The organism is Pirellula sp. SH-Sr6A (genome assembly GCF_001610875.1).
GTDB lineage: Bacteria > Planctomycetota > Planctomycetia > Pirellulales > Pirellulaceae > JBKCUI01.
The window spans coordinates 688,588-919,273 of record NZ_CP011272.1 but is presented as its reverse complement, the minus strand read 5'-3'; the positions used below and the strand labels follow the sequence as shown (position 1 = coordinate 919,273).

Below are 230,686 nucleotides of genomic sequence, written 5' to 3'. Positions count from 1 at the left end.
ACACGTTTGCGGCCCGTTTTGATGACTTCAGCGGCGACCGTCCTCGGTCACTTGCCACTCGTATTCGTCACGGGGCCGGGCGCTGAGGCTCGCAATAGCATCGGTATTGTCCTCGTTGTCGGCATGGCAATCGGGTCCCTTTTTACGTTGTTTGTCGTGCCTGCACTTTACGTGATCATTGCTGCCGCCCACCGTAAAACGGAACCTGCGGGTGAGATTGTCAGGAGAACCTTGGATTCGACGCCTCTCGTAGATTCGGAATCAGTCCCCGCCATGTCAGTGACGTAATTCCATCAACGAAGGTCCTCGCCATGCCACCGTCGCCGCTATCGACTGTCTCGAAAATCTGCTTGCAGGAGGCTGGGGCGACAGCGATGATTTGTGCCATTGGACTGATGGGAATGCTTACGAGTCGATGGCACCCATGGCTCGACTTGTTCACACACACGACATGGCATTTGTTCTGGGGGGCATGGGTGGCTATCCCCCTCATCTTGTGGTGCATGCGGAAGGCGGATAGGGAAACCCGGAGAGCATTTGCTGTTCGATTGATTCCAGTGGTTGGGTGCAGCGTAATGTTTTTCGTCTTCGCAAAGCCCTGGGAGGCAATTCCATTCGCGGAGAACGATTCTCGCTTGTCAGGTACACGCATTGCGTCTTGGAATGTCCTGATGGAGAACTCCGATTTGACTGAATTCGAAGAGTCGCTTCGAGCATTCCATCCGGATGTGATTGTTTTGATCGAGCTTAGCTCGCTCCACGAATCGTACGCCCAGAAATTGGCGGTTGAATACCCGTATTGCGAGTGGAAATTGCTCGGTGCGAAAGGCATGGGAGTTTTCAGCAAAGTTCCAGGTACAACCATCGCAATGCTGGACCTTGCCGGACTTTCCGTTCCGGCCATGGAGGTCACGATCCCACAACCCCAGGGGGTGCTCCCCCTTTCACTGCTGGCGGTTCATACTTTCTCCCCGACGCTAGATCCATCCCGTACCTGGGATCGCAACACCCAATTGTCCGCCATCGGCGATTGGGTACGCAGCAAGAACGGTCGCGCTATTGTCTTGGGGGACCTCAACATAACACCGTGGTCTTACCCCTTCCAACGGCTCTTGCAGAACGCGGACTTGGTAGATAGCCGAGTGGGGCGAGGGTTATACGCCAGTTGGCCGTCTGTACTTGGTCCGATGGGAATACCGATCGACCACGCCTTGGTGAGCAAGGATCTGCAGGTGAAGTATCGAGGGCTCTTGCATCGACCGAAAAATTCAGATCACCGGGGGATTTCTCTGGTCGTCGAATAGGATTCTTCGAATTCGGCCGTTGGAAACTCGATCGACCGCTTTGACGCGAAGTCCTGTTATTCGATACAATGCCCCGCGCCTCTGGAGAAAATGCTGTGGTTGTAATGTTGACAAATGATTTGATGTTTCAGTCCCGTGTCAGTGGGGCAGTTAAAGCGGCTAGCAGGAGTCTCGTCGCGGACCGTTCGGTAGAGAAGCTCGTAGAACGATGTGCTGACAGCGTATCGGTTAAGCTCGCTTTCGTGGACTTGTCCCTCCTATCGATCGAATTGGAGACCGCCATTCCGCTTTTGAAAAATCGCTTTCCGAACGCCAAAGTCATTGCATTTGGGCCCCACGTGGATATTCAGCGATTGCACGACGCGGAAGCCAGTGGAGCGGACGAAGTGATGACGCGTGGGCAATTCGACCGCGACTTGAATTCCATCGTTTCGGCGTAGGCGATCACAATGCCAAGCTCTTGTGGGATCGCCTCGAGTGCCTCGATTCTCGTTTCGCTTCGCACGGCGTTTGAACGAGCATCGGAGGGGATGCGCGATCCAATCGATTTTGCATTCGTCTTTTTAAGTGGCGACTCGATTGCAGACAAAGGAGACGACATCCTCTCGCTTTGGTTCGATTTAGCACCGGGGGTTCCGGTGTTCGGCGGATCTGCCGAAAGTTTGGTGGGCAAGCGATGCGAACTCGAGGGCCAATCCGCCGCGACCGTGCTCCTGATCTCGGGATGGCACGAGCGTCCCAACATCTATGAGTTGGAGTGCTTGAGGACCCCCGACGGACCTTCTGTGATGGGAGTCACGGAGGAGCTGATTGCAAATAGCCATCGTGGTCTCCTTACCATCGCGTGCCCTGTTTCGTTTTCGGTTGAACTGTTAGCAGACGTGCTGGAGTACGAGCGATTCCACCCGAGCGACGCCGTTGTTCCCATTCTCGGCGGTTACTGCAGCAGTTCGAATTGGCAAGCTCCGAATTTGCTGCTGGCCGGTGATAAGGTGACAGTTCGAGGTGCCGTGGCAATGACGTTGCCTCCAGGGTGGCATTGGCACAGTGTCATCAGCCAAGGATGTCGACCGGTTGGCGATCCCTTTATCATCACAGCAATGGAAGGACAAACGGTAGTCGAACTGGGGGGAAAGCCTGCGATGCTCCAACTGCGCGACATGTATGCCCAGCTTCCGCAAAGGGAGCAACAGATGATGTCCAACAGTCTGATGATGGGTCGGGCCATCAGCGAGTATCGCACCACATTTTCCCATGGCGAGTTTCTGATCCGCGCTGTCCAAGGAGTGGATTCGAGCAATCAGGGACTAGTCGTCACCGATCGATTTCAAGTGGGACAAACGGTCCGGTTTCATGTTCGCGATTCCGAGGCAGCTGATGCCGATCTCCAGCATTTGCTCTCCAAGTCCGCGATAGGGCATCTCGCCCCGGAAGCCGCATTGCTCTTTACCTGCAACGGGCGGGGCACTCGGATGTTTTCGGCCGCGAATCATGACGCTTTGTCTGTCGATAGGCAATTTCCAGATCTTCCAATTGCCGGGATGTTCGCGGCTGGCGAATTTGGTCCGATGGCTAACCAAAACTTGGTCCACGGATTTACCGCGATCGTCAATCTTCTCGTCAAGTCGTAAGACGCAATCTGCTCGATTTGTCGAATCTCCGCAGACGTGAAGGGGATTACCGCTTAAAATAAGGGACCCACTATCAGGTATCCTCCCCCACCCTCCCGCCTGGTCCCATGAATCGATCTCTCCCTCCGCACGAATGTTGGACACGATGGGCTGCTTGCGCTCTCGCCATATTCTGTTGTTTTTCTCCAGGGGCAGGGGGAGCGCAAGACGCCAAGCAAAGCGAAGAATCCAATCCCGTCGTTCGCCTTGATTTCGAATCGGAAACAACGATTTCTTGGACCGAAAAAGGGAGCTTGATCCGCGATCAAGAGGGACCTCGCCCCCCCGAGTTTCCCGATTTCTCGCCCAACAATCATGCCATTCGCTTCCAACCGGGCGGGGCGCATCTGATCATCGCTGATACAGGGAAAGCGAGCCGCTTGGATTTTGGAAATGATGATCGCCTGTCCATCGAAGCTTGGGTGCAACCGGATCCCAACAGCAAAACGTCCCCAATGATGGTGGTAGGGAAGGGGCGTACCGGGAATCCAAAATTTGCGAAAGACAATCAAAATTGGGCGCTGCGACTGGTGGCCGAACAAGGCGAATACCGTTTGAGTTTCCTCTTCTCGACAGGACAAAGCGCAAACAGTTCCCACTGGCATCGGTGGACTTCTAATCTCGCGTTCGAACCCAACACGGGCTGGCACCATATCGCCGTTACCTATCGGTTCGGTGAGCCTGATAGCGTGCGAGGTTGGATCGATGGCCAACCCACCGATGGCAAGTGGGATATGGGAGGGAAAACGAAATTGCCACCGATTGAGGATGATGACGATGTATGGGTCGGCACCGCCTCCGTCGGAAATCAGTACGTCGGACTTCTCGATGGAATCGCGTTGTACCGGAGCGCATTCACCGATGCACAAGTCGCCGGGAAATTTCAACGACTAGGTGGCCCCAGGAAATCGACCCTCGCTCCGGAAGTAGTCGCGGAAGTCGGCGAACTTCCCGCCGGCAAAGTCCAATTCTCCTTGCATCAAACCCTTCCGAAAGCAAACCGGTGGCTCAACGAAGGGGAAACCTTTCCAAGTGCATCGACGACTTGGACCAGTGACACGTTCTTTCTCAAGCAAATCCCGCAATACTACGACGATTGGGGGATACGAGACGATTGGAAATCTCCATTGCTGCTTCGGGCTGCGGGCGACGTACGCCTTCCACCAGGCGATTACCGTGTGTGGATCCGCGCCCGCGGATTATCCCGGCTATGGATACAGGATGAAATCGTAGCGAGAACCGGTCCGGTCGATCGAAAATCGGTCGATGGCGAACAAGCCATTACCCCGGTCGCGACTGGTCCCTACGAGGGAGTTCTCCCGCCAGGTTATCATCAGCAAGAAGCGTTCGGGAAATTTCAAGTAGAGGCTACCGATGCGTCGGCGATCGCGTCACCCTTTCGCGTTATCTTCGAAACAATTGTCGGTGGCCCAGGGCAACGTACCGAAACGGGGGAGATCCTGGTTGCAATCGAACCAATCGGCGGCGAGATGCTTTATCTCCTCACTCCGAACAATAGCCTCCAGGTTCCATTGACAGAACAATCTGTTGCACCGATTCGCCAGCAACAGGCGCAAGAGATTCGGCATATCGATCAGCTGAATCGACGAGAGCGCGCGAAATCGCAAGATGCGTATTGGAGCCATCGCCATGGAGAGTCCAAAAAGATTGCCAGCGCGCTCTTTTCTTCGACAGCGAACTTGCCTTCCTTCGAACGACGATTGACGCCCGAAGCGAGCCATCCGATCGATCGGTATCTCCATGCGAAAATCGAATCTGTTTGGAAGGAGTCGCAGACGACCGACAAAGAGCTTTCGAGCGAGTTTCACAACAAAGTCCTTCCAATTCTTCGAGATCATTGCTTTCGATGCCATGGGGACAAAGACAAAGGAGGCTTGCGACTGCACGCACGCGAGGATGCATTGAAGGCGGGAGAGTCCGAAAATGCAGCGGTCAAACCCGGCAATGCCGATGAAAGTGAACTGATCCTTCAAATCGAATCCGGTTCCATGCCGCCAACAGAATCGAAGTTGTCGGAAGAGCAGATTCAAGTGCTCCGTGGTTGGATAAACAATGGGGCCCACTGGCCTCCGATGGTTCGAAATGAAACGGAGTTGACTCCGTCGGAAAAGATATCCGATCTCGTGTTTCTACGGCGTGCTTCCTTCGATACGATCGGCTTGCCCCCAAGTCCGTCGGAGATCCAACAGTTTTTGGCCGATTCCAACCCTAACAAGAGAAAAGCAGCGGTCGAACGCTACATGAGGGATCCTCGCTTTGCCGATCATTGGATGAGTTTTTGGCAAGATCTCTTGGCGGAGAACCCAACCCTCCTGAATCAATCGATGGGAAGCACCGGCCCATTTCGTTGGTTCCTTTACGAGGCCCTTGTGGATCAAAAGCCTCTGGATCGCATGGTCACGGAATTGATCTTGATGCGAGGTAGCAGTCAAACCGGAGGGAGTGCCGCGTTCGCTCTGGCTGGTGAATCAGATTCCCCCATGGCTGCCAAAGCAGGGATCATCTCGTCGGCATTCCTTGGAATCGATCTGCAATGCGCTCGATGTCACGATTCACCCTATCACAGCACGAAACAACGCGACCTCTACGCATTGGCCGCCATGCTAGATCGGAAAGCGACAACGGTACCAAAGACAAGTCGGGTTCCCGATGCTTTCTTTGAAAAGAAGGGGCGAGAGTCTTTGATCAAAGTGACGCTCCGGCCTGATGAATCGATCGCACGTGATTGGCCCTTCGGTCCTGATCAGGGGTTACCGCAAGCGTCGGATTGCCGCGGTTGGCAATTCGATTCGGACGACTCCCGAGACCTCTTGGCAGCGATCGTGACCGCACCTCAAAACAAACGTTTCCCCCGGGTCTTCGTGAATCGCATTTGGATGCGATTGATGGGCGCCGGGTTGGTCGAACCCGCTGACGATTGGGAAGGCAAGGAACCCAGCCACCCCGAACTACTCGACTGGCTCGCGAACCGATTGGTGCAATCCGAATACGATTGGCGGGAAGTCGTGAAAGAGATCATGCTTTCAGATGCCTACCAGCGACAAGCGGTTAGCAGCAACCATGAAGCCGCGCCGGCGGAACGATTCTTTCTTGCTCCGGATCAACGGCGACTGTCTGCAGAACAAATCGTGGACGCCTTGCACCACTCTTTTGAGCTCCCGATCGACAGCGAAGAATTGACCTTCGTTCATGACGGACAACGGACACTTGGACAGCGTCAGACTCTCGGTGTTCCCACGAGAGCGTGGATGTTCACAAGCTTGAACAATGAGCGCGATCGACCGAGTTTGTCTTTGCCACGAGCTGCAGCGATCGTCGATGTGCTGGAGGCGTTTGGTTGGACGGGCTCGCGGCAAAAACCTATTAGCCAACGGGATCACGATGCGAATCTACTTCAGCCTGGCATGATCGCCAACGGCGTCATGGTGAAGAATCTAACACGATCTGCATGGAACAGTCCCGTATCGCGAATCGCGATCGAAGCTAGGTCACCCGAAGAACTCGTCGATACCTGGTACCTTCGTATCCTCAATCGATTACCCACTCCCGAGGAACGTACCGCTCTAGCCGGTGAGCTCGCCCAGGGATTTGATGGACGCGTGATTTCCCTTGATTCCCCAAGGCCTGAAGCGCCGAAACCACTCCCTCTCGTCACTTGGTTTAACCACCTCGTCCCTGAAACATCGTCCATCCAACTAGAGCATGAACGCAGAGTCGTGGAGGGCCCGTCGGTCGATCCGCGACTCAGCACTTCGTGGCGAGAGGTCTACGAAGATTTTCTCTGGACTTTGGTCAATCAGCCCGAATTGGTTTGGTATCCGTAATCAACCTTAAGGTGAAACATGCAGTTTCCTTCCCCATTCATGCACCGTCGCTCTGCCATGGCCACGATTGGTACCGCCGCGACCTGCGCGATGCAAGCGTTTGGTCCTACTCGAGTCGCCCGTGCATTGTCTCAGGGCGGTTCCGCGATGCCGTTTGGCAAGACAGAACATGTCATTTCCATCTGGCTCGGTGGAGGAATGGGCCAAATCGACACGTTCGATCCGAAGGCCAAGGGAGATCCCAAGGGAAAGAAACCTGGTTCCTATTACGACGCCATTGAGACGGCTGTTCCTAATGTAAAGGTCTGCGAGCATTTGGCCGACATTGCACCTTGGATGGATCGCATCACGGCGGTCCGAACGGTTCATCACGAGGTCATCGACGAGCACGCCGCGGCGACGAATCGCATGCACACGGGGCGGCCCGTTACCAACACGGTTATCTATCCTTCGATCGGCTCGATCATCGCACACGAGCGCGGGGCTGCGAGCGATCTTGCCCCTCCGTACGTCTTGATCGGTTATCCCAACCCGACGCGAGGACCCGGATTCCTAGGTGCATCCAGTGGTTACTTGTACTTGACCGACACGAGCAAAGGACCATCGGGTCTATCCCGTCCTCCCGAGGTGACGACCGATCGAGAAGCACGGCGATCGCGCATGCAGAATCTTGTCCGTTCCGCTTCGAACCACCTATCAGACAGCGTTGAAACTGCCAGTAAAGTGCGGCAATATGAAGCCGCCATGATGCAGAGTCGCAAACTGAGCAGTCCGGATTTCATGTCGACCTTCGATCTGGCGAAAGAACCTGATGCCCTGCGAAATAGGTATGGGAGCGAATTTGGACAGCGTTGCTTACTCGGTCGTCGTCTGATCGAGCGCGGGGTACGATTTGTCGAAGTCTCCCACAACTTGAATTTTCTAAACGGCGCAGGTTGGGATGTGCATAACGAAGGAATTCTGCAACAGCACGCTTTGATACGTGAATTGGGGCAATCGATGGGGGCGCTCCTTCACGACTTGAACGAGAAACGACTCCTCGATAAAACGCTGGTTGTTATCACGACCGAATTCGGGAGGCCGCCAGAGTTCGATAGCGGCGGCGGACGTGGACATCAAGGGAAGGCGTTCACGTGCGTACTAGCTGGGGGAGGCCTCCAACATTGCGGCGCATACGGAGAAACGGATGAGTTCTCCAAGAAGATCGTTTCCAGTCCTGTAAGCGTCCCCAACTTTTTTGCGACTATCTGCGCAGCCTTGCAAATCGATCCGTCGAAGAACTTATTCGATGGCGATCGACCCGTTCCTATCACCGACGGGGGAATCCCCATCGCTAAGCTATTCGCTTAAGGCCCAAAGCGAAGGGATCCCCAGTCACTTCCTAACGAAGCTGCACCTGCGGTGCGACTTGCACGCCCGCGCTCAGAGGCTCGTTAGCGGATCTGTTATCGGGACGGTACAAGGTATCAGAAGGAGCCACACTGGCCGATACGGGCAAGATTTCACCGCCTCCCCAAGGCTTGGCGGTTTGGGTTTCTTGCTCGAGGATAACTTCCGGAGTCGCTCGAGGAAATCCGTACATTTCCGATGTGATCGGGCCTGGATCAACCCAGATATTCTCACCATCCACTCGGATGGTTCCTAAGTCCTGATCCAAGTTCCGACGCTGAGCCTCGTAAAAGACCCATACACCTAGGAATGTGTTTTGAGCATTGAGCAAGTCTTGGAGGGCTGAAACACTGTCCCGGGCTGCAGTTGGACCGGAAGCGAGACTTAAATTTTCCCGAATCAGTCGAAGGTCTTCGTTGATGATGATCTGTTGGGCGGCGATCCGAACGGCGTAGCGTTGCAATTCAAAATTGTACTGGTTGTAACGCAGGTTTCGGATCTCGCTTCGCAGCTGCTGCCAGACGGCGTCTTCGTATCGGTAGTAATTGCGTTTTGCCTGTTGGTATTCGATCAATACTTGACGGTATTGATTTCGTTCCTGCATTCGAGTGAGAGGCGAGTCCCATTGCAATCCGGCTCGAAGCCGCCCGGTTTTGCCACGCAGAGATAACGGATTATCGTTCGCGTTTTGAATGTCGCCACTAAATACAACATCGAGCGTGCTCTCCAAATTGTCCGCTACAATCTCGATGGCCCGCCACGAGTCTACCAGCGAAGCACGACTGTTCATCCAGTCCAGTCGATTCACCCGAGCGATTTCGACAGCTTCTTCGGGAGCGATATCCACCTCAGGAAGAATAACGCTTTCGACTCTTGCTCGCGCCTGAAGCACCTGCAACGACAAGGCATCTTCCGCAAACTCGGCTAGCAACGATTGGCTCGGCAGAATCGCTTGATCACGAAGCGTTTCGTACTGCTTGCGTTTGTCCTGTTGCTGTCCCGAAGCCAGAACGCTTTGCATGTCGGAGTCGATCTTCTTGAGAATCTCTTCCCGCTGCAGGAAGCGATTTTCGATTTTGTCCAACTCAGCTTGCAACGAATCCGGAAGACTTGGGAGATCCGTGGATTCGAGCAATGCCATGTCGAGTGAATCGGTGGGTAACAATGCACAAACGGTGTTTCGCTCTTGCTCGTACATCTCACGAAGCCTGGCGAGCGAACGTTCCCGCTCCGGTAGAACCTCCCTCAATCGAGCAAGATCGGTGCGAATCTCTTGGATGTCTTGTTGCAAGATGATCATGCGGAGATTTTGAAGCCGCTCAATTCGATTGCGAATTTCGCTGATCGCCTGCGCTGTCGTATCGGACCAAACAAGCGTCCGGAACTTATCGCCAGTGGACTTGTCTGTTTCGATAACACTTTCTTCCAGAATAATTGTATTCGCGTCCCCGATGTCTTCACGTAAATCCCCTATCTGGGCCCGTCGATCACGCAGATTGACGCTGATCAAGTTGAATTGGTCCAAGATCGGGTCTTTGATCTCGATGCAAACATAAGGGGGCAGCCCGAGTGTTCCCTTAAAGTTGTCGAGTGAGTTCTCATAGCTGAATCGTGACTGCAACAGCGTCGCTTGCGCAGAGATCAATGCTTGCCGTGCTTGCGCGACTTGCAACTGTTGACTCGGGATCGCGTCTTGGGAAGCCGGGATAATCGTCAGCTGCTCTCGGAGTGTGTCTTCGAATCTCGCAAGGTTGTCGCGAAGACGGGCTACGTTTTCCTCTGCGTTCCGAATTTGGAGCTGGTTTTGCACCAACCCGAGGAAGCCACCGACCTGAGGAACCGCTCCACCACCACCAAATCCAGCCCCTGCGTTGTTCTGCACGTTTCCGACCGTACCGAATCCGCCACCCAACCCCGTGAAGCCTTGCAAACCAGCACCGCCGAACAAACCACCGCGTCGAGTCGGACCAGCATCATTATTACGCCCGACTGTCACGTTTAGATAGAATCCTGTGCGGTATCGTTCAAAAGCCCGCACATTGTACAACAGGGTTCGTTCGGCGAGGGTCAGCCGTTCCATCACAACATCTCGACCACCGCCTCGCAAGAGTGGTTGGATAAAGCTGAAGTCAATCACTGTGGTGGCGGTTTGCGTATCGGGACCTGCAAGCTGCCAAGTGAGCGAGTTCGCCAAACCAACAATCATTTCGGCGCCGTTTGTGAACTGACGTTGGAGAGCAATCCCTCGCGCTCCTCGTGAAAACACGCCATTGCTAAGGGTCGAACTGCTATTGCCACCCCCGCCTCGGCGCAGCTTTCCGTCTGCGGTGTATGCCGCACTATAACCTGCGAAAAGCTGATTCCCAAGAAAGAATCTTTCGGTGCTTACGTCGAGCGCTGATAGATAGAGCGTCTCGATTTCCTGCTGATAAGTGGTGTTGTGCAAGGTTGCCAATCGGACGGCTGCATTGGCATCAAGAACGAGAACACCGCGTTCATCCAGTGGAAGATACTGCCACCAAACAGGATTCTCTGCCGTGTTCGTCTTTCCATTCACATCCCAAAGCGGATAGTGCTTTTTTCCGTTGAGCACCTTCATGTACTGATGCGCTACATCGTCGTCCTCGGGCATGGGAGGCCGATCTGGATTGAACGGATCGAACATTCGCGACTCCCGCCGCATCTGCACGCTTGGGATGGCAGGCGCGGAAGCATCCACCACTTTTTCGTTCACCAACTCACAAACTTCTTGATCAGCTCGCTGGCGATAATGGGCGCGGTTGCAACCTGCCGGAATGGATAGGATCGGTAGGGTGGCGACGATCAAGGTCCCTCGAATCCACCGAGCAAGCCGTTGTCGCTTTTCCGCTTTCGTAATCATCAACCAGCGCCTCAAGGAAAGGAACAATTAGGGTTTGAAGGGATCTTCTGTCTCTTTCGGCTTTTGCGGATCTTGTGCTTGATGCCGGGAATACCAACTCATCACGATTTGCGGAAATTGCCAAACTTGCCGATTTTGACAGCGGAGCCATGAAGTTCGTCCCCCCTGTTCGCAGTCCAATTCCCGGCGATCGCGGCGAAATAGCAAGGAAAATCCAAGGATTCTGCATCCGACCGCTCCGCTGCTCCGACTGCTCCCCAACTGGATGTCGGGGAGCGTTCCAGCCCGTGAGCACGGTGGCTCACGGACGTTTTGAAATCTTCACCCCTTAAAGAGCCAATGACCTTCGCCGGGAAGCGAGGGCAAAATGCCACTCCCGATCTGGTTGGCGTCGAACTCGACAGGGAAATACACTGTTAGGAATTGCGAGCCGGCCTTTTCATGCCTTCTCCCCACTTATCTCATTGCGAAGCTCAAATCTGTGACCCCCGTTGCCAACCCCTTGCAGACTTTTCTTTACGCGTTGGTTCTTCCAGCAGCCATTGTTGCCATCGGCATTGGCGCTTTGGTCTCCATGGGAACTCAGGAACCGCGCGAGGCGCGACGGGATGGAATGGACCCAGCGTCCAAATTGGGAAGGCTACAAATTGTTTCGGTGGCCCCTATTGAAGCCTACTCGGGTAACAAATCGCTCGACATCAGCCTCAACGGTACGGTCGTTCCGTTTCGACGCATAACGCTCGCCGCCGAAGTCGGTTCGAAAATAAAAACCAAGAGCGCCAATTGCAGGCTCGGTCGATTTGTGAAGAAGGGCGAGGTACTTTTTCAGCTCGATGCCACCGACTTTGAATTGGAAGTCCAGAGACTCCAGGCGCTTCGCGATAGCGAATATTCGCAGCAGAGAGAGCTAGACCAAGAAGTTTCCAATGCAAAGCGGTCGTTGGAACTCGCCGACGAAGAAGTTGCATTGCAGGAGAAAGAAATCAAGCGATTGGAATCGCTTCCAGCGGGACTCGTTAGCGAAAGCGAGTTGGATCAAGCTCGCCGCACACGCCTCTCCAGCGCCAATCAACGCCTTACCATACAAAACCAAATGCAGGTTCTCGAGACTCGCCGGACTCGAATTCAATTGGCCGAGAAGTTAGCGGCCGCCCAACTCGCTCAAGCTGTCGTCAACTTGGAGCGCACCAGCATCCGGTCTCCTATCGATGGAGTGATTGTGAGCGAATCGGTCGAAGAGGATTCCTATGTTGCAAAAGGTGCAACGCTTTGCCAGATTGAAGATACCCAACGCGTCGAAGTCTCTTGCAATCTGCGGACCGACCAGCTTCTCCTCGTCCTAGACCAAAACCAGGGCACGGGGAAAGCAGGTTCAAGTGTCATTCAAGCTTCTAGCTACGAACTTCCTCGAACCCCTGTCAGCGTCAGCTACCGCGTCCCTGGACGCGAGGATATCGAATACGCGTGGGAGGGACATCTCAGTCGTTACGAAGGAATTGGACTCGATTCGAAGAGTCGTACGGTTCCCGTGCGCGTCACGGTCGAGAATCCTCGAGAAGTCTATCGCAACAAGGAAAAGATTGATGAAGATTCGAACGGCGGACTGCCAGCCTTGGTAAATGGTATGTTCGTGGATCTCGCAATCCATACGAAACCAAGCCGTGAATTCGTTCTGCTCCCCAAGCTCGCATTGCTTCCTGGAAACCAAGTCCTCACGTTCCAACCCGCACCGGAATTGATCCGAGACGAATCCGAACGGTCGCCCCGAGAAGAGAAACAAAATACTGCACCTAAGGCTTTCGATAAGGATGTTGCATTGCCAGGGCGTCTTCCAGCCAAGTCGGAGGGCGTCGAGATCAATGTTTCGGAGTGGGAACCAGGGAAAATCCAGGTTGTGAATGGTGTAAAGGTAATTCGGACCATTCGACCACTTGGCCCTGAGGGGGAAGAATATTGGGTCGCGGAGTCGATCCCGGCGCTGGCTCCCGGAGTGCTCACCGTGGTCTCACCGATGGCGACACTCGTTGGGGATGGATCCGATACCGCGCGATTCCAAAAAACGAATCGTTCGTCTACGAACGCAGCGAGCGAGAATCTCCAGAATGGAGGAGCGCAGTAATGCAAAACGCGATTCGATGGGCGGTGAATAATCTCGCTGGTGTCAATGTTCTCAAATTGATCATATTGGTTGCCGGACTCTTTTGCTTTTTTTCGATGCGACGGGAAACGTTTCCCGAGTTTCAGCTCGAAGTGATTTCCATTGCCGTTCCTTACCCTGGAGCGACTCCGGACGAAGTGGAAAGCGGCATTTCGCAGAAGGTCGAAGAGGCAGTCCAATCTATCTCGGGGATCAACAAACTAACCAGTATTTGCCGGGAGGGAGCTGGTTATACATTGGTGCAATTGGATCCCAATGTGAAAGATGTGCAAAGGATCCTGTCTGAAATTCGCTCGGCCGTCGACCGTGTCTCCGTTTTCTTTCCTGAACGAAGTGAAAAAGCTACTGTCGAACAGATTACATTCCGATTGCCCGCGATTCGCGTTGCGGTGATTGGACCCGACGATCGTTCCGGTGCCGCCGAAACAAGATTGAGGAACTATGCAGAAATCGTGCGGGAACGATTGCTTGAATTGCCGTCTGTATCACAAGCAAACTTGCAGAACATCAAACCATATCAAATCGATGTTGAGATAGAGGAAGAGACACTGCGCAGTTATGGGCTAACACTCGACCGTATCGCCGAAATCTTAAGAAGAGAAAATATCGAACTTCCGAGTGGCCAAATCAAAAGCGATGGCCAAGAGATATTGCTTCGAGGGAAAAACAAACGTGACATCGGCCAGGAGATTGCAAAACTCCCAGTGATCACTCAATCCAACGGCGTCGTTCTTACGGTAGGGGATATTGGAAAGGTTCGTGACGAATTCGATGATGTCACCGCGATCAGCGAGATCAATGGTAGGCCCGCAATCACGATCGAGATTTCCCGCACCAGCGACGAAGATCTGCTAAACATTTCCGACGAAGTCACAGCTTTTGTTGCCAAAAGCGAGGCGCCTCATGGGTATGCACTGAAGGCGTGGGGGGACGAAAGTGTCGATGTCCGCGATCGCATTCGCATGCTTCGTGAGAACGGATTGCAGGGCGGACTTATTGTGTTTCTTCTCCTGGCGGTCTTCCTCGATTTGCGTCTTGCCTTTTGGGTCGCAATGGGAATCCCATTAAGCCTTATGGGAGCAGGGATCGTCCTGTACTCCACCGGCGCAACCCTGAACATGCTGTCCATGTTTGCCTTCCTGATGGCAGTGGGAATTGTCGTGGACGACGGAATCGTCATTAGTGAAAACATCTTCGCGCACCGAATGATGGGCAAATCGAACCTTCAGGCGGCAATCGACGGGGCCATCGAAGTTCTTCCCAGCGTCTTTTCGAGCGTGGCGACCACAATCATCGCGTTCATGCCGCTCTTCTATGTATCGGGTGTGATGGGGAAATTCATCGCAGTCATGCCAGCCGCCATCATCGCTATGCTTTTGTTTTCGCTTGCCGAAGCTTCCTTCGCATTACCAGGTCACTTGTCTCACGAACACCGTGAACCAAAGACGACCGTCCAACGCATTTTGCACGTTTGGTCTCGCGTGGTGGATCAGTTCGAAAAAGTATTCTGCTGGTTCGGCCGACCTGCAAATCGATTTTTAGATTGGTTTGGAGAGAGATTCTATGGGCCTCTTTTGCGCATCTGTTTGTCTTACCCGTCACTCCCTATCGCCATGGGTTTCACTTCAGTGTTGCTTGCGGTCGGGCTGGTCCGATCCGGTGCGGTGCCATTCGAGTTTTTTCCAGCGCTCGATGGAAAGACAATTATCGGTCAAGTCATCTATCCAGATGGCACTCCGGTAACGGTGACTCGAGAGGCCGCTCGCCAAATGGAGACCGCCATTCGCGATGTAAGCGAGACGATTGCGAAGCGAGAGGATGCAGCGGGCACCAACAAAACCCCACCACCTTCCGATCCCACTGCACCGCGAGGTCCAGTGAAACTGACCTACTTGCAAGTCGGATCGGCAGCCAGTGGAGATCCAGGTGGGGGCGATCGTGTCTCCGGTTCGCATGTGGCGCAGGTCCAAGTGGAAATACACGATGCAACGGATCGAAACGTCACGAGTGATGAACTTATCCAGCGTTGGCGCGAGAAAGCAGGAATCTTTCCGGGCGCTGAGAGAGTGACCTTCCAGTCCGCCAACATCGGTCCAGGTGGAAAACCCCTTGAATTCAAGATTCTCGCGCCGCGCAAAGATGTGGTGGCCTTGGAAGCGGCCGTCGAGACAGCGAAAGAGGCCCTCGGGAATTTTGCTGGCGTCTACGACATTCGTGACGATTCATCGCCTGGAAAGATTGAGTTCCAGTTTTCTGTCCTCGATCGCGCACAGTCGCTGGGAATTAGCGTCGCAGATCTTTCAGAAACCGTTCGCAGCGCGTATTACGGGGCAGAGGTCATGCGTCTGCAGCGTGAGAGACACGAAGTCAAATTGATGGTGAGATATCCACCAGAGCAACGCCGCTCGCTCGCAGATTTGCAGGAACTCCGCATTCGAGGTGCCGATGGAATCGAAAGGCCGATCACCGAAGTAGCCAAGATCGCGAAAACGAGAGGCTACTCGGAGATTAATCGATTGGATCAAATGCGATCCATTACTGTAAGCGCCGAAGTGGATACCGCAGTGGCCAATGCAGCGGTTGTTGCAAAATCGCTTCAAGACAACTTGATGCCGAAACTTTTGCAGCAATACCCATCGCTGCGATTTCGTTGGGAAGGTCAACAGCAGGAGACGGCCGAGTCCTTCGGTAGTCTTGCGGTTGGTTTTGTCTTAGCGATGGCCTGCATGTTTTTACTGTTGGTCTTCGAATTCAATTCCTACCTTCAACCTCTCATCATCCTCGCCATTGTTCCATTTGGAATGGTGGGGGCCATTTATGGTCACGCGCTTATGGGATTATCGCTTACTCTTTTCAGTATGTTTGGAATGGTGACGCTGGCGGGAGTGGTAGTGAACGATTCGATCGTCCTCGTCGACTTCATCAATCAGAGCGTGCGCGGGGGCATGCCTGTTCGTGAAGCAATCATAACGGCCGGATCGCGCCGACTGCGCGCAGTCTTTCTAACAAGTGTTACGACGGTTGCCGGATTGCTTCCGATGTTGCTGGAAAAATCCTTTCAAGCACAGGTTCTTATCCCGATGGCCACCAGTCTTGCCTTTGGATTGTTAGGATCCACCGCCCTTGTCTTGCTCATGGTCCCGTTTCTCTACCAGTTTTATGCCAAGCTCGCCTTCACGAAGGAGCAAATGCAAGGCATCTGGGAGACCGATTTGGAGCCCCGCGAACAGGACCCCACAAACCGTCCTTTACTTGATCCGGCAAACGGTTCGATACAAACCGCTCATTGACAACAACCGATGAGCAAAACAAGGTATCGCTCGTTCTACAGTTTTCCGTCGAGAGCGAGTTGATGGAAGAAGTGAGGGACGGACTCCTGATTCTTGAGGAGCCAATCGATAGACGGCTCATTGTTCATGGCTTTCGCAATCGCTTTGGCGGTGGCTTCGCGATTCGTCTGGAACAAGAGCTTTGGATCGTAATCAACATCGACGATCGATGGATCTAGCCAAACCGATACGATGATCCCAAGATCGTTCGCTTTGTTTTTAGGAATCGAACCCGCTCGGACCGCGTCGAGAACGCCGTGCGCAATCGCTGCTTGCACCGTTCCCATGAGAATGTTGGTGTACTTCTCATTGTTGACTGTTACCTTGCTAACCATGATCGTCGCAGGCTTCACCTGCACGTCGCTATTGAGAATGGCGAAAACTTTCGTATGACCTTTAACCTGGTTTCCGATCAAGTTGGCGAAAGCGTATCCAACGGGACCGTCAAATTCTCCAATAATGACTTCCGGTTCGGCTGCGGACCAAGCTGGCTCGGCTTCGACGAGCGCCTCCCCGGTTCGAAGAATGATCCGACCGGTTCCCTTGCTCTTTGTTTTGGCTGGTTTCGCGGTAGTTTTTTTCTTGGCCATGTCGATGTTTACTTCGGAAAGATTTAGGTAAGAAGCGAATGAACAACGGCGAGCATTTTAAACGGCGGCCAGGCGAAAGCCACGTCAAAATGGCCTCTGTTGCACAGCTCGGGAGTAGGAAAGCCCTGGTGGTTGGGTTTTCGTGCCGCGCGCTGGCTCAGTCCGTTCGACGTTCAGGCATGGACCCCTGGGTGATCGACTGTTGCGGCGATCTGGATACCTTGCACATCGCGACTCGCTATTCTTCAATCGACTCCCTCGATAACTGCCCGCTGCTCACCGAAACCATTGCTTCTTGGCGGTCGGAAGGCGAGTTCGGGGGTGTGTTCTTCGCCGGTGGGATCGAGCGACTTCCCTCGATTTATCTCGCACCAAATGTCAGTAGAGGTTCCATTTCATTTTCGCGCATGAGATCTTGGGAAACGTGGATGCGATGGGCCCTGCAATCCGGGATGGAATTCCCCGAAACCCACTCGATCGCCGGGCTGAAGTCGAGCGGGCAAATGCTGCCGTGGACCGAGGGGGAAACCGATGATACATGGCTAATCAAAGACCACTGGCAGGCGGGGGGGCTCGGAGTCTCTCGATTCAATCCAGTTGTGGGGACGCGAAGTTTCGAACGCGGAAGGGACGCGGGGGAGTCGAGCGATCGTCTTCTCTTGCAGCGACGAATCGAAGGGGAGGGAGTCGGTGTTTCATTTCTGAGCGGGAAAAGGGGCGCTATCGCAATTGGGGGTGTCAACGCGTTGCCTCTTCATCCACATCCTTGGAGTGACTTTATCTATCGAGGTTCGTCTGGGCCGATGGCATTGGAGCCCCAGGAATGGGAACGATTAGACAATTTCGCGGAAAGGGTTACACAGGAATCGGGCTGGCTGGGCGTCTGGAACGCCGATTTCCTTCGAACCGCCGACGATCGCTGGGTTCTTCTTGAAATCAACCCACGGTGGAGCGCAGGGATGGAATTACTCGATCGGAACTGGAAACACTCCATCGCATGGCATCATCACAACGTTTGTGGCAACGTACTCGAGCCCCTTTCCTGGGATGAACAGAAACGATTGATCTTCCGAGAACGTTTGCAAATCGATGCACCGGTGCGCAAAGAGATCCTATATCTTGCAAAACATTGGAGAGCAACGGAGCGAGCCATTACGGGTATGTGGGAAAGGCGCTGGCAGATACCGTTCACTTCGTCCGAGCCTTGTTGGGTCGCGGACATACCAAAAGCTGACACAGAATTAGCGGCTAGTTATCCGCTTTGCAGCCTATTCACCCGGATGGACGATGGGAATGAATCAGACGACGTTGTGAAGAACGCCAAGTATTGGCTTGAAAACGAACTCGAAATCCCCATTGGTCCCTAGCAAGAGAAACGCATCGGAGAATCGTCAACCGCGCGGAGATACGCGATCGATTGTGGAGAACAAGCTAGATCGGAGAAAGGCGTGGTTCTGTAAAGCGATTGGGAGGGGCGGGACGGCCAAAATAGTAACCTTGCGCCAACTGAAAGCCAAGCTCTTTGCAGACGAGAGCCTCAGCCTCTGTTTCGATCCCTTCGGCCAATGCCGTGACGCCGAGATCCCGAACGACGTGCACCAGCGATTTCAGCACTTTGATCCGGTCCACGGGCCCTTTATCGATATCTCGAATCAGCCCCATATCAAACTTCATCACGTCCGGGGCAGCATTCCCCAATTCCGACAAGCGGGTTTGGCCAGCACCAAAATCATCGTAGGCTAACTGGATTTGCAGGTCTCGTAACGCGCTGCGTAGTTCGAACATTTGCGACGGATTGGTGATCGCTGCTTCGTGCACTTCCAAGGTGATGGGGGTATCTGGAGTCATGTTGCGAACGTTGGTCATGGACTCGAGAAGATCAGGGCGTCCAAGCTCTAGGGGATGGGTGTTCACGAAGATTTGACTCCCCTTGGGAAGGGATAGTCCCTCGCGAATGCCCTCCCACCGGAGCATCTGACTCAGTTCCACTTCCATGTTGAGTTTGGCAGCTGCGCCGAACATCGCGGCACTTGTCTCAAGACCAAACATTCGGCTACGTGCGAGCACTTCGTAACCGATGGTGGCCGAGCCATCGACATGCACGATCGGCTGGAAGAACGGCGTCACGAGCCTCTTTTCCATCATGCGATCGAATTGCACTAGCGCGAGCGCTTGGTCGCAAACATCTTCCGCCACTGTGTTGGACGAGGTTGCGTGGTCATTGCATCGGATCCGAAATGCGACGTCCGCGAATTGAAGAATATCGTCCGTCTTCAACGCGATCATTCCAGTAACACGGTTTCCGTTTACATAAGTGCCGTTGGTGCTCTGGCGATCTACGACATAGAGGATTGAGTCCCGAATGGTCAAATCGGCGTGATGACTAGAAACCGTTTTGGATTGTAGCTGGAGACTACATCCTGCTTTCCGTCCGATCGAGAAGGGGATCGGGTAAATCACAGTGAGCGTGTCGCTCAAATTCTTTCCGACTGCTTCAAGCAACCAAACCGACGAGCCGTCCGCGCGAAGATTGCGGATCGAATTATTCGGCATCGATCTGGCTAGGAGTGAGGAATCGGTGCTCATGGCGTCATGGGAATTATTAGTTGCATCATCCCGACCAGGGGGCTGACAGGTCGCATCGAGGAACTCTAAACCACAAAATGGCGCAGCAACGGAAATATTGGATCTTTCGGCAAACTTTTCTATCAACCGATTCGCTTTTTGGGGAAGCCTACAAAGTTGCGCGGCGCGTTGGCCGATGGAGCGAGCATTCGAAAGCGAAGAGCTTACCACCTAGGTGGTTTAGACCGGTTATTACGCGAGAATGGGTTTCCTCGGCATGCTCACCAAACTGACCCCTGACACTGCTTCCTTGGCCCAAAATGCCTTGCCTGCTGTTCTCAACGAAGATGCATTCTGGCCCTATGAGCCGAAGTCGATGGAAGAGTGCGGGATTTCGGAGATGGTGCTCGAATCCATTATTCTCCAAGTCTTCCTTGGAGTCGGCACGCTAACTGGGAGAGGTATTACCGACCGCGTGCGTCTGTCGTTTCGAATAATCGAGCAAGTACTCGCGCAACTCCGCGTTCGGCAGTTGATTGCACATGCGCGACCTGCTCCTCTCAACGATTTCTACTATAGCCTTACGGAAGCAGGCCAAAAGCGAGCGTTGCAGTATCAAGCGGTATGCTCGTATACAGGGCCTGCCCCTGTCCCGCTCCTCGACTATGTACTTAGCGTCGAAGCGCAGGCAAGCACGTTCGAGCCTATCACTAAGAAGCAGCTCATCGCGTCTTTTGGTCATGTAACCTACGTACCATCTTGGCTCGACTTCATCGGACCGGCCATCAATAGCAATGCGGGCATCTTTCTTTACGGACCTCCGGGGAATGGTAAAACAACACTGGCAAAGTGCTTAGCAGCATGCCGTGGCGAAGAAGTCTGGGTGCCTCACGCGGTCATCGATGATGGTGTCATCATCAAATTCTTTGACGCGGCCTATCATCAGCCAGTGAAACAACTTGCCGGGAGTTCTGGGATCATGACCGACCAAGAGCATGACCGGCGTTGGGTGCGAGTGCGACGTCCAACGGTCGTCGTCGGCGGAGAGCTGACTATGGATAATCTGGAGATCCGACATGACCCACGAAGTAATACGTGCGAAGCACCTATTCAGATGAAAAGCAACTGTGGGTGCCTGCTGATTGATGACTTTGGTCGTCAACGCATGGAGCCTGCTGAATTATTGAATCGCTGGATCATTCCTCTTGAGAATCGCCATGACTATTTGAACTTACCGACCGGAAAGAAGATCTGTGTTCCATTTGAGCAAATCATTCTTTTTTCAACCAATCTCCAGCCGGAGTCATTGGTCGACGAGGCATTTCTGAGGCGAGTTCCGTTCAAGATCCACATCGGAGACCCTTCCCCCGAAGAGTTCACCGAACTCTTTCGTCGCGCATGCGAATCTTTCGAAATCGCTTGGAGACCGCAGGCAGTTGAAGAGTTGATCATGAAAGTTTATCGTCGGCAGAACAGGCCGCTGCGCCGATGTCATCCACGCGATCTCTTGTATCAAATAAAATGCCTGTGCGCATATCGAGAGGAACGAATCGAATTGCGAAGCGATTTTCTTGAGATCGCCTGTAAGAATTACTTTGGGAATCAACCAGTTGCCATCCGGCGTTCGCAGCCAGCGCCGCAAGGCTTGGGGGCGGGGCAAGTTTCCATACCAGCGCAGCAACGGCCTCCGTTGGTGCAACCAATGACACAGAATGGTCCCGCAACTTCCTCTCTTCAGACGCCTGTTCCTCAACCATCCTTGACTCAACGAACCATGGGTGCGTTACCCATGCAGTCACCGATGTCTTCAATCATCAATCCATCCTGACCGATACAATCGTTGAGAAGTGCCAAACATGAGTACGGTGGGTACACGAATTCAAGCCGGATTCGAACCGATTCCAGGCTATGTATTGACCAAGAAAATTGGATCTGGGGGATATGGCGATGTCTGGGCTGCCGATGCACCTGGTGGATTGAAGAAGGCCATCAAGTTCGTGCATGGTGCGGTCCATGAGGATCGTGCCGTTGCAGAACTCAAATCCCTCCAACGCATTCGGCAAGTCAATCATCCGTTCATCCTTTCACTCGAACGGATTGAGATCATTGAGGGGCAGCTCATCATCGTTACGGAGTTGGCCCAAGGATCGTTATTTGATCGCTATGTGGAGTATCGAGAGAGAGGCTTTGCAGGAATTGCGCGAGACCGTCTTTTGAGTTACCTGAGGGATGCGGCCGATGGACTTGATTTCCTCTGCCAAAAGCACGAGCTACAACATCTCGATGTCAAACCGGGCAACTTGCTTTTGGTCTCAGATAGAATTAAGGTCGCCGATTTTGGGTTGGTGAAAGACCTTCACTCGATGACCCAGTCGATGATGGGCGGGTTGACGCCGACTTACGCGGCTCCGGAAATGTTTGATGGCCGTCCTGGTCGGTTCAGCGATCAATATTCGCTCGCCATTGTTTACTTTGAGATGTTGACCGGTACACTCCCGTTTCGTGGTCGAACAACCGCTCAACTCGCAAACGAACACTTGCACAAAGCGCCGATTCTCGAGCCTCTTCCGCCTGCCGAGAGACCCGTGATTGCGAAGGCTCTTTCAAAGCGTCCGCATCAACGCTTTTCAGATTGCAGGGAATTAATTCACGCGATCGAATCGGCAGTTCAATCGAATGTTGAAGCCGCCAGCAAAGAAAGGAGTACACGTGTTCGAGGCTGGAATCCGCGAGTTAATTCCAACAAAATTACTACGCGATCTCCATCGTCCTCTGCTGTCGATCATTCGGCACCCACTCGCCACCGCATTCGGCTCTCAACCCAACCCGCGTCGGGTGCCGGATCGCAACCGGTCGCAGCCGTTCGGCCAAAGACGGTGGTGATTGGCGTTGGCGGCATCGGCGCCGGAGTGGTCGCCGCTCTTAACCAACGCAATTCGGATATTACGAGCGATTTGGAAGACCAGTCCCTTCTTTTCGTGCTCGACACGGATGCGAATACGCTCCTTCCTTTAGTAGACCGATCCAACCTCAAACCGTTGACAAGCCGACAGGTCTTTCACACGCCACTAAAGAGCCCACATTACTATCGTGAGGGAACTCATGCATTTCCTCAACTTAGCCGCAGATGGTTGTACAACATCCCTCGATCGCAATTGACAGAGGGAGTAAGGCCCTTGGGTATGCTCGCCTTGATCGATCATGCCCCGCAAGTATTCGAGCATCTCATGGTCTTGCTAGAAGGTCTGTCTGCGGATTCACAACCGGACGTTCCCGTTCAAGTGAAACTGGTAGCCTCGACAATGGGGGGAACCGGTAGTTCGATTGTAAGCGAACTTGGATTTATGATTCAGCAAGTTGCGGAGTCCATGCAACTTCCAATTCGATGCGAGTTGCTTCTTACATGCGCATCGCCCAGTCCAACGGCTCTTGGCGATCTCGCAACCGCATGCTCCATCGCTTGCTTGCTCGAGGTCAATCACTACTTTCGAACCGGTGGCCTTCACCCGGAGCTTCCGGGGATTCCTGCCGCCCCAAGTAGTAAACCACCCTTTGATCGCGTGCGATTGTTCTATGGAGGGAAGATGGGGGATCCCTCGGATAACACAGAGGTCATGGAGCAAGTTGTCCGCTATATCGAAATTGCAGATCCGATCGACGATGCCTCGCGATGCGAGGATTTTGAATCGGGCAGTCAGAGTGCACTCGATGCTCCGCCATGGCTGAGTACGATCAAGGTAACACCATTACCACTTGAGTTGAGCATTCAGCCAGCAAAAGCCAGCGCAACCACTGTGCTCCACGGGTTGATGTCCTGGATTTCGGCGTTGGATAAAGGTGTCTCAGCGGCTGAGTCTCCTCAATGCCTGCTGCTGTCCCCAAAAATGCTTGAGAAGATTGAGTATTTTATCACTGACGCATTTCGCGTCTGCAATTTCAATGCGCAAGCGTGGGTGCGCGACGTGATGCGTTCCGTTTTTCCTTCCGAGATCGGAAACCAAGTTCAAGACTTCCGATCCAATTACCGCCCCAGTGCGTGCATGCTCGATGATGCAGTTCATCTCAAGCGATTGGTTGAACCGTTGGGGATGGATCTTTCGGAAGCCGCAATTGCGACGCAACAACTGTTTGAATGTCGATGGGAAAGGCTCCTCGAATGGATCACTAGCCGATGGATCGCCGTCCCCTTGAATTGGTCGATATTCCCTAAGCTCATGGAGCTCCTGGAAGAGCGTTTCCAAGTCAATGCGCATTCGCTTTTTTCCGTCGCAAAGAAGCTTGAGGCGAAACTGGTTGAGTTAAGTGAGAGCGAATCGCAAGTCGTACGCAGCCAAAGTGTCATGAATCTGGAAGGAAAGGTTCGAATGGAAGCGATCTTCCATCAACTCAGTGGTTCGATGCTTTTAAGGTTCATCGATCGACTACGAGGAATTCAGCAGGTCTGGGCAAGGTGCAGCAGGGACCTGCAGGGCGAGTTCTTTCACTTTTCCAAAGACTTCTGTTTGCGTCGTTTTGGATACTCCATCGAGAGCTTTCTGTCGCAGAACCAACAAGACAAATCGGATGCCATCCACCGGCTCAGCCGCGAATCGATCGCCGATCTTGTCATTCGCATTTGGGTCAAAGAGTGTGGGTGCCAAGCTATCGAAGCGGCAATGGTGGGTATCCCGGCGAATCATTCGGTCAATGGCGAGACTGCGTCGATCGCCGACATGCTAGAGGCTTTAACGATCGAAATCCAAAAGGAGATTATTCAACAAAGCAGGACTCATGAACCTATCCCTCGCTCGAAAGCAACGGCGTTAGCACAACCAGCAGCGACCAACACCTTGACTCAAATGCGTGGAGGTGCCTCGCCCAGTGAGTCGGACTTTGATTTGTCCGAAGGCAATTCCATGACGCTCTTGGGGGAAATTTCTACTGGGCCGATCGCCTTGGACTCGGCCCGGGTTGCAACAGCCATTCAAGGTGATGCAGACCTCGATGCGAAAATCGATACTTGTATCCCCTTCCTGGCTGACTACGGAGAATCGGTCCACCTTCATCTCTTCGTTTCTGAAATGATTTGGTACCAGTTGCCCGAGGAGCTCAAAGGAAAGTTGGCGAAAATCAGTCGCATTCATTTAACTGATCGCAGGATAGCTAGCTATGTCGTGGCGGTAGGGGATCAGATCGACGTTGAAGAATTGATCGACAAACTTTGGATGCCGACCAGCGAAACTTGGCAGCTTGTTCCTCGGATATTGTCGCGTGTCGATATCGAGTGGATTCCGTTCGCGCATCCCGCGTCGGAATCTTGATCACCCAAAGCCCCCGTGCGATAATGCGCCGCGGAGGGCGATCGCATGGATGTTGTTTGGATAGACTGTTTCGAGGATTTTGGAGAGGATCCGTTCCTGCCTTTCGAGCGCCCGCATCTTAGTTGGATTCAGCTTCCGCCGGAAATAGCTCCCGATCGCATTCCCCACGAGGATAGGCTTGCGCACATGAAGCGAGCCATTGCCAGCGGGGTCCCGCGTTCGCCTGGCGTTTATGGAATGTTGGATGCGACGGGGCGTCTAATCTATGTTGGTAAATCAAAAGCGTTGCGCAATCGGTTGATGAGCTACTACTTGCCCAATAACGATGAGGACAAGTCGGGGCGGATCGCACAAGCAGCGTACAAGATTGTCTGGGAGCCCCAACCTAGCGAATTCGCTGCGTTGCTAAGAGAGCAGTGTTTGATTCGGCGGTGGCAACCTCGCTTCAATGTAGTTGGAATGCCAAATCGACAACGGCAGGCTTATCTCTGTCTTGGCAAAGGGCCAGCCGAAGCGTTTTATCTTTCTCGATATCATGACCCGACCGCCAAGTGCTCACTTGGTCCGTTGAGCGGTGTAACCCATTTGTCGCGTGCAATCGAGATCTTAACCCGCACATTTCGATTGCGAGACTGTAGCCATAAAACGCCCATGCACTTTTCGAACCAGCTTTCCTTATTTGATTTAGAGCACCGTGCAGGCTGTGTACGCCATGAACTTGGAAACTGTTTAGCTCCTTGTTTGCCGGTCTGCAGCAAATCCGGATATGACGAAGGTGTTGCGGCGGCCGTGCGGTTCCTTCGAACGGGGGAATCGGACCTGGAATCGAAGCTTCAAAATGCAATGGAAAAAGCCGCCGCGGGACTTCATTTCGAATATGCAGCGAGATTGCGCGAAGACCTAAGCATCATACGTTGGATCACCAAGCGTTTGAAACAGTTTCAGAGGGCGCGAGAATCCAATCCAACCATCTACGCGATCTACCCGAAGCAGGCTCGAGCCGTCTGGTATGTGATTCGAGAAGGAGGTGTAATTGCATCGCTGGCGCCTCCGAACACAAGCAAGGAGTGGAATGCAACATTGCGAAAGCTTGATATTTGTAACCAGCCGCAACCAGAGTTAGGAACCTATGTACAAAACCCCGATGACACTCTAGGTCTAGTCACCTCCTGGTTTCAGAAAGAGAAGCAGCACAAGAAATCCAGTATGGAACTTCCCCTAGCCGAGTACATCTCCCAAACCTTCGCAATCGATAGCCTCCCTCGAACGTGGCAAGAAGCCAAAAAAAGGCTTCATCCTCCCCTGTCCCAACCCGCTGCCTAGCAACCGGTTGTAGAAATCGCAACTAAAGCAGTCCCCACGAGTGTCCCCAGTCCTCGTGAGTGTCCCCAGTCCTCGTGAGTGTCCCCAGTCCTCGTGAGTGTCCCCAGTCCTCGTGAGTGTCCCCAGTCCTCGTGAGTGTCCCCAGTCCTCGTGAGTGTCCCCAGTCCTCGTGAGTGTCCCCAGTCCTCGTGAGTGTCCCCCGTCCTCGTGAGTGTCCCCAGTCCTCGTGAGTGTCCCCAGTCCTCGTGAGTGTCCCCAGTCCTCGTGAGTGTCCCCAGTCCTCGTGAGTGTCCCCAGTCCTCGTGAGTGTCCCCAGTCCTCGTGAGTGTCCCCAGTACGCGTGAGTGTCCCCAGTACGCGTGAGTGTCCCCAGTACGCGTGAGTGTCCCCAGTACGCGTGAGTGTCCCTAGTGCGCGTGAATGTCCCCATTTCCGGTGTCCTGAAAAATCTTTTTGGCGCCCCCTTCCCCACTCTTGTATCTGGGGTCTCGAGACGCTCCAATCACTTCTATGCACAGGATCGTGCCCGGCAACCCGAACGAATCGTCCCTTGTTTTGCCGATGTTTTCCCTTTCGCCCAAGGAATTCAGATCATGCGCAGCGCCCGCGCCGATATCTACCGTCCCGACGAAGTCGCTACGGTCCACACCATCGCCACCATTGTTCGCAAGTACTTCTTGCTCGGCGATGATGCTCTCACCCGCAAAGATCACAGCCATCGCGGTCTCTGGATCACCAAGCAGATCGAGGAGCAAGCCCAGTACTTTGGCATCGACGTCCTAGGTCATGCCATCATGAGCAACCACTTCCACTCGGTCTTGCGGTCTCGCCCCGACATTGTCCAAGAGTGGGACGATACCGAAGTGGCCAGGCGCTGGATGTTGATGTGTCCCAAGAGGAAGAACAAAGACAAGACTCCAGCGGAGCCCAACGAAAAGGAGCTCGATGCGATCCGCACCAAGCCCGAGAAGTTGAAAGAGATCCGATTGCGGCTCAGCGATATCTCGTGGTGGATGCGCATCCTTTGCCAGCGAGTCGCCAAGCGCGCCAACCTGGAGCTCCAAGAGACGGGCCGTCTCTTCAATGGCCGGTTCAAGGCGGTGCGGTTGCTCGATGACGAAGCCATCTTGGCCTGCGTGAGCTATGTGGATTTGAATCCCATCCGCGCCCAGGTAGCCCAGACGCTCGAGGCATCCCAGTACACGTCGGTAGCCCAGCGAATCGCAGCCCTGAAGCAGGAGCTTGCCAAGCCGGAACCGCCCCCGGAGGGAACTCAAACGGAATCGCCGCAGTTCCCAGCGCCCAGCGAAGATCCTGCCTTGCCACAGCGTCTGTTACCAGACGCGTATTTAGCCCCGATAGAGCTGATCGATGAGAGAGGAAGCCAGGGGAGCAAACCGAGCAAGACGAAGAAGCGTTGCAGTGACAAGGGCGTGGTACCGTTGTCATCGATGAACTATATCCAGCTATTGGATGCGACGGCGAGGATTATCCGGGAAGGCAAGAAAGGGTTTACACCCGAGGAGGTGCCTCCGGTGTTGGAGCGGTTGGGATTGGATCCCGAGCGTTGGATCGACTACACGACCCATTTCAGTCGAATGTTCTCATTGGCGGCTGGAAGTGTGCGCAGTATGAAGGAGGCTCGAACGCTGGTCACCCAGCGGCAGATCTACTGTCCGCGATTCCAGCGACCTTCTTAAGAGCTTGTAGCCGTACAGGCCGCGAGCATCTTCTTCTTTGAGAGTGACCCTTGGAGCGGCACTGGGTTCGCCGCTGCGCGCCTCGAGAGTCAAACGGTCCAAAAACCCGTCTTTGACCGCCCCTCGGCCCCCATTCCCCTCGAACCACCCCCTCTCGCCCCCACCTTCGGGGGGCCACTCCCCACCCCTGGTGAGTGTCCCCAGTTTGGCACCCCTGGTGAGTGTCCCCAGTTTGGGGTGAGTGTCCCCAGTGTTGGTGAGTGTCCCCGGTTGGGGGGCGGATGAGTTGGGCGATGCAGGAGCGTACCGATTACGGTAGATAATCATGAAGGGATTTGCCTAGCAATAGGTTATTCGAGCACCTCACTTAGCAACCCGAAGACCGATGGACTTGTTTGGTAACGAGTAGATCAATGACCTTACCTGATAACTGGTTGATCGTTGACTTTGGTCGGCAACGAGTTCTACGACGCAGGCTAGGCTCTGTTTGAAAACTGTTAACTACACATCATTCGGAGGAATCGTTCGATCATCGCCATTTTAATCATCCCAGCGTAGTTAATGGCGGTCTTCTCGAATCGCGAAAAGACGCGTCGACACTCTTTGAGCCAACCTATGGAGCGTTCGACAATATTCCGGCGTCGATAACAATCCCCGTCGAATTGTGCCGTTCGTGCGTCGCGATCTTCATTCGACTTCGACGGGATGATCGGATTGATTCCAAGATCGATGAGCGTCTCGTCGATCCATTCGGCTCGATAACCTTTATCTCCTGCAAGATTCACTGGCCAAGCAACCGGGCGACCTTCGCTGTCATGAAGATCGTTGTCGGCCTTCTCGAGGACCTCGAGCAGTGCTGTGGTCTCATGAGCTTGCCCTCCCGTAATGGTGAATGCCAGAGGATTGCCCATGCCATCCACGAGAAGATGGATTTTGGTTGAATATCCGCCTCGCGAACGGCCTAGTGCATGATCAGCTGGCTCGTCTGGCGCCCCCTTTTTCCACCGCCAGAAGCACATCGATGGGCACGGATGACGCTCCCATCGACACACCATAGATCACTATCGATTGCACCATCATCAATGCGAGCTGAACGAAGCTTATTCAGAACAGCGTCAAGGGTTCCATCACCGTTCCATTTATCGTAGAGGCCGTAGATAGTTCTCCACTTCCCAAATTCTTCAGGGAGATCGCGCCAAGGCGATCCGGTGCGCAGAATCCAAAGAATGGCATCAAACGCTAAGCGGTAGTTCGTAGGAGGCCGCCCCGTTGTCTTCGGAGACGGAAACAGTTCCTCGATGCATTCCCATTGCAAATCGGTTAATCTGTGACGTGCCATCGTATCCTCCTTGATTGGCGATCCGTCGATTATCGCAAATTCGCAAAGTTACGAAAACACCAGTTTTCAAACAGAGCCTAGTAGTCCAGGGTTGGAGTGTCGTCGGTGGTGACTTTCGAACCACCCGTTCCGCCAGATGGAGAAGTTGTTTCTTTGGGAAGAGGCTCGTCCACATTCGTGTCTTGTTCTTCGTCCGGTACGGGGGCTTCGAATAACGATTGCTCAGCCGTGCGTGGCGATAGCCAGATGGGCATGCGACTCTCTTCTGATTCTCCAATAAAATCCGAGACAATAACGGTGACGTTGTCTGTCCCACCCTCCTCGATCGCGCGATGGACTAGCACATTGGTTGCATCCTCTACCGACGTCTGTTGCATGAGAATCTCTCTGATCTCGTCCTCCTTCAAATGTTTGTTCAACCCATCACTGCACATCATCAGCCGATCTCCGATTTCCAAGTCGACCTTGTAGATGTCCGCCGTGACATCTGATGCCCCGGCTCCCAAAGCATTCACGAGAACGTTTGCCCAGGGCGATCGATCTTCTGCTTCGGGAGAAAGCTGTCCTGAACGAATCAATTGATTTGCAACGGTGTGATCGCGGGTAATCAATCGCAACTCACCTTTCCGCATTACATAACAGCGTGTATCTCCTGCGTGGACCACGATCATGCGTGGCCATGAAACATAACTCATGGTGAGCGTTGTCCCCATTCCCTTGAGTTCCTGCTCTTGAGCTGAATAAGTTTGCAGTGTCTTGTGCGCGTTGGAAAGCAAACGTTGTAGATCGTCGAGAAACCGATCTTCCGCTCCGGCATCAATCCTCACGATCCATCGCATGCTATTGAGGATGGAGGTGATAAAGTACTGAATCGCTAATTGGCTTGCCTCCCTCCCCCCTCGATGCCCCCCCATACCATCGGCGACAAGGAACAAATGTCCTAATGCCCCACCGTGCAATCGCGAATATCGATCCATATCCAGCGAATTGGTTTGCACTCGCATGGATCGTGAGAGATCGGCAATAAAGAATTGGTCCTGATTCTCCGTCCGTACTTTGCCCTTATCGGTGCGTCCGAACGAAAGGGCATTGATCTTGGTCATTTCGCGTAGACTCCGGTAGTGCTTATCGATCCAGTTCATCAAGCCAATCGGCTGATGTGCTGCTATCTCCCCCCCACTCCACACCTTGTTCGGCGAGGAAGTTCATGAGGGAATCGACAAATGGCTGGGAAGGGGGCGGGATTGGAATTTCGGGAGCAGGGAAGTTGGAGTTGAGGAATTTGTCGTTCTGAAACCACACCAGCTTCGAACCCGACGGATGCTCCCATGCGTGGTGAGTACCAAGCGTCTCATTGAGGCTTGGTATCGAGATTTGTCGCCACTCCGACCATGGTAGTGCAACGACTTGTTCCGGACTAGAAGGCGTATTGCTGAGAATCACCACCGTTCGCTCAGGCTGCTGCATGTAATCGAGGATCTCCCGAGTGTCTTTGTGAGTCCGAAAGACATGTTCGTCCGGCAAAATCAAGACCTTCGATTCTCTCAAGGAGCGTTGTGTCCCTCGGGCATCCGCGATCTTGTTTATCCACGCAAAAAAGTGATAGAGTCCATTCTTTCCTCCATCCGCAAAACGAAGTGGTGAGTCCGAACCGGGTTCTCGACACCAAACCAGTGCCAGGCCTGGTAATGCTTCCTGACGGTGGCTGTCGGAGGAGCTCCCTACTTCTTGTTTGGCCAACCAGTGCATGGCGGAAAACCAAAGTTGACGATTGTCCAAGTAATTGAACGCGAATGCTCCGAACGCATTTTGATCCCCTACGAGGAAGACCCGACCCTTGCCCCATTCTTTCGCACCAATTGCCGCGTGTGGGCCAGTTACCTCTGCGGGCTGCTTCTGAAAATCACCGTAAAAACCGGGACCGTTCGACTCACCGTATGGAGGAATCACCGCAGCGTCCCCCCACGAATCGGAACTTGAGTAAACCACCCCCATTCGTTGATCAACTATCCCTCCTGTCATCATGACAAATTGTTGCACCGAATGCGTAGCTGGATGGGGGCGAATATCAGAAAGGACAATCCAAGCATTTCCGTCCCCCACGGTGTGAGGAGGTCGATCACAAAGCGTCTCTTGATGCAGTTTCAGGTCGAATCGATCGGCCAAATTCCCGAGGACATGATTATGAAAGTAGCAGTTGCTGTGATCGATGATCAGGAACAATCCGCCACCCTGTGAAACAAAACGCTCAAGCGCGTCGATTTCGTCCGGATGAAAGGGGGGCAGATCTGCGGAAACTAAATTGATGTAAACAACATCGGTATTACGGAGCGCGTCGTCGGTCCAAGGACCCAGCTGGGATTTGCATTCCCACCCCTGCTGCCTCAAAGCAGAGAATGCTCGAGCAGGGCCATGAAGCAAATGGTAATTGTTCATGCCTGGTGCGGGGAGTGTCTCGATCCACGTGTGGGAGTGGTAAGCATCCGCCAATACTCGAGGTGGTGCGTGACGCTGACTGTCCTGTGAAGATTTGTCATCAGGATCGCCGCCGAACGCGAGAGACGCTCCCACGCAGAACAGAAGTAGGCGTACTCCATTGAACCAACAATCGGACGCTGATTGAGTCGATTTTATTCGTAGGGCCATTGATTTCGAGTCCATAAGCCGCCGTCGACGTAAAGGATTTGGCCGGTGACGAACGGGGATGCATCGGTGGCAAAATACAATACAGCCTCCGCCACGTCGTCTTGCACGCCACAACGTCGAAGTGGAGTGATGCTTCCCCACGTTTTTGCGTATTCGGGATTCTCTGCCTTCGTTCGCTCGTTCTCAATCGCACCTGGCGCGACGCAGTTAACGCGGATGCCCATGGGCCCCAATTCGGTGGCAGCGCATTTGGTCAACATTTCGATCCCCCCCTTGCTCGCGCAGTAGTCCGATAGATTGGGAAAGGGAATGCGATTTGCGCCAGAGCCAATATTGATGATGGCTCCCGCTCCTCCGTCTCGCATCCTACGTCCGGCTTGCTGCATGCAAAGAAACGTACCCTTTAAATTGGTGCGTATCGTCCGGTCGAAGTCGGATTCTTGAAGATCGAGCAGGCCTGCCCATGTCTGAACCCCTGCATTGTTGACCAGCACCCGAAGGGCCCCGCCAATTTCGTCGAATTGCTCGAACATCTGTGCCACTTCGGCTCCCGATCCGACATCGGCATCGATCGCCACTCCGTCGGAACCTGCTTCCTTGACCCATTCCAGCGTGCGGGTTGCACCGGTAATATCGCGAAAATGGTTCACGACGATCCGGAAGCCTGCGCGCGCGAGTCGGATCGCAATCGTCTGACCGATTCCAGAACTCGCGCCGGTGATAAGTGCCCAGGAGGTAGAAGTCATCGTGGTCCTGTTTTGCAAGGTTTTAAGGCTGAACTTGACGAAACATGTTTGTGATCGTTCCAACTGGTGCGATATACTTGAATTTCACGCGTAATGCAAATCAACCTCCCTTTGCGTCCTCTTTTCCTCATCCCAGCGGCCCCAAGCAAAGAGACACCATGGATCAACCGATGCGAGACTTTACCGATCTGCTCCTCACTCGAGGGGTGATTTCGCTCGAGCAACTCAATGAAGCGAAAGCGCTCGCCAAAAAGGACGATATCCAGATCGCCAAGGCTCTCATCAACTTGGGATACGCCTCCAGCGAAGAGGTTACGCAGGCGCTGGCGGAGTTTCACAAGTTCGAATATATCGATTTGCAAAGCATCCGGATCCCCGACCATGTCATCCAGCTGGTGCCGGAATCGGTCGCTCGGGAAAACAAAATTATCCCCGTCTCCGAAGAAGACGACACGATCAAAGTTCTTGTAACCGACCCATTCGATATTGAAACCATCGAAAAACTTCGGTTTATCCTCAACCGAAAGGTCGAAACAGCGCTCTCCCCGCAAGAACAAATCATCGAAGCGATCAACCGGTATTACGGGCAGGTGGAAGGGGAGTCGGCCGACTCGATGTTGCAAGAGTTTACCGACACCCAAATCGACTTCACCGAAACCGAAGAAGACAAAATCGCGGCCGAGGAAGGGGACGGAGACGAGACCGCTCCGGTCGTCCGGCTGGTTCATTACATGATTTCCGAAGCGGTCCAGCTTCGTGCATCCGATATCCACGTCGAGCCTTTTGAAGATCGCGTCCGCATCCGCTATCGGATCGACGGCGTGCTCGTCGAACGGGACAGTCCTCCGCGAAGATTGCTGGGGGCTCTCCTCTCCCGCATTAAGATCCTCGCGAAAATGGACATCGCCGAACGCCGGCGTCCTCAGGACGGCCGGATCAAAATCACGGTCGGCGAAAAGGAACTTGATCTGCGGGTAAGTATTATTCCGACGAATCATGGCCAGTCAGCAGTTATGCGGCTACTGGACAAGGACAATATCAAGGTCGGGATCAAGCAACTTGGGCTCGCAGATCGCGATTTCAAAATCTTCACCGGTCTCATCAAACGTCCTAATGGTATCTTTCTGGTCACCGGTCCTACCGGGTCCGGAAAGACAACCTCGCTCTACGCGGCCCTCAATGCTCTCAATCGACCGGACCGGAAAATCATCACGGCCGAAGACCCCGTCGAATACTACTTGCCCGGTATCAATCAAGTGGAAGTTCGGCACAACATTGGACTCGACTTCGCCCGCATCATTCGAGCCATGCTCCGACAAGCTCCCAATATTATTCTCGTCGGGGAAATGCGAGATACCGAGACCGCACAGATGGGAATCCAAGCTAGTCTTACTGGACACTTGGTATTCAGTACTCTGCACACGAACGATGCGCCCAGTGCTGTGACGCGTATGACCGACATGGGGGTGCCGGGTTACATGGTGGCCAGTTCGGTGATTGCGGTGATGGCGCAGCGGCTGGTGCGGAAAATCTGCACGCGATGTCGGTACCAGTCCGGTTTGTCCGATGCCGTGTTGGCCGAGGCTGGATTGCCCAAGGAGATCGTGGAGGTTGCGAAATTCTCGAAGGGGAAGGGGTGCCCTTACTGCCAGAAGAAGGGGTATCGGGGGCGTATTGGGATTTACGAAATGATGGTCGTCAACGGTCGTATCCGGGAGTTCATGTTTGCTGCCAAGTCGTCGGCGGAGCTTCGAACGGAAGCGATCCTGCAGGGGATGACCACCCTCTACTGCGACGGATTAAGAAAAGTGATAAATGGCATTTCGACGCTCGACGAGGTTTATCGCTGTGCGAAGAAGACGGAGCAGGAGCACATCGCTATTGACCGGGTGATCAAGGAGTTCATGACCTAGCAGCGCTCTTTCTGGGCGATGCAGGGGGAGGTTGCGGTACTGTTCACGCAATAGGTCGGTTTGGGGGTTCCAGGCGACTTTTCTTTTGTCACGCACCCGCGCGCTGCTGTGAGGGGAAGTCGTTCCCTGCCTGGGTAACGCACGACCGTTCCATTTTCCCTACTGTCCCTCTCTTTTCCCTGGGAAAACTTCGCTTTTTGCCAGCAAACAAGTAGGATAGATCTGCCCACCCAACACTGGTTGATGGGTTCCTTTTCACAAATCTTGCTTTTCCAGCTCCTCCGATCTCCGGGTCCGGTCTTCCGTGGATTCTCAGTCCTGACGTAGGAGATGTGGATCGCATCCGTTTTCCTGCGGCAGGCAGGGCTTCATTACGCTGTCTTATCGGAACATGTATGGCAACAGTTCTCATCGATAAACTCCTTCAAGCTGCTGTGAAGCAGGGGGCGAGCGACATTCACATTGTCGTTGGCCAGCCGCCGGTTTTTCGTCTGCACGGCAGAATGCGAAAATTGGAGACGAAGGTTCTTGAGGCGGACGATACGGTTCAGTTGATGAAAAGTATTGCACCGGAGCGATGCCAGCGTGAATTGCAGGAATCGGGAAGTGCCGACTTCGGGTTCGCGTTCGGAACGCTCGCTCGGTTCCGGGTTTCGATCTTCAAGCAGCGTGGGAACATCTCGATGGTTCTGCGTCAGATTCCCAACGACAAGCTGACTCCCGAGCAGCTTGGGTTGCCCGAGGCGGTGATCAAGATGGTGCTGAGACCTCGGGGGTTGGTTTTGGTAACCGGCCCGACCGGTTCTGGGAAGAGTACGACACTCGCGAGTTTGATCAATTACATCAACGAGACCCACGACCACCACATCATCACGATTGAGGATCCGATCGAGTTCTATCACGACCACAAAAAGTCGACGATCAATCAGCGCGAAGTGGGGGTGGATGTGCCGAGCTTCTCCGAAGCGATTCGCCGGGCGTTGCGGCAGGATCCCGATTGTATTCTGGTTGGGGAAATGCGTGACTTGGAGACTATTTCTGCTGCGATCTCGGCAGCGGAAACGGGGCACATCGTGTTCGGCACGTTGCACACCAATAGTGCGCAGGGAACGGTGAACCGTCTCATCGATGCTTTCCCAGGGAACTTGCAGGACCAGATCCGAACGCAGTTGTCTTCCAGTTTGCTGGGGGTGGTCGCGCAGACCTTGATTCCCAGGATTGGGGGCGGGAGATGTGCTGCGTATGAGGTTCTCGTCGTCACCAACGGTATTGCCAACTTGATCCGGGAAAACAAGACCTTCCGAATCACATCCGCCATCCAAACGGGAGCGAAGTTCGGCATGCAATTGATGGACGATGCGTTGTTCAACTTGTGGAAAGACAACAAGGTGATCATCGAGGATATCTTGGCCAAGGCACACCGGCCGGACGATTTGGCCAAGCGGATCGTCAATGCCCGGAAGGGGATTGCAGACGAACCGGCCGACGAAGATTTCGATCACGGGGGCGGGGGCGGGGGCGGCGGCCACTAGTTGCCTTCGATCGTTGCAAAAACGGTCGAGCGATCTAGTTGGCTGAGGGACAGAAGCCAATCCGAGGCTGATCGGCGATTCGCTGGACCGCGAAGCCCGTAGACCGCGAAGGCAGTAGATCGGAAGGACAGTCGATGGATCGACCTGAGATAGAGCGTTGCGGCTTTTAGGGCCGCAGCTGGTAGAACAGATTCAACCATTTCCAACGCAGTTAGGAACGAACATCATGGTAGCTCGTCGTATCGGACAAATTTTTGTCGATATGGGCTTCATCACCGACGAACAGTTGCAGTTGTTGCTGGAAGAGCAGCAGCAGCAGCCTGGTGCATTGCTTGGAAAAATCGCCGAAGACATGGCCTTGATCACCGATGATCAGTTGGCGCAAGCGCTTGGCGAACAGATGAACATGAAGGTGATTTCGTTAAGCGAGCAGCCGGTTCCGAAGGAGTTGTTGGAGCGGATGTCGGAAACGATGGCCCAGCTTTACCGCGTCATTCCTGTTCGGTTCGACGGTCATACTCTTTCCGTCGCGACGTGCGATCCGCAAAACTTGAGCATTCAAGACGAGTTGCGAACGTTCTTGGGGTACGACATCGAAATGATGGTTTGTACCGAGCGCGAGATCAAAGCGGCCTTGGAGCGGTTTTACTCTTCGGAATCTCTTAGCGTTGAGAAGATCGTTGCGGAGTTAGCGAACGACGAAGAGTTGTTTCAGCAAGCGAGCATGCTGCAGGGAGAGAAGTTTGACTTGGACGGTGCTGAAGCTTTGGCTGACAGTGTTCCGGTTCGCAAGCTGCTCAACTTGGTTTTGCTTTTGGCGATCAAGGACCACGCGAGCGATATTCACTTCGAGCCATTTGAAGACGAGTTCCGGATACGGATCAAGGCGGAGGGGGTGCTTTATGAGATGGTGCCACCGCCGAGGCACTTGGCCTTTGCCATCACGACTCGTATCAAGGTCATGGCGAATTTGGACATTGCCGAGCGTCGTCTTCCGCAGGACGGACGGATCGAATTGATGGTCGGTGGTCACCCGGTTGACTTGCGCGTTTCGGTATTGCCGACGATGTTTGGTGAAAGCGTCGTTATGCGGATCTTGGACCGGACGGTGGTGAATTTGTCCTTGACCAAGGTCGGGATGGACGAGCACACCATGAACAGTTTTCGAACGGTGATGCGCCGTCCCAATGGAATCGTTTTGGTGACTGGTCCGACCGGATCGGGGAAGACAACGACCCTCTATTCGGCGTTGTCGGAGATGAACGAGATCACCGAGAAGTTGGTTACCACGGAGGATCCGGTGGAGTATGACATCGACGGCATCGTACAGATTCCGATCGACCACGACATTGGAGTTACGTTTGCGTCCTGTTTGAGAGCGATTTTGCGTCAGGATCCCGACATCATCTTGGTCGGGGAGATACGGGATTTGGAGACGGCGGAGATCGCGGTCCAAGCCTCTCTTACCGGTCACTTGGTCTTTAGCACGTTGCACACCAACGATGCTCCGAGCACGATCACTCGGATGAAGGACATGGGGATTCCTACGTTCTTGATCACAGCGACGGTGGAAGCGATTCTTGCTCAGCGGCTTGTTCGGCGCATTTGCACCAAATGCCGCGAGGAAACCGAGCCACCGGTCGAGATGTTGACGGAATTGGGGGTGAGCGACGAGGAGTTGCGCAAGCACAAGTTTTATCGCGGGCGCGGCTGCGATAATTGCAACAACACCGGGTACAAAGGCCGGATCGGATTGTTTGAATTGATGATCATGAACGACACGCTTCGCGACATGATTATGGAAAACGCCACCACCGACGATTTACGTCGCAAGGCTCAATCGTTCGGCATGATCACTTTGAGCGATTACGGACGGCAGTTCGTCTTCCAAGGTTTGACGACGGCCGAAGAGATTGTGCGGGAAACCGTGCACGACGGCTAAGATCGATTTTTTTCTCCTTACACTTTTTTCTATTCAAAAAATTGCCTTGGTCGCCGCCGGACCGAGAATTCGAGTGGACAAGCAGCGGGCCCACCATCAAAGGACACCGAAAACATGCCAATGTATCAATTCGAAGCCATGGATCGGACCGGACAAGAAATCCGAGACGTGATCGAGGCACCGAGCGAAGAAGAAGCACAGAATACCATTCGGCAGATGGGGTACTTTGTCACGAAGCTATCCCTCAAGAAGGGGACGGCAGCGGCGGCGGGCACCAAGGCAAAGAAGAAGCGTGGCTTCTCCATTGGTGGTGCGAAGACCAAGCATATCTGTACGTTCACCCGGCAGTTGTCGATTCTGCAGGATGCAGGTTTGCCGATCCTGCGTTCGCTCAAGATTCTCGAGAACAATCAAAAGCCAGGCAAACTGAAGTACACGTTGCAGGATGTCTGCGAAGAGATTGAAACGGGCTTGACTCTTTCCGAGGCGATGGCGAAGGCCCCCAAGGTATTCAGTCGCTTGTATGTCAACATGATCAAGGCGGGTGAGGCCGGGGGTGCGTTGGAAACGATCCTTCAGCGTTTGGCAGAGTTCTTGGAAAGCGCCGAATCGCTTAAGCGAAAGGTGAAGGGGGCTCTGATTTACCCGATTGCGGTTGTGTTGGTGGCGATCGCCATTCTCGCGGGGATCATGTTCTTTATCGTCCCGACGTTCAAGAAGATGTTCGATGAGTTCGAATTGAAGCTACCCCCTCCCACGTTGTTGCTCATGGCGATGAGCGACTACGTCGTGAACTATTTCTGGTTGATGTTCTTGTTGCCGATTTGTTGTTGGTTGATTGGAAAGATCATCCGAAAGTTCAAGCATGGGCGTATGGGGTTTGATCAGTTCATCATCAAGGTTCCGGTTTTCGGAAGTTTGATTGAGCGAAATATTCTGGCGAGAACGACTCGAACGCTCGGTACGTTGATTACTTCAGGCGTTCCTATTCTGGAAGCCCTCAACATCACGCGGGAGACAGCAGGGAACGCAATGTTCGAACGCATCTTCAATAAAGTGATCGACGCGATTCGAGAGGGGGATGTGATCGCCAAGCCGATGAAGGAGCATTCATCGCCTGGGTTCCATCCTATGGCCTTGTTTTATTGGTGTTGGATGGGTGCCTTTCCAGGGATCATGATGATGTCGGTCGCCTTGACGGCCGGTAAGGGGGTCAAGCAAGGAGGGAAGGCGGGCTCGAAAGCGGCTGCAGCCAGCGCCGGCGATCAGCTCGTGGTCATCAGCGGCATCACGATCGGTGCTGGGGTGGTTGGCATGGCCCTTTGGTATCTCCTGCGTATGAAGACCCGAGTCATCGATGACTTGGTTGTTAACATGATCGATGTCGGTGAAGAGACTGGGGAGCTCGATACGATGCTTTACAAGATCGCTGACAACTACGACGAGGAAGTGCGCGTGATGACAGAAGGTTTGACCAAGTTGATCGAACCGATGTTGATCGTATTCCTAGGGGTGGCGGTCGGGTTCATCGTGATCTCGTTGTTCATGCCGTTGATCTCCTTGATCACCAGCTTGAGCTAACCGCATGGCATCCGCGCATGGACGCGAGCGCTTGTTAGCCGTCTCCAGCAGATATTGACGCACGCTCTGCTGGGTCGTTGGTAACAAGAGGCGGCGCCATGGCGGCTGAGAATTCAATGGGTGGGTCGACGATTACTTTTCAGATTTCATGGAATAATAGCAAACGTGGAACTCCTTTTGCATCGCTAGTCGAGTGTTAAAGAAAAGCTTCCGGATCGTTTGATTTTGTTTCAGATTGCGACAAATCAACTTGAATTGAGACTTGCGATAAATGGTTTATCGCGAGGGAGTTAGATAGGGACAGGAAGAGGCGGAAAAAGCGAGCGGCAGGGGGATGATCACCCTGTTGTGGGAAGCGAAAGGAAAGTAGCCATGAAGAAGCACCGAAACAAGGGATTGCAGAGCTTGGGCGCAGGAGGCTTATTCGCCCGCGGCGGGATGGCGAACCGATCCGGTTTCACCTTGGTGGAGCTGTTGGTGGTGATATCCATCATCGGGGTTCTGGTTGGTCTTTTAGTCCCAGCCGTGTTCGCGGTTCGAAGGACCATGAATAACGGTATGGTCAAGTTCGAGGTTCAGTCGTTGGCCGACGCCGTGGAGAAGTATCGCACCAAATACGGCGATTACCCGCCAGATGGAAGCGATTGGCGGATCATGGAGACGCATCTTCGCAAGGCGTTCCCGAGCATCTTGCAGAGCGAGCTCAATTTGCTCAATCCAAGTTTGCCTGGGAGTTCGGCGGTTCGCAATGACTACGACAGTCGAGTGATGGACCCAGCGGAGGCGTTGGTGTTTTTCTTGGGGGGCTTCAGCACCGATGGTCAAAAGCCATTCACTGGCAAGGGTGGTCCCTTTGTCAACACGGGTACGCCAGCTTCTCCTGTCTATCAATACAACCCGCAGAGAGAGAATTCCTTTTACGAATTCAACAACGGTCGGTTGAACTTCTTCGATGATTCGTTTGCAGGGCATGGATCCGATGATTTGCTGCCGGTGTACGGGTCGTACGCTTCATCAACGCCCTACGTCTATTTTGATCATCGCACGTATCAATTTGTAAGAGGCGGCACGGTCTTCTTCAACTATCACAAGGCCACTCCCTCCTCCGATCCTAACGATGCTTTGTATGGTGCCGCCCGTCCGCTTTTGGCCGCGACATTGGCTACGATGCCGACGGCTGGCTACGAATCGGCGAAGACGTTCCAAGTGATAAGTCCTGGAATCGATGGTTTCTACGGATGGATGCGTCCAGGTGGGTCGCCTTTTATTTTGTTTAGTTCGACGGGACAAGGGTACGAGCCTTCCCCGACGGGATGGTCGCCCGTGAGTGGTGCTTCGAAATATAGGTTGCCGGAGCACAACAACAAGCAACCCATGTGGGATAACGTCGCGAGCTGCATTGAGCCGCCGACATTCCGCGATACCACGGTGAATCAGTAACGTCAGCACCTCAGTTGGCCCGCGGGAATCGAGAAGCAAGCCATGTTGAAAATGCAAACCCAACGAATGCGAACAAGAAACTGCACCCAAGGTTTTACCTTGGTCGAGCTTCTCGTTGTCATCTCGATTATCGGGACGTTGGCGGGGATGCTAACGATCGCTTATCGCGGAGCGCAGCAAGAGTCGTTCACGCAGAAAACGCGAACGACGATTCAGAAGATCAGCAATGTGCTGATCGACTGTGTAGAAGAGTATTCGCAAGAGCCTCTGGGATGGAACATGTACCGAGGCTACCCGATTCCCCCGCCAGGTCCGGGTGCGTCGTCTCCCAATCGGGTCGGCAGCGGGATACCTCCGACAGCAGGGCTAGATGGATTTCCGACCAATGTTTCGACTCGCGGTGACCGCGTCGAGCAGTCATTGCTTTTAGCGATTCGCGATCGGCTTCGCTTTGAGATGCCGGACCACAAGGACGACATCAAGTGGTATGACGGCCGTGCGAATGTTTCTGGAGGAACGGGGCCGGATCCAGATTTTTATATTCGCAGGCATCTGGAAACCTACGCCTCTCCGATCGTGACGGGATTAGCCGTTCCTGCTGGACCATTGGTTGCGAGGAATCAACCTTCCTCGCGAGCGATCCGATTGTTGCGGAAGCTTAGTGTTCTTCAGGGTGGCTACTTCATTCCGGCATCTGGTTGGGAAATCAGTAACGCTAACGCCGAGCTCCTTTATTTGATTGTTGAGGACGCGAACTACGACGGCTCGAGCGCCATGGAGGTCTTCGGTGCGTCGGAGATTGGGGACACCGATTCCGACGGCTTGAAGGAGTTCGTGGATGCTTGGGGGCGACCGATTGCTTGGCTCCGTTGGCCTGCCGGGTTTCCTGGGGCTGTTCAAGCCCATCCCGATCCATTGGATCCATTGCTAGTGCGCGGTAGTGGGGCTACGGCTCGATTGTCGATTGGCGACGAGCCTTATGATCGCATGGGGCGAGATCCGGGGCGGAACACCGCCTTCGAGTCGGGGCCTTTGGGTGTGCCGTTGGTGGTGAGTGCAGGGATCGATGGTCAGTTTGGCATCCGTTTGGAGTTGGACACGCTCCCTGCGGGGGATCAGCGATTCTCCTCTGCGATTGACACACGGTCGTCCGCCGATTGCTCCTGGAATTACGGTGCGAATGCAAACATCAGCGTGCTCGGCGGCAAGAGTGCCATGCCCGATCCTTGGTACCCCCGCAACAATACCGGGTTTCAGCTCGGTTCGTATATCTTCCCGAGGCAAGCTTCGGACAACATTACCAATCTTGAAGGGAATGCGTCGTCGCTATGATAACGAATCATCGCCGAGGATTTACCCTTGTTGAATTGCTTGTGACCCTGGCGGTCGTCTCTGCACTCGCAGTGATCGTCTTGCCGAGCGTAAAGACCATGTTGTCGGATCGCAGGGGTTCGCAATCCGCAATCATCGTGAAGAACTATTTGGAGGCTGCTCGGTCGCGAGCCATTGCATCGGGCAAGCCGGTTGCGGTGGTGTTGGAGCGATTGTCTTCGCGACCATTCGACGCCGACGAAAACGGTCGCATCGAGGGTGTAGAAGTAGGGGTGTCGGGGACAGCTTCCCCGGTCACTTCGGATGTGGATCCCTTCATCAACTACATTCCCTACAACGCGTGTATCCGATTGAGCATGGCGGAGTCGCCCATGCCTGTATCCAGCGACAGCATGGGTTTGCCATCGACTGTTATCACGAGCGTTTCCGGAATGCCGGCCGTGGAAACTCGCGAGGCAACCATTCAGGAATTAACACCGATTGCACCGTTCTACCGCGTCGGAATTTATCTTCAGACGAGAACCTCCTCAAATGCCATTCAAGATCATGCTACGCGATCCTTCATTGTGAATAACTTGGTCGCAGGCAATGAAATCAGTTTCGGTTTGTCGCAGGCAAAGTTTGTGATAGCCGAGACTGGCGTTACGACGCAAAACGGGTTGCAGATGTTGGTACTCTACTTCCTTTCGGGGAACGTGACGTTAAACCCGACTGAAATTGCAATTAACAATTTGACGCCGATGAGCGCGGAAAGTTTCACACTGTATCCGAAACCAAGACCGATCGCGGTGCAGAACGTCACGCTGCCCCGGGGGATCTGTATCGACTTATCGGTGAGTGGTTTTTCTGAACCTAGAAAGCTTTATCACTTTGATTCGAGCGCGGGGATTACCCCGGACCCTCTGGCATCAGCGCGCGACTATCGATTGCGTTTTTCTAGCGCATGGGTGAGTCCCATATCCATGGCACCATCGCCTACGGCTTTGGCACCTGTACCTCAGCCGGGAGAGCTACGCCCTATTTACATTGTCTTCAATCCTGACGGTTCGTTTGGGCGTGTTTATGCGAACAACCAATGTCTTCCTTCCAATCGCCCACCAGCAACCTTGAAGATGATCGATGCCGCGGAAGACTTGTATTTGCATATTGGGCGCATTGATCAAGTCAACGTGTCGACGACGGTTCCATATGCAGGATCTTTGGCCGATCCGTCAAATTATGTCGTGCGCGTTAGTCCTCGGTCGGGCGCCGTGGCCGCCTCCCCCATAGGGGCCATACGTCCGGAAGATCTTGTGGCGGGCGGATTGCTTGGTGGCTCTCCGAGTTTGGGTGATTGCGTTTCCCTTTCGCGCAAGCGTGCCTTTGCACAGTTTGCGACCGGGCAGTAAGAGGAGTACATAACATGACGATGCACCCAACGGGATCTAAAAACACTCGAAGCGGCCTGACTGTCGTTGAAGTTCTTTTTGCACTGTCCATTATTCTGGTCGGTCTGATTGGAATTGCCGCGATGGTCCCATTTGCTGCACGGCAGGCCAACGAGAGCTATGCAACCGTTCAATCGGTCGTCGCTGGAGATAGCGCCGTCGCGATGGCGGAATCGCAAGCCATTTTCAAACCGACATTCGAGAAACCTTGGCAAGTCATCGACGATGAGTTGTCGACCATTGGGGATTCGAACAAGACATTCTTCTATTCCTTTACAGACCTCTACAACAATAATGGCCGTAAAGGGGACCCTTCTCCGGCCAATCCCAAGTATCAGTACGATCTGCTTTCGAAGAATCTTGATTTGCTCGGCTTTGATAGCATGGGGAGCACGCAAGGGATGGAGGATGCCGCATGGCTTGCTGTGAACCAAACATTGGGGACCAGTTTTTATATGGACCCGAGTTTTTGGGGCACGCAGGATTCGGGTGGCAAGGTGATGCAGAACGATGCCAATTGGCTACCGTTTCGCAGAACGCGATTTCCATACTATGCCGATGGCTTTGGCCCCAACACGCCCCGTGCGCTGCGTGTGACGCTTCATGATGCGAACCACGTAGGATTGAATGGCGGGTGGATGAAGCAGCCGATTTCTCGGTCGACGGTAACGCCGGGTGGGGACGTCGTGTCGATCAAACCGGATAATTCGCAGGGTTTTGCGATGCGAAGGCAAATGTTGCTTACGCCAGATCCCGCTGATCCCAGCAATCCAAACTCCATGTTGCCGATTCAAGGGACACTGGTTCCGACGGCTCCGATGTGGTCTGCGTTGATTAGTCCAGCCGAGTCGACACCGATCTTAGAAAAAACCAAGCTGCCGTCCCGCGCGATTTATTCGACCCCCGCAGCTTTTCGAGCGGCGATGCGAAACTATGTCATCCCCATGGCTGTAGAAGCCTATGATTTAGCGATTGTGGTTCAAAAGAGGCGGTTGCTTCGAGAGATCTATCTGCCGCTGGCTCAAACACCTGCGACGGTCGAAGGGGAACGCATCTTTGGGGTTACGTGGGACATCACGACCGACGAACCAAGTCAATCGGGAACCTTTGAAATTACGTTGACCCAGCCACCTGCGATTACGGATGCCTTGGAGGCGAAGTTGAAGGCGGGGGATTGGTTGATGTTGTCCCGGCACGTCGTTCATTTTTATCGCGACGCAGCCAACTTGCCTGCAGCGGCTGTTATGCGACAGAAACACAAATGGTATCGCGTGGTATCGGCTCCGAACTCCGACGTGTTTCCACTTTCGGTGCGCGTGAGCGGCGGCGCGTGGACTTGGACGACCGATGAGATTCAAAGTGCTGCGAGGGTAGGTCTGTCGTTGAACTCCGTGGGAGATTCATCGACGGCCTATTACCAGCAGACATCGGCGACGTTGATCCCCAACGTTGTTCACGTCTTCGAACGCACCATGACGGTATCCTACTAAAGTCAACGAGCATCTCTCACACACACCACAATTGAGAGAAAGTGTCCTTATGAAACGTAAACAAATGCAATCTCGTCAGAGAGCCAACGGATTGATCCTCTTGATCGCGTTGGGCATGCTGGCCATGTTCAGTTTGCTGGCGGTGACTTATGTCGTCGCTGCCAGTGCCTCCCGCACCGGGAGTCGAGGGATGTTGCAAAACGCTCGTCGCTCGAACTTCGATGTGGAAGGCTCCGCGTTGAAAGTCGTATTAGGGGCGGTTCGGGGTACGAATGACACCCAGTCGCCGTTTTATAAGAACGACATGTTGGGGGACATCTACGATAGTCGGCCCATCGAGACGACCTTCAGTGCATTCACCACAACATCAAGTGCTCAACTTTTTACGGTGAATCCAATCACGGCTGCAACTCGGAATTTACCTGATGTTGCGTTGGTGAAGGTCACGCTCAGTCCTCAATTGGGTACTGTCAATGCGCTGTCGGATTTCGAGAACGACTATAACTCGCGGATTCTGACCGTTCGCGAAGGTCCTTTAGCGGGACAGTCGTTTCGTATCTTGAAGTATGTTGGTCAAGTAGGCGGGACCAATGTAAAGCCGGATCCCAATGTGGATAACACACCATGGTCGAGCAAGGTTTATGCCGACGCTCAGGCTTCGCAGACCGCCTACTCCATTCTGATCGACTTGAACGACATTCGGGGAGAACAGTTTCAAGGGCAAATTTACTCGGGTGGCCGATTGCGATCGGTCACGATGACCTTGCCTAATTGGATTGCTACGAACGGGATTGAATCTCTGTTTTATCAGCCCCGTCCAACGGCGGGTTCGCCATTTGAAGGTTACAGCGTCCTGATCAATGGTGCTCCGTTCAATAGCTTTGGTATCGGTATTGAAGAGGTCGCTTATCTCCCGAGCGGTTCCGGGCCGATGGTACCAAGTCCCAGCTACGGAAATATCGATAGTCGTCGACTTTTTTCGATTCCATCGACGGGTACGAAATTCTCGCCGATGCTTCTCACGGATTATGATTATCTACAAAACTCTTCGGTTATGGCCACCAATCTCTCCGATGGAAAGGTGGGAGTGGATGGCATTGGGATCCCGAGAAATAACCTTCTTGAGTTCCGTTTGAATGGCAATAGCAACGAAGGGTACGACGTACCTGACTTCCGCGACGCTTGGCTTGCCCACAAGAGCTACTTCACCGTACCTCCCACGCCCACCACTCCCCCCTCGGTCATTCCCTCTTACCATCGGCCGGCTGTTATTCAGCATATAGCACACAAGATGGGATCTGCTTCGGGTCTCACAGCCGCTCAAGCGCAACAGTTGTTGCAGTTGATCGACATGTCATCAGCGCGGGTGATGAGTTACGGGGCGGTCAATCCTGGGTTTATGCAGAACGACCCGAATTACCCCCGACTATCGGCTACGCCAACTACCGCAGATTTGGTCGCCTATGTTCGTCGTCAGATCGAAGGTCCTTGGGATGTCGACAACGACGGGGATGGGGCTCCCGACAGTGTTTGGATCGATCCCAATTTGCCTGTCGTTTACTCACCGGAGGGACGTCGACTGAAGCCGTTGGCTGCGATTATGATTCAAGATCTCGATGGTCGTGTGAATCTCAACACGGCGGGGGATCGAACGCAAGCGACGTCCGACGCGTTCATCCCTATTGCGGGTGCTTTCAAACGAAGCGGTATGTCGTTGACGAATGGGTTCGGGTATGGACCTGCGGAAATCTCGTTGGCGAGTTTCTTTGGGCCGGGTGGGGTACCCCCAGCCAATGCTGGGGCAATTTCCCCAGTCTTGGTTTCAAGTCCAACTCATTTCTCGTTCTTCGATGAGCGTTACGGCGCTCGACGGTTCCCTTTCTACCGTCTTCGTCCGATCGATTACTCGAACATTTTGCTCGATCGATTCCCTGGGGTCCGGAATGCGAATGACCCGCTTAGCCAGATCGCTGAGCGCGAGTTTCACGCACCCCATCAGCATAATCGGCTGCCGGGTTTGCCATTGGAGCGACGGGGATCGACTGGAATTAGTTTTGATCTGCATGGAAATCCAGCTCTCGCACCGACGGGGAACCCAGTTGCAGATGAACTCGCAGATGACCCGTATGAGTCTTCTGTTGCGTCCCGTCCCAATTCGGATGATCCCATCGCGCTCACCGATTTGGAGGCAATTCTTCGTCGATACAGTCAGGACACGAATTCATTACCGGACCGATTGAAGCAAGTCTTTTTAAGAGCGGGCTTTACGAATGACAATGTTTCTATAAATGTCAATGACTTTATCTTCGACGAGATCACGACGCGCAGTGGCGAGTTGCGGTACCCAAACATTGCAGCAGCGATGCGAGTGGGAACCAGTTCCAACGCCGTATCGATCGAGCACCAGCCACCGAGCTATTTGCGTTATCTGCAGTGGTTGCACACCCAGCGGCATCGGACAGTTGCTACGGATCCTGAAATCAGTTATGCAGCTCTCGCGGAGTTGTTCCCTGTCGATTTTGCCTCGGGGCTTCGCATGGATTTGAATCGCCCCTTCGGCGATGGTTTTGATAATGACGGGGATGGTCAAGTCGACGAGCCGCAAGAGATACTCTTGGGTAACGACCGAGAACTTTTTCCGGGAAGTGCGCCGACGGCGGGTGCCTATACAAGGGAGAATCAGGTGGATGGAGTGAAGCCGAGTGAAACACGTCGCCGACTCGGATCGCGTCAAATTCTGGCTCGCAACTTGTACTGTTTGGCTCAATTGATCGTCCCGCGAGATTATAAGTTTCCGGGGATGCAAGGAATCGCCATCACCCCGGCGACCTATTGGGAACGGTCACAAATTCGCGCACGTGCCTTGGCGCAATGGGCCGTGAATGTGGTCGACTTCCGAGACGCCGATGGTGCGATGACTCGATTCGAATACGACATTGTTCCATTCGGTGTCGGACCAACGAACGCCCAATCTCCCATCGGAGCCCGGCCAGCCTATTGGGCACCGGACAGGATATCCAATTCCGTCAATGGGATCCCAAACCGCGTCTATACGGGTGTTGTTTGGGGGATGGAGATGCCAGAAGCGTTGCTTTCCGAAACGTTGGCCATCCATGACAAACGTGTACGCGATACGAATCGAGATTTTACAGGCAAGCTAACGACCGATACCGATCCCGATGATGACTTCGATCAGTACCGATTTCCAGAGGCGTCGTTGTTTATCGAAGTTACCAACCCTCGAACGACTACTTCTCCTAACAACACGGTGGGCGCTGGTTCGATGGGGTTGCCAGGTGTACCTAGCAGTTTGTACACCGAAAACGACAATGTCACGCCAACATTGACCAACGGGCTTCTCGCGTTGAATTTAGCGAAGATGGCTCCGGCAACACCCGGTTGGGGATCTCAGCCCGTTTGGCGCATCGCTATTTCTCAAGACTACAGTGTTGCTCAAGTAACAGCGGATCGCCATCCAAATCGGATCTTGGAAAACACCAATCCATTGCCGTCCCCCATCACTTCCTATCCGGAAATCGGGCTCACGACGCATCAACAATCGTTCGAGCAAATCAATTCGCAACCTGCTAGGTTGGGAAATCCAAACATCAACGACACCAATGTGACGAACCTGGAACAGCACATTGGCAATGGCTTGCAGTACGCTGTCAACGATCCCTCGATCCTATCTCCGGACACAGGTAAGCTCGATGGTTTTGAACGATTCATCTGGTTCACCAGCACTCGACCTACAGCGGCGCAAAATATTCCGGACATCATGTCCTCGCTCCGCAGCAACAGTCTGCAGCAGCAAAGTGTTTACTGTGCAACGACTGGTAATGCCTTGTTACCTGGGGGAGGTTATTTGGTTATTGGACCACGTAATCAGACAAGTTTCGGATCATTGAAACACAATCAATTCACGAACAATGCTTATCCCTCTGTTTTTGATGTGACGCAGATGGGACAGGCAGCAAATCGGCCAATCTTGTCTCCAAGCTACCAACGCATTGAACTTTCGAGCGGTACCGTCAATACCTATCTATTGAACAACCGCCTTGCCAACGAAGCGTGGGTCAGTGGCAACAGCAATATAAAGGCTCCTCAGAGCTTGATTTGCACAACATTGGCACCTGATGACCCCATGTTGGCCGCCGAGTTGGATTGGGCGGAACCCTTCCCGGATGGAATTGGGATTAACGTCAGTTTGCCGGTACCTTACCGAGCAGCAAACGGTGGAGTGACTCACCCAATTCATACACGGACCAACGACAAAAATGTGTGGGCCGACGCGAATCGACCTTTGTACCGATTGAATGGAATGGATTTGAATTCGAATCGTACGGATGGCACGCCAGGATTTGGAAATACGCAAATCCCTCCCGACAGTTACCTTGATACATCGGCTACGCCAATTGTCGGGAATTTTCCTGATGAGCCGATCGACAAAGGAAACCCTTACCTGGGATCGGTGGGACGGTACCGAACAGGAACGTACGAGAATGTTCGCATGGCTTATCTCCAGCGTCTGGCTGATCCAGAGTTCGGTTACGATCCAGTGACAAACCCATACATCACGGTTGACTGGATGTCGATTGATCTGACGGTGTTCAATGGTGAGGCGAACATCGGAAGCGAATCGAACGACGATTCATCTACTCCTTCGCAGCTTGAGATTGCATTTCATTCGCGTTACAAGGACGGTCGCCTTTCGCCATTGTCTCCCAACCTCGGTGCACCTCAGTACGGTGTGAGCCTATATTCCCCGAGAACACATGAGCTGATACGAGACATCAATGCGTTTAAGCCGCAAACGAATCCCCCAACCGGGCAAAACGGATTGAACTATGAGTCTTATTTCCCCTACCAGCTAGGATTCAATCTAGACATATCTTGGCCGCCAAATGGAACACCGTTGACGCAGGTGAGCGCCACGACGTTTGGATACGCCAACGTAGGATTTCATCGCCTGGCGCGTGGTAATCCGACGGCAACACCTCCTATATCGCCGCAACAGGCAACTACGTCGACGATCTCTACCGACTTTGCTGGATTTGGGAGGCCGTTTTCCAATGCGGCACCAGCGTACCAAGGGCATACCGCACATCGTCAAGGCTTACTTTGGCTCAATCGACCTTTCGCTAGTCCCTATGAGCTATCTCTGGTTCCATCGACCGATGCAGGGAGTTTTGGAGTGTTCCATTCGGGGCTAGGCACGCAACAGTTCAATCCATTTCTGTTTGTGCCAAGCTTCCAAGCTGTCAATGCGTGGAGTACGTTCCACACCTCGCTCCAGGTAGCGGAACACGACAAGTCCTTTTGGGCGGTGCCACCACTAGATCCGAATAATGTACTGGCTGCCGATTGGCCGCTGCTGCTGGAATTCGTCGAAACCCAACCACCGTTTCTGGATGCCAACAAATATTTGCCTCCCGATCAGGTGTTGGCTTTATCCGCGAGTTCTCCCATTGCGGCTCGGTACATCAATTCCTTCCTTCCGCAGAATTACTATTCAGGAGGTGCTCCCCCCTCCGCCAATCCTGCGACAACACGCGGGCCAACTTTGCTCGCGCCGTTCAATCGAATCCCGAGCTATGTTGCTTCCGGAAAGATTAATTTGAATACGATCGCATTCAACGAGCAGGGGCGCAGCAGGGCACTTGAATCGATTGACTTCGCATTCTCGCGAGGGGCGAATGTGGCAGGCGCTTTTAATCAAGCCCGTCATGGTTACGATTTGAGCAACATCCCGAACAACAATTTCTTCGGAGCACCGATTGGTACATTCCACCCAGAATTTCCGACCGAGTTCGTTGGGGCGTTTCGGCCTGCCATGTCCGCCAACTTGGCACCAGTCCTCGGTGATCCCGAAAACAACACAATCGATGCCTTAGCAACAAATCGAATGCGGAGTCGTTATGGTGTCGAGACGACGTTGCTTCGTTCTGCAGATATTGCGGCGAACGATGTGGTAACACAGTCGAACAGTCCCCTCCTATTCAACAACAACACCTCGGATGAAGTCAGTGTCACTCAACCTTTTGACCGAATGCAGCGTGCGATGCGGTTACCAAATATGGTAACGAATCAATCGAACGTATTCGCCGTGTGGGTTACCGTTTCCCTTTTTGAGTATGACCCTATCAATGAATTTGGTAACGAGTACTTGGGGGCGGATGGGCGTCCTGTTCGCGATCGCAAGTTCTTTATTATCGATCGGTCAGTTCCTGTTGGCTACAAGCCCGGGGAAACGCTCAATGCAGATCGAACCATTATGCTTCAGTCGCAATTGTAGAACGGGATCGATCGAGAGATGAACAGGATTACTAAAGCGATGACGAATGCATTCAATGACTCAAGATGGCGCAGGGTGGTGTCGCGTCGCGCATTGACACTGATCGAAGTATTGATTGCGACCACGCTCACGCTCTTGATGATGCTCGCGCTCGCTCAAGGCTTTAAGACTTTGAGTGACGGGGTGAGCGAGGGGCGATCAAAAATCAATCTGAGCGATCAACTGCGTGGGATTGTCACGTTGCTCAAGGCGGATTTGAGCCAACGAACGGCGGACGGCACGACGCCACAACAACAGGTTGCGCCGAGAGGTTACTTCAAATATCTCGATGGCAGCTTGACCGACTTCACCGCAACGAATTTCAATCGACCCGCCGGTTTTGATGCGACATCGATGAGCAATGAGATGCTGTTGCTGGCGAGCAAATGGGGGGATGTCGATGATATGTTGATGTTCACGGCGCGCGCCAAGCCGGGTGAAGTCTTTCGAGGGAAGATCCCAAGAGCGTTGCTTCGGTATCACGAAATGAACAAGTACTTTGAGCAAAATAATCAATATCCAACGATGAATGTGAACTGGGTAGAAGAATGGGCGACAGACGTCGTGATCACGTCGGAGTTAGCCGAAATCGTTTGGTTTATGGTCCCGCTCAGTAATTTACCGGATGGCAATGGCCTGGATTCTGGAGTTGTGGCACCGTCCGATATATGGCCAGACGTGATTCCTGTTGTCGATCGAGATGGAGACGGAATTCCGGATGCAGACGGAATGCCAGACAAGATGGCCCTCTGCCGAAGGGTATTATTAATTCGCGACGATTTGGACATTACGCCACCTGACACAAGTGGTTTGCGCGTCGCGCTGGGGACTGCAGAAGATCGGTTGTTTCGAATGCAGCCAGATCCTCCCGCTACCGGTAATCCAGCGTCTTTTCGAGGTGTCGGTGCCAATGCTTACCGTCGGTGCGATTTGAGCTTGAGGACGGATTTGATTTCATCGTCATCGGGAAATTTGTTGGTTTATCAAACCAATAGCCTCACTTCCCTACAAGATCCTGTCAATCGGTTTGCGCACGGGGTCTACCCGGTCACAGATGGCAACAATTTTGTAGGTTCCACATTTCCCTTGGTCTTTCGTTCGAATGGATTGGGAATGTCTTTGGGGGGGTACAACGCGGGAATTGGATTAGCGGGGGCTTCTCCCGAATCCGTAGAACCCGATGGCGGCTTCTTGCCCTCTAGTTTTATGCGAATTCGCTATTTGAAGACCACAGACGGAAGTTTGATCACGCCTCCTACGTTGGACTTTACGCTCGAGGAGATCATCGCAACGAACGTTGTTTCGTTTGATTTGAGGGCTTTTGATGCGACTGCGGTACAACTGTATCATCCCGGTCGAGACGGAGGATGGGGAACAGCAGGCTTTGATGACGATGTCGATAGCACGACGGATAACGTCACCGAAGCCGGATGGCCCGCGTCGGATGACATTGCGCTGACACCAAGCGACCCTGGATTTTGGGAAGTAGCGAATAATTTCGCGAGAAACAATGTGGCACTCGTGGAAGCGAGCCGAGGTGCTTATGTCGACATGGGATGGGGTATCAAGGGGATCGGCCATCCAAAACTTTCCGGTGCAACATTAACGGCACTGGCGCCGTTCATTGTGAGCGATTACAGCGGGATTGAGGCGACCAATCAGTTGTCGTATTACTTGCTCCGCTCTGGTTCCGTTTCCGTTTCGCCCGGTGTTCGCGTTTGCCAAACGGCGTTCGACACATTCACCGACAATTTCGATTCCGATGGAGAAATTGCCGGGGTCATTGCTAATACCCGTTACTATCCCAATGGTCTTCGTCGATATGGTATGACCGTTCCCGTGCTTGGGACTGATCCTACGATCGAAGATGTTCCCCCTCCTTTCCCCGCCGACCTCAAGTCGATTCAAGCCAATATTCGGGTGGAAGACATCACCGCTGGCGTGATCCAGCAAGTCTCCTTGATCGAGAGTTTGAAAGATTAGGCGAGAAGGGAGTAGCGAGTAGCGAGAAGCGAGAAGCGAGAAGCGAGAAGCGAGAAGCGAGAAGCGAGAAGAGAGAAGAGAGAAGAGAGAAGAGAGAAGAGAGAAGCAAGTAGCAAGTAGCAAGTAGCAAGTAGCAAGTAGCAAGTAGCAAGTAGCAAGTAGCAAGTAGCAAGTGGTGTAGAGCGGGGGACGAGTGGTATTAGTCCCGGTAGGGACGGCATAGAATAGCCCAGCCTTTCAAGGCTGGGTGGGGTACCACCCGTGTCCGAAGTCCCGGTAGGGACGAAAGAACGTTTGAGCGTGATCGGTTCGCATCACGGGGATAAGTAGAATGGTCGATCGATGGTCAAGCGTCTTCTCGATGTACCGGCCGAATTGAAGATTGCTTTCGGACGAGAAGTTTACGCGGGCTTGGAAAACCATCTTTCGTCCCTACCGGGACTGGCGTATCGGGCGCATTGTCCCAGCCCTAAAGGGCTGGGCTATTTTATGCCGTCCCTAGCGGGACTAAAGCCAAGCGTCCCTGCCGGGACTAGACCAAGCGTCCCTATTGGGACTAGAACAAGCCGTCCCTGCCGGGATTAGGCCAAGCGTCTCTATCGGGACTAGACCAAGCGTCTCTGCCGGGACTAGACCAAGCGCTTCTGCTGGGACTTATGCCAAGCCATCCCTGCCGAGACTAAGGCTCTGATGGCTCCTACCGGGATTACCGCAATATCGCTACTTGCGTAACAAGGCTTTGGCGTCACCACCGGGTTAAGAGCGGCGCGGTTCCAGTTCGGGATTTCCAACCGGCGGAGTAATATCCTTAGAATGACGGAGAACGTGCCCCGATTGACGATCTTTCTACTTTCGTAACGGAAGGATCGGCTGCAATTTCACCCCGAATTCCGGCTTGAACGCTGGAAGAACGAGAACGCCCATTCATGCACTCTTACATCAGTTGTCTTCTACATGTTGTGTTTGCCACGAAGGATCGAACTCCCTGGCTTTCTGCGGATATTGCCAACCAGCTTTGGCCGTACTTGGGTGGCGTCGCGCGCGAATCCAAAATGAAAGCGATTCAAGTGGGAGGAGTCGAAGACCATGTTCATATTCTCCTCTCACTTCCATCGACCGTTCCAATCGCCAAGGCATTACAGATCCTGAAAGGCAATTCCTCCAAATGGTTGCACGAATCGTTTCCTCATCTCCAGGGATTTGCGTGGCAAGAAGGCTACGGCGCTTTTAGCATTGGAATCTCGGGTGTCGATGACACCATTGCGTATATCAAAAATCAAGCCAGTCATCACAAACGAGTTTCTTTCAGGCAAGAATTTGAAGCCATTCTCAAGAAGCACGGAATGGATTTTGAAGAATGGATGCTTGAGTAGCGAGTGGCGAGTGGCGAGTGGCGAGAAGTGAGAAGTGAGAAGTGAGAAGTGAGAAGTGAGTGGAGAGTGGAGAGTGGAGAGTGGAGAGTAGTGAGTGGGGAGTGGAGAGTAGTGAGTGGGGAGTAGCAGGTGGTGTAGGGCGGGGGACGAGTGGTTTTAGTCCCGGTAGGGACGGCATAGAATAGCCCAGCCTTTCAAGGCTGGGTTGGGGTACCACCCATGTTCGAAGTCCCGGTAGGGACGAAAGAACGTTTGAGCGTGATCGGTTCGCATCACGGGGATAAGTAGAATGGTCGATCGATGGTTAAGCGTCTTCTCGACGTACCGGCCGAATTGAAGATTGCCTTCGGACGAGAAGTTTACGCGGGCTTGGAAAACCATCTTTCGTCCCTACCGGGACTGGCGTATCGGGCGCATCGTCCCAGCCCTAAAGGGCTGTGCTATTTTATGCCGTCCCTAGCGGGACTAAACCAGGCGTCCCTGCCGGGACTAGACCAAGTCGTCACTATCGGGACCAGAGCTATGGTGGCTCTTGTCGGAATGAAGGTGGAAGCAAATCTGCCCTGCGGGGGAGTTGGGCCCATTCGCGGGGTAAGATCATGTGGTCTCAAGTGCGATTGGCGCCATGCTGCGCGGGCTTCGAACCATAATTTCTGCGACTATGCGCCTATCCGAAAACCATGAACCGCTCTGGGAATAGACGCGGTTTCCGAAGGTTTTCGGATAGTCTCTAATTGAGACCCATGCTGGGCTGGCAGTGGGCGAGCATGCGGGGCGCAGGGGGTAGTGGATACGGAATTGGTGACGAAGACGGGGCCTATCTGGCAAGCAATTGTCGAAGGGCATCTTCGACTTCGTCGGGGGCTTCTTCCATAACGTAATGCCCCACATCGCTTAATTCGGTTCGGGTCGCTAGGGGAAATGCTCGCAGCAATCGCGTCATGCACCCAGGAACGAAACACCAATCTTTCATTCCCCAGACGAAATGAATTGGTTTGTCGGCCAATACCTGCAGTTCTTGTTCCAGCTTTTTCAATACCGCATACGTCGGATGGCTTGGGTGCATCGGTATGTCATGAACAAACCGATCGATCGCCACGCGATTCTTATAAGAATCGTACGGTGCTAAAAGGCCAGCACGGGTGGCAGGAGCAAGCCGCGGCAATCGATCGATTGCCATCCAAGTGGCCGCTCGTGCGAATAGATTTCCGTATCGCATCGCGGCAGTTCCAATCCAAGGCCATCTGCATGCGGCGATACGGAAAGGTATGTAAGGGGGAGGGAATGCTGCCGTGTTCAGGATCAAGATCTTGGCGAACCGATCTGGCCGCTGCACGGCGGCACCAAGGCCAATCGCTCCACCCCAATCGTGAACGACTAAGACCAAATCCTGCAGATCCAGTCTGTCGAGGAACTGCACGAGATTGGATGTGTGTTGGGATAAGGTGTACGGGTAATCCTGCGGTTTATCGCTCCATCCACAACCGATATGATCGATTGCCAGGACTCGGTTGCTCTCGCGAAATCGCGATGCGATGGAGCGGTAATAGAACGACCAAGTCGGATTGCCGTGGACTGCAAGGATGGTAGACCCGTTCTCGGCCGCATGCCTCTTCGTATCCGGGCCTTCGTCCAGATAGTGCATACGCATCCCATCCGGTAGCGTCAGCCAGTGGGATACGAACGGGTACTCCGATCGCCAATCAGGATGCGACATGCTTGAATGGATTCTTCGTTACGTGGGTGTCGCGTGTTTGACTCGCGTCGACCGGATATCTTCGTACGTTCGGAGCGAGTAAGGAACTTGCACGTAGTCCAAGACCTTGCAAAACGCGCGGAGTGCGATGCCGAATCCGTCTGGGCCGCTGAAGCCGCCGAACTGACCGCCACCTTTGACGTGGGGCTCCAAGTCGAAGAACAAGCCGGGAATCCCGCGTTGTGCCAAACGGGCTTCGATTTCGGTGTGTGACCGCTTGATGTCTCGCAGGATCGCTTCGTGCCCCGAGTCCCCTTCATCGGCTGGAACAAATGCAGCGAGGGACTCTTCGTCGACGTGATCCGTCTTTTCTGCGGGGCGGCAGTAGTCTTTGATGTGGACCCACCCGAGCCCATCTTTCATGGCCAAGTATTCTTCGAAGACTTGATCGGTCGACATTCCTTGGCAAACCAAATTGGCGCCATCGAAAATGAGAACCATGGCAGGGTGGTGAACCCCTTCGTAGATCTTTTGCAGTAGTCGGCCCGACTGGCCGATCAAGTTCGCTTCGACTTCGAGGCCGAAGGTGAGACCGTGCTTGTCACATTGCGAGGCGATCGCCCCAAGTTGGTCGATGGCCTGCGTGAGATGGCGTTCTGGATCTGTGCCACGAGGATGGTAGAACGAGAAACCACGAATCAGTTTGGTACCGAATTGGTTCGCCAAATCGCAAGCGCGTTGGACATCTTTCTCCAAGTACTCGGCGAAGGGAACGAATCGGTTGCTGGTTCCATCGTCGACATCGAGCAATTTCACTTTGCCGATCGGGGAGCCGATCGAGGAGACCTGAAGCCCGTACTCCTGCTGCTTTGCAATAACCTTTTCGATCGATGCCGGGGATAGCATCATGACGTTTTGGATGCCTTCACCGGCGTCGATGAAACGGAGCGTGAAGTACTTGAGGCCCATGGCGGCGAAGGCGCAGAACTGTTGTTCGACGGTCTTGTCGTTGGCGGCTTCGTCGGCAAATCCGCTGAGGAGGATCGGTTTCATCGCTGAGTACTTTGAGCAAGGGAGGATGGAGGCGGAACCAGGGAGGAGGGAAACCTAGCGTTAGGCTTTTTGATTGTGTGTGACGGTGATGATCGAGCTGATGCCACCTCGCGGACCCCACTTGCTTTCGAGGGTGACGGTTCGCGGTTGGACGACGTTGACAAAGTCATCGAGGATGCGATTGGTGATGTTCTCGTAGAAGATACCTTCGTTGCGGAACTTTTGCAGGTAGAGCTTCAAACTCTTGAGTTCGACGCACTTTTGATCAGGGACATAGCGGAAGGTCAAAACGCCGAAATCGGGTTGTCCCGTTTTGGGGCACATCGACGTAAACTCTGGGCAAACGATCTCGATAAGGTAATCGCGATCCGGAAAAGAATTGTCAAAGCACTCAAGTTCGTCTTGAAAAGGGGTTCCTGGCACTGTCTCAACTCCTGGTGGTGAATGGATGCAGATATTCTGCTAAATTGGAGGGGACTTAACAGGGCTAATTCCCTTTCCCGTCGGAAATATCTATCCCCGCTAGTTGCTTGATAGGCTTGGGCATCTTCCGGCGTTCCCCTCTCGATCAGGTCGTATTGAAGTGGTCAGGATTTCGGAGATTTTTCATAGCATCCAGGGCGAGGGAAAGCTCTCGGGAACCCCGAGCGTCTTTGTCCGGACGAGCGGCTGCAATCTGCGATGTTGGTTCTGCGACACACGCTACGCATCGTGGGAGCCCGAGGGGGACACCCTTTCGGTTTCCAGCATCCTCGATCGGGTCGATGCGTTTCCCTGTGATCATGTCGTCATCACCGGAGGCGAGCCGGCGATCTTCGACGAAATTGGAGAAGTGGTGCAGAGTTGCAAGGCGAGACGAAAGCACGTAACGATTGAGACAGCTGGAACTGTCGATCGCGACTGGGATTGCGATCTCTGGTCTATCAGCCCCAAACTGAGCAACTCCACGCCGATCGGCATGGCGAGCGATGAATGGGTTCGCAACCACGACCTGAGACGGCATGCCCCGCAGGTTGTCGAAAGCCTAATGGAATCCAGTCTGAATCGACAAGCTGACTACCAACTCAAGTTTGTGGTGGGATCCATCTTGGATGCCGAAGAAGTGCTTGAGTATTTAGGTGAACTGCACGCATGGGATCGGGACCGCGTGATGATGATGCCGCGGGGGACCACTGCAGAAGAACTGCAACTTCATAGCACTTGGTTGCCTAGCTGGTGCCGAACGCATGGGGTTCGTTATTGCGACAGACAGCATATCTATTGGTTCGGCAATACACGAGGGACGTGAGACGAGGAGTTGCCTCAGGGGTAGTTGCGTTGTTTGATCACACCGCCGATGACTTCGTGGACCGGCTCGATCACGATGAAGGCTTGGGAGTCGACTTCCTTCACGATGTTCCGTAATCGGGTGAGTTCTAATCGTGTCACCACGCAGTAGAGGATGTTTTGTTCGGTCGCTGTGTAGCCTCCGATCCCCTTCAAAATGGTGACACCACGTCCCAACTGGGACAGGATCATGGCTCTCACCTTTTCACTTTGGCTCGATACAATCATGACGCCGTTGTACGACTCAATACCGTGCAGCAGGAAGTCGATCGTTTTTGACGCCGCAAAATAAGTTAACACCGAGTAAAGTGCGGGTTCCGTTCCTACAAAAAGAGCCGCCGCCAGAAAAATCGCGACGTTCAAAATCAAAATCACTTCGCCGACCGTGGCCGCCATCCGTTTGCTGAGAATGAGTGCCAAGATTTCCGTTCCGTCGGTAACTCCGCCTCCTCGCATAGCTAAACCAACTCCTGCACCGACGAAGATACCTCCAAAGACCGAGGCCAATAGCAGATCGTTGGTCAATACGGGAAAGGGGATGATGAGGAGCCATAATGCTGCCGCGACGATCGCCACTGCGGTCTTGATGGTGAACTCTCGGCTGATGTGACGGTAGCCGATGATGACGAAGGGCAGATTTACAATCACCAGCCAGAACGCCAATGGCAAACCCACGAAGTTGGCGAGGAGCATGGAAATACCTGTGACTCCGCCATCGATGAACTGATTGGGCAACAAGAAGCTTGCGATTCCCCAGTCTGAAATCAAAGTGCCTAAGAGGAGAAGGAGCAGGTTTTTTGCAAGCTTCATAGTGATGATGGATGAAATAAGAGTTCAGAATCGAGCCATGATACCGACAAAAAAGCATCGATGGACAGTTGAGTTCGTTGGCAACGGTATGGAATTGCTAGGGACGTGCCGTCGAGGCCGTCAAAGGCTTCGAAACGACGCGACAGTTCCGGCAATGACCGAAATGACTCTTCCGCTGGGCTCTGCAATCTTCAACGCACCCGAGCCGTCGATACCGAGACACAGCCCCTCGATATGGGTGTGATTCGAGAGGGTGACAGCGTTTTCCACCGTCACCCACATGCGATCCAGCAGGCTCCATTCGGGCCATAGATCTAATAAGAGCGTTTGGTTCTCGGCTCGGTTCATCTCCCATTCGCTCCACGCCGATAAAAATTGGGTTAGGATCGATTCGGGGGATGTGTCGGAGGCGAGGCGATTCGGTCGGCATTGGTGGAGACTGATCGCAGTCTGCCGAATCGGCTCAGGAGCCGATTCGAACGAAACCGAGCAATTGATCCCGACGCCGACGATTGCCACCGACGAACTCTGAATGACATCGATCAAAACGCCACAAAGCTTGCGGCCGTCGATGTAGACATCGTTCGGCCACTTGACCTGCGGCCTTGAAAAACATCCAGGTGCAATGGTCCGAGCGATCACCATTCCCACCTCGAGCGGAAGAAGGGAAGATGCTTTCGGATCGAATGGAATTGCCATGGAGAACATCAAGCAACCGTCGGGAGAAAACCATCGATTGCCTCCTCGCCCTACGCCCCCCGTCTGCCGGTCCGCGACCAGAATGGCAGGTGGCATAATGGACGCGTTTCGCAGTTCCTCCGCCAACTGTTTATTGGTCGATTCGGTTTCCGCGAGCCATCGAATACTGGTAAACCAGTTCATCGCTTCGATATCCGCCAGAGCGCTGGCTCGGCGGACGGAGGAAATCGCGTCCATGAAATCCCTAGTCAAGTAAGAATGAAAAGCGAATTATGGCTGTTTGTCAGGAGCAACGACTTGAACGGGCTCTCGGATTCGTAGCCAATCTTTCCAATGGGATTCCTGCTCATCGGTTGGCTTCGCGACGCGCTGCAGCGTCCAGCTTTGCGCCGGTTGAACGCCGAGCTTGAGCTTGATCGGCAGCAGTTTTCCGCGTCGGGCCATTGTGCATTCTACAATGGTTCCGGCTTCGTAGAGCGACACTCGCTCGGTCAGGTTTTCCGCACCGACGCGATAGCCATCGATAGCCAGGAGTTCATCTCCTACATTGATGCCCGCTTGCGCGGCGGGGCTATCTTTTGCCACTTTGTCAACGATTGCTTTTCCCTGTTGATTGCTCACATCCATACCATGGAAAGGAGGTAGCGGTTTGTCTTTCGCTTCTGCTGATTCCTTGGCTTTCCATTCTAGGCCATACCAGCTCAAGAAGGTCGTAAAGTCTGGTTCCTCCGTGGTTTCAATCGATCGGTGAAACCACTCCGAGAGATCCTTCCCGCTGGTAGCATTTGCCGCTCGCAAAACGTCCGCGGTCGTGTAGCCAGACTGCAGGTGTTCTTTCCAGAGCATTCGCATCACGTCGTCGAGCGACTTTTGATTTTGGGTCGCCGATCGAATCTCGGCATCGAGGAGCATGGCGACGATACTTCCTTTGGTGTAGTAGCTGACGCGGCTGTTAATGGCATTTTCGTCAGGACGGTAGAACTTGATCCAAGTGTCAAAGCTGCTTTCGCTGAGCGGCTGGATCAATCGGCCTGGCGCCGATTGAACGCCCGATATCCCTTTGCTAATGCGTTCCAAGTAATCTTTCGGGCTGCAAAGTCCGCTTCTTGCTAGAAGCAAGTCATCGTAATAGCTGGTCACCCCTTCGGCGACCCACAGCTCGCGTGTGTATTGTTCACCTTCGAAGTCATATTTCATAAGGACTTTTGGGCGAAGTCGGCGGACATTCCAGGTATGGAAGAATTCGTGGGAGACGAGCCCTAGCCAATCGGTGTACTTTGCTTTTTGCTTCATGGCCCAGCGGCTGGTCATGAGGACGGTGCTGTTGTCATGTTCCAATCCTCCCCCTGACTCGGTGGCCAAGTTGAGAAACCAATACTCGCGATAGGGGACGACTCCCCAAAAGGCTTGTTCGGTTTCAACGATCTTCTTGACGTCTTCCGCTGCCTTCGCGGTGTTCCAAAGGCCGTCGGTACCGATTGTGGCCAGATGGTGCTTTGCCCCTCCCGCTTCAAACGATTGGATGTCGATATCCCCGATGAGGATGGGGCTATCGACGAGTTCATCAAAACTCTCTGCCACGCGAGTCCAAACGTCTTCATCCACTTTGGCAAGGCTGGTTGCGACGTTCGGCCAATGAGGGAGCGATTCGATTCGAACCAAGTGTTTTCGATCCAAACGATCGACGGGGGTGAGAAACGTAGCCGCACCGGTAAGGAATGCGAAGTCGCGTTCAATCCAATTCGTCCGGACCCCGAGTTCTCGGCAGTAGAGCGAATAACGCACCGCAACTTCGGAAACCCCTTTGGTGGTGACAACCCAACGGTTCTTCGTCGATTTCTCCATTACCAAGGGATGGTTTGTCACGCCATCGCGAGCTTGGATCGTCTCGATTTGGCGTGCGTACTCGCGAACCAAATAGCTACCGGGCGTCCAAACCGGCATCATCAGTTCGATGGAGTCCGCCCCCTCCGCCGGCACGGTGACTTCGACGTCGCAGCGATGATTCTCAGCTTGTCGAAAGGAGACGCGATATTGGACGGGGGCCAAGTTTTTTTCTGGCATAGTTTCAGCAACGCTTGAGTGCGTGAGCAGGAACAGAAGTGTAAGAGGCAAAAAGTTGGCAATTCGTGGACCGAGCATCTCAGAGTCGTTTCGTTGATTGGGAGCTAACGAGAGGCACGCTCAGTATAATTGCCATCGGTATAAATGCAGCCGGTATCCATGCCCTCGGTGAATAGGGTGAGGCGTTTGAGAGAGCAATGGCAATTACGATTCCACAATCATGGATTCGAGTGGAACGGCGGACTTTCCCACGGTTAAGAGCGAACGGTAGATATCTTCTTGCTCCAGCGTCCCGCTGAGCGGGATGGCCGTGCAGAGGGAACGGTTGCCCACCGCGAGGGTCCCGAAATCGGCGAGACCTAGAAGATCAGCCGGTTCCCTGGTTGCCATCGCGATGATTTCTTCGCCTGAAATTCCTGGGTAATTCAGCATCGTCTGCATTTCACTCCAAACGGAGAGGTCGGGGTTGGATGCACGCGAGTCGGTTCCCACAAGATGTCTTACACCCCTTCGCAATCGTTCCGCCAACGGGTAATTCTGAGTAGACCGGTCCGGATGGAAGTGCCGGTAGGTGCGAGGGCAATGAGCGATCGCGACATGGTTTCTATGGGCAGAGAGGTTCGTGAGGAGTGACTCGTCGAGGTAATTACCATGCGCGATGATTCCGAGCCAAGCCTCGAGCATCGCGTCCACATAGTCCTGCATCGTCGAGGATTGACGCGCGAAAGCTTGATCACGAAAGCGCCCAAGCGCTGATTCGATCGGTTCGGCGCGTTCGGCAAGCCATTCCATTTCTTCCCGCGACTCCGCAAGGTGCATGGAAACGAGGCCATGATTGGATTGCGACCATGCGGTCCAATTTCGGACCAAGTTCCGCGATGCCGTGTAGGGGGCGTGCGGAGAGATCGCCAATCGAGGCATAATGGATGACGAGGAAGTTGGACTCGATTGCCGATTTTTAGGCTCACCCATTTGTTCATGAACGCGTCGTGCAAACGCAATCGTTTCATCTCCCCTTGATTGATGGATATCGAGGGTTTCCGGAATGGGGACGACATAGAACCTCGAGAGGCCGGTCAAGGCATGGCGGAGAATCCCCACCTCGGGAGAGCTGGCTAATTCTTGTGGTATCGAAGGCGATTGAATCCAGTCGGGCGACCAAGGAGCCGTGATCGTATCGAACAGGATGCGCGTTCCGGACCGATAGCTTTCCTCGATTCCGCGGGCTACCGCCATTCGTCGACGTTCGATGGATTCTTCCCCGTTCGCTTGTGCCCGGTGTCTTACGACCGACTGAATCCATGCGATGAAGGAACCGTGGAATTCGATCGGATTTGCCATGTCGCTGAATTCAAGATGGCAGTGCGCGTTGATGAGTCCTGGAAGGAGTGCCGTGTTAGGGAGTTTCCGGATAGGGACCGATTGAAAGCGGGGTGGGAGTTCCCGGCCGAGAAACTCAATGACTCCTTCGTGAGCGACGAGCCATCCATTGGGTATTGGAGTCGAGGTCAACGAGAAGATCCAGTCCGCATGAATCGCGATGGTGGACATTCGCTTATTCGCTTTCGTCAATAACATGGAGGGTGTCGAATCGCAGTCGGCTGTTCATAATGGATCCATACGAGATCCGCAATGCGGCGCTACGAAGTGACCACAGACGCAAATGATGGCACGGGCAGAATTGAGGGAACGGAAAGATGCGCGAATTGCTCATTGTCGAAGGCGAATCGGCGGCCAATGCAATCCGACGCTGCCCACTTCCCCAGGGGACGTCGATATTGTGTTTGCAGGGCAAGCCACCGAATGTGAAAGGTCTTTCAACTTTGGCAGTTCAGTCGAATCCGTTTTTGCAAGGAATTGTCTTGGAGATCAGCGAGGGGTGGGAAGAAGTCAATCGAGCGATTGGGAAACGCTATGATCAAATCGGCATGGTGATGGATCCCGACGCGGATGGGATGCATTGCAGTTTGTTACTCCTTTGGTTTTTTCACCAGTTCATGCCAGATTGGTTGCGAGGGGGGCATATCTTCCAACTGATGTTGCCTCGTTTCGAAATAAGAGTCCATGGCGATACGCTTTGTCATTACGCGTTCACCGAGGCGGGGGCGGAGCGGATGGCCAATCAGCTGCGAACGACGCGGCTTCCGGGCCAAGTCCGCATTGCCAAGGTCCGCGGAACGGCGGCCCTTCCAGCCGACTTGCTGGAAAACTATTGCTTGCATTCGTCACGTCGAAAGAAAGTGGTGTTAACACCGGAGGACGCAACGCTCGGATGGAATCGATCTTGACAAATTGCTGTCGTTTTGAGATTCGAATCGATGGGACTGTCCATCTTCCTTTCCGGTCGCGCGATATGCTGCGTCCTTATTCCCTTCGAGTGATTGCGTATGCCGCTGTCTCGAAATCATCGCCAGGATCGTCGACGACGAGTGATGCTCGATTCGCTGGCTCAAGATACGGAGCTTGCAGTTGAGAACGTCCGAGCGCGTCGGCGGGCGAAGTCGCGTTCAGCGGACGACAACGAGGACGAGAATTACGATCGCACCTATCGCGATCCCGGGTATAGCCAAGCGGTCCGATCCGCGTGTCAGCAGCGGCTGGTGCAGTTCATTCCCGTTCGCAGAGGAACCGTAGCGATTCTCTTGACCGGGCTGTGGCTCGTGTATGGACTGTTGCTTTTCACGCACTATTGGATCCACACGTCGATTTCGGCACCTGCAACGGCCGCATTGACGAATCTCCCGATCGGGTATTTGTTTCATCTCCGTTCCCCGCATGGAATTGCGCATTGGCTCACCAGCCAGCTTTGGCTTTTGACTTCGCTGGCGAGCTGGATGATTTTCAATCTCCGCCGTCACAAGCTAGATGACTATCGGGCGAAGTATCGCATTTGGGTGTTCATAGCGTTGGCGGCGTTGTTCTCCAGCTTCGATGCTTCGACATCGGTCCTTCAACTGATCGGTATGAGCATGGATGGATGGGCGCGCAAGGAGATTGGGTATGGTGGGTGGCCGTTGGTTCTCGCGTCCTTTGCATCGTTGATCGGTGTTCTCGGCATTCGATTGAGCAGCGAGTTGCGAAGTGTGCCGAGCAGTGTGACGAGTTGGATATTTGGCTTGATTGCTTGGGCGGTTTCTGCGTTGTTAGGGACAGGGCTTTTGAAAGTCGCTATGCCGCCTCAGCAGCTCGATTTGCTGGTGGGTGGCCTCTGGTTAGGGGGCATCCTGGCTGTGTTTCAATCGGCAGCCATGTATTTGCGCACGACCTACATTCAAGCGCAAAAGCGATTTCTCCAACGCCAAGGCTGCGAGCTTGGTCCAATACGATGGAAGGTACCGGCGCTCAAGCTACCCCGTCGCCAAAGAGATGAGACAGTCGAAGCGGGCGAATCCGAAGTCGTATCCACCAAGCGAAGGAAGAAACCGCAAGCCGAGTTACCCGATCCAGACGTCGAGCAAGACGTGCCATCTCGCCGCAGTTGGAAATTCTGGCGTCGTCGACGTGATGATGGACAAGAAGATCTGGCCGAAGATGAAGGTCAGGAACGATCCGCCTCGAGCGAAATGGAAAGTGCTCCGCAAGGGCGCAGATTGTTTGGTTGGATCCCCAATCGCCAGGTTCGAAACGAAGAGCTTGAATACGAACCGATTGCCGAAGATGACGGGGGAGAGGTCGACACCGGAATTACGAAAACATCTGGCTGGTTCGGGATCGGTGGCAACAAACGGGCGGACCGAGAAGCGAGGCGTTCCGGGAAAGAAGCCAAGCGCGCGAACAGGGCTGAACGCGACAATGCCAGTCGAGATAATGGCCATCGAGACGATCCGAATGCTGAGCCTCTTTCGAAGAAGAGGGGATCATGGTGGGGCCGAAAGGGACCGACGTCTCATCCCGAGGATCGAGGTCATGGGGGAGGCGACGGCGAAACATCCGGTGCACCTGCCAAGCGAAAGTGGCTGCCAACTCTACCATCGATCCCCAAGGTTTCGCTTCGCAAATCGGGAGCCAAAGAATCGGGAGAAAGCCAAGACCATAACCAGCCAGCTCGCGGCGGTCTGTTTCGGCGGAACCGAAGTGAGGATCCAGGATCCGTGGAAGCTGATGCACCGAACAAGTCACTGCGCCGGAAAGAGAAGGCAGAGGGCCGCGCTGAGCCCAAAGAAAAGAAATCGTGGCTCGGTATGTTCGATGGCCTGGCGTTGAAACCGCCGAAGGCTAGGAATGACGACGAGTCCGTTCGCGACTTGCCTCCGTCCACTTCTCCAAAACCAAACTCGGGACCGACACCGGTCAAAACGGGGGCTGCTGTACCAAGCACACGTGACTACGACGACGAGGACGACTCCGGTGCGAGACCGATGAGCAAAGCCGAACGCAAGCGATTGCGGCGTCAACAAGATGACAGGCGAGCCGCTTAAAGGCCGAGCCTCTGCGGGAGAGTGGCTAGGGGTTCGCCGATTCGCTGCTCCCAAGTTGCAAAGCACGTCGTAGAGAGCCATCTGCCTGGCGAAGAAGTTCCCGGGCTCTGTCGGGTGGAGCATTGCATTGGCTGGCAACGATCGCCACTTTCACTTCACCGTTGCACCGATCGAGCAGAATGGAAGCTGCATGGGAATCAAGCTGTGTTAGGGCTGAAACGATCCGAATGCTCCGCGCCTTGAGTTTGATATTGGTCGCTCTGAGGTCGACCATCCAGTTCCCATACGTTTTGCCGAGGCGGATCATGGTGCCGGTTGTGAGCATGTTGAGAACCATTTTCGTAGCCGTGCCCGATTTCAATCGTGTCGATCCGCTGATGACTTCGGGACCGACGACTGGGGCGATGACGAAATCGCAATGTCGCTCCAACGCCGATTCGGGATTGCAAGTGAATCCGATGCATATCGCCCCGAGCGATCGAGCGTACTGCAGACCACCCACGACATAGGGTGTGCGGCCGCTCGTTGCGATCCCAACCAGAACATCCCCGGAATCGAAGTGATGTTTCTGTAGATCCGCGGCAGCCGCGTTTTCATCGTCCTCCGCGCCTTCGACTGCGGTTGTCAATGCCGTGGAGCCCCCGGCGATAATCCCGACGACTTGCTCAGGGCGTGTATTGAATGTCGGAGGACATTCGGAAGCATCGAGCACACCGAGCCTGCCCGACGTTCCAGCCCCGATATAGAACAGCCTACCACCTCGCTTCATTCGATCGGCGATCAAGTCAACCGCCTTGGCGATCGCGGCAGATTCTTTCTCGACGGCCTCGGCGCAACGGCGATCTTCCTGATTCATCAGTTGGACAATTTCCAAACTGGAGAGGGTGTCGATGGCGATCGAAGCGGGATTGGTTTGTTCCGTGGTAAGGTGGCCGATTTCCATTGTAGAATCCCATTAAAAACCAAATTGGTCTATCATAGATGCCGCGACGCACATGGTATCGCAATGATCGTTCCGCTGCAGGATGGGGCCAGACTATCAGAAGCCATTCAACCTGGGAATCGTCGATTCCGCAACTCAGACCTTTCACTCATTCAATTCCAATGCAAACCAGACATAAACGGATTCAACTCCCCCTTTTCTGTTGGGTTGCGATCACGCTCGCCAGCGTGACCGGATGGACGCTCCCTGCCCGTGCCGTCTTCGCAACCGAAACGCGTCAGTTATCCGAGTCCGCTACAAAACGCGTGGAAGAACTCGTGGCTATCGCTATCGCAGACAAGAAAATGCCTGGCTGCGTGATCGGCGTCGGAGACTCGAAAGGGTTGTTTTTCCTTCACGCTTACGGTAACAAGCGGACGGAACCTACTCCCGAGCCGATGACCGTGGATACGGTGTTCGATATGGCGTCGATTACCAAACCTGTTGCAACCGGCTCGAGCATAATGAAGTTGATCGAACAGGGGAAACTGAGACCTCAAGACAAAGTGGTGGACTTCTTTCCCGATTTTGGAGTGAAGGACAAAGACGAGATTACCATTCTGGACCTTTTGGTGCACCGAAGTGGTCTGATCCCAGACAATGCGCTCGCCGATTATAAAAGTGGCCCGGAGGTGGCTTGGCAGAAGATTTGCGATCTGCCTCTGACCGCACCCGTTGGGACGGCCTTCAAATACTCCGATGTGAACTTCATTGTTCTCGGGAAGGTTGTCGAGAAGCTAAGTGGTAAAGATTTGAATCAATTCGTCCGATCCGAAGTCTTCGAACCGTGCGGGATGCAAGAATCCGGGTTCCTTCCCCCGGAGCCGCTTAAACAGAGAGCTGCACCGACGGAAAAGCGAAACGAAGTTTGGATCCAAGGTGAGGTGCATGATCCTCGCGCGTACGAGTTGGGGGGCATCGCCGGCCATGCGGGCCTTTTTTCAACTGCCGAGGATATCAGTCAATACGCACAGATGGTTCTCAATAGCGGGCGAGCGACGCGAAGGGATGGAAGCGTCCAGCAAGTCTTCGCGCCTGGCACGCTTCGGTTGATGGGACGTGGTGTTCCTGTGCCAGGCGGCATACGAGGTCTGTCGTGGGATAAGCAGACGGGATTCTCGACGAACAAGGGGAATCTGCTGAGTTCGGATGCGATTGGTCATGGTGGTTTCACGGGTACAGTACTTTGGATTGATCCAGCCCAAGACCTGTTCTTTGTTTTCTTAAGCAATCGCGTTCATCCGGATGGGAAGGGGCTGGTTAATCCGCTTTCAGGAAAACTGCTCAATGTGGTTGCATCGGACTTGGCTCGCGCGACTAGGATCTCGAAGGACCAGCATGTCTTGAGCGGCCTCGATTGCTTGGAGCGGGATGGGTTTCGCGCCTTAGATGGGCGAAAAGTGGGATTGATTACGAACCACACCGCGAGGACGCGGAGCAAAGTGGGCATTGTCAAACTTTTTGCGGAGGCGAAGAATTTTCAATTGGCCTCCTTGTTTTCGCCTGAGCATGGATTCGAGGGAAAACTCGACATCTCTAAAGTGGGTGACAGTCAGGACGCATCGACGGGATTGAAGATTTATAGTCTGTATGGTGAGACGAGGCGTCCCACTCCTGCGATGCTCGAGTCAGTCGATACTCTTGTGTTCGACATTCAAGACATCGGCGCAAGGTTTTATACTTACATCTCCACCATGGGGGAGGCGATGCGGGCAGCTTCGGAAAACAAGAAGCGATTTGTCGTACTGGATCGCCCCAATCCGATCAACGGTGTCGATGTCGCTGGGCCGATGTTGGACGACAAGCTGGAATCGTTTGTCGCGTACCACAAGCTCCCTGTTCGGCATGGCATGTCCGTGGGCGAAATCGCAAAGATGTTGAAAGCGGAATTGAATTTAGAATTGGATCTGGTGGTGGTGCCTTGCGAGGGATGGGAACGGTCCATGTATTACGAATCCACTGGGATTCCTTGGATCAACCCTTCTCCCAATATGCGTTCCTTGAACCAAGCGTTGTTGTATCCCGGAATTGGATTGTTGGAGACGACCAATATCTCTGTCGGTAGAGGGACCGATACACCGTTCGAATGGATCGGTGCACCTTGGATGCGAGCATCTGAATTAGCCGCGGAACTCAATCGCGTCGGTTTGCCTGGCGTCGTTTTTTTGCCAGTTGAGTTTACCCCGGACAGCAGCAAATTTGCGAAAGAGCTCTGCCAAGGCATTCAGATCGATGTTATCGATCGAAGTGCGTTTCAGCCGGTCCAAACGGGCTTGATGATCGCCGTTCAGCTCCGAAAACTGCACCCGAAAGACTGGGAAACAAAGAGTCTGAATCGGCTTCTCGGTAACAAAGCGATGGAGCAAGCGATTCTGGATGGAAAGGATTGGGAAGAGATGGAAAAGATTTACCTGGATGGAATGTCCGAGTTCTTGAAGCGTCGCGAAGCCTTTTTGTTGTATCGATAGTGCCCGTATGACAGTTTCATCGCAACGCGTCAGACCTTCTCGAATCGCAATAGGTATCGTGGGTTTATTTTGCACGCTCGGATGTGACAATCATATGCCCAATCCGGTCCCGTCGCCCGAGGTACCCGCCCGTCCTCTCCTCGCTGTAGGGGGCCGTGCACCTCGATTGCAAGTGGAGCACTGGCTAACCGACGGAATGGGGCGACTGCCGGTGGATACCGTTTTCGAACCGGGAAGGGTGTATGTAGTAGAGTTTTGGTCCACGACCTGCGGGCCTTGCTTTCAGACGATTCCCCATCTGGCGGATTTGCAGACGAAGTATCAGTCATCGGGGGTTCGCGTGATAGGCATCACGACCGAACCACCTGAGCTCGTTAAGCCCTTCTTAGAGCGGGAGATTCAACGTTCGGATGGACGTACCTTCCGGCTTGGCGACGTGGCGAAGGCATACAATCTCGGATCGGATACCGATGGCTCCGTCGATACGGACTATATGATGGCTTCAGGGCAAATTGCCATTCCGGTTGCATTTGTTGTTGGGAAGCAAGGCTTGATCGAATGGATCGGACCTCCCTTGGATTTGGACGGTCCCCTTGCCGCAGCCGTTGCGGAACAGTGAGATCGCCATCACTTCACTTATTCGTAAGTTTTCCTGCAGTTTGAATCCAAACACTTATCACTTCCACTCAAAGTCCTAATGACCTCTCTACCGATTGCTGTCCTCATTTCTGGCGGGGGAACCACCCTTAAAAACTTGATCGATCTGCAACAACAGAATCGATTGCCCGTCGAGTTTCGACTGGTTATCAGTTCGCGTGCGGATGCTGGGGGATTGAAGTTTGCTAGCGACGCAGGGATACCTGCTCGAGTCGTATCCAAACGGAAGGGCCAGTCACCAGAAAAGCATTCCGAACAAGTATTTGCACCGATTCGAGAAAGCGGTTCCCAGTTGGTGGTGATGGGGGGGTATTTGCAGCATGTGTTGATACCGTCCGACTTCGAGAATCGTGTGATCAATATCCATCCATCTTTGATTCCTTCGTTTTGCGGGCAAGGTATGTATGGGCTGAAGGTTCATCAGGCAGCGATCGATTTTGGAGTTCGGATCACAGGATGTACCGTGCATTTTGTCGATAATGAATATGATCACGGGCCGATTTTGCTCCAGAGGGCATGCGAAGTCCTCGAGGACGACACCGCCGAGTCGTTGCAGAAGCGAGTCTTTGGGGTAGAACGCGAGGCCTTGCCGGAGGCGATACGGATCTTGGCAACAAAGTGGGGCTATAGCGGATGAGTTCGTGTGCGCGCCCTCACCTCCGTTTTTTGAACGGCATCCCATTTTGCCGCGTGTTGTTCTTTTGGGGTTGGGTCGCTGTGACTGGCGTCGCGTTGGGGCAATCGCCGATCGATCGTTCCAAGTGGCTTTCCATGGCGCCGGGAGAGTATGTTCGACTGATCCAGGCGGGCAATGTTTCCATACAAGCGAGCGATGCGCTTTTGCTGCAGAAGGATAAAGTTGGGGCGACGGAATTCAAGCTTCAAATCGGCTATCGGTATACCTATACGATCGTAGAAGTGGAAGAGCAGGAAGGGACTCAGCTGGCACGCATACGCGTGATGTACCAACGACCCAAATTTCGGATTACTCACGTTATTCATGTTGAGTCCGACTTCTCTCCACCGGATCCTTGGTCAAGTCGCTTGATAAAGCACGAAATGGATCACTTGGCAGTCAGTACTGATCCTCGCGTGCGAGCTATTGTCGACGGTGTATTGGGTGCGACAACGTCGTACGAATTCCGTTGGGAACAATCCGCTGCACCGACCGATAAACAGATCCGCGAGGAGATCAATCGATCCAGCGTCGAGCGCATCGCTGACATCGAGAAGATAATTCAGCTTGCATACGATCAATTGGATGATCGAAGCGTGCAGGGCAATAGAAATATCGATTCCCGAGGAGAGTTTTTTCAGAATTTGTATACGGGACGATGGCTTCAGGAAGCGAACCTCAAAACGTTTCGCACGTACGCGGCTGGAGAGTTGGAGACGTGGGGGAATAGCATCCCGGTATCCAAACTGGAAATGCATTACCGAGAATCATGGCAGGAGCGTTGATAGGACCCAGCGTCCAAAAGATAGGGAGTTCAACGGCGGACCATGCCAGGGCGACAGTCGAACGTCAGTCGTCTTGGAATCGATAGCCGACACCGCGTACTGTCTCGATAGCGTTGGCTTTTTCGCCTACTTTCTTGCGAATGGCTCTTATGTGGACATCGATGGTCCGTTCCAAAACGAGAGTGTCTTCGCCGAGTGCGGAGTCGATAAGTTCGCAGCGTTCGAAGGCGCGGCCTGGCTGCCTCATCAACGTGTCGAGCAGTCGAAATTCGCTTTTCGTTAATTCGACAGGCTGCTCATCCACAGTAGCTCGGTATTTGCGGCGATCGAGCGTGATGCCTCGACGCGTGACGATGTCGTTGTCATCCAGGAGGGCGAGGGATTTGCGACGCAGCAGCGATTTGATCCGTTCGAGAAGGACACGCACGCTGAAAGGTTTGGTCACATAGTCATCCGCGCCTACGGAGAAGCCGATGAGTTGATCGCTTTCCTCGGATTTGGCCGTTAGCAGGATGACATTGAGTTTGGCCGTTTCGGGATTGGCGCGAAGTCTGCGGCAGACTTCGACTCCATCGATCACCGGTAGCATCACGTCCAACAGGATAACGTCTGGGAGTCTGAGTTGGGCTTGATTCAATCCATCTCGACCGTCGAACGCTTTGAAGACTTCGTAGCCAGCTTTGTCGAGGTTGTAGAGAAGAACTTCGGAGAGAGCTCGATCGTCTTCAACAACCAGTACTTTCGTTCTTGGCATAAGTCTTCCAAAAGAGTGGGGGAGCTACGACCCGCTTCCGGAGTTCGGGGAGATTCCAGAATGGATGGAAAATTGACGGTGACGGACGATGACGCCGTTGACCATGTAAATAATGTCTTCGGCGATACTGACCGCATGGTCTGCGATCTGTTCCAGGTGACGTGAAGCCGAGAAGCAGTGCATCGCTGCCGCGATCAATCCCCTGTCGGATGACATCAAGGTGTTGAGAACATCGATCACTTCGACATTCTTTGCGTCGACTTTTTCATCCTCCAGGATGACTCGATAGGCCGCATCGATATCGCGATTGACGAATGCGTCGAGACTACGACGCACCATGGAGTTCGTCATCGAGGCCATTTGTTCGATCCCAGCAGGAATCGGGAATTCGGGAAATGCGCAGAGGCTGTCTGCGCGCTGCGCGATATTGCATGCCAAGTCGGCAATCCGCTCCAGATCGTTGTTGATCTTCATCATGGTCGTGATGCGGCGAAGATCGGCCGCAACCGGTTGGTGTAGTGCGAGCATCTTGAGGCACTCCTCCTCGATGCGTACTTCCACGCGATCGATCTCGTTATCGTGCTCGATGACTTCGGCGGCCAGCGAACCGCGGCGTTCGACGAGCGATTGGACCGACTTGCCAATCATCTCTTCTACGCTGCCGGAGAGTCGAAGGAGCGAGTTGTGGGCTTCGTTGAGGTCTTGGCTGAGGTGGAGTGACATATGCGATTGCTTTCAATGGGCGAGATCGTAGCGACTCAAGATGAAGAAATGATGAAGATAAGATGAAGAGCGTATTCTATTCTGCTTCGTCGCGGACGCGGATTTCTAATTTCCAGGCGTCTGGATTTCGAGTGCTTTTGCACGCGAGTTCCAATGTTCCGAGTTCGGTTACTTTGGCGTGAAATCGGACAGGCACGAGGCCTTGGGTTTCGGATGCCGGCAATTCGGTTTCCATGGGCGATGTTTCGAGCAACTCCTCGTCATCCCAATGTCGAAGAAGTGTTCCGGGGCGGTCCTCGGAGCGTGATGTGCTGGAGAAAAATCGGAAACGCGCTTTGCGTCCCGTGCGGAGCCCGACCTCTTTGCTTTGGATATCGCATTCGGTCCCCTCTTCCATTCCTTGCGGAACGACGCACAGGGCATGAAGAGGTCGAGGCATTCCGGGGATAGCGGGGCCGGACGATTCGATCCCGATGTAATAGCTCCTAGCGGTTCCTCCGCGGATTCGAATCCCGCCGTGTGATTTGGCCCATCCATAGTATGCTGCCCCGCAAGCGACGGCTTGGTCCAGTTCCTCGATTCCACCGAGAACCTGCGGACCTTGGAGCGAGTCCGTACCCGACGAGTCGTTGGAATCGGATTGCCAGCTACGGATGGTTTCAATCAATCGTTGGCGGAATGCCTCGGAGTTGAAAACGCCCCCGTTGAACAGAAGGTGAGAGACCGATTGTTGATCGGAATTTCGAAGGTGGTCGTCGAGAAAGCTTGCGATGTGGCGTGTGATGGCGGAGTCCGGTTCGAAAGGGAGGCCAATTTCCTGAAAACCCGTATCGGTGTCTTGGAGGGCGCGTTCTCCTTTGCCGACTTTTGGAAAGAAGCCGTCGACGAGTGTGGCCTCGACGATCGAGCGCTCCAGATCGATCGAAACGGTTCCCCCGATCAGTTTGCTGCCACGACCAAGAACATTGAGTGGGAAACTGGCTGGTGCATTCGGTTTGAGGAGCGCCTCTTTCGCTAGTCGGCACGAATGCCATAGCGAAATGGATTGCCATGCGTTTAGTTTCGTACCTTTAGCTGCGAACAGTTGCGAGGCCACATGAGCAAGCGTTAGGTCCATGTTGTCCCCGCCTACGAGCAAGTGATTGCCGACTGCCACTCGCTTCAATTGAAGTTCTCCTGCCTCCTCGACGACTTCGACCAATGTCAAGTCGGTTGTTCCGCCTCCCACGTCGCAAACGAGAAGTGTGTCATGCTTCCTTAGTTGTTTTCTCCACTGGTTTCCATGGGCAAGAATCCAATTGTAAAGGGCCGCTTGAGGCTCTTCGAGGAATACAAACGCTTCAGGGAATCCGGCTGCGAGGGCCGCCATTTTGGTCAGTTCGCGAGCGTCGAGGTCAAAGGAAGCGGGGACTGTCAGAACGATGTGTTGGTCTTGGAAAGGAGCGTCGGGGAATTGGAGATGCCACGCATCGATCAAATGGGTGAGATACGCCGTCGTCGCATCGACGGGCGAGATTTTGGAATCGGGATCCTCCGATCCCCAAGGTAGTAGGGGTGCGTTGCGATCGACGTCTCGGTGACAGAGCCAACTTTTTGCCGCAGCAACGCAATGGTCTGGTTGTTCGCTCGCAATGCGGCGAGCGTATTCGCCCACCACACCAAACGGGGATCGAAAGCCCGATATTTGGAGCGACTCGTCAATCGGTCCGCGTGTGCGTAGAAGAAACGACGGGAGTGAGAGTCGACGTTCCACCGTTCCTGGTGCGACGACTTGCGGGATGGGGAGGACTGCCACCATCGCATCGGGTTCATCCAGGGGGGCGAACGCAACGACAGAGTTGGTCGTTCCAAGATCGATTCCAATGCAAAACTGTGCTGCCATGCCGTAGGACCTTATGGGGTGGTATAGTCAAATTGCCCGGTAGTCAAATTGCCCGGTGGCCATTATGTCGACATCGCCTCTTGCAGCAACTCCAACGCCTCATGCTCTTCCTCCCCGGCTGTCTTATCGATGAAGACGCGATGACGGTCGCATTCCGATTGCCATTCGTTCGGGGGCAACCACTGTCGGCGACTGACCAGGATCGCCAGTTCGAGGATGCTATGCTTCGCCCGATTCCATCCCCAAAAAGGGCGCAGTTCCCAGGAATGCACCACGGAACAATCGGCATGGGCGCGGGGAGCCGACACATCCCATCGTTCCGCTCGAAGTGCGAAGGCACGGCACGCTTGCTCGAGCACCCAGCCTTTCTCGTGCACCCATTTTGATGCGCGACGCTGTTGGATCCGATCCGACCAATGCTGTTGCCGTGTAGGTGGCAATACTTCTGGGCTGGGAGTATTGCCGATCCCTAAGACCGACGCAGCCATGAGCAATGCATCATCCGTCACATGGAATATCGCGCGGTTGGTGCGAATCAAGTTCTGGAAGGTTGTTGACGTTTGAAACGGTTTGACACTCCAAGACTGAAGCTCGCGATCGACGTGTGGTCCGATGGGAGCAACGTGCATCGAACCGTCCGCGTTTTCTGTCGTTATAATGCCTTCGATAATCATCGCTCCAGTTTAGCTTTGGACCGGACGGGTCAAAGCCCACACTTTCCAACTTTCGGATGACAACACGACTTCCTGCGGACCCTTTTCGCCGTTCCATTCAATCCGTTTCTCGCGAGGAACTGCAGCAATACCAGCTGGAACGACTCAATCAGTTGCTTGCGAAAACCTTGCCTTTTAATCGTCACTACCAGGAGCGGTTTGGCATTTCGCATTTGCAGTTGGAGTCGTTGGAGCAATGGAGCCAATTCCCTACGTCGACCAAATCCGAGTGGCAATCGGACGGGATCGATGGGATCGCGCGACATCATTCGCACTCACCCAACCGGTACCGGCGTTATCACCGAACCAGTGGGACCCGCGGTCGTCCAATGGTGATTCTCGACACAGCGGAGGATTGGGATTGGTGGACATCCACGTGGCAATACGTCTTGGATGCTTGTTCGATTAATTCCGACGATCGCATCTTGATGGCTTTTTCGTTCGGTCCGTTCATTGGATTTTGGTCCGCCCATGATGCTTGTTTGCAGAGAGAATGTTTGGTCATACCGTCGGGTGGTTTATCCACATTGGCCCGCATCGACTTGATTCGAACCGCATCACCCACGGTTTTATTCGGAACGCCTAGCTACGCATTGCACTTAGCGCAGGAAGCGGCGCAGCGAGGGATTTCGTTGCGAGAGAGTTCCATTCGAACGGTCTTTGTTGCCGGAGAGCCTGGGGGCTCGATTCCTTCGGTGCGAGCCCAGCTAGAAGAGCTTTACGGAGCTCAAGTGATGGACCATGCGGGGGCGACGGAGATTGGACCTTGGGGATTTGGTACAGCGGACGGCAAGGGACTGCATGTCATCGAATCCGAGTTCATTGCCGAGTTTTTGCCTTTGGACTCATCGATAACCAACGCCGATCCCAGGTGGCGTGAACTGGTGATCACCTCGTTGGGTAGGGCTGGCGCACCGGTCCTCCGCTACCGCACGCAGGACATTGTTCAGCCGGTCTGGGATCGAGACGTGTCGGGGACCGAATTCGTCCGACTGGAGGGTGGAATCTTAGGTCGAGCCGATGACATGTTCGTGGTTCGCGGTGTGAACGTTTTTCCGACCGCCATCGAATCGATCATCCGTCAGTTTCCCGGCATTGAAGAATTTCGTATTCGTGCTCAGAAACGGGGGGAGCTCGATGAAGTCGCCATCGACATCGAGAGTTCCGAGCCATTGCAAACGTTGCTGGAGGAAGCGTTGCAGGTTCAGTTAGGATTGCGTATTCCGGTGGTCCCACTTCCGATCGGAAGTCTGCCGAAAAGCGAGGGGAAATCGAGACGTATCGTCCGCAGCTGAGTTGTCGGAGATAATTCCACCTCGAGAGCTACCCGAACGGTGGCTTGTTTGGTACCATTGGTCAACTCGAAACAGCTACTGCCCGTCAGTGGCTCTCGCGAGGGGGAAGCGCGAACCTGGTCAGGACTTAAGTGGAGCAGCCATAAGCGTCGTACTCTTGTGCGAGGGCCTCTAACGGGCAGTTTTTTTATGCCCTGAGGTGGGGGGAAACGCCCAACCCTGTTACCTATTCTGTTTAAGCCACCGATCCCGGTGCTCTAGTAAGACAGGCGAACCCAATCTTTGGAAAAATGGGGTTTGGGGGGCGCGACCTTGGCCGCAGCCAGGTGGGGTAAGCAAAAGGTTTTATCGACCAGCTCGAGAAACATTTCTGGTTCGAAAGGCTTTGGTAAGCAGTAGACGCCGCCGGCGAGGTTGAGTGGTTCGATCCATTTGGGGTCGTAGGCGTCGGCCAAAAACAGAACGGGGCAATCGAGCATTTGTTCTGTGGTGCGCAACTTCGAAACGGCTTGGGCGGCCCCGATTGGGTCGGTCGCAAAGGAATAGACGATCAGATCAAAAGCGATCGACTGCGTGGCTTGTTCTGCGATTTCGACTGTCCGAGCCAAAAAACATCGGTAGCCCTTTTTATCGAGAATCGCTGCCAATCCCGTCAACATGAGTGGGTCCGATTCGACAATCAGGACCATCGGCGGTTTGACAGCTTGGTTTTCCATTCGATTTCCCTACAATTTGCGACTTTTCCAGACTGCCTCCGACAGCTGCAAGCTTCGGACACGCATCGCTGGACCGTTCGACGGCGCCGATGGGGCGTTGTGCGACTCGGTTTGACGCTGTCCTAACCCACTACGGAAACATGGCTGATTCTCGCGAACAAGACAACACCGGTTTAGGCGTTCATCAGGCGGCGAGGCTCGAAAAACTCCACAAAATAGAAGCTCTGGGGCTCGATCCCTGGGGGCAGCGTTTTGACGAGAGGAGCTTCATCCGCAGTGTTCGCGAGCTTGCAGATCAAGTCAAGTACCGGAAGGAGGATGGAACCCTCGTCGAACTTCCCGACTTGGAGCAGCTAGCAGCGGCAGGCACCCCAGTCGACTACAAGGCTTGGAAGGGGGAGCAGGGCCCAGGTGAAGAAATTGGTCCTACGGTGCGCGTTGCAGGCCGAATCTTGCTGTTGCGTTCCGCTGGCAAGCTTTCGTTTTTGAATATCCGGGACTGGACAGGTGATATTCAGATTTTGCTGGCAAAGGGACAGGTCAGCGATGAGGACTTGGATGTGATCAAGCTCCTCGATTTCGGTGATTTGGTAGGTATCGATGGGCGGCTGGGGCGGACCAACACCGGTGAGTTGACGGTGTTCGCGACCAAGCTTCACTTTATGACCAAAACACTCGAGCCGCCTCCCGAGAAGCATGCGGGATTGCAAGATCCAGAGCTTCGACAACGCATGCGATATGTGGATCTCACCTACAATCCTGAGTCGCTCGATCGGTTTACCAAGCGGACGAAGATCATCCATTCCATCCGTTCCACGCTCGCCAAGCACCAGTTTGTCGAGGTCGAAGGACCGACGTTGCATACGATTGCTGGAGGGGCTGCGGCCAAACCGTTCGTAACGCATCACAACGCGCTCGATATGCAGTTGTTCCTACGCATCGCCCTGGAGCTTCATCTGAAGCGTCTCCTGGTCGGGGGCATCGAACGGGTTTATGAAATGGGCCGGGTCTACCGCAACGAAGGGATCAGCCCAAAGCATAACCCTGAGTTCACCATGATTGAGCTCTATTGGGCTTATGCCAATTACGAGACCATGATGGATTTGACCCAGCAGATTATCTGCGAGGCAATCCAAGCGACCGGTCAAGGCTATCAGCTCAAGTGGGGGGATCTCGATATCGATTTCACTCCTCCCTTCCAACGCCGAACGTATAGCGATCTGTTCGAAGAACACACCGGTTTATCTTTCCATGACGATGCGGGAATCGCGAAGCTGGCCAAGAAGATTGGACTCCAGCCCGATGGAAAGCATCCGGATGTCGTGAAGAGCGAAGTCTTTGAAGAGAAGGTCGAAGACGCGCTGATCGGACCGATTTTCGTTATCGATTACCCGGCCAGCATCTGCCCGTTGACCAAGCGAAAGACGGGCAAGCCGGAGATTGCCGAACGCTTTGAACTATTCATTCATGGTATGGAGTTGGCGAACGCCTACACCGAACTCAATGACCCCATCCTCCAGGAGGACTTGTTCCGAACGCAATTGGATGGAATGGCGGAAGAGGACTCCATGGCGAAGATGGACCATGACTTCGTACGCGCACTGCGACACGGCATGCCTCCTGCAGGAGGTCTCGGCATCGGCATCGACCGATTGATCATGTTGCTTACGAATGCCAAGAGCATCCGGGACGTGATTCTCTTTCCGCTCCTTCGACACGAGTCGTAGCAAAGATAGTTTTCTCGCATACGGCGAGACCGTTGGGTCTTGCCTTTTTTCCTTTTGCAATCCATCCAAACTTATTCGGTCGAGTCGTTATGGAAGCTGGTATTGTCGGACTGCCCAACGTGGGTAAGAGTACGTTGTTCAATGCATTGACGGGAGCGGGGAATGCGCAAGCTGCCAACTATCCGTTCTGCACCATCGAACCGAACGAAGGAATTGTAAGCGTTCCCGATGATCGGCTGACACGCATCACCAAGTACATCGTTCCGCAAAAAGTTATTCCTGCGATTTTGAAGCTAGTCGATATTGCGGGGATCGTGAAAGGGGCGAGCGAAGGCCAGGGGTTGGGGAACAAATTCCTCAGTCACATTCGCGAGGTGGATGCCATCCTTCAAGTCGTGCGATGTTTTACCGATCCCGATGTGATTCACGTGGGAGGCAAGGTCGATCCTCTTTCGGACATCGAAACGATTGAGACCGAATTGATGTTCGCGGACATCGAGACGCTCGAAGCCGCGTTGCCCAAAGCGGAACGGGCTGCTCGAACGGGGGACAAGGAAGCGAAGCTGCGAACGACGGCCATTCAGCACTGCTTGGAGTTCCTTCACAAAGAGGAACCGCTTCGCAAATTGAAGCTGGAGGAAGCGGAAGCGAAAGCCATTTCCAGTTTCGGATTAATGACGGCAAAACCGATTCTCTATATCGCCAACGTGGACGAGAACGATTTGGAGGGGAAGAGTGAACCGGTTCAAAAGGTACGCGAGTTCGCGGAAAAGATCGGGGCTCAGGTTGTACCCGTGTGCGCGAAACTCGAGGCCGAGATCGCAGAGTTGGACGAGCCGGACCGAAGCGAAATGTTAGCGGCGGTGGGATTGGCGCAGCCGGCGTTGCATGTGGTAGCACAAAGAGCTTATCAAACACTCGGTTTGCAAAGTTACTTCACCGCAGGCGAAAAGGAAGTGAGGGCTTGGACGATCCCCATCGGAGCTACAGCCCCCCAAGCGGCGGGAGTGATCCACAGCGACTTCGAGCGTGGATTCATTCGAGCCGAAGTTTACCGTCTCGAGGACTTGGAAACCTTTGGGAACGAGAAAGATATCCGGCAAGCTGGTAAACTGAGGACGGAGGGCAAGTCGTATGTGATGCAGGACGGCGACATTTGCCACTTCTTGTTCAACGTGTAAGAGTCCTCTCGTTCTGCATTTCTCTCGGAAAGTCCACCAGTGCTATCGCGAAGGCTTTTTTCTGCAGCGGTTCTGATCAGCCTTTCGCTCGGGCTGATTTGGCTGGACTTGAATCATCAAGTCAGGGGGCAAGCGGGGCTTTGGACGATCCCGATGTTAGCGTTTTTCGCATTGGGGACTGTCTGGGAGTTTGCCACCTTGCTGGGCCGCCGTTGGGCTGTTTCGGCGCCAATGGTCACATGGCACGCATCGATTGCTTTGTTGATTGGCTTGTTCCCTATCGGGTATAGCGTGGTCATGCAAAAGAGCTATCCCACCGATTGTCCCGTCGGTCGATTAGGCTGGATCTTGATCGGCTCCATGGTGGGGGTCGGATTGAATGGTGTTCATGCGTTGACCCTTTTTCGTCCACCTGCCGAACTGAGCGCGAGCGAGGAAGAAAAGAATGCTTGGCACCAGCGAACCTTGCTCGGCTGGTTGCTCTCTTCGGTCATCATCTGCTACGTCATCTCGGGCTTATCCCTGTGGCATGTGATTCGCATGCGAGGCGAGTCAAGCGGGCTTTATGAGCTCATCGCCTTGTTGGCGATCGTAAAACTGGCAGACGCCGGGGCTTACTTTTCCGGTAAACTGTTCGGTAAAACCAAACTAATCCCTTCGGTATCTCCCGGGAAAACGATGGAAGGACTCCTCGGCGGCTATCTTTTCTCGATTGCGGCGGCATATTTGGCGCTACGATGGGCGTTACCTTTGATGGGAGTTTCGCCCGGCCTCACCGGTTGGGGCCCCGCATTGTTGGCAATTCTGTTGACAACAGCGGGTTTGGTAGGGGATTTGCTGGAATCGATGGTCAAGCGGAGCGTGGGTGCCAAAGACAGCGGCAATTTGCTTCCGGGTTTGGGAGGGGTTTGGGATGTGACCGATTCGGTCCTCCCGGCTTCTTACATCGGTTACCTAGGATTGATCGCCCAGCTTTAAGGCAAAGCACTTTGACTGGGTTGGGACCGAACGCATACCATACTAGGAGACGGTCTCAACCGGAAAGCATATGTCAGAATCAACGATCACTCTATCCGACCCCCACATCACGCTTCAATTGTTCGGCCCCAACGATAACAATCTGCGGTTGGTCCGAAATCAGTTGGGAGTCGCGATCACGCATCGCAACGGACAGATTCGCATCTCGGGTCCAAGCGAGTCGGTACGCATTGCCACCGAGGTTTTGGAGCGATTGAAGGACCGTGTCTTTCGGACCGGCGCATTGGGGCCCGACGATGTTGCTGACGCACTGGGCGGATCGACGGACAAACGAACTGCGCCAGGATTTGACAAGAACGAAGTTGCCATTGGAAATGCCGGCAGGCGGATCAAACCTCGAACGGAGGGGCAGGCCGCCTACCTGGAGGCGATACGGCAGCACGATATGACCTTTTGCATCGGTCCCGCCGGTTGTGGAAAAACCTATCTCGCGGTCGCCATGGCTGTTGAAGCATTGAAGGCTAAGTCCATCCGGAAAATTGTTTTGGTCAGGCCGGCGGTCGAAGCGGGGGAAAGTTTGGGGTACCTACCGGGAGATCTCCAGGAGAAGCTCAATCCCTATTTGCGACCGCTGCTGGATGCCATCAACGAGATGATCGATTTCGATCAAGTCAAATACTTGATGGAGCAGAACGTCATCGAGGTCATTCCGTTGGCCTACATGCGAGGCCGAACCTTGAATCAAGCATTTGTTATATTGGACGAGGCGCAAAACGCCACTGTCGCGCAAATGAAGATGTTTTTGACACGGATGGGCGAAGGCTCCAAGATCGTGGTTTCCGGGGATGTGTCGCAAGTCGACTTGCCACCTGGTACCACGAGCGGTCTTCGAGACGCCGTCCAGAGACTGAGTGGAATTCCCGGACTTAGCTTTGTCCGGCTATCGGAGGGAGATATCGTTCGTCATCCGCTCGTCCGAAAAATCGTCGCCGCGTATGACAGCCCCCAATCGCCTGGCTCGCGCCCATTGAGGCCAAGCCCGCCGGTCGACCGTTAAACCTTTAGACTGACTGCTGTGTCCAACACGAATGCTAGAACCCGCAGCGAACGCGCTGCGAATTTGCGAATCGATCGCTACCCCTGGAGGGCTTGGTTAGCCAAAGCGGCAACTTGGGAGTCGCTCGGAAAGCTCGGTATCGCCGTCGCCGTTGCGGTCTTCATCGTCGTCTTCGTACGAGCTTGGGAGCCCCCGTTCGCTTATCGCCAAGGCTTCGTGCCGCAGCGATCGATCTTGGCTCGAGTTCCCTTTCAAGTTGTCGACGAAGTCAAAACGGAGGTTCTGAAATCTCAAGCGGCTCGCGAGGTCTATTGTGTGTACGAGAATCGCAATGAAGCGATTGTGCAACTGGCCGGGGCGCTGCGAGATACGCTTCAGGCCCTTCACGAAGTTCCCGATGTGACCTCCCTGACCAAGCCCCAGATCGCGTTGCTCGATGTGCTCGGGGTGTCGGATGGCGAGCCTTTGCCCCAAAAGATCCCGCACGAAGCGGCATTGGAAGCAATCCACAAAACGCTCGCTAGCTCGTCCGATTGGTCCAAGTACACTTCGGCTATGCGCGAGGTTCTCGATCCTATTTTGGAGACCGGGACGCTTAAGACATTGGCTCATGATTTGGAGTTGGGGAATCAACGCTACATCCGCGTCATCAAGCCCGGCAGTGAAAACCAACACATCGACGTAGAAGTTCAACGTGTGAGGCTTGCAGAGTTGAACAACTCATTGCGAACCTCGTTGATACGAGAGATTCGCAATCTCTTTCCGAATGAGGAATCGAGGACCTTGGCCCAATTGGTCTTCAATTACCTTTCGCTCAATTTGCCAGAAACACTGACGCTCAATACGGACCGAAGTAACAAAGCCAGGCAGGAAGCGATTGCAGCGGTCAAGCCCGCGATGGTCTCCTACGATCCGAACTTCGGATCGATCGTCCCGATCGGTAAGATGCTTGGCGAAAAGGAAATAGCACTGCTCCGGGCAGAGCATGCTGCTTACACCTCGAAGCTGACGTGGAAACTACGCCTTCAAAGACTCGCTGCATTTTGTGGTCTGATTACCGCGTTGTACGTGTTGGTCGGTTTTTTCATATATCAATCGTTGGATCGAACCCTTATCACCGACACGGTCAAACTCACACAAGTCCTCGGCGTGTGTTTGGGGTGTGTGATTCTGTCGGTGCTCGCAGCGAGCGATCCATTGCGGGCGGAAGTTGCTCCGGTCACACTCACCGCCATAGTAGCCACGATTGCATTCGGTCGCCCCACGTCTTTGATGTTGATGGCGGCGCTCTCTTTGTTGATATCGTTTTGTTCTCGGGTCGATCTGTCCGAGTTTATCGTGCTTTCCAGCGCGGCAGCGGCGGCCACTTTGTTGTGTGGACGAATTCGGAACCGGACTCGGCTCATTTATGTAGGGCTCGGCGTCGCAACGGTTGTCTTTTTTACCGTGCTCGGACTGGGAGTCATGACTGGGCAGTCGGGGGGAGTGATCACCGATGGTCCCGCGATGAGCGGCATCCAAACCTTTACCAACAGTCTATTTCCTGTTCGTTTGATCAACGAAGCTGCATGGCAGGCAGTAATCGTGTTCGCTTGCGGACCTCTCATGGCCGGTTTGCTTCCGGTTTTCGAACGTCTCCTCGATGTTCAGACGGATTTAAGCCTCTTGGAACTCAGCGATATGAGTCATCCGCTTCTTCGGCAATTGGCTCAGCGAGCGCCCGGAACCTACAACCACAGCATCTCTGTAGCGGCGTTGGCCGAGTCGGCAGCAGAAGCGATTGGGGCAAACGGATTGCTCGTCCGTGTCGGAGCCTGTTTTCATGACATCGGAAAGATGTTCAAGCCGAATTACTTCGTTGAGAACCAAACCCCTGGTGCAAACCGCCACGATACCTTGCAGCCCGCGATGAGCACGCTCATCATCATCGCCCACGTCAAAGACGGTGCCGACTTGGGACGGAAGCATAAGCTCCCAAAGCGGATCATCGATTTCATTGAACAGCATCACGGCACGACTTTGGTCGAGTACTTCTTCCGGATGGCGACGAAGAAAAGCGAACAGGATCCGCACGCCGATGAAGTCACCGAGAACACCTACCGCTATCCCGGCCCCAAGCCTCAGACGCGTGAAGCTGCGGTTCTGATGTTGGCGGACGCGGTGGAAAGTGCGTCGCGCGCGTTGGTAGAGCCAACGCCATCGCGCCTTCAGAACCTCGTTGAGCAGATCGCGATGAAAAAGTTGCTCGACGGTCAATTTGAGGAGTGCGCGTTGACGCTGAAAGAGCTGGAACTGATCAAAACGTCGCTTACTAAGAGCCTGACTGCCATTTATCACGGCCGCATCAAATACCCGGAGAAGCAGTCTGCCAGTTAATTCACCCTGCAGCCTACCTCTCTGCTATAATTTGGCGAGCAACACAGCTTCCCGAGAGCCCTCTATTTTGTTCCACCATGGGAGCAATGAATTATGTCGAAAATCAAAGCCCTTCTCCTCCTGGTTCCCACCGCGCTCGTATTGGGTTGTGCGTCGACAACGACGGTCGACGTAGTGGATCTGAATAAAGTACTTCAGGCCCTCGCGACAGTGCTCGATGAATCGGCAGCCTCGTCCGCCGCGACGGCAAATGCGGGAAACAGCCAACCTACTGGATCGGATGCGGTGAACAGCGGGGGAGCCATCGATGTCGCGGTCTCGGCTGAGAATGCGAGTGATACAGACGCGGCGAGTGCAACGCCTGCAGACAATGCTGTCCATGGAACTGTCGCTGCTCCCATCCAGCAGGACCCCGCAAAGGAAGCAGAGTTCTTGAAGCGTTACGCAGCGGAGCTGAATAAACTGCAGGTCATGGCATCTCCGGTCGGGGTCACTATGGCTGCAGGGGGCGAGATCATCGGATTCAAGGATCTCAATCTTAACAACATCCAAGACGCGGGGGAGACGAAGGAATTCACCGTCACGATCGATCCAGAGAACCAGCGATTGGTCGCTTCGGACAATAACGGACATCACCGTCCCTACGGTTACCGTCCTGGAGGATTCCTAACGGGTTATCTGATTGCGTCCATGCTCAATCGTCAATCGAGTTACTACAGCGGTCCCAACGCGGGTGCTCGCCCAGACTTCCGTGGAACGACCATGAGTCCAAACGATTATCACAAATCGGCGGTTTCCAGTGCGAGAGCTCGCGCTAGCGCATCGTCGTCGAGCAGTTCCGCACGGATGAGAACCGGCTCAAAGGGTTTTAGCTTCGGAAAATAGAGAGATCCCCGAGGCGGTGGCTGGATGGCCTGAGCGGTCGCCCGAGCATTTGTGATGGGTATCAGGGGGAGAGAGTGATCTTTCTCCCATAGAACGCCTCTGCAAAGCCACTTGAGGAACGACATTCTATGGCGCGCAGCGACATGAGAGCTCGAAAGGTTTCGGTGCTATACCATGGCTTTTCGTGCTGTGACGGATAGAGCCGCATAAGCCCCTGCAATTTGCGATTGGCATTGGGCTCGGAGATGGGGACATAGACGTTGGGCTTTCCAAGGTCTCCTTCGTATTTTGCGATCTCGTACTCCAGAATCGAGTGGTCGCGAAATGTATTCCATGTGAGCTCCGCCACCAATCGATGATCTTGGTGCGCGTCTTCGATTCGGTGTGTGAAGATAAGGTCGGGCGAAACCCCCATTGAAATCGTTTGAAAACGCTCCTTGAGCTCGCGTCGTTGCACCGGGAAAAGAGTGTCCTCGAATGAGTAAATGCGCAGCTCGCCTCGGTTCCGTTCTCCGACCCACTCGGTGAAGCTGGATTGGGCCTCGGCGGCTCGAACTGGATTGCTGGAGAACACAACCCAGTCGATTTTGACATCGGGTTGGGACTGTTGGAGTTCGAGCAACGTCGCGCCGCAACCTATCTCGATGTCGTCCGCGTGTGCTCCCAAACATAGAACAGAGCGTAAGGGATTCCACTTCATTGCATTCTCGTCGTGTTTTCCAGAGCGGGACGGCTGCGATCGGGCCGGGGATCGTTCGCAGGAAGAAAATCTATTGTCGCCAGACTTCCCAAGGAGTTTCGCCGCGGGCGTGCAAGTCATCGAACATCTGTTTCTCTTTGAAGGTATCCATGCAAGCAAAAAAGCCTGGATAGTGCATGGAGTAGAGCTTTCGTTGCGAAATCAAGCGTTGGAACGGGGTGGGAATGATCTCCTCTCCATCTTGGATCACATCGAAAATCTCTTTCTCCAGGACAAAGAAGCCTGCGTTCGCCAAGAGGTTCGATTCGCTGACGGCAATGATATCCGACACAGCGCCCGAAGCATCTGCCTCGACACAATGAAACGTTTGAACGGGTCGAACGGCCATGAACGTTGCCGTTGCATGATTGGCTCGATGGCAATCGATCAATTGCGGGAGCGGGACATCGCTGAGCCCATCGGTGTAGTTGGCGAGAAACGTTTGTTCTCCCTCTAGATGGCTTTGCACTGCTTTCAATCGTTGTCCGATGTTCGACGTGATTCCCGTATCGACAAAGGTAATTCGCCACTCATTGATGTCGCGAGATAGCAATTCAATGGAGTGAGTGCCACCGCTGATGATGAAGTCATTGGAAAAGCACTCGTTGTATTTCAGGAAATACTCTTTGATCAATTCCCCCTTCCATCCCAGACAGAGGATGAAGTCCTTATGGCCGTAGTGGGCATAGTACTTCATAATGTGCCAAAGGATTGGGCGATTACCGACATGCACCAAGGGTTTGGGGATCGCTTCCGAATACTCGCGTAAACGCATCCCGAGTCCACCACAAAATAAAACAACCTTCATCGACTTCACACTCCAAAGGCAAACCTACGTTTGCAATACATTTCTAATACAAGGTAATTCGCTTCGGCATCGTGAAGGACGAGATTGAATTTAGTTGCATTACTTGGCGTTCATTTTTTCGACGCGGCCAAAAAGATGGCCCCCGTGATTATCGTGCTTCCATGTCCCTGAGTACTTCTTGTCGTGAAAGAGAACGCGAGCGGAGAATGTACCGAGTCCTGGGATGGCCATCGAGTCCATCACCATGACTGGCGTCCGGCCGATCCATTCGACGTTGATCTCGACGGGTACCTCGATATCCTTGTCGCCATATTTGATTCTCGCAACGATTTCCCAAAGTGAATCGTAACCCTCGAGCTTCTTCGCAGACTTGATCTCGTAGGTTTCAGTTTCCAGTTTTTCCAAGGGTTTCCCATCGATTGTAAAGACACCCGTTAGTTTTGAATTGCTGAGGTATTCTTCGAATTCAGCGACGGGGGGCTTCGATTGTGCTGCGCGCTCTTGCGCGGCCGAGGGATCGCGGGGAATGATCAGAAACGATGAAACGGACAACGTTGCCAACAACAAACCAGACCAAAACGTGGATTTCATCGAATAGTTCCTTAAACGGTCTGAATAGAGGGGAGCGTCCATAGGTTGCGAGTTCGTCGGGGTCTGAACGCAGTGTTCACCAGTTACATATTCTTTAGAAACTCAACGGAGGTCGCAATCTCTTCGATTGGGTTCCGCGGGTTATCCCGCTCTACAATGTAATACCCATTGAAGTGTTGCTCCTCGAGTGTTCCTGCTATTTCAGGAAATTCTGCCATCCCCCTCCCCAACTCAACTTCGGAACCGCGTCCGCGCGAACGGTCTCGGACCCCGTCCTTTGCATGGACCAGCATCACGTGTTTCGCCACTTGCGGCAACGGCTGCAGATCAAAGCCATTGACGAGAAGATTACCAGGGGTCAAGGTAATACCCACCGAGCCTTCTGGGAGGGAATCGATCAAGGTACCGAGGCGATCGAGGGGTTCAGATCCTGTTTCACAGGCCAGAAATGCACCTACGCGCTGACTGTAATTCCCGAGGTCCGTGAGGACACTTCGCAGCACCGTATAGGACAGTTCGTCGGGCGACTCCGGAATGTTGCCACAGTGGTTCACCACGACGTTTGCACCGAGATCGTACGCCATGCGCATGGCTTCCTTCGTCCCCGCGATTCGGCGCTCCAATTCCTCTTCGCAATCGTACCCGCGCCGCGTGGCGTACCTAACCGATGCGACTCGCAAATTTAGATCTTCAAGCAATTTCCGAATTTGCCGCAGCGCCGTGCCGACAATTTCGGAAGGTCGCAGTCCGTATCGCGCGTCGATTTCAATTCCATCGACTCCCATTCGTGCGGCAGCGTGCAATGCTTGCTTGAAGGGTAGTTTCAATCCGGAGAGTTGAATTCCAACACGTAGTCCTGGCAAAATGATTCCTCGTGTCCTGCGAAATAGGAAAGACGCACCTCGGCTGCAATCGCAGTCGAAGCTTCGCTCAAGTATCGTCTCTGCTTGGCAGAGTGCCAAGATGCGATTGAGATGGATCGCGACTGCTTTCGTCCTTTCCGGATGCGTCGGGACTTCGGTCGATCTCCGTGCCGCAGAGAGCAAACTGGACGTGGTGCACCGTTGGGACTTTGGAGCCAACGAAGACGCCAAGGCGGATCGCTGGCCGGATGATTGGACCAGACGTACGGGGGTGCAATACCCCAAGTACCTATCGATTGGGATCACGAGACGTGCCACGTCCAAAGAAGACCTCGCGGAGATCGAGCAATTTCGACGGACATTTTCGCAGTGGTCGTTGGCGTGGAAACTGAAGAAATTTCCTTGGCAAATCACACCGGAATCAACGCCCAAAGAGTTTGATCAGTGGTTGGAACGGTCGGTGCTGAATCCCTATCTGGAGTTCCAAATGGATGGGGGGGCTGCCGAAATCGTTTCCCCGCTTCTCCCTGTGGAGCGAGATTCGGTCTATGGCATCCATTGTCAGGGGATGGCGAACGATCCAGATCTCGGCTACGAGCTTTCCGCAACATTGACATTGCTAGATCGCGATCGCAAGGTCGTACTCGAGCGTTCCACCCGCTCGCTTCGAGGGGTTGAGAACTGGCAATCCCTCACGACGAACGATCAATATCCGTTTGATCCGAGAGTGGCTTTTGCACAGATTCGGCTTCGTGTCGCACCCTTGAACTCGAAAGCGTTTCGAGGGCGATTTGGAATCGATGCAATCGAGTTAATACGATCGCCTCGCCTCGCATTGCAGGTTAACAAGCCCTCTGGCATTTTTCGAGTCGGAGAGAAGGTCATCGTGCAATGCACCGCGACCGGAATGACCGAGTTGCAATCGTCGCTCGACTTGCAACTGAAAGACCATACCGGTCGGATCGCTCGACGTGCCACGAAGGAGTTGGAACCTCTCACTGGCTCCAACGCAATGGCTTCTCACTTGGTCGCTCTAGATAACTCCCCGGCTCATTCATCGCCCTCACGAGGGATAGGTAAAGCGGATCGCTGGCAAGGTGAATGCAGGTGGGAGTTGGAAGGTCTAGAACCAGGATACTACGAAGTTCGGACGCAGTTGGAACGAAGCCGGGCGGATCGCTTTGAATTGATCGATCGCTTCGTTGTGTTGACGGATACGAATACAGGGTTGATCAATAACCAAATCGGATTGTCCATTCCTGAGGATCGGGTTCCCTTTGATCGATCGCTGGACAAAACGCGCTGGCTGGAATTGTTGCGTGAAATGCACGTCGGAAGGATCAAACTGCCCATATGGTTCGACCCTCGCGACGTGGACGCAGGGGCTGAGCTGGCCTCGCGCATCGATCAGTTTCAAAGTTCAGGCATTCGCTGCGTCGGCGTGATCGCAACCCCACCACCTTCGTTGATCCCGTTCTTTCCCAAACTAAAAACGGCCGACACGGCGAGCTCCTTAGAGGATCCTCATCTAACTCAATCCTATCTGGACCCCGTTATCCAATCGATGTGCTCGCGATTGGTTCATTTTCAATTGGGATGGGACGATGAAACAGACTTTGCAAACAGCCCGGGATTCAAACCTTCCCTGGAGGCGATCGAAAAGACAGTAAAGCGCTTTGGGCAAGATGTTCAGTTGATTGCCGCACACAATCCGGTTGTCGAGGTGGACGACGCACCGAGCATCGATACCTGGCAGCTTCATAGTCCGGTCGCGATGTCAAGTTCCGAAACGAAACGACTGCTAACCAATCGTCAGGGCGATTCCTCGCGGCCATCTCTCCCTTGGCTGTCCGTCACACCTATTTCACAGAAGCAGTACGGTCTCGAAACGCGTGTCCGCGACTTAACGGAACGGATGGTGATGCTGACCGAGTCCCCTTGGAATGGACAAGTGATCGCCTGGGCGTTCGATCCCGCGTCCGAGAACAACGCCATCCTTTCCTCTGCGGGTGGTCCGGCGGAAATGTTCATACCGTTTCGCAATCTTGCTTCGACACTCGCGAGTGTCCAAAACCTGGGAAGCCTTCCGACCGCCAGGCTGGGAAGAAACGCTGTATTGGTGCGAGACGACCAAGCCAGTCTATTGATCTGGGGGCCACAAAATGTTCAGGCTAATCTGTACTTGGGGCGAAATATTCGAGCTCGCGATCTGTGGGGACGAACGGTTCCAGTCGACAATAAACGATCGTCGTTAGGTCCAATCCAGTCGATTGAGATTCGGGATTGGCCGGTCGTCATCGAGGGGATTGACCTCTATGCCGCCCGTTGGCGAATGGGGATGTCTATCGTGACTCAAAAACTAGATGTCGTGGTGGGCCGGGAGGAATTCATCGAAGTCAGTTTTGAGAATCCTTTCCCTTTTCCCGTTTCTGGAACACTTTTGCCTGTCTGCAGCGCACTGAACGACGACCAATCCGTTGAACGATTTCAAGTCGAAGCCAACGGCATGGAGAAGGTGGCAATCCCAGTTCGACTCAGTCCCTATGCCAATACAGGCCCAGCGCCGATCGAAATCGTCGCGTCGATTGAAGGACCTGATGGTCCGGTTACCATCACGGCCGAAGACGAATTGCAAATCGGGAGCGATGAATTTGAGTTCGAAGTCAGTTACAACGTGGGGCCCGATGGAGAACTCATCGTAGAAGTCGAAGCCATCAATCGAGGGGGCAAACCGGGAAGCTTCGATTGCTACGTCAAGATTCCTGGTCGGACAAGGCAACGGACGCAGATCGCCAACCTAACGGATAGGTCGCGCCGAACATTTGTCTTTGAAGATGCCAGCGAGCTGTTGGGAAGTACTATCTGGCTTCAATGCGAGCAAATTGGGGATGGTAGAGTGATGAACAAGCGTGTTCAGGTTACCAACTAGCGGTCGAATCGGTTACCATAATCGATATGTCTACCGCACCTAAAGTTCTCCGTCCATCGTACGATTCCGACCTCGCTTCGTTACCGGTTCCGATCCGCGAAACCTTGCAAGCGGTCCGTGGCCTACTTGGGCGATTCGTGTTTTCGCAAGCCGTGGTCCAGTGGCTGATCTGGGGTTTCACCGCGTTCTGGATTTTTGGATTCGTCGACTATTTGCCAGCCATGCTGGGAGCCGCGGAGTCTCCGCGATGGGTACGCGTTGGAATGTTGGTCCTCTTGGTATTGGGATCGATCTATATCGCATACCAGCAAATTTGGCGGCGCTGGCTGGTGAGGTGGTCCGACGATGCGATCGCACTGTTGATCGAGAGACGTTACCCCGATTTCCAAAGCGCCTTGATCACAACCGTCCAAGCAACCAGACCCGCCCGCGGCGAGTTGGCATCGATCCGAACCGACGATCGAGAGGAGCACCCCCATCGGATCGGATTTTTAGCTTTAGCGCGACAACGCGCCTTGGAGCAAATTTCCACGGTCGAAATCGCAAACTTGGTCCGCACACGACCGCTTCAATGGCAGATGATCGCTCTCGGATCGGTCCTTGCTGTCTCATTGACCCTGGGTTTGCTCTACCCCCAATGGACAGCCCATTGGAGCAAGCGGTGGTTCGCCCTCTCGAACGCTCCTTGGCCGCGAAGCGTCGTTTTGGGAGTGACAGGAATCGAGTTCGAGGTCCCCAGCTTTACCGGCGGCGGAGCGCGGGGGCGCTATATGCTCCCTTTCGTCGACAACAGCGTCGCGATCCCCAAAGGCCAATCGGGTGTCCTGAAGAGCTTCGCATCGCTCGACGCGAAGCGAGTCCCCGAGCTTTGCACCGTTTATTATCGAGACGAAGAAGGAAATCGCGGCCGAGCCAACATGCGGCGCCTCGCGACGGGAAACTCACAACAAGACTTCCTCCTCGACGGTCCGCCCCTCGAATCGATCAATCAATCCCTGACGTTGAGTATCGTCGGCGGCGATGCACGTCTAGCGGACTTGCGGCTTCAAGCGGTCGACGGGCCATTGATTACCAAGGCAGAGGTTCGCGTAAAATACCCTCCCTACCTTCAGCGATCGACCCAGACCCGATGGGGCGAAGAAACTTTACCCTACCAAACCGGCTTGCGGCTCCCTCAAGGCTCCGTGTTGGAATTGATTTTGACGTCCAACAAGCCGATCGAGCGATGTGATTATGTCTTCGTCAAATCCACCGAACCCACTAACGGCAACTTGCAAGAGCAAACCTTTGAGAACGAGGCTCCTTCGGAAAGTTGGGCCATTCCCCTTGGCCCGCTCGACAGCAGTATCCTCGCTGAATTTCGCGTCTGGGACAAAGATGGCATCTGCTCCAGTCGGGTGCAACAATTTGTAATTTCATCCATTATCGATCAGCCTCCGCAAGTCGATATGGTGCTCGATGGTATCGGAACGGCGATCACAGAAGTGGCGACCATACCTGTTCAAGGCAAAGTGAAGGACGAATACGACGTTCGAGAGGTTTGGATCGAGGCATTGTATGGGGAAGGCGTCCCGCTTCGTGAGGATATTGCAAACGTCGTGGATGGAAGTCTCGCCAAAGTGATCGATATCAAAGAACTCAAAGATGCAGGGAAACTTCCAATCCAAGCCGGCGGATCGTTGGCGCTTACCCTCGTCGCGTCGGACTATTACGATTTGGTGAGCGAACCCCATCTTGGGAAAGCGAATACGGTGCAACTTTCTGTTGTGACATCGGATCAATTGCTACTCTTGCTCGATCGCCGTGAAGCGGCGATGCGTAAGCGGATTGAGCAGATTATCGGTGAACTCACGCAATTGCGAGACCTGCTGGTGAATATCCAAAAGCGAAGCGAGCCCGCATCCAGCTCCGATGCGGAGGGTACTGAGGAGGAAATGGATGCAACCCGAATCTTGAGAATTCAGTTGCTGCGATCTCAACAGGCGATGTCCCAGATTTCCAAGTCGGAGGGAGAATTGAACGGCGTCGAAAAGGAGATTGGACAAATCAGTAAAGAGCTGGTCAATAACCGAATCGATAGCGTCGACCGGCGAACGCGCTGGCAAGAAAAGATCCAAGCTCCCTTGAGACAAATGCTCGATGGCGTCTGGAAAGAATTCTCGAGCGATGTCGCCGAGCTGGAAAAGACATTCTCGAAGGCGACCGAACCTCCGACTCCTCCACCCTCGCAAGTGGTCGATGCTTTGAAAAAGAACGATGAGATCCTGTCACGTCTTCAAGCTGTCTTGGCAGATATGCTGGAGATCCAAGACCAAACGGCCATCATCGATATGCTGCGAGACATCATTCAGAGCAGCGATCAATTGATGAATGAGACCAAAACCCACAAAAAGAACCAAGACCGCAAGGCGTTGGAGTTGTTGAAATGATCCCAGACGACTTTTCCAAATTGCCATACCAACCCCGATCGCGTCGTACACGCTTTGTCGCCTCGATCGCACTGGTCCTGGTTTGGGTCGCGATGTTAGGTTTGCTCCCTGGGGCTGGCTCTGTGCAGGCACAAGCTCCTGGCCAAGAGAGGACCGAGGCGGAGGGGCTCGAGACTAAACAAAAGCAACTGGTTCAACGATTTCAGAAGCTGGAAGAGCTGTTCTTGCGCATGAGTGAGTTGGAAGCGGTTTCGAACCCAACCCATGCAGGCCTATTGATGCAAGCTGCACAGCTTAGCAAACAGCTTGGAACCCGCCAAAGACTCTACTCTGCTGCAGAATTAATCGCAAAAGGGCAGTTGTCGAAAGCGATCCAAGAACAGGAGTCCGCTCACGACACCCTTAAGAAATTGCTGGAACTGCTGCAGAGCGAGAACCGGGCTTCGCGCATACGAGATGAAAGAGCCAAGCTCGAAGAAATTCTCAACGACTTGCGACGCATTGAAAGCATCCAACGCGCATTGCGAGGGCGTACCGAGGCCGGGCAAGACCTGAAGCAGGCAAGCAACGATCAAAAGGACCTCAACCAACAAGTTGAGGCGATCGAATCCAGTCTGCAAGATCCCAAATCAGAAAACAAAGAAAACCAAGCGGTACCGAAGGACTCCACGCCATCGAATGAGCCCAAGGACTCTGGGAAGTCCCCCGATTCCGGCCAAGCAGCAGAGTCCCCAAAGAACACCGACCCCCAGAAGCCGTCGGATACACAGAAGCCGTCGGATACACAGAAGCCGTCGGATACACAGAAGCCGTCGGATACACAGAAGCCGTCGGATACACAGAAACCATCGGACACCCAGAAACCATCGGACACGCAGAAGCCATCGGACACGCAGAAGCCATCGGACACGTCTGAGCCGAAAGACCCATCCGATCCATCCTCCTCGGATTCCTCTTCTTCGCCCGAGAATAGCGAATCGAGCAAACCAGAGTCCAAAGAGGAAAGGGCCAGAAATCGGGTCCAACGAGCTAGGGAGAAGATGCAGCAAGCTCAGCAAAAGCTCGATGAGAACAATCGAAAGGATGCGGTCGAAGAGCAACAAGCAGCCGAGAAGGAATTGCGTGATGCGGTGGAGGAGCTCGAGAAAATTCTGCGGCAATTGCGCGAAGAAGAGATCGAACGTTCTTTGGTCGATCTGGAAACGCGTCTTCGCAAGATGAATGAGATGCAAAAAGTCGTTCGCAGTGAGACCCAAAAGCTATTCGAACTGACCGGGGATGCGAAGGATCGGAGTTTGGAAATCCAGTCCAACAAACTTTCGATTGAGCAAGGAAAAATAGTGATGGAGGGGCAGCGAGCACTGCTCCTATTGCAAGACGAAGGTTCGAGCACTGCATTCCCAGAAGCTATGGAACAGATCGTCAAGGACTGCCAGCAGGTCTCCAAACGATTGGTCAGCGGGAATGTCTCCGAATCCACTCAAACTCTCGAGGACGAGGTGATTGCCGGGCTCGAGGAGCTTCTCGAGTCGCTCAAACAGGTTCAAAAGAACCGAGAGGAAAATGAGAAGAAGATGCAGGGGATGCAACAGGGACAGCAACAAGATCCCAAGGAGCAACCTTTGGTCGATAGCTTGGCGGAACTGCGGCTTCTGAAGACGCTGCAGCTTCGAATCAACCGGCGTACCCAATCGGTCGCTAAGCAGTTGGACCAAGCGGAGGACGCCATTGGCCAAGTGCAAAGTCCTGACCTAAAATCAGAACTAGAGGATCTGGCTGGACGTCAGCAAAAAGTCTACGAAGTGACTCGAGATATCCTCATCAAAGCCAGTCAAAACTAAGATTTGGAACCGCGATGCCGATTTACGTATACGAGATTGTTCGAGAAGGAGTCGACCCTCCAGAGACGTTCGAAGTGATTCAACGTATGAGTGACGAACCGCTCCAAGTACACCCAGACTCAGGCGAACCGGTACGACGAGTACTGAGCGCTCCGTCCATAGGTGGGATGTGGTCGGATTCGGCGATGGGTAAATCGACCAACGACGACAATCTAAAGCGCTTGGGATTCACGAAGTACGTGAAAACCGGAGATGGGTCGTACGAAAAGACGGTCGGAAAAGGCCCTTCGACCCTTTCGGCCGATTGAAAAAGGGGAGAGGGTTTAACCTCGTGTATACCCAAGACCTTTTAGGACGGAAAGTAATTCATCCGTGGTAACATATCGCCGACGATGCTGTATTTTGTAGCGATCGATCGCTTCTGCCAGTTCGCGTCCGTCCATGGAGAGATGATTGTACGTGTTGCCAAACTGCCTTCTCTCAACACCGGGAGGACCTGATGTGGCATCGGTGGAGGCTCGTTTTCTCCGGTCCGGGAAAGGCAGTGTTGGAAGCGATTCGTCGCTGGAGGGTGATGAAGAGGCGAGTGGTGTGCTGATGATCGGAGTCCTGGACATGAAGTTCGACACCTTCGACGGGACCAAATGGTAAGACCAAGAAATCACTGTAAGCCTAGAACGCAATCCCGTAGTTGGCCGAGTGGCAATTTCAGAATCCGGCCATCGATGCCCCGCCGGATTCGATAAACTCGATTTTAGTATTCGCAAGGATTGAGACGGTTATAACGCATGCAAACGATAGGTCCATTTGGTTCCTGGTGGGTATCCTTGCTTTGGCTTGGTGGCCTGGCCGCCACTCTGCTTTGGATGACGAGAAGAAAGCTCGTTTCTCCAGGGCCATACAACCCTTGGGAAAGGTGCCTCTACGCGCCCGCCTACACGCTGGCGAGACTGCTTTGGAGAGTGGAGATTCGCTGGGATCCACGTTGGAAAGATATTTCCTCCCATCCGACGAACGCATCATTCCGAGACGTATTGCGAGAGCGAGTCCGCGGAGGCGCAGTACTCATCGCGAATCATCGTTCGTCTGTGGATCCTTTTTTCATCCAGTTGGCGGCTGGTGCACGAGTCCACTGGATGGTGGCAGCAGAATATTTCCCGCACCCGCTCTTTGGACCGTTGTTGAAATCGTATCAAGCGATCCCGACGCGGCGAGGCGGCGCCGACAACGGTGCCACGAAGCTGGCCATCCGCTATGCGTCGCAAGGGGGATTTGTCGGAATGTTCCCTGAGGGACGTATCAATCGAACTGCTTCTCCTTTGCTTACGATCCGACCCGGTGCAGCCTTGGTCGCTGCCAAAAGCGACGTTCCCTTGATCCCCATTTGGATCGAAGGTGCACCGATTGGTCCCGAAGTCTACAGCGCCCTGTTTCTTCCCGCGAAAGTCTGCGTCACCGTCGGTTTTCCTGTACATCGACCAAACGGTAATTTGCCCGCCCCCGAACCGATGCTTGCACTCGACGCTCCGTTGGAAGACCCCAACGCTGAGTCAGGCCTAACAAAACTCACCCGTGCGAAACATCTCCATTGGATCGAGGAGGCGATGAACGCATCGCTGCACCTGGGTAATCGCTCGGAGGAAAAAGTGAGCTTTGCAGGTAAAGGGTGGGTTGAAGACTGACGGACGATTTTATTGATCAAGCTGAATAGATTCTCCGCCAGCTCGCGTGCCGAGCGCTCGCCAAACCAAGCGTTCCGTGCTGCTACTGAAGGACTGCACCGAACCGTCTAGACGCGCTGCTTGCACCAACCCAGTGTGAAAACTGCGAGACGTGAGAATCGCATAGGAGGGCAAAGTCGTGCTATTGCCTTCCTGACGCGAGTTGTAATCGATATTGTAAAGGACGCCGTTGTATGTGTAGGGGACGCGTGTGTTGGGCCCGAACGTAACCGTGAAGCCTGAATGGTGGGCATGGCCGTTCGTCCATTCGCATCGCCCCGTTCCAGTTCGATCTGGAAAGATGCGATCTTTCAACCCCGTGTCAGCGATGATCGCAGCCTCTTCCACCGTTTGCGGCATGAGCGTGGATGGAGGACCTCCGTTGCGCGTATAGGCTTGCCACGCATGCACCTCCGCAGCCCAGAGCGTATTGCTCATCCCGTCCGAGATAGCAGATACTCGAAAATTGGCGTTGGGATGGGTCGCACCATCCCCCCCTCGATTGGTTACCGGATCGTAGACGAACCATGTCCCTAGGTTAAAAGCGTAGTTGGTGGGGTAGAGCAGGAACGAAACAGAACTGCCTGTCGCTGCAGTGTCTCGAGGCGTATTCGATTTGGGGTCGGACGGACAAACGTAAGAGGGGACACGATAACCACTCAAAATGGGGAACTGGTTCCACGAAGTACTCAAATCGATTTGGTTTGCCAGATTGTTTTGTTCCAAATACGGGAACAAGCGGCCATGGATACTCCACGAGGCGTTCGTGGTTACCTTAGGGTTCACGCACGCACTGGGGGGGATCCGTTGCGTTGTGGACTCGTAGTTCAAGGTGGCCAATGCAATTTGCTTTAGATTGTTGCTGCATTGCATTCGCCGTGCTGCCTCGCGAGCCGCTTGAACTGCCGGGAGGAGCAATCCCACCAAGATTCCAATAATGGCAATGACCACCAAAAGCTCGACAAGCGTAAACCCTCGGCTCCGATTCTCCCGTTGTGACATATCTTTCTCCCGAACGAATTTCCGACCTCTTCCATTCCTGTTCCGCCCCAACACCTCAGCAGAATAATGACTGCGTCTGACCCGGCCAAATGCTGAACAATCTTTGGCCAGAATAGTACTGACCTTGGCCACAAGAGTACCGAGGGCAGCCGCTCCCGAGGTGTCGAGCCGTTCTTAACGACTTTTCGGCTTATAACGATCGTGGAACGTTTTTCGCTGTATTTCATGCGGTTTCCCGCCCTCTATCAGTCGCCGACAACTGAAGTTGACCTAGGTTTCAGTGGAGTCCCTCAATTGGTCCCATTCGGAAACACGGTTATGGCATCGTTTTTTGCAAAATCATCGCTGAGTCTCACTCTTGTCCATCTCAGTGCGTCCCTTTGCTTGGGAGGGACCCCTGCTTCCCCGCAGGCGACACCGGTGCCGCTCAACCTAACCCTTGCGGGGCAAGTCCAAGTTACAGGCTCCGATGCGCGCTCCGCGGATTTCAATAAGAACTACTTGCCCGTATTCAATAAGATCATCAACGACAATCTCTCGGAGAGCGTCGTCTTTACAAATGCCTCGGGATTCAAACTCGACTCTTCGAAACTCTTCCTGCGAATGCAGGCCAAGGAAACCATTCGCGTATATTTCTTGGCCGAAGGAGCTGGGTACATGAATACGGTTGGCTTTGCGTTCACTCCAGCTGGAAGCCCGACGCCCGGTTCGCCTCGTGTCATGTATCCCAACGCTTCGGTGGGTACAGGGAAGAGGACCGTTAGCGCCCCCATTCGCGCGGGAGACTTTGTCGAGATTGGCAAAGGAGGCAACGGTTGGCAATTAGATTTCTTCTTGATCGGAGATGCATTTAACCTTTGGGCCAATGAGAAAAAGAGGAAAGCCAACGACTTCATTTGGTACTGGAATGACGTTGAGAAAAATAGCGACGGGACTCAGCACGTCGTTGCCTTTGCACTCCCCAATAGTCCCTACATCCTCATTGGCTTCGAAGACTTGTTCGGAGGTGGAGACCGTGACTACAACGATGCTTTATTCGTCGTTGACATCGGGATCGAAAATGTTGTGTCCCTCACCGATGACCCATCCACGTTGCCCAATTAGGTTCCGAGTTCGAGGCCAACTAGCCTCCCTGTATCCAATCGACCGTTCCTTATGCATCCCCTTCGTACGAAACGCCAAACATTCCAGCGATATCGCCGAAGCGGCGTTGCGACGCTGGAGCTCGCGCTCGTGCTTCCGGTCATGCTGATTTTCGTTTTAGGAACGATCGAAATATGCCAACGCATTTTTCTACGCCAATCCGCTTTGCTGGTCGCCTACGAAGGTGTGCGACTGGGGGTTCGAAGCACCACTAGCTCCGAAGAGGTGCTTGCTCGCTGCAATGCCATGTTGGCGCAACGGAGGATTCGTGGAGGCTCGATCGAGATTCAACCTGCGAACCTCTTGGAATTGAACGCGGGTGCCCCCATTCGAATTCGTGTGAACATTCCTTGGGCGGACAATACCCCCACACGATTCGTCTTGAAAGATCAAGGAATTCTCACCGTGGACGTGCATATGCTCCGCGAATAGCCAAGCTCTGTCCCAGGAAGCCAATTTCTCATGCACAACACAAACTCTCTCAAAATCAGTCCCTATCCGTTTTCTCTCCGTCGCGTTGCCGCAATCTACAACCTGAACAAGGATGGAGACACGGATTCGCGAAAAGGGTCCATTGTTCTGTTTGCCTCCTTCGTGTTCCTGGCATTAGCAGCACTATCTGGGTTAGCGATCAACATCGCCTACATGGAACTCCTTCGTACCGAACAGCGCGTGGTAACCGATGCGGCGGCCAAGTCGGCACTGGTCGTACTGGGGCAATCGCAATCGCGTCAACAAGCCATTGAGGCAGCCAAGTCGATCGCTGCTTTGCATCGCGTCGCGGGTCGCCCGGTGAAGTTACAAGATTCCGATGTCAAGATCGGAGCCTCGGTGATGATGCAGAATGGAACCTTTCAATTCACCGAAGTCCCCGGCGATTCGGCCTCGGTCACCAATTCGGTGCGCGTTGCCTGCAGTCTCAATCGTGTTGTCGAAGGTGGCGTTCCGTTGATCATGATGCCCCAAATGATGGGCAATTCAAAGTACCAACTTGAACAATTCGCTTCGGCAACCCGAATTGAGATGGATGTTTGCGTGGTGGTAGATCGGTCGGGATCCATGGCTTGGTCGCTCGGAGACAAGGCGTTTGAGTATCCGGGGAACCTCGCCGGAAAATCACCCTTGCAGAACTACTTTCAACTACCTCACCCCACCCTAAGTCGCTGGTCAGCGCTGAGGGATGCGATCGATGGCTTCGTTGAGGTCCTGGAAGAATCACCCATCCGCAGTCGCGTGGCACTCGCTTCCTACTCAAGCAATTTCACCTTTGGAATCTGGTCTTCGGTTGTGGCCAGTATCGATGAACCCCTCACGACCACCTACTTGAGTCTTCCGGCTCGTCTCGATACCATCGCGCAGCAGCCACTGATCGGAAACACCAATATCGCGGCGGGATTGCGAGAAGGGATCAATGCCCTGACCGATCCATCCAAGAGCCGGATCACGTCGTCGAAGACGATCATCCTTCTCACCGATGGAATTAAAACACAAGGTGATGATCCGGTCGAGTTGGCCAATCTAGCCCGTCAAATGAACATCCGAATCCATACCATCGCATTCAGTGATCAAGCCGATGTGCCATTGATGACGCGAGTTTCCCAAGCGGGTGGAGGCCAATGCTATGTCGCGCCCGACGCAGAATCGTTGACCACTACGTTTCGGACCATTGCTGCGACCCTACCAAACATGTTGACAGAGTGAAGAGGAACGCCAACGTGATAACCATTTCGAAACGTCGATCGCGTCCTGCCTCCTACCTCCGGATCGGGACCAGAAACCGGCAAGGTGCGTTTACCGTCGAATTCGCGATCTGCGCGGGGATCTTTTTCATGGTCCTGATGGCAGGTATCGAATTCTCTCGTTTTATGTTTGCGCGTCACTCAGTCGATCAAGCAGCGTACGAAGGAGCTAGGGCTGGAATCATACCCGGTGCGACTTCCGACAATGTCCGTCAAGTCGCCAATCGCATCCTCAATGCAACCGGGATTCGTAAAGCTACAATTCGGGTAACGCCGGAAACGATCAACGATAAGACGGCCGAAGTAGAGGTTCACATCCGATGCAATTATTCCGATAGCTCGTGGATCGGACCTCTTTTTCTCGGCGCAACGGTAATCGAATCGAAATTGACGCTCGATCACGAAAACAAGGCTTACCTCGTGAACGAACGGGACCCTGGCATCGGGGATAATGACCACGAGCCGATCGACATTTAGCGAGCGGTCTGCCGATAGTAGTCGATGGTCCTTTTCAGGCCTTCCTCGAGTCCGATTTGCGGCTCATAACCCAGCAATCTTCTCGCAAGTGTGATGTCGGCCAGACTTTCGCGAACGTCACCCATACGCGGCGGTAGGAACTCGATTTTCGGACGACAGCGGAGCATCTCCCCTAAGAATTCCAGCAATTGAAGGAGCGTGGTCTGACGTCCGTCGGCGACATTGATTATTCGACCTCCGATATTGGGCCTCTCTGCAGCCAGCAGATTGCCGTGCACCACATTGGCTACGTAAGTGAAGTCGCGAGACTGCAATCCGTCACCATAAATAAGGGCAGGCTGTCCCTGCAAGATACGGCTAACAAACAACGGAATGACTGCCGAATAGGGACTGTTGGGATCCTGTCTTGGACCGTAGACGTTGAAGTAGCGAATGCCTACCGTTTCCAACCCAAAACTGTGGTAATAAGCTTGGCAGTAATATTCGCCCGTCAGTTTTGCAACTGCATACGGTGAGAGTGGCATCGGAAGATCCGTCTCCCTTTTGGATGACGTTGGTTGGTCTCCATACGCACTGCTACTCGCTGCATAAACAAAGCGTTTCACCTTCGCTTTGACACTCCAGTGCAACATGTTTAGCGTTCCAGTCGCACACGCATCGTGAGTTTCGAGCGGTTTCTCCAAAGACAACGGGACCGATGCCAAAGCGGCTTGGTGAAATACCCGCTCCACCCCAGACAATGCCTCTTGTACTGCAATCGGATCGGTGACGCTCCCCTTCACGAACTCGATGCGATCAGAGACCGCTTCCAAATTCTTAAGAGATCCTGTTCCAAGATTGTCCAGAACTCGCACCGAGTGCCCGGCATCCACCAGCCCGTAAACAATGTGGGAACCGATAAAGCCCGCCCCGCCGGTCACCAAGCACTTCGCCATCGAAATCTTCCCTTCTCTATGATGTGGGGATCGAACGCTCTACTGGATCGCCAAAGGACTGTTGTTCAGAACATGGGTCCAGTATCCCAGTATTTCTACCCCATGGCCTCGAAGTTGCCGAACACGTCTTTGGGGCTCGCGATCGGCATCTGTCACGAGGATCACGACCCCATCGCACTGTCGTCCGAGGTTTAGAAGGGTTTGTGCCGCCGGAGTGCCAAAATCAAGAACAGTCAAGCGATGCCGCCGCCACTTCGAAACTTTCGAGACCCCAGCGAATCGTTGGTTTCTGGAGGCGACTTCTTCCTCACCGGGCAAATCTTCCGTTCGGACTCGCAAGGGATTCGTCGACAATTTCACGCTGAGAGCATGGGCCAATTCGTCGACCATGTCGGACCAAAACGATTCGATCCCCTGTCCCGCTGACGAGAGAGAAGCGATGCCAAGAACGAATGGATCCTTTTTCTTGATCGTGTTTTCGATGGTTGAAATAGGAATGGAGATCTGCTGAACGTTCATCAGTTGTTTCTCAGATTGCTGAACAACTTCGCATAGGGATGAAGTACGGGACGATTGGATCCGGCTTTAGGGGCTGGTACCGAGGCCTTGATCGTCTCAATGTCTTCCTCAATGACCAACATGTCCCGATCATCGCTCGCGACCGTTTTGCTAATCTCGGAATCACCGATCCCACCGGTGAGGTTCCATTCATCCCTCATTTCCGCAAAGGTACCAGCCGTGTGGAACGCAGCATCCGCCATCAAGGCCTCCTCATCGGTTGCAGTGGGAGGTGCATTTTCGATGGGATAGCTCGGTTCCAACTCAACAATGATCTGAGTGGGGTCGAACGCCATGGCGCTGAGATTAAGTTCGGAAACCAAATCACGCATTTCCTCTTCGACTTGCTTTTCGAGGCTCGCAGCTTGAGAGGGAGTCATGTTCGAGTAGACGGTTTCGCCCGGTTCATCCCAACGCTGCAACGGGAATGCAGGGGGTGTGAATAGGGGCTCCGATTCCATGAATGAGTCTGCTTCAGGAAATTCGACCTTGCTTGGAGTCGTAAATGGCTCGAGATGCTCCAGGTCATGATTCAAACTACCAAAGGCAACCCCCGAATAGGCCTGATATCCGGCCGACGACTGCACGGGTAGATTGAACTCTTCGTCGAAATCGCTCCCGAACGGATCGTGCGAGACAACCGACTCTGGTCGTGAACCTGCTGGTTCGGTCAGCGGTTGCAGTGTGTAATCTTCGGTTGTTTCTGACGGGCTGTGGATTGCTTCTAACGGACCGTGAATCAACACCTCTTCTTCTTGGGCATCGAGCTCTTCCAATTCATCGAGCGGTCCGAACTCAACGATGGATGGAGTCGAATTCTTCGCAACCGTTTTGAGGCACTCTAGAACGGAACTTGAGACATGCTGCGACGATTCCGAGCTTGATAGTTCAACAGCGTGCCTTTCTGCAGGAATGGCATGCTGGGCCACAATCTCTTCCGACTTTGCTTTCGTCTTCATCGACTCCGGCTCGCTCCACGGATTGGGAAGCTGCTGGAGCATACCCCAAGCCTTTCCGATCACGTCCGCAGTGACTGGACAAATCCTCTCTTGCGCCGCGATCCACATCGCTTGGTCCGCCAGTTGATCGATCAACCGAGGAATCCCGTCCGAACCCCGATGCAGCGCATCCAACGCATCGCGAGTGATCACGCGAGCGTGATTGACTCCGCACAATTCAATTTTGTGAATCGCGTAGGCTGCGGTCTCTTGGATCGAAAGTGGCATGAGATAACAACGCGCAGCCAATCGCTGAGTGAGAGACTCCAGATTGGGATTGCACAATGCCTCATCGAGCTTCATGTTCCCGCAGAGCACCAGTCGAACTCGTGGCACTCCATTTCGATGAATGTTGGTCAACAAGCGAATCTCGTCGAGCAGCTTCAGAGAAAGAGTCTGCGCTTCATCCACAATCAATAATACGCCATCGCTCCCCGTGTCTTGGGGCGACTGCAGGCGATTCATCAACGTGAGGCGAAGTTCTCCCTCGTTGAGATCGCGATAAGGCATTTGAAGTTCGAACAGGAGGCTTTGAAGCAAGGCGCGCCGAGTGACCAGCGGTGAACTCGCCAGCATCACCACTTCAAAGGAACGTCGAAAATGTTCAGCCAATCGCAGGCAACAAAGTGTTTTCCCAAGCCCAGTACCACCAAAAACTGCGACTGGTCCTTCCGCACGAGAAATGGCGCGGGCGGCTGTTTGAACTGTTTGCTCCATGGAATTGGAGGGAAAGTAACGATCTAACGAAGGCGCAGCCAAGAATGGTCGGTTCACAAATCCAAAAAACGACTCGTACATTCTTTCAATCCCCGCTTGAGGCAATTTCTCCGGCCATCCCTGCCGTGTGAAATCAAGGCATTCCACGACCTGTCGCCGCGTGTCGGTGAAATCGGACGTCCAAGCCCGTAATCATGAGTACGATCGTTAAAATCGTTAGATTTTAAACGCCCCCTCGGTTCACTGGCCCAACGATGCGAAGATAGGAGATCTAGTGAGTTTGACGGCCTCTCGCCGGAAGTTCTGAAAAATCAATCCAGGCTACGGTAGCAAGCGACGCAACTTCGCCAGGATGGAACTATGGTTCCTCTAGGCCCGCATTTTTCCATCGATGGGTGTAACATGAAACCTGCAAAATTACGGTGGCATCGCTTTTCACGAGAGGAAGAGGGTGCGACAGCAATCGAATACGCCATTCTCCTTTCGCTCATCGTTGTCGCAGTCCTGGCAAGTGTTGGCCAGATGGCGACCGCGACGAAGAATTCCTTCGACAAATCGGGCGAAGTGGTGAATGCGGCGCTCGGCTCCTAGACTCTCACACCCCTTCGGTCAGCGATTCACACGCGACCACCTTCCCTAGCCAGCCGATTCGCTTGGAAATTTCCTCTCTTCGCAACCGCGAGCAAGCAAACCGCGGCGCCGATTGCTATCGCGCCCAGAACGAGCCACAGTGCAGGGAGATGTTCGGAGTTTCCTAGCCAAGGGGTGAGCTGCTCCTTCTCCAATCTGGAGAATAGCAAGACGATACTGTTGTGGATCATGTGGATCCAAACCCCAGGCAGAATACTTCCCGATGTCCAAGCGGTGTAGCCCAGAGCGATCCCGAGCAAAAGGGTCGGAATAAACTTCTCCAGAGACAACACGTTCCCAGAGATGATGTGGAACAGGGCGAACAGAAGGCTACTGCCCAAAATTGCGAGTGAAGGTCGCAGACGGGATTGCATCGAATTCAATGCAAATCCTCGGAAGAATACCTCTTCGGAGACGGCAGGTACGACCGCTTGCGTGATCAAAATCCATGCTAAGGGTATGGCCATCCACTCGGATTTCCATTTCTCCAATTCGGGGACAAAAGAAGCCAGACTCCACGACTTGAACAATAACACACCCTCGAGCGCGAACATCCACAACGTCGAGGCGAGCAAGACCACGGAAAGTGTGATCATCAAGAAACGCCCCCAACCGCTCGCGGGATTGGATGATGCTTCAGATTGGAGCGACAAACCAAACGATTGGCGTAGGGAAATGCGTTGGTAGATGAGCCATAGGGCGGGAAACGCTACGAATAAGATAGCGAGTGCGAACCCGTTGAGTCCCATAAGCAATGCTGTCTGTCCTGCGAGAAAACGTCCCATGCTGGAGATGACAAACAGCGCTGGAAAGAGGAATGCCAAGTAAACGGCAAAGTCCCCCAGCTCGGGAAAGCGTCTTGCTTTCCGAGGTCGTCGAATCAGATCGCCCCAGGTCGCTTGGCTTAACGATGTGCTGTTCGCAGCACCGAACAAGTTCGCGGCTACCACCAAGGCTGCTCCTCCGTACCCAATGGTAGTGATGATCGCAATCAATGAAGGGATCAGTGAGGGACCACCCGCCATGATATCGCGCGAAAGGAGCAACACATTTAATAGGGGCACCACCGCGAGGAGACTTGTGAATTCCACATTCGGCATCAAGGTTACCAAGCCAGGGGCGAGGGATAGCAACATCACCGGAATCAAATAAGCCTGAGCCTCTTTGAAGCTCTTTGCGAAAGAGCAAAGGGCGAGCAAGATCGAACTGAAAAATCCGGCGAATATTGCCAGGATTGGAAGGATTTGAAGAAGTGTCCAAATGCCAAATCCTCCCTCCCCAAACAAGGCTTCTCCCAGGCCCCCAAATGCGAGCGTAACCCAGGTCGCGAACAAGTTTGCAAGTGCAGTGAGGATGGCGACGGTTACCACTGCGACATACTTGCTGAGGAGCAAAGCGAATCGTGGCGCCGGTGTGGCAATCATGGCCTCCATGGTCCCTCGTTCTCGCTCTCCTGCTGTTAGGTCAATCGCAGGATAGACCGCCCCCGTGATCGTCATCAGAATCAAAACCAAAGGAATCACCGAAGCGACCGAGGCAAAGGGGTCCTGTTTGCTCCCAATACCAATCGACCGAAGTTGAACAACGGGTCCTAACTGATTTCCTATGGATTGGCTCAATACTCGAAACTGTTGATCATTAATCAATTGGCAGAGGCGTCTCAAAAGAGTCGCAGCGTCTTGGCTATGTCCGTCCCCTTGACGGAATTCTACTTCCGCTTGGAGTGTCCACATTTCCCCATCGCGTGTCTTGCGTTCGGTTCGATCCAGTTGGACAATCGCGACATCGATCACCCCTGCTTTTAACGAGTCGCGCAGAGTACCCTGGTCCACCTGCACCAATCGGAACCGTTCGATTTCTCGCAGGACCTTCTCCACTCGCTGGGTAGCGGCGTTTGTCTCGTTCCCTTGTACCTCCTCAGTAGCATCGTTCGAGGCAAACTCGGGGGGTGGGATGGGTGAGGGCAAGTCCTGTTCGACCAATGCCGAACCCTCGTTAAGGATCTCCTCGATCATTCTTCCCTGTTCTGGATCCAAGACCCCTAGGACATAGGGAGTCGTTGGAGAACTGCCGGCCGCTCCGATCAAGAGGCGTTGCAATGCCATGCTCAGAAGTGGATAGACCAGAATCGGCATCAGGACCAAAGTCATCACGGTTCGTCGATCGCGAAGACTCTCTCGCAGTTCCTTCAAACAAAGTCGCTGAAGCCGCCCGCCGCTGAGGTAAGTGCTAACATCCATCGGGCTGGCCGTTCGCTTCTTGTATAAGTTCGATAAACATATCGGTTAGGTGTTGGTGCCCTGTTGCTTGCTGTAGGTCGGCGAGCGTACCCTCGTGTTGCATCTTCCCTCGATGCAACAGTCCAAATCGATCGCAAACACGTTCTGCTTCATCCAGCCTATGGGTCGAGAGCAAGACCGCTTTACCCCGATTTCGGATCAATTCGATGAATCGAAAAATCGTTTGACTTCCCACGACGTCCAAACCCCGCGTCGGTTCATCCAGCAACATGACGGGGGGATCATGCATCAATCCCCTCGCCAGAATCACGCGTTGCTTTTGCCCGGTACTCAAAGTGCTGCAGCGTTGATCCAAAATCGAATCGATCCCGAGTTGGCTCGTCAGCTCCTTCATCCGCTCCTTGGCGACAATTAGATCGACCGCATAGAGATCTGCGAAGTAAAGGAGCATCTCTTTGACCGACAGCCAGGGATAGACGCCGTCATTCGTCGATATCAGACCGAGCATGTTGCGATGGGAAATGGGATCGAGTGCCGTATCCTGCTCTCCGATACGAACTTCCCCTCGATCAGGTTCCAAGAGCCCCATCACCATACGCAGGGTTGTCGTCTTTCCCGCTCCATTGGGACCAAGCAGACCGTAGACCTCCCCGGCGGCGACATGAAAACTCACATCATGAACGGCAACCAATGGCTGCCCGCGAACGAGAAACTGTTTATGAAGATGATTCGCTTGAATCATTCGTGAGGGGCTCGCAATGGGGGAACGAAGGAAGTGCCGCTATTCTAGCCAGCCCATCGGGAGCCGGTGAGCAACCTACCCTGCATTCTGCAATGATGCCCCTGTATTCGGCGACGAAGCCTCCGGGTTTGGCAATGACGTCGGAGCATTTTCGACGTCCAAAGACTTGCCTTTGCGAAACCACTTACGAAACGGTCCATCTAAATCGTCCAAATAACTGTAGAGAACGGGTACTGCCAACAGGGTAAGTAGCAGGGAAAGGGTCTGCCCACCAGTTGCCAATACAGCAATCGATCGACGTTCTTCCGCCCCAGGCCCTGTCGCTATTAACAATGGTAGCAGTCCGGCAACAAATGAAATGGTCGTCATGAGAATCGGACGCAAACGATCGCGGTTGGCGATGAGAATGGCCGACTCACGATCCATCCCTTTATGTCTCAATGCGTTCGTGCAGTCGATCTGCAGAATCGCCGCTTTCTTAACCACCCCAAAGAGAACAAGTACTCCCAACGCCGAGTACACATTGAGCGTCTCGTTGCCCCAGTACAAACTGATCAGTCCGAAAGGAACAGATAGCGGTAGAGTGAAGAGAATGGTCAATGGATGGGCTAGATGCTCAAACTGGGCTGCAAGCACGATGTACATGAAGACGAAACTGAGCAAAAACGTCCAACGGAATTCTCCCAGCGTCCGATCGAGTTCCCTCCCTCGCCCCATCACGCGCGTCTCGAACCCAGGCGGAACTCCAATCGCATCGGCCTCTCGCTTGATGGCATTGATTCGATCAGCCAACGCGTATCCTTGGGACAGGTTAGCGCGAATGGCTACCATGCGCTGCCGATCCAACCGGTCGATCCGAGCTTGCGAATCCGCGAACTGAAAATTCACCAAGTTCTCGATGCGGGTCAGAGGTACCCGCGTGGAACCTTCTGTCGAAGGAGCGTTGGGCTCTCGGCTGATCATGGACACGGCCGCTGGATTCGTTCGAACGTACAACTGTGATATCGAATCGGTGTCTTGCCGATCGACCCCCACCAATCGGAGCTCGACGTCGTAGGCATCATCTACCGAGGCATCCCGGTATCGGGAGACCCGGTCGTCTCCGCCGACTGCCACTCGGAGCGTATCCGCAATCTCTTGAACGGAGACTCCCATCGCGGCCGCGCGTTCCCGGTCGATATCCACAAGCATTTCTGGTTTGTCCAACCGCAACGTGGTATCCACATCGACGACGCCGTCCACATTGCTCATAACCGCCGCACGGACCTTCTCGCTAAATGTTGCCAATCCCTTCGCGTCGGGACCCGTGATGGTGAAATCGATGTCCACATTTGGACCTTGCCTTAAGGAGGTTAGGTTTCGAAGCGACAAACGGACGTCGGGGAAGGATTTGAGCAAGCCACGGATTTCGGCCATCTTTTCCTGCTGCGAATAGTTCCCTTCGAAAGCCGATTTCGGTTGCCCACGGAGCAGCTCCTTCCAAAGTCGATGCAGCGAGAAGCTTCTCTTTTCAGCGTCGACTAGCCTCACGTAAATGTTCGCGCTATTGACGCCCCCAAATCCTCGCGATCCCACCGAGGTTAATGTTAGTTCCACTCCAGGGATCGATTGCAGCATCTTCTCAATCCGCTCCACCGCGGAATTCATCGCCACAATCGTGGTTCCTTCCTTGGCATTGATGCTGACTTCAAACTCAGACTCATCGACGTTGGTGGGGATATAGTCCTGTCGAACCCACCCATAAAGCGGGATGTTGGCGAGGATTGTGAGAACGCAAAGGATCAGCGTCGCGAAACGGTACCGCATCGCCAACTTGAGGGTCGCCATGTAACCGACTTCTATCCAGTGGTAAAACCCTCCTCGAGTCCCTTGGGCATGGGATTTCAATTTGGCCCGTTCTTCTTTCGTCGGGCTCTTGAGCAACAAGCTGCACATCATAGGAGTGAGCGTAAAGCTGATAAACATCGAGACGAGAATGGCGACCGTGGCTGTCACTCCGAACTCAAAGAGCATGCGGCCGGTTACGCTCGACAGAAATGAAACCGGCAAGAAGACGATCACGAGAGATACGGTTGTCGCCAAGACTGCTAATCCGATCTCCTTGGTCCCCTCAATCGCCGCTTGCTTGGCATCCATTCCCAACTCTTCGATGCAACGAAATACGTTTTCGAGCACGACGATCGCATCGTCGATCACAACCCCCACCATGAGGACCAAGGCGAGCATGGTGACGTTGTTCAATGTGAAGCCGAAGGCTTTCATGAACGCAAAGGTGGCGATGATGGAAGCAGGGATCGCGACCGACGCAATCAACGTCGATCGCCATGAACGCATGAACAGGAGGACGGTCAAACAAGCCAGGATCGAGCCCGAAATCAAGTGGTTCTCAATCTCGTGGAGCGCTGCGAGGATGTAACGCGATTGATCTTGAATCACTGTTACGTTGACGTCCGACGGTAACAGTCCCCGCGATCGCTCGAGACGCTCTTTCACCCCTGCGATGACGTTGACCGTGTTTTCTCCGGACTGACGCTGGACGCTCAATGTGACCGTGGGAACCCCGTCCAGCCTGGCAATGGTTCGAACCTCCTTGGTCGAATCCTCTACTGTCCCTAAGTCCTTGAGGCGAATGGGGACGCCATCAATCGTATCCACGACCAATTCAGGGAAATCTTTCGCGGCCTCCACCCGCCCGAGCGTCCGAAGCGATCGCTCGCGAAGTCCCTCGTCAACACGGCCTCCCGGTACTTCCGTATTCTGCCGAACCAAAGCCTCTCGCACTTGCAATATCGACATTTCATATGCTGCGAGCCGCTTCGCATCGACATTCACCTTGATCGCACGTTCGGCCGCACCGGATATGGATACCTGCCCGACTCCCTTGCTCGATTCAATGACGCTTTTGACATATCGGTCCGCCAAAAAATACAGCTCGGTCGGAGTCCTTTCCCCCGACACTGCAATGGTCATGATCGGGCTGGAATCGATATCGGATTTCTGAACGACGGGTGGATCCACGGTGTCAGGCAATCGATTGGAAACGGCCGAAACCGCATCTCGAACATCCTGCAACGCTGCATCGATATCGCGAGACAATGCGAAGGTAATGATGCAAATCGAACTGCCATCGTTGGAAATACTTCGCAACTCCTCGATCCCCGCAACCGTCGACACAGCATCTTCGACAATTTGAGAAACCTCGGACTCGACCTCTTGGGACGCAGCCCCTGGGTAATTCGTGCGGATGAAAACCGTCGGCAAGTCCGTGCTTGGATATCGGTCGATGCCCAGGCTTGGAAAAGCAACAATCCCCGCAACGACGAGGGCCATGACGAGCATCAAAGCGAACACGGGTCGCTTTACACAGATTTCGGCTAGCCAATACAAGGTGGAGACCTATGGTGGGTTCGAGCGGCAAGAAGGTGGGAAAAGCAAGGGAGGGAGAGTCCGTTCGTCCAATCCCATTGTAGTTGGAATGGCACCAAGTCTCCACCTGCATGTATGATCGGAGTTACTTTCAAGGACCCATGCATGATCGCTAAACGACAAGCCCCCAACCAGCTTTCCAAATTCAACCCACGGAACTCCAAACGAGCCCTCGGTCCGGTTTGGCTGATCGGAATGGTCCTTCTCCTAGCGCTCTACAGCCTGGCCCAACCGTGGCTCAACCGACAATTTGGTTGGGAATTACCTGCGATCTTGGTCGCGGAATCGGACTCAGACTCGGAAGGAGGCGACGGTCCCACTCTACCGCCACGCACCGACAAAATGTCGGGACCGCAAGATGCCACCACAAAAGCGACCGAACCTTCCCCTGATTCATCGGCCTCCTCGCCGGACGGGTTTCTCGAGAAGATTGCAGACCAAACCTTTCGCTCTCCCGCGGGGTTGCTCTACAAACGAGGATCGGCCGAAGGCCATCGATTAAAACACCTTGAACGGCATCTTCGCGATATCCCCGATCGACCGGGCCCACACGGGGTCTTTCGAGGCTCGATGTCCGAATTCCTGCAAACCATCGACAGCGCCTACGTGCGAGCGCAGAAAAAAGAGCCGGGGACTTCGAAATCAAAGGACACTGGAAGGACCATTCTCGAGGTCCCATTCCCTCGCGATATCGGTTTCCTAGGAGGACAAGAAGGGAAAAGGAAATCCAATCCACCTTTGAGAAAGCTCAAAATCGTCTTGGAGGACGATTCCGTCATCTCCGCCTACCCGTTCTAAAGAACCATGACGACCTCGAAATTGCTCTACATTTGCCCGTGCCCGATCTGCGAACAAGGTCTATTGCGACCGAGGATTTGCACGTCCGATTCGAATCCGCCTGAATCGGTCGCGGCTGTCCTGTGCGACGAGTGCGACGCGGTTTGGTCAACTCCGTCTCTCCACGAGCGTATTCTCACCAAAAACGAGGGGGAACCGGCCTGCCCTCGATGCAAAAAATCTCTTTGGGGCCCCCAAACCCACTGGGCCACTTTGGAAGAAATCTACCTGCTCGGCTGGTATAACCACATTCAAGTGGCAGTGATGGAGACGAGCGATGGAGACTGAGGCCGAGTTGGAAGCCCACGAATCGTTTCGAAGCTTTATCCCGGTTGGAAATAATCCCTCGTAGGAATTCTACCCCCCTACTTTGATATCCCCTTTCGTACGGTGACATTCCATTCTGTAAAGCCCAGTCCCCTCCGGCCCGATCCAATCTAAACTGCACGCTCCGGGGCGTCAGAGGCTTTTTCGCCCTTCTTCTCCCCATCGATCACCGACCGAATCTCGTCGAGGCTGTACAGACGGCCTCGATTGCAGCCTGGGCAATTTCTAGAGATTTCTTTCCAGTCTTTGGGAGTGGCAACGTTCGAATCCCAGAATGGCCAAGTCCGGCATTGCACCGGTCTCGAATCGTACACGGAGCAACGCCGCGTCTCAGGCTCTAGAAAGATACAGTCGCCGTCGGAATACTCGACCAAACTTACGCGAGCTCCAATACGCCGCGTGAATTTCCGCTCAAATCCATCGAGGTCCTCGTCCATGCCCACGGCTTTTGCGATTGCCGCAACCTCGCTCTCGGTGACCCACACATAGCCCGTTCCCGGACCGCTGCAGCAATTGCCACATTGCGTGCACTCGAAAGCAAGACCATTTTGGTACCAATAGGAATCCGACGTGTCCATTGCGACTGGGGGTCCGAAGGAGCGGGGAGAACAAATGCTTGAATTGACGCAAGTCTACCGAATCGATACGCTCCCCGCGACCAAACTCGGAAAATCCGTAGAATAGGTCCATGGACGTCGCCTGCGCCAATCCGGCAACCGGCGATTCACGGGGCTAAGTACGACTCCTCCTGCGGTTTCCGCCGCACTTTGTTTCTCTAAGATCTGTCCGCAAAATGCAACTGCTCGAAAAAATCTGGGAAGGGACTTCCAATGCCGTCAACGGAGTATTGGGAGGACTGGATCGAGGCCTGACGGTTTTCTTTGGATCCGCTAACTCCAGACAGATCAAGCGATTCAATGAGCTCGCCAAACTCATTGGCGAACTTGAGCCAAAAATGAGCGCCCTCAGCGATGAGGAACTCCGAGAGCAGACGGTTAAATTTCGCAAGCGTCTAGCCGACGGGGAGACCTTGGAAGACATCCTCGTGGAAGCGTTTGCAACATGCCGTGAAGCGGGCCGACGATTCCTCAAAATGCGTCATTACGACGTGCAGCTCATCGGAGGAATGGTTCTTCATGGTGGGAATATCGCCGAAATGATCACCGGGGAAGGAAAGACGCTCGTTGCGACACTTCCTGCCTACCTCAACGCATTGGAAGGAAAGGGCGTCCATGTCGTTACCGTCAACGACTACTTGGCACGACGGGATATGGAGTGGATGGCCCCTCTTTATATGGGGCTTGGACTCACCGTCGGTAGCATCCAGAGCGGAATGTCCAATTCGCAACGGCAGCAGTCCTATGCAGCGGACATTACCTACGCTACCAACAACGAATTGGGATTCGATTATTTGCGCGACAACATGCGCATGGCCTCGCGCGGCGATCATCGGTTCCCACCCGAACAGCAACAGGTCCAAGGTCCCTTGAACTACGCGGTCATCGACGAAGTTGACAACATCCTAATCGATGAAGCTCGAACGCCGCTCATCATCTCCGGTAGCGCGGCACGAGATATGGGGAAATATGCGGACGCCGATAAAGTCGCTCGCGCGCTAAAGAGAGAGGATCATTTCGTTGTCAACGAAAAAGATCACACGGTGAATTTGACCGATGCAGGGATTCGAGAAGCCGAGAATTTGGCCGGCGTCGAAAGCTTCTACACGGTCGGAAACATGGAGTGGCCCCACTTGTTGGATAACGCCCTCAAAGCCCACCACCTGTACAAGAAGGACGTCAACTACGTCGTCAAAGATGGCGCGATTATCATCGTTGACGAATTCACCGGCCGACTGATGGAAGGACGCCAGTGGAGCGATGGTTTGCACCAGGCGGTCGAAGCCAAAGAAGGGGTGCAAATCAAGGAGGAAACCCAAACTCTCGCAACCATCACCCTCCAGAACTTCTTCAAGCTCTATCGCAAGATCGCCGGAATGACCGGAACGGCCATGACCGAAGCGAACGAGTTCAACAAAATCTATAAGCTGGGAGTGATCGCCATCCCGTCCAACCGGGGACTGCAACGCATCGAATTCCCGGATGCCATTTATCTTTCCGAACAAGAAAAATTCAATGCCGTCGCGGACGAAGTCGAACGGGTTCATAAGTTCGATACGATCCGATATCTCGACCGGAGCAAGGGAGCTCTGGTAGGAACGATTCAATCGGAAAGCGATGCTGAAGTCGCTATCAAAAAATCGGACTCCAAGGAGTTGGTTACGGTTCCGCGTACGGAGATCAGCGAGATCGAATACTCCGGTCGCCCGATCCTCGTCGGTACCGTCTCGATTGAAAAGAGTGAAAAGCTCGCGAAATTGCTTGATCAACGAGGCGTAAAGGCGGAAGTCCTCAACGCGAAGCAACACAAACGTGAAGCGGAGATCGTTGCCCAGGCCGGACGCATGGGGGCGGTTACAATCGCGACCAACATGGCTGGACGCGGTACCGACATTATTCTCGGTGGAAATCCCGAAACCATGGCTTGGGCGCAGCTTCAAGACCGTTACCCAACCCGATTGGAAGTCCCCAAGGAGGAATGGGAATCGCTGGTCCACGAAATCGAACAGCGCGAACATATGAAAGCCCAAGGGGAACAAGTTCGCAAAAAGGGTGGTCTCTACGTCGTCGGAACCGAACGTCACGAATCCCGACGCATCGATCTGCAGCTTCGAGGTCGTTGCGGCCGCCAGGGTGACCCGGGTTCCAGCCGCTTCTATTTGTCGCTCGAAGACGATTTGATGCGTATCTTCGCCGGCGAATGGGTTCGCGAATGGATGAAACGAATGGGCATGGGTGATGGAGAGGCCATCGAAAGCCCATATGTTTCGAAACGAATCTCGGGAGCCCAGAAGAAGGTCGAAGAGCGAAACTTCGAAGCTCGAAAGAGCTTGCTCGAATACGACGAAGTCATGGATTACCAACGCAAAAGGGTATATGGCTATCGGCAGGAGATCTTGGACGGAACCAGTTGCCGCGATTTGGTGATGAACCAGCTCCGCGAGCAGATTCACAGCAATGTCGAACAATACTGCGATCCTCTCTTCGGTGCGGAGTCCTATGCCAAATGGGCCGGCGCACGACTCGGCGTTCAGCTCGATCCCAAAGACTTCCGAGGAGTTGAACCGAACACCGCCGTGCTGTACGCGAAGGATCAGACGGAACGAGCCGCCGAGACGCAAATTCTTGATGCCATTGATGAAAACCTTCCTCTCGAAACGGAACAGTCCGAGTGGAATTGGGAAGCGATGACCAAATGGGTCAATGCGAGGTTCAACACGACCTACACTGTGAGCTCGCTGAAGAAAATCGATCGCGATCGCATGGACGAAGAGTTGATTGAGAGCGCGACCAAATACATCGAATCGATCGATCTCTCGGAAGGCGAAGTATTTCTCACCGATGATTTCGGATTGAAATCCCTCGCGGGATGGATGGCTAATAAGTTTGGTATTCCAGTCAACGTCGATGAACTCAAAGGTCAAGAGCCTGAGCAGATCGCCAAAAAGCTGCTCAAACTCGCAGAAGACACCTATAGCGAACGAGAAAGCCAGTTCCCGGTTCTGATGGCCTTCCGTCGCTTCAGCAGCATGACGGCCCCCGATTCGTATTCGATCGATGGTGCCGCCGTGGCAAACTGGGCTATGGCTCGTTTCGAAGATCCCAACGCAGGCGAAACACTCACCGAGGATCCCAATCAATCCTTTGAAGCCTTGGTGGCCATTTCGAAGAAGTCGGTCGAAAAAGGACTTGCGCTTCGCCAAGTCGTCGCCGAAAAAGCGAATGCGTTGTTCGGCCGAGATGAATCCAAGAGTTTGAAGTCTCTGTTCCAACGCAACCAAGCCGAAATCGACAAAGTTGCGGATTGGGCTCGCCAAGCCCTGCGTTGGTCCGGGGAGTCGGAATCGATGCGCGATTGGACACGCAAAGAGTTCATCAACCGCATGACACAGACCATCGACGATCGATACTTCCCAGAAATCCGACGCGTCGAACGAACCGTTCTCCTAACCCAACTCGATTCCGCTTGGAAGGACCACTTGCTCGCGATGGACCATGTCCGCGCGGGCGTGAACTTCCGTAGCATGGGTCAGATGGACCCCAAAGTCGAATACAAACGGGAAGGGATGCGGCTCTTCGATCAAATGTGGCTTTCGATCGGCGAGAGAATGACCGACGTCATCTTCCGAATGGAAGCGATCGATTCCGATATCGTTGCCGATGCTTGGGTGGAAACCAGCGCCCGACACGACGAGTTCGATATTCGACAAGCCCTCGCGGCTGAACAATCCGATCTGATGGCCGAAAAGGAACGGGACCTAGAACAGGCCGAACGTGCAGGTACCGAGGAGACTGCAATTCCGACCATCCGCCATCGAGGGGACCGAATCGGCCGAAACGATAACTGCCCCTGCGGTTCTGGAAAGAAGTACAAGAACTGTTGTATGCGGAAACAGGTCTAGTCCCGAGTCGGCGACGGGGCGACTCGCGGACTGCGAGTCGTCCATTTGTGATAAACCCTCGTTAACTCTCGCCACCACCGCTCACGTCCCTTCGGGGACGCCTGCGGTTGCATCCAGTCTGGGGTGTCAAGATTTGGAACTCCCGCAGATTCCCCAAGCGTAATGATCGCATCTCGCAAGACTGCGAAAAACGAGTGGTCGTGCAAAACGCGCTCTCGGGCCTCGCGAAGTGCATGAATGTGCCTGGGGTACGGATCGCTATCGAGCCATTCCGCTATTCGTTCAGCAATATTCTCTAACGCAATCGATAGCTTGGGTTCAGCCAGCCTCTCGTCCAACTCGATGCGATACATCGATTCCGGAGCAAACCACCGCTCGATGTTGGTGCACCCCAAATAGATAGGAAATGCCCCTCCCAAATAAGCGTCCGAAAGCTTCTCACTCCAGTAATTCGGCTCGGTGCTGTTTTCAAGCGAGAGATGATATTGATAAGGAGCGATTGCGTCCCGTTTGTCTGCAACCTCTCGAATGCCCTTTCCAAAAACTTGCAATCGCTCACCTAGTCGCTGCTGAAGGATCCTCACCAGCTGCAGTCGAATCCGATGTCCCCGGTGAAACGACTTGTTGGAGACGACGACCGATATATCCGGTCTCTTTTGTATCGACTCCATCTTTTGAAGCTGAGCAAAATCTAGCCATCGATTTTCCGATCGGTTCCAGCCGAAAAACCAAGGCAATCCTGGTTGCGAAACGATCGTTGTCCCTTGAAACCCCGGTACATGGAAAGGAGACACCAGAATGCCGAATTGGTTGAGAAATCGCAAATCGATTCGAGCCAGCGAGGAGGGTTCCCCCATCAGCATGATTCGACGATGCTTAGGAATGAGAGTTGATTCTCGCTCGCGAAATGGCTCGTGGCACACTAACCAATCGCTCACGTTCGGGCGGATGGTTTGGCGAAACGTTTCGAGATGATGATCGCGGATCACGTTCGGACTTGGACATGTCCTCGTGTAGAGCGTCATCGGTGACCTGGATTGGGCTACCCAAATACGAAATGAAGGTTCGGACTCGCTGCTATTCAATCCAATCGGACCCAAGTCGGAGGAACAATACTGTCGTCGACGCGCGGGCGGCCATGATACCATACTCTGGGTGCGACTACGAGTTGATGTGGATGGAACGCTAACCATGCCCCCCACCAACTGAAGGTACTGTTGGCCAGAACATGATGTTGGCAACAAGACATAAGTCGCAGGTCCTCGACCGGGGAATCCGTGTTGTGCCGAATCACCGTTTTGGGGATCGGAATATCAAGATTGTTCTGGACCCAGTCAGGGTCGTCTGAGAACACAAAGGCCTGAACATGCTCCTGTCCCAATTGTTCGACGAGGTAAGCGATCGCGCGTCGATAGTAGTCTAATGAGCAAGTCGCGTAGATTGCACGATTCTTCGGATTGGTGACGTAGTCTCCACGGCGAACATGAATGGCAATCGACTTGCTTGATCGAATACGCTCGCGAGCAGGCTCGTTCTCCATCGAGGGCTTCTCGCGGAAGCTAAAGAGCCTTCGAATCTCGTCCCCACACCACGCGAAGTACTGCTGGGACTGCCAGAATCCATGAAGATAAATGGATCTAGGTTCCGAGGATGACAAACGATTCAGAACGTCGTGGTAGGCGAGTTCCTTTTCCCGCACATAAAGGACACGCGACCGATTGCGAATTGTCCAAAGCAGGAAGGAGAGGCTGCCGCGTTTCAGAGGTGGTAAAGCGGTAGCGGTATGACTGGGGGTCAGTTCCGCCGAATGGGGGAGGATCGGTGCATCGAATTGAAATGAATTCAGCCCTAGGTTTCGGGAAGCATCTAGCTGGAGGGGCCGAGCATCGCACAGGAGAGGTTGGTTCAAACGACGAGCCAGGGCGACGCCCGCCGCTGCTTGAAACATCTGATTCCCCAGTCCGCCGCTTAATCGAGAGATAATCATGCTGCGCGAGAGCAAGGTGCAATAGTTCTCTCGCCTTCCCGCTTCGCCATACCACGAGATTTCGCGCGAATGCGTTGGCGATACCAGGGTCTTAGGAATTCGCGTCGCAATCGATTCCAATGAATACCGTGTGACGTGTGTCCGATGGTGTTCGTACCAAGTTGTTCGGAAACCTCGCAGACGAAGGAGGGTTCAACGATCCGCATTCGGACTCCTGTTTCCCATACCATCTGTAAAAATGTATCGACAGGGCGATCGAATACGCGCGTGGCGTCCAACAAATGGAATGCGGCGTCGCGGGTGACCAATTGAGCGGTCGTTCGAAGTGGCACGACTGTTGGCTGCACCAACTGGCGTCGATACCCATCCTTGCCAATTCGCTCGATGCAAACTGGATGAGGGCCCGTCTCACGAACCTGCAATTGAATATAGTCCCCTTGCTCCGCATGCACTCTGGCGAACTCAAGCGTACCGTCAAACTGTGGCTGTTCCAATTCGATATCGTCTTCCAAGATCAATGCTGCGTCTAAACCATCACGCAATATTCGCAACCAAGCTTTGCGGTGACTTAGAAAGCACCCTATTTCCCCTCTTCGTAACGAGAAGGGATACATAGGTCGGAAACGCCTGGGTTGATAAACCGCCTCGACTTCCTCCTTCGAAAGCGCAGCACCGTCCACGGCTTCGAGGATTTCGATCGGCCAAGTGGAGGATTTAACAATTCGATTGACTTGAGGGAGGCGATGGACAGCTCTCGGTAATGAGATGACAAAGGCCTTTGTCTTTTCGATCATGGGAATACCTCACCTTTCCAAAGTCGTTCGTAGACGTCCGCATATCCTAAGACTTCTGTGTCGATCGATAAGCGAGAGGTTGCCACGTCGCGCGCGTAGATGCCCATTCGGTGCATCTGATCTGTATCGCGGGTAACTTGGAGGATCGCGTTGGTCAACCCGTCGATATCGTCGATCGAGACGACGTAGCCATTCTTACCGTCGTCGATGATTTGACGGTAAACACCGGTGTCGGTAGCTACGACCGGCACTCCGCTTGCCATCGCTTCCAATGGTGTCATTCCGTAACCCTCGTAGCGAGGCGACGCGACGAGCAGCGACAGGGATCGCATGATTTCAGGGAGTCGATCCCGCGGTTGTTCACCCAAAAACAGAACGCGATTCTTCAATTCGGCCATCTCCAACCGTCGCTTAAGTTGCTGCTCAAAGGACGCATCCGATGGCATCGCTCGCCCCACGATCACCCCCGTAAAATCAGGGCGCTGGGTCAGTACACGGCACATAGCCTCCACAAAGCAGTCGGTCCCTTTTTCATGCCGAATGCGTCCGACTATCCCTATGCCAGACGAGCCGGGCAGTCCTAGATTCTTCCAAGCGATGGACCGATCGGGTGCAGGATAAAAACGCGTGGTGTCGACTCCATGCGGAACCACACTTGCCAAGTGCGGGACATACGACGCCGCTTGGGCTGTGGTCGCGACGACTGCATCCATCCTGGAAATCAACTCGCGAGGCACTCGTGAATGGCGACGTTGGGCGGCAGATGTAAACACGATGCGGATCGGGAGCCTCAAATGATCTCTCGCAAAGATCACGATCGCCATCTCTAGATTCCGGCGCACATGCCATATCGAGAAGGGCCGATTGGGAGGCGGACGCCGAGAAAGCAACAATGCCGAATGCAAGCTCAACACCTGCGGCGCCGATGGAAGAGGCCTCCCCACGAGACGCGTCGAAAAGTAGCGATGCATACCGCACAGCACCGCGTCTGCGGTTGCGGATACTCCTGTAAATCTTCGGTGAAAGTTCGTGACGAGAACTTCCGGAGCTGCGTTTGGCATCGGGATGGTCAGAGGCTTCGGCGGTAAAAGGGCAGTCTAGCCCCTTCATTCGCCCCGGAACAATACCAACCCCCCGTAGGCTTACTTGTGATTGTCAACCTTGGAATTGCTAGCGTTGTTGCCTTTGGCCGCTCGCATCGCACTTTCCGAATAATGAAGCAGACTTTCCAACAAATAACCTCCATCCCGATCTTCGCGTTCTGCGAAGTGTTCTATCCATAGTCTCTGATCCTCTGGCCTCCATTCAGACCAAGAAACAAAGGGAGCATCGGGAATCAAACCGAGCGCCTCGATCGGGGTTAGCGACGCGCGATAGACCTGAAGCGATTCGACTGCGCTCCCGCTGATGGAAAGCTTCCAATCGACCTGACTTTCCCAAGACCCCTGCGCTCCGTCGGTGAACTCCCAGGGGGCAGGGCTTTCCAGCACCGATACTGCGGCACGGGCTCCATCGAGGTACACATCTAAATCCAATAGATTGGCCGTTCCGCGGTAGGTCATCACCACGTCACGGGGTTCGCGGTTCGGATGGGTGGTCGGGGAAAACGAAACGATTGCCTCCCTCACCTCTGTCTTACCGGCCGCCCCAGAGGGGAGCTTCCAGCGAATGACGCCGAAACTCCCCTGACCTAGCCATTCCATCACCCAGCTACCTGCGGATCGGTCTTCCCGCGTGAGCTCGATCTTCCACGCTCGCTGGGTCGTTCCTTCCTCGGCGAACCTTGCGTGCAGGCTGAATGGCAATCCTATCCACCCCTCCTTTGGCAAGCGGAGAGATGATGAGGACGAATGCGATGGGCCTGGCGAGTCGAGCACAAGCCATTTAGGATTAAATTCAGGAAACTGCCCCAGTTGGTCGTACCAATTTACGGTTCGTTCCTGTAGTTTGGAGTCGTCTAGGTATTGGCGAAACTCCCTACGCATCTGGTTGGCTGCCAACCGGAAGGTCTTTGAGGTCATGGGTTCTTCAGGCAACGAAAAATCCTGATCGGTTTCCGAGTCGACCGGAAGAGTGCCGAACGCAGAAGGACACCACGGGCTTCCCTCCTGATCGGTCAAGTACTGCCATGAACTCCAGACGGGCCGATTCTGTACGACCGTTCGCCGCAACAAAGCAACGCGAATCGAATCCGTGCACCCCACGGACTTACCATAAACGGGATTCAAAACATGCAGCGGAACCTGAACGTGTAGCACTTGCATGGCGGGATCCTGGCCTTCTCTCCGGACCGCCACACCTTCGATTCTCCACCTCTCCTTGACTCTCCCGTCCCTGCGTCGGATTTGGGCGTCCCATCGAGCTTGGGAGTTCCCCTCCAATCCGCTGAATTCCAAGCAATATAGAGGAGATTTTGCATCTTTGGAGAAGGCCATCACAACCCCCGACGAGGGAGGTTTTTCCTGCTCGGAGGGGCCGCCGGCAGAGGTTTTGGTCCCGCCCGATTCGTGTCCTTCGACGGTTTTCAGGGCGAATCGGATGTTCCAAATACCTTCTTCGCAGTCGCATTCGATTCGCGTCGAGCTTTGGCTATCCCGCCAGGGATCGCAGAAGCGGGTTATGATCGTTTTCGCGAAAGCCAGTTCGCTCCCGGCCAACCAAGCGAGGAACGCTATAACGGGAAGGGACCCTCTCCAACTCGCTCTGTCCCTCGCTCTCGGTCCTCTCGTCGGTGAAACGTGCATTTTCGCCAGCTCCCGGTTTGGGCCCATGTAGGCAGATAGGACCATGAATGCCATCATTATATCCCCGCGTCGCCCGTTTGGGACCTTCAAGGAACCCAAGACTCGGGTTACACTACCATCTCTCAACAATCCCTGTTTCCTAATTTCCCTACTCGGGAGGTCGTTCGTGGCTTCGGGCAAGTATATTTTTACAAGTGAATCTGTATCGATGGGTCACCCTGACAAGTTGGCGGATCGAATTTCCGACAGCGTGTTGGACGCACTGCTCGCCCAGGACCCGATGAGCCGTGTTGCTTGCGAGACCGTCGTCACCACCGGTCTGGCTTTGATCGTCGGCGAAATTACGACCAAAGCGATTGTCGATTATGCGGACGTCGTTCGCAAAGCGATTCTCGATGTCGGTTACGACGATGACGAGTCCGGCATTTCGGGTCGGACCTGCAACGTGATGGTTGCGCTCGACAAACAAAGTCCCGACATCGCTATGGGTGTCGACTCTTCCGACGCAAAGGATATCGGCGCAGGCGACCAAGGTCTCATGTTCGGATATGCGTGCAATGACACCCCCGAAATGATGCCCCTTCCGATCGCGTTGGCCCACCGCATTACAAACCGGCTCACCGAAGCTCGATTCAACAACGAAGTCGACTGGCTTCGGCCTGATTCGAAGAGCCAAGTCTCGGTGGTATACGATGGCTTCAAGCCAATCGGTATCAACAATGTCGTCGTTTCGACCCAACACGCTCCGCATGTCTCTCAAGAAGAGATTAAGAACTTCGTCATTGAAAAGGTGATCAAGCCCTGCTTGCCAAAGGAATTGGTCTCGGACAGCATTGTTTACCACATCAATCCAACTGGCAAGTTTGTTGTGGGTGGGCCTCATGGTGACAGCGGTCTGACCGGTCGTAAGATCATCGTCGATACGTACGGAGGATGGGGACGCCACGGTGGTGGAGCGTTCAGCGGAAAGGATCCGACCAAGGTGGATCGTAGCGCTGCGTACATGGCTCGGCATGTTGCGAAGAACATCGTCGCATCAGGCGTTGCCGATCGCTGCGAAGTGCAAGTCGCGTATGCAATCGGCGTTAGCAAGCCGGTCAGCGTCCGTGTGGATACCCAAGGCTCGGGCAAGGTCTCGGACGAAAAGATTTGTGAAGTCGTTCAATCCTTCTTTGATCTGACCCCTCGCGGCATCATCGAGTACTTGGACCTTCGTCGCCCAATCTATTCGAAGACTTCTTCGGGTGGACACTTCGGTCGCAATGAGCCCGAGTTCACTTGGGAAAAGACCGACAATGCGGCGAAACTGGGTGCTGCGATCCTCGGTAAATAGTTGGCGATCGTTTGTCGCCCTTAGGTTGGCCGAGCTAGCGAGTCCGTTGACTCGCTAGCTTGATTCCCTAACCCCAGTGTCTGTGAGGGATCTCCGAGCGGCGATTTGGCCAGCGCTGCGAATCCGCCTCACCATTCTCCGTCACCATCCCTGCGACATATCTATGAGCAGCGCCCCTCCACGGGAACCGTTCGCAACGAAGCACGCGGTAGGGCGCAAATGGTTTTGGCCCTCCTTGAAGATTGCGATTTTGGGGCTTTCGGTCCTTTGGATCGTTCTTCAGTCTCGGAAAGATTGGCACGGATTTATCGAGCAGGAAAAGAACTGGTCGTATCTGGGGCTCGCTTTTTTCTTTGTTCTAACCGCTCACTTGATCAGTTATTGGCGTTGGCAGTTGCTCGTCAACGGGCTTGGGGTTCCCATCTCCACCGTCAGTGCAGTTCGGCTTGGATTCCTCGGCACGCTCCTTAATCAAGTGAGTATTGGCTCCGTAGGTGGAGATCTATTCAAAGCGATCGAGGCAGCCCAGCGCGCGAAGGATAAGAAGACCGAAGTTGTCGCCTCGGTTTTGGTCGATCGCGCGGTCGGCCTGTTGGGGCTGTTGATGGTGGCAAGCGGAGGAATGGTCATCGCCCCCTCGCTCTCTCCGCGGCTATCTGCAATCCAGTGGATCGCCTTGGTTCTAAGCGGGTTGGGATTGGGAATCTTGACCCTGGTAGGCATTTTCGGGGCACGCATTCCACTTCACTGGCTCCGCCGAATCCCTGGGGCCGGGCATACTATCTACCGACTAGCGAAGGCTTGCATGATGTTTCATGGCAGACCGCGGTTGATCGTCGAGGTCATTGGCTCCAGCCTTCTCGTTCATATTTGTTTTACGCTCGCGTGTTTCCTTATATCGAACGCATTGTTTTCGAAAGCGCCAACGGCGGCGGAACACTTCGCAGCGATTCCACCTGCCATGGCAGCCGCCACCCTCCCGATCACTCCGGGGGGCGTAGGCGTGTTGGAGATTGCGATTGCAGGGTTGTTTCGAGAACTCCCGTCGCTTCCCGATGGTTATTCTCCTTGGATCATGGCGACGACGCTCCGGCTGCTACTTATTTGTGTGTCGTTGATCGGGGCCGTTTACTATTTCTCCGGTTTTGGCAATCGCAGTGCGCCGATGTAGTATGGAGCGGTAGCCAATTTCATAAGAGTGTGGGTTTGGGAGCAAGACAGATAGGCTAAACTACACGACCTGGCCTTTACCAATTGATTTAGGGGTAGCCCCGGCACCCCAACGAAACGCATCAACTGAGACTCGAGGTGGGCATGACGAAATTGACGCTCCGGATTGTTCAAGGAGCCGATCGTGGGAAAGTCTATTCCGACCTCAAAACCCCCATCACGATCGGCCGTGAGGAGGGAAACTCGATTCAGCTCAATGACGAGCGAATCAGTCGCTTTCACTGCAAGATTCAGGAAGACAACGACCACCTCGTCCTGACAGACTTGGAAAGCACGAATGGGACTCGCGTGAACGGACAGGACTGCCAACTTCGTATCCTGCGATTTGGGGACCTGATCCATGTCGGTCGAAGCATGCTGTTGTTTGGCACCCACGAGCAGATCGCGTCGCGCGTTCAGGAAAACCAGACTTCGATTGAAGAGGCACAAAGCAAAAAGGGAGCTGCCAGCGAAGATCTCGGGGATTTCGATCTGGCTCCAGGGCTCGCAGAGTCCGTGCGAATGCTCCGAGATTTAAACCAACCCCCACAACTACCGGATCGATTAAGCCCCAGTCAAGCGGCGCAACTCGCCGAGTTGTTCGAGTACTTTCATGCCCGGCTGGGCGAAGTGATCGAAACGGTGCATATCCACGACAAGAAGCCCAAGATCGAGATCGATCTGGGGACTTGGCAACTCATGTTGCAAATGTATAGTCGTCTCGCAGAATTGATCCGGGGAATCGCGGATCCCGAATTTCGTTTACCTGGATAAGGATGATGTCGAAAACAATCGAATTTACAAAGATGCACGGTGCCGGCAACGACTACGTGTACATCAACGGATTTGACACACAGCTTCCCGATGATCTGGAGAAGCTCGCGATCGATATCTCTCATCGCCGATTCGGCGTGGGTGGCGATGGCATGATTCTGATCTTGCCTAGCGACAAGGCAGACGCGCGGATGCGCATGTTCAATGCCGATGGCAGTGAGTCGGAGATGTGCGGGAATGGTATTCGCTGTGTCGCCAAATTCGTACACGACCACGGTATCGCAAAGAAGGAACGGCTCGCCATTGAGACGGGCGCCGGAGTTCTTCAGCTTGAGCTCGACATCCAGGACGGATTAGCGGAACGCATTACCGTCGATATGGGGGAACCCCGACTCGAAGGTGCCAAGATCCCGACAACTTTGGTGCAACCCACCGAATCAGCGATCAATATTCCCCTCGAGTATCGAGGGCATAAGCTCTACGCGACCTGTGTCTCCATGGGGAACCCGCATTGCGTAATTTTCGTCCCGGAAGCGACCGATGAATTGGTCTTGGGTATCGGTCCCTTGATCGAACGAGATGATCGATTTCCCAAACGGACCAACGTCGAATTCGTCGAGGTCCTGGCACGCGGTGAAGTGCGCCAGCGAACTTGGGAGCGAGGCTCCGGCGAGACTTGGGCATGCGGGACTGGGGCGAGCGCTGTATGCGTAGCGGGTGTTTTAACTGGCCATACCGACCGCACAATTCTTAACAATCTACTTGGTGGGCAATTGATGCTCCGCTGGGATGAGGCCTCCAACCACGTCTTCATGACCGGGCCAGCGACGGAGGTATTCACCGGAAGATGGCAGGTACGCCCATAGTGAATCGATTGCGTTCCGCGATGCGAGCAATGGCGATCCGCGTTGCGGGGAATTCGATCGCGTCAGTCTTAGTCGGCTGGTCTCAAACATTGGATGCAAAGATCTTGCGCGACGATCCGTCTCTCGATCCTATTTCGGATCGCTTTACGGGCCCGGCAATCTACGTGTTTTGGCACGAATACATGTTGGTTCCTTGCTGCATGCGTCGCGACACGGGATTGGTCCTTCTGGCCAGTCGCCATCGAGACGCCGACTGGTTAATCGGACTTGCAAAAGGATTCGGATACGACGCAGTGCGCGGTTCGACGGCCAATGGGGGCGCCCAGGCGGTATTAAAGATCGTCAAGCAGCTTCGCGGTAAGAGTTTGGTGATTACGCCCGATGGACCGCTTGGCCCTCGACGCGTCGCATCCAGCGGATGTATCTACTTAGCCAGTTTGCTTGGAATTCCAATTGTCCCCCTCGGTTGCGGGTACGAGGCCCCATGGCGTTTCCAACGAGCATGGGACTGTTTTGCAATCCCGAAACCCGGCTCGAGAGTTCGATCGATCATGGGTGAGGCGATCCGAGTCCCAAAGAAGATCTCGCGCGATGAAGTCGAAGCGATGCGGGAGAAGGTGGAGTCCAGTCTCGAGGCGGCCACGCTGCAAGCGGAATCATGGGCTCAAACCGGTGAATCCATCGACGGAGAAGCCCCGTTCTTCGCCGCCTCAGCAGGAACTATTCACCTATGAGCGGATTTCTTTGGAGCGAAGACGAAGACAGCTTCTTTGGTAATGAAGAGGTCGGTGCATCCAGTCGTTCAGCCAAAGGAGCCAAAAAAGCAAAGGCGGCTCCGGGGGCTAGCTCCGACGCTCCCCTTTCCGTGACGCAGCTCAACGAGTGGGTCAAGAAGTTGGTGACCCAATCGATCCCGACCGTTTGGGTATCGGGAGAAATCGGGAACCTAGTGCAATCGTCTGCTGGGCATGTCTACTTCACATTGAAAGACGCATCGGGACAGCTAGCTGCAGTTCTCTGGCGATCGACTTGGGAAAAACTCGGCGTCGAACTTCGCGAAGGAATGGCTGTCATCGTCCAAGGTCGAATCGATGTCTACGCCCCCCGCGGAACCTACCAGATCGTCGTGCAGAAGATCGAGGAGCAAGGCATCGGAGCTTTGCAGGCTGCGTTCCGTCGTCTGTTCGCGAAGCTTCAGAAAGAGGGGCTCTTCGAAGCGGAAAACAAAAAGCCGTTGCCTCGCTTTCCTCAGCGAATCGGATTCGTAACAAGTCCATCGGGGGCGGCCATTCACGACTTTGCCCAAGTTCTTCGGCGACGATGGCCATTGGCAACGGTGATAATCATCCCAGCCAAAGTGCAAGGTGAAGGAGCGGCCGAGGAAATTGCCAAGGGAATCAAAGTGGCGGCCATGCTCAATCCCCCGTTGGATGTCCTCGTAGTTGGTCGGGGGGGAGGTTCGCTCGAAGATCTATGGGCTTTCAATGAAGAAGAAGTCGTCCGAGCCGTAGCCGCTTGCCCACTCCCAACCATATCCGCAGTGGGGCACGAGATTGATGTTACGTTGTGCGATCTCGCGGCCGATGTCCGAGCCCTTACGCCATCGGAAGCCGCCGAACGCGTCGCTCCTAGCAAGGAAGAGTTTCTGGATTATCTCGACATCACGCGAGAGAGACTTGGGTTGGCAATTCAAGCCCAATGGGAGCGATCTACCGCGAAGCTGGACGCGATGACCTCTCGCCCCGTGGTCGACGAACCACTTCGATTGCTCGAAGTACCCACGCAGCGCCTGGACGAAGTCATGCGCGATCTCGACGACACTCTCGACCGCCGAGTGGACCAAACGCAACAACAATTGGAACGCTTTGCACAAGTCCTCGAGGCGCTCAGCCCTCTAAAAACACTCGCGCGAGGCTATTCGCTCACATTGGATGCCGAATCAGGATCGGTTCAATTCGATGCGGAGAGCGTCCCAATTGGTGCTCGCATCGTCTCGGTGCTCTCCAACGGAAAACTAATGAGCACGGTGACCGAAAGAATTTCGGAAAAATGACAAGGTTTCGTTTCGATCCGTGTAGTAGCTCTTCTTCCTATCGGATGTAATAACGGAGTCGCCCGAATTCGCAGGCAATCAGTAACCTCACTTTCTCACCAATCGCGAGGCTTCTCGTGACCGAAACCCTCTACGGTCAATCCACCGTATATGTAGTCGACGACGACGAAGGTGTTCGTGCAAGCCTATGCTATCTCTTAAGCAAAGCAGGATGGCAGGTTCAAACGTTTGCCAATATAGAGTCGTTTCAGAAGTCGTTTGACCCCGATCGCATCGGCTGTTGCATCTTCGACCTTCGAATCGGCGAAGAGAATGGTATCGATCTCGCTCACTACTTGAATTCGTTGAATTCTATACAGCCTTTTATCTTTCTAACCGGCTTTGGAACAATCTCAGTTGCTGTCGAGTCCATGAAACTCGGCGCCTCGCATTTTTTGGAAAAGCCGGTGGATTCGACCACGCTCTTAACGCTGGTTCAAGAGGCTGTCTTCAACAGCTCGCAATCTGCCAACCAACGTGTTCTACGTTTCGATTTGATTGAACGTCGAAACTCTCTTTCTGTGCGCGAACGTGAAGTCATGAACCTGCTCATCGAGGGAATGCTTTCCAAGCAGATCGCAGCCAAGCTAGGAATCAGCTGCAAGACAGTTGAAGTCCACAAAACCAACCTCAAGCGGAAGCTGGGGGTGCGGTCGACAGTCGAGCTCTTGAAATACCGCGACTGATCACGAAAGCAATCGCTCCCATGGAACCCAATGTACTTTTAGTGGAGGACGACCATCACCTCCGATCCCTTCTACAGGTCGCACTTCACAAATCTGGATTTCAAGTCTCCGTGTGCGAAACGTCGATCGATGCGATGAGTCTGGTTGAAAGCAATCGCATTGCCGTCGCCATTATCGACGTTGGGTTGTCGGACGATAACGGACTGGATGTCGCTCAAACCATCGCAGCACAATCCCCGGATGTAAAGATCCTGATCTTCACCTCTGACACTCGATACGAAAGTGTTGTGAGGGCGCTCGCAATCCAAGTTTTTTCCTATATCGAAAAACCCAAAGGGGTTCACGAGCTTATTGCCCAAGTGAACAAGGCATGGAGCGCGTGCTTGAGAAATGCTTTGTCTCTCAAGCAACGAGAATGTCTACTGCAATTGAACCTCCTCGACGCACTGGATGATTTCGCATTAGCACTAGACCACCGCCAACATATCATCTTTGTCAATAATCCCTTGCTGCGATTGTTCGCCGCAACTTGGGACGAAGTGGTTGGGACCCCGATCACTCAGTGGATGCTGATAGAACCCATTGTGGAACACAGTAGCCGCAATCTCCTCATGTCCATCTTTAATCACCTCAATAGCCAGATGACGTGGAACGGTACCGTTCGCTTGTCTCTACACAGCCCTGCACCGGAAGTCGAAGAATCGCGTTTGATCGATCTCAAATTCATTTCGTTGAGAGGACCAGGTACTGAGAAAATTGGGTACGCCGCCATTTTCAAAGACATTGAGCGTAGCTTTCAGAATCAAAGAAGGATCGCACTCCGTCGCGAGGAGCTATTTCGAGCCCAGAATAATTCGATTGCGACCCTTGTCGCTGATTCCCTTTCGCATGAGATCAATCAACCGCTCGCGACCATCGCGAACTACCTGGGTGGAATACGGATCGGCCTACAGCAGCAGAATCTTACCAACGAAGAACTGGACCACACGATTGACATTCTTGAAAAACAAACACAGAGAGCATCCGGCGTTCTCGCACGACTTCGACAATTTCTTCGGAGAGAGATCGCCCCATTCGGCAGTGTTGACATTGCTTCGTTGATCAACGACACGCTGGCGCTATTTGAGAAGGAGTTTGAGCGAGTAGGCGTTGTAACCAAGACGAGAATTCCCCATGACGCGGGGGTTTTCATGGGCGATTACGTCCAGTTGCAACAGGTTCTTGCTAACATCATCAGCAATTCCATCGACGCCATGGATAGCGGACGTCCCAAACGACCCGTTTTTTTAGTCAGTGTTCGGACGAATGAGGAATGGGTCCAGTTGCAGACGCTCGACAACGGGGTTGGAGTGTCCGACGAAATCCTTGAGAAGATGTTTGATCCCTATGTCACGACCAAGCCAAGTGGGACGGGGCTCGGGTTAAGCGTATCGGCAGAGATTGTGCGTGCTCATCGCGGATCGATGCACGCATCGAGACGTCGTGCGCGGGGGCTTGGGATGAAAATCACCCTACCCAAGAGTCTGAACACTTTGGATGGAAACCAACGATCGGTCTAAAGGGGGAACCGCGAACGATTCACAACTGGAAATCAACGATTCGCGATCGATCGGTTTCGGTAGGTAACAACTACAACCGTTTGCTAAACAGAAATCGCTGTCTCCCTTCATGGCATTTGCCGTTAACGCGATAATGGGAATGTCGATGTCGAGAGATCGAACTCTTTTCGTCAGCTCAATACCATCCATATTTGGCATCTGGATATCGGTGATAATCACATCAAATGCTATGCTCAATGGATCGGTTGCTATCGAAGTCGTGATCTTTTCGAAGGCTTCCAAACCATCATTGGCCAAAGTCACCACCGCGCCATCGCGTTGTAGGAAATAGGTGATCAGCCTTTGGTTATCCGGACCATCCTCGACCAATAGTATTCGCAATCCGTCTAGCCGCTTTCTCCGTTGGTCGGTGGGGTTTGCAACCACGCTGTGCACGGAGTTGAGAGGTTTTTCTTGCTCAACAGGTAAGGTAGAACCTACGGAGCCAACCGACTTGAAAGTCGCGTTGCACTGCACTTCCAACGTAAAGACACTCCCTTCCCCTAACACGCTTTCAACACGGATGTCACCTTTGAGCATGGATGCCAGCCGTTTGCTAATACTGAGTCCTAATCCTGTGCCACCAAATTTGCGGCTCGTCGTTGAGTCGGCTTGCTGAAACGGTTGGAACAAGCGTTGCATTTGCGACTCCGACATACCGATCCCCGTGTCGCGAATCCTAACACTTAGCGTACTCCGAGAGAGTTCATATTCGCACCGTACTTGAACGATACCTTCATGCGTGAATTTGATCGCATTTCCTATCAAATTGATGAGGATCTGCCGCAACCGAGTCGGGTCGGTTACCACGGTGAGTGGGAAGGGTTCAGGCGTGTCTAAAACCAAACGTATTCCTTTTTCCATGGCTTTGCTTTGCATCGAGCCGATGACATCTGCGAGTAGAATCCTTAAGCTGAAGGCAGCAATCTCAATATCGAGTTTTCCGGCCTCAATTTTTGACAGGTCGAGGATGTCGTTGATCAGCGATAGCAGATGTTTGCTGTTCCTCTGAATGGTGTCGATATAGTCTTCGAATTCGCGAGGGAGATCGTGCGGAGCTAGACTATCCTTCATCAAACTTGAGTATCCAATGATGGCGGTCATGGGAGTGCGAATCTCGTGACTCATGTTGGCGAGAAACTCACTTTTGCTTCGGTTGGCTTGTTCGGCTAACTCGCGCGCGATTTTGAGCTGTTCCGCGGACACTTTAAAATCTGAAATGTCATGGTAAATATAGGACGCTGCAATCACGCGACCGTGAGGATCGAAAATGGGAGACGCAACGATAGAAACGGCACGTTCCGATCGATCTTCGGCAACGAGGGAGGCATCCAAAACCCGGAATACTTCCCCCTTCCAGACCGAGTCGTGGGATTTCTGATAGACACCTTCATCCTGCTCGCGATAGAGCATCTTCAATGGATTGCCGATGGCTCTGTTGGCTGGATAACCGAATAGCAATTCGGCACCATGGTTCCAAGTCTCGATGATTCCATCCAGAGATTCTCGTATGATCGCGTCCCCAGAACAGTTCACAATCGACGCGAGCTGCTGGGTCCGTACCTCAATCTCCTTCCTCGTGCTGATGTCGGTGTGGGTTCCGATCATTCGCAGCGCTTCTCCATATTCGTTGCGACTCACCACCATCCCTCTGGCTAATATCCACTTCCATGTCCCGTCTTTGCACCGAAGACGAAATTGAGTCTCATAGTGCTCGGTCTCAGATCGCAAGTGCTTGTTCAGCTTCTCAAAGGTCGAGGGAACATCATCCTGATGAATGAGCGATAACCACTGAGAAAAGTCATTTTCAATTTCATGGGGAGTGTATCCGATCATTTCCTTCCATAGATTGGAGAAAATGACCGAGCCGCTCACGATATCCCAGTCCCAAAGGCCGTCACCGTTCCCTTCCACTGCTGACTTCCATCGGTGTTCGCTTTGTGCGAGAAGCTCCTCAGTGATGCGTTGTCCATGGACGTCTTGAATCGATCCGGCGATATAGGAAATCTGGTTCTTCTTGTCGCGGTGATACGCCAAGCGAATCTTTCGCCATACGCTGATTCCAGTCGAAATGGCGATCCGAAACGAGAATTCCTTTTGATAGCCGTCTGCTAAAAGGTCGGCAAAAAGCGCTTTTAACTTGGGCTTGTCCTCGTCGATCGCTAGCTCCACAAAGAACTCGGTCAAATGGGAAAGCTCTCGTGGAGGTCGCACAGCGAGGAGGGTCGAAAACCTTGGATTGAACCAGAGTTCATGCGAGCGGGCATCCCAGTACCACAATCCCTCGCTCACTTCGTGAGCCGCTATATCCAACCGTCGTTGGATGTTATACATCCTGGATGTGCATGCACCGATCGTTCTTGTGATCATCGAAGTGAGTAGCAATCCAGCCACCAAGACGCATGCTGCGAGAATGCCAGGCCGGAATGCGGCAAACCCAACATTGTTTTCTGGTACTCCTCCCTTCACCGTCCACTCCATATTGCCAATCCAGACACTGGATGCCAGGATGTGGGCCGTCGATGGCGATTCGGAATTGCCAAGAGTCGGATTGAAGACGAATTTGTTCGGTATGTTTCCGTCTCGAACCAGCTTCGCGGAGATCTGGACTCGATGATCGGATTGTTCAGGGATCGAATTGGTCTTGAGAAAATTCGAGGCCTTCGTGATGAGCGCAAGGGTATACGGATCCGTCGTTAGGTTGCTTTTGATACGATTGCAGGAGGCGACCCAAAAATCATTCTTGTTTGGCCCTCCCACCAACTCTTGAGGAAGTCCCAAGATGGCTTCGGGTACGGGGTTGAACCGTTGAGAATCCTCCTTCTTCATAGCGAAATGGATCTCATGGGCCAAACCCTTTAGCTCGAGCTCTTGCAGACCCAAATCTAGTCGATTGACAATCCGCCCTTCGAAGTCGATCACCAACAGACAAGTTTCCTGCGGAAGCAGGTTCTCCTCCTGAAATGTTTCAACAGCCTCCAAAAAATACTGCTTGTTCGTGAAATCGATGAGGCTGGAACAATAGGCAAGTCCGATGGAGAGTCGTTCCATCTGCAAGCTCTGATTCTCGAGAGCATGAGCGACGCGTGAAATGGAATCCGCCACATCACTATGGGTCTCCTGTTCCTCCAGCACCGAGAAGTAGTGGTAGGAGTAGAGAGTCGCAATGAGCGTCAAACTCAGGAGGCTGAGTGGAATGTAAGGAATCGAGGGATGAAACAGAAATCGTTCTGCCCATCGTGCTCGCTGCAGTACACCCCTGATGATGGTCGCCCCCATTTTCGGTTCCATGATTCTATCTTGTGAATTTGTCAATCATCACGTTGCGGACCTCCACATTTCGTAAACGCCTGCTCCGCTGGATGTCACCTTCCCAGGTGATTACCTATAACATCCCATACCCGAGCCTCAGATCACTCGTATGCAGTTTGGGCAACAACCGAACGAGAAATCGGTTTACGCAGAATAGTTTGCAGATCATTGCAGGGTGGATAGCAAGCATCAGGGTAACTTTCGATACCCGATCCCGATTCTCGAACACAAGAGGACCTGCCGCTTCCCACAACTTATGACAGGTTGGAATGCGTCAAATGCGGTCGACTAGGTAATTTCTTTAGCTCGGCTTACCGCATCACAAATCAGTTGAACGAATCAAGTCTCACCGTAATGCCGATGGACCGGAAGTAGATCCATGTGATCGTGCCTGTACTCTCGCAACTCGAATTACTCGTCGCCCAATCGATTCTGGAGCAGATACATGATTCAGAAAATTACCCAAGACTACCGACCCATTGTTTACGCGCCATCCAGCTTAGAGGCCTCTCTCGATCGTCTTGAGAACGTATGCCTTCGAATCGGCTGCGACCTGCGTCCAACTCTCCGTTTGGAAAATTTGAGATCCGGCATCTCTTCCTCGGAGAATTCCGTCGTCGTTATTCCAACAGAATTGTCTTTTGCAGCTATTCTCCCGACTATTCACACCCTGCAACTGCATAGCAATCCTATCGAAGTCATCCTCCTCACCTACGGATGGAAGGCTTTTGACGCCGTTCGAGCCATTCGCTTGGGAATGACGGATGTGCTCGATTTACCCATCGACGAAGCCTTGCTACAGCAGTCGATCGAGGAAGCACTCCTGAGGGATGCAAAACGAAAAGTAGCACGTTCTTTTGGAATACCTATGATCCTAACCGAAAGACTTACCTTCCAAGAATCCCGCATCCTCGCGGCAATCTCGCAGGGAAAAACGACGAAACAGATTGGTAGCGAACTCGATCTGAGCGTGAGAACCGTCCACTATCGATTCAAATCGATCGTAACCAAACTTGGAGTAACCAGCCGCGCTGAAGCCGTGGAACTGCTGTGTCGATATACGGCTACAGCCGCAGCAGAAGAAACGCTCTACTCGAACGTCCGTTAATTTTGGCCGACATTGGGGAATTTGCGGTTTTCCGATTTGGTTGGTTTGTGCCAATTTGCTACACTCTTCTTTGGCCGGGAATGTTTCTCTGAAACTCCACAATCGGTCAGCCGTTGCGGTTTGGATTTGTCTTCCTACACCGCTCCGATTCGGTTTCCCCGCCAATCTCCCCATCCAGGTATCATCTTCAGTGCGATCGATCATACCAAAGCTCGATCGGACTTTGATGTTAATGAATAAGAAGCTGCACTCGCCATTGGCGTTCGACCCTGATTTCACACCCGTTTTGATCGAATTCGTTTCGAACTTGCGGTTGCGGGATGCCGCGATTCGTGAAGCGTTGCGTTCCAAGGATCTTCCTTCCCTTCGCAGAATCGCTCACCAATTGAAAGGTGCCTTTGGCGCCTACGGATTTCCCGCACTGACGAATCTAGCTGCCGATGTGGAACGCTTGATTGATTCGGGCGAAGGGCTGCGAGATATTGCCATCGCCAGCGACCGTCTCCTCGACGCGATGTCGTTGGTCTCCGCTGAACCCGAGACTCTCTAGACGCTGGGTTCCTGTTTTCTATTGGGAAACGACGTGAAACTGCTCTAGCCAAGCAATCGTCCCCAAAAGCCGATCTACTTTGCCGAGCGCATGCTCGACGGATTCAATCAACATCGTCGGGGTTAATCTCGGTTTGAACAGGACATCTTCCGCACCGTACTCGACCGCCCGACGAAGGACGTCCATGTTGACATCCGCGGTGCACATAATCACCTGTATCCCCGCGTCCATGGCCTTGATGTTGCGCAGTACGGTCAATCCGTGAACATCAGGTAAATCGATGTCCAGAAGTACGACTCGCAGCCCATTCTCTTGCAGCATTCGATTGACCGGTCTTGGATTCGTTAACCCCACCGATTGAATAGATGCCTTGCGCAGGATGATCGAAGCCAGTTTCAAAAAGGCTGGATCGTCGTCGAGATGAAGAACTCTCTTTTGACCATACATATGCTTCTTCTCACTTCGGATCGAAACCATGCCTCTGACTCAGTCCCCATAAAGGATGGCACATAGCTTCCCTGCATGAATTCATCGCCGTGAACTTTGCATCATTTTTCACTTCGACAATGTGCGTGAGATTCTGAAGTCTCCGAGATCTCGATGTTCCTGCGCCACTGCTCCTCCAGACGAATGGATCTTCCTGCAAAGGACTGCAAAGGACATTTTGCGACTAAACCCATCTCTTTTTGCGGTCTACCCTTTCGCACTTTTCCAAAGAACTCGATTGCGAAGGATGACCAGATGAGCGAAGTTACATCGCTTCTAGATGATCTTGCCCTGAGCCTGCTCGATGCGAATGGCAGCACGAATGCGGACCTCCATCAAATCGAGTCCCAGCTTCTTGAATTGGCCTGTCTCATGGAACCTATCGACCCTCGCTGTGCGACTGCGCTGCAGAAGTCTGCGATCTTCATGTCGCGATTTCCTTCCAGAGAACAACATTCCAAAGAAGATCCGCTCCTTGTCGCGCTGAAGACCGTCGCTGCTGTCCAGCTGATCGTGCGCCAAGAATCTACCTGGGAAGAATCTGGAATCCCCAGTCTGCTCTCGGATGACATGTGCAAAACCGGTCCATTGGATTCGAAGCACATGAATTCTAGTGAAGTTCACATCGGTCCGTCTTCCCCGAGCCCAGAACTCCTGAAAGGCTTCGTTCGTGAGGCTCAATGCCACCTCGACACGATCGTAGCCGAACTCATCGCGTTAGAAACCGCTCCCACCAACCAAGAAAGCCTTAGGTCCATATCCCGAGCCTTCCATTCCATCAAAAGTGTAGCCGGATTTATGGGGTTGCAATCGATCCATGCGGTTGCCCACGAGGCGGAGAATCTATTGGTACTAGCTCGCGACGGGAAAAAACTTCTAAAAGGGGCAAGCATCGACGGAATCTTTGCAGCCACCAATATGCTGAAACGATTGTTCCGCTCCTTATCCAGAAGGGATGGCTCAGAGAATGACCCAGAAATCAGACAAACCCTATCCTGTCTTCTTGAGTCTCTGAGGCGTATTGCCACTCTGGACTCGGAGTTGGCCCAGGCAGGAATCGTCCCTAGCCATCTCGTTGAGACCTTGTCCTCAACCCCCACACAAGTGTGGGGATCGGACCTGTCAGAACCGTGTTCAAGGCTATGCGGAAAACCGATGTCCAAGCGATTTCAGCGCGAACGATTGGATCGTTTGGTGGACATGATCGGAGAATTGGTGATCGCGGAGGCCATGGTCCAGCAGGATCTGCTCACTTCCAATCACCGAGATGCCAGCGCTAATCGAAGTCTTGCTCGACTCAACCAAGTCACCCGCGATCTCCAAGAACTCAGCCTTGCACTCCGAATGGTTCCCATCGGTCCCACCTTCGAAACAATGGAGCACTTGGCTCGTGACCTCTCCAAGAAGCTAGGTAAACCTATCGATTTTCATATCGTGGGAGAAAATACCGAAGTAGAGTAACCCGTCGTTGACCAAATAACGGAGCCTTTGCTGCGAGTGATTTGCAATGCCGTTCACCACGGTATTGAGACCTCTCAAGAGTTACGTGTCACCGCAGGTAAGCCAGCAATCGGAACTATAACGCTTCAAGCATTCCAGCAAAATGAATACGTCTACATTGAAATCCATGACGATGGACAAGGTCTCGATCCCAAACGCATTCGCAAAATGGCTCAAGAACGAGGGATCCTCGGACCGGACGACATTCTGTCCAATCACGAACTAATCCAACTGATTTTCCACCCGGGCTTTTCGATCAAGCGGAATGCGTTGGGCGTCTCGGGCTCAGTGAGTGGCCTTGTTGCCGTGAGACGGGATATCGATGCATCGCGTGGCAGCATCGAATTGCGTAGCGAATCAGGTCGCGGAACTTGCGTTTCCGTACGATTACCTCTCCCCGCGGCCATCCTAGACACAACTTTCGAGTGCTCCGGGGAACCGCGTGGTCTCGAGACCACGCGTCACTGTCTCTCGTTCCATCGGAACCAATCATGATCGATATGTTCTCACCCTATGCGGACTATCGCGCCTCCACCCAAGAAGTATTGGCACAAATGTATTCGCGATAGCAATGGAAATTGTTGAGGGGCACCCGCACCGTAGGACACGATTGGAACGTTTTCGACGCCTAGGACCTTGTATACGATGTCAAGAACTGTGACATCTTTCGCTGGACGGACTCATTTTTTTGAAAATGGTTCAAGGGAAATCACCCTGCGTTGCACCGAAGTCCGATCTCATACCGGAATATGCCAATGCTACGATTTGCCGGCAAGTTCCTATTTGGTGCCCACATCGGTGTACCGCTCATCAATCGAGATGGCACACACTCTGGTGCTCTCAGTGCAATCGATCCAAATCCCCACCGAGTAAAAATCGTGGTTTCACTCCCTGAACTCTAACTTTGGAACCGGATGCTTACCACGATACTCAATCATGAATTGCGAACAATTTCAGAGCGCCATCGAGCCGAGCGTGCAAAGCAAGAAGACTAATGGGGCGCACTGATCGAAATCTTCAAGCGTCGAGGATGGGAACGCTTACCGCGACACGAAAAATCTCGTTGTGCACGGTATGGAACTCCTGCCGCAATCGCAAGTATCGATCTCGATGGCTTCAAGGAAATCAACGACTCGCAAGGGCATAGCAAAGGTGATGCAGTATTTGTTCAAGCGAACCGTGCTATTCGATCAGAAACAAGGCTGGTTGTGGGGTGACTCGTTTAAGTTGACTCGATATGGCGCCGAAACCGAGCTCCCGTGGAAGATCCCGACAGGTCGACCTGCCGATATAGCGGCAAGCATTCCGATGAGTATGCCCTTTCTGCAGAACCTACAGCAGCACTTTTTTCAGCGGCGGACCTCCGAATCCTTGCATCCGGTCGCGAAGGGGAATAAGTGCTCATCAAGGCAGGACCCACGGAACCACGTTTGAAAGGGAGACTGAATTATGGGCGACGGTTCTGATCTCAAAGGTCTGTTCCAATAATCCAAACGGTACTAAGCCCTGTTGTGATTCTCGGGTGGGCAGCACCTATGCCCATCTCCATCCTTCCGCTTGAACCCATCCGCCAACGGGATTCTATTGCCCCTGCCTTGATCAAGGCACTACAATAGTTTTTTGAACTAACTCGAGACCTAGCCGAAAAAGATGTCCCCAAAAATCCTATTCTTGCATGGTTGGCGGAGCGTCGTGGGTGGGGTGAAGCCTACATCCTTGGCAAAGGCTGGATTCGAGGTCATCAATCCACCATTGGACGATAACAACTTTGATCTCGCTCTTCAAACGGCCCAAACAATCTTCGATCGAGAGCGTCCGGATGTCATTGTTGGAAGTTCCAGAGGTGGAGCGATCGCCATGAACTTGGAGTATGGACAGACCCCGCTCGTTTTGCTTTGTCCTGCTTGGAGAAAGTGGGGGACCGTATCTCGCTTAACCCCCAAATCGATTGTCCTGCATAGTCGCAATGACGAAGTGATTCCATTCGAGGACTCGGTCTTGCTCGTTCAACAAAGCAATCTGCCTGCCGATGTGTTGATCGAAGTCGGAGAAGATCACCGACTCGCCGACGAAAGCTCCCTGTCGGTCCTTTGCTGGACATGTAGAATGCTTTGCTCAGGCGAATCGATACCTGTGTCCGAGAACGACGACACTCGGCTAGCAAGCAGCGATGAGGTCCCTGCGGGGGCTTCGGCTGCCGAAGAGGGAGCTTATCTTTGCGATGCTTGTGGCGAAGAGATTGTGATTCCAATTGATCGATCCGCAGGGATTTTACAATCGTACGTGGAGGATTGCCCGGTCTGCTGCAATCCCAACTTGATCCATGTGCAATTTGATGACCTTGGGCGAATACGAGTGTGGGCAGAGCCCGAGCAGGATCGGGACTGACGAGCCAATTAAAGAAAGACTATGAGCCGTTCCCTTCAGGACGAACTGAAAAAAAAAGGGCCGTTTGACTCGCTCGAACAAGAAGCGACATTGGCCATTATGCGTACGAGCGATCTTCTCGAAAATCGGCTTGCCAGGCTGCTGCGAGAATACGGACTTACCTTGACCCAGTACAACGTGCTACGCATTCTTCGTGGGGAGGGAGCCCCGCTGCCCTGTTTGGAGGTAGCCAGCCGGATGGTTCAAGTTGCACCGGCTATCACGCGAGTTGTCGATCAGTTGGTTGCTTTAGGCTACATTTCCAAAACACAATCCAGCCACGACCGAAGAGTATTTGAGATTGCGTTAACCAAAGAAGGCTCTCAGCAGCTTAAGCAAATCGATGCACCTCTTTTGGATGCCCATGCCGCCCTCCTCGCCAACGTACCGCAAAACGATCTACGCGAGCTGATACGAATTCTCGAAGCCGCCCGGTCAGGTTGATCGCATTGCACTAGTCTGGCACGGAGGGTACGTGCGAAAATTTTCACGCACCTGATTCTATGGTCGGCTCCCATGGAACTCATTGGAAATCGCGTGCGAGCAGGCTAGTGCTATGATCGTTTGGATCCATGCACAACAAATGTATCCAGCCATTGCCAATCAGTCGTCTTAAGATCTCTTGAGAGCGGACTATCGATTCGATCCGCTGCCTTGGGGCATAAACGATCGTTTGCAAGCGTAGCGGTTCATGATAGGGAAGATCGTCCGCGGCAAATACGGACTGAAACGGCAATCCGTGCATCAGATCACTACAGTTCCCTTGCATCACCCCCATTTTTCCAACCACCGTGTGCGTCACTTTACTTCCCGCGCCAAACCGAACTGGGTCCAAAGTGGAAAACAGATACTGACTGCTGATCCACTGGGCCACCACCATAGGGGCTGTCAAAATGGATGAGAGAATCTCGCCCTTTGTGTCGGTGAGCCAATCGTACGAATGCAGAAAGCACCGACCATCGAGATCCAGATCGCGCGTGAGTTTCCTGGGACCCACAATGAAGGCAGCGTTTCGCGCCAGCCCCCACTCTGGCCGAACTTCCGACCAGTCGTGACTCCGTCGGACTGCACTTGACCAGGATTGTGGAGTCTCATTGCGACGATCTAAAGCCGCATGGAGATTCCGTTGAAGCTCTTCGATATCGAGCTGTCGTTCGACTGGAGCTTCGTTAGATCGATACAAAGTTAATGAACTGGTGGTTGTATTGTGCGATGCTGCAAGAAATAACGTTGCATCGGGAATCGCTATACCTCTTCCGCTTAATACATGGCGGACAGCATCACGATTCAAGATCATGGCCAGGGCGCGAGCGTTTCCACCACCATGCCGTCCGCCGCAAGCTCCACAGTCGAGGGAAGCAGAAAACGCATTGTTGAAGGTACTCGCACCATGACCACAGAAAACAACCAACGGTGCAAATCCCTTCACCAAACCTATCGTTCTTAGCGCACTCTCTGCATAATCGACTTGCTGTCTCAACTCCATTCCATCCAAGTCCAAATCGCACTCGGGCTTCGGATGTTGCCCGCGACTCCTGCGGGAGTGAGAATCCGCTGCAAAGGCTATGTTCCCAGATCGCAGTGCCAATCGCAATCCAAACCAGGGACCTGCGATCTCGACTAAAGAAAACGGAGTCCCATACGAATACTTCAGCTTCCGGTAAGCATTCGTCAAATACTGATGCCAACGCTGCTTGGCATGAGCAAACCAATTTCGAGACGACGCGTATGGCTTCGGAAGCTCGTGGACCACATGCCGAGGTTTAAGAAGAACCGGGCAAGATGGGACCGATTCTGCTTGATTCCAACTTTTCCATCGAATAGGAAGTCCAAAAAAACCTGCGGCCCCAAACGTCTCATAATCTGCGTGAGTTTCGATCGCCCTTCGGATCGGCTCCGAGCGTACATCGATACAAAAGACCAACTGAGCTTTGCAGGTGCTGGACCCTGCAGATCCCTGTCCCACGCGGGCCGATTCCAGTTTCTTCATCAAGCTCGATCGATAGGCCTGTTCTCGTGCTTCAAGCTCCTCGACTCTCTTGTTTGGCTGCAATGTGCGAGGTCGTGGTCCCTTGCTCGATCCGGGAAGGATCCGCTTCAAAACCAATCGAACTGCGGCAAATTCCAATAAGCTGGCAGGGCGATGAGAACATTCGCCTGGTGATTGCCAATTCTCCGTCCATTTGACATAACCAGCCCACCCTGGCAATGCTGCGAGGGTGGAACGAAGAAACTCTTCCCGCATGTCCACTGGAACAGATAATCGATCTAAACTCTCCAGGATCGACTGCGAGGGACAATGGGGAAGCGATTCCAGAATTTGCTTTGCATGTGGAAATCGCGTCAGGCATCGGTCGAACGGTGCCAAATCCCGGAATGCCCTGTAAAAGCCCTCGTGGCGTCCAGGCATTGAGAGAACGGAAACGCCTTCATCAAAAAACGCCAAACACCATTTAATAAGCTCTCGATTGATAGATGCCTCGGTGCACGCGTCTTGTTCCATCTCCTGAACGAAACGGTCCGATTCCAAAATCGCTTGCTCAAAAGGCAAATGCTCTAAACCCCGAAGTGGATTGACCGCCACCATCGATTTCAAAGGCCAAACTGGTGCAACAATATCCGAGGCGTTGGATATCCACTGCTGGACAGAAGCAATCTCGTCCTGAAGCTCGTATTGGGGCGAACGATAGGAAAATGTCGTATTCAATGTTTTCCTCCTCAAATTTTGTACGCAGTGCGAAGGGATGTCGCAGTCTTTGCGGTGGATCGGCTGGCGTTCATCCCACTTACATAGAGTCGCTTTCCAATCGTAGATCGCTCAAGCAATTCGGATCCTCCCAGCAACATCGTTAACCAGAGCAAAAACAGAAGAGTTACACCTATTCCATAAATGACTCCCATGGGTTCCGGCGTGATAGTTCGCAGCGAAGGAACCCATATTTCTACGGAATACAAACTGAAGCCATAGAGGCCACCGGTAAACGCTCCACTCGCAGCGGCTGAGCAAAAACTCCGAAGCGTCAATCGCTGGCATAACAGAACGACTGCTGCTTGTGCAGATGTCATCCACGCGAGCAAGACCATAACAATCGATGTCGTTCCGATCTCGATCGACAATTGACTCGTCAACAAGAATGTTGCTGCGCCGCAAGTACCAGCGAGGATGACCCCCGCCCCTTGCTGAACGGATCGGATAGGGCGAGCGGTTTCGTTTCGTCTCTCTGCAAGGACCGAATTGGAACTCAAGAACAGATAGGCTTTGAATAGACTGTGCCAAAAGAGATGGGACAGGGCTGGTCCAAAGAGTCCCATCCCAATTTGCATCATCATAAATCCCATCTGCCCCAGCGTGGAACAGGCCAACATGCGTTTGACATCTGATTGAAGTAGCTTCCAGCTTGTTCCCAGTACGGCAGAAACAAGCCCCACGAGAAACAGGAATGGAAGCAGCCAGGATTGACCGGACAGGATAGGGGCCAGTCGTAACAGTAGAATACCCCCGCCATTCACCACCCCGGCATGCATCATGGCCGAGACGGGAGTGGGCGAGTTCAAAGAAGAAAGGAGCCATCGGTGAAATGGCCAAATCCCACCTTGAACCCAGGCAGCGATAGCAATGCAGATCAATGAAAGTACTAGGCTCCAACTGGTTGACATCTCGGTCTGAGCAATGACCTGAAGAGACGTTGTGCCTGTGCTATTTGCCAATAGCAGTAGTCCAATTGTCAGGAATGAAAACCCGATAAGTAGCGAGCGAATCGCTAGCCGACCAGACTCAACCGCTGCCCTCCACTCTCGTTTATGCACCATCAACTTTACCAGTAGCAAGTTGCATGCAAGCCAAGCCCCCATGAGCACAAAAAGGTGGTCTGCGATCACGAACACCATGGACGCAATCGCTAACAGCGACAACCCAATGAGGTGCTGTTGCCGAAGGCGATCACCGCTCATATATCGAGATGAGAACGATAGGACGTTCCAAGAGATGAATCCGATCAGACACGCCAGAACAAGGGAGATCTCACCCAGGACAACACCGTTCGATACGACTATCTGAATAATCGACATGCCTTCTCCTTGCTCGTTACTCGTACTACAACGCCCCTTGATCTGAGGGAATTGCTTCGTGCGTTGGCGTACTTTACACAATCGATCTGTATTCGTAAAATCGATTGTTTTGATATGATCGATCATAAAAGCGAATATGTAGAGTATGCCATTTTTCATTGACAGCCTTCAGCTCAGGAGTTTCATTGCCATTGCGGAGACTGGGACGTTTGGTGCGGCGGCTGCCACAGTCAATCGAACGCAGTCTGCATTGAGTATGCAAATCAAGAAGCTGGAGGAACAGTTGGGGTGCGAACTGTTCGATCGCAGTCATCGTCGCGTTGCGCTGACACAACAAGGCGAGATATTTCTTGGGTATGCCAAGAGAATGGTACAGCTCCAATGGGAAGCATATAGCCGCATTCGTGAGCCCGATGTTCAAGGAGCGATTCGCTTCGGTACACCAGAAGATTTCGCAACGCATTACTTGCCAGGGGTGCTAGCGAGTTTTCGCCAATACCATCCGCGTGTCCAGCTGAATGTGTCGTGCGACTTGACCCTCAATCTCATCGAGGGGTTTCAACGCGGGGAATTTGACGTGATCTTGGTCAAACGTGATCCACAGCGTGTGCGAGGGGGGACCAAAGTGTGGAGGGAGCCGCTTGTATGGGCATTGGCGGATGGATATCAACCTGAAGAGCCACTGTCGCTCGTTCTATCCCCACAGCCTTGTATTTATCGCGCCCGCGCGTTGGCTGCATTGGATCGAGCGAAACGAAGTTGGCATATCAGCTATACCAGTCCCAGCTTGGCGGGGACTTTAGCAGCCGTCAAGGCGGGGCTTGGAATCACCGTCCTGCCAGCGCACATGATCCCGGACGGAATCCATTCCATGAGGAAGGAATCGAAACTTCCTCATCTTGCCAATTCGGAGTTGGCATTGATGAAGAAAGAAGAGCTTTCACCCGTTGCGGAAATATTTGCTGAGCATGTTGTCCAAAGCCTTGAAGTTTTGCGAAGCGCATAGACATGGAAGAGATTCCACGTGGGGATGGTGCTAGAATAGATAGCTGCACTCGCAGATTCCGACTGCGTTCGCCCTACCCACTCTCCCTATGAAGGTTTTCAATAGTGATCAACCTGCTCTTGCGTCGTAACGAAGCGATCATGATACTCGCGATCCTACTTACGCAGTGGTTCGGTAGTGTCGCGAGCGTCTCGCCAGCGCAGGCAGGCGAAAAGCCAGATATTCTTTTTATTGCCGTCGATGACTTAAATGATTGGGTCGGGCACCTGGGAGGCCATCCACAATCCAAAACGCCAAACATCGATCGCCTTGTCGCGCGAGGGATGTCTTTCCGAAATGCCCATTGTGCAGCGCCAGCTTGCAATCCTTCTCGAGCAGCATTGATGAGTGGAATGAGGCCGTGGGAAACGGGTATCTACACAAACGGAGACCCAGCCCAAGACGTCTTGAAGGATGTTGTCACTATCAATAGGCACTTTTTAGCCAATGGCTATCGTACCTTGGGAGCAGGAAAGATTTACCATAACTTTGCAGCGGAAGGCCGCAAGGATGGATGGACCGAGTGGAAGGGGCTTTTTCCTTCGCCTCGTGAAAGAGATACGAATCTTACTGGGATGAACAAAGGGCATTTCGATTGGGGACCGTTGGACGCGAAGCTGGAGGAAATGGGGGACTACAAACTGACCGATTGGGCCGTGAATCAATTGCAAACCGCGCCTTTGGAACAACCTTTGTTTCTCGCGGTCGGGTATGTAAAACCCCACCTTCCTTGGTATGTTCCTCGCGAATATTTTGATCGCTTTCCTCTGAGCACTATCCAAATCCCCTCAGTCCTAGAAAGCGATCTCAGTGATGTTCCTTCAGCAGGCGTCAAGATGGCGACGCAGGGTGGAGATCATGCGGCCGTGCTCAAGGCAGACCAGTGGAAAAAGGGTGTGCAAGCCTACTTAGCCACAATCTCCTTCCTCGATGATCAAGTTGGTAGACTTTTGGATGGCCTTGAAAACAGTCCTCGAAAGAACAAGACCATCGTCGTGTGGTGGACCGATCACGGTTGGCACCTTGGCGAAAAACAGCACTGGCGCAAGTTTTCGCTTTGGGAAGAATCCACACGCACGTCGTTTGCAATCGCCGCTCCAGGAGTGACGAACGCTTCGGCGCGTTGCGATGCACCAGTCGATTACACGAACCTTTATCCAACCTTATGCGAATTGGCGGGCTTGGAAGTCCCTGGGCATGTGAAGGGGTTGAGCCTGGTAAACTTATTGAAAGACCCAAACAGCGATTGGGATTCGATCGCAGTTTGTTCCCACGGTCGGGGAAATCATTCAGCGCGAGATAGCCGGTACCGTTACATACGATATGCCGATGGTAGCGAAGAACTATACGATCATGCCAATGATCCCAACGAATGGACGAACATCGCAAACGACCCGAGTAAACGTGGGATCAAAGCGAAGCTTGAACAAGCATTTCCAACTTCGGAAACCGAAGCGCTCCCGACAGGAGATGGCAAGTCGAATGGCCGATCAAGAAATCGAGCCGCAAACCGAGACGAATAGTTGATAGCGTTACTCGCCGATGTCTTCATTCCACAGTTGGGGATTTAAACGAATAAAGTCGCTCATGAGTTTGACGCATTCTGGATCGTCAAGAGTTTCGACTACGACACCACGGGATCGCAGGTACGTTTCGGGGCCTTGGAACGTTCGATTTTCACCAATGATTATACGAGGAATTCGATAAAGGAGCGCAGTTCCCGAGCACATGTCGCACGGGGAAAGGGTTGAGTACAAGATTGATCGACGATAATCGCTCGCGGAAAGACGTCCTGCGTTCTCCAGTGCATCCATCTCTGCATGAAGAATAGCACTCCCTTTTTGAACGCGATTGTTGTGTCCTCGCCCAACGATTTGACCATCGATCACGAGCACGGATCCAATCGGTATGCCGCCTTCGGTAAGTCCTCTTTTCGCTTCCTCGATGGCTGCTTCAAGAAAGATATCTGATGTGGAACGACTCATGGCTCCCTTCCAAATGTTTGATTGCAAATCTTGGAGTTGCTCTGGCAACCACCTACAGGTAGACACCATCAATCGATCATCAATCGATGGCACCCATGTAAAGAGTATCCCACAAGTACGATTCCATCGCGATTTCGGGGATGTCCAGGTTGATTTTAGCAAACGCCATTGGTACCTGGCGAAGTGCGATAGTCGCTCCATTTCTCGACACGCATGGGTGCGACTTCTGACCGTTCCATTTCCCAACCTTCTAATTTGGAGCTGGACACTCCGACGGACGGGCCCATATGTTTTCGAGGTCTATCGAATGTTTTCGGAGCGACAGTATCTGTTAATGAGGAAGAGAAAGACAACGATAACGACGCCCGACAGAACAAATCATCGCCAAACGGCATGACGCGGACGTTAAGCTCAATGCAGTGAAAGATCTCGCGGTCGTGTTGCAGGCGTTTGAAATCCCCGCAGCCGCGTACCCTCGCTGGCGCAATGGGTACGGCGGAATCAAGCTCGAAGAGTCTAATCTTCTCAAAGATCTTGAGAACGAGAACCGGCGGCTCCAAAAACTTTTATCCAATGCGGATCGTAACATTTTGATGCTGAAAGAACCGCTGCGAGGAATTGATTGATCTCCACTCGCTAGCATCATTCCCGTTAGGAGGCACCCAACGCTGGTAATGGCATTCCCGATTGGAGGCACCCACCTTCTGGGTGGAGGTTTCTCGCAAAGGCGCCAAGACGCAACGAAACATTCCCGATAGCAGGCACCCACACTTTGTTGGAAGCACCAAATCCGAGGTACCCATCTATTGCAGCGCAATCGTTCCTCAAATAGTAGGCACCCACCTATAAGGCAATAGTAGGCACCCACCTTTTGGAGGGCAATAGTAGGCACCCACCTTTTGGAGTGGGCGGGGACGGAGGGGGGACTGGGTTTGGGGTGGAAGTGGGGGCGGAATTGGCCTGGGGGGCTGGAATTCGGGGGGATTGGGCTCGGATGGGCGCAGCGGCGAGCCGGAAGCCGAGAAGGCAATAGTAGGCACCCACCTTTTGGAGGGGGCGGGGACGGAGGGGGAACTGGGTTTGGGGTGGATGTGGGGGCGGAAGTGGCCTGGGGGGCTGGAATTTAGAGGGATTGGGCTCGGATGGGCGCAGCGGCGAGCCGGACCCGAGAATGCAGGAGGGCGAAGAGCGGGAGACTGGAGAGCGGGAGACTGGAGAGCGGACGTTCTGGCTCAGGCTCTAAGGTGGGGAACCGGAGCTAGAGGTGCCACTTGCTCCTTGCTCCTTGCTACTGGCCAGTTGTCGCGAAGCGCTCCCCGCTAGGCGAAGCAAGCGGCAGCTTGGCGCTGGCCGCGACTCCAGCGTTTGTGGGTCCGCTCCGCGTCGGCGATCATCGCCTTGGGATTCCCACTACAACGGCTTGTCCCAAAGTACTTCGTGTAGTTCCACACCAAGTCGCACCACATGCTCGGTTCCACTCCCAAGCCGGTAAACAAGGGCTCTAAGGATTCAGGAACCCGACACACGCTCCCTGGCGGATGATCCTTCTGCTTAGCAGTCCATTGCAACAACTTCACATAGTCCTCCAGGTTCATCGTCAAGAACCCTCGGTTGCTGGCGCGCAGACCATTGGTGCTGGCCTGCGGATCAAACGCGTCCACTCCGGGGTCGAGCGTCAAAGGGGCCAACCAGGCGTCTCGGGGGACCAGTGGACGGGGGCCAGTCTGCTTACGAGCCTTCTTCTGCTCCTCGAGCGTCATCTTGGTCCTCCTCGCGATCGATTCCTCCCGGGACAAGGGAATACGATCCAGAGCCGAGGATTCGATCATCGCTCCCTTGGCAGCCTCGATTCGATCAAACACCGACGTGTGCATCGAGAGTTCGATTGTTGCGGCCAGGTTCGCGCGCAAGACATTGAGATCCACATACATGGCGCAGGCCAGCAAACCCGCTTCATCGAGAAGCCGCTTCGCTTTGAATCGGCCATCCCAGAAGCAGCCACTGCATTCATCTTCTGCATTGGCTCGCCTAGCGATGACTTCTGCAAGAGAACGCATGAACCAAGAGATATCGGAGAGTCGGCTGCGATACTCTTGGATCTTCTCGGGATTGGCTACAGCGCTTCGGACATCCTCCTCGTTGGGCTCGGCCAAGACATCGAGGATTCGGGTGCCTGGAAAGAGTCTTAGCCAGCGGGTGGCGACTTCTACGTCGGACCAAGTCTTCACGACATCGGGGCGATTGCGGAGGATGACATGGAGGTGATTGGATAGGACGGCATATTGGAGAACGTCGATACCGAAGACAGAGGCCAGGGACTCCAGGCGCTGGCGAATCCATTCTCTGCGGTGGGTGTAGTCTTTCTGGGTGAGCTCATCGATGCCTGTGAGGAAGGCGCGACGGACACAGCGATGGTAGCAATGAACAAGGCAGATTTCGTCGCTGACGAACTGCTCACAGCGGAGCGTGCTGGACATGGTGGATCTCTCCAAGAAGTTCGGGGTGTAGATCCCATCACCTTATGGGATTGAGGGAAGGGATGCAACCAAATAGGTGAACTTTTTGGAGAGGGGTAAATAGAAGGCACCCACCTAATGGGGGGGAAGGTTTCTCGCGAAGGCGCCAAGACGCAAAAGGGGAGGGGCGGGGATTCGGGGCACCCTCCTAGTCAGAGGGGGGAATAAGAGGCACCCACGAATGGCACTGTAATCGATTTGCGTAAGTCGTTTCATTCAAATCGGTTATCGCCTTTATAGAGTCGCTTTTGGAGTTGTTTTCTGGGTTCGGTCATCAGCGCGTATTGGTCGCGGCGTCGCTTTACAACTCGCGGTTCAATCCGCCCCGGACGGTTGCCAACCTTACAGTTCGCAATCCGCTCGAGGAGAAATCTGGCGTAACGCTCAAGTTGCTTGCCGCGAAGATGAGCCGTCACCTCCTGCCAACTCGCTAGGATGTACTGGCTAGCACAGACGAAGCTGATCTCTCGCGGCCGCTTTCCAGAGAGCGAAGCGGCAGAGCAAATCGTTGTTCGAATCAAGTTGTAGGCAAGAAGCGTCGTCCATAACTCTCGCCTGACCATCTCGGGCGATAAGCATCTCACAAAGTTTAAATTCATAAACGTCTTGATAGAACGGATGTCAAGTTCTGCATTCCAACGAAAGCTAAACAGATCGGATATCTCCTCATAGCTAACACCCTGGTCACCCTTGTGCTCTAGCAATGTTGTCACAATGATAAACGGGCCTGATTGGGTGCATTTGCTTTTATGGCACTTTTGCGGTGTGGTAATCATTGAGATTTCTGAGTTCTTTGACGCGCATCGGATTTCGGTCTTGGCGACTCGTCAAGTTTTGGGAGTGCTTGCTTTCGGTTCCGCTTCATTTCGTACTTGACCACCGCTCGGTCATCATCCCATCTGCCACTCAGTATCGATGATCGGATCGTAAGTATCTTCTCTGCCTTTTGAATTCGCCAAAACGTTCCGCTGTTCTTCATCCGAAGATTGATCACTCGACGTATCGCACTCTCAATCGATCCACTTCCAAGTGGGAGTCCCATCAGCTTGAACTTCGGATAGTCCAGGCGTCCTGCCTCCCCGTGGCTACGAATGTATTCGATGACTCGTTTGATTTCTGATCGATCGGCAGAGGATAGATCCTCGGCCTGACTTAGCCGAGCAGTGAGCACTTCGACAACCTGCGACCATTGACCATCTCGCAATCGACTTCGCAGTTCATTGGAATTCGATGGTTCACTTTCCCCAGCAGCATTCAAAGAACGATCCAAGGGCTGGAGGGCTTTGCCTAGGTTCTCTACGGCGTGGCACACGTCAAGCACTTGATTGACAACCACTGCGGATTCCACCTTCGCTTTAGCAAGTATCCAATCGATCCGTCCCCAGATCCAAGTCGCACCGTCGCTATTGAACGTAATCGTCTTTGCTTTATTGGCTCCCAAGCGATGGAGGTGCATGCTGATTAGTCGTTCCATATAGTCCGCGTCACCGAATGAGCCATCGATCAGAACTCGAACCGCTTCGTCTCTTCGTCCATTGTCATCGTGCGCGTAGATGATTAGCAGTTTTGGTTCTCGCCAATCGGCCTGAAAACGACTGGATCTACGCGTTTCCTTGGAGCGTCCCGCACTTAGCTCGCCTGTGACTTGCGATTGGGTTTTTCCAAAGTTTTCCACAGGATCGATCCATTCCAGGACGCCGCGTGTTCTCGTCCGGCCACCGTCAATTTGCACCGATACTCGCCTTCCAGTGAATTCGCAACCTTGCTTCATATCGCCGCGCTCAAATTGCTCCAGCATTCGTTCCCGGACGGTTAGGGATTCCGATCCTGCGCGAGAGACGATACGGTCGATCGTTGTTCGCGTTAACTGAATACCGTCTCGTTGCAATTCGACGTATGCTTGATCAAGCGATGGGGCCAACGCCACTGTCCGACACACTTTCGATACAAGCCAAGGAGAAACGTTCTCTGAAAAGCCATACTGGCTTAGATCGATATCGAGTCCCGGCGTATGATCTTCGCGACTTGCGGCTGGAGATTTCGGTTGACAGTAGAGGGTAGCTGCGTAGCTGATATGGCCAGCGCCGAGATGGACTTCGACTTGTCGTTCATGTCCAGCTCGCAGCGGTATTGCGTATCCCAATCGTGTTTCCTCGCAACGCTTATCGTGCTCCTTGGAATTCATGGAATTGGCAATCATCCCAGTAAGACACAGCCCCGCTCCGAGGTCGAACAATTCTTTGACCTGCTGTTCGACGAACTCCATTTGCATGGGGTCATTGTTGAGAATCACTTGTAGCTGGGCAATTTTTTGATACGCCTCGGCAAGAAACATCCCCATTGTTTGATTGGGATTATTGACTTCAGGTCCTACGCGGTCGAACACATTCCACCTTCGCATGATCGCCTCCATGTCGTTGGGAAGAAACCCCAATCATCACAGCACGGTAAGCGGTAGTGATCATTATAATGCGAAAGCCGTCGCAACACTGTTTGCTAGCATCAAACCAGGCGTGCTAGCTTTAAACCATAAACGCAAATGCACCCGGCCTGATTTACGGCCCGGAGCTTCGACCGTATATCGCAACTCCCGTAATTCGATCACGAGCGGTAAGGATTGGTACATCTCGTGGCTCATCCAGGCCGGACGAGCGGGACGATACCACTGAATCAAGTGATCTTGTTTACCCAATCGCTTTCCAGTTCGAAAATCTGTGTGTCCCTTCTTCCTGCGAAAACAAACATGAACGTTCAATTTCATGAACATCGCGATCAACCAGTAGTTACAAAAGAAGCGGTCAGCAATCACGATATCTCCCGCTGAAAAACCTTTGAGCAACCGACGCAGAAGACTGGTTTCGCCCGTTTCTTTTCCGCTGAAGGGACCGACCGTTGCATCAAGCAAACAACCTGTGGCCAACGACATCACAGCCAAGACACGAGCAATAGGAAAACCAATCCCTGGCTTTTGGGCAGTATGCTGCGGATACTCTTTCTGGTTCTTTCGCGTATCGGGCATTTTGAAAGTAAATCCATCAATAAGCTTGGCATGCATAGACTTCCAGAGCCATTTGGACTCCACCTTGGCTTCCGCTTCAGAGGCAACACCAAGGCATAGTTCTTTCAAAGCGTCCTCGGGAAGCTTTGCTCTTGCGCGACAGTAGTTCCCCGTATCGGCCCCGGGTGCTGACTTCCCGTGAAGAGTAAAGAATGCCGTAATACGAGCGACGGCGGACTGGCAAGCGGCTTCTTTCCCATCACGCATAATTTGCGACATGAACGCCCACAAGACAATTGCGGTGGAATAGATCCCATTCATCGTGCAACCGTGCTTGCGAAAAACATTTCTGATGTGCTGCTCGCAAAGAATCGATGCAAACGGCAGTCCGGGTTGCAGCAGGAAAGCCTTGATGGAATCTCCAAAGCTGAAATTGGCTTGAGATCGCCTTGGTGGTATAGAGACCAAAACAAAACCCTCCTTGGTTTATGTTTAGGCAACTTAACCAAGGAGGGACGGTCAAAATCATAGCCAAGAAAATGGGTTCATAGCCAGAACAATCTTCAAGGCGAGCGAGATTCTAAAGAAAATTCCCGCTCTGTCGCTAGGGGGAACTGCGCGATCATTGGAGATTACAGTGCTATTCGAGGCACCCACCCTTTGGGGGGGAGGTTTCTCGCGAAGGCGCAAAGACGGAAAAGGGGAGGGGGGGAGATTGGGGGCACCTAGGGTTAGCAGCCCGTTGAAGATGTCGCGATTTCGGGTGACCTGCTCAGTTTTTGAAATGGGCATTCCGAACTTGTAAAGCGGTTCCTAATTCTTCGATCGGCGCGGTAATGTGCGCCTCGATCGATTGGGAAGGCTTCATAAAGCATTTGCACAGCCGTAAAAAAGGAAAAAACAGCCCGCATCACCCCCTGCAGGCTTCTCGAAGTGCCGACTCCAAAGAGCATGCGCATGACCACCCCCAGATTGTAAGCCGCTGTCATTAGAAAGTATCGCTTCTGGATCTTCACGGTTCCTCGCAACCGACACCGGCGACCTCCGCCCGTCTCTAGCAAATGGGCAAACGTCCTTTCCACTTTCTCACTTCGCGACCGTTGAAGCTTGCGGCCCTTGTTCCCTTTGGCTCTTCGTCTATTTGCAAGAACCGCTTGGCGTTGCTGGCAAGTGTACTTACTCCACTTACGTCCCCCAGGAAGTTTGGGCTCTGGGATATAGGTTCGGTAGTTGGTGTGCTCAGCCAATTCAGACAAGGTTTCTGTTGAATGGTAGCCCTTGTCGGCTGCTACCTCTTGAATCTCGGTATCGCTTCCAGCCTCGTTCAAGTGGATTTGAGCCTTGTGAAGACTATCTTCCAACGACTGAGAATCGGGGTTGTCAGCAGAGGTCACTTCCGCCCCCAAGATCATTCCCGATTTCATATCGACGACATGTTCGGCCTTGTAGGCAAGATGGGTTGTTCCATCTTTCATCCTTGCGATTTTGGCACTCGGATCCGTGCTGCTCACCCAATCTTCATTAGAAACTTTCTTCCCCTTACGATTCTTATCGAAGCGACGAATCTCTTCATCCGATGGCTCTTCATTCTCCTTCACGAGGCCCTCAGCTCGCATCAGGCCGATCACATAGGAACGCCAGTCTTCGCCGGTATCCCTTCGAACGATGCTCTTCATAGCAGCATCGGCTTCGAGAGTTGTTGAGTCTACGGCTACCGTCTTCCCTCCGAGAAGCTTCTTTTCGCTAGCGAGTTTTAAAACCCATTCGAAAACAGATTCGTGTACCGTATCGGGTAAGCGTTCACGGATCACAGTCAGCGAGGAGTGGTCCGGCGAGTGATCGGTCAATTTAAGGCCAAGGAACTGTCGAATCGACAGGCTATCTGCACATCGCCATGCAATACCGCGTTGAGACTGAATCCCTTCGAAGTAGCCTACCAAGAGCATTCGAAAGTAAACTCCGGGTGGAATACCGGGACGGCCGCGGGCTTGGCTGTAATAGGGATTGCAGAGCTTCTCGATCCAGGAATCGAATCCTGCCTCATCGAGAAGTCGATTTAATTTCGTATAAAAAACATGCCCGACTGAGCGGGGAAGATCTTCCGCTGTAATAAAGAGATCTTGCTGCTGAACCGATTTGCGTCGACCAAGGGCCATCGTGCTCTCCTCCATGGCATCTGCGATGATCGATATAACGTAGCGCGAATCCAGACTTTTTCAACGGGCTGCTAGGGGAGGATGTGATCCATTGCTAGATCGCACAAAGCGACCGATCAACATTACGCGGCACAGATGGGAGGTTCAGAACATGTTCGACCTAAATAGCGCTACGCGATTTGATGCTAGCGCGAAAGTCACTTGTGACTGACAGGTAAACGAAGTGGAAGTTCCCATCTAGGGCACCTTGAATACTTCGAGATCGAGATCATATGTGGGTTTTGCGGGCAAGCTGCTGTCGGCCATACGGGGGGCTATTATCGGTTACACGGGTAAGCTACTGTTGGCTACACAGGCAAGCTACTTGGCTACACAGGCAAGCAACATGGCTACACAGGCAAGCAACTGTCGGCTATACGGACAAGCAACTGTCGGCTATACGGACAAGCAACCGTTGGTTATGTAGACAAGCCTTTGTTGGCTGGGCGGGAACGGTCGATTTTTATCGGGGTAGGGATGAGCCACTACACGTATGTAAATCAGCTGAGCACATCGAGACGGTAGTGGACTTCATCTACGTCGTCCTCGTAATAATCGAGTAACCTGCCTGCCATGCGGAATCGAGCCGCTGACATCAGTGGAGCGACACAACTCAAGTCAGAAGGGAATGCCATGTAGATAGCCCGCCCTCCCCAGGAACGAACCTCGCGGACGACTTTCTCGAGATCGATTGGTTTGCTGCCTTGACCAGGATCGGCTACTTCCCAAGCGACCCAGAACGCGTCGTTCGTCTCAGGGATCTCGTCCACGTCCGTAATCAGGATGTCTGCTTCTTGTTCTTCCGGTGCAGCGAACTGTTTCGTCTCTAAGTGCAAGCCGTAAACGATCATTGCTTCACCCGGTGCATAGAAGTCGGGCTGTCGAAGCTCTTGCATGAACCCTACCCGTTTGTAGGCTTCTCTTGCATCAAAATAGATGTCGCCGATGGTAGGGTCGTGGTAGTCGCTGGCCTGCACAAAGACTTTTCGAGCCTCGTGCTCCTTGAGCCACTCGAGCATCCATTCGAGCATGAGAGTTCCTTTTCCAGTACGTCTATCTGATTTCTGCAAATAGGTCCAGGACATCCCGTATGCGCGATCGGTGTTCTCGATCAGCTTGGCTCCGACAACGCCGATGACCTTTTCTTGTTCGGTCAAAACGAACTGACCTTCGATCGATTCTTCATACGTTTCTCTGGCATCGTATGCGTCGTCTTCGTCATATTCGCTGATGATCTGCAATGCTCGAAGCATGTCCGCGGATCGCATTGGTCGAAACCCCAAGTTGCTATTCGCATGCGTCGACATCCCATTGATTCCTTGCTCGTTACCCATATCGTTCTACCCCCCTCTCGCTGCTTCGAATGTTAGCGAAATGCAAGATTGGGAATTCAAAAAGAAAATTACACCATGGACAAGATATCGGGGGCACCTTCGAAGTACAATCGTCCCGCCGGCCGGATTCTTTCGCCGAACTTGTCTCGAACCGATTGCCTTATCTTGAACCCGCCATCCCCTATCATCGAGATCCACGACGTCGTAAAGCGCTATGGCAAGCGGGAGGTTCTCAAGAAATTGAGCTTGGCCATACCTCCCGGAGTGACCGGATTGCTGGGCCCTAATGGATCTGGAAAGAGCACCTTGATCAAGTCGATCCTCGGTTTGCTTCGCATTGATTCCGGACACGGACGCGTCCTCTCGTACGCGTGGCCTCAGCAAAGCAAGGCGATCCGCGACCAAATTGGTTATCTACCCGAAGACGACTGTTACCTGCACGGCTTGCAAGGAATCGAATCGATTCAAATGATGGCCAGACTGTCTGGACTCCCCCGCACCGAAGCCTTGCGACGGGCCCATGAAGTGGCTGATTTCTGCGACATTGATCAAGAGCGATATCGGAACGTGGAAACATATTCCACGGGGATGCGTCAAAAGTTGAAATTCGCTCAAGCACTCGTGCATGATCCTCCTTTGATCATTCTCGATGAGCCGACGACTGGTCTCGATCCTGCCCAGCGCGAGAGCTTCCTCGACCGCATCCGGATGCTGGCCGTCGATAAAGGAAAGTCCCTCATCGTATCAACGCATATTCTGCATGACGTTCAACGTGTTTGCGATCACGTCGTTATTTTGGTCGGAGGGGAAGTTCGAATGATGGATTCGCTCGAGCGATTGCAAAAGCCGATCGAACCTGGTTTGCATCTGCGTGTTGAAGGAAACGCGGATCGCTTTGGGCATGCGCTCGCCAAACGCGGCATTTCCTTCGATCGCCAAAGCCAACGCGAGCTTCGAGTCTTAGGTGTTGACGCTCAGAATGTTCAAGTACTTTGGCGGGCGAGCGAAGAGGCCGAAGCGCCAATCCAATACTTGGATGCGGCTCGCAACTCGTTAGAAGATATTTTTCTCAGTGCGATTCGAGATCAATAACTATGCCTCTTTTGGATGTGGGATATCGAAACTGGACCGGAGAGCGTACCTATGCCTCCTTTCGATGGCTCGTGGTGGCGTCCACTGGGATTCGACTGATCTGGCGCGGTGCTTGGCTCAAACGCTTGATGGTCGTCTTGCTCATTCCGTCTGCCGTTGCGCTTTTCTTTTTCGGTGTGTTTGAACAGTCTGCGGAAGAGCCTCAATATCGCAACATCATTCGCAGCGTATTCGCAGCACCCGAAGCGAGAGCTACTGCGGCGCGTGCGGGGGTAAATATCGCTGAGGTGTTGTCTGAGCCCGCAGAATCCAGGCACTTTGTCTGGTCCTACATGCTTTTTTTTCTGTTCCGCTATCCGCAATCCTTTAGCATGATTTTGGTGATCGGATTGATTGCTCCCCGTTTGATCAGCTTCGATTTGCGGAGTCGCGGGTATTTGCTTTATTTGTCTCGCCCACTTACGCCCGCAGAGTACGTGCTAGGTAAGGCCTGCGTGATTTTCTTTCTTCTCGCGATGATCGCTACAGCTCCCGCTTTGTTGATCTATCTCGCTGGATTGTTTCTTTCGCCGAATCCTTGGGTTCTTTTCTCCACCTGGGATATTCCGCTTCGCGTATTGTTGGCAACAGCTGTTCTCGCGATTCCGACCACAGCCATTGCGTTGGCCTTTTCCTCACTCACCCAGGAAAGTCGCTACGCGGGGTTCGCGTGGTTTGCCCTGTGGGTAGTTGGGAGCGTGACGTATCAGTCTCTCGCTACCGCAGACCAATTTTCGCGGCAGCAGCCTATGCGCTGGGGAGAGTATAGCCATTGGATGCTGTTCTCCCCTTATGAAACGCTTGGCTACCTTCAGCAGGAAGTCTTTGGATTGACCGCGACGGTTGGGACGCAGTGGGCTCCTTGGGGGGTGATTCTGTTCGTCTCCGTTCTTGGGTATGCCGTGGCCTACTGGCGTGTTGCGAGGATGCTTCGGGTATGATGCATACGACAAATTCTATGTCTGAGAACGAATTGCTACGCTTAAACCATGCAACGTTGCTTTACGGAAACGTGATAGGTGTTAACGATATCGATGTGGCGCTCCCAACTGGAGCCTACGCATTGATCGGTCCGAACGGAGCGGGTAAGTCTACATTGATCGGTCTTCTAACCGGGGCGTTGAAGCCTACATTGGGGGATGTCCGAGTCCTTGGATCCGATCCCTTTCGATCCCCTTCGGTACTGGGGCGAATAGGCCTTTGTCCAGCAACCGATATTTTGTTGCATAACGTTTCCGCTAGAAAGTGGTTGGAGTTGCAACTGGCGTTGAGTGGTTGGAGGAGACGTGATGCGTCGCAGCGGGTGCAAGAGCTACTCGAGCAAGTCGATTTGGTGGGCGCAGCGGATCGTCCGCTCCATACCTACTCGCTCGGCATGCGACAACGCTGCAAGTTTGCTCAAGCGATTGCTCACCGCCCCGAATTGTTGATTCTCGACGAACCGTTCAATGGTTTGGATCCGGTCGCACGCCATCAACTGACACAACTTTTGATCGAGTGGAAGGAGTCCGGCCGAAGCTTGATCATCGCAAATCATGTGCTGCATGAAGCAGAGAAGATCACGGATTCCTTTTTGTTGATTTACGGAGGGCGGCTGCTTGCGTCAGGTACAGCAGGTGAGTTGCACCGTCTACTTTCCAGCCTCCCGCAAGAGTTCGAGATCGAGTGCAATGATCCGCGGCTCCTCGCTTCCCTTTTAGCGAGGGAAACCTGGACTCGCTCGTTGGACCTCGAGGACGCGCAAGGCCGATTGCGTATTGCGATCGAAAAGCCGCTTGAATTCTATGCCGCTCTTTGCGGCTGGAGCACGAGCCACAACCTGCAAATCGACAGACTTCTCGGAGCCGACGGTGACATCAGCCAACTATTCCGGCTTCTCGTTTCCAAACATCGAGGCGAGGTGTTTCACTCCTCCCCGATCAAACGCCTTTCGTGACGTAACCTTTACCGCGATCCTATCTATGAATGCTCCGACCTCGACGCTCTCAGATCCCCCGAATCAGCAATCGATCCAGTCGCTGATCCGAGGAGTTTGTGGCGTGCTGCGATATGAATCCCTGCGTTCGTTCACTCCGATTCGCATCGCGGCTTGGTTCGGCCTTGCGCTTTTTCCGGTTGGCATTATTTTCGCCGTGAGGACACTTGCAGAGAGAGGCGGGATTCGATACTCGGAGCAAGTCTGGTACACCTTGCTCGCCCTGGTTTTCGTTCTTCAAATTGAAATCGTTACGATCCTCAGTATGCTGCTTTGGGCGACTCCCGTAGTGCATGCGGAACTGGAGGGGCAGACTTGGGTCTATAGCGTAGTCAGGCCCTACGCCCGCTGGATGATGCTATGGGGTAAGTACCTCGCAGCATTGCTCTGGACAAGTAGTTGCACCATTGTGTCAGTTTCATTGGTCGCTCCCTTGCTCAAGACACCAGACCCTCTCGCTACGTGGAAGGTATGCGTCCTCTTGTGCGTGTTATCTGCAATGGCCCATGGAGCCCTATTTGTTGCCATCGGGACGTTTTTTCAGAAGCGGGCAATGGTTGTCGCTTTTGCTTATACAGTGGTGGTGGAAGGCATCCTGGCTTGGATACCCGCCTTGATCAATCGCTTTACAATCAGTTACCGACTCCGTTCGGTTTTGGTCAACACGCTTCTCTCCGGCGAAAAGTTACCACGGCCGCTCGACGAGATCCTCGTTTCGCCCGAAGCGACATCGGTGCACCTCGGTATTGTCGCACTCTTCACCGTTACCTTGTTGTTTGCTGCCTCTGTGCGCGTTTATCGTTCGCAATTCTCTTGGCAATCGGAGTACTGAAATACGACTTGAGGTGTGGTGTATACTAACGAACTCGCCCGAAGGGAACTCTCTCTCTCTTTCTCTGTTATTTTGGGGTGACATCGCATGCGACCATTGGTTCTTTTAGTTGCCACAGGCGCTCTTTTGACCTCGGCTCTCTCGACCGTCGGATTCGGAGTAGAGCAACGTCCGGCCGTAAGCCGTCCAAATGTGGTGGTCATTATGGCGGACGACCTTGGATACGGGGATCTCTCGTGCTACGGTGCCAAGTCGATCGAGACTCCTCATATCGATTCTCTCGCCCATTCGGGTATTCGCTTCACAAGCGGCTACTGTTCCGCGTCGACATGCACTCCCACACGCTACTCGTTGCTCACCGGCACTTTTGCGTTTCGTCAGAAGGGAACTGGGGTGGCGCCACCCGATAGTCCGGCTCTTGTCCAGCCTGGAGCACTGACCCTTCCGTCGATATTCCAGAAGGGGGGATACAAGACCGCGGTAATTGGTAAATGGCACTTGGGGCTTGGGCCGAACGCGGGAGCTGAGCCGGGACCTCAATGGAATGGTGAGATCAACCCAAGTCCCAATCATATTGGATTTGATCATTCGTTCATCCTTCCAACGACGAACGACCGTGTTCCGCAGGTCTACGTTCGAAATTCGCATGTGGTGAACTTGGACCCCAAGGATCCGTTATGGATCGGTTCGAAGAAGCCCTCGGAGGATCATCCCACGGGAGTCACGCATCGGTCCACGCTTCGGATGGATTGGTCTCACGGTCACAATCAAACCATCCACAACGGAATCGGGCGCATTGGTTTTTACACAGGAGGCATCAGGGCTCGCTTTCGCGATGAGGATCTCGCAGACGCTTGGGCGAAAGAGAATCAGGAGTGGATCGCTTCGGTGGGGGAGCAACCCTTTTTTCTCTTTTTTGCCTCACATGACATCCATGTGCCGCGAATGGTGCACGAACGATTCCAAGGCAAATCCGGGCTGGGCCCGCGCGGTGACGCTATCCTCGAATTGGACTGGAACGTTGGCCAACTTCTTTCCACCCTTGAAAAGTTGGATAAGCGAGACAACACCATCGTCATATTCTGCAGCGACAACGGTCCGGTGCTAGACGACGGATACAAGGATGATGCAATCGAGAAGTTGGGGGATCACAAGCCCGCTGGCCCATTCCTCGGGGGCAAGTACAACGTCTGCGAAGGCGGAACGAGAACACCGTTCCTTGTGTCCTGGCCATCGCAAGTCCCCAAGCGGGTTGTTTCCGATGCCTTGGTGACGACGACCGATTTTGCCGCGAGCTTTGCCGCAATGCTGGATATACCTTTACCAAACGATGCGTGTCTCGACAGCCAAAACGTTCTCGACGCGTTGCTTGGAAAAGAGGGAGCCAAAGGGCGAGACTGGGTTCTCCAGCAAGACAATGGATCCAGCGGAAACTTTGGATTGCGTTCCGGAAAATGGAAGCTGATGCGGCATGCTTCCGGAAAAGCGACCAATGTTCACCTTCGACTCGTTCCCAGCAACATGAAGCGACTGCAACTTTTCGATCTGGAGTCGGATCCAGGAGAGTCGAAGGATCTGAGCGAGCAACATCCGGATCGAACACAACAGCTCGATCAGAAATTGACGGAGATTATCCAAGCAGGAAGGTCAAGACTTTAGAAAAGTGAACGGACGCTGGTGGTTGCCAGCGTCTGTTCTTTGTTAGTCCTCAGGTCGTTCACCGGCCTTGGCCATCTTGACCAGTCTGGGGTCGAATCTCGCAACCTTTTCCACCAAGTCAGATTGAGCCGCCATGACTTGCTCAATGTCCTTGTACGCCATGGGAACCTCGTCCAGTCCAGCCGAGAGCAACGTGACTTGGCGTTCTGCTAGGAATTTCATCACGTCTTTCCATTGAAATTGCTTCATCGCCGCTGTCCGGCTCATCTTGCGTCCTGCACCGTGCGAAGCGCTCAGGAGAGAGGCTTTCACCCCTTTTCCACGAACGATGTAGCCAGGCGCCCCCATCGATCCGGGGATGATCCCTAGCACGCCACTTCCAGCAGGGGTCGCTCCCTTCCGATGGACAATGAGCTCCTCCCCGCCGTGCGATTCTCGCCAAGCGAAATTGTGGTGATTCTCGACGTCGAGCATCACCTCAACACCCAAATGTTCGGCAATTGCGCGGTGGATACAGGCGTGATTGGCTGCCGCATAGTGTCCCATTAAATTCATGGCATCCCAATACTCTTTCCCCTCCTGCGAATTCAGGTCGAGCCAAGCTAGGTTGCTGAGTTCGCGAGGAAGTTCAGGGTGCATTCGTTTTGCGATCTCGCTGTAATGCGAACAAACCGATGCACCCGTACCCCGAGAGCCGCTATGACTTAGCAAGGCAAGGTATCTGCCGGAGTCCAATCCCAAATCCGATTCAGGCAATGTTAGCACGCCAAATTCAACGAAGTGGTTGCCGCTACCGCTGGTCCCAAGCTGCTTCCAAGCCTTGTCCTTGTTTTCCGCCGTAATCGGCGACACGGACCAATCCGCGTCCATCACATCGTGCTGACGACGACGTTTGAAGCTGGCGCCAATCCCAAATTGCGTTTCCCGCTCCAAAGCGTTTCTCAGTCGTTCGGAATCGTTTTCCAGCGTTTCGACCGGCATGTCGAGAACTGTCAATTTCATCCTACATGCAATATCGACCCCCACTGCATAGGGAATCACGCAGTCCTTTGTGGCGAGTACGCCTCCGATGGGTAATCCGTAGCCGACGTGGGCGTCTGGCATCAAAGCTCCAACCACAGTCACGGGCAATCGACAGGCGTCTTCCATTTGTCCGATGGCACCTGGATCGATATCGTCGCCCCATTGTCGCCACGATGCTGCTTGATCCCGGCCGACATATCGAGCTTGCGATGCGAATACCTGATCCAGCGTCTGAGCCAAGTCTTTCCAAATGGGATCTGTTAGATGCCCCGTAGGGTTCGCAACCAACGACTGCACTTTTTCACGCAGCTCCGAGTGGTTCAAACCCGCTTGGGAGGCGAGGCGAACACATGCGACTGCGGACTGCATCGCCATGCCTTTTGGGATTCCTAGATTGTTGAGTTCACGCGTTTTCATGGTGTTACTCCTTTGCCAGTGCAACATGATAAGTGCCGTCGGCGAGCGCTCGATGGGCAATGGAAATCGGAAGAAATAATTGGATGGTCCCGATATTGGTCAAGGTGTGTTCCGTGATGCCCTGACATCGCAATTCTCCGCCACCTGCTAGGGCAAGCGGTAAGAGAAGCTGATCCGCCAAATGCAATCCGATCGGAGCGTCGCTTTTTAGGTAGGCCTGCATGGCGCGGGCCGCATTTTTCGCAACGATCTCCGCTGATTTCCCCTTTTCTCCGACACCGGAGACGAGTTCCGATACGTGTTCAAACTCGCAATGTACGAGTAAGACATTACCTGGCCCAAGTGATTCTACTTGTTCCTGCCTCACGGACTTCTTGGACCATTGCAAGACACGGAGTGCTACCTGAAGTTCGCGATTCGCGATCGATTCGGGCAATTGGGAGATCAAGGCATGCACGCTTTGCGACCGTAACTGCCCACGCTCAAGCACTTCGATAGGTCGTAGACCATCGACCGAAGGCTTTATGTCCACAGTGCACCGCCCTCCTCCGGCAGGATAAAAGCCGGGCCTCTCAAGTTTCAATTCGACTTGGATGCCCATCTTTCTTAGCAGTGGGAGGTAGCATGCGTTTAGGAAGTGTACGGTTGGGGCGAATGGATTGTGCGTGCCTCCTTCTAACACAAGGCGAGACGGGGAATCCGCCAAAACAAGCGGTAGTAGAATCGTTTGCAAAACCAGCATACAACTCCCCGCAGAGCCGATCGAAAAGGAATAATCGCCCCCTCGGATCGGCCCAGGTCGAAAGCAAATCTCCCGTGAACCGAGAACAGCCCCCGAGATCTCTGCGTCGCAGATTCGTCCAGCCGCGAGAACCGACACCAGATGCTGATTTTGCAATCCCGGTCGAGATCGATTTGACCTAATATGGAACAGACGGATTGGAGTCTGCGTGAGGGTGGATAGGGACAGGGATGTGCGGAGAATTTGTCCCCCACCCTCCCCTCGCGATCCATCGATTTCTAGCATAAACGTCGTACACCTGCGTCGAAGAATTCAATGTTTTTGATTGGTACCGCGAGGCGATAGAGAGCACGTTCTCCAAAAAGGCTCGGGGCTATCTCAAAAACATTTGGTAAGCAGGATTTTGTGTCTCGTCGATAAAATGATAACCGAGATGGGACATCGCTTTCTGAAACGATTGCTCTTCGTCCTTTTGGAATTGAATCCCAACGAGAACGCGCCCGTAATCAGCACCTTGATTGCGATAATGAAACAAGCTGATGTTCCAATTGGGGCGCATGTTCACTAGAAATTTGGACAACGCTCCCAATCTCTCGGGGAACTCAAATCGATAAACCCGTTCCTTACCATTCACTCGACTCCTTCCTCCAACCATATGGCGAAGGTGCTCTTTCGCGAGTTCGTTCTCGGCCAGATCAATCGTACGGAAGCCCACGTCTTCGAGCATGCTGCACAGAATGGGTATTTCATGGTGGTCCTGGATCGATAACCCGACCAATACATGGGCTTGATCGGTATCCGACATTCGGTAATTGAACTCAGTGATATTTCTGCTACCGATCGACTCGCAGAGTTTTCGAAAACTCCCTGGTTTTTCCGGGATTGTGACGGCTAACAGGACTTCTCTTTCTTCCCCGGACTCGGCTCGTTCAGCGACGAAGCGAAGTCGATCGAAATTCATGTTGGCGCCACAAGTGACTGCGACGAGGTGCTGATCGCGAATCCCGGTTTGCTGAACGTATTGTTTCAACCCAGCGATACCCAGAGCCCCGGCAGGCTCTAAGATGCTGCGTGTATCCTCAAAAGCATCCTTGATCGCAGCGCAGACAGCGTCCGTGTTGACTCGAACAAACCCGTCGACCAGATTGCGAGTTAATCGAAAGGTCTCTTCCCCTACTTGTTTCACAGCCGTGCCATCGGAGAACAACCCAACGTCTTGCAGAGGGATAATTGCGCCGGCTTCCACGGACCGAATCATCCCATCGGAGTCGATCATTTGAACACCGATCACTTTGATTTCGGGTCGTATGGCTTTGATGTAGGCCGCAACACCTGCGATCAAACCGCCACCACCAATGGCTACAAAGACCGCATGGATTGGATGATGAGCTTGCCTCAGAATCTCCATTCCGATGGTACCTTGCCCCGCGATCACGTCCGGATCATCGAAGGGATGGACAAAGATCAAGCCTTCCTCTCGCTGGAGTTCCAAGGCGTAGGCATACGCGTCTGAGTAACTGTCCCCCGCTAAACGAACATCTGCACCGAGGGACCGTACTGCATCGGACTTGAGACGCGGTGTTGTCAACGGCATGACGACAACGGCTCGGCATCCCAAGCGCTTCGCACTCAACGCGACACCTTGGGCATGATTCCCAGCTGACGCACAGAGAACTCCGCGATCAAGTTCTTCGCGGGACAATCGCGACATCTTGTTGTAGGCACCGCGCAGCTTGAAACTGTGAACCGGTTGCGTGTCCTCCCGTTTGAGCCAAACAGGATTCTTCACACGCTGCGAAAGCTTCTCCGCCCTCTCGAGGGAGGTCTCGATAGCCACATCGTACACGCGGGAATTAAGGATCCTCCGCAAATACTCCAAAAGGTCGCTGTCCAACGGATCGACTCTCACGATGGGTCACATGAACCAGAAGAAGACAATTGCGATGAGGGTCGGGCCTATAGCACCCGTTAACAACCCCAACGGACTGATGCCTTCGGAACCAAAGGCCTTCGATGTTTGGAGGATTCCAACTCCTGCTGGGTTCGGCGCATTGGCGATCACAGTCAAGCCCCCGCCGGTTACAGCTCCGGCAACCAAGGCATACTTTAGATCGTCGCTGATGCCTTCGACCAATGAGCCTAGATATGTCAAAGCGGCGTTGTCGGTTACCGCCGTCAATGCTGTGGCTCCAAAATAGAGCATCGATCCATCCAAGGACTCAATGAGAGGCTTGAGCCAATATTGCTGCAAACTACCGAGAGTCACAAGTCCAGCCAGGAAGAACCCCACGAGAAGCCCTTCACGCAACTTCAAGTTGTCTTGGTACTCGCGCGTCGCAGTGGTCAGCCCTAAGAACAACATGAACACTCCGAAGAACACATCCGGATGGTGAGCGAAGTACACGACAGCAGCGAGGAAAAACAAATGCAAGGCCGTCAACCAGTAGGGAACGGTTTCGCGTCGGTCTTCCAGTACCTCCAACCCGGTCAATTCCTTTCGGAAGATCACTACCACGACGATGGAAGACGCAATGGCGCTCAATACCGCTCGCCAACCAAAATGAGATAACATGAACCAAGTATCCCAGTGCCAGGTGTGGGCGACCATCAGTACCGGAGGGGCTGCGAAGTGAGTAAGCGTACCGCCGATAGAAATATTGACAAACAGGAGCCCCAATGTGGCATACGCAAGCTTGTACGATATGCCGTTATCGAAATAACGACGCTTGAGAACAATTGCGAGAAGTGTCATTGACGCGGGCTCGGTGATGAAGGATCCGAGCAATGGACCGACGGAGAGCGCGACCAAGTAGAACGAAACGCTCTTCGGCAGCGGGAGAAGACTGGCCAACCCACTAAGAATCGCTTCACCCAGCATCACAATCGGACGAGTAGCGGCGACCACCATCACCACCAAAACGAATTTCGCTTCTGTGTAGTTGAGTCCCTCGATGTATTGAACCGCCTCGTCGACTGAGCCTCTGAGCGCCGCCACAGCAGCAAACAGGGCTGCCCCCCAAAGCCCGAATACGACTTCGGTTTCGGCGAGAAAGTGGAGCAGATTCTCAGGGATGGATCCTGCCGGATACTTGTGAGCCCACTTGGCGAATTGCTTGACCGCAAACGTGTGGAGAACTGCCAGAACAAAAAGGATCGTCGCAACGATTTCTAACGTCGATGGGTTCATCTTTCCTCACTCAACTCTGTCCATTGGAGTCTCTCGGATGCGAGCAGGCACTTCCGACCTACAAAAATGTTCCGGGATTGTAACGTCAAACCAATCTTTGTGGACGTCAAAAGCTAGGTTCGACCATGCAAACGGACACAATGCCTCGGTGCAGAGGGTTGTTTATTTCGGCAGGGATGCGAAGTCGATCTTTGGCTTGTCAGGCGCCGTGGATTCGCGGCTAAAGAATTCTCCGACACGGCCTGTTTGGTCAAAGAAGCCACAGTTTTGCATAAAGAAGTGGTTTCCTTTGGCTCCCCCGTCAAAATCCAGCCGATGGCGACCTTTCGCGGTAGCGTCCGCGGAGAGCCTCGCACGGGTGCACTCGTGCCACTCTCCTTGCGTATCGACTACCCAAACGTTGCCATAGTTTGCCCCTCGCGTCAGATGGCCAAATTGTGGATTGAAGTTTTCAAGGAAGGAATGAAAACCGCGCAGGTGGGTACTGGTCTTCGGACGGCGAAAACTGGCGATCAGTCGCCATTCATCCTGTTCCTTGTTTCCAAACCAAGAGGTATAGATTGTGTGTTCGGTCGAATTCGGATCCGGTTTCACTTCGGTGAGGAATCGATAGGTCGTTCCGGCATGCCAAGGGTAGATCAAGTAGCTCTGGCCACCAGATCCTTCGTTTCCAAACTCGCCGATCCGAACGTCGGGACCCGATGCGAGCTTTTGAATTCTTTGCTCCTCTGGAATCTCTTTTGGATTATCGGTTTGAAAAGGACTCCAAACGGAGAAAAGAACCCGACGCTCTTGAGGACCGTTAACCTGGAATCCAAAGTATCCTTCGGAAAAACCATTGGCCATAAAGTATGAACCTTCCTGGTCCATACCAGCCGGAACCGTGATTTCGCTATAGGCGTACTGGAGGGAAAGATTCTTAGGAGTTTCGTAAGTCAGGTGCACCGATGGCCCTCGGCGCCCCCAATAAAACATGTTTCCGTCGTTGCTCCGAACAAAGTCGACGACGAGCCCTTCGGTTTGGGAGGAGACTTGTAAGTCCTGTAGTTCAACACCATCAGGGCCGTTCCCTTCCTCACCGGAGATTTCGATACGTACGTAACCTGCCTTCTCTGCAACGATTTCTCCAACTTGTACCAATTCGAACTCGTTGCCCTGCGCTTTCACCGAGAAAGAACGATCCCGGACCTTCCATCGCACACTCCCGCCGTCTCCATGGGATCGAACGCGCGCCGAAAGCTGAAATGTGGCTGGGCGGTCAACGCGAAAGTAAACAACGTACTGGTCACTCGGCTTGGACAATCGAAGACTTCCATCGCGTTGAAAGCCGCCGCGGCGTCCTTCATCTGTTGGCTCAAGTCGAAACGCGTTCCCTGCGACGGGGATGGTCCAATCTGCAGCTGAAGCGCAAATCGGTGCGAGAGTTGATACAACCAAAAGCAACAAGGAAGCGATGGAACGGCTCAAGAAAAGTCTCCGAACAAAGCGAGGCTGAGTAACTTAGCTGGCCGATGATTCGGACCGACCCGCCTACAGTGTGTACCAAGTCCCTTCGATCTGCAACGTGACTCTTCAGTTCTGCACCCGTCTCGCGACCTGCGATTTTCAGTCTCCCGGTCCAACGTTCCTTTTTCCGAAAAATTGCTTGGCTCTCGTTCGTCAAACCTTTAGACTACTTTCAGTCCGACAAATCGAACCACGCTCCACGCACGCCCAACGCCCCATGGATTTACGGGAACGTTCGCACAAGGAGTTGCTCGGTGTTACGAGTTTGTTTTTCGGTCGTCTTGTCGTGGCTTGCCCTACTGGGAAGTTGCACCGCCTGTCATGCGGAATTCATCATCAACGTGAATTACTCGGGCAATCAGGTTTACCAACCCTTCTTTATCGACGCGGCGAATCGCTGGCAGTCCTTGATTTCAGGTTACCAAAATGGCTTCGTCGTGGGGCGGTCCTCAGGGAGTACAGCGACCATTGGTACACAGCTGACGACGCTAAACATCAATGCATCGGTGGAAGCGATCGACGGCGTTGGGCAAGTTTTGGGGTCTGCCGGTCCGACAGCAACAATCGTTGACCAGCTGAACTTTGAACTAGCCTCGGACGGCCTGATGAGGTTCGATATTGCTGACATATCGAACTTAGTCGCCAGCAATGTCTTTGATGACGTTATTCTCCACGAGATGGGACATGTCATGGGGTTTGGGACGCTGTGGACGGACAACGGTGTTTACGTGACTGGAAGTGGTGAGTTTACCGGCACCTCCGCAACCAGTTTCTGGCAATCGGAGTTTGGCCAGACGGGGACCCCCAATGTCGAGCTAGGGGGAGGTGGAGGGACACGAAATGGCCACTGGAACGAAGTCGATGGGGGGGCAGGGGTCACAGGGGTTCGGGACTCGCTCGGTCGCGACATGCGTTACGAGTTGATGACGGGATGGCTCAACAACGATTCGCAAGGGACTCCTTTTATCAGCAATATGACCTTGGGCTCTTTCGTCGATATCGGCTACCGAGCGAATTTTCAAGCGGTACCTGAACCTGGCTCCTTGCTTTGTATTGCAATGGCCGGCGGATTATGTCTCGTTCCCAGCCGGATTCGAAGGCGAGTTACGAGCAAGGTTCAACCCACCTCAGAGTGATGGCGTTGAGCGTGATAGATACTCGTCGGGCCACTGACGGCATACGCCACGAAGCAGGCGATCGCGGCATATACAACGAATCCAGATTGGGTTAGTCCTTCACCATGCGGAAGGAACAACTCTATAGCAACGAAGGTACTGGCAACTGGTGTTTTGGTTGCTCCCGAGAAAACAGCGACCAAACCTAATCCGGCCATCCATCCGGTGGGCAGCCCCAACGCGTCCCCGAGAACATGACCAAGCGTTGCACCGATGAAAAAGAGTGGGGTAACTTCCCCACCTTTGAAGCCACTTCCAACAGTGATCGCGGTAAAGAGCAATTTGAATAGCCAGCTTGGGGGTTCTGCACCGTCCTCTTGAAAGGCAGATTGGATGGTCACCGCGTTTGGGTTGCCGTGCGGTGCGGATACTCCCAATCCCAGATAGTCACGCGTTCCAAGCAGTTGGACCAACGCGATGATTGCTAAACCACCAATGAACGGACGCAGCCAATTCATCGCAATCCATCTCTTGGAATAGTCCTGGACCAGATGCGTAGCTTTGGCAAACAGGACGCTTGCTGCCCCAAAACAAACGGATGCCAACACGACCTTCGCCCCAACGGTTACTGGAAGACCTAACGCTATCGAAGGATCTAAAGTGATGACGTACTGAGTGTGTTGGATCCCCCACAACAGCGTGACTTGATCTCCAACAATCGATGCGATCAAGCAGGGGAGAATGGGGCGACTCGCGAGTCTTCCATTGACCAAGAACTCGACTGCAAAAATGGCACCGGCAACAGGTGTTCCAAATACAGAGCCAAATCCAGCGGCGACTCCACACAACAAAAGGGATCGTGTCTCTTCCCGTGAGAGTCGAAGCCAACGTCCGACCCCTGCCGCGATTGCGGCGCCCATTTGAACAGCTGTCCCTTCGCGCCCAGCGGAACCGCCGAACAAGTGGGTGAGCCAAGTCCCAAGCAGCACTAGCGGAGCCATCCTCATCGGAACTCCACTGCGCTGTTCATGAATCTCTTCGAGAATGAGGTTGTTTCCTCGATCGGCCCCTCGTCCTGATAGCGTAAACATCCAAGCCGAGATAGCACCGGCTACAGGAAGGAGATAGAGCAACCAAGGGTATTGCCAATGGACTTCGGTCACACGATCCAAGCCGAAGAGAAACAACGCGACAAGCGTGCCGACCGTTGCACCGACGGCAGCACTCAATGCCCACCACCGGATCGTTTTCCGAATACTGGGAATTACATTCTGTCGTTTCCAGAAGTCTTTCCAATTTTTCCCCATCCCTGCGGGCAACATCGCTTCTACCGAATCCCTTTGAGTACCTGGAACAAGTTGCTTTGATCGTCCGTCCATTTCACGGTGCGATTTCTTTCCTGACCATTCTTTGCATCGCGATCGTTACCCTCCACTTCGAGCGATTCGACAATTCGAAAGTCCTTGGACAATATCGCCCATTTGGAATCGTACGCATCGGGGCTTGCTAGTGCCGCTCCCTCGACGACTTCCCATTGAAAACCCTTTGAATCTGCGAGTCCACTCACCACAGCTTGAAGATCAAAGTACAGGTTCGAGATGTGAATTGCCAGAACGCCACCTTCTTTGAGGTGTCGGCAGTAGATATCCATGGCTTGCTCGGTGAGCAAGTGGACCGGGATCGCGTCGCCACTAAACGCGTCGAGCACCAGGATGTCAAAGCTCTGGTTCGCCTCGCGTTCCAGTTCCAGTCGAGCATCTCCCAATACAAACTCCACTCTTGCGTTGGAGTCTCGCAAAAACGTGAAGTGCTCCTTGGCGAATGCAATAACATCAGGATTGATTTCGTAGAATCGGTATCGATCACCCTCTCTTCCATAGGTCGCCAGCGTACCCGCACCTAATCCAACCACACCGACATTCAATGTCCGATCTTGTAGCAGGTTCAACGTCTTGCCGATTCCCGAAGTCGGAGTGTAGTAGGTCGAGGGGAGACTCCGCATGCCTTCCTCCAAAAATTGCGATCCATGCACCACGCGACCATGTACCAGCTTCCGCATCGATTTTGAACCGCTCAGATCGCGTCCGTCGGTCACACTGAGGACGCCGTAGAAATTCCGTTTGGTAACGAGTTGTTGATTTGCAGTCGCATTCCAGAAGGTAAGCCAAACCACCGCGGCAATCGGAATGCCAAACGCGAGACCACCTTTGACGTGCTGAGGAATCCGCAATTTCCATATAGTCGAAGAGCGAAGGTAGGTTTCGAGAAACAGCATCGTGCTTCCCAACAGCGCGAGGGGAAACTCGTAGAATCCTCGGAACAAGAGGGGGGCAATGAACCCAACGAACACTCCTCCCAAAGCTCCCCCGAGCGAGATGGTGAGATAAAAGTGGGTTAGCCGACTGGTGCCCGGGCGGGATCGATAGAGTTCCCCGTGGCAAACCATGCAGATCATGAACAGTCCAGCGAAGTACAGCCCGATTTCGACGGCCAAGTGAGTCTTCCAACCCATGAGTTTGAGGCCATACAATGCTAGGTAGCAGAGGGCGGCCAGTTGTATCGTCGGGCGCCGAAGGTACCATCTCTCGCTTTCGAATGTCAGGATGAATGAGAGCAGGTAAAACGCGAGCGGAGCAATCCAAAGAAAGGGAATGACAGCCGTATCTTGACACACTTGATTGGTGGTTGCCAGCAACATCATCGAAGGAAGCATGGCATATAGCAACCACGAGATCCATCGCGTATCTTTTGCTTCATGCTCGCGTGGTAGGATCGTCAACGTACCCTCTGAGTTGCCCTCGCTAACTTCCCTCGTGGAAGGCGAATGATGTTTGGCGAGGAATCCGATCCCGAATGCTCCCAACCCGCATAGCAATCCATAAATAATAAAAGCGGCACTCCAAACCGTTGCTTGCTCGCTCGAACTCATCCAAATCTCGACGCCGAACGGAAAGCTCAGCAATGCCAACATCGACCCGATATTAGATAGTGAATAGAGTCGATACGGTTTATCGATCAAGCGACTTTGGGCCAGCCAGCTTTGAAGCAGCGGGCCGGTCGCCGATAATAAGAAGTAAGGTGCGCCGACATGGGCGAGGAGCAAAACGATAATGTTCCACTGCGGGGATTCGCCACTATGTGGCTTCCATGTTTCTGCGGGTGCAATGGGTAGCATCGTTACCGCGACGAGAAGCAATCCGCAGTGCAAGATAACTTGTGCCTTCAAGCGCAGATGTGCGACCAGGAAATGCGCATAGGTGTAACCTGCGAATAGCAAGCACTGAAAGACGAGCATGCAAGTGGTCCAGACGCCAGGACTGCCGCCGAACCAAGGCAAAATCAGTTTGCCGATCACAGGCTGGACCTGAAAGAGCAGAAACGCACCCAGAAAAATGGTTACGCCGAAGAGGAGGATCCATAGGTGATCCTCCATGCGTTTCTGGGTCGGTTTGCCATCAATGAAATTGTCGGTCATTTTCAGCGTCCATCCCGATGGTCGTGCCTGGGACACTACGTAAAAATAAAATTGGGGTGTCCTGAATTAAATAACCGCGCTTTGTTAATGGAATCGACGGGGTAGAATGGATACTTCAAAAGAACCTTGACGATCTTCAAAACATGGATGTTTGTACCGGTTTTAATTCCTTTGCCACGTGAGCCCAGTCATGCCTCTCTCTAATACGCAGCTGCCAAGACGTCGGATCCTTGCCGGAATTGGAGCCACTGCGATCGCCTTGCGCCCATGGTGCTCCGCCATTAGCCAAGAGTCGTCAAAGTTCCCCAAAGTACTGCTAAGGTCATCGTGGCAAACCGTCAATATTGGCGATATCGCTCACACTCCCGGTGTCTTGGCGCTCTTGGAAAAGCATCTCCCCAATGCGGAGGTGACACTATGGCCCAGCAGCCTGGCTGACGGTGTCGAGTCCCTCCTTATGAACCGTTTTCCCAATCTCAAGCTCGTTCGTACAAAGTCGGAGATATCGGAAGCGATGGGACGCTGCGATTTTTTGTTGCACGGGTCAGGCCCATCGTTAGTCGCAGAAAAAGATGTGCGAACTTGGGTGGAACAAACAGGGAAGCCGTTTGGAGTTTATGGGATCACCCTTTCTCGCATCGGCTCGACCGATACCAAGGAGATACCCGACGAACGATTTCAAAAAACCGTTTCTCTTCTCAGCCAGGCGCAATTCGCGTATTTCCGCGACTCCCGATCGCTAGCGCTTGCCAAGGTCGCAGGGTGCACTTGCCCTGTCATGGAGTTTGCGCCCGATGGTGCTTTTGCAACCGATCTTGCAAACGATGATCGAGCGAAAAAGTTTCTTGCCGAACATGACCTTCGACCCTTCGAATTCGTTTGCTGTATTCCGCGATTGCGATACACCCCGTATTGGTTGATTGAATCCAAGAATCGCCCCCTCGACCCTGTGAAACATGCGAGAAATGAAGCGATGAAAGCCCAGGATCACGCTCCCCTTCTCGAAGCAATTCAGCAGATCCTGGCCAATACACCCTACAAGATTCTGCTGTGCCCGGAGGACCAAACGCAGATGGCAGTCGGAAAGGAGTTACTGTGGGACAAACTCCGTGCAAACTTGCAGTCGCGGGTTGTTCATCGAAAGGAGTATTGGCTCACCGACGAAGCATTATCAACCTATCGCATGAGCCTTGGACTTTTTGGAAATGAAATGCATTCTCCGATTATGTGCGTCGGAAACGGCGTCCCTGCCATCGTCTGCCGCTGGGCTGAGCAGACCACGAAGGGCTTCATGTGGCAAGACATTGGGCTTGGCGATTGGCTATTCGATCTCGATGTGGAAGCAGAACGACGCCAAGTCGCACCTGCGGCGCTTCGCATGGTTCAAGATCGCGAATGGGCCTTGCAAAACGTGACGAAGGCCAAAGAGTTTGTCGAGTCTCGCCAAAGAGCAACGATGGACACACTTCGAAACGCACTCAAATCGGACACATAGGTCACGAGCGCAGGATCGTGCTTAGATCCTTCCTCTCCAAGTGACTTGAGCCCCCAGCTGTCTCTGGATCAAAGCGATCCACTGAAGAGAGATGAAGATCGCTATTGCAATGGGGTGAAGGAGCGCACCGCCAATCGATTGACGGAATCGAATCGCAGCTAGGACCCTGGGAATCCATGTCATGAGGACCAATGCCCCGAGCAACACTAGAACGAAGATACTTGATTTGCCATACCGTGCAGAGACGAGCAGCCCAATTGGGAGCAAGTTGCCGCCGACAAGCAAAATCGTGAACGGAACGATGAGCTTTGGATTCGCGATTCCTTCGGTTGCATTTTTGAGCAAGCCTCTCATTACTTGTAATGTCGTTTCATACATTCGGCAACGAGCAATGTCTGTCCCATCGAACAGGTCCGTTCGGAATCCGTGGCGGCGAAATGCCCTAGGCAATTGAATGCCATCGTGACGAGATTGCTGAATCGCCTGATGGCCACCGCACGTGAAGTAAGGCTCTCGCTGGGCGACGAATAGCTGTCCGCAGCCGGCCGCAAACTCGGGCTTGGTCGTCGACCGCATGCGATCGAGAGGCAAGTAGCATAGCAGCACGTAGTGCATCATCGGAATGAGAGTTTTCTCTGCAAGCGTGCCGGTTTCTTGCAACGGAAAGCCGCTAATGAGAGGAGCCCCCCGAAGTTGTTGTTCCGCGATGCAACGCGTCAGTGCATCGGGAGCGAGCCGCACATCTGCGTCCAGAAACAGGAGTGTTGGATGCTTCGCCTGCTGTGCCAATTGCCAGCACGCATGCTGTTTTCCGTTCCATCCAGGCGGCAATGGATTCGAAGTCACCAGACGCACACGCTCACTCTGTTTGGAATAGGATTCCACAATTTCGCGGGTGCGATCTTCTGAATGGTCGTCCAGTACCAAAACTTCGTAGGTAGGGTGAGTCGACTGGAGGATCGATTCAAGCGAATTGGCAATACTGCGTTCTTCGTTTCGCGCGGGGATGCATACGCTGATCGCCTCACGCTCCGCTTCGCGGATCCGCGCGGGATCCGAAGTTGCGGGACTAAACTCTTTCAAGTTCTTGAGAAAGAGAGCTACAGGGAGAACAACCAGTGGGAGGAGCAGAACGAATACCAGAGCAAACAACATGCGAGTTCCAAAAATAGGTTTTACCACCGCTTTAGGGAGGATCGCTCCCGACTCTCAGCGTTGCGGTTTGTCTGGCGTTCGGTTATCACGAAATAGTTGATGACATGACGTGCAGTTCGATTTTAGGCGCTCGACCAGTGGCTTGACATCTAACGGCTTGGCTGCGGTACTAGGCTGGCGTAGTTCGGTTTCGAGTTCGACGCAAACGGACTCCCCTACTTTGAGAAGGTTTTGGTATTCCTTCGGGGCATTTTCTTGTTCCGCCATTCGTTGAAGTTCTGTGTAATGATCCGTCATTAGCAGCACTCGATCTGCCAACACCGTTCGAGATTTGTGATCTTGGGATAGCGAGGGATCGATTTTCGCAATGGCCTCGAAGTGCTCGTCCATGGCGACCATGGTTTCGATCAAGGGTGGAACCGCTGCAATTTCCTGAAATTTTCCTTCTACCTTGTCGAGGTCCGCTGAAGGGATCGCTCTGGCGTTGGTGACCGATGAAATCAAGCCTCGATAGTTGGGATTGGTCCCAGCCACTTGAAGTACTTTGTTCGCTGTGGATTGGTCGATCCATCCTAAAGTCACACATGCGGCAGCTGTCGCAGCTGGGCTGCGGTGTTTGCCGTGGTGGCAATGAATGAATATAGGTTTGGGCAGGGTGTGCAATCCCTTCGCGATTTCCAGCATTCTTCCTGTTGATATCCCGTCGTACCCGTGCGGTAAATGAACGTAACGGAGTTGAAACTTCTTGGCAGTCCCTATGTCGGGTGTCATACCATCGACACTGATGATAGTTTTTACCCCGAGCGCTTGAAGCTCTTCAAATCCTTTCTCTCCCTCTGGAAGTCCCCCTGAGTAGACTCCATCGGTCACTTGAATGCAGTTTGGAACATGCTCCAGTCGGATTCGTTTGGGATAATTCGAATCCGCTCCATCGCTCTCGGCCGCGATTGCAACCGTTTGACTGCTTCTCGTACCCATGGGATCCGTTGCCCACAAGATGGCAAGGCACAAGGCCCCCGACACCACGACCGAGCGATAACTCAATAGGTTTGTGACCATGGTGTTTTCCGGGGTTTTACAGATGACTTTGCTTGGGGGCAACGAGGGCTTAGGTGGCGGAAGGAAGGACGTTCAAGTCCAATTACACCCTAGACTACTTCCCCATTTCGTCGGCCAGATGTCCCGCATCGTAAATTTTTCGCATTGCCTCGAGGACACCAGCGATGTGGACGGAAACGGCTCGCGAAACTTGATCGGTGTAGTAAAAATCTGCGGTCAGGCTTTCGATATTGCCGTCGAAAATGATCCCAACCATTGCGCCCTCTTTGGAGACGACAGGGGATCCCGAATTGCCGCCGATGATGTCCGCAGTACAAACAAAATTGAAGGGAGCCGAACCGTTGAAGTTATCTTTCGCCGACTTCCAGCTCTTGGGGAGAATCCAAGGCTCTTCGGCAAGGTGTTTGGACTCGTGATCGAAGGCTCCCGCGAGTGTTGTGGCGGCAGGGACGGTCCCGCCGTTGCTCTCGTATCCTTTTACTTGTCCGTAGGAAAGGCGGAGAGTGAAGGTCGCATCGGGATAGAGAGTGTCGCCTGCCACCGCAAACTTGGCCTCGGTGATCTTGGCATAGGCCTGCCGTTCCGTCTCATCAATACTGTCGGTAAGTTCGCGAACGCGTCGGTACTCGGGTTCCATGGCGAGGGCAAGTTGAATCATAGGATCGGTTGATTTCTTCAGTCCCTCTAGTCCAGCAGCTGCAATCTTCTTGCGACCTTCAACCGAGAACAATTCCGTCTTTCCGATCAGCTCCGACGCTCGATCTTTTGGCCCCTTTTCTTGAAGTGCCTTGCGAACGAACGGGTCGTTTCCTCCTCGATCTTCAGATAACCGAGCAAGTTCATCTGCGAGTTGAATGCGTTCTAGATCGTCGTACATTGGCGCATCGGAATATAGCTCTTGAAGAAACGATTCGCGGTTGCTGTCTCGGTATTCACGAAAACGTTCCGCGCTGGCTTTGGTGTCTTCGATCGCCATGAGCACGAGAGTTTCAGCAACGCCGTACAATTTCGTGCGAAGGCTCACCGACTGGGTGAGCAATTCCTTTCGTTTCGCCTGCGATTGTTCGATTTGTTGCCAAGCACCTGCGAATGGCTTGAGCTTGGGGTCTGAAGAAACGTTCTCGCGCAGGGCCGATTCCTCCTTCTTCTTCGAAGTTGCAAAGGCAGGATCTTGCAATCCGGCCAACATGCCGCCGATTGCTTTTCGGGAGTTTTGGATCCCGAAGAGATCGTCTTTCGCGCGTCGCTTTTGTTCCGGACCAGTCAGACCATATTGCTGCATGAGAATCTCCTTGCGACGGAGATAATTCATGGTTCGGGGCATCGAGTGGTCACGCTGGAACTCGATGGCCGAATGGGTAAAAATTCGGCGTGTACGGCCCGGGTTTCCCGATACGAAAACGAGATCGTTTTCTTTGGCCCCGTTGGGATCCATTTTGAGGAAGTGTTCAATCTTTGCCGGTTTCCCGTTTTCATAAACGCGAAACAAGGTGACATCGAGGCAATAGCGTGGGTACTCGAAGTTGTCTGCATCGCCTCCGAAGAATGCACTACCTGCTTCGGGCGCCCAGACCAACCTAACGTCGGTGTATTTCATGTACCGGTACAGATGGTACTTACCCCCGCCGAATAGGGTTACCACATCGCTGCGCAAACCGGTTTTGTCCAACGACTCTTTTTCGATCTGGGCCATGGCGGCTTGTCGAGCTTTGGCGGCGTCCTGTGGGCTGAGTCCCGCCGCGACCGCACTGTTAACCCGAGCGGTAACATCTTCAATCGAGATCAGTTGATTCAGTTCCAGATCGGGAGCTTTGATTTCCTCTGCCTGTGACTTCGCCAAGAATCCGTCTTCGTTGTAATTGTGCTCCGCCGTAGAGAGTTTGTAGAGCGTGTCGGACGCAACGTGGTGATTGGTCAGAACCAAACCATTGGAAGAGACGAAGGATGCGGAACCGCCCGAGTTGAAACGGACGCTCGAAAGCATGAGATGGTCCAGCCATTCTTGGGTTGGCTCAAATCCGTACTTCTTCTTCAACTCCGTTTTGGGAACGGCATTAAAGAGCCACATTCCTTCATCTGCCAATGCAAACTCCCGTCCCCATGCAGAGCAAGCTATCGCGGCACTGATTCCGATACGTATCCATGTGCGTAATCTCATAACACATCTTTCCTTTTTGCAGATTCAAATCAGTGGAGAACTGGCTCACCTTGATCGACGTCGACGATGTCGCGGGCGACTGGAGTGGAAGAGTATACGCGACCGGTTCGAAGGATGCTCGTCAATCGGCGTTCCTAAAACGGCGCATCGTCGTCGGCGCCGGATTGCGAGAACTCGTTGTTGATGTCGTCGACATCGAACGAGTCCTCGCCTTTGGAGCCGACCTTGGTAAACGCCATCGCCTCAGCGCTGAGGAAATACTTCACTTCGCTGGACGGATCCTTTTGCCACTTGCGACCGCCGAGACGGTAAGTGATGTCGACTTCGTCCCCCAACCGAAGATCGTCCACCAAATCGCATCCGTCATTGGTGAATTCGAGAGGAATGTAGTTGGCGAAGCGGCCGTTTTGCTGTTCCAGTACGACAGTCCGCTTTCGGAACCCTTTTTGTCCAAAGGTTTTCGTTTCTTCGATGACGTGGACGATGCCACGGATTTTTGCGTTCGACATAAGTTTTCAAAGCCTGCAGCGTGATGGATTTTGACCCGTGGGGAGATGCTTGTTGCCTGTCGTCCAGACCATGCTTCCCCTCCCCGCGGGAGTCTTCAATGATTTGGAGTTTACCCGATCTGCAGGCCCCTAGAAACCGCTCCGTTTCCCAAGAATCTTTCATCGATTCGGAATACGCCTCCTAAATTCCCCAGCCACATCATTCCTCCTGCATGTCGCGAAGGACTTCGGGATGGTTTAGAATGAGATCCCTGCCATCCGGTACGTTTTATGGACCGGCACCCTCCCCGCCAACACTTCTTGAGCTGTTTATGCACGTCGGATTCCACTTCCGAAAAAGTTTGGTTGCTGTCGCTTGCATTGCCATTGCCTTTGGGCTCCTGGCTGGGATCCCTATTCCACGTAAAACCTTCGCCGAGGAATTCCCCATTCCCCTGGCTGCAGGCAATTCTGCCGCCGATACGAGCGAGACCGATCAAGAGTTAGCTCGAACCTTTGAGGCCGAGATCCTTCCGCTCTTCAGCAAATACTGCATGGATTGCCACGACTCTGCGACGGCCGAAGCGAAATTGGACATGTCGATTTTTCGGTCCCCGTCGGATATCGATCAAGCGTGGGGGAGTTGGCAAGCGATCCTCTCCCGCGTCCATGAGAAAGAGATGCCTCCCGCCGATGCCGGGGAGCTCCCGAGCGACGAAGAGCGCAAGCGTCTTGCAGATTGGGCGAGCCGTTTTCGAACGAGCGAGGCCGCTAGACGTGCGGGCGATCCTGGCCCCATCAGTACACGGCGCCTTAGCAACTCGGAATACAACTACTCCATCCGCGATTTGACCGGCGTCGACATCAAACCGACAGCGAGTTTCCCGATCGATGCCGCCAATGCGGCGGGGTTCGATAACTCCGCAGAGTCGCTGACCATTTCCCCTTCGCTTATCAATAAGTATTTGGACGCTGCACGCAGCGTGGCGGACCACATGCTCTTGACCCCCGATGGAATTCGTTTCGCCCCGCACCCCGTGGTAACCGATACCGATCGCGATAAGTATTGTGTGCAGCGAATCGTCGATTTCTATCGAGCCCAACCCACTGCCCTCGATGCGTATCTCCTCGCTGCTTGGGAGGGGAAACGGGAATCCTTGTCTCCTGGGGCCGATAGATGGGTGGAGTTCGCTCGAGCTCGCAAGTTGAGTCCGCGCTATCTGACGACGATTTGGGAGCATCTGCATGACGTAACGATTCAGTGGGGACCATCCAAGGAGTTGCAGCGCCGTTGGAATGCATTGCCCAGTGACCGCGAAAAGTCCGACACGGTGGAGCGAGAATGCAAAGAGATCGCCAAATGGATCGAGGAGACGCGTCGTCCAATGCGAGTCCGAATCGCGAACCTCAACGGTGCTCGCGGAATGAACGGTGGATCGCAGCCATTGGTCTTGTGGAAGAATCGCAAGATGGCGGCTTCTCGACGACTCGTACATCATGACGCGATCAACCCAGACACCAAAGATTGTGTGTTGTCCGAAGCCGAATTGGCAATCATGAAGTCGGACAGGACCGAAGCGAAAGAGGCCGTTCAAAGAGACTATGAAAAATTTGGGGCGGTCTTCCCGGACACGTTTCTCGTGCTCGAGCGAGGCCGGGCACATATCTCCGAGGAGGAGGCGGCAAGGGAAGCAAAGGGACGGCTGCTCAGTGCCGGCTTTCATAGCATGATGGGCTTTTTTCGTGACGATCAACCGCTCTGCGAATTGATTCTCGACGAAGAACAAAAACGGCAGCTCGATCGTTTGTGGGAGGAGCTGAATTTCATCAGCCATGTTCCGACGCGGCAATACAGCGGTTTTATTTGGTTCGAGCGAGCCGAAGCATCCTTTATCAACGACCCCGCCTTTCATTTCGTTCGCGCTGAAGACAAATCGGCCTTGAGTCAGGAGATGATCGATCGATTTGCTAATGCTTATCTGAATAAACTCGAAGGCATGGAATCCTCGTCAGCACTTCGCGAGGCCGTCGCTTTCCATTTCAAAGATTGCAATACCAGGATCCGGGCGTTTGAAACGGAGTGGAAAGACGCTCGCCCCAAGCAATTAACGAGCTTGCTCGAGTTCGCTGGCCGCGCGTTTCGAAGACCGCTATCCGACCGAGACCGAGAGAGAATCTTGCAGTATTACGACGAGAGTTTGCAACAATCGTCGGGTGATCACCGCGCTGCGATGGAGGATACCCTCGTTACCATTTTAGTATCCCCGAGTTATCTCTATCGCTGGGACTTGCAAGGTGTTTCGTCGCAGAGCGAGGATGACGTCCGGGAAGAGGGGAGCGAATCAAAACAAGTCTCTGCACTGCCGATAGAGACGACTGCGATAGGGACGACTGGGCAGTCGATGGTACCTCTCCGCGACGAAGAGCTCGCGTCTCGGTTAAGCTACTTTCTATGGTCCAGTACGCCGGATCCTGAATTGATGGAACTGGCGCGACAACGTCGATTGAGCGACCCAGAAGTATTGGTCGCGCAGTCCCGACGCATGCTGGCCGATCCTCGAGCGAAAAGCATGTTGCTCGAGTTTCTTGGAAATTGGCTGGACTTCCGAAGGTTCGATCAGCATCAAGCAGTGGATCGCAATCAGTTTTCGTCATTCGACGACGAGTTGCGAAACTCGATGTGGCAAGAGCCGATCGAGTTCCTCCATTACTTGATCCAGAACGAAGGTACCGTCGCAGGCATACTCGATGCGGATTATATGATTCTAGACGGCCGGTTGGCTGCCCATTACGGCGTCAAGAATGCTCCACCGGTCTATGAAAGAAAATGGTCGAAGTTTCCGGAGGCCAAGGCATATCAACGGGGAGGCATTCTATCGATGGCGGTATTCCTCACCCAGAATTCTCCGGGGCTTCGTACCAGTCCTGTCAAACGAGGCTACTGGGTTGTGCGAAGACTGTTAGGTGAGCTGATACCACCTCCACCACCCAATGTTCCCGAACTCCCCAACTCCGATCAACAATTGGGAGATAAGACGCTTCGTGAAGCGCTCGCCATCCATCGCGAGCACCCGAGTTGTGCCGCTTGCCACAATCGATTTGATTCAGCAGGCTTGCTCCTGGAAGGATTCGATCCTATCGGACGGCCACGGGACAAAGATCTTGTTGGGCGTCCTGTTCAAACCGACGCCACCCTTCCTAATGGCGAGGAAGCCATCGGTATCGAGGGGCTCCGATCGTATATCGAACAGCATCGGATGAAGGACTTCAGGCGTCATTTCTGCGAAAGTCTTTTGGCGTTCGCGCTCGGGCGAACGTTGATTCTTGCCGATGATGTTCAGGTCGATGAACTGGTCCAGTCCCTCCAAAACAATGGCGATCGAATCAGTACCGTTTTTGAACGAATCGTGCTGAGCCAGCCATTTCGCTATAAACGTCTGCAAACCGTTACCTCGGACGAAGGAGTCTCGCGATGAAAATGAATCAACCTGAACGTCGTGCTCAAACTATCTCGCGGCGCAAATGGCTTCACGGAACAGGCGTTCTCGTCGGACTTCCCTGGCTTGAATCACTGCAAGTGTGGGGGGGCGAGGCTCCTACCGACGACGTCGCTTCCGAATTGCCTAAACGCTTTGGAGTCATGTTTATGGCTTGCGGCGTGCACCCCGATCATTGGTGGGCCAAGACAACTCCGGAAGGTATGGAGCTCAGCCGCTGCCTGCATCCGCTGGAGAGCGTGAAGTCGAAGTTGAATGTGATCAATGGTCTGTTCAATAAGAATGCCACTGGAGTCGGCATCCACCCTGGTCAAACCGGCAACATCCTTTCCGGCGCTGCGCTTCAAAAAGGTGCGGAATTGCGGGGTGGCATAAGTGTGGATCAAGCGATTGCGAATGCGATTGGGCAAGACGATGTGGTTCCTAGTTTGGTCTTGGGATGCGAGCAACCGACGACTGGGTACCACGAGACCAACTTCTCCATGGCGTATAGCTCTCATATCTCTTGGCAAAACGCGACATCTCCGGTCCCTATGGAGGTCTATCCGTCGCTCGCGTTTGATAGCCTATTCGAGAATCGGGGAACTCAACGCAACAAGAGTATTTTGGACCGAGTTCGAGAAGATGCGTCCAGTCTCGCGATGCGAGCGAGCGCTCGGGACAAGGCGAAGCTCGATGAGTATTTGACCAGTATTCGAGAAGTCGAGAAACGGATTCAGCGGCAGCGCGGCGGCATCGACAAAGTTCAGGAGAAGGTCGCGAGAACCGGGGAATCGGTCTTTCAGATGAATCGCCCTGACAACGGACTGCCAGAGGACATTCGCGAGCATATGCGGTTGATGTGCGATATCATCGCCCTCGCGTTTCAAAGCAACCGCACCCGGGTTGCATCGCTTCTCTTGTGCCGCGACATCTCAGGGCTTTTCTATCCCTTCTTGGATGTGCGCAAACCTCACCACCTCGCTTCACACGATGATGGATCGGACGAATGGGAACGTGTGACAACGTACTACAGCAGTCAATTGGCATACTTGGCCCAGAAGCTCGAGAGTATGCAAGAAGGAGATGGAACGGTGCTCGACAATTCCTGCTTGATGTTCGTCAACAACATGTGGTCGGGTAGCAAGCACGACTCAACGAGGGTACCTCTCCTCACTGTCGGTGGTCTGGGGGGAACCATGAAGACTGGTCAAGTTCTAGACTTCGGAAAGCGCCATGACAATGAGCGAAAGCTTTGCAGTTTCTACCTCTCGGTGATGAACCGAATGGGGGTTTCTGCTAACGCATTTGGCGATGCCGATTCTCCCCTTGCAGATCTTGGAGTGCTCCCCAAAAGTTGATCCAGGAGTTATGAAAGTCTATCGCCGTAAACGGCAGGAGGACTTTGATGACGAGTAAGCGAAATCGGCATTCGGCCGACCAGATTGTGAAGAAGCTACGAGACGCCGATGCAATGCTCCGGGCAATAGTGTCGGCGAGATACTACGGGCCCTCGAGATCAGCGAACCGACTTTGTCGCGTTGGAGAGCCCAGTACGGGGGCATGAAGAGCGAAGAAGCCAATCGACTGAAGCGACTTGAGGACGATAACCAACGACTCAAAAAGCTGGTTGCCGAGCAAGCACTGGACATCCAGATGCTGAACGAGATCACGAGAGGAAACTGACCAGCCCCGAGTCACGACGAACCGCCGTGGAGCACCACCAACCGAGTGGATCTTTCTTAAGATCGCACTCGGAAAGGTAGTACAGCTTGTGAAAGGTTTCGATCGGAAATTGGGTGGTTGTTTTGAAGATGCTTCCGGTCGGACTTGGACCGAGAGGAACCACCCTTTCCTCGATTGAATTCTAGAAGTTGATCAAATACTAGAATTGAATCTTGTACTTGTCGGTCATCTTCTTTCGCATTTCAGCCAGGCTTTGTTCGATAACGGCAATGGTCTGCTTGAAGTTGGCATTTCCCGCTGATTGGCCGACAGTGCTGTACTTGGCGTACGCATTCGGATCGTAGTAGTAGCCATACCCGTAACCGTAACTGCCTTCGTAGCCATAAACCTGAGCACCTCCAGCGGCGTTGTTAACGACGGATGCGGCGCCGGTCTTGATATTGGCCATTTGCATGGTGAGCATATTATTGCGCAGGCACTTCGATACTTCGGTGCTGAATGCGACCAATTCCGGGTCGACATTAAGCGTTGGCAGATCGTCGATCTTTCTAGCCATGTTGCCGTTCCATTGCGCCCGTTCCCCTGTATTCGAAGCAGAGTAATCGCGAACGCGGGCGACGATGTTGGTGACCTTGGAGAGATAGGCTTTGGACGTTTCTGCGATGTTGCTTTCGCTGGTCTGTTTGACATCGACAGTCTTTTCAGAAGCGTTCGAAACCATTCGATGCACCGAGAACAGGCCGATTAGATCGTCGAGCGCAGACATCGCAATCTTGCCAGATGCGATCAAGTCTTTTCCTTCGACGGAGATTTCCCATTGGTCGAATTCCTTGAAGAAGATTCCATTTCGGATCAGCATCTCCTTCAAAATCGGCTTTGCCGCTGAAAAGAGCTTGACCGGACTGTTTTCGAATCGGAATTTCGCGGTGAACTTTGCGTCGCCATTGTAAGTCAGCTGGATCCCAACGAGCTTTGAAAGTTCACGAGAAAAGGAGGTGCGTTCCTTTTCGCTGACCGACTCGTATGTAAACAGACGATTTTCCAGGGCCGATGGGGAGAGGACATCCGCAACGTCGATGCTGATCATCAAGGCGCAGTCTACTGTCGGTTGGTCGGCAAACTCTAAAAGAATGCCAGTCGGATTAACGGGTCTGTCTTTGCGAAGCCATTGTCCGACAAGCTTTCGGTCTGTTGGTCGAACGATCGCCATCACATCATCTGGGAGCGGAATCAAATAAGTTTGGTTGGGAGTCCAAACGATTTTCTTACCCGCTACTTCATCAATGTATCCTTTGAAAAGAGACGCGATGGTTTCATTGGGTGGGGTTGTCTTCAACGATGCGTAGCCGATTTCCCACTTTGCTTGGAGCGTAGAGAAGTCGAGAGCGCTGGCGATCCGAACTTCCTTCACTTGGGGGGACATCTCTGATGCCGCGGCGGAATCGCTGGCTACGCTTCGCAACAAGTCCGCGTCGATGTAGACCGTCGCATTCGGCAGGCTCTGGCTCGACTGGATCACCTGCTTCATGGAGGGGGGAGCGGCTAGTGCTACCCCTGGTAGGGCGGCCAAAAGCGTACTGATAACGAATGCCTTGCCCGAATTCCAGGTGGCGATCTTCTTTGGGTTCATGCTCAGACTATCTCTGCATTTTCTTATTAAGGACCTCGGATCACGTACTTTGCGATCTTGAAGACCGCGAGCCCCATCATCTTATCTGGTGGCTTGCGTTTTGTCCGTTTTCGTGGCCCGTTTTTCAATGAATCCAGCGTGTCGATCCAGGTTTGAGGCTTGCTTGAACCCGGATTCCGCAAATCCTAGGCCGCTGAACGGCGGAGTCCGACTTTGCGGAATGTGCGGATTCGGTGATGATGTAGAAGTCCGGAAAGACGGCTTGAAGGAGTTACTCTACGCTTTTTCGTGCGGCTTGCAGAATAGTCAAATCGGGCGGAAACGCCTTGTGAGACTTACTCGCTCGGCTGATGCGACTGAAAAGTTGATGATGAGCGTTGATTAGAGCAACTCGCTGTAGTAAGAGTCTCTCGAAGAATCGAAAACAAGGGATTGTTTATCGTGATGAGAAGACCTCGTTCGGAACTCCGTAGAGCTTTTGCTATTGCTCTTGCCCTATCAGGTACTGCTGTCGGATCCCATGGCGACGCCGAGGTTGCTGGCGAGTCTGCGATGGAATCCTGCGATGTGCAGTCCATCCCCACGAGTTCGATGACAGCATCTTGTTCCCCGTTGGCGTCATGCGGAGCGGAGCGTCAGTACTTCACCGGTGACTGGTTTGGATACAGGTCCGGGATGAAAGAACGAGGGGTAGCTTTCTCAGGAAATTCAACTCACTTCGCATTCGGTGTCGAGGGTGGGATAGAAAGGTTACCGCCGATTCCGTTGCCGCTCGAGTTTGGAGATACCTTCGAGTACACAGGTCGCGGCGAATACGATCTGAAGTTCGACTTGGAAAAATTTGGTGGACTTCCTTACGGATCGCTTCTAGTTCGAGCTGAACACTGGTATGGAGAGTACGGCAATGTTTCGCTGAACACCGGATCGCTTCCACCTGCTGTTTTCCCAGCATTACTCCCGACCGCTCCGAACGATCAAGGGGAGTTATTCCTTACCAATTTTGTCATCACCCAACCGCTATCCGAAAGCTTGGTCCTATACGGTGGCAAGAAAGATGTCTTGGGAGCGGCAGATCAAGATGAGTTCGCGGGGGGAGATGGTACAGAGCAGTTTGTGAACCAAGCGTTCATTGCTAATCCCGCTTTTCTCTTGGGGCTTCCATATACTGGATTTGTCGTGGGAGCTGCCATGCCCCAATCGTGGGGGATGGTCAACGTCTTCGCTTACGACCCCAAGGATCGAACTACGGATTTCTTTGATATCGATGATCTTTATGCCAACGGCGTTATTGTCGGTACGGAGGTCAAGGTCAATACGGGAGCATTCGATCGGCCAGGTGACGTTCACGTAGGAGGGATGTGGAAGAAAGTCGATTTGACGGACCTGCAATTCAATGAGCCCCCTCCAGGTGTTTATCCGCAGCCGGTTGTACCAGGTTTTCAAACTAAGTCCGATTCTTGGACCCTCTACTCTGGGTTCGATCAATACCTAAAGCAGTTCGAAGCAGGAGAGAGAAAGGGGTGGGGCCTCTTCGGTCGGGCTTCCATCAGCGATGGGAATCCAACGCCTCTACGATACTTTCTAAGTGCTGGCTTGGGCGGAGACAGTAAGCTTCGCGCCGAACGAAAAGATAAGTGGGGAGTTGGTTGGTACTATGTGGGCTCAAGTACCGAATACGGACCGCTTCCAAGACAGCTTTTTGGCCCCAGAGATGGAACTGGCGTTGAGATGTTCTATAACTTCCAAGTCCGTCCGTGGATGAACATAACGCCTGATGTGCAGTACATCAAACCGGATGCAGGCGCGTTGGCCGATGAGGCATTTGTATATGGCCTGCGTATGAACGTGATTCTCTAGCACCAGTTTGGCGGCATTCGGTGGGAGAAGGATAAGCAGGTGTTCAAAACTACTTCTGCAATTCGAAGGACAGTCAAGTGCTAGCAAACCGCTTTGCGGTCTTCTTGGGCAATGATGCAATTGCTCCAAATACTCGTAATAATGATCAGGTACGCCCAGCCTCTCCACCTACTTACGAGGTGCACTATGGGACGATATGCGACCAAATTCGCGACGGTTACGCAGGATGATCGTGAATGGCTTAGAGGACAATGGAAGAACGGCGAAACTCATACGACGCGGTGTCGTGCTCACGCGATTATCCTTAGCGCACAGCATTTGAGCACCGTAGAAATCAGTCTGATTTTGGCGGTAACATACGAGACGATTAGCAGTTGGTTAGATCGTTGGGAAGAATTGGGACGGGATGGAATACTGGATGCGGATAGACCGGGAAGGCCTCCCATTCTGGACCAAAAGGATCTCGATGCAGTTCGGAAGATCGTTCAAGAGCATCCGCAGGAACCAAGCGTGATTCTCAATGAAGCATTGAAAGAAACCGACAAGGCATTCAGCCGTTCGACCCTTCGCAGGGCCATCAAGAAAATGGGCTTTCGTTGGAAACGTCTCCGGCTTTCCCTCAAAAAGCAAAGAGATTCTAAGGCATTCCAGAAGGCGTCACAGCACCTGAAAGCATTGATTGAATCCGATGAGGTCAACGTTGTTTACCTAGATGAAGCACACTTCTCGGCTTCAGGTGTGGTGAGCTATGCGTGGCAGCAGAAGGGGCAACGATTGTTAATTCCCATAAGCGGTAGAACTCGAAAGGGCATGCAAGTAATCGGATTCCAATCGTCGAAGGGACGAGTTCGAACGTATGTGCAACGTTCGAATATTTGTGGGAAGACAATTGTTGCCGCGATCAATGACTATCTGAAAACCATTCGCCGCAAAACAGTTCTCGTTCTTGACAATGCAAGCCCGCATACTTGCAATGAGGTCAAATCTCATCTTGACGATTGGTCACGGAAGGGATTAATCCTTTATCATCTTCCTGCCTACAGTCCAGAATTGAACGCGATTGAGCATCTTTGGAATAAAGTGAAGCATCAGATGCTTCCACGAACCGCTTGGGAGTCGATTGAGACGCTCGGGAAATGCCTATTGGAATCGCTCAAAAGACTTGGAGTCGTTCGGGAGTTCGAACCAATGCCATCACTTTGATGGAAGTAGTTTTGAGCACCTGCTTAGGAACTCTTTCGTACTACTGCTTTGGAAATGCAGGGGGCATGGCGAGCCGTTCCAGCACTGCTTGAAACTCTGTTTGCAACATCAGCGGTTTGGCCATCGTTTTGGAAAGCTCACTCGCCCGTTGCTTGAGTGTCGCAACAATATCTGGATTCTGTCCGGCGAGATCCTTGGCTTCCGCAGGATCGTATTTGATGTTGTAAAGCTCCATGGATTCCGGCAACGGAGTGCGCCAAATGAGCTTCCAGTCCCCTTGACGAATGCCTGCTCGGAAAGGCTCTACGTTGTAGACGATTTCGGTTCGAGGCGATGCTGTTCCCCGGCTGATGGTGCCCCAAACATCCAGGCCATCGAGTGGCTTTTCCGGGGTGGCCGATGCGCCGCAAAGTTTGGCGATGGTGGGAAACAAATCGACAACGTGAATCAACCCGTCGACTTTACCGGGCTGAATTTTACCGGGCCAATTTGCCAGAGCACACACGCGGGTTCCACCTTCGTAGAGCGATCCCTTTCCATCTCGATAGGGACCATTGTCGCAAGGGATCGTGACGTTCGACATGTCTCCCTCTCCCGCGAACATTTTGTTTTTGACTCCGCCATTGTCGCTGTGAAAGAGAATGAGCGTGCGTTCACGAATTCCCTTTTCGTCGATCGCCTTGACGACTTGACCAATCTGTTCATCCATCGCCGCGATCATCGCGCAATAGGTTCGACGGTTTGGGTCTTGGATGTGTTTGTACTTTTCCAAGTACTTTTCGGGAGCTTGATAGGGGGTGTGCGGAGCGTTAAAGGTGAGATAGAGATACAAGGGTTTCTCTTTGGGATGCTGTCCGATAAAGCGTACAGCCTCCTTGCCGATCAGCTCAGTGGAATAACCATTCTCTTCGAGTTTCTGGTTGTTGCTGTACCAGTCCAACACTTCGTGTTGCTGGTGAGTGAAGTAGTCGATTTCACCGATGAGAGGGCCGTATTGATGGTCGAATCCGCGCTGACGTGGCCAGTACTTTTCATCCGCGTGGCCTAAGTGCCACTTGCCGATGATAGCCGTTGTGTATCCCACTTTCTGGAGCGCTTGGGGGAGCAGCCATTCGTCCGTAGGCAATCCATACGTGTGAGCCGAAGGGATGACGGCGGTTTGAAGCCCGTATCGGAATGGATAGCGTCCGGTCATCAAACAAGCTCGGGTGGGTGTGCACATCGGCTGGGCGTAAAAGGAGGTTAACTCCGCGCCATGGGCCGCGAGATTGTCGATGTTAGGAGTACGAATATCGGAACCGTGGAATCCAACATCCTTCCATCCCAAGTCGTCTGCGACAATATGAACGATGTTTGGTTGATCTTGAGAAAGAGTCGAAGTGGAGAGAATCGACACACTGGCCAACGCCATCAATATAAGAACTTTCAATTCCTACCCTTTCCAAGGTCTAAGTGCCGATCCGAAGACCCTAGGGAACCGCGGCGAGGGCCGGAGCGGTCCATCTTTTTCGGATGGCTTCAAGGCTGGGAGATGCACCCATCGATCTTGCCCTCGATTTTGATCGCGTGCAACACTCCGGCTCCATTTTATCAACAAATAATCGATGCTCGTTACAATTCCAACTTGCAAGCATTGAATGAGGATCTCCAATCTCCTTCATGGCAAACCTCTCCGCCCAATCTCCTTACGACTGTGCCAAATGGATCCACTTGAACAAACAATTGAGTTCGCGATGTCCAAGCCAATGGCTTCGCCAACGACCACAACCGATACCACAACCAATACCACTACGACGATTCGCTCCCCGTTTAGCCTCTTGGTGGGCGATGTTCATGGATTTTCGGACGAGTCTGCCGCGCTTCTCCGAACGCGATTGTTGGGTGCCTCTCTCCTTTTGGGGATGATCTTTGTCACTACGTTCATTGGTAATCTTGTCGCCCAGATTCACGATCTGTGGTGGTTAAGATTGCTGGTCATAGTCGCGATTCTTGGAAACGGAGCACTTCTTTACTTATGCAAGGATCGACTTTCGCTGATTGCTTTGCGTTGTGTAGAGCTTGTATTGTTCGGTTCGATCGCTCTGCAACTCAATTTAATGCTCATCGCGCGGCTCTCGTCATTTGCGGCGAGTCAAGATGCGGTTTCGGCCAACGTCAGTATCCAGCAGTTTGTTGCGGCGATATGCATTCTGATTTTCACCTATGGGGTTTTAATCCCTAACACTTGGAGGCGTGGCGCAGCAATCACTTTTGTTCTTGCTCTCTTGCCGTACGCGTCTGTGGCGTTTGCGTCGATTCGATTGCACGAACTTTCCGAATTGCTAGCCACCAACAGAGCGACTGTCCCTCTTCCTCTACCTTTTGTTGCTGCTTTTGTCGCAACCTTTGCGTCGCATGTTATCAACTCCGTTCGCGAAGAAGCGTTCGAAGCCAAGCAGTGGGGGCAGTATCGGCTGATGGAGAAACTCGGATCGGGAGGCATGGGAGAAGTTTACAAGGCGGAGCACCGGATGCTGAAACGCCCATGTGCGATCAAAATCATCCGTCCCTCCAAAGAGAGGGATTCGGATTCGGTGCAGCAGTTTGAAAAGGAGGTCAAGTTGACAGCGAAGTTGACGCACTGGAACACGGTCGAAATATTCGATTACGGAAAGACAGAGGACGGGACTTTTTATTACGTCATGGAGTTGCTTCCAGGGATGACACTTGAGCAGATCGTTGAGCGCTATGGGCCGATAAGTCCTAGCCGTGTCCGTTACTTGATGAAGCAGGTTTGCTGTGCGCTCCGCGAAGCGCACTCATTAGGGTTGATCCACCGAGATATCAAACCCGCGAACATCTTTGCATCGGAGCGGGGCGGTTGTTTTGATGTCGCAAAGTTACTTGATTTTGGGCTGGTGCATGAACGGCAATCGCGCTTAGTGGATCAACAAAACGACACGTCCTTTAGCGGAACTCCTCATTACATTTCGCCGGAGCAAGTCAATAGGTATAACGAGGTGGATGGCCGTGCGGACATCTACTCGCTTGGCGCCGTCATGTTTTACTTGCTGACCGGCAGAACGCCGTTCGAGGGTCGGAGTCCAATCGAAATCATCGTCGCTCATCAAAGTCGAGAGCTACCTGATTTACGACAGTTGAATCCCGCCATTCCGGAGGAAGTCAATGACGTTGTTCATCGCTGTATGGCGAAAGTTCCGTCGCAGCGTTATCCGTCGATGAATGAGCTACTTCTGGCGCTTGAGACATTAAGGCTAGCAGATGATTGGGACAGCGATCGCGCGGAGTTTTGGTGGAAAGAAAGAAGCGATCGGGAAACCGATCGCTTAGAGATTGAGAAGACGGGCGATGCAACGATGGATTTCGCTTAGTTTGTGTCCGGATTCTTCAATCGGACAAGCATCCACTGCTCCGTCTTGTCTTTTCCAACGTGGAGTAAGCACGGGGCTTCATCCTTGGTGAGATTGTACAAACCCGTTTCGATCATGTTGGTCTTGTTTTCGCCAACGGTGAGTACAACCCGTTGTGTTTGTTTGTCTACAGCACCGCTCACAACCTGATTCTGTTTGGTTGCCGTATCGGTGTAATTGCCTCGGACATCGCCGCTTTTATTGACAGCAAGTTGGACCGTGATATCGGAATTAGGTGATTCTGGTTTGGTGAACGCAAAGACGCCCAGAGGGAGCCACTCGCTATCTGCAGGTGCATCTTCGCCGCTGGCTGCGATGTTCGAGGCGGATTCATAATACTCTTCGGAGGTACCAGCGTTTTCACCGTTGATGTAAACGCTGCTGTCTTCGTAGGTCACATTGTTTCCGTAGTCGTAGTAGACGGGAGGCTGTTCGGTATATCCGCAGTAGGATGCGGCAGTGCCCCAGGTCGCATAATTCCAAACGGAATTGGCTGTCCAGCCTGCTGCATACCAAGCGCCTGGATAAGTGGTGTACCAAGAGGCTCCGTAAATTCCCCAGTTGTTGTAGTTGCCACGAACCGCTGCGGCGGCCGAGTAGCGTCCTGAGGGGGTGACTCGAGTAAAACCAGCCCCCACGCCGGCGGGACCAGCAGTGACGATACCCCCGCCTCCGTACCCGCCAGGTCCGACGGCCCCTCGTCCCGCGACGACTTGCCCGTTTGGTCCTACAGCAGCACCTCGCGCGGCAGTTCCACCGTTTGCACCTTGAACGCCACCGACGACAGCAGCACCACCCTGTGGTCCCACGGCGCCCGCGCGACCGACTGTATTTCCTTGTGGTCCGGTGACTGTCACGCCTCCCACTTGTCCGCCTTGAGCCCCCTCCTTTTTACCGTAGTTCACGTCGAATTTCCCTTGGCCGGTTGGGAGCGTCGACGGGGTCGAGAGCGTTCCCTCTCTTCCTGCAACAGCCGCATGTCCGAAGCCCTCATCGGACGGTAGACCCAAGAAACCATTGATGTCGTTGCGATTCGGCGCGTTGTATCGATTTGCGTTGGCGTTTTGTCCCGGAACGACACGGCTCCCCGGGGTGCCTGCTGGGGCACCGGGACGTTGTCCAGCACCAGGAAATCCGGCAGTCGAATTGGGACGCGCGTTGCTAAGACCAGAACCACCCAGGTTGGTCGCGGGGCGGCTGCCAAGATTTTGGCCCGTTGGTCGAGCCATGTTACTACCACCCCCCAACGTGTTTCCGGCTCCACCCCTCGACGGGCTGGGCCGCGCAGCAGCATTCATCCCACCGCTGTATCCACCGCGTTGGACTCCTCCGTTGAATCCGCCACCACCCATGCCAGCTCCACCACCACCGCGGACACCACCACCACCGCCTCCCCGAGCGCCACCTCCGCGCGCCCAACTTTCCACTGGGGTAAGCACAAGAATGGTAGGGACCAAGCAAGAAAGAACGAAACGCTTTAACATGTTGATGCTCTTAAGTCTTTAGAATATTTTGAATGAGGATAGGTTGGATTCTCGATCGATCTGCCTGCTAGCGAGAAGGGATTCTGCGGACAATGACTTCATCCGTGTCTGGCAGTGGAGTATCGCCTACCGTTCTTTGAATCGATTGCCAAACATAAGCTGCATCGTCAAGTTTCTTTAACACATTCACTGCCATCGTCGATTCGCCTGTGCCTGTAGTTCCAGTCACTTTGGAAAGCCAACCACCTTCAATAGCGGACCAAACTCCAACCGCGTGTCCTCCGTCGGGTGAGAAGTTCCATGATTGCACCTGATTGGTCTGCGCGTTCCAGCCGATGATCTGCACTCCTGTCGTCGTCGAACCATCGAGTTGAGTGGTGGTGTAAGCGCGTTCGACGAATCGGTTGTTCGCTATCCATCGGCAGTGGGACTCGGATCGAACGCCGTTCTCCTCGGAGCCCCAGTCGCCGATGAGCCATTCCAGATCGGAAAGGACCTTCGGTTCCGTATCCGTCTCAACAAAAGAATCCCGTAACGATCCGATGAGCCACTTTCCGTCCACTTTTAAGTGAACGGTCGTGTATTGACTGACTTCGGGATCTTCCGTTGGGGAAGGGGCAACAATCGCTTTGCCATCTTCGACGGCTACCGAATCGCTAAGAACTCGAATCGACTCGGTTATCAATTGAACCGATACCTCAGGTTTCTTCTCGAAGACTTTGGTAAAGAAAGATTCGATCGCCTCCCGACCGACAACCGTCTCTCCTGACTCGTCGATGTATTCTCCTTGCGGCACCCAGAACAAAGCGAACTGCTTTGCATCTCGCTTGTTAAATGCAGAGGCAAAGGAAGCGACTTGTTTGGCAATCGAATCCTCCGTTTCGCTCCCTTTCGGAGTTGCAGCACTGGCGGATTCCGCAGCTGCTTTGTTATTTGGTTGCTGTGAAAGGGCAGGATTGAACAAGCCTGGAAATACAAGCCAAAATACACAACCAAGAATCACGTTGCGTCGCACGTTAGAAAGTCACTTTTTACAAGAAGGAGAAGATGTATCATGCGACTTGGTCTACCAAGAGAGAGAGCCAAGTCCATACACACCATCAGTGTATCAGCGCTTCAGAAATCCAGCGATTAGAACGAGTGGATTGACTTACTATTTTCTAACACGATGCGGGTTGTTGTTGCGAATTGACATACTGGCGAGTCGCAAGTGTGCCAGGACGTGCCAAATTGAAGCCTTGGAAGAGATCGACGCCAAGGTCTCGCATCAGTTTCAGCTCCTGCTCTGTTTCGATTCCTTCAGCGAGAATCAGCTGGTCGCAGTCATGGGCAATTTGGACCAGTCCACGGACGACCGCTGTGTGGCTCTTCGAATGCGCGGCTTGCGCGACCAGTCCGCGATCGAGCTTTACCAAATCTGGGTTTAGGCTGGCGAGCATTCCAAGCCCCGACGACCCTTGGCCGAAGTCATCCAGTGCCGTCATGAAACCGGCATCGCGATAGAATTCGAGAATCTTTCGCAGATGTTCTTGGTCCTTCACTTCTTCGCTTTCGACCACTTCGAAAATAACGTCCGATGGCTCCAGCTGCAATTTGTCGACGACGCGCAATGTGCTCCTCAGACAAAAGGCAGGCTCGTAAATCGCTGTAGGCATGAAGTTGATGAGGATTTTCTTACCCGCTGGAACGGAGTGCGCCGCATTGCGCAAATGCGTTTCCCGGCAGACGCGATCCAGCATGGACAAGAGATTCTCCGCCCGAGCCCACTCGAGCAATTGGGCGGGAGATATCGAGCCACCTTCGAAATTGTCGGCCCGCATCAAACGTTCGTAACCCCAAACGGTAGTTCCATCTCGTTCGAAGACCGGTTGGAAATGCGAATAGATCCGATTTCCCTTTAGAATCTAGTGCAGAGGCGAGGAGGTTTTGGTAGCGAATTCGGCGAGAGTCGTTTTGTTCGCGATCGCGGAACTGCAGGAACTGTCCCCTTTCCGGCAACACCCTTGATCCATGGTGTTGTCCCAGCAGCACGCAATATTTTCTAGAAGCTCATCGGAGAGAAAGGCGGTCAAAAAATTGGCGATATCTTCTGGAGTACGGTAGCCAGAGTTCCCTCCGACGTCGACGGCCCATGTTTTCTCATCGCAGCGAGACCAATGGGGGAGCGACGAGAGATCTTCTCCCAAAGCGTTTTCCATGGCATCGAATTCGAGTCTTGCCTGCCGAGCACCTGAAATACAAGCACAGCCCATCGATCGCTTCTCCCGTAGATATCAAACAGCCGGAGCATTTTCGTACTTCAAAAAGCGAGGCTGTGACGGGAGCTTTCGGAGGAAACCGGGACCGGTTGGGCGGAATGCTCTCCAACTCTAGCAGCTGTAGGTCTTGTGCAGGTCGAAGAGGGCAACGCCAAACAGTCGGCGGCGGATGAAACCTGCGAGTGCGGTGGGGGAAATAAAAAACCTTCGACGCTATGAAAGCGATCGAAGGTGGGAAAGTCTTCGGTTATCCGCATTTTGTATCCCCTGACCGGAGATCGATGGCGTTCCTTACTCTGTTACGGTCTCTTTGATTTTCTGGAGGAAGTGATCGCCGGCGGTTTTGCTGAGCTCTTTGCAGTGCTTCTCTGCTTTTTTCAAATCTTCGTAGTCGAAAACGGCGACCCGTTTGAGGTTTTGATTGAAAACGCCCCAGTAAAGCTTGATACGAGGTTCGACAGCGGCTTTGCGAGTACGCTTTGGCTTCGCGACTGGCGTTTCTACTGCTTCTGCAGTTCCGGTTTGGTCGACTTCCGTGGCGGCCTTCTTCTTGCGGGGGGTTTTAGCAACGGTTGCCATGTATCTATGAACTCCAATAAATCGAAGAAAGCAAGGTGCTCTGGACAGAAAAGCGCGTCATTCTGACACGCACCCAAGATGGGTTTCCTGGTGGGAATAACATGCCAGCAATCGCCGGCCATCCATCGCAGACGTCTATTATAGGCCAACACCCTTTTTCCCCCAACCGTTTGGAATGGAAATTCCGATCTCATGCTGTTTTTTTCCGCGTGGACGACGCGGACAAGCGGAAATGTTGAGGATTGGCATTCGCGGTGGGAGCTTAGAATCGCTGCAATCGGCGACTTCCCCGCAGCACGCAATCTTTGGCTAGTCGTTACAAACGGTAATTTCGCTCAACTCCCTGGCGTGCAGAATCCGATAGAGGAAGGGAGGGATAGGACCGTACCGATCCCCCTTGTTCAGCGTTTGCATATCGAGGTAAAAATGAAGTCCATGCGAAGCCACGGAGCCCGAGGTCGTTCGAACCGAAGTCTTCTGCGTTGGATAGTCGGAGCCGCCTGCTTGGGAGCGATCTCCACCGAGGGGCTCTATGCACAAACGCCAGCGACGCTCCCGCCGATGGCAATCCCGTCGGGCCTCCCTGTTCCATTACCGCTGCCAGCATCCTCGCCACTCCCGTCGACCGCGTCTGTGCCGAAGACAGCAGTGGTTCCAAGTCTACCGACTATGCCCCCGCAGCTTTCAAGAATTCCGCAGGAGCAGGCTAGTCCTCCGACGGGGGCGGTTCAAGTTCGATTGGGATCGAGCTCGGGCGATTCTCCAGAACCTTCGCGAATGCCCTCGCACACGCTCGGTAGATCGCCTGCATCGACCGTTTCCATCGCCGTCGATCCAGTCCAGCTGCGCTCGGAGGCTCCCATTTCCTCTGGATCGACTCTTGCATCGCCGGTCGCGACCCAATCCACGGGGAAGGGCCCCGTCAAGTTCAGTCTTGGGGATGAGGGAGCTGTCGACCTGGGTGTACAACGAACCCTCCAACCGCCGACCCTCGTGCAGCGCGCACCGGAACTGGTTCGTCCAAAGAAGTTTTCTGTGTCCCAAGTGGTAACTGTTGCCGCTGACGCGAACCTCAGCGAGGAGCCGAGCAAATCGTCTTCTACGCAAACAGCGACCTTGGAAGTCAGTCGTCCCGTCGCGCCGACGCTGCCGAACTTCGTTCCAGCTCCAACGCCCCCAGAGCCTGCTTCGTCGCTATCCCTTCCGAATCCAACATCGTCTACTCCCAGTCGAATTGCTTTTGACCAGTCGCCTGCCGCATCCAAAGCCCCTTCTTCCCCTATGGCGGTGGCTACTCAAACGCCGGTGTCTACTCAAGCGCCGGTGTCTACACCGTCGCCGCTGAGCGGGATGGCGGTCGAGAGGACCTACGACATCGAAGTGCTAGGGACCTATTCGCTCGACCCCGCAACTCCGGTTGCAAGCGTCATCGCCCGCGACCCGGAAACATGCAGTGTCTTTCACAACGGTCGAATGATCACCGTGGTAGGCAATAAAGTGGGCTCGACTGCCATCGAGATTCGTGGCACTGACCAAAGCGTTCGGGCGGTAGGTGTGAAGGTCCTTCCAACCGGTCGCCTGCACGCAGCACCGTCGACGGAGTTGGATAAAGTAAAGACTATGATCGCTCAGCATTTTCCGACTGCCAAGCTCGGTTTCGTACAGGAACCCGAGGGAGGGATCGTCGTGAAGGGGACGGTTAGCTCGGAGGGAGATGCTCGGAGAATTCTGGAGCTAGTCCGCAAGCTTTGTTTGGTACCGATCAAGGATCAAATCAAAGTCGCTTACTAATCGAACTCCCCACCTAGGTGGCAGGGGAGGGACTTTGAAGGGCTCGCAGCGCTTTGGGCAGCGGGAAGACGACCTCCTCTTTTTGGACAATTTGCTCCTCGATGGATGCATCGAAGTGCGATTGGAGCCATGCGATCGTTTCCTGCACGACTTGCTCGGGGGCACTAGCACCTGCGGTGATCAAAACCGTTTCGCTCCCGCGAAACCACTCTCGCTCCAGATCTTTCGGGCCGTCGACCAAATAAGACGCTTTGCCTGATTCGGCGGCCAATTCCCGCAGGCGTTGCGAGTTGCTGCTGTTCTGGCTGCCGAGGACAAGGACGATATCAGCCTGTTGTCCCAGCACGCGCACGGCCTCCTGTCGATTCTGAGTTGCGTAACAGATGTCTTCTTTGGGAGGACCGACAATCCAGGGAAATCGCTCCTTCAAGCGCTGAATGATCCGAGTGGCATCGTCGACGCTGAGGGTGGTCTGAGTGAGATAGGCCAGCTTGGTTTGGGTGGTGAACTCCAATTGGTCGACGTCCGCGACGTCCTCCACCAACAGGATCGCCTCGGGTGCTTCACCCATCGTCCCGATCACTTCATCGTGACCATCGTGACCTATTAGGATGATCGTGTAATGTTCCTTCGCGAATTTGATCGCTTCCAAGTGAACCTTGGTAACGAGCGGGCATGTCGCATCGATGGCCTGCAAGTCCCGGTTTTTCGCTTCGGTACGGATAGCGGGTGAAACTCCGTGGGCCGAGAAGAGGACCGTTGAGCCTGACGGGATTTCCGACAGTGAATTCACAAAGATCGCCCCCCGGTCCTTGAACGAGTGGACGACGAACTGATTGTGCACGATCTCGTGGTACACATAGATCGGAGGACCGAAATGCTGCAGAGCCAACTCCAAGCTTTTCACAGCCATGTTGACCCCTGCACAAAAACCGCGAGGAGCTGCGAGAATAATCTTCATAAATGTTCCGTTGGCTGGGCATCCGAATATTGCTTTCCCACTATCATACCGGCATGACACCTCCTCCCCAAGATCTTATCCCAACCGAGAGCAATTCGCCGTTGAACCGTCCCCTACCCAGCCTTCCATCCGATCCCGAGCGGGGGAGTTCCAACGGGGCGGGACGGGTGGGATTGCGGCAAGGTTCCGCGCTGGTTCGGGAAGACTTATTGCGATTTGGTCCTCAGCACTGCCCGGTACAAAGCATTCTGCCGCCGGAGATTGCCTCCCGGCAGCTTCGCCCTCTCTGCACGCTTGAGGAGGCAGAATCTTACTGCCGTCATTTGGTGGGAGCTCACTACGAGAATTTTTCCGTGGTTAGTCGACTGCTTCCCAAGCCGTTGAGGCAGGATGTTGCCAACATTTACGCGTATTGCCGTTGGTCCGATGATTTGGCCGACGAAATGGATTCGCCCCAGCAATCACAATTCCTGCTCGATTGGTGGGGGGGCTTGTTGGATGATTGTTTTCGAGGGGACGCAATCCATCCTGTTTACGTCGCCCTCCGCACGACGATTGAGAAGCATGGACTCGTCCGCAAGCCTTTTGAGGATTTGATTCACGCGTTTGTTCAGGATCAGACGCAAACGCGCTACGACTCGGATGAAGAACTGGATCGATACTGCGCGGGGAGCGCTAATCCGGTTGGTCGACTCCTTCTCGCATTGGCCAATGTGCGAGATCCAGAATCGGAGCGTGCGAGCGATGCGATTTGTACGGGGCTCCAATTGGCCAATTTCTGCCAGGATATGCGCATGGATGCGATGCGTGGCCGCATTTACTTTCCAAGGCAGCGATGGGCAAGACAGGGGGTGACCGAGCAGGAAATCCTCAATGGAAATGTGTCTTCACGATTGCGAAGAGCCGTTCAAGACTGGTGCTTTTTTGCGGAGGGAAAACTGGTGGAGGGATTACCACTGGTGAAGCGGGTGCCCTATTGGCTCGCACGCAACGTGCAACTTTTTGTTCGGGGAGGGCTCAGTATCCTGCACGCGATCGAAGATGCACAATTTGACGTTTGGAGTCGAGAGATCGAAGTGCGGCGTTCCACCAAGATCGGGTTGCTTGTCCGAGGTTGGCTACAACCGAGATCCACATCCGCGAAACGATTACGAGGAGCGTAAGCTGAATCTGGATGGATACGTTGGAGCAGTCTTATCGTGCTTGCTATGACATTTCGCGTCGCAGCCATTCCAATTTCTATCGCTCCTTTCACTTGCTTTCCGCTTCGCGAAGGAAAGCCATGTACGCTCTGTACGCGTTCGCGCGACTGGCAGATGATTGGTCGGATAGTCCGACCGCGGCCACGATGGAATCAGGCGATTTTTCGTCGAGCGTCGATCCCTGGCGCCAGTGGGTGCGCGAGCTTTATCTTGTCGGCGCCACAACGCCGAAGGTAACCATTGACGCATTGTCAGCGATCCGGCCGGCGTTGGCGGATGCGGTACAAACTTTTAGCATTCCGGGCGAGGCATTGGAGCGATTGCTCGACGGCATCGAGTACGATCGTCGGCCACCGGTCCGGATCGATACGTGGTCGAATCTCGTTCGCTATTGCCGATCGGTCGCGAGCAGTGTTGGCGAGGGGTGTTTGGCAATTTGGTTAGACGAACCGATGGAACGCATCGGCCCCGAGGTGAAGACGGCTGCGGACGCATGCGGTCTTGCATTTCAGCTTACCAATATACTTCGCGACATTGTCGAAGACAGTCATCGCGATCGTTGTTACCTCGCTGCAGACGACTTAGCTCGCTTTGGTTTGACCAGCGAAGATTGGATCGCGGAATGCCGTCAACGGGTTGCATCGAGGGCTGGAAGGAAGCAACTCCCTGCACCGAACGGCACGGATCCCTATCGAACCATCGTCGACCTGTATCTGCAGCGGGCCCTTGGTTATTACGATGTCGCTTGGGGGTTGTACCCACATCTTTCCTTGGAAGGGAGACGTATGTTTTCCTTGATGTGGTCGACGTATTACTCCCTCATCACAGCCATTGCAGAGAACCCCGCAGTTGTGTTTGACGGACGCGTTCGGGTTTCGCGTTCCACCAAGTTAGTCTTGCTCGCCAAACACCTTTGGACACCGCTCTATCACCGACACACCAGCCTGGTTACGAAAGGTCAACGATTCGATCTGAAGGCGTTCGCCTCGCTCGCTCCCGATCGTGCCATGTTGGAGTCGAACGAGTCTCGAAGCCTGTCGGATGCGAAGATAGCGGTCATCGGCGGTGGGCTCGCTGGGTGTAATGCAGCGATTCATTTGGCCAGGCATGGGGGGAAGGTCACGCTCGTTGAGGCGCGGATGCGATTGGGGGGAAGAGTTGGGTCCTTTCTCGATAAAGCTTCGGGGCAGCAGATCGATTACTGTCAACATGTTGGAATGAAATGCTGTAGCGCCTTGCGACGCTGGATCGAGTTGACGCATCAGCAGGATGCTTGGACGGAGCAATCGTCGCTTCACTTTGTGTCGAGTCGAAGAAAGCCACTCACGATTCGCGCTTGGCCATTCCCAGCTCCTTTTCATTTGTCGGGTTTGCTTCTTCGTTGGCCCGATCTTCGTTTGCGCGATCGATGTGTGATCTCATGGGCACTGGTGAAATTACTGCTGCGCTCTCCGAAGGAGACCGACGATCGAGAAGGGGCGTTGCCATGGCTCATTCGTTCCGGACAGACGGAGCGTGCGATCAAGAATTTTTGGGAAACGATCCTGGTTAGTGCACTGGGGGAGCAAGTCGATCGGGTCAGCTTGGGAGCCACCCGCAAAGTATTGATCGACGGGTTTGCATCCACACGGGACGCGTTCCATCTTCTGGTTCCCAATCAACCGCTGTCACAGCTCGTCGATGATCGAATGCGTCATGCGTTGCTGCCTCTCGGTGTAGAGATATGCGACCAAACTGCGGTGCAGCGACTTGCTCAAGATTCAGACGGGAAATGGAGTCTCAAGACCCAGGATCGAGTATTGGAAAGCTTCGATGGCGTTGTGATCGCAGTTCCGTGGAACCGATTGAGGGCGTTGTTACCCGAAGCCGTGGAAGCCCGCGGGAATCTTTCGTCGATGGAGTCATCCCCTATCACCGGTATCCATACGTGGTGGGATAGGGCCTGGTTAAAGACTCCACACGCGATCTTGGTCCGTAAATTCTGTCAATGGATTTTTCCTGGGCCAGACGCCCACAACCAAGTAGCGAGCTCAAAAACGAAGTCCGAAGGGGGAGGATTGGCGGGGAGCGAAGCGTATTACCAGGTCGTGATCAGCGCATCTCGGCAATTGCCGCGGGGGGATTCTTCCCATGTATTGGAGTTGGTTCGCCAGGAGATCCAGTCCTTGTTCCCCGATGCGCGTCACGCAACGCTTCTTCGAGGGAAAGTGGTTACGGATCCCAATGCTGTTTTTAGTGTTTCCCCAGAGATTGCCGATGCTCGATGGTCTAGCGATCGCTACGGGGAGAAAGCGATCTTCTTGGCTGGAGATTGGACCGATACAGGATGGCCTGCGACCATGGAGGGTGCTCTTCGTTCTGGAGTGCGTGCTGCAGAGGAGTTCGCGCTCCGCTGGGGAGTACCGATGAAACTTGAAAACGATTCGTGAACGGCCCCATCGGCATCCGAATTCGAAGGAACCAACAGGATGCCAAACCCAAGTCGCACTCTTCATCGTTTCTAGGCCTCGAGGACCTAGGCCTCTTCGAGGAATTGAACTTCCCCAGACGCGATATCGTAGATTGCACCGACCAGCTGAATCTGCCCGGAATGGATGAGTTCACGCAGTCGACCGCTTCCCTCCTGGATCAATCGCATGCTATTGAGAACATTTTCTCGTGTCACTTCGACCAGGAATGCATCCTTTTCCTGCTGGGTCATCAAGTTCAGTCGCAGGCACTTCGGTACATCGACGGACTTTTGAATTTCGCGGACCAGGATATCCAAATTTTGACAACCCGTTACTTCGAGCGCGGATTTGCGTTCCGAAACAAACTTGATTGTCGAATTGACCGCACCGCACTGAGTGTGCCCGAGTACAACAATCAATTTGGCACCCGCAACGGCGCACGCGTACTCGATGCTGCCAATCACCTTTTCACGCACAACATTGCCGGCGATTCGGACCGTAAAGATATCGCCGATCCCAAGGTCAAAGATGATTTCGGCAGGAGACCGTGAATCGATGCAACTGAGGATGACAGCCAAGGGGTGTTGGCCTTGAGAAGCTCCAGCGAGTTGCAGACCTAAATCTCGTGTGAGGCGATTGCCGGATCGGAATCGCTCGTTACCCGATTTGAGAACATCGAGGACGTCGCTGGGAGCCAATCGTTTCTGAAGTTCTTGCGTCGTAATCTGGGGGTAATTGATTTGGTTTTCCAGGCCGAATTTGCTTCGAAATCCTTTGGTGCTGACGGTAACGCCGCGAACAGCGGCGGTCGTATCACGGAAATCTCGAATGAGTGCGATGATGTCTGGATCGATGTACTCGGTTCCAGTCGCGTTGATCAATACATGCGTTCCCTCGTCGGCGTTGTACAACACGTCTTCGAGAGCAGCGCGATTGAGGAAGCTTACTTGGCTAGCCAATTGAATGTGCAGGACATTCCCCTCCGTTTGCTTCTCCAATACGCGTCGAACAGGACTGCTCAAGCTGCTGTAGAGAATGAACGCCAGGCTGATCGTCAATCCGATACCGATACCGATCAGAAGATCGCTGAAAACAATGGCAAGCAACGTGACAAAGAAAGGAATGGCTTGATAACGGCCTTCGTTCAGCATCTGGGAGAAGAGCTTCCAATTGGCGAGCTTAAAGCCGGTCACGATCAAGATCGCGGCCAAACAGGCCAGCGGTATGCGGTTCAGCAACGTTGGAATGGCAATGACAGCCAAGGCGATCAGCACCCCGTGAACGATTGCTGAAACCTTGGTTCGAGCCCCGGCATTCAAGTTCACCGAGCTGCGCACGACGACGGACGTCACAGGGATTCCACCTACCAGTCCACAAAGAATGTTTCCGACCCCTTGTGCAAAGAGCTCGCGGTTAGGAGGGGAGCGACGTTTCATCGGGTCAAGTTTGTCGACGGCTTCGAGATTCAATAGTGTCTCGAGCGAAGCCACAATCGCAATGGTCACACCAGCAAGATAAACACTGGAATTTAGAATCTGTGACCAATCGGGCGTACGGAAGAAACTGCGAAATGCCGCCCAATCCGACGCGATGGGAACATCGACCAAGTGGGACTGGTCGATTGCAAACTTCCCGCCCACTGTGCGCAAGATTTCTGCGAGAACAAGACCTAGGAGAACGACCATCAACGAGGATGGGACCAGACTTTTTTTCAACTTGGGAATGCGATCCCAAGCAATAAGGAAAACTAAGGAGATCAGTCCGACGATCAAGGCACCGTCGTGGAAGTCGCCTCGAAAGAGTTTGAAGATCTCACTGAACGTATTTTCATGGTCCTTTTGGACGAAAGCAAAGTCTCCTTCAGGATCGTTGTCATGTCCGAGCAAATGCGGGATCTGCTTCAGAATCAAAATAACGCCAATCGCAGCCAAGAGACCCTTGATCACGGCAGAGGGGAAGAAGGCGGATAAGGCTCCGGCCTTGACGATCCCCAACACGATTTGAACGATCCCAGCAACAATGACCGCCAAAAGAAAAGTTTCGAGCGAGCCAAGCTCTTGGATCTGTGCGGCGACTAACGTGGAGAGCCCCGCTGCAGGTCCACTCACACTCGTTTGCGACTTGCTAAGCCAACCGACGACCACGCCGCCGATAATACCTGAAATGATCCCCGAGATAAGTGGTGCACCCGAGGCGAATGCGATCCCTAAACAGAGAGGTAGGGCGACAAAGAAAACGACCAGGCCTGCGATCAGATCCTGACGGATGGTGGTCCAAAACTTCATAGGCATTGTTCACTTGGGAGAAAAGCGAGTGAGAACCAAAAGTGAAGCCTACCGCATTCAATCCCTGCATTGGTGCGGAAAGTGCCCTTCAATGGAGTTTTTTTCGTGCGAATCGGGGCGCGATGCTTGGCGTGCAAACGGGAGTTGTCGATGTGAGAGGGAGGATGGTTGCGAACTAGAAAAGGGATGCTGGATCAGCTCGCCACAGCTTGCGCATCGCTAGGACCCCAGAGAAGGAGCACATCAGCAGCGCGAGTATAAGAACGCCTCCCATTCTCGGCCAAGTCATGAAGGTGGGGATACCCGATAGGGCTACAGTGAGCTGATACAGTAGCAAGCTGATCATCGTGGATACGATATATCCGCCGAACGCTAACATCCAAGCTTGCTGGAGCACGATTCCTGACACGTACCATTCGGAGTAGCCCATTGCCTTCATGGTGGCGAACTCGGAGATTCGGGAAGCGACATCGGTCGCCAAAACCATGTAGACAATCGCGGCTCCGATGATGAATGAGATGAGCACCCCCATGGTGAAGATCATTCCGATGGGGGTTTCGTTAAGCCAACGGCCTCGTTCCCATTCCATCTGTTCTTTCATCGAAAGGATTTGGACCGATTGCGACGCATTGGGGTCACGTTCTGACAACCAGTTGGTGAGCTCTTTCGCGGCGGCGCTCGGTTCGATGCCAGGCTTGAGATGGATCAAACCGAGAGAGACGCGTTGGCGTGTATCGAATGGCGCCCGACGGCTAAATGCCACATCGCTGACGAGTACGGCGCCGTTCGTTGCCAGGCCGGTCCCCAAGCGGAATGTACCTGCGATTCGTGAGGCTCTCCCACCGAGTTCCGCTCGGAGTCCAAGATCCCTTTCGCCGAATGCTTTGCAATCCTGAGGACCGTATTCGGCTCGTGTCGCTTGGTCGACCAACATGGCATCGGGATCCTTTAGGGCATCCAATTGGGCAACGGCATCCTCCACTTCGAGAACAGGGCGATCGACCTCCATCCCCATCATCCCTACGGTTCGAAAAGAGCCATCCGGCGGAGCGTTCGCGCAGGCGGTATTCCGCGGTGGGTTTTGCCACTTTTGCAACATAATGAAGAACGGGTCGACCCGATCGACGAGCGGATGCGAAGCGAGCGTCTTCAACCAATGGCGATCGATTGTACGAGGCTCGTAGAGATGAACATAGTCGAAGGATCGAATGACAACCTCCCCGCTCAGTTTTCCATAGACAATCGTTGCAGTGTTCCCAACCGCACCGCGGAATCCAAGCTGCATGAAGATCAACAGAAGGGCGAAACTCACCCCGCCCAGGCTGACTGCGGCTCGGGCCGGGTGCGACAAAAGATTGAGGAGGGCAACGGGCGTTCGCCGAAAAACTGAGCTCACCAAGGGAAGTTCGCCTTGCAGAAACACCGGTTCGGGGTTGGAATTGGAACCTCGATGATAACCCATCTCAACGATGCTTCACAACATAGGAATATCGCATTGACCTCCTTATCTCGCAGCGGCGTATTCGCAGGCAGTATGGACGATCGCTTGGCGCGTTTCAGCGAAAGCATCAGCTTTGATCACCGCCTTTACAAACAAGACATTCGAGGCTCGATCGCGCACGCACAAATGCTTAGTAAACAAGGAGTCTTGACCGAGTCCGAGTTTCAATCGATCCGCTCTGAGTTGACGTCGATCGGCGAAATGCTGGATCGCGGCGAAATACCGTTTCGCATCGAGTTAGAAGATATTCACATGCATATCGAACAAGCGTTGATCGATCGCTTGGGGGATGTTGGCCGAAAGCTGCACACCGCGAGATCGCGGAATGATCAAATTGCGACGGATCTCCGTCTGTGGGTACGCGATCAATTGGAACGGGTCGATGCACTGCTATCGGAGCTCCAAAAATCGTTCCTTTCGCGTTGCGATCGCGATGCGAGCGTCGTCATTCCGGCTTACACCCACATGCAGCGGGCACAGCCGGTCCTGGCCCCTCATTACTGGTTGGCCTACATCGAGAAACTGCAGCGCGATCGCGGCCGAGTGTCCGACTGCCGTGCACGGGTCAATCATTGTCCTCTCGGTGGGGCCGCCGTAGCGGGAACGAGCATTCCTATCGATCGCGAATATACGGCGAAACTCTTGGGCTTCGATGCTGTGGCCTCCAATAGTATCGATATCAGTAGCGATCGCGATTTTGCGGTCGAATCGGTGTTCGTCCTCACCATGATCGCTGAGCATTTGAGCGGCTGGGCGGAAGAATGGATTCTTTGGTCGACGACGGAGTTCAATTTCATCAAGCTGCCTCAGAAATTCTGCACCGGTAGCTCGATCATGCCTCAGAAAGTCAATCCGGATACGCTCGAACTTACGCGAGGTAAAACCGCCCGAGTCATCGGGGCATTGCAAACCCTCTTGGTTTTGATCAAGGGTTTGCCTCTGGCTTACAACCGAGACCTTCAAGAGGACAAACCCCCCTTGTTCGATGCTTTCGACACGGTCATTGCCATGCTTGAGCTCGCCATCCCGATCGTGGCCGAATCGGAACTCAACGTCGCATCGATTCGTTCTCGACTTGATGAAGGTTTCCTCGACGCGACTGCACTCATGGAAGCATGCATGCTCCGAGGCTTGGCCCAACGGACCGCGCACCATCGGGTCGGGGCGTTGGTTGCTCTCGCGAAAGAACGCGGAGTGAAACTAGCGGACTTGAGCGACGAAGACTTCCGCTCGGTCGATCCCGATCTGGATGGATCGATCCGAAGCGTCCTGAGCGTCGATGGTGCAGTCGCATCTTATCGGTCGTACGGTTCCAGCAATCCGGTTGAGATTGCCAAGCAAATCGCACGTTGGAAAATGCAGCTCAGCTAAGGTGTTCACGGACCGTTGTCGCGCGGATCGGTGATGTGCCGATCGGTAACGTGCGCCGATGATCGGTGGGGCGCGGGACCGATGGAACGCGAGGCAAACCATTTGATGGTCTGCGCTTCAGAGTGGTGTAGTGCGTGCCTCCCCCCCAACGTCGGGCGTTGGGGACTGGAGTTGTGGCAGTGCCACTAGGCCAATCCACTATGCCAAAATCATGTCGTCGACCGTTTTGCCGGACGGAATCATCGGGAGCACATGCTCCTGATAGGGGACTTCGACATCCAGGACATAGGCTCCAGGATAGTTGATCATCTCCAATAGCGCCCCTTCGAGGTCTGCCTTCTTACGAACCGTCGCGGCTCCCAGTCCATATCCCTTTGCGATTTGGACAAAGTCCGGGTAGCGCTTCGAGGCGTAGGTGTGAGCGACCGTGGAGCCAGGGCCGCTTGCTTCCTCGTCATCAATGGGACCTAAGTAGGTATGGGCGCGGTTGGACCCCATGAATCGATCTTCCCACTGAACCACCATACCCAAGTGCTGGTTGTTCAGGAGCAAAACCTTCACGGGGAGCTTCTCGCAACGCAGCGTGGCCAATTCCTGAATGTTCATTTGGAACGAGCCGTCCCCGTCGATATCGATGACCAGAGCGTCTGGATGCGCCGCTTGGATGCCCATTGCACAGGGAAGCCCAAAGCCCATCGTTCCCAATCCGCTGCTGCTCATCCAAGTCCTCGGGCGACGGAATTGGAAGAACTGCGCTGCCCACATTTGGTGCTGACCTACTCCAACGGAAACGTAGGTTTCGCGGTCTTTGGTCAAATTGGAAAGGGTTCGAATCGCATGCTGCTGGAGGATGCCGTCAAACGATTGATCATAGGAGAACGGAAATTTCGCTTTGAGGTCGGCGCAATGCTTCACCCACGCGGAAATGTCTTCCGGTGCTTCGACGATCTTGTTGAGCTCGTTCAAGGCGAATTTCACATCGCTTCGAATCGAGATGTGAGCGATCTTGTTTTTGTTCAATTCGGATGGATCGACATCGATGTGAACGATCTTTGCGTTCTTCGCGAACGAGGCGAGATGGCCCGTTACACGATCGTCAAATCGAACCCCCAGCGCGATGAGCAAATCGCAATCTTTGACGGCAAAGTTTGCGTACGCACTGCCGTGCATTCCGAGCATATCCATCGAGAGGGCCGCATCGGCGGGATAAACACCCAATCCCATGACGGTCATCGTGACGGGGATGCCTGTCTTGCTCACCAGCTCTCGCAATTGCTCCGATGCCTCGGCGGTAACGACGCCACCACCGACGTAGAGGACGGGCCTCTTGCTGTGCTTGATAGCGGCGGCTACCTGGCGAATCTGTTCTGGCTGCGCGTCCGGTGCCTTGCCAGGTTTGTATCCGGGCAAATACATCGGAACATCCCAGTCAACCTCGCAGCTGGTTAACTGAACGTCTTTTGGAATGTCGACCAAAACCGGGCCTGGACGGCCGGTCGTGGCGATGTGAAAGGCTTCCTTCATGACTCGGGGCAGGTCTTCCGTCTTGGTAACCAAGTAATGATGTTTGGTGATCCCCCGGCAGATCTCCACCATTGGCGTCTCTTGAAACGCGTCCGATCCGATCACACTCGTCGGCACCTGTCCGGTGATCGCGAGCAACGGGATCGAATCCATCTTCGCATCGGCGATGCTGGTGACCAAGTTCGTCGCACCGGGACCGCTCGTCGCCATCACCACGCCGATTTTCCCTGTCGAGCGAGCATAGCCCTGCGCTGCAAACGCTCCCCCTTGCTCGTGCCGAGGAAGAATCGTTCGGATCTTATCCCCATAGAAAGTAAGGGACTGGTGAAGAGGCATGCTACAGCCGCCTGGATAAGCAAAAATGACTTCCACCCCGTGGTCCACCAAGGACTTGACCACTATGTCGGAGCCAGTCATGACGGTGGTTGCGCGGCGGTCAGATACGGAAGCCATTCGATTTCCTCCAGGGTGATAACAGATTTCCTAACGAGCGAAGATACAGAGTTTACCACGCGGAGGAAGGTTCGTCGAATCAAAAAGACTAATGCAAAATACTCCGCATTAGTTTTCGGGGAGTCGGAACGATTCCGCAGCGATGGACGATTTTTCAATCGGAACGGTTACTGGTATTTGGCGCAGATTCCCAAACCGTCCCCGAGATAGGTTTGGCAAAGCAGTTCGCCAAAGACAAACATCCAAGTGGTCAGCGCGGGGTCGGCCTGAAGCGCTTGGTCGAGCTGCCCGCGGATCAGTTTCATCTCGCAATGGCCGCGAACCAGCTTTTTGCGCCGGCAATACAGGATAGGCCAGACCGCATCCCAAGCCGTCTGGAAGGCGCGCGAAACGCTGACGTCGTGTTTGCCACCGTAGACCGCTTCGTGGAGAGGAACGAGGCGATCGGAGCTCGGGATCCAAGCGGGAAAGGAGGTGGGGAATGCGATGCTGCTGGTCTTGCTCGACCGCAGTTTGGAATCGGCATCGGCGATGGACATGACGATGGCTTCGAGGCTCGCTTCCACCTCGGGGCGAACGACCTGGATCGCTTCTTCGACTTCAAACTTCATATACGGCTGGCCGTCGATTTCAATTTTCCAGGCGCCGTCGACCCACTGATTGGCCGTCCAGAACGCGGTGCAATCCAGTTCCATCATATTGGCTTCGGACGTTGTCATCGTAAAACCAACCGGTGCACCGCTGCCAACGCGTGCCGATGTCCGCTGCCACGTGGCGAAGTCGCTACGCAGGATCTTCATGGTGACGCGAGTCTGCCAGTCCCGGATCCCCAACGCAGCTCCCCATTGGTTTGGGCTGTCGATCTCTGGTGCGGTGTGACAGTGGATGGTGAAATCCTCTGTGGAAGGCAAAACCCAATCGGTATTGCTCGCGGGGATTTGTTTCAAGCACCAGAGAATTCCGTTCTTTTCGCAGTAAGCCCACAGGCCGTTCAAGGCTTCGTCGAGGGTATCCGCTTTCTCGCGAATCGTGGTCAGGCTGCTAAGTGAGTCCAGCCAATCCAGATGCTTCTTGGTGAAGAGTCGATGTTGCTGAAGAATGGGGTCTTGGACCCCCATGAAAGCTTGAAGCCAACCAGTGCTTGCGTAATCTTGTGTGATTGCCATGTATTCCTGAGCAAGGAAGCGAGTGCAGTGACGCGACCTGGGCAGACAAGTTCCCTAGAGAACTCGATCCATATCCTACGAGAGAGGTTGCCCGGTGCGGTCGCGAAAGTGTTCACTTCTTGATCTGAAAATCAAGGGTAGATTGCCCGAACTTGCGAGCATTCATGTCTTCCACCGTCAAACGCAGCTTGTACTGGCCGGGTGAAATCTGCTGTGGCATGTAGATTTTGTACACGATGAAGTAGTCGCGGCGATGGTTCTGGCAGACGTCGGGCTCCATGGGGAGGATCTGTTCGGCGATCCTTTTGCCTGCGGAATCGACGATTTCGTAACTTCCCTGCAGCTGGGTTTCAAATCCGTCTCGAACTTCTTTGGCTGCCACGTTCTCGATTTCACAGTACAGCAGGACTTCTTGATCGGGTGCGAACTGGTACTTTGGAAATTTGGTGATCACTCCGTACCGTTCGACTTCGGTGCAAAAGGAGGTCGAGCGAACTTCGAGATTGCTTACCGATGCCAAGTGGTTTGTTGCCAATCGCTGGCTGTTCATCACGAGGCTCAGGTGACGGGATCGAACTGGCATCGCATCGGGATTGCTCGCCTCATACATCGCTTGCATCTGATGGCGAATGTACAAGTTCTCTTGATCGGACAAGCCCTCGATCGGCTCTAACGCCTCGTCCAATTTCCTCGCTGATACGTACAACATGCGGAGCGCCAATTCGCGGTGGTAACGCAGATTCTCGTCCGCGTTCGCCTCTTGTTGGATTTGCTGCTCGAGCAGCTCGATGGTCCGCGCCAACGACTGATTCCACGTCGTCGATGTTGCTGCCGCATCTCCCGCGGACTTCTCTTGAGAGGCTTTGTCCGGAGAAGACTGGTCGGTTGCGGTTGGCAATGGAGTTGAACGAATTCCCTCCGAGAGATCTGGCGTGTTGGAAGCTTTGGGGAGCGTTGCTGCGACGGCGGTATCGACGCCACCGGATGTTGAGCTTGCGGAGGCGGGGAGCACAGAAGATGCGGATGCGTCAGAACTCTTGGCAACAGCATTTACCGTGGCAGGATCCGAAGGTGTGCTCGGTTTTTCGGTGGAGTTAGCGGAAGCGACCTTGGGTGTATCAGTCGGTTCTGTATCGCTAAGACTAACGCGAACCCCTTTGGTCCCTTCGAGGTCTTGGCCGGGATTGAGCTCCGTCGCGTGCTTGCGCGCGGCCAGCATTTGCCGTTTCAGTAGTTCTCGGTATGGGGCTGGCAGCTCGTCGAGTGCACCATCGATGTCCAAATCATCGATTCCTGTTTCTTGTACATTCGGCGGTGCGGCAGCGGTTGCCGGTCCCACTGCGGTCTCGGGCGTTGGATGTGCTGGGGGCTTGGCAGCAGTCGCAGCGGTGGCTGGGGGCGTTGCGGATTTCGTTGCGGTCGTTGCTGTTTCGGGCGTTTTCGAGGTATTGGGGGTGGAGGGGGGCGGTGCAGCAGCTTGTTTGGCGGCAGGTTCGGAGTCGGAGAGACGCCGTTGAATATAGGGGCTTTTTCGAGAACCGAACGTGACGGGGCCCTCGTTAGGGATGGCCCAGTCGTCTTCGCTGCGGATGGATGCGATGCCGTCCGGGCCTCGTCCTCCGATGCCTTGGCAGCCCAGCGACAGCGTTCCGAAGGAAGCGACCAAACAGACGAGGAGCCATTCACGCTTCGCCATTTGACGTCGCACTTCCGAATGACGAATACTTCGTTTTCCGTACAGATGCTTCACGATCGATCACTCCAGAAGACTATTCACCTCGTAGGTTGCCAAGTCGCGTTGCTTTGCAGGGCGGGACATGGCAACAACGACTTCGCTTATCGTTGCGTGCCGGATGGCGCAATAGCGCGTTCCGTTTCCTCTATCGCCGCCATTTCCGAACGGACGTCATCCGATGCGAGGACTTCGTATGCCAACGACAAATAGTCCTCAGCGCCGTGGCTGCTCGGCGCGTAGTCGAAAATGCTTTGGCCGAAACTGGGGGCTTCCGCCAATCGAATGTTGCGTCGAATCTTCGACTTGAAGAACTTTGCGCGTGCCCAGACAGGGCTATGCGATGCATTGCGTTGCAGGAATTCCTCTACATCGCGACTCACTTCCGCTGCCAATCGCGTACTGGATTCGTACATGCACAGAACGATTCCTTCGAGGTGCAGCGATGGGTTCAGTCGCTTTGCAACGATTTCGATGGTTCGCAGCAGCTTGCTCAACCCGTGTAGCGCGAGGAAGTGAGGTTGTAGTGGCAAAAAGACTTCATCCACCGCCGTCAGGGCGTTGAGGGTGAGAACGCCGAGAGATGGGGGGCAATCGATAATGGTGAAGTCGAAGTCTTCGTTATCGAGGTCCATTTTGTCTTTGAGAATCACCTCGCGTCCCACTTCACCTGCCAGCTCCATTTCGGCAGCGGCCAAATCCAAATTCGCGGGAACGACTGCCAAATCGGGGGTTACCCATCGACGGGCGTGGCAGAGCATTGCTTCTCCGCAAAGCAAATCGTAGACACTGATGTCTTGCTCCCCGGTCGAAACGCCCAAATGAAGCGATGCATGTGCCTGGGGATCCAAATCGATGACACAAACTTTTTTTCCACACTGTGCCAATGCCGCAGCCAGGTTGACGGTGGTGGTCGTTTTACCCACTCCGCCTTTTTGATTGATCACCGCAATTTTTCGCATTTCAACATCCTTGTCGTCGTACGGGGAAAGCCCAGCAGCTTGGGTTGGGTCTTCGGGCCGGGACGTTGACGGGAACGATCCCTTGACGGGCGAAGGCGCTCGGCTTGAGCCAGAACGGTAGCAAACCTGCTTGTAAGGAATCCAGATCAATCTTCCTCCGTTGACAAGATGGGGGATTTTGGGATTCTTTGCTCCTGAATTGTTTTCTCACTCCACGCTAACAAAGGGCTTTCTCGGTGCGTACTTTCTTCATTGCCGGTAACTGGAAAATGAATCTGATTCGAGAGTCCTCGGTATCGCTGGTTCGGCAGTTGATGGAGACTTTGACATCGGTTTCCGGCGTCGACGTCGCGGTCTGCCCACCCAGTGTTTACTTGCAGGAAGTCGGGAATACGCTGCGAGGCAGCAGCCTTCGATTGGGGGCCCAAAATGTTTCCGCGGCCGCCGAAGGTGCTTTCACTGGCGAGATCAGTTGCGGGATGTTGAAGGATGTTGGATGCCAATACGTGATTCTGGGCCATAGCGAACGCCGCACGCTGTATGGCGAGACTGACGCAATGGTCAACGAAAAGCTGCATGCTGTTTTGAAGGCTGGGCTGATTCCGATCGTCTGCGTTGGAGAAACGCTCGCGCAGCGAGAAGCGGGTGAAACGCAAAAGGTTGTTCGCGAACAGTGCACAGGTTCCCTCGCGGGACTCACCGGCGAACAGATGGCGAAGACCGTGCTGGCCTATGAACCTGTCTGGGCGATCGGGACCGGAAAAACGGCTTCACCCGCACAAGCGGAAGAGGTGCATGCCGACATTCGCGATTTGCTCTCCTCTCAGTTCGGTGCTGCGGTTGCGAATCAAGTCGTCATTCAATACGGCGGCAGTGTGAAGGCTGACAACGCAGCGGAGTTGCTGGGGCAACCCAATATCGATGGCGCACTTGTCGGTGGGGCCTCCCTGAAAGCGGACTCCTTTCTGGCAATCGTCCACGCGGCAGCCGCCATCCGGAAGTAGTCGCGAGGTCGTGCTGATGTCAGCGGCCCGACGGGGGTGTTGGGGCGAATGTGGGGTGACTAAAAGTCTTGGGGTACCTCCACGGGGCGGGCTTAGGCGATTTTTGACCTTTGTCGTTCCATCGAGACGTCTTCATCTCGTCGCAGCAACTATAATAACGAGGTTGTGAACGGCGGTCGCATTTCCGCCGGCCCCCGCTCGTCCAGTCCCGTGGATCTGCTATGCCAACATCTCTGCTTAGTCGCGTGCTCTTCATCGGAGCAGTGGTTGCCATCCCATCCCTATCGCGAGCGGATAATTGGAATTTGAAAAACGCCGGTGTCCTTTCTGGAACGGCCGTCCCATACAAGGATGAAAGTTCGGTCATCGTTCGAACGCAAGAAGGGGTTCTTATTCAATTACCCCAAACACAAATAAGCCGAGAGATCAAAACCTCCGAACGGGAGGCCGCCTACATCCAGTCCATGGCGTCCCGTCCCGATACGGCGGAGAGCAATCGCGAGATCGCGAGAGAATGTTATGCGCGGGATCAGCGAACTCTCGCATTGGCGCATTTTGAACGGGTCGTCGAGCTGGATCCGAACGATGGACAGTCTTGGGCAGCCCTCGGTTACGTCTTCGATAGCCGATCCGGACAATGGCTTCCCAAGGACACTCTGAACAAGAGGCTTGGATTGGTCGTGATTGACGGCAAGCGGACGACGTTGCATGCAGCCGAGCTCGAGAAGGCGAAAAAGAAGATTCGCGAAGAAGATGCCGCCTTTCTCCGAGAGCTCCGGATCGCATTTACGAATGTTTCGAAGCCCGGACAAGCCGGCGTGAAGGCGCAGCAGTTTCTCGCGAACCTCGACGATCCGCGCGCGAATCAAGCGTTGGCAACGATGCTGATCGAGGAAACAAAGCTCAAGGCCCGCGCGAGGATTACCAATTACGATGGACAGCCTTATTTGGGGATGTTGATGCGTATGCCTCCAGGCTCAGCGACCGCACAATTCATTCAGATTGCACGCGAACTGGATTACCCCGTGATCGTTGACCCCGTTCTCAATGCGTTGGCTTCGAATGAACGGACCCGGATCGCTGCCATGCAAGCCTTCGTTGCCGATTTGCGTCCTGCGAAAACTCCCGATATTGAGTACATCAATCGGGCCGGTAGAAATCTAGAAACCGTTGGGGACGTTCGAATCATTCCCATGCTTATAGATCGACTGAAGACTTCGGCGTTGGTGACGAAAGTCAATCAAGGGGGAGCGGCGATGGATAAAGCAACCGGCGGGATCTCTCAATCTACCGGGGGCACTTCCCAGTTCCTTATCACGGAAAATCAAGCAGGAGTCTTATCCGCGTTGGCCGCCATAAGCGGTCAATCTTTTGGGTATGATCAAGAAGCTTGGCGGACCTGGTATGCACTCAACTATGCGAATTCCAATTTGGATTTGCGCCGGTTCGATTGATCTGGAGAATCGGTGCAACTAGCTGTTCTTGAATTTCTATCGGGTGGAGGTCTTGCAGGGACCTCGTCCGAATCCCCTTCTGACCCGGAGCTTCAAAGCCTTTTTCAGGAAGGGCTCGGGATGCTTCGGTGTTTGCTGGAAGATCTGGCCCTTTGCGGGCATCGCGTCTCGACGGTGATCGATTCCAGAGCTGTTGCCGCGAGCGAGCTCGTCGTTCTCAGATCCATCGCAGAAGTCACTTTGGTGGATGCATCATCGAGATCCGAGGCTAGTTTTTCTATGCAGTGGTTGGAAGCCGCGCGAAAAGCAGATCGCGTGCTTGTCATTGCGCCGGAAATCGGGGGAGAGCTGGAACGCATCACGCAATTCATGGAGCGCGAAAGGATCCCGCTTAGGGGCGCGACGGGCATGTTTCTCGTGCATGGCGCGGACAAGTTAGCCATGGCAGCGTCCCTACCGTCCGTGGCACACCACCCGAAGACATGGACGGTGGCCGATTGGGTTGCCGAATGGCGTGAGAATCGACACGACCTCGAATGCATTTCGGACGATGGCTGGGTATGCAAGGATCGGTGGGGGGCAGGCTGTTCGGAGATGAAGTGGTTTCCCTCTGCGGGGTCCTTGCTAGATTGGTTGGAGGGCCCGCAAGCGGGTTCTCACTTTCGAACCGAATCTGGCGTGGAGAGCGTCGATCGGTGGATTGTTCAGCCATGGCGATCGGGAACTCCTGCCAGCCTGTCGTTGATCGCTGACGGCGAGAGTCCACCTCGGTTGGTCGGCTGCATGGGGCAGACTATCGAACGCAGGGAATCGGTTCAGTATTCGGGTGGGTTTGGCCCCATCGAGGAAGATCGCTTCGAGTCGCTACAGAGTTGGGCGCGCGCCGTTCTCGCACCTTATGAAGGCGTTCGCGGTTGGATTGGGTTAGATATGATCATTCCACCGCATCGAGAGAATGTAGCGTTCGGGACCGCTTCGCATAGGTCGGGCCATTTCCCAAAGGAATTCCTCGACTCCGCCCCCTGGAGCCTTATCGAGATCAACCCTCGACTCACCACGAGCTATGTGGGGTGGAGAGAGATTTACGGTCCATCCTTGGCGGAAGGTGTTTTCGGAATTTCTACAGGGTGGCCTAGCTGCAAGCGAACCGAAAAACAGGTAACCTTTCCCATCCCCAATTTAAAAGGCTAGCCAGACCAGCCCATTACCTTTCGAAGAGCAGCAGGACGATCCTTTCCTCCATTGCATCTGCTTCGGCGTCGCTTCCCACTCGAGTGATCCCTTGTCCTCTCCACCCTCTCGCTCCAAAGTCCTGTCTCCTCTTTCGCTAATCCTTTTCTTGATCGTGGCGTTGCTTTATGCCGTGAGCCTCGTCGTCTGGTTGTCATCGAGCGCCGACGACGACGCTATACGGACAGACTCGAATCGGTGCATCGCATGGTTCTGCGCTGCGTTGGTCGCTTCCGCGATTGCGATTACCTACGAACGCCGCACACGTATCTATGCTTTCGCCGTTTGGGTCGTTGCGGGGGTGGTCGTCGGAGTTTTTTATCCCGATCGATTTCTACTGATGAACGTTCCTGGCTGGAGCGAGCCCATCCGGGGAATCGATCAGATTAGCTGGTTGATCTCGCTCGCCATGTTCGGGATGGGAGCAACCTTAACGCTCCACGATTTTCGGCGCGTACTGAGAATGCCAAAGGGTGTCGCGACCGGATTCGTTTTGCAGTTTAGTGTCATGCCGCTCTTAGGTTGGTCTGTTGCAAAGTGGTTGGGGTTCCCTCCTGAAATTGCAGCCGGTGTGATCCTAACGGGGTCTTGCCCTGGAGGCGTTTCCTCGAACGTGGTCACTTATCTAGCGCGTGGGAATGTCGCGCTATCGGTTACGATGACCGCGTGCACGACCTTGGCGGCACCCTTGATGACGCCGCTCATGATGTTCTTGCTGGCAGGGCAAACAGTTCCGGTCAATTATTGGGACATGATGCGAAGTATCGCCCTGACGGTTGTTGGCCCGGTGGTGGCTGGGTTGATCGTGAATCAATTTCTTACGCGTATGCGTTGGCAAACCAAAGCGTTGGAGTCGGGGCTTGCCGTCGTTTCCATTGTCGCCATTTGTTGGATATGCACGATCATCGCCGCCAACTCCCACGAAGCACTTCAGTCGATGGGCTGGCTCTTATTGGTAGGGGTGTTGCTGCACAATTGCTTAGGTTACTCGCTCGGATATTGGGGAGCGCGCGCCGCGGGATTGAATGTCGTGGACGCGCGTACCATCGCGATCGAGGTGGGCCTCCAGAACGGTGGAATGGCAGCGAACTTGGCGACCAACGTATTGAAAAATGCGAACGCCGCTATTGCGCCGGCTGTTTTCGCACCGGTGATGAACATCACCGGTTCCCTGCTCGCTACGTGGTGGAGTCAACACCCCTCAAAATCGGAAGAACACGATTCAGAGAGCCGCTCTGGCGAGACATCAGGTCCATTGTCACAAAACGAAATCCTAACGACTCCATAAAGTCGCCAATTTGTCGACTGGTATTGGGATCTAGGAGGCGAGCCCAATCCTCTCGATGGATCTCCAGTCTCAACAGATCGTCCGCATGGATACGTGCTCGGACATCGCTGAATCCATGGGACCGCAAAAAAGACTCGGCGTTTTCAACGCGTCCCAAACGTTCGAGCGTTACCGATTCGCCGTAGGCGATGCGACTTGCCAAACAGGGGGATGCGGGCTTGGAAGCTATAGGGAGCCCCCAATGGATCGCGATCCCTCGGACTTGATCTTTTCCAATTCCCAGATCCGCCAATGGCGATCGAACCTCGAATTGCGCTGCGGCTTGTAGGCCGGGGCGATAGTCACCCAAGTCCTCTCGATTGGTGCCGGAAGCGATCGTGGTGAAACCGGATCTCCAAGCCCAATCCCTCAGCACGCCGTACAAGTTCTTTTTGCAATGGAAGCAGCGCCGCGCGTCATTGCGAACATATTGCGGATCCTCGATTTCTTCGGTCGGAAGCTCCACATGCCGAATCCCTATCTGGGCTGCGACCGATCTCGCATCGGCGAGTTCCGACGTGGAAACGGCAGGTCCGATTCCCGTGATGGCGACGGCGCGAGCACCGAGCGCGCGGTAGCAAGCGGCCGCGACCACCGCGCTATCCACGCCGCCGGAAAAGGCAACGACAGCGTCGCTCCAAGAACCAACATGAGAGATGAGTCGTCGTGCCAACGCATCGGCATCGGCATGGAGCTCCGCTTCGTTCATGGCTCCGCTCCCAGATTGATTACGATTTTTTCCGGCGCTCGGGCGAATGCGGTAAAGGCATAGGACCGGCAAACGCGTCGAAAATCGCAAGTAAGTTCAGGAGGCCAGCAACCGCTGTGAAAAGAGTACCAAGCTCAAATCCGGCAGATCCCTCGTAATGCCATTGGGAAAGGACATTCAAGTCTCGTGGGGGCGCCATAAATTCTGACCATTTCCACTCCGACGGTTCCGTTGGAATCGTATTGAGGCGGGCTGGGCTAAGGCGACCGCGGCCAGAGCCGGCTTCCTCGTCATCCGATTGAACGATGGCTTGCACCAAAGCGGGAAACGCCGGCAGCCCTACACACATTTGAGCGGGAAACTGAATGCGGTAATCCTCGGGAGACCAGGAAGCGTAGACCACTCGGCCCTGTCCCAAGAATAAGCCCAGAAAAAAGAGCCCCAGAATACAGGCAGCGTAGAGATAGGCCTTATTCGTTCTTCCTTGATAGAAATGCCCTGCGCCGGGGATTAGGAACGCCAACAACGCAGCCAAGTAGGGGTTCCTGAGGTCGATTTGGCATCCATCCGCCTCGACCAATGTTTCCGACTTCCCTGTTTTCGCGGGACTCGACATGCCGTTTTCCTTAATTGCTTTCCGAGAGGGCGCGCTCGATGATCTCGCAAGCGATATCGATATGCTCGTGGGTGGTGATTCCCGGAGGGGGTAAGAACCTGATTCTATTAGGGTTGCTGCCCGCTAGGAATCCCATCAATCCTAAATCGTACAGTCGCTGCAACATCGTCTTCGCGGTTTCTGCCGAACCATCGCCCGGCGTGAAGGCAATCATCATCCCTTCACCATAAGGCCCGGAGAGCTTGCCCGGATTTCGTTCGGCCAAAGCCTGTAGCTTCTTGGCAAAGTAGACGTGGCGTTCCATGTTCCAACCTTTTTCGCCGAAGCAACCCTTTTCTTCCAGGATATCGAGCACTGCGAGCCCTGCCCGAATGGATGCGGTCGCGCCGGTGAACGTCTGCGACAGAATAGGTCCCTTCGGTTTGAGTTGGTCTCCGTACAAGGTCGCGCAGACCTGCGTGATCTTTCCAAGGGTGACCAGATCGGCATAAGCATCGAGTCCAAAGTGCTGGAACGCGAAAGGTTGGCTCAATCGGGTAAACGTCTGAACCTCATCGAAGATGACCAAAACGTTGTTGTCGTGGCACACTCGGCAAAGGCCTTCGAAGTACTCTTTCGTGCCTGGGTAGTAGCCCCCCTCACCGGCGACCAACTCAAGCCAGATACATGCGTACTCGCCGGGGTGCCGAGCCAAATGTTTCTGGAGCATTTCCATCGCCCCGCGCGTCGTGCCATCGGGATCGGACGGATGGAACATCGGGATGAAGTCCACATCGAGGGTTTTAGGCAGCCCCATTCGATAGGCAGGGCGATCGGTGAGCTGCGCCAGAGCCATGCTCCGGCCTGCAAAGCAATTGTCCATACAAATCACCCGCGTGGCAGGAAACCGCGAATGAAATGCGATCTTCAACGCGTTCTCGTTGGCCATGGCTCCGCTAGTACTGAGCAAACAATGATCGAGCGGCGCTTCAAACTTTTTCGCCAATCCGATCAGTCGTTCACACATTGCCAAAGAGTACGCGTCGTGCTGCAGGTTTCCCTGCATGATAGTATCTTCCAGGCCGGCATCGATCGTAGCGTTCAACATCGCAGGATGGCTGTGGCCCAACCCATGGACTCCAATTCCTACGATGAAGTCCAATTTGACACTCCCATCGCCCAATTCCACCCAGGGACCATTCCCAAGACCGCTGGAAATGTAGGGGAAATATGGAGCACCTCCTCGAGCATTGGCCAACCGAGTCAGGGCGTCGGCGTATTCCGTTCGGTGCTCCTCGCGACCAGGCCGAACTCCCGTGATCTTCTGCGAATGATCGCGAAGCGCTGCCAAAAGAAGTTCTTTGGCTTGGGCTACGCGTGGATCGTTGAGGAGTTCCTGTGAAGTCAGCATGGTTCCCGTTCGGCGGTAAAAGATCGAAATCGTCGGGGTAGGGACCGGATTATACGGAGTTCCGTTCGCCTGCCATTCCCAACCAACCGGGAAAAATACGAGATTCTTACGCCCGTTTCAACCTCGACGATTGACAACCCTGTTTGACTGTCGATAAATAGTACATTCGCAATTGAATTGCATATAGTTGGTTCGAGGGATATGCACATGGTTCGCACAAGACAATCAAAGTCGGGTTTTACGCTGGTGGAGTTGCTGGTGGTCATCGCGATCATTGGGATTTTGGTCGGGCTCCTCTTGCCTGCCGTTCAGGCGGCGCGGGAAGCGGCTCGTCGCATGCAGTGCACGAACAATATGCGACAGCTAGGGCTCGCCGTGTCGAACTACGAGTCTGCTTATCGCAGGCTTCCATCGGGTTGGGTGGATTTCCGCCAAACGACCTTGCCGGGTTGGTCCTGGGGGACGGCGCTGTTTCCATTCATGGAGCAAAACAATCTTCACTCGCAGATCGACTTTGCGAGTCCGATTTTGGCTCCTCAGAACGAACCCTTTCTCCGACAGTCCTTGCCGACGTTTATCTGCCCCTCGGACCCCGGGAGCAATTTGTTTCAGATTGCGGGGGAGCCCCTCAATTCGGAAAACGTCGACGACGGTCCCAAACTCTTTGAGATTGCGAAGTCCAATTACATCGGGGTTTTCGGATCGCTCGAAATCGAAGACGCTCCATACCATGGAGATGGAACCTTTTTTGGGAACTCGGCGATTCGTTTTCGAGATCTTTCTGATGGATTGTCGAACACGTTCATTGTTGGGGAGCGAACCAATCGGTTGGGAGGTTCGATTTGGCACGGCGTTATCGAGGAGGTGGCCGAGGCTCCGGTTCGGATTCTCGGCAGCACCGATCACACGCCCAACAGCCCAGCGGGGCACTTCGACGATTTCTCGAGCCGACACACGGGAGGCGCGAACTTCGTGCTGGGGGATTGCTCGACCCACTTCATTTCGCAGAACATCGATCTTTCGATCTATCAAGCGTTGTCGACCCGAAATGGTGGTGAAGTGAATCATCAACTGGATCCTTGATGACGATTCGGCCGGAGTGCGATCCTTCCCCTTGGCGTATCTTTTATCCTGCGAGATCCTTCATGAAACGTTGTTCGAGGCGCCACCCTATTCACGTTGCAACTCTTCTTGCGTTCGCGATTCTCGGGGGCCAAAGAGTGTATGCACAATCGGAAGCGCAATGGCCTAGTTTCTTAGGGTTTGGTAAGACGACGGCCGCGGAATTCGCGACAGCTCCCGTTACATGGGACGCAAAGAAGAACGTCGCATGGAATACGAAGTTAAAGGGATACGGTCAGAGCAGTCCCGTCGTCTGGGAAAATCAGGTCTACGTGACATGCATCGACGGGCCGATGAAAGATCAGTGCCGCGTTCACTGCATGGATTTGAACAGCGGCGAGACGAAGTGGACGCACGAAGCATCGACTAAGAATTTAATTCCGAACGATGACTACCATTCTCGAGGTGCGATGACTCCCGTTGCGGATGGACGCGGAGTGGTTGCCAGCTTTGAGTCTGGATTGGTCGTCGCACTGGATCGAACCGGTCGAAAACGCTGGAGCGTCGATCTGTTTGAAAAGTACGGTTCGACCGAGACCAATCACGGCATATCCTCGTCTCTTTGCCAATCCGACAAATGGGTCTTTGTATGGATTCAACGCAAAGACGATCCCTACGTTGTGGCCCTCCATAAAGATTCCGGCGAAGAAGTTTGGCGTACCGCGCGACCCGCTGGCGTTTCCTGGGGCTCGCCCGTGATGTTACCGACGGAGGAAGGAACGTTACATTTGGTAATGAGCTGTTCGGGCCGAGATGGAGGCGCTGGGTTTCTCTGTGGGCTGGAAATCGAAACGGGAAAAGAGTTGTGGCGGCTGGAGGGGCTCTCCGGAAATTCGTCGCAAACACCTTACATCGTGTCAGCTGGGCGAGTCCTCGTCGGAGCGAGCGCCGGGAGAGAAGGCGGTCCCAGCAAAGAAGCGATCGCCACGAATGGTCTGGTGAAGATCAAGAAAACCCCATCCGGGTATGTAGCGGATTACGTTTGGCGATCCCAACGAGCGACCTGTGGATTTTGTTCGCCGACGTACCACGACGGATACGCGTATTTCACCGATCGTCGCGGGATCGTTACCTGCATGGACATCGAAACCGGCGAGGTTAGGTACAGCGAACGTTTAGATCAAAGTGTTTGGGCCACTCCACTCGGCATCGGTGATAAGCTCTACTTCGCTGGAGAGGTCGGGACGACATTGGTGCTCCGCGCTGGTCCAAAGTTTGAAAGACTCTCGACCAATGTTTTGTGGGAAGACGACGCCGATGCACAGTATGCTCCCCCGTCTCGCCCGGCCCGGGGAGAAGCCAACCGCGATGCAAACAGGGGGTCAGGGACGCTCCCCGCCTCGTCGATTCCCTCTGCGTCTCAACCAAACCCACAGACGGCGATCCCCAAGACGAAACCACGGCAGTATGCCGTCGTGTTTGCAGGGAACAAGTTGTTGATCCGAAGAGGGGATCAGATCTACGCGATCGCCGATGCAGCCAATCAGTAGTTGATTTGGATTTGGGTTCGATAAAGCTCCCCTTCAAACTGCTCATACGACCGACCGGATGAAAGGGCGGTCGTGTTGGTGCGGTCGGTCCAAGTCACCATGTTGGTCCATTCCACTGATTCGGTGATTTGCCATTCAACTCCCGCTTCGTATTCGGTGACATGGGTAAAGGGGGCATTCCGTTCCGCTTTCATCCCACCTTCGTATCGGTTGTACTTGAAGAACGGGAAAAAGGTCCCGCGGTGGCAGGTATCCCACTTGTACATGGCCATGACGTACCCACCGCGAATATCTCCGACTTCGATCGCCGTCTGGGATGCATTCAGTTGGGGCGATCGACCGACGTTCCATTCGCATTGAATACCAAAGGGCTTGGGGTACCAAATTGCGGAAACCGCCATGCGTTCGTCCAGCAGACCTGCACGATTCCCCGTTTCCAACGTTCCGAGTGGCCGGCTCGCAGATCCGATGCCGAGCGGCTGAATGGGGGAACTCAGTACGGTGTAGTGCCCGCGGTATCCCTGCAAGGAGGCCTCGAAAAGTTGATCATTCGCAAGCCTCATAGGAAGGGTCAAACGGGCGATGAGGTGCACATTGTCATTCTGTTCTTGAAGCGAGCCGCCTTGGCCGTTGTAACAGCCGAATCCGAAGACGCCGTAATTCCCAGAACCTTTGAGCCCCTGGTCGAGAACTTCCTTGAAGTACTCTTGCGCCGGTTCGGGTGTCCAATAATAAAACGCGCCGAGATCACGCTCGTTCCTTGCTGCGCTGTTGATTGAATCGGATCGGTCCAGTGCCAATCGATTGGAACTGGACTGTAGATTCTCCCAGCCGTATGGAATCTTCGATTGACCCACACGAACTCGGTGGACCTTGTTTTCGGTTAAATAAATGTCTCCATACCAATCGCGAATCTGTACGAATTGGTTGTTGTCAGTGCTACCCGGAGGTGTGACGGCAAAGTCAGGTTGCAAATAAACGTAAAGGTGATCGGAGACGTCGCCAAAGAGAATCACCCGAGCCCGGCGAATGAGAAACGATTGATTGTCCCCAACCGATCGATCTCCAACTAGTTGGGCCGGGGCGCCTTCCTCGCGAAGGACATCATTGAGGCGAAACTGCGAGTAACCCCGAATCCCCAGTTTCTCAAACCATTTTCTTTCCTTCTTCTTCTCGTCCTTCGCGCCGTCTTTCTTGTCGGAGGCCTGCGACTTCGCCACGTCGACTTCCGGGTCTCCTTTTTCTTTCCAGTCCTTCAAAAACGAATCGAATCGAGACTCCGAACTCTGCAGAGTTTCCCTGGTTTCTTTTAACTCCAACTCCAATGCGCGGAGTCGTTCCTGCATCGCCTCCATTTCTGCCTGCGATACCGATGCCTCGATCTGCGGAGCAGCGGGCTGCGGCTCCGGGCTCTCCTGGGAGAAAGAGATGCCTGTTGTTCCAATGGCGACTACCAGCGATAAAAACCTTAACCTCATAGAGGCCAAGACTCGGGCTCGGTGTCGGAAGCGGTATGGTGAAGGCATCGACTTCTTCGGAATGGAGGGATCGAAGGGGTTGCATCGAATATCGATGATCCCTTCACACACCGTTCACCGGAAATTCATGAAGCCGCTCAAGTTCTTCAAATCTTCATAATCGGCATCTTCGCGTTTTCGTCGTTCGATCCAAGGAGTTCGAGTGGAACTCCTCCTGCCTTGCCTTGGTCTGCTTCCAACCGCGTTCTGCTTCCCAGGTTTACGCGGCGCGGCGTACCGACTTGGAGTCGTGGACTCGCATCGCGACTTCTTCTGCTTCGTCCAATTTTTCTGCGGCAGTCACCAAACGGTCCCGGATAAAGCTTTCCAAGGATCGGTCGCGAATGCCCATCACCCAACCCAACCGTTCCGCCACCGACTTGGGATTCATCAAGCCACCTGCGAGATGCCCAAGTTGTTTCGCTAGCGAATCGACTTCGACACCACTCCCTTCGACTGCGCCATAGGCACAAGCGATCTGGCCGCAAATCTTGCCCATCTCAAAGCCGATGTCCATTCCAGCGACCACGCGCTGTGGACCTTGGATCAAGGCTTCGGAAACGATGGTTGTCTGCAAATCCATGGCATCCATGAGCAATTGCAATTCGACTTCCGCCCCCTCGCGTCCGAGTTGAGGGCAAAGGCCACCGATGAGCAAAAGAACGTTCTTGCGAAACAGTGTTCCTGCTAGAAGGGGTACTGCCTGATTCGAAATGCGAGTCGCCAAGCGTCGATGGGGAAGCGCCGTCCTATCCAACCCGAAAATAACTTGATGGGTTTGCTCGACGGAGCAAGGAGACGCGACAGCGTCCCAATTCTCTCGTCCCAACTTGGCCAACGCGGGTTGGTACCAGTCTTTTTGAACGCGCATTCCGGGTAGCAAGATCTGCACCGTCGGGGCGCTCGCGGTGGCGATCGCAAGATTGAGAGACTCGGAGTGCCCAAAGCTGGTCGGAGCTTGGATCAAGACGACTTCGTCAGCACCCAAGTCGTAGGGGTCGTCATAATTTCCGTTGTGAACCACGAGTATCTCGAGGTCCGAGTTCCGGTTTTCAAGCAATGACAGCAAAGTAGATTCCAATTTTGCATGATCATCCAGAAACGGAACAATGATAGAGAGACGCAGCACAGATGTGACTCCGACTTTTCGCGATGGGAGAAAACCACGTTAAGTCTGCGGATCGGCTTTGTGATCGTGTGAATTCATACAAATCGAAGTTTGCCTATGGCGAAAGCTCGGTAAACCTTATCGATTGCGGGTGGCTTTAACGAGGAAAAGTCCCGTCCCTTTCGCATCTGGATCGGGGGGAAGCGGGAGGAGTCGATCGAGACTCCATCCGGAATCTTCCAGCCAAGTACTCATTTGTTGCTCCGAAAAACCGAGCCACTGGTGCCCCATTTGCTCGCGATACTCCGAACGATCATGGGGGAGCATATCCAGAAGAATCAATTGACCTCGTACCTGCACGACCCGATGCGCTTCCCGCAATGCGTCCAATGGACTGGGTAGATAGGGGAGCACCAAAGCCATAACCCCAATGGAAAGGGATTCGTCCTC

General features: G+C 53.7%; 174 protein-coding genes, 1 other RNA gene and 1 pseudogene (2 of these 176 running past the window's edge). 93 read left to right on the top strand and 83 right to left on the bottom strand.

What is annotated here, in order from left to right; all coding sequences use genetic code 11:
- The 6 genes from VN12_RS03375 to VN12_RS03350 all read left to right on the top strand — a co-directional run.
- Positions 1 to 288: the 3' end of an efflux RND transporter permease subunit gene (locus VN12_RS03375; protein ID WP_146675505.1), read on the top strand. 2,838 nt of this gene lie to the left of the window's left edge; 288 of the gene's 3,126 nt are visible here — the last part of the coding sequence; the start codon falls outside the window, past its left edge; its stop codon occupies positions 286 to 288.
- Positions 289 to 311: 23 nt separating this feature from the next.
- Positions 312 to 1,304: an endonuclease/exonuclease/phosphatase family protein gene (locus VN12_RS03370; RefSeq protein WP_146675504.1), complete on the top strand. Its 993-nt coding sequence runs from the start codon at positions 312 to 314 to the stop codon at positions 1,302 to 1,304.
- A gap of 104 nt (positions 1,305 to 1,408) precedes the next feature.
- Entirely contained in the window at positions 1,409 to 1,744 is a 336-nt protein-coding gene (locus tag VN12_RS03365) for a hypothetical protein (RefSeq protein WP_146675503.1), read from the top strand.
- Between the two features lie 9 nt (positions 1,745 to 1,753).
- Positions 1,754 to 2,935, top strand: a complete 1,182-nt coding sequence (locus tag VN12_RS03360; RefSeq protein WP_146675502.1) for an FIST N-terminal domain-containing protein — start codon at positions 1,754 to 1,756, stop codon at positions 2,933 to 2,935.
- A 107-nt stretch (positions 2,936 to 3,042) separates the two neighbouring features.
- Positions 3,043 to 6,819, top strand: coding sequence for a DUF1553 domain-containing protein (locus tag VN12_RS03355; RefSeq protein ID WP_146675501.1), 3,777 nt, complete (start codon positions 3,043 to 3,045; stop codon positions 6,817 to 6,819).
- An 18-nt stretch (positions 6,820 to 6,837) separates the two neighbouring features.
- A complete protein-coding gene (locus tag VN12_RS03350) occupies positions 6,838 to 8,169 on the top strand; it encodes a DUF1501 domain-containing protein (protein WP_409994267.1) in 1,332 nt (443 codons plus the stop codon).
- A 31-nt stretch (positions 8,170 to 8,200) separates the two neighbouring features.
- Here VN12_RS03350 and VN12_RS03345 read toward each other — a convergent pair whose 3' ends face one another.
- Positions 8,201 to 11,089: a hypothetical protein gene (locus VN12_RS03345; RefSeq protein ID WP_146675500.1), complete on the bottom strand. Its 2,889-nt coding sequence runs from the start codon at positions 11,087 to 11,089 to the stop codon at positions 8,201 to 8,203.
- A 367-nt stretch (positions 11,090 to 11,456) separates the two neighbouring features.
- Here VN12_RS03345 and VN12_RS03340 point away from each other — a divergent pair, with 367 nt between their 5' ends.
- Entirely contained in the window at positions 11,457 to 13,208 is a 1,752-nt protein-coding gene (locus VN12_RS03340; RefSeq protein ID WP_146675499.1) for an efflux RND transporter periplasmic adaptor subunit, read from the top strand.
- Positions 13,208 to 16,537, top strand: coding sequence for an efflux RND transporter permease subunit (locus VN12_RS03335; protein ID WP_146675498.1), 3,330 nt, complete (start codon positions 13,208 to 13,210; stop codon positions 16,535 to 16,537). The genes VN12_RS03340 and VN12_RS03335 overlap by 1 nt, the downstream gene beginning before the upstream one ends.
- A gap of 35 nt (positions 16,538 to 16,572) precedes the next feature.
- On the opposite strand, the gene fae is transcribed toward VN12_RS03335, so the two are convergent.
- On the bottom strand, positions 16,573 to 17,166 hold the full coding sequence (gene fae / locus VN12_RS03330) for a formaldehyde-activating enzyme (protein WP_146675497.1): 594 nt from the start codon (positions 17,164 to 17,166) through the stop codon (positions 16,573 to 16,575).
- A gap of 407 nt (positions 17,167 to 17,573) precedes the next feature.
- On the opposite strand from fae, the gene VN12_RS03325 reads away from it, so the two are divergent.
- Positions 17,574 to 18,533 carry an ATP-grasp domain-containing protein gene (locus VN12_RS03325; protein ID WP_168164192.1) on the top strand — a complete coding sequence of 320 codons (960 nt, stop codon included), beginning with the start codon at positions 17,574 to 17,576 and terminating at the stop codon, positions 18,531 to 18,533.
- Positions 18,534 to 18,597: 64 nt separating this feature from the next.
- On the opposite strand, the gene VN12_RS03320 is transcribed toward VN12_RS03325, so the two are convergent.
- Positions 18,598 to 19,719 carry an EAL domain-containing protein gene (locus tag VN12_RS03320; protein ID WP_168164191.1) on the bottom strand — a complete coding sequence of 374 codons (1,122 nt, stop codon included), beginning with the start codon at positions 19,717 to 19,719 and terminating at the stop codon, positions 18,598 to 18,600.
- Positions 19,720 to 20,008: 289 nt separating this feature from the next.
- Here VN12_RS03320 and VN12_RS03315 point away from each other — a divergent pair, with 289 nt between their 5' ends.
- From VN12_RS03315 to VN12_RS03300, 4 genes are all read left to right on the top strand, one after another.
- Positions 20,009 to 21,559: an ATP-binding protein gene (locus tag VN12_RS03315; RefSeq protein ID WP_205855177.1), complete on the top strand. Its 1,551-nt coding sequence runs from the start codon at positions 20,009 to 20,011 to the stop codon at positions 21,557 to 21,559.
- Positions 21,560 to 21,587: 28 nt separating this feature from the next.
- Positions 21,588 to 25,031, top strand: coding sequence for a serine/threonine protein kinase (locus tag VN12_RS03310; RefSeq protein WP_146675494.1), 3,444 nt, complete (start codon positions 21,588 to 21,590; stop codon positions 25,029 to 25,031).
- 186 nt (positions 25,032 to 25,217) lie between these two features.
- Positions 25,218 to 26,354 carry a GIY-YIG nuclease family protein gene (locus VN12_RS03305; protein ID WP_146675493.1) on the top strand — a complete coding sequence of 379 codons (1,137 nt, stop codon included), beginning with the start codon at positions 25,218 to 25,220 and terminating at the stop codon, positions 26,352 to 26,354.
- Between the two features lie 593 nt (positions 26,355 to 26,947).
- Positions 26,948 to 28,054: a hypothetical protein gene (locus VN12_RS03300; RefSeq protein WP_146675492.1), complete on the top strand. Its 1,107-nt coding sequence runs from the start codon at positions 26,948 to 26,950 to the stop codon at positions 28,052 to 28,054.
- Positions 28,055 to 28,551: 497 nt separating this feature from the next.
- On the opposite strand, the gene VN12_RS26580 is transcribed toward VN12_RS03300, so the two are convergent.
- From VN12_RS26580 to VN12_RS03275, 5 genes are all read right to left on the bottom strand, one after another.
- The gene (locus VN12_RS26580; RefSeq protein WP_168164138.1) at positions 28,552 to 29,073 is read right to left on the bottom strand and encodes an IS5 family transposase; all 522 of its coding nucleotides are present in this window, start codon (positions 29,071 to 29,073) and stop codon (positions 28,552 to 28,554) included.
- Complete coding sequence (locus VN12_RS26575) at positions 29,016 to 29,393, bottom strand: IS5 family transposase (protein WP_146675160.1); 378 nt, start codon at positions 29,391 to 29,393, stop codon at positions 29,016 to 29,018. Before VN12_RS26575 ends, VN12_RS26580 begins: the two co-directional genes overlap by 58 nt.
- Before the next feature lie 77 nt (positions 29,394 to 29,470).
- Complete coding sequence (locus tag VN12_RS03285) at positions 29,471 to 30,496, bottom strand: PP2C family protein-serine/threonine phosphatase (RefSeq protein ID WP_168164190.1); 1,026 nt, start codon at positions 30,494 to 30,496, stop codon at positions 29,471 to 29,473.
- A gap of 22 nt (positions 30,497 to 30,518) precedes the next feature.
- Positions 30,519 to 32,039, bottom strand: coding sequence for a DUF4350 domain-containing protein (locus tag VN12_RS03280; RefSeq protein WP_146675490.1), 1,521 nt, complete (start codon positions 32,037 to 32,039; stop codon positions 30,519 to 30,521).
- On the bottom strand, positions 32,024 to 32,785 hold the full coding sequence (locus VN12_RS03275) for an SDR family NAD(P)-dependent oxidoreductase (protein ID WP_146675489.1): 762 nt from the start codon (positions 32,783 to 32,785) through the stop codon (positions 32,024 to 32,026). Before VN12_RS03275 ends, VN12_RS03280 begins: the two co-directional genes overlap by 16 nt.
- Positions 32,786 to 32,943: 158 nt before the next feature.
- Here VN12_RS03275 and VN12_RS03270 point away from each other — a divergent pair, with 158 nt between their 5' ends.
- The 10 genes from VN12_RS03270 to VN12_RS25640 all read left to right on the top strand — a co-directional run bounded on the left by VN12_RS03270 (position 32,944) and on the right by VN12_RS25640 (position 53,759).
- Positions 32,944 to 34,698 (top strand): GspE/PulE family protein, encoded by a 1,755-nt coding sequence (locus VN12_RS03270; protein WP_146675488.1) that lies wholly within the window; start codon positions 32,944 to 32,946, stop codon positions 34,696 to 34,698.
- Between the two features lie 395 nt (positions 34,699 to 35,093).
- Positions 35,094 to 36,230 carry a type IV pilus twitching motility protein PilT gene (locus VN12_RS03265; protein WP_146675487.1) on the top strand — a complete coding sequence of 379 codons (1,137 nt, stop codon included), beginning with the start codon at positions 35,094 to 35,096 and terminating at the stop codon, positions 36,228 to 36,230.
- A gap of 226 nt (positions 36,231 to 36,456) precedes the next feature.
- On the top strand, positions 36,457 to 38,172 hold the full coding sequence (locus tag VN12_RS03260; protein ID WP_146675486.1) for a GspE/PulE family protein: 1,716 nt from the start codon (positions 36,457 to 36,459) through the stop codon (positions 38,170 to 38,172).
- 114 nt (positions 38,173 to 38,286) lie between these two features.
- Positions 38,287 to 39,753: a type II secretion system F family protein gene (locus VN12_RS03255; RefSeq protein WP_146675485.1), complete on the top strand. Its 1,467-nt coding sequence runs from the start codon at positions 38,287 to 38,289 to the stop codon at positions 39,751 to 39,753.
- Between the two features lie 372 nt (positions 39,754 to 40,125).
- Positions 40,126 to 41,193, top strand: a complete 1,068-nt coding sequence (locus VN12_RS26360; protein ID WP_146675484.1) for a type II secretion system protein — start codon at positions 40,126 to 40,128, stop codon at positions 41,191 to 41,193.
- 66 nt (positions 41,194 to 41,259) lie between these two features.
- Positions 41,260 to 42,525: a type II secretion system protein gene (locus VN12_RS03245; RefSeq protein WP_146675483.1), complete on the top strand. Its 1,266-nt coding sequence runs from the start codon at positions 41,260 to 41,262 to the stop codon at positions 42,523 to 42,525.
- Positions 42,522 to 43,913, top strand: coding sequence for a Tfp pilus assembly protein FimT/FimU (locus VN12_RS03240; RefSeq protein WP_146675482.1), 1,392 nt, complete (start codon positions 42,522 to 42,524; stop codon positions 43,911 to 43,913). Before VN12_RS03245 ends, VN12_RS03240 begins: the two co-directional genes overlap by 4 nt.
- Positions 43,914 to 43,927: 14 nt before the next feature.
- Positions 43,928 to 45,442 (top strand): hypothetical protein, encoded by a 1,515-nt coding sequence (locus VN12_RS03235; protein ID WP_146675481.1) that lies wholly within the window; start codon positions 43,928 to 43,930, stop codon positions 45,440 to 45,442.
- 49 nt (positions 45,443 to 45,491) lie between these two features.
- Positions 45,492 to 51,737: a hypothetical protein gene (locus VN12_RS03230; protein ID WP_146675480.1), complete on the top strand. Its 6,246-nt coding sequence runs from the start codon at positions 45,492 to 45,494 to the stop codon at positions 51,735 to 51,737.
- Between the two features lie 18 nt (positions 51,738 to 51,755).
- Positions 51,756 to 53,759, top strand: a complete 2,004-nt coding sequence (locus tag VN12_RS25640; RefSeq protein WP_168164095.1) for a hypothetical protein — start codon at positions 51,756 to 51,758, stop codon at positions 53,757 to 53,759.
- 237 nt (positions 53,760 to 53,996) lie between these two features.
- Here the strand turns inward: VN12_RS25640 and VN12_RS03225 are convergent, their stop codons facing one another.
- Positions 53,997 to 54,182 carry a hypothetical protein gene (locus VN12_RS03225; RefSeq protein ID WP_146675479.1) on the bottom strand — a complete coding sequence of 62 codons (186 nt, stop codon included), beginning with the start codon at positions 54,180 to 54,182 and terminating at the stop codon, positions 53,997 to 53,999.
- Positions 54,183 to 54,685: 503 nt separating this feature from the next.
- Here VN12_RS03225 and tnpA point away from each other — a divergent pair.
- Positions 54,686 to 55,132, top strand: a complete 447-nt coding sequence (gene tnpA / locus VN12_RS03220; RefSeq protein WP_146675478.1) for an IS200/IS605 family transposase — start codon at positions 54,686 to 54,688, stop codon at positions 55,130 to 55,132.
- 156 nt (positions 55,133 to 55,288) lie between these two features.
- On the opposite strand, the gene VN12_RS25635 is transcribed toward tnpA, so the two are convergent.
- From VN12_RS25635 to queF, 4 genes are all read right to left on the bottom strand, one after another.
- The gene (locus tag VN12_RS25635) at positions 55,289 to 55,513 is read right to left on the bottom strand and encodes a hypothetical protein (RefSeq protein ID WP_168164189.1); all 225 of its coding nucleotides are present in this window, start codon (positions 55,511 to 55,513) and stop codon (positions 55,289 to 55,291) included.
- 436 nt (positions 55,514 to 55,949) lie between these two features.
- Entirely contained in the window at positions 55,950 to 56,849 is a 900-nt protein-coding gene (locus VN12_RS03215; protein WP_146675477.1) for an alpha/beta fold hydrolase, read from the bottom strand.
- An 18-nt stretch (positions 56,850 to 56,867) separates the two neighbouring features.
- Complete coding sequence (locus tag VN12_RS03210; protein ID WP_146675476.1) at positions 56,868 to 57,881, bottom strand: sugar phosphate isomerase/epimerase family protein; 1,014 nt, start codon at positions 57,879 to 57,881, stop codon at positions 56,868 to 56,870.
- A 60-nt stretch (positions 57,882 to 57,941) separates the two neighbouring features.
- On the bottom strand, positions 57,942 to 58,304 hold the full coding sequence (queF, locus tag VN12_RS03205) for a preQ(1) synthase (protein ID WP_146675475.1): 363 nt from the start codon (positions 58,302 to 58,304) through the stop codon (positions 57,942 to 57,944).
- Positions 58,305 to 58,464: 160 nt separating this feature from the next.
- On the opposite strand from queF, the gene VN12_RS03200 reads away from it, so the two are divergent.
- Complete coding sequence (locus tag VN12_RS03200) at positions 58,465 to 59,169, top strand: 7-carboxy-7-deazaguanine synthase QueE (RefSeq protein ID WP_146675474.1); 705 nt, start codon at positions 58,465 to 58,467, stop codon at positions 59,167 to 59,169.
- 14 nt (positions 59,170 to 59,183) lie between these two features.
- Here VN12_RS03200 and VN12_RS03195 read toward each other — a convergent pair whose 3' ends face one another.
- From VN12_RS03195 to VN12_RS03180, 4 genes are all read right to left on the bottom strand, one after another.
- Positions 59,184 to 60,017 carry a YitT family protein gene (locus tag VN12_RS03195; protein ID WP_146675473.1) on the bottom strand — a complete coding sequence of 278 codons (834 nt, stop codon included), beginning with the start codon at positions 60,015 to 60,017 and terminating at the stop codon, positions 59,184 to 59,186.
- A gap of 120 nt (positions 60,018 to 60,137) precedes the next feature.
- The gene (locus VN12_RS03190; protein WP_146675472.1) at positions 60,138 to 60,953 is read right to left on the bottom strand and encodes a biotin--[acetyl-CoA-carboxylase] ligase; all 816 of its coding nucleotides are present in this window, start codon (positions 60,951 to 60,953) and stop codon (positions 60,138 to 60,140) included.
- A gap of 33 nt (positions 60,954 to 60,986) precedes the next feature.
- Positions 60,987 to 62,780, bottom strand: coding sequence for a M61 family metallopeptidase (locus tag VN12_RS03185; RefSeq protein ID WP_168164188.1), 1,794 nt, complete (start codon positions 62,778 to 62,780; stop codon positions 60,987 to 60,989).
- A gap of 204 nt (positions 62,781 to 62,984) precedes the next feature.
- The gene (locus VN12_RS03180) at positions 62,985 to 64,331 is read right to left on the bottom strand and encodes an amidohydrolase family protein (protein ID WP_168164187.1); all 1,347 of its coding nucleotides are present in this window, start codon (positions 64,329 to 64,331) and stop codon (positions 62,985 to 62,987) included.
- A gap of 146 nt (positions 64,332 to 64,477) precedes the next feature.
- On the opposite strand from VN12_RS03180, the gene VN12_RS03175 reads away from it, so the two are divergent.
- Both VN12_RS03175 and VN12_RS03170 read left to right on the top strand, forming a co-directional pair.
- Positions 64,478 to 65,068 carry a toprim domain-containing protein gene (locus VN12_RS03175; protein ID WP_146675469.1) on the top strand — a complete coding sequence of 197 codons (591 nt, stop codon included), beginning with the start codon at positions 64,478 to 64,480 and terminating at the stop codon, positions 65,066 to 65,068.
- Positions 65,069 to 65,167: 99 nt separating this feature from the next.
- Complete coding sequence (locus VN12_RS03170) at positions 65,168 to 67,198, top strand: hypothetical protein (RefSeq protein ID WP_146675468.1); 2,031 nt, start codon at positions 65,168 to 65,170, stop codon at positions 67,196 to 67,198.
- Between the two features lie 25 nt (positions 67,199 to 67,223).
- Here VN12_RS03170 and murQ read toward each other — a convergent pair whose 3' ends face one another.
- Complete coding sequence (gene murQ / locus VN12_RS03165; protein ID WP_146675467.1) at positions 67,224 to 68,141, bottom strand: N-acetylmuramic acid 6-phosphate etherase; 918 nt, start codon at positions 68,139 to 68,141, stop codon at positions 67,224 to 67,226.
- A gap of 161 nt (positions 68,142 to 68,302) precedes the next feature.
- Here murQ and VN12_RS03160 point away from each other — a divergent pair, with 161 nt between their 5' ends.
- The 4 genes from VN12_RS03160 (at position 68,303) to VN12_RS03145 (ending at position 72,766) form a co-directional block, all read left to right on the top strand.
- On the top strand, positions 68,303 to 70,648 hold the full coding sequence (locus VN12_RS03160) for an exo-beta-N-acetylmuramidase NamZ domain-containing protein (RefSeq protein WP_168164186.1): 2,346 nt from the start codon (positions 68,303 to 68,305) through the stop codon (positions 70,646 to 70,648).
- Between the two features lie 94 nt (positions 70,649 to 70,742).
- Positions 70,743 to 71,267: a peroxiredoxin family protein gene (locus tag VN12_RS03155; protein WP_168164185.1), complete on the top strand. Its 525-nt coding sequence runs from the start codon at positions 70,743 to 70,745 to the stop codon at positions 71,265 to 71,267.
- 78 nt (positions 71,268 to 71,345) lie between these two features.
- Positions 71,346 to 71,942, top strand: coding sequence for a phosphoribosylglycinamide formyltransferase (purN, locus tag VN12_RS03150; protein ID WP_146675464.1), 597 nt, complete (start codon positions 71,346 to 71,348; stop codon positions 71,940 to 71,942).
- Between the two features lie 53 nt (positions 71,943 to 71,995).
- Positions 71,996 to 72,766: a hypothetical protein gene (locus VN12_RS03145; protein ID WP_168164184.1), complete on the top strand. Its 771-nt coding sequence runs from the start codon at positions 71,996 to 71,998 to the stop codon at positions 72,764 to 72,766.
- Positions 72,767 to 72,830: 64 nt separating this feature from the next.
- Here VN12_RS03145 and VN12_RS03140 read toward each other — a convergent pair whose 3' ends face one another.
- From VN12_RS03140 to VN12_RS03125, 4 genes are all read right to left on the bottom strand, one after another.
- Positions 72,831 to 73,520, bottom strand: a complete 690-nt coding sequence (locus VN12_RS03140; RefSeq protein ID WP_146675462.1) for a response regulator — start codon at positions 73,518 to 73,520, stop codon at positions 72,831 to 72,833.
- Between the two features lie 24 nt (positions 73,521 to 73,544).
- Positions 73,545 to 74,243, bottom strand: a complete 699-nt coding sequence (phoU, locus tag VN12_RS03135) for a phosphate signaling complex protein PhoU (RefSeq protein ID WP_146675461.1) — start codon at positions 74,241 to 74,243, stop codon at positions 73,545 to 73,547.
- Positions 74,244 to 74,319: 76 nt separating this feature from the next.
- Positions 74,320 to 76,125, bottom strand: coding sequence for an Hsp70 family protein (locus VN12_RS03130; protein WP_146675460.1), 1,806 nt, complete (start codon positions 76,123 to 76,125; stop codon positions 74,320 to 74,322).
- Positions 76,126 to 76,187: 62 nt separating this feature from the next.
- Positions 76,188 to 76,799: a DUF447 domain-containing protein gene (locus VN12_RS03125; protein WP_146675459.1), complete on the bottom strand. Its 612-nt coding sequence runs from the start codon at positions 76,797 to 76,799 to the stop codon at positions 76,188 to 76,190.
- A 56-nt stretch (positions 76,800 to 76,855) separates the two neighbouring features.
- On the opposite strand from VN12_RS03125, the gene VN12_RS03120 reads away from it, so the two are divergent.
- Entirely contained in the window at positions 76,856 to 78,133 is a 1,278-nt protein-coding gene (locus tag VN12_RS03120; RefSeq protein ID WP_146675458.1) for a phenylacetate--CoA ligase family protein, read from the top strand.
- A gap of 84 nt (positions 78,134 to 78,217) precedes the next feature.
- An RNA gene (gene ffs / locus VN12_RS03115) (signal recognition particle sRNA small type) lies at positions 78,218 to 78,312 on the top strand.
- A gap of 78 nt (positions 78,313 to 78,390) precedes the next feature.
- On the opposite strand, the gene VN12_RS03110 is transcribed toward ffs, so the two are convergent.
- Positions 78,391 to 78,849 (bottom strand): response regulator, encoded by a 459-nt coding sequence (locus VN12_RS03110; protein WP_146675457.1) that lies wholly within the window; start codon positions 78,847 to 78,849, stop codon positions 78,391 to 78,393.
- A gap of 140 nt (positions 78,850 to 78,989) precedes the next feature.
- Between VN12_RS03110 and lysS the strand changes: the two genes are divergently transcribed.
- From lysS to VN12_RS03080, 6 genes are all read left to right on the top strand, one after another.
- Entirely contained in the window at positions 78,990 to 80,576 is a 1,587-nt protein-coding gene (gene lysS, locus VN12_RS03105) for a lysine--tRNA ligase (protein ID WP_146675456.1), read from the top strand.
- An 89-nt stretch (positions 80,577 to 80,665) separates the two neighbouring features.
- Positions 80,666 to 81,757 carry a redox-regulated ATPase YchF gene (ychF, locus tag VN12_RS03100; protein WP_146675455.1) on the top strand — a complete coding sequence of 364 codons (1,092 nt, stop codon included), beginning with the start codon at positions 80,666 to 80,668 and terminating at the stop codon, positions 81,755 to 81,757.
- 39 nt (positions 81,758 to 81,796) lie between these two features.
- Positions 81,797 to 82,735, top strand: a complete 939-nt coding sequence (locus VN12_RS03095) for a phosphatidate cytidylyltransferase (protein ID WP_146675454.1) — start codon at positions 81,797 to 81,799, stop codon at positions 82,733 to 82,735.
- 70 nt (positions 82,736 to 82,805) lie between these two features.
- Positions 82,806 to 83,792: a PhoH family protein gene (locus VN12_RS03090; RefSeq protein WP_146675453.1), complete on the top strand. Its 987-nt coding sequence runs from the start codon at positions 82,806 to 82,808 to the stop codon at positions 83,790 to 83,792.
- 18 nt (positions 83,793 to 83,810) lie between these two features.
- Entirely contained in the window at positions 83,811 to 86,168 is a 2,358-nt protein-coding gene (locus VN12_RS03085; RefSeq protein ID WP_146675452.1) for an HD family phosphohydrolase, read from the top strand.
- A 93-nt stretch (positions 86,169 to 86,261) separates the two neighbouring features.
- Positions 86,262 to 87,053 carry a hypothetical protein gene (locus tag VN12_RS03080; protein ID WP_146675451.1) on the top strand — a complete coding sequence of 264 codons (792 nt, stop codon included), beginning with the start codon at positions 86,262 to 86,264 and terminating at the stop codon, positions 87,051 to 87,053.
- Between the two features lie 61 nt (positions 87,054 to 87,114).
- Here VN12_RS03080 and VN12_RS03075 read toward each other — a convergent pair whose 3' ends face one another.
- The 4 genes from VN12_RS03075 to VN12_RS03060 form a co-directional block, all read right to left on the bottom strand.
- Entirely contained in the window at positions 87,115 to 87,753 is a 639-nt protein-coding gene (locus tag VN12_RS03075; RefSeq protein ID WP_146675450.1) for a PIG-L deacetylase family protein, read from the bottom strand.
- Positions 87,754 to 87,823: 70 nt separating this feature from the next.
- Complete coding sequence (locus tag VN12_RS03070; RefSeq protein ID WP_146675449.1) at positions 87,824 to 88,600, bottom strand: sugar phosphate nucleotidyltransferase; 777 nt, start codon at positions 88,598 to 88,600, stop codon at positions 87,824 to 87,826.
- A 99-nt stretch (positions 88,601 to 88,699) separates the two neighbouring features.
- Positions 88,700 to 89,191 (bottom strand): hypothetical protein, encoded by a 492-nt coding sequence (locus VN12_RS03065; protein WP_146675448.1) that lies wholly within the window; start codon positions 89,189 to 89,191, stop codon positions 88,700 to 88,702.
- 83 nt (positions 89,192 to 89,274) lie between these two features.
- Entirely contained in the window at positions 89,275 to 90,054 is a 780-nt protein-coding gene (locus VN12_RS03060; RefSeq protein WP_146675447.1) for a sugar phosphate isomerase/epimerase family protein, read from the bottom strand.
- A 1-nt stretch (position 90,055) separates the two neighbouring features.
- Between VN12_RS03060 and VN12_RS03055 the strand changes: the two genes are divergently transcribed.
- From VN12_RS03055 to VN12_RS03040, 4 genes are read left to right on the top strand one after another with little or no spacing between them, the layout of a single operon-like run.
- Positions 90,056 to 92,983 (top strand): hypothetical protein, encoded by a 2,928-nt coding sequence (locus tag VN12_RS03055; protein WP_146675446.1) that lies wholly within the window; start codon positions 90,056 to 90,058, stop codon positions 92,981 to 92,983.
- Between the two features lie 26 nt (positions 92,984 to 93,009).
- The gene (locus VN12_RS03050; RefSeq protein ID WP_146675445.1) at positions 93,010 to 95,412 is read left to right on the top strand and encodes a hypothetical protein; all 2,403 of its coding nucleotides are present in this window, start codon (positions 93,010 to 93,012) and stop codon (positions 95,410 to 95,412) included.
- Entirely contained in the window at positions 95,409 to 97,253 is a 1,845-nt protein-coding gene (locus tag VN12_RS25630) for a hypothetical protein (RefSeq protein ID WP_168164183.1), read from the top strand. Before VN12_RS03050 ends, VN12_RS25630 begins: the two co-directional genes overlap by 4 nt.
- A 14-nt stretch (positions 97,254 to 97,267) precedes the next feature.
- Positions 97,268 to 97,561, top strand: coding sequence for an FmdB family zinc ribbon protein (locus VN12_RS03040; RefSeq protein WP_146675444.1), 294 nt, complete (start codon positions 97,268 to 97,270; stop codon positions 97,559 to 97,561).
- Positions 97,562 to 97,576: 15 nt separating this feature from the next.
- Here the strand turns inward: VN12_RS03040 and VN12_RS03035 are convergent, their stop codons facing one another.
- The gene (locus VN12_RS03035; RefSeq protein WP_146675443.1) at positions 97,577 to 97,870 is read right to left on the bottom strand and encodes a hypothetical protein; all 294 of its coding nucleotides are present in this window, start codon (positions 97,868 to 97,870) and stop codon (positions 97,577 to 97,579) included.
- A 171-nt stretch (positions 97,871 to 98,041) separates the two neighbouring features.
- Between VN12_RS03035 and VN12_RS03030 the strand changes: the two genes are divergently transcribed.
- Positions 98,042 to 98,935 (top strand): lysophospholipid acyltransferase family protein, encoded by an 894-nt coding sequence (locus VN12_RS03030; RefSeq protein WP_146675442.1) that lies wholly within the window; start codon positions 98,042 to 98,044, stop codon positions 98,933 to 98,935.
- A 9-nt stretch (positions 98,936 to 98,944) separates the two neighbouring features.
- Here the strand turns inward: VN12_RS03030 and VN12_RS03025 are convergent, their stop codons facing one another.
- Entirely contained in the window at positions 98,945 to 99,976 is a 1,032-nt protein-coding gene (locus tag VN12_RS03025) for a DUF1559 domain-containing protein (protein WP_146675441.1), read from the bottom strand.
- A 318-nt stretch (positions 99,977 to 100,294) separates the two neighbouring features.
- Between VN12_RS03025 and VN12_RS03020 the strand changes: the two genes are divergently transcribed.
- From VN12_RS03020 to VN12_RS03005, 4 genes are read left to right on the top strand one after another with little or no spacing between them, the layout of a single operon-like run.
- Entirely contained in the window at positions 100,295 to 101,080 is a 786-nt protein-coding gene (locus tag VN12_RS03020) for a DUF4114 domain-containing protein (RefSeq protein WP_168164182.1), read from the top strand.
- Positions 101,081 to 101,131: 51 nt separating this feature from the next.
- Positions 101,132 to 101,551: a TadE/TadG family type IV pilus assembly protein gene (locus VN12_RS03015; RefSeq protein WP_146675439.1), complete on the top strand. Its 420-nt coding sequence runs from the start codon at positions 101,132 to 101,134 to the stop codon at positions 101,549 to 101,551.
- Positions 101,552 to 101,581: 30 nt separating this feature from the next.
- Positions 101,582 to 102,820, top strand: coding sequence for a vWA domain-containing protein (locus tag VN12_RS03010; protein ID WP_146675438.1), 1,239 nt, complete (start codon positions 101,582 to 101,584; stop codon positions 102,818 to 102,820).
- Between the two features lie 14 nt (positions 102,821 to 102,834).
- Positions 102,835 to 103,335, top strand: a complete 501-nt coding sequence (locus tag VN12_RS03005; RefSeq protein WP_168164181.1) for a TadE/TadG family type IV pilus assembly protein — start codon at positions 102,835 to 102,837, stop codon at positions 103,333 to 103,335.
- Here VN12_RS03005 and VN12_RS03000 read toward each other — a convergent pair.
- The 3 genes from VN12_RS03000 to VN12_RS02990 are packed head-to-tail and all read right to left on the bottom strand — an operon-like array spanning position 103,332 to position 106,624.
- Positions 103,332 to 104,270 carry an SDR family oxidoreductase gene (locus VN12_RS03000; protein ID WP_146675436.1) on the bottom strand — a complete coding sequence of 313 codons (939 nt, stop codon included), beginning with the start codon at positions 104,268 to 104,270 and terminating at the stop codon, positions 103,332 to 103,334. The two genes, VN12_RS03005 and VN12_RS03000, sit on opposite strands and share 4 nt — an antisense overlap.
- Positions 104,271 to 104,309: 39 nt before the next feature.
- Complete coding sequence (locus tag VN12_RS02995) at positions 104,310 to 104,789, bottom strand: hypothetical protein (RefSeq protein WP_146675435.1); 480 nt, start codon at positions 104,787 to 104,789, stop codon at positions 104,310 to 104,312.
- The gene (locus tag VN12_RS02990; protein ID WP_146675434.1) at positions 104,789 to 106,624 is read right to left on the bottom strand and encodes an ExeA family protein; all 1,836 of its coding nucleotides are present in this window, start codon (positions 106,622 to 106,624) and stop codon (positions 104,789 to 104,791) included. Before VN12_RS02990 ends, VN12_RS02995 begins: the two co-directional genes overlap by 1 nt.
- A 321-nt stretch (positions 106,625 to 106,945) precedes the next feature.
- Between VN12_RS02990 and VN12_RS02985 the strand changes: the two genes are divergently transcribed.
- Positions 106,946 to 107,134: a Flp family type IVb pilin gene (locus VN12_RS02985; RefSeq protein WP_168164180.1), complete on the top strand. Its 189-nt coding sequence runs from the start codon at positions 106,946 to 106,948 to the stop codon at positions 107,132 to 107,134.
- 26 nt (positions 107,135 to 107,160) lie between these two features.
- Here VN12_RS02985 and VN12_RS02980 read toward each other — a convergent pair whose 3' ends face one another.
- The 3 genes from VN12_RS02980 to VN12_RS02970 form a co-directional block, all read right to left on the bottom strand.
- Positions 107,161 to 109,413 (bottom strand): type II CAAX prenyl endopeptidase Rce1 family protein, encoded by a 2,253-nt coding sequence (locus tag VN12_RS02980; protein WP_146675432.1) that lies wholly within the window; start codon positions 109,411 to 109,413, stop codon positions 107,161 to 107,163.
- Positions 109,403 to 110,155 (bottom strand): ABC transporter ATP-binding protein, encoded by a 753-nt coding sequence (locus VN12_RS02975; RefSeq protein WP_146675431.1) that lies wholly within the window; start codon positions 110,153 to 110,155, stop codon positions 109,403 to 109,405. The genes VN12_RS02980 and VN12_RS02975 overlap by 11 nt, the downstream gene beginning before the upstream one ends.
- Before the next feature lie 75 nt (positions 110,156 to 110,230).
- Positions 110,231 to 113,542, bottom strand: coding sequence for an efflux RND transporter permease subunit (locus VN12_RS02970; protein WP_146675430.1), 3,312 nt, complete (start codon positions 113,540 to 113,542; stop codon positions 110,231 to 110,233).
- A gap of 144 nt (positions 113,543 to 113,686) precedes the next feature.
- On the opposite strand from VN12_RS02970, the gene VN12_RS02965 reads away from it, so the two are divergent.
- Together VN12_RS02965 and VN12_RS02960 are read left to right on the top strand one after the other, a co-directional pair.
- Positions 113,687 to 114,379: a hypothetical protein gene (locus VN12_RS02965; protein ID WP_146675429.1), complete on the top strand. Its 693-nt coding sequence runs from the start codon at positions 113,687 to 113,689 to the stop codon at positions 114,377 to 114,379.
- A 6-nt stretch (positions 114,380 to 114,385) separates the two neighbouring features.
- Complete coding sequence (locus VN12_RS02960) at positions 114,386 to 114,706, top strand: hypothetical protein (RefSeq protein ID WP_146675428.1); 321 nt, start codon at positions 114,386 to 114,388, stop codon at positions 114,704 to 114,706.
- Between the two features lie 149 nt (positions 114,707 to 114,855).
- Here VN12_RS02960 and VN12_RS02955 read toward each other — a convergent pair whose 3' ends face one another.
- Positions 114,856 to 115,323 (bottom strand): YkgJ family cysteine cluster protein, encoded by a 468-nt coding sequence (locus VN12_RS02955; RefSeq protein ID WP_146675427.1) that lies wholly within the window; start codon positions 115,321 to 115,323, stop codon positions 114,856 to 114,858.
- 215 nt (positions 115,324 to 115,538) lie between these two features.
- Here VN12_RS02955 and VN12_RS02950 point away from each other — a divergent pair, with 215 nt between their 5' ends.
- A complete protein-coding gene (locus VN12_RS02950) occupies positions 115,539 to 119,264 on the top strand; it encodes a preprotein translocase subunit SecA (protein WP_146675426.1) in 3,726 nt (1,241 codons plus the stop codon).
- On the opposite strand, the gene VN12_RS02945 is transcribed toward VN12_RS02950, so the two are convergent.
- The 5 genes from VN12_RS02945 to VN12_RS02925 form a co-directional block, all read right to left on the bottom strand.
- Positions 119,261 to 120,289 carry a glycosyltransferase family 10 domain-containing protein gene (locus tag VN12_RS02945; RefSeq protein WP_168164179.1) on the bottom strand — a complete coding sequence of 343 codons (1,029 nt, stop codon included), beginning with the start codon at positions 120,287 to 120,289 and terminating at the stop codon, positions 119,261 to 119,263. The genes VN12_RS02950 and VN12_RS02945 overlap by 4 nt on opposite strands.
- 56 nt (positions 120,290 to 120,345) lie before the next feature.
- On the bottom strand, positions 120,346 to 121,251 hold the full coding sequence (locus tag VN12_RS02940; protein WP_146675424.1) for an alpha-1,2-fucosyltransferase: 906 nt from the start codon (positions 121,249 to 121,251) through the stop codon (positions 120,346 to 120,348).
- The gene (locus tag VN12_RS02935) at positions 121,248 to 122,045 is read right to left on the bottom strand and encodes a glycosyltransferase family 25 protein (protein WP_146675423.1); all 798 of its coding nucleotides are present in this window, start codon (positions 122,043 to 122,045) and stop codon (positions 121,248 to 121,250) included. The genes VN12_RS02940 and VN12_RS02935 overlap by 4 nt, the downstream gene beginning before the upstream one ends.
- Positions 122,042 to 123,106: a glycosyltransferase family 4 protein gene (locus tag VN12_RS02930; RefSeq protein WP_146675422.1), complete on the bottom strand. Its 1,065-nt coding sequence runs from the start codon at positions 123,104 to 123,106 to the stop codon at positions 122,042 to 122,044. Before VN12_RS02930 ends, VN12_RS02935 begins: the two co-directional genes overlap by 4 nt.
- An 81-nt stretch (positions 123,107 to 123,187) precedes the next feature.
- Entirely contained in the window at positions 123,188 to 124,309 is a 1,122-nt protein-coding gene (locus VN12_RS02925) for a hypothetical protein (RefSeq protein WP_205855176.1), read from the bottom strand.
- 646 nt (positions 124,310 to 124,955) lie between these two features.
- Here VN12_RS02925 and metK point away from each other — a divergent pair.
- From metK to VN12_RS02885, 8 genes are all read left to right on the top strand, one after another.
- The gene (metK, locus tag VN12_RS02920; protein WP_205855175.1) at positions 124,956 to 126,122 is read left to right on the top strand and encodes a methionine adenosyltransferase; all 1,167 of its coding nucleotides are present in this window, start codon (positions 124,956 to 124,958) and stop codon (positions 126,120 to 126,122) included.
- A 163-nt stretch (positions 126,123 to 126,285) separates the two neighbouring features.
- Positions 126,286 to 127,293, top strand: a complete 1,008-nt coding sequence (locus VN12_RS02915) for a lysylphosphatidylglycerol synthase transmembrane domain-containing protein (protein WP_146675419.1) — start codon at positions 126,286 to 126,288, stop codon at positions 127,291 to 127,293.
- 143 nt (positions 127,294 to 127,436) lie between these two features.
- Positions 127,437 to 128,105: an FHA domain-containing protein gene (locus tag VN12_RS02910; protein WP_146675418.1), complete on the top strand. Its 669-nt coding sequence runs from the start codon at positions 127,437 to 127,439 to the stop codon at positions 128,103 to 128,105.
- A 2-nt stretch (positions 128,106 to 128,107) separates the two neighbouring features.
- Positions 128,108 to 128,971 carry a diaminopimelate epimerase gene (gene dapF, locus VN12_RS02905; RefSeq protein ID WP_240491308.1) on the top strand — a complete coding sequence of 288 codons (864 nt, stop codon included), beginning with the start codon at positions 128,108 to 128,110 and terminating at the stop codon, positions 128,969 to 128,971.
- On the top strand, positions 128,953 to 129,705 hold the full coding sequence (locus VN12_RS02900) for a lysophospholipid acyltransferase family protein (protein WP_146675417.1): 753 nt from the start codon (positions 128,953 to 128,955) through the stop codon (positions 129,703 to 129,705). Before dapF ends, VN12_RS02900 begins: the two co-directional genes overlap by 19 nt.
- Entirely contained in the window at positions 129,702 to 131,024 is a 1,323-nt protein-coding gene (gene xseA / locus VN12_RS02895) for an exodeoxyribonuclease VII large subunit (RefSeq protein ID WP_146675416.1), read from the top strand. The genes VN12_RS02900 and xseA overlap by 4 nt, the downstream gene beginning before the upstream one ends.
- 116 nt (positions 131,025 to 131,140) lie before the next feature.
- Complete coding sequence (locus VN12_RS26695; RefSeq protein WP_315850184.1) at positions 131,141 to 131,749, top strand: response regulator transcription factor; 609 nt, start codon at positions 131,141 to 131,143, stop codon at positions 131,747 to 131,749.
- Between the two features lie 20 nt (positions 131,750 to 131,769).
- Positions 131,770 to 133,308: a hybrid sensor histidine kinase/response regulator gene (locus VN12_RS02885; RefSeq protein ID WP_146675415.1), complete on the top strand. Its 1,539-nt coding sequence runs from the start codon at positions 131,770 to 131,772 to the stop codon at positions 133,306 to 133,308.
- Here VN12_RS02885 and VN12_RS02880 read toward each other — a convergent pair.
- Positions 133,261 to 136,638, bottom strand: coding sequence for a PAS domain-containing protein (locus tag VN12_RS02880; RefSeq protein ID WP_146675414.1), 3,378 nt, complete (start codon positions 136,636 to 136,638; stop codon positions 133,261 to 133,263). The genes VN12_RS02885 and VN12_RS02880 overlap by 48 nt on opposite strands.
- A 466-nt stretch (positions 136,639 to 137,104) precedes the next feature.
- Here VN12_RS02880 and VN12_RS02875 point away from each other — a divergent pair, with 466 nt between their 5' ends.
- Positions 137,105 to 137,767 (top strand): LuxR C-terminal-related transcriptional regulator, encoded by a 663-nt coding sequence (locus VN12_RS02875; protein ID WP_146675413.1) that lies wholly within the window; start codon positions 137,105 to 137,107, stop codon positions 137,765 to 137,767.
- Positions 137,768 to 137,999: 232 nt separating this feature from the next.
- Positions 138,000 to 138,317 carry an Hpt domain-containing protein gene (locus VN12_RS02870; protein WP_168164178.1) on the top strand — a complete coding sequence of 106 codons (318 nt, stop codon included), beginning with the start codon at positions 138,000 to 138,002 and terminating at the stop codon, positions 138,315 to 138,317.
- Positions 138,318 to 138,335: 18 nt separating this feature from the next.
- Here the strand turns inward: VN12_RS02870 and VN12_RS02865 are convergent, their stop codons facing one another.
- Entirely contained in the window at positions 138,336 to 138,794 is a 459-nt protein-coding gene (locus tag VN12_RS02865) for a response regulator (protein WP_146675411.1), read from the bottom strand.
- Between the two features lie 264 nt (positions 138,795 to 139,058).
- On the opposite strand from VN12_RS02865, the gene VN12_RS02860 reads away from it, so the two are divergent.
- The 5 genes from VN12_RS02860 (at position 139,059) to VN12_RS02835 (ending at position 143,174) form a co-directional block, all read left to right on the top strand.
- Entirely contained in the window at positions 139,059 to 140,264 is a 1,206-nt protein-coding gene (locus VN12_RS02860; protein ID WP_168164177.1) for an Hpt domain-containing protein, read from the top strand.
- A 27-nt stretch (positions 140,265 to 140,291) separates the two neighbouring features.
- Positions 140,292 to 140,798, top strand: coding sequence for an ATP-binding protein (locus tag VN12_RS02855; RefSeq protein WP_205855174.1), 507 nt, complete (start codon positions 140,292 to 140,294; stop codon positions 140,796 to 140,798).
- Between the two features lie 509 nt (positions 140,799 to 141,307).
- The gene (locus tag VN12_RS26740) at positions 141,308 to 141,520 is read left to right on the top strand and encodes a diguanylate cyclase (RefSeq protein WP_146679774.1); all 213 of its coding nucleotides are present in this window, start codon (positions 141,308 to 141,310) and stop codon (positions 141,518 to 141,520) included.
- 433 nt (positions 141,521 to 141,953) lie between these two features.
- The gene (locus VN12_RS26345) at positions 141,954 to 142,691 is read left to right on the top strand and encodes a CPXCG motif-containing cysteine-rich protein (RefSeq protein WP_240491307.1); all 738 of its coding nucleotides are present in this window, start codon (positions 141,954 to 141,956) and stop codon (positions 142,689 to 142,691) included.
- 21 nt (positions 142,692 to 142,712) lie between these two features.
- Positions 142,713 to 143,174, top strand: a complete 462-nt coding sequence (locus VN12_RS02835) for a MarR family winged helix-turn-helix transcriptional regulator (RefSeq protein ID WP_146675408.1) — start codon at positions 142,713 to 142,715, stop codon at positions 143,172 to 143,174.
- Between the two features lie 79 nt (positions 143,175 to 143,253).
- On the opposite strand, the gene VN12_RS02830 is transcribed toward VN12_RS02835, so the two are convergent.
- Both VN12_RS02830 and VN12_RS02825 read right to left on the bottom strand, forming a co-directional pair.
- Entirely contained in the window at positions 143,254 to 145,437 is a 2,184-nt protein-coding gene (locus tag VN12_RS02830; RefSeq protein WP_205855173.1) for a DUF2309 domain-containing protein, read from the bottom strand.
- An 11-nt stretch (positions 145,438 to 145,448) separates the two neighbouring features.
- The gene (locus VN12_RS02825) at positions 145,449 to 146,798 is read right to left on the bottom strand and encodes a proton-conducting transporter membrane subunit (protein WP_168164175.1); all 1,350 of its coding nucleotides are present in this window, start codon (positions 146,796 to 146,798) and stop codon (positions 145,449 to 145,451) included.
- Positions 146,799 to 146,943: 145 nt separating this feature from the next.
- On the opposite strand from VN12_RS02825, the gene VN12_RS02820 reads away from it, so the two are divergent.
- Positions 146,944 to 147,804: a LysR family transcriptional regulator gene (locus VN12_RS02820; protein ID WP_146675406.1), complete on the top strand. Its 861-nt coding sequence runs from the start codon at positions 146,944 to 146,946 to the stop codon at positions 147,802 to 147,804.
- A 140-nt stretch (positions 147,805 to 147,944) separates the two neighbouring features.
- Positions 147,945 to 149,366 carry a sulfatase gene (locus VN12_RS02815; protein ID WP_146675405.1) on the top strand — a complete coding sequence of 474 codons (1,422 nt, stop codon included), beginning with the start codon at positions 147,945 to 147,947 and terminating at the stop codon, positions 149,364 to 149,366.
- Positions 149,367 to 149,375: 9 nt separating this feature from the next.
- Here the strand turns inward: VN12_RS02815 and VN12_RS02810 are convergent, their stop codons facing one another.
- On the bottom strand, positions 149,376 to 149,828 hold the full coding sequence (locus VN12_RS02810) for a nucleoside deaminase (protein WP_146675404.1): 453 nt from the start codon (positions 149,826 to 149,828) through the stop codon (positions 149,376 to 149,378).
- A gap of 419 nt (positions 149,829 to 150,247) precedes the next feature.
- Here VN12_RS02810 and VN12_RS02805 point away from each other — a divergent pair, with 419 nt between their 5' ends.
- On the top strand, positions 150,248 to 150,454 hold the full coding sequence (locus VN12_RS02805) for a hypothetical protein (RefSeq protein WP_146675403.1): 207 nt from the start codon (positions 150,248 to 150,250) through the stop codon (positions 150,452 to 150,454).
- Positions 150,455 to 151,147: 693 nt separating this feature from the next.
- Here VN12_RS02805 and VN12_RS02800 read toward each other — a convergent pair.
- The 6 genes from VN12_RS02800 to VN12_RS02775 form a co-directional block, all read right to left on the bottom strand.
- Entirely contained in the window at positions 151,148 to 152,305 is a 1,158-nt protein-coding gene (locus VN12_RS02800; RefSeq protein ID WP_146675402.1) for a hypothetical protein, read from the bottom strand.
- A gap of 251 nt (positions 152,306 to 152,556) precedes the next feature.
- Complete coding sequence (locus VN12_RS02795; RefSeq protein WP_146675401.1) at positions 152,557 to 153,120, bottom strand: transposase; 564 nt, start codon at positions 153,118 to 153,120, stop codon at positions 152,557 to 152,559.
- Complete coding sequence (locus tag VN12_RS02790) at positions 153,117 to 154,745, bottom strand: hypothetical protein (RefSeq protein WP_146675400.1); 1,629 nt, start codon at positions 154,743 to 154,745, stop codon at positions 153,117 to 153,119. The genes VN12_RS02795 and VN12_RS02790 overlap by 4 nt, the downstream gene beginning before the upstream one ends.
- Before the next feature lie 63 nt (positions 154,746 to 154,808).
- The gene (locus tag VN12_RS02785) at positions 154,809 to 155,663 is read right to left on the bottom strand and encodes a transposase (protein WP_146675399.1); all 855 of its coding nucleotides are present in this window, start codon (positions 155,661 to 155,663) and stop codon (positions 154,809 to 154,811) included.
- A 410-nt stretch (positions 155,664 to 156,073) separates the two neighbouring features.
- Positions 156,074 to 157,498 carry a transposase gene (locus VN12_RS02780; RefSeq protein WP_240491306.1) on the bottom strand — a complete coding sequence of 475 codons (1,425 nt, stop codon included), beginning with the start codon at positions 157,496 to 157,498 and terminating at the stop codon, positions 156,074 to 156,076.
- 539 nt (positions 157,499 to 158,037) lie between these two features.
- Complete coding sequence (locus tag VN12_RS02775) at positions 158,038 to 158,844, bottom strand: GNAT family N-acetyltransferase (RefSeq protein WP_205855172.1); 807 nt, start codon at positions 158,842 to 158,844, stop codon at positions 158,038 to 158,040.
- Positions 158,845 to 158,946: 102 nt separating this feature from the next.
- Here VN12_RS02775 and VN12_RS02770 point away from each other — a divergent pair, with 102 nt between their 5' ends.
- From VN12_RS02770 to VN12_RS02750, 5 genes are all read left to right on the top strand, one after another.
- Entirely contained in the window at positions 158,947 to 159,963 is a 1,017-nt protein-coding gene (locus VN12_RS02770; RefSeq protein WP_146675397.1) for an ABC transporter ATP-binding protein, read from the top strand.
- Positions 159,964 to 159,965: 2 nt separating this feature from the next.
- On the top strand, positions 159,966 to 160,943 hold the full coding sequence (locus tag VN12_RS02765; RefSeq protein ID WP_146675396.1) for an ABC transporter permease: 978 nt from the start codon (positions 159,966 to 159,968) through the stop codon (positions 160,941 to 160,943).
- Between the two features lie 17 nt (positions 160,944 to 160,960).
- Positions 160,961 to 161,938, top strand: coding sequence for an ABC transporter ATP-binding protein (locus VN12_RS02760; RefSeq protein ID WP_240491305.1), 978 nt, complete (start codon positions 160,961 to 160,963; stop codon positions 161,936 to 161,938).
- Between the two features lie 25 nt (positions 161,939 to 161,963).
- Positions 161,964 to 162,809 carry a hypothetical protein gene (locus VN12_RS02755; RefSeq protein ID WP_146675395.1) on the top strand — a complete coding sequence of 282 codons (846 nt, stop codon included), beginning with the start codon at positions 161,964 to 161,966 and terminating at the stop codon, positions 162,807 to 162,809.
- An 87-nt stretch (positions 162,810 to 162,896) separates the two neighbouring features.
- Positions 162,897 to 164,468, top strand: a complete 1,572-nt coding sequence (locus tag VN12_RS02750) for a sulfatase family protein (protein WP_146675394.1) — start codon at positions 162,897 to 162,899, stop codon at positions 164,466 to 164,468.
- A 42-nt stretch (positions 164,469 to 164,510) separates the two neighbouring features.
- Here the strand turns inward: VN12_RS02750 and VN12_RS02745 are convergent, their stop codons facing one another.
- The 5 genes from VN12_RS02745 to VN12_RS02725 form a co-directional block, all read right to left on the bottom strand.
- Positions 164,511 to 165,908, bottom strand: coding sequence for an RtcB family protein (locus tag VN12_RS02745; RefSeq protein ID WP_146675393.1), 1,398 nt, complete (start codon positions 165,906 to 165,908; stop codon positions 164,511 to 164,513).
- A 4-nt stretch (positions 165,909 to 165,912) separates the two neighbouring features.
- The gene (gene rtcA, locus VN12_RS02740) at positions 165,913 to 166,935 is read right to left on the bottom strand and encodes an RNA 3'-terminal phosphate cyclase (RefSeq protein ID WP_146675392.1); all 1,023 of its coding nucleotides are present in this window, start codon (positions 166,933 to 166,935) and stop codon (positions 165,913 to 165,915) included.
- 88 nt (positions 166,936 to 167,023) lie between these two features.
- Positions 167,024 to 168,544, bottom strand: coding sequence for a threonine ammonia-lyase, biosynthetic (gene ilvA, locus VN12_RS02735; RefSeq protein ID WP_146679771.1), 1,521 nt, complete (start codon positions 168,542 to 168,544; stop codon positions 167,024 to 167,026).
- Between the two features lie 21 nt (positions 168,545 to 168,565).
- On the bottom strand, positions 168,566 to 169,837 hold the full coding sequence (locus tag VN12_RS02730; RefSeq protein WP_146675391.1) for a putative Na+/H+ antiporter: 1,272 nt from the start codon (positions 169,835 to 169,837) through the stop codon (positions 168,566 to 168,568).
- 162 nt (positions 169,838 to 169,999) lie between these two features.
- Positions 170,000 to 171,304, bottom strand: a complete 1,305-nt coding sequence (locus VN12_RS02725) for a DUF3472 domain-containing protein (protein ID WP_240491304.1) — start codon at positions 171,302 to 171,304, stop codon at positions 170,000 to 170,002.
- 293 nt (positions 171,305 to 171,597) lie between these two features.
- On the opposite strand from VN12_RS02725, the gene VN12_RS02720 reads away from it, so the two are divergent.
- Positions 171,598 to 172,479 (top strand): peptidase, encoded by an 882-nt coding sequence (locus VN12_RS02720; RefSeq protein WP_205855171.1) that lies wholly within the window; start codon positions 171,598 to 171,600, stop codon positions 172,477 to 172,479.
- On the opposite strand, the gene VN12_RS02715 is transcribed toward VN12_RS02720, so the two are convergent.
- Positions 172,461 to 173,837 (bottom strand): voltage-gated chloride channel family protein, encoded by a 1,377-nt coding sequence (locus VN12_RS02715; RefSeq protein WP_205855170.1) that lies wholly within the window; start codon positions 173,835 to 173,837, stop codon positions 172,461 to 172,463. The two genes, VN12_RS02720 and VN12_RS02715, sit on opposite strands and share 19 nt — an antisense overlap.
- The gene (locus tag VN12_RS02710) at positions 173,786 to 175,933 is read right to left on the bottom strand and encodes an MFS transporter (RefSeq protein ID WP_146675390.1); all 2,148 of its coding nucleotides are present in this window, start codon (positions 175,931 to 175,933) and stop codon (positions 173,786 to 173,788) included. Before VN12_RS02710 ends, VN12_RS02715 begins: the two co-directional genes overlap by 52 nt.
- Positions 175,934 to 176,123: 190 nt before the next feature.
- On the opposite strand from VN12_RS02710, the gene VN12_RS02705 reads away from it, so the two are divergent.
- A complete protein-coding gene (locus VN12_RS02705; protein ID WP_146675389.1) occupies positions 176,124 to 177,428 on the top strand; it encodes a polysaccharide pyruvyl transferase family protein in 1,305 nt (434 codons plus the stop codon).
- Positions 177,429 to 177,449: 21 nt separating this feature from the next.
- Here VN12_RS02705 and VN12_RS02700 read toward each other — a convergent pair whose 3' ends face one another.
- From VN12_RS02700 to VN12_RS02685, 4 genes are all read right to left on the bottom strand, one after another.
- Complete coding sequence (locus VN12_RS02700; RefSeq protein WP_146675388.1) at positions 177,450 to 178,583, bottom strand: glycosyltransferase family A protein; 1,134 nt, start codon at positions 178,581 to 178,583, stop codon at positions 177,450 to 177,452.
- 54 nt (positions 178,584 to 178,637) lie between these two features.
- Positions 178,638 to 179,642, bottom strand: coding sequence for a hypothetical protein (locus VN12_RS02695; RefSeq protein WP_146675387.1), 1,005 nt, complete (start codon positions 179,640 to 179,642; stop codon positions 178,638 to 178,640).
- A gap of 94 nt (positions 179,643 to 179,736) precedes the next feature.
- The gene (locus tag VN12_RS02690; protein ID WP_146675386.1) at positions 179,737 to 181,800 is read right to left on the bottom strand and encodes a S46 family peptidase; all 2,064 of its coding nucleotides are present in this window, start codon (positions 181,798 to 181,800) and stop codon (positions 179,737 to 179,739) included.
- A 134-nt stretch (positions 181,801 to 181,934) separates the two neighbouring features.
- Complete coding sequence (locus VN12_RS02685; RefSeq protein ID WP_146675385.1) at positions 181,935 to 182,309, bottom strand: DUF3127 domain-containing protein; 375 nt, start codon at positions 182,307 to 182,309, stop codon at positions 181,935 to 181,937.
- A 242-nt stretch (positions 182,310 to 182,551) separates the two neighbouring features.
- Between VN12_RS02685 and VN12_RS02680 the strand changes: the two genes are divergently transcribed.
- From VN12_RS02680 to VN12_RS02670, 3 genes and pseudogenes are all read left to right on the top strand, one after another.
- Positions 182,552 to 185,764 carry a DUF1592 domain-containing protein gene (locus VN12_RS02680; RefSeq protein ID WP_168164174.1) on the top strand — a complete coding sequence of 1,071 codons (3,213 nt, stop codon included), beginning with the start codon at positions 182,552 to 182,554 and terminating at the stop codon, positions 185,762 to 185,764.
- Entirely contained in the window at positions 185,761 to 187,125 is a 1,365-nt protein-coding gene (locus tag VN12_RS02675) for a DUF1552 domain-containing protein (RefSeq protein WP_240491303.1), read from the top strand. The genes VN12_RS02680 and VN12_RS02675 overlap by 4 nt, the downstream gene beginning before the upstream one ends.
- 47 nt (positions 187,126 to 187,172) lie before the next feature.
- Positions 187,173 to 187,517 (top strand): annotated as a pseudogene (locus tag VN12_RS02670) (transposase); the annotation flags it as partial.
- Between the two features lie 132 nt (positions 187,518 to 187,649).
- On the opposite strand, the gene VN12_RS02665 reads toward VN12_RS02670, so the two are convergent.
- Positions 187,650 to 189,080: a hypothetical protein gene (locus tag VN12_RS02665; protein ID WP_146675383.1), complete on the bottom strand. Its 1,431-nt coding sequence runs from the start codon at positions 189,078 to 189,080 to the stop codon at positions 187,650 to 187,652.
- A 591-nt stretch (positions 189,081 to 189,671) separates the two neighbouring features.
- On the opposite strand from VN12_RS02665, the gene VN12_RS02660 reads away from it, so the two are divergent.
- Complete coding sequence (locus VN12_RS02660) at positions 189,672 to 190,937, top strand: carbohydrate porin (protein WP_168164173.1); 1,266 nt, start codon at positions 189,672 to 189,674, stop codon at positions 190,935 to 190,937.
- A gap of 186 nt (positions 190,938 to 191,123) precedes the next feature.
- The gene (locus tag VN12_RS02655) at positions 191,124 to 192,140 is read left to right on the top strand and encodes an IS630 family transposase (RefSeq protein WP_168164172.1); all 1,017 of its coding nucleotides are present in this window, start codon (positions 191,124 to 191,126) and stop codon (positions 192,138 to 192,140) included.
- A 40-nt stretch (positions 192,141 to 192,180) separates the two neighbouring features.
- Here VN12_RS02655 and VN12_RS02650 read toward each other — a convergent pair whose 3' ends face one another.
- Positions 192,181 to 193,569, bottom strand: a complete 1,389-nt coding sequence (locus VN12_RS02650; RefSeq protein WP_240491302.1) for an arylsulfatase B — start codon at positions 193,567 to 193,569, stop codon at positions 192,181 to 192,183.
- Positions 193,570 to 193,873: 304 nt separating this feature from the next.
- On the opposite strand from VN12_RS02650, the gene VN12_RS02645 reads away from it, so the two are divergent.
- Positions 193,874 to 195,511: a serine/threonine protein kinase gene (locus tag VN12_RS02645; RefSeq protein ID WP_168164171.1), complete on the top strand. Its 1,638-nt coding sequence runs from the start codon at positions 193,874 to 193,876 to the stop codon at positions 195,509 to 195,511.
- On the opposite strand, the gene VN12_RS02640 is transcribed toward VN12_RS02645, so the two are convergent.
- The 5 genes from VN12_RS02640 to VN12_RS02615 form a co-directional block, all read right to left on the bottom strand.
- Complete coding sequence (locus VN12_RS02640) at positions 195,508 to 197,034, bottom strand: protocadherin (protein ID WP_168164170.1); 1,527 nt, start codon at positions 197,032 to 197,034, stop codon at positions 195,508 to 195,510. The two genes, VN12_RS02645 and VN12_RS02640, sit on opposite strands and share 4 nt — an antisense overlap.
- 67 nt (positions 197,035 to 197,101) lie before the next feature.
- Complete coding sequence (locus VN12_RS02630; protein ID WP_168164169.1) at positions 197,102 to 198,037, bottom strand: YybH family protein; 936 nt, start codon at positions 198,035 to 198,037, stop codon at positions 197,102 to 197,104.
- Between the two features lie 157 nt (positions 198,038 to 198,194).
- Positions 198,195 to 198,920, bottom strand: a complete 726-nt coding sequence (locus VN12_RS02625; RefSeq protein WP_240491463.1) for an EAL domain-containing protein — start codon at positions 198,918 to 198,920, stop codon at positions 198,195 to 198,197.
- Positions 198,921 to 198,938: 18 nt separating this feature from the next.
- Positions 198,939 to 199,232, bottom strand: a complete 294-nt coding sequence (locus tag VN12_RS02620) for a hypothetical protein (RefSeq protein ID WP_146675376.1) — start codon at positions 199,230 to 199,232, stop codon at positions 198,939 to 198,941.
- 351 nt (positions 199,233 to 199,583) lie between these two features.
- Positions 199,584 to 199,871 (bottom strand): hypothetical protein, encoded by a 288-nt coding sequence (locus tag VN12_RS02615; RefSeq protein WP_146675375.1) that lies wholly within the window; start codon positions 199,869 to 199,871, stop codon positions 199,584 to 199,586.
- A 426-nt stretch (positions 199,872 to 200,297) separates the two neighbouring features.
- Between VN12_RS02615 and VN12_RS02610 the strand changes: the two genes are divergently transcribed.
- A complete protein-coding gene (locus VN12_RS02610; RefSeq protein WP_146675374.1) occupies positions 200,298 to 201,662 on the top strand; it encodes a hypothetical protein in 1,365 nt (454 codons plus the stop codon).
- A 13-nt stretch (positions 201,663 to 201,675) separates the two neighbouring features.
- Here VN12_RS02610 and ispH read toward each other — a convergent pair whose 3' ends face one another.
- The gene (gene ispH / locus VN12_RS02605) at positions 201,676 to 202,623 is read right to left on the bottom strand and encodes a 4-hydroxy-3-methylbut-2-enyl diphosphate reductase (protein WP_146675373.1); all 948 of its coding nucleotides are present in this window, start codon (positions 202,621 to 202,623) and stop codon (positions 201,676 to 201,678) included.
- A 53-nt stretch (positions 202,624 to 202,676) separates the two neighbouring features.
- Here ispH and hpnC point away from each other — a divergent pair, with 53 nt between their 5' ends.
- Together hpnC and hpnE are read left to right on the top strand one after the other, a co-directional pair.
- Entirely contained in the window at positions 202,677 to 203,786 is a 1,110-nt protein-coding gene (hpnC, locus tag VN12_RS02600; RefSeq protein ID WP_168164168.1) for a squalene synthase HpnC, read from the top strand.
- An 11-nt stretch (positions 203,787 to 203,797) separates the two neighbouring features.
- Positions 203,798 to 206,254: a hydroxysqualene dehydroxylase HpnE gene (gene hpnE / locus VN12_RS02595; RefSeq protein WP_146675371.1), complete on the top strand. Its 2,457-nt coding sequence runs from the start codon at positions 203,798 to 203,800 to the stop codon at positions 206,252 to 206,254.
- A gap of 86 nt (positions 206,255 to 206,340) precedes the next feature.
- On the opposite strand, the gene VN12_RS02590 is transcribed toward hpnE, so the two are convergent.
- Together VN12_RS02590 and VN12_RS02585 are read right to left on the bottom strand one after the other, a co-directional pair.
- Positions 206,341 to 208,560 (bottom strand): bifunctional SulP family inorganic anion transporter/carbonic anhydrase, encoded by a 2,220-nt coding sequence (locus tag VN12_RS02590; protein WP_240491301.1) that lies wholly within the window; start codon positions 208,558 to 208,560, stop codon positions 206,341 to 206,343.
- 175 nt (positions 208,561 to 208,735) lie between these two features.
- On the bottom strand, positions 208,736 to 209,956 hold the full coding sequence (locus VN12_RS02585) for an FtsX-like permease family protein (RefSeq protein ID WP_168164167.1): 1,221 nt from the start codon (positions 209,954 to 209,956) through the stop codon (positions 208,736 to 208,738).
- A 99-nt stretch (positions 209,957 to 210,055) separates the two neighbouring features.
- Here VN12_RS02585 and argH point away from each other — a divergent pair, with 99 nt between their 5' ends.
- The gene (gene argH, locus VN12_RS02580; RefSeq protein ID WP_146679766.1) at positions 210,056 to 211,432 is read left to right on the top strand and encodes an argininosuccinate lyase; all 1,377 of its coding nucleotides are present in this window, start codon (positions 210,056 to 210,058) and stop codon (positions 211,430 to 211,432) included.
- 198 nt (positions 211,433 to 211,630) lie between these two features.
- Here argH and ilvB read toward each other — a convergent pair whose 3' ends face one another.
- The 4 genes from ilvB to VN12_RS02560 all read right to left on the bottom strand — a co-directional run bounded on the left by ilvB (position 211,631) and on the right by VN12_RS02560 (position 217,269).
- Positions 211,631 to 213,409: a biosynthetic-type acetolactate synthase large subunit gene (ilvB, locus tag VN12_RS02575; protein ID WP_240491299.1), complete on the bottom strand. Its 1,779-nt coding sequence runs from the start codon at positions 213,407 to 213,409 to the stop codon at positions 211,631 to 211,633.
- A gap of 167 nt (positions 213,410 to 213,576) precedes the next feature.
- Entirely contained in the window at positions 213,577 to 214,575 is a 999-nt protein-coding gene (locus VN12_RS02570; RefSeq protein ID WP_146675368.1) for a hypothetical protein, read from the bottom strand.
- Between the two features lie 112 nt (positions 214,576 to 214,687).
- Positions 214,688 to 216,325, bottom strand: coding sequence for a hypothetical protein (locus tag VN12_RS02565; protein ID WP_146675367.1), 1,638 nt, complete (start codon positions 216,323 to 216,325; stop codon positions 214,688 to 214,690).
- 86 nt (positions 216,326 to 216,411) lie between these two features.
- Positions 216,412 to 217,269: a ParA family protein gene (locus tag VN12_RS02560; protein WP_146675366.1), complete on the bottom strand. Its 858-nt coding sequence runs from the start codon at positions 217,267 to 217,269 to the stop codon at positions 216,412 to 216,414.
- A gap of 236 nt (positions 217,270 to 217,505) precedes the next feature.
- Between VN12_RS02560 and tpiA the strand changes: the two genes are divergently transcribed.
- From tpiA to VN12_RS02540, 4 genes are all read left to right on the top strand, one after another.
- On the top strand, positions 217,506 to 218,273 hold the full coding sequence (gene tpiA, locus VN12_RS02555; protein WP_146675365.1) for a triose-phosphate isomerase: 768 nt from the start codon (positions 217,506 to 217,508) through the stop codon (positions 218,271 to 218,273).
- A 221-nt stretch (positions 218,274 to 218,494) separates the two neighbouring features.
- On the top strand, positions 218,495 to 219,727 hold the full coding sequence (locus tag VN12_RS02550) for a hypothetical protein (protein ID WP_146675364.1): 1,233 nt from the start codon (positions 218,495 to 218,497) through the stop codon (positions 219,725 to 219,727).
- 12 nt (positions 219,728 to 219,739) lie between these two features.
- On the top strand, positions 219,740 to 220,918 hold the full coding sequence (locus VN12_RS02545) for an ATP-grasp domain-containing protein (protein WP_146675363.1): 1,179 nt from the start codon (positions 219,740 to 219,742) through the stop codon (positions 220,916 to 220,918).
- Positions 220,919 to 221,009: 91 nt separating this feature from the next.
- Positions 221,010 to 222,245: a bile acid:sodium symporter family protein gene (locus VN12_RS02540; RefSeq protein WP_146675362.1), complete on the top strand. Its 1,236-nt coding sequence runs from the start codon at positions 221,010 to 221,012 to the stop codon at positions 222,243 to 222,245.
- Here VN12_RS02540 and larE read toward each other — a convergent pair.
- The 3 genes from larE to VN12_RS02525 are packed head-to-tail and all read right to left on the bottom strand — an operon-like array spanning position 222,136 to position 224,999.
- Positions 222,136 to 222,993 (bottom strand): ATP-dependent sacrificial sulfur transferase LarE, encoded by an 858-nt coding sequence (larE, locus tag VN12_RS02535; protein ID WP_146675361.1) that lies wholly within the window; start codon positions 222,991 to 222,993, stop codon positions 222,136 to 222,138. The genes VN12_RS02540 and larE overlap by 110 nt on opposite strands.
- A gap of 19 nt (positions 222,994 to 223,012) precedes the next feature.
- On the bottom strand, positions 223,013 to 223,609 hold the full coding sequence (locus VN12_RS02530) for a DUF6677 family protein (RefSeq protein WP_146675360.1): 597 nt from the start codon (positions 223,607 to 223,609) through the stop codon (positions 223,013 to 223,015).
- Positions 223,610 to 223,619: 10 nt separating this feature from the next.
- The gene (locus VN12_RS02525) at positions 223,620 to 224,999 is read right to left on the bottom strand and encodes an aminotransferase class III-fold pyridoxal phosphate-dependent enzyme (RefSeq protein ID WP_146675359.1); all 1,380 of its coding nucleotides are present in this window, start codon (positions 224,997 to 224,999) and stop codon (positions 223,620 to 223,622) included.
- Positions 225,000 to 225,206: 207 nt separating this feature from the next.
- Between VN12_RS02525 and VN12_RS02520 the strand changes: the two genes are divergently transcribed.
- Positions 225,207 to 226,082: a DUF1559 domain-containing protein gene (locus tag VN12_RS02520; protein ID WP_240491298.1), complete on the top strand. Its 876-nt coding sequence runs from the start codon at positions 225,207 to 225,209 to the stop codon at positions 226,080 to 226,082.
- Between the two features lie 62 nt (positions 226,083 to 226,144).
- Positions 226,145 to 227,611: a PQQ-binding-like beta-propeller repeat protein gene (locus VN12_RS02515; protein WP_168164166.1), complete on the top strand. Its 1,467-nt coding sequence runs from the start codon at positions 226,145 to 226,147 to the stop codon at positions 227,609 to 227,611.
- Here VN12_RS02515 and VN12_RS02510 read toward each other — a convergent pair.
- The 3 genes from VN12_RS02510 to VN12_RS02500 all read right to left on the bottom strand — a co-directional run.
- A complete protein-coding gene (locus tag VN12_RS02510) occupies positions 227,605 to 229,089 on the bottom strand; it encodes a porin (protein ID WP_240491297.1) in 1,485 nt (494 codons plus the stop codon). The genes VN12_RS02515 and VN12_RS02510 overlap by 7 nt on opposite strands.
- A 259-nt stretch (positions 229,090 to 229,348) precedes the next feature.
- A complete protein-coding gene (locus VN12_RS02505) occupies positions 229,349 to 230,257 on the bottom strand; it encodes a glycosyltransferase (protein ID WP_146675355.1) in 909 nt (302 codons plus the stop codon).
- Positions 230,258 to 230,374: 117 nt separating this feature from the next.
- A protein-coding gene (locus VN12_RS02500; protein WP_168164165.1) for an ArsR/SmtB family transcription factor crosses the window boundary here: on the bottom strand, positions 230,375 to 230,686 show its final stretch. It continues 630 nt past the right edge of the window; 312 of the gene's 942 nt are visible here — the last part of the coding sequence; its start codon lies off the right edge, out of view; its stop codon occupies positions 230,375 to 230,377.

Excerpts from the sequence above, each read along its gene's own strand:
- VN12_RS02705 (WP_146675389.1), top strand. The coding sequence starts at position 176,124 with ATGCCTCTCTCTAATACGCAGCTGCCAAGACGTCGGATCCTTGCCGGA.
- VN12_RS02590 (WP_240491301.1), bottom strand. The coding sequence starts at position 208,560 with ATGAAGTTTTGGACCACCATCCGTCAGGATCTGATCGCAGGCCTGGTC.
- VN12_RS02865 (WP_146675411.1), bottom strand. The coding sequence starts at position 138,794 with ATGGTTTCGATCCGAAGTGAGAAGAAGCATATGTATGGTCAAAAGAGA.
- VN12_RS02825 (WP_168164175.1), bottom strand. The coding sequence starts at position 146,798 with ATGTCGATTATTCAGATAGTCGTATCGAACGGTGTTGTCCTGGGTGAG.
- VN12_RS02940 (WP_146675424.1), bottom strand. The coding sequence starts at position 121,251 with ATGATTATCTCTCGATTAAGCGGCGGACTGGGGAATCAGATGTTTCAA.
- VN12_RS03090 (WP_146675453.1), top strand. The coding sequence starts at position 82,806 with ATGTCAGAATCAACGATCACTCTATCCGACCCCCACATCACGCTTCAA.
- VN12_RS02680 (WP_168164174.1), top strand. The coding sequence starts at position 182,552 with ATGAGATCCCTGCCATCCGGTACGTTTTATGGACCGGCACCCTCCCCG.
- VN12_RS02800 (WP_146675402.1), bottom strand. The coding sequence starts at position 152,305 with ATGTCCAGCACGCTCCGCTGTGAGCAGTTCGTCAGCGACGAAATCTGC.
- VN12_RS02880 (WP_146675414.1), bottom strand. The coding sequence starts at position 136,638 with ATGGAACCGAAAATGGGGGCGACCATCATCAGGGGTGTACTGCAGCGA.
- VN12_RS03350 (WP_409994267.1), top strand. The coding sequence starts at position 6,838 with ATGCAGTTTCCTTCCCCATTCATGCACCGTCGCTCTGCCATGGCCACG.
- VN12_RS02695 (WP_146675387.1), bottom strand. The coding sequence starts at position 179,642 with ATGGTCACAAACCTATTGAGTTATCGCTCGGTCGTGGTGTCGGGGGCC.
- lysS (WP_146675456.1), top strand. The coding sequence starts at position 78,990 with ATGGCTGATTCTCGCGAACAAGACAACACCGGTTTAGGCGTTCATCAG.
- VN12_RS03035 (WP_146675443.1), bottom strand. The coding sequence starts at position 97,870 with ATGTCCAGGACTCCGATCATCAGCACACCACTCGCCTCTTCATCACCC.
- ychF (WP_146675455.1), top strand. The coding sequence starts at position 80,666 with ATGGAAGCTGGTATTGTCGGACTGCCCAACGTGGGTAAGAGTACGTTG.
- VN12_RS02935 (WP_146675423.1), bottom strand. The coding sequence starts at position 122,045 with ATGATCGAAAAGACAAAGGCCTTTGTCATCTCATTACCGAGAGCTGTC.
- VN12_RS02815 (WP_146675405.1), top strand. The coding sequence starts at position 147,945 with ATGATACTCGCGATCCTACTTACGCAGTGGTTCGGTAGTGTCGCGAGC.
- ispH (WP_146675373.1), bottom strand. The coding sequence starts at position 202,623 with ATGAAGATTATTCTCGCAGCTCCTCGCGGTTTTTGTGCAGGGGTCAAC.
- VN12_RS02570 (WP_146675368.1), bottom strand. The coding sequence starts at position 214,575 with ATGGCAATCACACAAGATTACGCAAGCACTGGTTGGCTTCAAGCTTTC.
- VN12_RS02675 (WP_240491303.1), top strand. The coding sequence starts at position 185,761 with ATGAAAATGAATCAACCTGAACGTCGTGCTCAAACTATCTCGCGGCGC.
- VN12_RS02870 (WP_168164178.1), top strand. The coding sequence starts at position 138,000 with ATGAATAAGAAGCTGCACTCGCCATTGGCGTTCGACCCTGATTTCACA.
- VN12_RS02755 (WP_146675395.1), top strand. The coding sequence starts at position 161,964 with ATGAATGCTCCGACCTCGACGCTCTCAGATCCCCCGAATCAGCAATCG.
- VN12_RS03310 (WP_146675494.1), top strand. The coding sequence starts at position 21,588 with ATGAGTACGGTGGGTACACGAATTCAAGCCGGATTCGAACCGATTCCA.
- VN12_RS03185 (WP_168164188.1), bottom strand. The coding sequence starts at position 62,780 with ATGCCAGAAAAAAACTTGGCCCCCGTCCAATATCGCGTCTCCTTTCGA.
- VN12_RS03050 (WP_146675445.1), top strand. The coding sequence starts at position 93,010 with ATGTCTACCGCACCTAAAGTTCTCCGTCCATCGTACGATTCCGACCTC.
- VN12_RS02645 (WP_168164171.1), top strand. The coding sequence starts at position 193,874 with ATGTCCAAGCCAATGGCTTCGCCAACGACCACAACCGATACCACAACC.
- VN12_RS03075 (WP_146675450.1), bottom strand. The coding sequence starts at position 87,753 with ATGAAGTGGAATCCCTTACGCTCTGTTCTATGTTTGGGAGCACACGCG.
- VN12_RS03280 (WP_146675490.1), bottom strand. The coding sequence starts at position 32,039 with ATGGCCCTACGAATAAAATCGACTCAATCAGCGTCCGATTGTTGGTTC.
- VN12_RS02975 (WP_146675431.1), bottom strand. The coding sequence starts at position 110,155 with ATGATTCAAGCGAATCATCTTCATAAACAGTTTCTCGTTCGCGGGCAG.
- VN12_RS03265 (WP_146675487.1), top strand. The coding sequence starts at position 35,094 with ATGGCAACAGTTCTCATCGATAAACTCCTTCAAGCTGCTGTGAAGCAG.
- VN12_RS02560 (WP_146675366.1), bottom strand. The coding sequence starts at position 217,269 with ATGCGAAAAATTGCGGTGATCAATCAAAAAGGCGGAGTGGGTAAAACG.
- VN12_RS02930 (WP_146675422.1), bottom strand. The coding sequence starts at position 123,106 with ATGCCAAACGCAGCTCCGGAAGTTCTCGTCACGAACTTTCACCGAAGA.
- VN12_RS03125 (WP_146675459.1), bottom strand. The coding sequence starts at position 76,799 with ATGATTATCGAAGGCATTATAACGACAGAAAACGCGGACGGTTCGATG.
- VN12_RS03275 (WP_146675489.1), bottom strand. The coding sequence starts at position 32,785 with ATGACTTCTACCTCCTGGGCACTTATCACCGGCGCGAGTTCTGGAATC.
- VN12_RS02985 (WP_168164180.1), top strand. The coding sequence starts at position 106,946 with ATGAAACCTGCAAAATTACGGTGGCATCGCTTTTCACGAGAGGAAGAG.
- purN (WP_146675464.1), top strand. The coding sequence starts at position 71,346 with ATGACCTCTCTACCGATTGCTGTCCTCATTTCTGGCGGGGGAACCACC.
- VN12_RS03305 (WP_146675493.1), top strand. The coding sequence starts at position 25,218 with ATGAAGCGAGCCATTGCCAGCGGGGTCCCGCGTTCGCCTGGCGTTTAT.
- VN12_RS03335 (WP_146675498.1), top strand. The coding sequence starts at position 13,208 with ATGCAAAACGCGATTCGATGGGCGGTGAATAATCTCGCTGGTGTCAAT.
- VN12_RS02685 (WP_146675385.1), bottom strand. The coding sequence starts at position 182,309 with ATGTCGAACGCAAAAATCCGTGGCATCGTCCACGTCATCGAAGAAACG.
- VN12_RS02760 (WP_240491305.1), top strand. The coding sequence starts at position 160,961 with ATGTCTGAGAACGAATTGCTACGCTTAAACCATGCAACGTTGCTTTAC.
- VN12_RS03080 (WP_146675451.1), top strand. The coding sequence starts at position 86,262 with ATGTCGAAAATCAAAGCCCTTCTCCTCCTGGTTCCCACCGCGCTCGTA.
- xseA (WP_146675416.1), top strand. The coding sequence starts at position 129,702 with ATGAGCGGATTTCTTTGGAGCGAAGACGAAGACAGCTTCTTTGGTAAT.
- VN12_RS03020 (WP_168164182.1), top strand. The coding sequence starts at position 100,295 with ATGGCATCGTTTTTTGCAAAATCATCGCTGAGTCTCACTCTTGTCCAT.
- VN12_RS03110 (WP_146675457.1), bottom strand. The coding sequence starts at position 78,849 with ATGGAAAACCAAGCTGTCAAACCGCCGATGGTCCTGATTGTCGAATCG.
- VN12_RS03030 (WP_146675442.1), top strand. The coding sequence starts at position 98,042 with ATGCAAACGATAGGTCCATTTGGTTCCTGGTGGGTATCCTTGCTTTGG.
- VN12_RS03195 (WP_146675473.1), bottom strand. The coding sequence starts at position 60,017 with ATGAAGCTTGCAAAAAACCTGCTCCTTCTCCTCTTAGGCACTTTGATT.
- ilvB (WP_240491299.1), bottom strand. The coding sequence starts at position 213,409 with ATGGCTTCCGTATCTGACCGCCGCGCAACCACCGTCATGACTGGCTCC.
- VN12_RS03010 (WP_146675438.1), top strand. The coding sequence starts at position 101,582 with ATGCACAACACAAACTCTCTCAAAATCAGTCCCTATCCGTTTTCTCTC.
- VN12_RS02810 (WP_146675404.1), bottom strand. The coding sequence starts at position 149,828 with ATGAGTCGTTCCACATCAGATATCTTTCTTGAAGCAGCCATCGAGGAA.
- VN12_RS02530 (WP_146675360.1), bottom strand. The coding sequence starts at position 223,609 with ATGTCGAGTCCCGCGAAAACAGGGAAGTCGGAAACATTGGTCGAGGCG.
- VN12_RS03175 (WP_146675469.1), top strand. The coding sequence starts at position 64,478 with ATGCGCGAATTGCTCATTGTCGAAGGCGAATCGGCGGCCAATGCAATC.
- VN12_RS03355 (WP_146675501.1), top strand. The coding sequence starts at position 3,043 with ATGAATCGATCTCTCCCTCCGCACGAATGTTGGACACGATGGGCTGCT.
- VN12_RS02660 (WP_168164173.1), top strand. The coding sequence starts at position 189,672 with ATGACAGCATCTTGTTCCCCGTTGGCGTCATGCGGAGCGGAGCGTCAG.
- VN12_RS02875 (WP_146675413.1), top strand. The coding sequence starts at position 137,105 with ATGATTCAGAAAATTACCCAAGACTACCGACCCATTGTTTACGCGCCA.
- VN12_RS02955 (WP_146675427.1), bottom strand. The coding sequence starts at position 115,323 with ATGGACACGTCGGATTCCTATTGGTACCAAAATGGTCTTGCTTTCGAG.
- VN12_RS02770 (WP_146675397.1), top strand. The coding sequence starts at position 158,947 with ATGGACAAGATATCGGGGGCACCTTCGAAGTACAATCGTCCCGCCGGC.
- VN12_RS02640 (WP_168164170.1), bottom strand. The coding sequence starts at position 197,034 with ATGTTAAAGCGTTTCGTTCTTTCTTGCTTGGTCCCTACCATTCTTGTG.
- VN12_RS02700 (WP_146675388.1), bottom strand. The coding sequence starts at position 178,583 with ATGTTGTTTGCTCTGGTATTCGTTCTGCTCCTCCCACTGGTTGTTCTC.
- VN12_RS02710 (WP_146675390.1), bottom strand. The coding sequence starts at position 175,933 with ATGACCGACAATTTCATTGATGGCAAACCGACCCAGAAACGCATGGAG.
- VN12_RS03360 (WP_146675502.1), top strand. The coding sequence starts at position 1,754 with ATGCCAAGCTCTTGTGGGATCGCCTCGAGTGCCTCGATTCTCGTTTCG.
- VN12_RS25640 (WP_168164095.1), top strand. The coding sequence starts at position 51,756 with ATGAACAGGATTACTAAAGCGATGACGAATGCATTCAATGACTCAAGA.
- VN12_RS02790 (WP_146675400.1), bottom strand. The coding sequence starts at position 154,745 with ATGCGAAGGTGGAATGTGTTCGACCGCGTAGGACCTGAAGTCAATAAT.
- VN12_RS02795 (WP_146675401.1), bottom strand. The coding sequence starts at position 153,120 with ATGATTACCACACCGCAAAAGTGCCATAAAAGCAAATGCACCCAATCA.
- tnpA (WP_146675478.1), top strand. The coding sequence starts at position 54,686 with ATGCACTCTTACATCAGTTGTCTTCTACATGTTGTGTTTGCCACGAAG.
- rtcA (WP_146675392.1), bottom strand. The coding sequence starts at position 166,935 with ATGCTAGAAATCGATGGATCGCGAGGGGAGGGTGGGGGACAAATTCTC.
- VN12_RS02945 (WP_168164179.1), bottom strand. The coding sequence starts at position 120,289 with ATGACGCTCTACACGAGGACATGTCCAAGTCCGAACGTGATCCGCGAT.
- VN12_RS03225 (WP_146675479.1), bottom strand. The coding sequence starts at position 54,182 with ATGGTTTTCCAAGCCCGCGTAAACTTCTCGTCCGAAAGCAATCTTCAA.
- VN12_RS02775 (WP_205855172.1), bottom strand. The coding sequence starts at position 158,844 with ATGTCGACGCATGCGAATAGCAACTTGGGGTTTCGACCAATGCGATCC.
- VN12_RS03320 (WP_168164191.1), bottom strand. The coding sequence starts at position 19,719 with ATGCCGAATAATTCGATCCGCAATCTTCGCGCGGACGGCTCGTCGGTT.
- VN12_RS03065 (WP_146675448.1), bottom strand. The coding sequence starts at position 89,191 with ATGAAATCCACGTTTTGGTCTGGTTTGTTGTTGGCAACGTTGTCCGTT.
- VN12_RS03025 (WP_146675441.1), bottom strand. The coding sequence starts at position 99,976 with ATGTCACAACGGGAGAATCGGAGCCGAGGGTTTACGCTTGTCGAGCTT.
- VN12_RS02515 (WP_168164166.1), top strand. The coding sequence starts at position 226,145 with ATGAAACGTTGTTCGAGGCGCCACCCTATTCACGTTGCAACTCTTCTT.
- VN12_RS02525 (WP_146675359.1), bottom strand. The coding sequence starts at position 224,999 with ATGCTGACTTCACAGGAACTCCTCAACGATCCACGCGTAGCCCAAGCC.
- VN12_RS02925 (WP_205855176.1), bottom strand. The coding sequence starts at position 124,309 with ATGCAAGTGCTACACGTTCAGGTTCCGCTGCATGTTTTGAATCCCGTT.
- VN12_RS02885 (WP_146675415.1), top strand. The coding sequence starts at position 131,770 with ATGGAACCCAATGTACTTTTAGTGGAGGACGACCATCACCTCCGATCC.
- VN12_RS02785 (WP_146675399.1), bottom strand. The coding sequence starts at position 155,663 with ATGAATGGGATCTATTCCACCGCAATTGTCTTGTGGGCGTTCATGTCG.
- VN12_RS03300 (WP_146675492.1), top strand. The coding sequence starts at position 26,948 with ATGCGCAGCGCCCGCGCCGATATCTACCGTCCCGACGAAGTCGCTACG.
- VN12_RS02615 (WP_146675375.1), bottom strand. The coding sequence starts at position 199,871 with ATGGCAACCGTTGCTAAAACCCCCCGCAAGAAGAAGGCCGCCACGGAA.
- VN12_RS03260 (WP_146675486.1), top strand. The coding sequence starts at position 36,457 with ATGGTAGCTCGTCGTATCGGACAAATTTTTGTCGATATGGGCTTCATC.
- VN12_RS03210 (WP_146675476.1), bottom strand. The coding sequence starts at position 57,881 with ATGAAACCGATCCTCCTCAGCGGATTTGCCGACGAAGCCGCCAACGAC.
- VN12_RS02750 (WP_146675394.1), top strand. The coding sequence starts at position 162,897 with ATGCGACCATTGGTTCTTTTAGTTGCCACAGGCGCTCTTTTGACCTCG.
- VN12_RS03245 (WP_146675483.1), top strand. The coding sequence starts at position 41,260 with ATGCGAACAAGAAACTGCACCCAAGGTTTTACCTTGGTCGAGCTTCTC.
- VN12_RS03160 (WP_168164186.1), top strand. The coding sequence starts at position 68,303 with ATGCAAACCAGACATAAACGGATTCAACTCCCCCTTTTCTGTTGGGTT.
- VN12_RS02965 (WP_146675429.1), top strand. The coding sequence starts at position 113,687 with ATGATCGCTAAACGACAAGCCCCCAACCAGCTTTCCAAATTCAACCCA.
- VN12_RS03285 (WP_168164190.1), bottom strand. The coding sequence starts at position 30,496 with ATGACCAAGATCAATGCCCTTTCGTTCGGACGCACCGATAAGGGCAAA.
- VN12_RS02860 (WP_168164177.1), top strand. The coding sequence starts at position 139,059 with ATGAGCGAAGTTACATCGCTTCTAGATGATCTTGCCCTGAGCCTGCTC.
- murQ (WP_146675467.1), bottom strand. The coding sequence starts at position 68,141 with ATGGAAATCGGCCACCTTACCACGGAACAAACCAATCCCGCTTCGATC.
- VN12_RS02620 (WP_146675376.1), bottom strand. The coding sequence starts at position 199,232 with ATGGAAAACGCTTTGGGAGAAGATCTCTCGTCGCTCCCCCATTGGTCT.
- VN12_RS03070 (WP_146675449.1), bottom strand. The coding sequence starts at position 88,600 with ATGAAGGTTGTTTTATTTTGTGGTGGACTCGGGATGCGTTTACGCGAG.
- VN12_RS02900 (WP_146675417.1), top strand. The coding sequence starts at position 128,953 with ATGGCAGGTACGCCCATAGTGAATCGATTGCGTTCCGCGATGCGAGCA.
- VN12_RS03370 (WP_146675504.1), top strand. The coding sequence starts at position 312 with ATGCCACCGTCGCCGCTATCGACTGTCTCGAAAATCTGCTTGCAGGAG.
- VN12_RS03015 (WP_146675439.1), top strand. The coding sequence starts at position 101,132 with ATGCATCCCCTTCGTACGAAACGCCAAACATTCCAGCGATATCGCCGA.
- VN12_RS26360 (WP_146675484.1), top strand. The coding sequence starts at position 40,126 with ATGAAGAAGCACCGAAACAAGGGATTGCAGAGCTTGGGCGCAGGAGGC.
- VN12_RS02745 (WP_146675393.1), bottom strand. The coding sequence starts at position 165,908 with ATGAAAACGCGTGAACTCAACAATCTAGGAATCCCAAAAGGCATGGCG.
- VN12_RS02510 (WP_240491297.1), bottom strand. The coding sequence starts at position 229,089 with ATGAGGTTAAGGTTTTTATCGCTGGTAGTCGCCATTGGAACAACAGGC.
- VN12_RS02820 (WP_146675406.1), top strand. The coding sequence starts at position 146,944 with ATGCCATTTTTCATTGACAGCCTTCAGCTCAGGAGTTTCATTGCCATT.
- VN12_RS03000 (WP_146675436.1), bottom strand. The coding sequence starts at position 104,270 with ATGGCGAAGTGCTTGGTGACCGGCGGGGCGGGCTTTATCGGTTCCCAC.
- VN12_RS02990 (WP_146675434.1), bottom strand. The coding sequence starts at position 106,624 with ATGTACGAGTCGTTTTTTGGATTTGTGAACCGACCATTCTTGGCTGCG.
- hpnE (WP_146675371.1), top strand. The coding sequence starts at position 203,798 with ATGGATACGTTGGAGCAGTCTTATCGTGCTTGCTATGACATTTCGCGT.
- fae (WP_146675497.1), bottom strand. The coding sequence starts at position 17,166 with ATGGCCAAGAAAAAAACTACCGCGAAACCAGCCAAAACAAAGAGCAAG.
- VN12_RS03040 (WP_146675444.1), top strand. The coding sequence starts at position 97,268 with ATGCCGATTTACGTATACGAGATTGTTCGAGAAGGAGTCGACCCTCCA.
- VN12_RS03170 (WP_146675468.1), top strand. The coding sequence starts at position 65,168 with ATGCCGCTGTCTCGAAATCATCGCCAGGATCGTCGACGACGAGTGATG.
- VN12_RS03180 (WP_168164187.1), bottom strand. The coding sequence starts at position 64,331 with ATGTCCACCATCGCGATTCATGCGGACTGGATCTTCTCGTTGACCTCG.
- VN12_RS03140 (WP_146675462.1), bottom strand. The coding sequence starts at position 73,520 with ATGCCAAGAACGAAAGTACTGGTTGTTGAAGACGATCGAGCTCTCTCC.
- VN12_RS02665 (WP_146675383.1), bottom strand. The coding sequence starts at position 189,080 with ATGAACCCAAAGAAGATCGCCACCTGGAATTCGGGCAAGGCATTCGTT.
- VN12_RS02835 (WP_146675408.1), top strand. The coding sequence starts at position 142,713 with ATGAGCCGTTCCCTTCAGGACGAACTGAAAAAAAAAGGGCCGTTTGAC.
- VN12_RS03255 (WP_146675485.1), top strand. The coding sequence starts at position 38,287 with ATGCCAATGTATCAATTCGAAGCCATGGATCGGACCGGACAAGAAATC.
- phoU (WP_146675461.1), bottom strand. The coding sequence starts at position 74,243 with ATGTCACTCCACCTCAGCCAAGACCTCAACGAAGCCCACAACTCGCTC.
- VN12_RS03345 (WP_146675500.1), bottom strand. The coding sequence starts at position 11,089 with ATGATTACGAAAGCGGAAAAGCGACAACGGCTTGCTCGGTGGATTCGA.
- VN12_RS26580 (WP_168164138.1), bottom strand. The coding sequence starts at position 29,073 with ATGTGCTTCTGGCGGTGGAAAAAGGGGGCGCCAGACGAGCCAGCTGAT.
- VN12_RS03130 (WP_146675460.1), bottom strand. The coding sequence starts at position 76,125 with ATGGCAGCACAGTTTTGCATTGGAATCGATCTTGGAACGACCAACTCT.
- VN12_RS02980 (WP_146675432.1), bottom strand. The coding sequence starts at position 109,413 with ATGGATGTTAGCACTTACCTCAGCGGCGGGCGGCTTCAGCGACTTTGT.
- VN12_RS03230 (WP_146675480.1), top strand. The coding sequence starts at position 45,492 with ATGAAACGTAAACAAATGCAATCTCGTCAGAGAGCCAACGGATTGATC.
- VN12_RS02690 (WP_146675386.1), bottom strand. The coding sequence starts at position 181,800 with ATGAGATTACGCACATGGATACGTATCGGAATCAGTGCCGCGATAGCT.
- VN12_RS03240 (WP_146675482.1), top strand. The coding sequence starts at position 42,522 with ATGATAACGAATCATCGCCGAGGATTTACCCTTGTTGAATTGCTTGTG.
- hpnC (WP_168164168.1), top strand. The coding sequence starts at position 202,677 with ATGACACCTCCTCCCCAAGATCTTATCCCAACCGAGAGCAATTCGCCG.
- VN12_RS02960 (WP_146675428.1), top strand. The coding sequence starts at position 114,386 with ATGACGACCTCGAAATTGCTCTACATTTGCCCGTGCCCGATCTGCGAA.
- VN12_RS02780 (WP_240491306.1), bottom strand. The coding sequence starts at position 157,498 with ATGGCCCTTGGTCGACGCAAATCGGTTCAGCAGCAAGATCTCTTTATT.
- VN12_RS03155 (WP_168164185.1), top strand. The coding sequence starts at position 70,743 with ATGCCCAATCCGGTCCCGTCGCCCGAGGTACCCGCCCGTCCTCTCCTC.
- VN12_RS02715 (WP_205855170.1), bottom strand. The coding sequence starts at position 173,837 with ATGGACGGACGATCAAAGCAACTTGTTCCAGGTACTCAAAGGGATTCG.
- VN12_RS03340 (WP_146675499.1), top strand. The coding sequence starts at position 11,457 with ATGCCACTCCCGATCTGGTTGGCGTCGAACTCGACAGGGAAATACACT.
- VN12_RS03325 (WP_168164192.1), top strand. The coding sequence starts at position 17,574 with ATGAGATCTTGGGAAACGTGGATGCGATGGGCCCTGCAATCCGGGATG.
- VN12_RS03270 (WP_146675488.1), top strand. The coding sequence starts at position 32,944 with ATGGATCAACCGATGCGAGACTTTACCGATCTGCTCCTCACTCGAGGG.
- VN12_RS02655 (WP_168164172.1), top strand. The coding sequence starts at position 191,124 with ATGGGACGATATGCGACCAAATTCGCGACGGTTACGCAGGATGATCGT.
- VN12_RS26575 (WP_146675160.1), bottom strand. The coding sequence starts at position 29,393 with ATGGCACGTCACAGATTAACCGATTTGCAATGGGAATGCATCGAGGAA.
- VN12_RS25630 (WP_168164183.1), top strand. The coding sequence starts at position 95,409 with ATGATCCCAGACGACTTTTCCAAATTGCCATACCAACCCCGATCGCGT.
- VN12_RS03235 (WP_146675481.1), top strand. The coding sequence starts at position 43,928 with ATGACGATGCACCCAACGGGATCTAAAAACACTCGAAGCGGCCTGACT.
- VN12_RS02550 (WP_146675364.1), top strand. The coding sequence starts at position 218,495 with ATGCCAACATCTCTGCTTAGTCGCGTGCTCTTCATCGGAGCAGTGGTT.
- VN12_RS02520 (WP_240491298.1), top strand. The coding sequence starts at position 225,207 with ATGGTTCGCACAAGACAATCAAAGTCGGGTTTTACGCTGGTGGAGTTG.
- dapF (WP_240491308.1), top strand. The coding sequence starts at position 128,108 with ATGATGTCGAAAACAATCGAATTTACAAAGATGCACGGTGCCGGCAAC.
- VN12_RS03120 (WP_146675458.1), top strand. The coding sequence starts at position 76,856 with ATGACAACACGACTTCCTGCGGACCCTTTTCGCCGTTCCATTCAATCC.
- VN12_RS02915 (WP_146675419.1), top strand. The coding sequence starts at position 126,286 with ATGAGCAGCGCCCCTCCACGGGAACCGTTCGCAACGAAGCACGCGGTA.
- VN12_RS02950 (WP_146675426.1), top strand. The coding sequence starts at position 115,539 with ATGCAACTGCTCGAAAAAATCTGGGAAGGGACTTCCAATGCCGTCAAC.
- VN12_RS03190 (WP_146675472.1), bottom strand. The coding sequence starts at position 60,953 with ATGGACGCGATTTCCTCCGTCCGCCGAGCCAGCGCTCTGGCGGATATC.
- VN12_RS03315 (WP_205855177.1), top strand. The coding sequence starts at position 20,009 with ATGCTCACCAAACTGACCCCTGACACTGCTTCCTTGGCCCAAAATGCC.
- VN12_RS03365 (WP_146675503.1), top strand. The coding sequence starts at position 1,409 with ATGTTGACAAATGATTTGATGTTTCAGTCCCGTGTCAGTGGGGCAGTT.
- VN12_RS02995 (WP_146675435.1), bottom strand. The coding sequence starts at position 104,789 with ATGAACGTTCAGCAGATCTCCATTCCTATTTCAACCATCGAAAACACG.
- VN12_RS02910 (WP_146675418.1), top strand. The coding sequence starts at position 127,437 with ATGACGAAATTGACGCTCCGGATTGTTCAAGGAGCCGATCGTGGGAAA.
- VN12_RS03215 (WP_146675477.1), bottom strand. The coding sequence starts at position 56,849 with ATGTCGCATCCTGATTGGCGATCGGAGTACCCGTTCGTATCCCACTGG.
- VN12_RS02610 (WP_146675374.1), top strand. The coding sequence starts at position 200,298 with ATGAAGTCCATGCGAAGCCACGGAGCCCGAGGTCGTTCGAACCGAAGT.
- VN12_RS02730 (WP_146675391.1), bottom strand. The coding sequence starts at position 169,837 with ATGAACCCATCGACGTTAGAAATCGTTGCGACGATCCTTTTTGTTCTG.
- VN12_RS26345 (WP_240491307.1), top strand. The coding sequence starts at position 141,954 with ATGTCCCCAAAAATCCTATTCTTGCATGGTTGGCGGAGCGTCGTGGGT.
- VN12_RS03055 (WP_146675446.1), top strand. The coding sequence starts at position 90,056 with ATGATTCCTCGTGTCCTGCGAAATAGGAAAGACGCACCTCGGCTGCAA.
- VN12_RS25635 (WP_168164189.1), bottom strand. The coding sequence starts at position 55,513 with ATGGTTTTCCAAGCCCGCGTAAACTTCTCGTCCGAAGGCAATCTTCAA.
- VN12_RS02765 (WP_146675396.1), top strand. The coding sequence starts at position 159,966 with ATGCCTCTTTTGGATGTGGGATATCGAAACTGGACCGGAGAGCGTACC.
- larE (WP_146675361.1), bottom strand. The coding sequence starts at position 222,993 with ATGAACGAAGCGGAGCTCCATGCCGATGCCGATGCGTTGGCACGACGA.